Annotated in this window: 217 protein-coding genes, 1 tRNA gene, 1 other RNA gene and 2 pseudogenes (1 of these 221 cut by a window edge); 99 read left to right on the top strand and 122 right to left on the bottom strand. The window is 62.9% G+C overall.

Annotated features, from left to right (window positions below):
• The 5 genes in view from C8K44_RS08400 to mraZ are tightly spaced (at most 52 nt apart) and all read right to left on the bottom strand, a layout consistent with a single transcriptional unit that may run on beyond the window.
• Positions 1-684: the beginning of a UDP-N-acetylmuramoyl-L-alanyl-D-glutamate--2,6-diaminopimelate ligase gene (locus tag C8K44_RS08400; RefSeq protein WP_109575313.1), read on the bottom strand. It extends 771 nt beyond the left edge of the window; the window shows 684 of its 1,455 coding nt (coding positions 1-684); it begins with the start codon at positions 682-684; the stop codon falls past the left edge of the window.
• 52 nt (positions 685-736) lie between these two features.
• The gene (locus C8K44_RS08395; RefSeq protein WP_109575312.1) at positions 737-2,455 is read right to left on the bottom strand and encodes a penicillin-binding protein 2; all 1,719 of its coding nucleotides are present in this window, start codon (positions 2,453-2,455) and stop codon (positions 737-739) included.
• Positions 2,452-2,829: a hypothetical protein gene (locus C8K44_RS08390; RefSeq protein ID WP_109575311.1), complete on the bottom strand. Its 378-nt coding sequence runs from the start codon at positions 2,827-2,829 to the stop codon at positions 2,452-2,454. The genes C8K44_RS08395 and C8K44_RS08390 overlap by 4 nt, the downstream gene beginning before the upstream one ends.
• Positions 2,830-2,832: 3 nt before the next feature.
• Positions 2,833-3,849: a 16S rRNA (cytosine(1402)-N(4))-methyltransferase RsmH gene (rsmH, locus tag C8K44_RS08385; protein ID WP_109575310.1), complete on the bottom strand. Its 1,017-nt coding sequence runs from the start codon at positions 3,847-3,849 to the stop codon at positions 2,833-2,835.
• The gene (gene mraZ / locus C8K44_RS08380) at positions 3,846-4,304 is read right to left on the bottom strand and encodes a division/cell wall cluster transcriptional repressor MraZ (RefSeq protein WP_109575309.1); all 459 of its coding nucleotides are present in this window, start codon (positions 4,302-4,304) and stop codon (positions 3,846-3,848) included. The genes rsmH and mraZ overlap by 4 nt, the downstream gene beginning before the upstream one ends.
• A 401-nt stretch (positions 4,305-4,705) precedes the next feature.
• Here mraZ and C8K44_RS08375 point away from each other — a divergent pair, with 401 nt between their 5' ends.
• Positions 4,706-5,821 carry a cystathionine gamma-lyase gene (locus C8K44_RS08375; RefSeq protein ID WP_109575308.1) on the top strand — a complete coding sequence of 372 codons (1,116 nt, stop codon included), beginning with the start codon at positions 4,706-4,708 and terminating at the stop codon, positions 5,819-5,821.
• A 69-nt stretch (positions 5,822-5,890) separates the two neighbouring features.
• On the opposite strand, the gene rnpB is transcribed toward C8K44_RS08375, so the two are convergent.
• The 4 genes from rnpB to C8K44_RS08355 form a co-directional block, all read right to left on the bottom strand.
• Positions 5,891-6,287, bottom strand: an RNA gene (gene rnpB, locus C8K44_RS08370) — RNase P RNA component class A.
• A gap of 81 nt (positions 6,288-6,368) precedes the next feature.
• A complete protein-coding gene (locus C8K44_RS08365; RefSeq protein ID WP_109575431.1) occupies positions 6,369-7,016 on the bottom strand; it encodes a transglycosylase SLT domain-containing protein in 648 nt (215 codons plus the stop codon).
• Positions 7,017-7,206: 190 nt separating this feature from the next.
• Positions 7,207-7,980 (bottom strand): N-acetylmuramoyl-L-alanine amidase, encoded by a 774-nt coding sequence (locus tag C8K44_RS08360; protein ID WP_109575307.1) that lies wholly within the window; start codon positions 7,978-7,980, stop codon positions 7,207-7,209.
• Positions 7,977-8,696 (bottom strand): DnaJ family molecular chaperone, encoded by a 720-nt coding sequence (locus C8K44_RS08355; RefSeq protein ID WP_109575306.1) that lies wholly within the window; start codon positions 8,694-8,696, stop codon positions 7,977-7,979. The genes C8K44_RS08360 and C8K44_RS08355 overlap by 4 nt, the downstream gene beginning before the upstream one ends.
• Positions 8,697-8,844: 148 nt before the next feature.
• Between C8K44_RS08355 and C8K44_RS08350 the strand changes: the two genes are divergently transcribed.
• Complete coding sequence (locus C8K44_RS08350) at positions 8,845-9,747, top strand: DMT family transporter (protein WP_109575305.1); 903 nt, start codon at positions 8,845-8,847, stop codon at positions 9,745-9,747.
• 52 nt (positions 9,748-9,799) lie between these two features.
• On the opposite strand, the gene C8K44_RS08345 is transcribed toward C8K44_RS08350, so the two are convergent.
• Positions 9,800-10,090, bottom strand: coding sequence for a hypothetical protein (locus C8K44_RS08345; RefSeq protein ID WP_109575304.1), 291 nt, complete (start codon positions 10,088-10,090; stop codon positions 9,800-9,802).
• Positions 10,091-10,295: 205 nt separating this feature from the next.
• On the opposite strand from C8K44_RS08345, the gene C8K44_RS08340 reads away from it, so the two are divergent.
• Positions 10,296-11,543, top strand: a complete 1,248-nt coding sequence (locus C8K44_RS08340; protein WP_109575303.1) for a DUF3419 family protein — start codon at positions 10,296-10,298, stop codon at positions 11,541-11,543.
• Positions 11,540-12,205, top strand: coding sequence for a class I SAM-dependent methyltransferase (locus tag C8K44_RS08335; protein ID WP_109575302.1), 666 nt, complete (start codon positions 11,540-11,542; stop codon positions 12,203-12,205). Before C8K44_RS08340 ends, C8K44_RS08335 begins: the two co-directional genes overlap by 4 nt.
• On the opposite strand, the gene C8K44_RS08330 is transcribed toward C8K44_RS08335, so the two are convergent.
• Positions 12,198-13,583 carry a serine hydrolase gene (locus C8K44_RS08330; RefSeq protein ID WP_109575301.1) on the bottom strand — a complete coding sequence of 462 codons (1,386 nt, stop codon included), beginning with the start codon at positions 13,581-13,583 and terminating at the stop codon, positions 12,198-12,200. The two genes, C8K44_RS08335 and C8K44_RS08330, sit on opposite strands and share 8 nt — an antisense overlap.
• Positions 13,584-13,811: 228 nt before the next feature.
• Between C8K44_RS08330 and C8K44_RS08325 the strand changes: the two genes are divergently transcribed.
• Positions 13,812-14,615 (top strand): GH25 family lysozyme, encoded by an 804-nt coding sequence (locus C8K44_RS08325; protein ID WP_109575300.1) that lies wholly within the window; start codon positions 13,812-13,814, stop codon positions 14,613-14,615.
• 186 nt (positions 14,616-14,801) lie between these two features.
• Positions 14,802-16,037, top strand: coding sequence for a lytic murein transglycosylase (locus tag C8K44_RS08320; RefSeq protein ID WP_109575299.1), 1,236 nt, complete (start codon positions 14,802-14,804; stop codon positions 16,035-16,037).
• Positions 16,038-16,051: 14 nt separating this feature from the next.
• Here C8K44_RS08320 and C8K44_RS08315 read toward each other — a convergent pair whose 3' ends face one another.
• Positions 16,052-16,936 carry an NAD-dependent epimerase/dehydratase family protein gene (locus C8K44_RS08315; RefSeq protein ID WP_245417423.1) on the bottom strand — a complete coding sequence of 295 codons (885 nt, stop codon included), beginning with the start codon at positions 16,934-16,936 and terminating at the stop codon, positions 16,052-16,054.
• 2 nt (positions 16,937-16,938) lie between these two features.
• Positions 16,939-18,159 carry an alanine racemase gene (locus tag C8K44_RS08310; RefSeq protein WP_109575297.1) on the bottom strand — a complete coding sequence of 407 codons (1,221 nt, stop codon included), beginning with the start codon at positions 18,157-18,159 and terminating at the stop codon, positions 16,939-16,941.
• A gap of 157 nt (positions 18,160-18,316) precedes the next feature.
• On the opposite strand from C8K44_RS08310, the gene C8K44_RS08305 reads away from it, so the two are divergent.
• A complete protein-coding gene (locus tag C8K44_RS08305; protein WP_109575296.1) occupies positions 18,317-19,213 on the top strand; it encodes a DMT family transporter in 897 nt (298 codons plus the stop codon).
• Positions 19,214-19,564: 351 nt separating this feature from the next.
• Here the strand turns inward: C8K44_RS08305 and metF are convergent, their stop codons facing one another.
• Together metF and C8K44_RS08295 are read right to left on the bottom strand one after the other, a co-directional pair.
• Complete coding sequence (gene metF / locus C8K44_RS08300) at positions 19,565-20,476, bottom strand: methylenetetrahydrofolate reductase [NAD(P)H] (protein ID WP_109575295.1); 912 nt, start codon at positions 20,474-20,476, stop codon at positions 19,565-19,567.
• Complete coding sequence (locus tag C8K44_RS08295; protein WP_109575294.1) at positions 20,476-21,486, bottom strand: metalloregulator ArsR/SmtB family transcription factor; 1,011 nt, start codon at positions 21,484-21,486, stop codon at positions 20,476-20,478. The genes metF and C8K44_RS08295 overlap by 1 nt, the downstream gene beginning before the upstream one ends.
• A gap of 119 nt (positions 21,487-21,605) precedes the next feature.
• Here C8K44_RS08295 and tsaA point away from each other — a divergent pair, with 119 nt between their 5' ends.
• Positions 21,606-22,115 (top strand): tRNA (N6-threonylcarbamoyladenosine(37)-N6)-methyltransferase TrmO, encoded by a 510-nt coding sequence (tsaA, locus tag C8K44_RS08290; RefSeq protein ID WP_109575430.1) that lies wholly within the window; start codon positions 21,606-21,608, stop codon positions 22,113-22,115.
• On the top strand, positions 22,112-22,426 hold the full coding sequence (locus tag C8K44_RS08285) for a DUF2293 domain-containing protein (protein ID WP_109575293.1): 315 nt from the start codon (positions 22,112-22,114) through the stop codon (positions 22,424-22,426). Before tsaA ends, C8K44_RS08285 begins: the two co-directional genes overlap by 4 nt.
• A 21-nt stretch (positions 22,427-22,447) precedes the next feature.
• Here C8K44_RS08285 and C8K44_RS08280 read toward each other — a convergent pair whose 3' ends face one another.
• The 4 genes from C8K44_RS08280 to ettA form a co-directional block, all read right to left on the bottom strand.
• On the bottom strand, positions 22,448-23,065 hold the full coding sequence (locus tag C8K44_RS08280) for a molybdenum cofactor sulfurase (RefSeq protein WP_109575292.1): 618 nt from the start codon (positions 23,063-23,065) through the stop codon (positions 22,448-22,450).
• A gap of 95 nt (positions 23,066-23,160) precedes the next feature.
• Positions 23,161-24,282 (bottom strand): beta-ketoacyl-ACP synthase III, encoded by a 1,122-nt coding sequence (locus tag C8K44_RS08275; RefSeq protein WP_109575291.1) that lies wholly within the window; start codon positions 24,280-24,282, stop codon positions 23,161-23,163.
• 142 nt (positions 24,283-24,424) lie between these two features.
• Positions 24,425-25,192, bottom strand: coding sequence for a trans-aconitate 2-methyltransferase (tam, locus tag C8K44_RS08270; protein ID WP_109575290.1), 768 nt, complete (start codon positions 25,190-25,192; stop codon positions 24,425-24,427).
• A gap of 74 nt (positions 25,193-25,266) precedes the next feature.
• On the bottom strand, positions 25,267-26,916 hold the full coding sequence (gene ettA / locus C8K44_RS08265; protein ID WP_109575289.1) for an energy-dependent translational throttle protein EttA: 1,650 nt from the start codon (positions 26,914-26,916) through the stop codon (positions 25,267-25,269).
• Positions 26,917-27,262: 346 nt separating this feature from the next.
• On the opposite strand from ettA, the gene C8K44_RS08260 reads away from it, so the two are divergent.
• Positions 27,263-28,507: a tlde1 domain-containing protein gene (locus C8K44_RS08260; protein WP_245417420.1), complete on the top strand. Its 1,245-nt coding sequence runs from the start codon at positions 27,263-27,265 to the stop codon at positions 28,505-28,507.
• 148 nt (positions 28,508-28,655) lie between these two features.
• On the opposite strand, the gene C8K44_RS08255 is transcribed toward C8K44_RS08260, so the two are convergent.
• Positions 28,656-30,092, bottom strand: a complete 1,437-nt coding sequence (locus tag C8K44_RS08255) for a DUF1254 domain-containing protein (RefSeq protein ID WP_109575288.1) — start codon at positions 30,090-30,092, stop codon at positions 28,656-28,658.
• A gap of 288 nt (positions 30,093-30,380) precedes the next feature.
• On the opposite strand from C8K44_RS08255, the gene C8K44_RS08250 reads away from it, so the two are divergent.
• The gene (locus C8K44_RS08250; protein ID WP_109575287.1) at positions 30,381-31,298 is read left to right on the top strand and encodes a cation transporter; all 918 of its coding nucleotides are present in this window, start codon (positions 30,381-30,383) and stop codon (positions 31,296-31,298) included.
• Positions 31,299-31,307: 9 nt separating this feature from the next.
• Here the strand turns inward: C8K44_RS08250 and C8K44_RS08245 are convergent, their stop codons facing one another.
• Positions 31,308-32,069 (bottom strand): ABC transporter permease, encoded by a 762-nt coding sequence (locus C8K44_RS08245; RefSeq protein WP_109575286.1) that lies wholly within the window; start codon positions 32,067-32,069, stop codon positions 31,308-31,310.
• On the bottom strand, positions 32,066-32,992 hold the full coding sequence (locus C8K44_RS08240; protein WP_109575428.1) for an ABC transporter ATP-binding protein: 927 nt from the start codon (positions 32,990-32,992) through the stop codon (positions 32,066-32,068). The genes C8K44_RS08245 and C8K44_RS08240 overlap by 4 nt, the downstream gene beginning before the upstream one ends.
• A gap of 213 nt (positions 32,993-33,205) precedes the next feature.
• Here C8K44_RS08240 and C8K44_RS08235 point away from each other — a divergent pair, with 213 nt between their 5' ends.
• From C8K44_RS08235 to C8K44_RS08210, 6 genes are all read left to right on the top strand, one after another.
• A complete protein-coding gene (locus C8K44_RS08235) occupies positions 33,206-34,138 on the top strand; it encodes an alpha/beta hydrolase (RefSeq protein ID WP_109575285.1) in 933 nt (310 codons plus the stop codon).
• 81 nt (positions 34,139-34,219) lie between these two features.
• Positions 34,220-35,395, top strand: a complete 1,176-nt coding sequence (locus C8K44_RS08230; protein ID WP_109575284.1) for a CaiB/BaiF CoA-transferase family protein — start codon at positions 34,220-34,222, stop codon at positions 35,393-35,395.
• A complete protein-coding gene (locus tag C8K44_RS08225) occupies positions 35,392-37,041 on the top strand; it encodes a thiamine pyrophosphate-binding protein (protein ID WP_109575283.1) in 1,650 nt (549 codons plus the stop codon). Before C8K44_RS08230 ends, C8K44_RS08225 begins: the two co-directional genes overlap by 4 nt.
• Positions 37,042-37,147: 106 nt before the next feature.
• Positions 37,148-37,864 (top strand): glycosyltransferase family 2 protein, encoded by a 717-nt coding sequence (locus C8K44_RS08220; protein WP_109575282.1) that lies wholly within the window; start codon positions 37,148-37,150, stop codon positions 37,862-37,864.
• Positions 37,861-38,190, top strand: coding sequence for a lipid-A-disaccharide synthase N-terminal domain-containing protein (locus tag C8K44_RS08215; protein WP_109575281.1), 330 nt, complete (start codon positions 37,861-37,863; stop codon positions 38,188-38,190). The genes C8K44_RS08220 and C8K44_RS08215 overlap by 4 nt, the downstream gene beginning before the upstream one ends.
• Positions 38,191-38,198: 8 nt before the next feature.
• The gene (locus C8K44_RS08210) at positions 38,199-39,887 is read left to right on the top strand and encodes a glycosyltransferase family 39 protein (RefSeq protein WP_109575280.1); all 1,689 of its coding nucleotides are present in this window, start codon (positions 38,199-38,201) and stop codon (positions 39,885-39,887) included.
• A gap of 59 nt (positions 39,888-39,946) precedes the next feature.
• Here C8K44_RS08210 and C8K44_RS08205 read toward each other — a convergent pair whose 3' ends face one another.
• The 7 genes from C8K44_RS08205 to C8K44_RS08175 all read right to left on the bottom strand — a co-directional run bounded on the left by C8K44_RS08205 (position 39,947) and on the right by C8K44_RS08175 (position 48,377).
• Entirely contained in the window at positions 39,947-40,921 is a 975-nt protein-coding gene (locus C8K44_RS08205; RefSeq protein WP_109575279.1) for an ABC transporter substrate-binding protein, read from the bottom strand.
• A 51-nt stretch (positions 40,922-40,972) separates the two neighbouring features.
• Positions 40,973-42,106 carry an ABC transporter permease gene (locus C8K44_RS08200; protein WP_109575278.1) on the bottom strand — a complete coding sequence of 378 codons (1,134 nt, stop codon included), beginning with the start codon at positions 42,104-42,106 and terminating at the stop codon, positions 40,973-40,975.
• The gene (locus C8K44_RS08195) at positions 42,103-42,981 is read right to left on the bottom strand and encodes an ABC transporter permease (protein ID WP_109575277.1); all 879 of its coding nucleotides are present in this window, start codon (positions 42,979-42,981) and stop codon (positions 42,103-42,105) included. Before C8K44_RS08195 ends, C8K44_RS08200 begins: the two co-directional genes overlap by 4 nt.
• A gap of 6 nt (positions 42,982-42,987) precedes the next feature.
• A complete protein-coding gene (locus tag C8K44_RS08190; RefSeq protein WP_199227049.1) occupies positions 42,988-43,809 on the bottom strand; it encodes an ABC transporter ATP-binding protein in 822 nt (273 codons plus the stop codon).
• 179 nt (positions 43,810-43,988) lie between these two features.
• Entirely contained in the window at positions 43,989-45,440 is a 1,452-nt protein-coding gene (gene hydA / locus C8K44_RS08185) for a dihydropyrimidinase (protein ID WP_109575275.1), read from the bottom strand.
• A gap of 152 nt (positions 45,441-45,592) precedes the next feature.
• Positions 45,593-46,843: a Zn-dependent hydrolase gene (locus tag C8K44_RS08180; protein WP_109575274.1), complete on the bottom strand. Its 1,251-nt coding sequence runs from the start codon at positions 46,841-46,843 to the stop codon at positions 45,593-45,595.
• Between the two features lie 205 nt (positions 46,844-47,048).
• The gene (locus C8K44_RS08175; protein ID WP_109575273.1) at positions 47,049-48,377 is read right to left on the bottom strand and encodes an aspartate aminotransferase family protein; all 1,329 of its coding nucleotides are present in this window, start codon (positions 48,375-48,377) and stop codon (positions 47,049-47,051) included.
• A 239-nt stretch (positions 48,378-48,616) separates the two neighbouring features.
• Between C8K44_RS08175 and C8K44_RS08170 the strand changes: the two genes are divergently transcribed.
• Positions 48,617-49,249 carry a TetR family transcriptional regulator C-terminal domain-containing protein gene (locus C8K44_RS08170; protein WP_109575427.1) on the top strand — a complete coding sequence of 211 codons (633 nt, stop codon included), beginning with the start codon at positions 48,617-48,619 and terminating at the stop codon, positions 49,247-49,249.
• 18 nt (positions 49,250-49,267) lie between these two features.
• On the opposite strand, the gene C8K44_RS08165 is transcribed toward C8K44_RS08170, so the two are convergent.
• From C8K44_RS08165 to C8K44_RS08135, 7 genes and pseudogenes are all read right to left on the bottom strand, one after another.
• The gene (locus tag C8K44_RS08165; protein ID WP_109575272.1) at positions 49,268-49,639 is read right to left on the bottom strand and encodes a DoxX family protein; all 372 of its coding nucleotides are present in this window, start codon (positions 49,637-49,639) and stop codon (positions 49,268-49,270) included.
• Between the two features lie 62 nt (positions 49,640-49,701).
• Positions 49,702-50,160 carry a carboxymuconolactone decarboxylase family protein gene (locus C8K44_RS08160; RefSeq protein ID WP_109575271.1) on the bottom strand — a complete coding sequence of 153 codons (459 nt, stop codon included), beginning with the start codon at positions 50,158-50,160 and terminating at the stop codon, positions 49,702-49,704.
• The gene (locus tag C8K44_RS08155; protein WP_109575426.1) at positions 50,157-50,690 is read right to left on the bottom strand and encodes an Rrf2 family transcriptional regulator; all 534 of its coding nucleotides are present in this window, start codon (positions 50,688-50,690) and stop codon (positions 50,157-50,159) included. The genes C8K44_RS08160 and C8K44_RS08155 overlap by 4 nt, the downstream gene beginning before the upstream one ends.
• A 103-nt stretch (positions 50,691-50,793) precedes the next feature.
• Positions 50,794-51,160: pseudogene (locus C8K44_RS08150) on the bottom strand (VOC family protein).
• A 27-nt stretch (positions 51,161-51,187) separates the two neighbouring features.
• Positions 51,188-51,592 carry a nuclear transport factor 2 family protein gene (locus C8K44_RS08145; protein ID WP_109575270.1) on the bottom strand — a complete coding sequence of 135 codons (405 nt, stop codon included), beginning with the start codon at positions 51,590-51,592 and terminating at the stop codon, positions 51,188-51,190.
• 11 nt (positions 51,593-51,603) lie between these two features.
• The gene (gene preA / locus C8K44_RS08140; protein WP_109575269.1) at positions 51,604-52,917 is read right to left on the bottom strand and encodes an NAD-dependent dihydropyrimidine dehydrogenase subunit PreA; all 1,314 of its coding nucleotides are present in this window, start codon (positions 52,915-52,917) and stop codon (positions 51,604-51,606) included.
• An 11-nt stretch (positions 52,918-52,928) separates the two neighbouring features.
• Complete coding sequence (locus C8K44_RS08135) at positions 52,929-54,281, bottom strand: NAD(P)-dependent oxidoreductase (RefSeq protein WP_109575268.1); 1,353 nt, start codon at positions 54,279-54,281, stop codon at positions 52,929-52,931.
• A 268-nt stretch (positions 54,282-54,549) separates the two neighbouring features.
• Between C8K44_RS08135 and C8K44_RS08130 the strand changes: the two genes are divergently transcribed.
• Positions 54,550-55,326 carry a VOC family protein gene (locus C8K44_RS08130; protein ID WP_109575267.1) on the top strand — a complete coding sequence of 259 codons (777 nt, stop codon included), beginning with the start codon at positions 54,550-54,552 and terminating at the stop codon, positions 55,324-55,326.
• 102 nt (positions 55,327-55,428) lie between these two features.
• Here the strand turns inward: C8K44_RS08130 and C8K44_RS08125 are convergent, their stop codons facing one another.
• The 6 genes from C8K44_RS08125 to C8K44_RS08100 form a co-directional block, all read right to left on the bottom strand.
• Positions 55,429-57,549, bottom strand: a complete 2,121-nt coding sequence (locus C8K44_RS08125; RefSeq protein ID WP_109575266.1) for an ABC transporter ATP-binding protein — start codon at positions 57,547-57,549, stop codon at positions 55,429-55,431.
• Between the two features lie 11 nt (positions 57,550-57,560).
• Complete coding sequence (locus C8K44_RS08120; protein ID WP_109575265.1) at positions 57,561-58,718, bottom strand: ABC transporter permease; 1,158 nt, start codon at positions 58,716-58,718, stop codon at positions 57,561-57,563.
• A gap of 12 nt (positions 58,719-58,730) precedes the next feature.
• A complete protein-coding gene (locus C8K44_RS08115) occupies positions 58,731-59,765 on the bottom strand; it encodes an ABC transporter permease (protein WP_109575264.1) in 1,035 nt (344 codons plus the stop codon).
• A gap of 104 nt (positions 59,766-59,869) precedes the next feature.
• Entirely contained in the window at positions 59,870-61,525 is a 1,656-nt protein-coding gene (locus tag C8K44_RS08110) for an ABC transporter substrate-binding protein (protein ID WP_109575263.1), read from the bottom strand.
• Between the two features lie 267 nt (positions 61,526-61,792).
• Complete coding sequence (locus C8K44_RS08105; protein ID WP_109575425.1) at positions 61,793-65,965, bottom strand: translocation/assembly module TamB domain-containing protein; 4,173 nt, start codon at positions 65,963-65,965, stop codon at positions 61,793-61,795.
• A gap of 4 nt (positions 65,966-65,969) precedes the next feature.
• Positions 65,970-67,889 (bottom strand): autotransporter assembly complex family protein, encoded by a 1,920-nt coding sequence (locus tag C8K44_RS08100; protein ID WP_245417419.1) that lies wholly within the window; start codon positions 67,887-67,889, stop codon positions 65,970-65,972.
• A gap of 295 nt (positions 67,890-68,184) precedes the next feature.
• On the opposite strand from C8K44_RS08100, the gene C8K44_RS08095 reads away from it, so the two are divergent.
• From C8K44_RS08095 to C8K44_RS08070, 6 genes are all read left to right on the top strand, one after another.
• Entirely contained in the window at positions 68,185-73,659 is a 5,475-nt protein-coding gene (locus C8K44_RS08095; protein WP_109575261.1) for an alpha-2-macroglobulin family protein, read from the top strand.
• Positions 73,660-73,834: 175 nt separating this feature from the next.
• Complete coding sequence (pbpC, locus tag C8K44_RS08090; protein ID WP_109575260.1) at positions 73,835-75,934, top strand: penicillin-binding protein 1C; 2,100 nt, start codon at positions 73,835-73,837, stop codon at positions 75,932-75,934.
• Between the two features lie 234 nt (positions 75,935-76,168).
• Entirely contained in the window at positions 76,169-77,197 is a 1,029-nt protein-coding gene (locus C8K44_RS08085) for a sulfate ABC transporter substrate-binding protein (RefSeq protein ID WP_109575259.1), read from the top strand.
• Between the two features lie 18 nt (positions 77,198-77,215).
• On the top strand, positions 77,216-78,067 hold the full coding sequence (gene cysT / locus C8K44_RS08080) for a sulfate ABC transporter permease subunit CysT (protein WP_109575258.1): 852 nt from the start codon (positions 77,216-77,218) through the stop codon (positions 78,065-78,067).
• On the top strand, positions 78,060-78,944 hold the full coding sequence (cysW, locus tag C8K44_RS08075; protein ID WP_109575257.1) for a sulfate ABC transporter permease subunit CysW: 885 nt from the start codon (positions 78,060-78,062) through the stop codon (positions 78,942-78,944). Before cysT ends, cysW begins: the two co-directional genes overlap by 8 nt.
• A gap of 13 nt (positions 78,945-78,957) precedes the next feature.
• Positions 78,958-80,001, top strand: a complete 1,044-nt coding sequence (locus C8K44_RS08070) for a sulfate/molybdate ABC transporter ATP-binding protein (RefSeq protein WP_109575256.1) — start codon at positions 78,958-78,960, stop codon at positions 79,999-80,001.
• An 85-nt stretch (positions 80,002-80,086) separates the two neighbouring features.
• On the opposite strand, the gene C8K44_RS08065 is transcribed toward C8K44_RS08070, so the two are convergent.
• From C8K44_RS08065 to C8K44_RS08040, 7 genes are all read right to left on the bottom strand, one after another.
• A complete protein-coding gene (locus tag C8K44_RS08065) occupies positions 80,087-81,016 on the bottom strand; it encodes a GGDEF domain-containing protein (protein ID WP_245417418.1) in 930 nt (309 codons plus the stop codon).
• The gene (locus tag C8K44_RS27895) at positions 81,000-81,494 is read right to left on the bottom strand and encodes a 7TM diverse intracellular signaling domain-containing protein (protein WP_245417417.1); all 495 of its coding nucleotides are present in this window, start codon (positions 81,492-81,494) and stop codon (positions 81,000-81,002) included. Before C8K44_RS27895 ends, C8K44_RS08065 begins: the two co-directional genes overlap by 17 nt.
• 583 nt (positions 81,495-82,077) lie before the next feature.
• Positions 82,078-82,524 carry a universal stress protein gene (locus C8K44_RS08060; RefSeq protein WP_109575255.1) on the bottom strand — a complete coding sequence of 149 codons (447 nt, stop codon included), beginning with the start codon at positions 82,522-82,524 and terminating at the stop codon, positions 82,078-82,080.
• A gap of 90 nt (positions 82,525-82,614) precedes the next feature.
• On the bottom strand, positions 82,615-83,787 hold the full coding sequence (locus C8K44_RS08055; protein WP_109575254.1) for a Gfo/Idh/MocA family oxidoreductase: 1,173 nt from the start codon (positions 83,785-83,787) through the stop codon (positions 82,615-82,617).
• A gap of 150 nt (positions 83,788-83,937) precedes the next feature.
• Entirely contained in the window at positions 83,938-84,996 is a 1,059-nt protein-coding gene (locus C8K44_RS08050) for a sugar phosphate isomerase/epimerase (RefSeq protein ID WP_109575253.1), read from the bottom strand.
• A gap of 88 nt (positions 84,997-85,084) precedes the next feature.
• Complete coding sequence (locus tag C8K44_RS08045; protein ID WP_109575252.1) at positions 85,085-85,342, bottom strand: DUF2087 domain-containing protein; 258 nt, start codon at positions 85,340-85,342, stop codon at positions 85,085-85,087.
• Positions 85,343-85,345: 3 nt separating this feature from the next.
• Positions 85,346-86,638: an amidase gene (locus C8K44_RS08040; RefSeq protein ID WP_109575251.1), complete on the bottom strand. Its 1,293-nt coding sequence runs from the start codon at positions 86,636-86,638 to the stop codon at positions 85,346-85,348.
• A gap of 126 nt (positions 86,639-86,764) precedes the next feature.
• On the opposite strand from C8K44_RS08040, the gene C8K44_RS08035 reads away from it, so the two are divergent.
• Together C8K44_RS08035 and C8K44_RS08030 are read left to right on the top strand one after the other, a co-directional pair.
• Complete coding sequence (locus C8K44_RS08035) at positions 86,765-87,865, top strand: NADH:flavin oxidoreductase/NADH oxidase (RefSeq protein WP_109575250.1); 1,101 nt, start codon at positions 86,765-86,767, stop codon at positions 87,863-87,865.
• 110 nt (positions 87,866-87,975) lie between these two features.
• Positions 87,976-89,034 (top strand): succinylglutamate desuccinylase/aspartoacylase family protein, encoded by a 1,059-nt coding sequence (locus tag C8K44_RS08030; RefSeq protein ID WP_109575249.1) that lies wholly within the window; start codon positions 87,976-87,978, stop codon positions 89,032-89,034.
• Positions 89,035-89,068: 34 nt separating this feature from the next.
• Here C8K44_RS08030 and C8K44_RS08025 read toward each other — a convergent pair whose 3' ends face one another.
• Positions 89,069-89,938, bottom strand: coding sequence for a LysR substrate-binding domain-containing protein (locus tag C8K44_RS08025; protein WP_109575248.1), 870 nt, complete (start codon positions 89,936-89,938; stop codon positions 89,069-89,071).
• A gap of 148 nt (positions 89,939-90,086) precedes the next feature.
• Between C8K44_RS08025 and C8K44_RS08020 the strand changes: the two genes are divergently transcribed.
• Positions 90,087-90,308, top strand: coding sequence for a hypothetical protein (locus tag C8K44_RS08020; protein ID WP_109575247.1), 222 nt, complete (start codon positions 90,087-90,089; stop codon positions 90,306-90,308).
• A gap of 61 nt (positions 90,309-90,369) precedes the next feature.
• Here the strand turns inward: C8K44_RS08020 and C8K44_RS08015 are convergent, their stop codons facing one another.
• Both C8K44_RS08015 and C8K44_RS08010 read right to left on the bottom strand, forming a co-directional pair.
• A complete protein-coding gene (locus tag C8K44_RS08015) occupies positions 90,370-91,773 on the bottom strand; it encodes an amidohydrolase family protein (RefSeq protein WP_245417416.1) in 1,404 nt (467 codons plus the stop codon).
• Between the two features lie 210 nt (positions 91,774-91,983).
• Positions 91,984-93,300 carry an NAD(P)H-dependent oxidoreductase gene (locus C8K44_RS08010; protein WP_109575246.1) on the bottom strand — a complete coding sequence of 439 codons (1,317 nt, stop codon included), beginning with the start codon at positions 93,298-93,300 and terminating at the stop codon, positions 91,984-91,986.
• 396 nt (positions 93,301-93,696) lie between these two features.
• Here C8K44_RS08010 and C8K44_RS08005 point away from each other — a divergent pair, with 396 nt between their 5' ends.
• Both C8K44_RS08005 and C8K44_RS08000 read left to right on the top strand, forming a co-directional pair.
• A complete protein-coding gene (locus tag C8K44_RS08005; RefSeq protein WP_109575245.1) occupies positions 93,697-94,779 on the top strand; it encodes a glycoside hydrolase in 1,083 nt (360 codons plus the stop codon).
• A gap of 11 nt (positions 94,780-94,790) precedes the next feature.
• The gene (locus tag C8K44_RS08000) at positions 94,791-95,105 is read left to right on the top strand and encodes a MoaD/ThiS family protein (protein ID WP_109575423.1); all 315 of its coding nucleotides are present in this window, start codon (positions 94,791-94,793) and stop codon (positions 95,103-95,105) included.
• A gap of 121 nt (positions 95,106-95,226) precedes the next feature.
• Here the strand turns inward: C8K44_RS08000 and C8K44_RS07995 are convergent, their stop codons facing one another.
• The 4 genes from C8K44_RS07995 to C8K44_RS07980 form a co-directional block, all read right to left on the bottom strand.
• Positions 95,227-95,796 (bottom strand): NADPH-dependent FMN reductase, encoded by a 570-nt coding sequence (locus C8K44_RS07995; protein WP_109575244.1) that lies wholly within the window; start codon positions 95,794-95,796, stop codon positions 95,227-95,229.
• Positions 95,797-95,854: 58 nt separating this feature from the next.
• Positions 95,855-96,808 carry a ring-cleaving dioxygenase gene (locus C8K44_RS07990; RefSeq protein WP_109575422.1) on the bottom strand — a complete coding sequence of 318 codons (954 nt, stop codon included), beginning with the start codon at positions 96,806-96,808 and terminating at the stop codon, positions 95,855-95,857.
• Between the two features lie 139 nt (positions 96,809-96,947).
• The gene (locus C8K44_RS07985) at positions 96,948-97,628 is read right to left on the bottom strand and encodes a hydrolase (protein WP_109575243.1); all 681 of its coding nucleotides are present in this window, start codon (positions 97,626-97,628) and stop codon (positions 96,948-96,950) included.
• Positions 97,629-97,735: 107 nt separating this feature from the next.
• A complete protein-coding gene (locus C8K44_RS07980; protein WP_109575242.1) occupies positions 97,736-98,602 on the bottom strand; it encodes a pirin family protein in 867 nt (288 codons plus the stop codon).
• A 119-nt stretch (positions 98,603-98,721) separates the two neighbouring features.
• Between C8K44_RS07980 and C8K44_RS07975 the strand changes: the two genes are divergently transcribed.
• Positions 98,722-99,642: a LysR family transcriptional regulator gene (locus tag C8K44_RS07975; RefSeq protein ID WP_109575241.1), complete on the top strand. Its 921-nt coding sequence runs from the start codon at positions 98,722-98,724 to the stop codon at positions 99,640-99,642.
• A gap of 175 nt (positions 99,643-99,817) precedes the next feature.
• Positions 99,818-100,009, top strand: coding sequence for a hypothetical protein (locus C8K44_RS07970; protein ID WP_109575240.1), 192 nt, complete (start codon positions 99,818-99,820; stop codon positions 100,007-100,009).
• A 212-nt stretch (positions 100,010-100,221) separates the two neighbouring features.
• Here the strand turns inward: C8K44_RS07970 and C8K44_RS07965 are convergent.
• Positions 100,222-100,297: transfer RNA gene (locus C8K44_RS07965), tRNA-Ile, on the bottom strand.
• Between the two features lie 134 nt (positions 100,298-100,431).
• Between C8K44_RS07965 and C8K44_RS07960 the strand changes: the two genes are divergently transcribed.
• A complete protein-coding gene (locus C8K44_RS07960) occupies positions 100,432-101,145 on the top strand; it encodes an SIMPL domain-containing protein (protein ID WP_109575239.1) in 714 nt (237 codons plus the stop codon).
• Between the two features lie 143 nt (positions 101,146-101,288).
• Here C8K44_RS07960 and C8K44_RS07955 read toward each other — a convergent pair whose 3' ends face one another.
• Together C8K44_RS07955 and C8K44_RS07950 are read right to left on the bottom strand one after the other, a co-directional pair.
• Complete coding sequence (locus tag C8K44_RS07955; protein WP_109575238.1) at positions 101,289-101,693, bottom strand: hypothetical protein; 405 nt, start codon at positions 101,691-101,693, stop codon at positions 101,289-101,291.
• Positions 101,694-101,924: 231 nt separating this feature from the next.
• Positions 101,925-102,371 (bottom strand): YcgN family cysteine cluster protein, encoded by a 447-nt coding sequence (locus C8K44_RS07950; protein WP_109575421.1) that lies wholly within the window; start codon positions 102,369-102,371, stop codon positions 101,925-101,927.
• 205 nt (positions 102,372-102,576) lie between these two features.
• On the opposite strand from C8K44_RS07950, the gene C8K44_RS07945 reads away from it, so the two are divergent.
• The 6 genes from C8K44_RS07945 to C8K44_RS07920 all read left to right on the top strand — a co-directional run bounded on the left by C8K44_RS07945 (position 102,577) and on the right by C8K44_RS07920 (position 107,833).
• Positions 102,577-104,694 carry an OmpA family protein gene (locus C8K44_RS07945; RefSeq protein WP_109575237.1) on the top strand — a complete coding sequence of 706 codons (2,118 nt, stop codon included), beginning with the start codon at positions 102,577-102,579 and terminating at the stop codon, positions 104,692-104,694.
• A gap of 327 nt (positions 104,695-105,021) precedes the next feature.
• Positions 105,022-105,558 carry a TIGR00645 family protein gene (locus C8K44_RS07940; protein WP_109575236.1) on the top strand — a complete coding sequence of 179 codons (537 nt, stop codon included), beginning with the start codon at positions 105,022-105,024 and terminating at the stop codon, positions 105,556-105,558.
• A 152-nt stretch (positions 105,559-105,710) separates the two neighbouring features.
• Positions 105,711-106,322 (top strand): LysE family translocator, encoded by a 612-nt coding sequence (locus C8K44_RS07935; protein ID WP_109575235.1) that lies wholly within the window; start codon positions 105,711-105,713, stop codon positions 106,320-106,322.
• A gap of 183 nt (positions 106,323-106,505) precedes the next feature.
• On the top strand, positions 106,506-106,985 hold the full coding sequence (locus tag C8K44_RS07930; protein ID WP_109575420.1) for a GNAT family N-acetyltransferase: 480 nt from the start codon (positions 106,506-106,508) through the stop codon (positions 106,983-106,985).
• Positions 106,986-107,127: 142 nt separating this feature from the next.
• Positions 107,128-107,421 (top strand): GYD domain-containing protein, encoded by a 294-nt coding sequence (locus tag C8K44_RS07925; RefSeq protein ID WP_109575234.1) that lies wholly within the window; start codon positions 107,128-107,130, stop codon positions 107,419-107,421.
• A 121-nt stretch (positions 107,422-107,542) separates the two neighbouring features.
• Positions 107,543-107,833: an HlyU family transcriptional regulator gene (locus C8K44_RS07920; protein WP_109575233.1), complete on the top strand. Its 291-nt coding sequence runs from the start codon at positions 107,543-107,545 to the stop codon at positions 107,831-107,833.
• A 131-nt stretch (positions 107,834-107,964) separates the two neighbouring features.
• Here C8K44_RS07920 and C8K44_RS07915 read toward each other — a convergent pair whose 3' ends face one another.
• The 3 genes from C8K44_RS07915 to C8K44_RS07900 all read right to left on the bottom strand — a co-directional run bounded on the left by C8K44_RS07915 (position 107,965) and on the right by C8K44_RS07900 (position 113,180).
• The gene (locus tag C8K44_RS07915) at positions 107,965-109,587 is read right to left on the bottom strand and encodes an ABC-F family ATP-binding cassette domain-containing protein (protein ID WP_109575232.1); all 1,623 of its coding nucleotides are present in this window, start codon (positions 109,585-109,587) and stop codon (positions 107,965-107,967) included.
• Positions 109,588-109,759: 172 nt separating this feature from the next.
• Positions 109,760-112,246, bottom strand: a complete 2,487-nt coding sequence (locus C8K44_RS07910; protein ID WP_109575231.1) for a PIG-L family deacetylase — start codon at positions 112,244-112,246, stop codon at positions 109,760-109,762.
• A gap of 325 nt (positions 112,247-112,571) precedes the next feature.
• The gene (locus C8K44_RS07900; protein WP_109575229.1) at positions 112,572-113,180 is read right to left on the bottom strand and encodes a TetR/AcrR family transcriptional regulator; all 609 of its coding nucleotides are present in this window, start codon (positions 113,178-113,180) and stop codon (positions 112,572-112,574) included.
• Positions 113,181-113,249: 69 nt separating this feature from the next.
• Between C8K44_RS07900 and C8K44_RS07895 the strand changes: the two genes are divergently transcribed.
• Positions 113,250-113,675, top strand: coding sequence for a VOC family protein (locus tag C8K44_RS07895; protein ID WP_109575228.1), 426 nt, complete (start codon positions 113,250-113,252; stop codon positions 113,673-113,675).
• 68 nt (positions 113,676-113,743) lie between these two features.
• Here C8K44_RS07895 and C8K44_RS07890 read toward each other — a convergent pair whose 3' ends face one another.
• Positions 113,744-114,076 carry a hypothetical protein gene (locus C8K44_RS07890; protein ID WP_245417415.1) on the bottom strand — a complete coding sequence of 111 codons (333 nt, stop codon included), beginning with the start codon at positions 114,074-114,076 and terminating at the stop codon, positions 113,744-113,746.
• 543 nt (positions 114,077-114,619) lie between these two features.
• Between C8K44_RS07890 and C8K44_RS07885 the strand changes: the two genes are divergently transcribed.
• Together C8K44_RS07885 and C8K44_RS07880 are read left to right on the top strand one after the other, a co-directional pair.
• Positions 114,620-116,782 carry a right-handed parallel beta-helix repeat-containing protein gene (locus C8K44_RS07885; protein WP_109575226.1) on the top strand — a complete coding sequence of 721 codons (2,163 nt, stop codon included), beginning with the start codon at positions 114,620-114,622 and terminating at the stop codon, positions 116,780-116,782.
• Between the two features lie 107 nt (positions 116,783-116,889).
• Positions 116,890-117,549 (top strand): isoprenylcysteine carboxylmethyltransferase family protein, encoded by a 660-nt coding sequence (locus tag C8K44_RS07880; protein WP_109575419.1) that lies wholly within the window; start codon positions 116,890-116,892, stop codon positions 117,547-117,549.
• Positions 117,550-117,555: 6 nt separating this feature from the next.
• Here C8K44_RS07880 and C8K44_RS07875 read toward each other — a convergent pair whose 3' ends face one another.
• Entirely contained in the window at positions 117,556-117,801 is a 246-nt protein-coding gene (locus tag C8K44_RS07875; protein ID WP_245417414.1) for a DUF333 domain-containing protein, read from the bottom strand.
• A gap of 200 nt (positions 117,802-118,001) precedes the next feature.
• On the opposite strand from C8K44_RS07875, the gene C8K44_RS07870 reads away from it, so the two are divergent.
• Both C8K44_RS07870 and C8K44_RS27890 read left to right on the top strand, forming a co-directional pair.
• On the top strand, positions 118,002-118,388 hold the full coding sequence (locus C8K44_RS07870) for a DUF1801 domain-containing protein (RefSeq protein ID WP_109575224.1): 387 nt from the start codon (positions 118,002-118,004) through the stop codon (positions 118,386-118,388).
• Positions 118,389-118,501: 113 nt separating this feature from the next.
• The gene (locus tag C8K44_RS27890) at positions 118,502-119,152 is read left to right on the top strand and encodes a DUF930 domain-containing protein (RefSeq protein ID WP_245417413.1); all 651 of its coding nucleotides are present in this window, start codon (positions 118,502-118,504) and stop codon (positions 119,150-119,152) included.
• Positions 119,153-119,208: 56 nt separating this feature from the next.
• On the opposite strand, the gene rpoD is transcribed toward C8K44_RS27890, so the two are convergent.
• Together rpoD and dnaG are read right to left on the bottom strand one after the other, a co-directional pair.
• Positions 119,209-121,230 (bottom strand): RNA polymerase sigma factor RpoD, encoded by a 2,022-nt coding sequence (rpoD, locus tag C8K44_RS07860; protein ID WP_109575223.1) that lies wholly within the window; start codon positions 121,228-121,230, stop codon positions 119,209-119,211.
• Between the two features lie 324 nt (positions 121,231-121,554).
• Positions 121,555-123,498: a DNA primase gene (gene dnaG / locus C8K44_RS07855; RefSeq protein WP_109575222.1), complete on the bottom strand. Its 1,944-nt coding sequence runs from the start codon at positions 123,496-123,498 to the stop codon at positions 121,555-121,557.
• A 197-nt stretch (positions 123,499-123,695) separates the two neighbouring features.
• Here dnaG and C8K44_RS07850 point away from each other — a divergent pair, with 197 nt between their 5' ends.
• From C8K44_RS07850 to C8K44_RS07830, 5 genes are all read left to right on the top strand, one after another.
• Entirely contained in the window at positions 123,696-123,992 is a 297-nt protein-coding gene (locus C8K44_RS07850; protein WP_109575221.1) for a BrnT family toxin, read from the top strand.
• Positions 123,955-124,290: a BrnA antitoxin family protein gene (locus C8K44_RS07845; RefSeq protein ID WP_109575220.1), complete on the top strand. Its 336-nt coding sequence runs from the start codon at positions 123,955-123,957 to the stop codon at positions 124,288-124,290. The genes C8K44_RS07850 and C8K44_RS07845 overlap by 38 nt, the downstream gene beginning before the upstream one ends.
• A gap of 296 nt (positions 124,291-124,586) precedes the next feature.
• The gene (locus C8K44_RS07840) at positions 124,587-126,251 is read left to right on the top strand and encodes a Na/Pi cotransporter family protein (protein ID WP_109575219.1); all 1,665 of its coding nucleotides are present in this window, start codon (positions 124,587-124,589) and stop codon (positions 126,249-126,251) included.
• Positions 126,252-126,391: 140 nt separating this feature from the next.
• Positions 126,392-127,555: an amidohydrolase gene (locus C8K44_RS07835; protein ID WP_109575218.1), complete on the top strand. Its 1,164-nt coding sequence runs from the start codon at positions 126,392-126,394 to the stop codon at positions 127,553-127,555.
• Positions 127,556-127,728: 173 nt separating this feature from the next.
• On the top strand, positions 127,729-128,313 hold the full coding sequence (locus C8K44_RS07830; RefSeq protein WP_245417412.1) for a glyoxalase superfamily protein: 585 nt from the start codon (positions 127,729-127,731) through the stop codon (positions 128,311-128,313).
• Positions 128,314-128,389: 76 nt separating this feature from the next.
• On the opposite strand, the gene C8K44_RS07825 is transcribed toward C8K44_RS07830, so the two are convergent.
• Positions 128,390-128,839, bottom strand: a complete 450-nt coding sequence (locus C8K44_RS07825) for a GatB/YqeY domain-containing protein (protein ID WP_109575217.1) — start codon at positions 128,837-128,839, stop codon at positions 128,390-128,392.
• A 289-nt stretch (positions 128,840-129,128) separates the two neighbouring features.
• On the opposite strand from C8K44_RS07825, the gene carA reads away from it, so the two are divergent.
• Positions 129,129-130,331 carry a glutamine-hydrolyzing carbamoyl-phosphate synthase small subunit gene (gene carA / locus C8K44_RS07820; protein WP_109575216.1) on the top strand — a complete coding sequence of 401 codons (1,203 nt, stop codon included), beginning with the start codon at positions 129,129-129,131 and terminating at the stop codon, positions 130,329-130,331.
• Positions 130,332-130,441: 110 nt separating this feature from the next.
• Here carA and C8K44_RS07815 read toward each other — a convergent pair whose 3' ends face one another.
• Entirely contained in the window at positions 130,442-131,074 is a 633-nt protein-coding gene (locus C8K44_RS07815) for a YdeI/OmpD-associated family protein (protein WP_109575215.1), read from the bottom strand.
• A gap of 340 nt (positions 131,075-131,414) precedes the next feature.
• Here C8K44_RS07815 and C8K44_RS07810 point away from each other — a divergent pair, with 340 nt between their 5' ends.
• Positions 131,415-131,699 carry a hypothetical protein gene (locus C8K44_RS07810; protein ID WP_109575214.1) on the top strand — a complete coding sequence of 95 codons (285 nt, stop codon included), beginning with the start codon at positions 131,415-131,417 and terminating at the stop codon, positions 131,697-131,699.
• Positions 131,700-131,757: 58 nt separating this feature from the next.
• Here C8K44_RS07810 and C8K44_RS27470 read toward each other — a convergent pair whose 3' ends face one another.
• Both C8K44_RS27470 and C8K44_RS07800 read right to left on the bottom strand, forming a co-directional pair.
• Complete coding sequence (locus C8K44_RS27470; protein WP_109575213.1) at positions 131,758-132,024, bottom strand: hypothetical protein; 267 nt, start codon at positions 132,022-132,024, stop codon at positions 131,758-131,760.
• Positions 132,025-132,080: 56 nt separating this feature from the next.
• Complete coding sequence (locus C8K44_RS07800; protein WP_109575416.1) at positions 132,081-132,773, bottom strand: DUF4336 domain-containing protein; 693 nt, start codon at positions 132,771-132,773, stop codon at positions 132,081-132,083.
• 54 nt (positions 132,774-132,827) lie between these two features.
• Here C8K44_RS07800 and C8K44_RS07795 point away from each other — a divergent pair, with 54 nt between their 5' ends.
• A complete protein-coding gene (locus C8K44_RS07795; RefSeq protein WP_109575212.1) occupies positions 132,828-133,433 on the top strand; it encodes a TetR/AcrR family transcriptional regulator in 606 nt (201 codons plus the stop codon).
• A gap of 160 nt (positions 133,434-133,593) precedes the next feature.
• On the opposite strand, the gene C8K44_RS27465 is transcribed toward C8K44_RS07795, so the two are convergent.
• The 4 genes from C8K44_RS27465 to C8K44_RS07775 all read right to left on the bottom strand — a co-directional run bounded on the left by C8K44_RS27465 (position 133,594) and on the right by C8K44_RS07775 (position 136,092).
• Complete coding sequence (locus C8K44_RS27465) at positions 133,594-133,797, bottom strand: hypothetical protein (protein WP_158282719.1); 204 nt, start codon at positions 133,795-133,797, stop codon at positions 133,594-133,596.
• Between the two features lie 136 nt (positions 133,798-133,933).
• A complete protein-coding gene (locus C8K44_RS07785) occupies positions 133,934-134,851 on the bottom strand; it encodes an aldo/keto reductase (RefSeq protein WP_109575210.1) in 918 nt (305 codons plus the stop codon).
• A gap of 17 nt (positions 134,852-134,868) precedes the next feature.
• Positions 134,869-135,780 carry a neutral zinc metallopeptidase gene (locus C8K44_RS07780; protein WP_109575209.1) on the bottom strand — a complete coding sequence of 304 codons (912 nt, stop codon included), beginning with the start codon at positions 135,778-135,780 and terminating at the stop codon, positions 134,869-134,871.
• Between the two features lie 123 nt (positions 135,781-135,903).
• The gene (locus C8K44_RS07775) at positions 135,904-136,092 is read right to left on the bottom strand and encodes a hypothetical protein (protein ID WP_109575208.1); all 189 of its coding nucleotides are present in this window, start codon (positions 136,090-136,092) and stop codon (positions 135,904-135,906) included.
• A 231-nt stretch (positions 136,093-136,323) separates the two neighbouring features.
• Between C8K44_RS07775 and C8K44_RS07770 the strand changes: the two genes are divergently transcribed.
• Positions 136,324-137,670 (top strand): Nramp family divalent metal transporter, encoded by a 1,347-nt coding sequence (locus C8K44_RS07770; protein WP_109575207.1) that lies wholly within the window; start codon positions 136,324-136,326, stop codon positions 137,668-137,670.
• A gap of 5 nt (positions 137,671-137,675) precedes the next feature.
• On the opposite strand, the gene C8K44_RS07765 is transcribed toward C8K44_RS07770, so the two are convergent.
• Positions 137,676-138,848, bottom strand: a complete 1,173-nt coding sequence (locus C8K44_RS07765) for an MFS transporter (protein WP_109575206.1) — start codon at positions 138,846-138,848, stop codon at positions 137,676-137,678.
• A 145-nt stretch (positions 138,849-138,993) separates the two neighbouring features.
• On the opposite strand from C8K44_RS07765, the gene C8K44_RS07760 reads away from it, so the two are divergent.
• Positions 138,994-139,326 (top strand): helix-turn-helix transcriptional regulator, encoded by a 333-nt coding sequence (locus C8K44_RS07760; RefSeq protein ID WP_109575205.1) that lies wholly within the window; start codon positions 138,994-138,996, stop codon positions 139,324-139,326.
• A 46-nt stretch (positions 139,327-139,372) separates the two neighbouring features.
• Entirely contained in the window at positions 139,373-140,128 is a 756-nt protein-coding gene (locus C8K44_RS07755) for a metallophosphoesterase family protein (RefSeq protein WP_109575204.1), read from the top strand.
• 35 nt (positions 140,129-140,163) lie between these two features.
• On the opposite strand, the gene C8K44_RS07750 is transcribed toward C8K44_RS07755, so the two are convergent.
• A complete protein-coding gene (locus tag C8K44_RS07750) occupies positions 140,164-140,757 on the bottom strand; it encodes a TetR/AcrR family transcriptional regulator (protein WP_109575203.1) in 594 nt (197 codons plus the stop codon).
• A gap of 33 nt (positions 140,758-140,790) precedes the next feature.
• On the opposite strand from C8K44_RS07750, the gene C8K44_RS27460 reads away from it, so the two are divergent.
• From C8K44_RS27460 to C8K44_RS07725, 5 genes are all read left to right on the top strand, one after another.
• Positions 140,791-140,928 (top strand): hypothetical protein, encoded by a 138-nt coding sequence (locus C8K44_RS27460; protein ID WP_158282718.1) that lies wholly within the window; start codon positions 140,791-140,793, stop codon positions 140,926-140,928.
• A 743-nt stretch (positions 140,929-141,671) separates the two neighbouring features.
• The gene (locus tag C8K44_RS07740) at positions 141,672-142,004 is read left to right on the top strand and encodes a hypothetical protein (protein ID WP_109575201.1); all 333 of its coding nucleotides are present in this window, start codon (positions 141,672-141,674) and stop codon (positions 142,002-142,004) included.
• A gap of 246 nt (positions 142,005-142,250) precedes the next feature.
• Positions 142,251-145,745 carry a carbamoyl-phosphate synthase large subunit gene (gene carB / locus C8K44_RS07735; RefSeq protein WP_109575200.1) on the top strand — a complete coding sequence of 1,165 codons (3,495 nt, stop codon included), beginning with the start codon at positions 142,251-142,253 and terminating at the stop codon, positions 145,743-145,745.
• A gap of 194 nt (positions 145,746-145,939) precedes the next feature.
• Complete coding sequence (locus tag C8K44_RS07730) at positions 145,940-146,314, top strand: hypothetical protein (RefSeq protein WP_109575199.1); 375 nt, start codon at positions 145,940-145,942, stop codon at positions 146,312-146,314.
• Between the two features lie 102 nt (positions 146,315-146,416).
• The gene (locus C8K44_RS07725) at positions 146,417-146,770 is read left to right on the top strand and encodes a hypothetical protein (RefSeq protein ID WP_109575198.1); all 354 of its coding nucleotides are present in this window, start codon (positions 146,417-146,419) and stop codon (positions 146,768-146,770) included.
• 33 nt (positions 146,771-146,803) lie between these two features.
• Here the strand turns inward: C8K44_RS07725 and C8K44_RS07720 are convergent, their stop codons facing one another.
• Positions 146,804-147,286 (bottom strand): RidA family protein, encoded by a 483-nt coding sequence (locus C8K44_RS07720; protein ID WP_109575197.1) that lies wholly within the window; start codon positions 147,284-147,286, stop codon positions 146,804-146,806.
• A gap of 189 nt (positions 147,287-147,475) precedes the next feature.
• Between C8K44_RS07720 and C8K44_RS07715 the strand changes: the two genes are divergently transcribed.
• Positions 147,476-148,174, top strand: coding sequence for a TetR/AcrR family transcriptional regulator C-terminal domain-containing protein (locus tag C8K44_RS07715; protein ID WP_109575196.1), 699 nt, complete (start codon positions 147,476-147,478; stop codon positions 148,172-148,174).
• Positions 148,175-148,439: 265 nt separating this feature from the next.
• Here the strand turns inward: C8K44_RS07715 and C8K44_RS07710 are convergent, their stop codons facing one another.
• The 4 genes from C8K44_RS07710 to C8K44_RS27885 form a co-directional block, all read right to left on the bottom strand.
• Complete coding sequence (locus C8K44_RS07710) at positions 148,440-149,363, bottom strand: branched-chain amino acid ABC transporter substrate-binding protein (RefSeq protein ID WP_281062986.1); 924 nt, start codon at positions 149,361-149,363, stop codon at positions 148,440-148,442.
• 147 nt (positions 149,364-149,510) lie between these two features.
• Positions 149,511-150,296, bottom strand: coding sequence for a type I restriction enzyme HsdR N-terminal domain-containing protein (locus tag C8K44_RS07705; RefSeq protein ID WP_146203916.1), 786 nt, complete (start codon positions 150,294-150,296; stop codon positions 149,511-149,513).
• Positions 150,297-150,964: 668 nt separating this feature from the next.
• Positions 150,965-151,357: a GNAT family N-acetyltransferase gene (locus C8K44_RS07700; protein WP_109575415.1), complete on the bottom strand. Its 393-nt coding sequence runs from the start codon at positions 151,355-151,357 to the stop codon at positions 150,965-150,967.
• Between the two features lie 95 nt (positions 151,358-151,452).
• Positions 151,453-152,496 (bottom strand): lytic transglycosylase domain-containing protein, encoded by a 1,044-nt coding sequence (locus C8K44_RS27885; RefSeq protein ID WP_245417410.1) that lies wholly within the window; start codon positions 152,494-152,496, stop codon positions 151,453-151,455.
• Positions 152,497-152,649: 153 nt separating this feature from the next.
• Here C8K44_RS27885 and C8K44_RS07690 point away from each other — a divergent pair, with 153 nt between their 5' ends.
• A complete protein-coding gene (locus C8K44_RS07690) occupies positions 152,650-153,234 on the top strand; it encodes a methylated-DNA--[protein]-cysteine S-methyltransferase (RefSeq protein ID WP_109575193.1) in 585 nt (194 codons plus the stop codon).
• Position 153,235: 1 nt separating this feature from the next.
• Here the strand turns inward: C8K44_RS07690 and C8K44_RS07685 are convergent, their stop codons facing one another.
• Both C8K44_RS07685 and C8K44_RS07680 read right to left on the bottom strand, forming a co-directional pair.
• On the bottom strand, positions 153,236-153,559 hold the full coding sequence (locus C8K44_RS07685; protein ID WP_109575413.1) for a hypothetical protein: 324 nt from the start codon (positions 153,557-153,559) through the stop codon (positions 153,236-153,238).
• A 149-nt stretch (positions 153,560-153,708) separates the two neighbouring features.
• The gene (locus tag C8K44_RS07680) at positions 153,709-154,011 is read right to left on the bottom strand and encodes a hypothetical protein (RefSeq protein ID WP_109575192.1); all 303 of its coding nucleotides are present in this window, start codon (positions 154,009-154,011) and stop codon (positions 153,709-153,711) included.
• 284 nt (positions 154,012-154,295) lie between these two features.
• Between C8K44_RS07680 and C8K44_RS07675 the strand changes: the two genes are divergently transcribed.
• Positions 154,296-154,505 carry a cold-shock protein gene (locus C8K44_RS07675; protein WP_109575191.1) on the top strand — a complete coding sequence of 70 codons (210 nt, stop codon included), beginning with the start codon at positions 154,296-154,298 and terminating at the stop codon, positions 154,503-154,505.
• A 286-nt stretch (positions 154,506-154,791) separates the two neighbouring features.
• On the opposite strand, the gene C8K44_RS07670 is transcribed toward C8K44_RS07675, so the two are convergent.
• From C8K44_RS07670 to C8K44_RS07660, 3 genes are all read right to left on the bottom strand, one after another.
• On the bottom strand, positions 154,792-155,403 hold the full coding sequence (locus C8K44_RS07670) for a glutathione S-transferase family protein (protein ID WP_109575190.1): 612 nt from the start codon (positions 155,401-155,403) through the stop codon (positions 154,792-154,794).
• Positions 155,404-155,506: 103 nt separating this feature from the next.
• A complete protein-coding gene (locus tag C8K44_RS07665; RefSeq protein WP_109575189.1) occupies positions 155,507-156,343 on the bottom strand; it encodes an EAL domain-containing protein in 837 nt (278 codons plus the stop codon).
• Positions 156,336-157,247 carry an EAL domain-containing protein gene (locus tag C8K44_RS07660; protein WP_109575412.1) on the bottom strand — a complete coding sequence of 304 codons (912 nt, stop codon included), beginning with the start codon at positions 157,245-157,247 and terminating at the stop codon, positions 156,336-156,338. The genes C8K44_RS07665 and C8K44_RS07660 overlap by 8 nt, the downstream gene beginning before the upstream one ends.
• 358 nt (positions 157,248-157,605) lie before the next feature.
• Here C8K44_RS07660 and C8K44_RS07655 point away from each other — a divergent pair, with 358 nt between their 5' ends.
• The 5 genes from C8K44_RS07655 (at position 157,606) to C8K44_RS07640 (ending at position 163,863) form a co-directional block, all read left to right on the top strand.
• Positions 157,606-158,808, top strand: coding sequence for a pyridoxal phosphate-dependent aminotransferase (locus C8K44_RS07655; protein ID WP_109575188.1), 1,203 nt, complete (start codon positions 157,606-157,608; stop codon positions 158,806-158,808).
• 282 nt (positions 158,809-159,090) lie between these two features.
• The gene (locus C8K44_RS07650; protein ID WP_109575187.1) at positions 159,091-159,426 is read left to right on the top strand and encodes a hypothetical protein; all 336 of its coding nucleotides are present in this window, start codon (positions 159,091-159,093) and stop codon (positions 159,424-159,426) included.
• Between the two features lie 123 nt (positions 159,427-159,549).
• On the top strand, positions 159,550-159,720 hold the full coding sequence (locus C8K44_RS27675) for a hypothetical protein (RefSeq protein ID WP_018428911.1): 171 nt from the start codon (positions 159,550-159,552) through the stop codon (positions 159,718-159,720).
• A 330-nt stretch (positions 159,721-160,050) separates the two neighbouring features.
• Positions 160,051-161,937 (top strand): MFS transporter, encoded by a 1,887-nt coding sequence (locus C8K44_RS07645; RefSeq protein ID WP_109575186.1) that lies wholly within the window; start codon positions 160,051-160,053, stop codon positions 161,935-161,937.
• A gap of 258 nt (positions 161,938-162,195) precedes the next feature.
• Positions 162,196-163,863, top strand: coding sequence for an arylsulfatase (locus C8K44_RS07640; protein ID WP_109575185.1), 1,668 nt, complete (start codon positions 162,196-162,198; stop codon positions 163,861-163,863).
• Between the two features lie 122 nt (positions 163,864-163,985).
• Here the strand turns inward: C8K44_RS07640 and C8K44_RS07635 are convergent, their stop codons facing one another.
• On the bottom strand, positions 163,986-165,575 hold the full coding sequence (locus tag C8K44_RS07635; RefSeq protein ID WP_109575184.1) for an ABC transporter substrate-binding protein: 1,590 nt from the start codon (positions 165,573-165,575) through the stop codon (positions 163,986-163,988).
• Between the two features lie 297 nt (positions 165,576-165,872).
• On the opposite strand from C8K44_RS07635, the gene C8K44_RS07630 reads away from it, so the two are divergent.
• The 3 genes from C8K44_RS07630 (at position 165,873) to C8K44_RS07620 (ending at position 170,488) form a co-directional block, all read left to right on the top strand.
• The gene (locus C8K44_RS07630) at positions 165,873-167,924 is read left to right on the top strand and encodes an elongation factor G (protein ID WP_109575183.1); all 2,052 of its coding nucleotides are present in this window, start codon (positions 165,873-165,875) and stop codon (positions 167,922-167,924) included.
• Positions 167,925-168,101: 177 nt separating this feature from the next.
• Positions 168,102-169,061, top strand: coding sequence for a protein-methionine-sulfoxide reductase catalytic subunit MsrP (gene msrP / locus C8K44_RS07625; protein ID WP_109575182.1), 960 nt, complete (start codon positions 168,102-168,104; stop codon positions 169,059-169,061).
• Positions 169,062-169,990: 929 nt separating this feature from the next.
• Entirely contained in the window at positions 169,991-170,488 is a 498-nt protein-coding gene (locus tag C8K44_RS07620; RefSeq protein ID WP_109575181.1) for an isoprenylcysteine carboxylmethyltransferase family protein, read from the top strand.
• Here the strand turns inward: C8K44_RS07620 and C8K44_RS07615 are convergent.
• Together C8K44_RS07615 and trxB are read right to left on the bottom strand one after the other, a co-directional pair.
• The gene (locus C8K44_RS07615) at positions 170,485-171,381 is read right to left on the bottom strand and encodes a LysR family transcriptional regulator (protein WP_109575180.1); all 897 of its coding nucleotides are present in this window, start codon (positions 171,379-171,381) and stop codon (positions 170,485-170,487) included. The genes C8K44_RS07620 and C8K44_RS07615 overlap by 4 nt on opposite strands.
• Positions 171,382-171,413: 32 nt before the next feature.
• Positions 171,414-172,388: a thioredoxin-disulfide reductase gene (gene trxB, locus C8K44_RS07610; protein WP_109575179.1), complete on the bottom strand. Its 975-nt coding sequence runs from the start codon at positions 172,386-172,388 to the stop codon at positions 171,414-171,416.
• Between the two features lie 253 nt (positions 172,389-172,641).
• On the opposite strand from trxB, the gene C8K44_RS07605 reads away from it, so the two are divergent.
• Positions 172,642-173,112, top strand: coding sequence for an Lrp/AsnC family transcriptional regulator (locus tag C8K44_RS07605; protein WP_109575178.1), 471 nt, complete (start codon positions 172,642-172,644; stop codon positions 173,110-173,112).
• Positions 173,113-173,134: 22 nt separating this feature from the next.
• Here the strand turns inward: C8K44_RS07605 and C8K44_RS07600 are convergent, their stop codons facing one another.
• Entirely contained in the window at positions 173,135-174,220 is a 1,086-nt protein-coding gene (locus tag C8K44_RS07600) for a glycosyltransferase family 4 protein (RefSeq protein WP_109575177.1), read from the bottom strand.
• Positions 174,221-174,263: 43 nt separating this feature from the next.
• Positions 174,264-174,737: a transcription elongation factor GreA gene (gene greA / locus C8K44_RS07595; RefSeq protein WP_109575411.1), complete on the bottom strand. Its 474-nt coding sequence runs from the start codon at positions 174,735-174,737 to the stop codon at positions 174,264-174,266.
• A 286-nt stretch (positions 174,738-175,023) separates the two neighbouring features.
• On the opposite strand from greA, the gene C8K44_RS07590 reads away from it, so the two are divergent.
• Positions 175,024-176,154: a PQQ-dependent sugar dehydrogenase gene (locus C8K44_RS07590; protein ID WP_109575176.1), complete on the top strand. Its 1,131-nt coding sequence runs from the start codon at positions 175,024-175,026 to the stop codon at positions 176,152-176,154.
• Positions 176,155-176,241: 87 nt separating this feature from the next.
• On the opposite strand, the gene C8K44_RS07585 is transcribed toward C8K44_RS07590, so the two are convergent.
• The 4 genes from C8K44_RS07585 to C8K44_RS07570 form a co-directional block, all read right to left on the bottom strand.
• On the bottom strand, positions 176,242-176,769 hold the full coding sequence (locus C8K44_RS07585) for a tetratricopeptide repeat protein (protein ID WP_109575175.1): 528 nt from the start codon (positions 176,767-176,769) through the stop codon (positions 176,242-176,244).
• 138 nt (positions 176,770-176,907) lie between these two features.
• The gene (locus C8K44_RS07580; protein ID WP_109575174.1) at positions 176,908-177,489 is read right to left on the bottom strand and encodes a tetratricopeptide repeat protein; all 582 of its coding nucleotides are present in this window, start codon (positions 177,487-177,489) and stop codon (positions 176,908-176,910) included.
• 142 nt (positions 177,490-177,631) lie between these two features.
• Positions 177,632-178,201 carry a tetratricopeptide repeat protein gene (locus tag C8K44_RS07575; RefSeq protein ID WP_109575173.1) on the bottom strand — a complete coding sequence of 190 codons (570 nt, stop codon included), beginning with the start codon at positions 178,199-178,201 and terminating at the stop codon, positions 177,632-177,634.
• A 68-nt stretch (positions 178,202-178,269) separates the two neighbouring features.
• Positions 178,270-178,620 carry a DMT family protein gene (locus tag C8K44_RS07570; RefSeq protein WP_109575172.1) on the bottom strand — a complete coding sequence of 117 codons (351 nt, stop codon included), beginning with the start codon at positions 178,618-178,620 and terminating at the stop codon, positions 178,270-178,272.
• A gap of 153 nt (positions 178,621-178,773) precedes the next feature.
• On the opposite strand from C8K44_RS07570, the gene C8K44_RS07565 reads away from it, so the two are divergent.
• The 5 genes from C8K44_RS07565 (at position 178,774) to C8K44_RS07545 (ending at position 183,487) form a co-directional block, all read left to right on the top strand.
• Positions 178,774-179,199, top strand: a complete 426-nt coding sequence (locus tag C8K44_RS07565) for a DUF3775 domain-containing protein (RefSeq protein WP_109575410.1) — start codon at positions 178,774-178,776, stop codon at positions 179,197-179,199.
• A gap of 412 nt (positions 179,200-179,611) precedes the next feature.
• Positions 179,612-180,154 (top strand): extensin family protein, encoded by a 543-nt coding sequence (locus C8K44_RS07560; protein ID WP_348626323.1) that lies wholly within the window; start codon positions 179,612-179,614, stop codon positions 180,152-180,154.
• Positions 180,155-180,249: 95 nt separating this feature from the next.
• Positions 180,250-181,269 carry an extensin family protein gene (locus tag C8K44_RS07555; protein ID WP_245417409.1) on the top strand — a complete coding sequence of 340 codons (1,020 nt, stop codon included), beginning with the start codon at positions 180,250-180,252 and terminating at the stop codon, positions 181,267-181,269.
• Between the two features lie 117 nt (positions 181,270-181,386).
• Positions 181,387-182,091: an LssY C-terminal domain-containing protein gene (locus C8K44_RS07550; protein ID WP_109575170.1), complete on the top strand. Its 705-nt coding sequence runs from the start codon at positions 181,387-181,389 to the stop codon at positions 182,089-182,091.
• Between the two features lie 85 nt (positions 182,092-182,176).
• On the top strand, positions 182,177-183,487 hold the full coding sequence (locus C8K44_RS07545; protein ID WP_109575169.1) for a hemolysin family protein: 1,311 nt from the start codon (positions 182,177-182,179) through the stop codon (positions 183,485-183,487).
• A 57-nt stretch (positions 183,488-183,544) separates the two neighbouring features.
• Here the strand turns inward: C8K44_RS07545 and C8K44_RS07540 are convergent, their stop codons facing one another.
• Positions 183,545-184,150: an NAD(P)H-dependent oxidoreductase gene (locus tag C8K44_RS07540; protein WP_109575168.1), complete on the bottom strand. Its 606-nt coding sequence runs from the start codon at positions 184,148-184,150 to the stop codon at positions 183,545-183,547.
• A 103-nt stretch (positions 184,151-184,253) separates the two neighbouring features.
• Here C8K44_RS07540 and C8K44_RS07535 point away from each other — a divergent pair, with 103 nt between their 5' ends.
• On the top strand, positions 184,254-184,622 hold the full coding sequence (locus C8K44_RS07535; RefSeq protein ID WP_109575167.1) for a helix-turn-helix domain-containing protein: 369 nt from the start codon (positions 184,254-184,256) through the stop codon (positions 184,620-184,622).
• A 95-nt stretch (positions 184,623-184,717) separates the two neighbouring features.
• Here the strand turns inward: C8K44_RS07535 and C8K44_RS07530 are convergent, their stop codons facing one another.
• Positions 184,718-185,110: an acyl-CoA thioesterase gene (locus C8K44_RS07530; protein ID WP_109575408.1), complete on the bottom strand. Its 393-nt coding sequence runs from the start codon at positions 185,108-185,110 to the stop codon at positions 184,718-184,720.
• A 181-nt stretch (positions 185,111-185,291) separates the two neighbouring features.
• Between C8K44_RS07530 and C8K44_RS07525 the strand changes: the two genes are divergently transcribed.
• The 4 genes from C8K44_RS07525 (at position 185,292) to C8K44_RS07510 (ending at position 189,538) form a co-directional block, all read left to right on the top strand.
• Positions 185,292-186,908, top strand: coding sequence for a GMC family oxidoreductase N-terminal domain-containing protein (locus C8K44_RS07525; RefSeq protein WP_109575166.1), 1,617 nt, complete (start codon positions 185,292-185,294; stop codon positions 186,906-186,908).
• 170 nt (positions 186,909-187,078) lie between these two features.
• Positions 187,079-188,290 (top strand): mandelate racemase/muconate lactonizing enzyme family protein, encoded by a 1,212-nt coding sequence (locus tag C8K44_RS07520; RefSeq protein ID WP_109575165.1) that lies wholly within the window; start codon positions 187,079-187,081, stop codon positions 188,288-188,290.
• Positions 188,287-189,204, top strand: a complete 918-nt coding sequence (locus tag C8K44_RS07515; protein WP_109575164.1) for an NAD(P)-dependent oxidoreductase — start codon at positions 188,287-188,289, stop codon at positions 189,202-189,204. The genes C8K44_RS07520 and C8K44_RS07515 overlap by 4 nt, the downstream gene beginning before the upstream one ends.
• A gap of 112 nt (positions 189,205-189,316) precedes the next feature.
• On the top strand, positions 189,317-189,538 hold the full coding sequence (locus tag C8K44_RS07510; protein WP_109575163.1) for a DUF6500 family protein: 222 nt from the start codon (positions 189,317-189,319) through the stop codon (positions 189,536-189,538).
• Positions 189,539-189,733: 195 nt separating this feature from the next.
• Here the strand turns inward: C8K44_RS07510 and C8K44_RS07505 are convergent, their stop codons facing one another.
• Complete coding sequence (locus C8K44_RS07505) at positions 189,734-190,672, bottom strand: diacylglycerol kinase family protein (RefSeq protein WP_109575162.1); 939 nt, start codon at positions 190,670-190,672, stop codon at positions 189,734-189,736.
• A 225-nt stretch (positions 190,673-190,897) separates the two neighbouring features.
• Between C8K44_RS07505 and C8K44_RS07500 the strand changes: the two genes are divergently transcribed.
• Positions 190,898-191,302, top strand: a complete 405-nt coding sequence (locus C8K44_RS07500; protein WP_109575161.1) for a hypothetical protein — start codon at positions 190,898-190,900, stop codon at positions 191,300-191,302.
• Positions 191,303-191,433: 131 nt separating this feature from the next.
• Here C8K44_RS07500 and C8K44_RS07495 read toward each other — a convergent pair whose 3' ends face one another.
• Together C8K44_RS07495 and C8K44_RS27455 are read right to left on the bottom strand one after the other, a co-directional pair.
• Positions 191,434-191,676 carry a DUF1344 domain-containing protein gene (locus C8K44_RS07495; RefSeq protein WP_109575160.1) on the bottom strand — a complete coding sequence of 81 codons (243 nt, stop codon included), beginning with the start codon at positions 191,674-191,676 and terminating at the stop codon, positions 191,434-191,436.
• 234 nt (positions 191,677-191,910) lie between these two features.
• Complete coding sequence (locus tag C8K44_RS27455) at positions 191,911-192,063, bottom strand: hypothetical protein (protein WP_158282717.1); 153 nt, start codon at positions 192,061-192,063, stop codon at positions 191,911-191,913.
• Positions 192,064-192,139: 76 nt separating this feature from the next.
• Between C8K44_RS27455 and C8K44_RS07490 the strand changes: the two genes are divergently transcribed.
• The gene (locus C8K44_RS07490) at positions 192,140-192,397 is read left to right on the top strand and encodes a SemiSWEET transporter (RefSeq protein WP_109575159.1); all 258 of its coding nucleotides are present in this window, start codon (positions 192,140-192,142) and stop codon (positions 192,395-192,397) included.
• A gap of 9 nt (positions 192,398-192,406) precedes the next feature.
• Here the strand turns inward: C8K44_RS07490 and C8K44_RS07485 are convergent, their stop codons facing one another.
• From C8K44_RS07485 to C8K44_RS07475, 3 genes are all read right to left on the bottom strand, one after another.
• Complete coding sequence (locus C8K44_RS07485; protein ID WP_109575158.1) at positions 192,407-193,360, bottom strand: DUF3137 domain-containing protein; 954 nt, start codon at positions 193,358-193,360, stop codon at positions 192,407-192,409.
• 154 nt (positions 193,361-193,514) lie between these two features.
• On the bottom strand, positions 193,515-194,492 hold the full coding sequence (locus C8K44_RS07480) for a CapA family protein (RefSeq protein WP_348626322.1): 978 nt from the start codon (positions 194,490-194,492) through the stop codon (positions 193,515-193,517).
• A 132-nt stretch (positions 194,493-194,624) separates the two neighbouring features.
• Positions 194,625-195,725: a glycosyltransferase family 4 protein gene (locus tag C8K44_RS07475; RefSeq protein WP_109575156.1), complete on the bottom strand. Its 1,101-nt coding sequence runs from the start codon at positions 195,723-195,725 to the stop codon at positions 194,625-194,627.
• Between the two features lie 253 nt (positions 195,726-195,978).
• On the opposite strand from C8K44_RS07475, the gene C8K44_RS07470 reads away from it, so the two are divergent.
• The 3 genes from C8K44_RS07470 (at position 195,979) to C8K44_RS07460 (ending at position 200,106) form a co-directional block, all read left to right on the top strand.
• On the top strand, positions 195,979-196,413 hold the full coding sequence (locus C8K44_RS07470) for an SH3 domain-containing protein (protein ID WP_109575155.1): 435 nt from the start codon (positions 195,979-195,981) through the stop codon (positions 196,411-196,413).
• A gap of 109 nt (positions 196,414-196,522) precedes the next feature.
• The gene (uvrB, locus tag C8K44_RS07465; protein ID WP_109575154.1) at positions 196,523-199,513 is read left to right on the top strand and encodes an excinuclease ABC subunit UvrB; all 2,991 of its coding nucleotides are present in this window, start codon (positions 196,523-196,525) and stop codon (positions 199,511-199,513) included.
• A 164-nt stretch (positions 199,514-199,677) separates the two neighbouring features.
• Entirely contained in the window at positions 199,678-200,106 is a 429-nt protein-coding gene (locus C8K44_RS07460) for a glyoxalase/bleomycin resistance/extradiol dioxygenase family protein (protein WP_109575407.1), read from the top strand.
• A 45-nt stretch (positions 200,107-200,151) separates the two neighbouring features.
• Here C8K44_RS07460 and C8K44_RS07455 read toward each other — a convergent pair whose 3' ends face one another.
• A complete protein-coding gene (locus tag C8K44_RS07455) occupies positions 200,152-200,763 on the bottom strand; it encodes a glutathione S-transferase family protein (protein WP_109575153.1) in 612 nt (203 codons plus the stop codon).
• Between the two features lie 243 nt (positions 200,764-201,006).
• On the opposite strand from C8K44_RS07455, the gene C8K44_RS07450 reads away from it, so the two are divergent.
• From C8K44_RS07450 to C8K44_RS07440, 3 genes are all read left to right on the top strand, one after another.
• Positions 201,007-201,441: a hypothetical protein gene (locus C8K44_RS07450; RefSeq protein ID WP_109575152.1), complete on the top strand. Its 435-nt coding sequence runs from the start codon at positions 201,007-201,009 to the stop codon at positions 201,439-201,441.
• Positions 201,416-202,396 (top strand): 4-hydroxy-tetrahydrodipicolinate synthase, encoded by a 981-nt coding sequence (gene dapA / locus C8K44_RS07445; protein ID WP_109575151.1) that lies wholly within the window; start codon positions 201,416-201,418, stop codon positions 202,394-202,396. Before C8K44_RS07450 ends, dapA begins: the two co-directional genes overlap by 26 nt.
• Before the next feature lie 124 nt (positions 202,397-202,520).
• Positions 202,521-202,790 (top strand): hypothetical protein, encoded by a 270-nt coding sequence (locus C8K44_RS07440; RefSeq protein ID WP_109575150.1) that lies wholly within the window; start codon positions 202,521-202,523, stop codon positions 202,788-202,790.
• Between the two features lie 31 nt (positions 202,791-202,821).
• Here the strand turns inward: C8K44_RS07440 and C8K44_RS07435 are convergent, their stop codons facing one another.
• Positions 202,822-203,265 (bottom strand): hypothetical protein, encoded by a 444-nt coding sequence (locus C8K44_RS07435; protein WP_146203915.1) that lies wholly within the window; start codon positions 203,263-203,265, stop codon positions 202,822-202,824.
• A gap of 17 nt (positions 203,266-203,282) precedes the next feature.
• Entirely contained in the window at positions 203,283-203,768 is a 486-nt protein-coding gene (locus tag C8K44_RS07430) for an Lrp/AsnC family transcriptional regulator (RefSeq protein WP_109575148.1), read from the bottom strand.
• 100 nt (positions 203,769-203,868) lie between these two features.
• Here C8K44_RS07430 and C8K44_RS07425 point away from each other — a divergent pair, with 100 nt between their 5' ends.
• From C8K44_RS07425 to C8K44_RS07415, 3 genes and pseudogenes are all read left to right on the top strand, one after another.
• Positions 203,869-205,080 (top strand): diaminopropionate ammonia-lyase, encoded by a 1,212-nt coding sequence (locus tag C8K44_RS07425; RefSeq protein WP_109575147.1) that lies wholly within the window; start codon positions 203,869-203,871, stop codon positions 205,078-205,080.
• A 130-nt stretch (positions 205,081-205,210) separates the two neighbouring features.
• The gene (locus C8K44_RS07420) at positions 205,211-206,563 is read left to right on the top strand and encodes a serine hydrolase (RefSeq protein ID WP_109575146.1); all 1,353 of its coding nucleotides are present in this window, start codon (positions 205,211-205,213) and stop codon (positions 206,561-206,563) included.
• A 72-nt stretch (positions 206,564-206,635) separates the two neighbouring features.
• Positions 206,636-206,815, top strand: a pseudogene (locus C8K44_RS07415) (peptide ABC transporter substrate-binding protein); the annotation flags it as partial.
• A gap of 100 nt (positions 206,816-206,915) precedes the next feature.
• Here the strand turns inward: C8K44_RS07415 and C8K44_RS07410 are convergent.
• The 10 genes from C8K44_RS07410 to C8K44_RS07365 all read right to left on the bottom strand — a co-directional run bounded on the left by C8K44_RS07410 (position 206,916) and on the right by C8K44_RS07365 (position 217,592).
• On the bottom strand, positions 206,916-210,059 hold the full coding sequence (locus C8K44_RS07410) for an efflux RND transporter permease subunit (protein WP_109575144.1): 3,144 nt from the start codon (positions 210,057-210,059) through the stop codon (positions 206,916-206,918).
• Between the two features lie 121 nt (positions 210,060-210,180).
• A complete protein-coding gene (locus C8K44_RS07405) occupies positions 210,181-211,326 on the bottom strand; it encodes an efflux RND transporter periplasmic adaptor subunit (RefSeq protein ID WP_109575143.1) in 1,146 nt (381 codons plus the stop codon).
• Positions 211,327-211,383: 57 nt separating this feature from the next.
• Positions 211,384-211,989 (bottom strand): TetR family transcriptional regulator, encoded by a 606-nt coding sequence (locus C8K44_RS07400; protein ID WP_109575142.1) that lies wholly within the window; start codon positions 211,987-211,989, stop codon positions 211,384-211,386.
• A 141-nt stretch (positions 211,990-212,130) separates the two neighbouring features.
• Positions 212,131-213,864, bottom strand: a complete 1,734-nt coding sequence (locus C8K44_RS07395; protein ID WP_109575141.1) for a cation:proton antiporter — start codon at positions 213,862-213,864, stop codon at positions 212,131-212,133.
• Between the two features lie 152 nt (positions 213,865-214,016).
• A complete protein-coding gene (locus tag C8K44_RS07390; protein WP_109575140.1) occupies positions 214,017-214,538 on the bottom strand; it encodes a GNAT family N-acetyltransferase in 522 nt (173 codons plus the stop codon).
• Between the two features lie 6 nt (positions 214,539-214,544).
• A complete protein-coding gene (locus C8K44_RS07385) occupies positions 214,545-215,102 on the bottom strand; it encodes an XRE family transcriptional regulator (protein ID WP_245417408.1) in 558 nt (185 codons plus the stop codon).
• Between the two features lie 90 nt (positions 215,103-215,192).
• The gene (locus C8K44_RS07380; protein WP_109575138.1) at positions 215,193-215,864 is read right to left on the bottom strand and encodes a methyltransferase; all 672 of its coding nucleotides are present in this window, start codon (positions 215,862-215,864) and stop codon (positions 215,193-215,195) included.
• Between the two features lie 176 nt (positions 215,865-216,040).
• Positions 216,041-216,334: a GYD domain-containing protein gene (locus C8K44_RS07375; RefSeq protein WP_109575137.1), complete on the bottom strand. Its 294-nt coding sequence runs from the start codon at positions 216,332-216,334 to the stop codon at positions 216,041-216,043.
• A gap of 143 nt (positions 216,335-216,477) precedes the next feature.
• Positions 216,478-217,050 carry an S-(hydroxymethyl)glutathione synthase gene (gene gfa / locus C8K44_RS07370; RefSeq protein WP_109575136.1) on the bottom strand — a complete coding sequence of 191 codons (573 nt, stop codon included), beginning with the start codon at positions 217,048-217,050 and terminating at the stop codon, positions 216,478-216,480.
• Between the two features lie 158 nt (positions 217,051-217,208).
• Positions 217,209-217,592: a GFA family protein gene (locus tag C8K44_RS07365; protein ID WP_109575135.1), complete on the bottom strand. Its 384-nt coding sequence runs from the start codon at positions 217,590-217,592 to the stop codon at positions 217,209-217,211.
• A gap of 155 nt (positions 217,593-217,747) precedes the next feature.
• On the opposite strand from C8K44_RS07365, the gene C8K44_RS07360 reads away from it, so the two are divergent.
• Both C8K44_RS07360 and C8K44_RS07355 read left to right on the top strand, forming a co-directional pair.
• The gene (locus C8K44_RS07360) at positions 217,748-219,379 is read left to right on the top strand and encodes an ABC-F family ATP-binding cassette domain-containing protein (protein ID WP_109575134.1); all 1,632 of its coding nucleotides are present in this window, start codon (positions 217,748-217,750) and stop codon (positions 219,377-219,379) included.
• 41 nt (positions 219,380-219,420) lie between these two features.
• Positions 219,421-220,035, top strand: a complete 615-nt coding sequence (locus C8K44_RS07355) for a hypothetical protein (protein ID WP_109575133.1) — start codon at positions 219,421-219,423, stop codon at positions 220,033-220,035.
• Positions 220,036-220,038: 3 nt separating this feature from the next.
• Here the strand turns inward: C8K44_RS07355 and C8K44_RS07350 are convergent, their stop codons facing one another.
• Both C8K44_RS07350 and C8K44_RS07345 read right to left on the bottom strand, forming a co-directional pair.
• A complete protein-coding gene (locus tag C8K44_RS07350; protein ID WP_109575132.1) occupies positions 220,039-220,737 on the bottom strand; it encodes an aspartate/glutamate racemase family protein in 699 nt (232 codons plus the stop codon).
• A gap of 74 nt (positions 220,738-220,811) precedes the next feature.
• Positions 220,812-221,723 carry a LysR substrate-binding domain-containing protein gene (locus C8K44_RS07345; RefSeq protein WP_109575131.1) on the bottom strand — a complete coding sequence of 304 codons (912 nt, stop codon included), beginning with the start codon at positions 221,721-221,723 and terminating at the stop codon, positions 220,812-220,814.
• 106 nt (positions 221,724-221,829) lie between these two features.
• Between C8K44_RS07345 and C8K44_RS07340 the strand changes: the two genes are divergently transcribed.
• The 3 genes from C8K44_RS07340 to C8K44_RS07330 all read left to right on the top strand — a co-directional run bounded on the left by C8K44_RS07340 (position 221,830) and on the right by C8K44_RS07330 (position 223,401).
• The gene (locus tag C8K44_RS07340) at positions 221,830-222,012 is read left to right on the top strand and encodes a hypothetical protein (protein WP_109575130.1); all 183 of its coding nucleotides are present in this window, start codon (positions 221,830-221,832) and stop codon (positions 222,010-222,012) included.
• A 153-nt stretch (positions 222,013-222,165) separates the two neighbouring features.
• Positions 222,166-222,933, top strand: a complete 768-nt coding sequence (locus C8K44_RS07335) for a transporter (protein ID WP_245417407.1) — start codon at positions 222,166-222,168, stop codon at positions 222,931-222,933.
• A 72-nt stretch (positions 222,934-223,005) separates the two neighbouring features.
• Positions 223,006-223,401, top strand: a complete 396-nt coding sequence (locus C8K44_RS07330; protein WP_109575129.1) for a DUF1801 domain-containing protein — start codon at positions 223,006-223,008, stop codon at positions 223,399-223,401.
• Between the two features lie 20 nt (positions 223,402-223,421).
• Here C8K44_RS07330 and C8K44_RS07325 read toward each other — a convergent pair whose 3' ends face one another.
• From C8K44_RS07325 to C8K44_RS07310, 4 genes are read right to left on the bottom strand one after another with little or no spacing between them, the layout of a single operon-like run.
• Positions 223,422-223,844 (bottom strand): DUF1801 domain-containing protein, encoded by a 423-nt coding sequence (locus C8K44_RS07325; RefSeq protein ID WP_109575128.1) that lies wholly within the window; start codon positions 223,842-223,844, stop codon positions 223,422-223,424.
• The gene (locus C8K44_RS07320) at positions 223,844-224,068 is read right to left on the bottom strand and encodes a hypothetical protein (protein ID WP_109575127.1); all 225 of its coding nucleotides are present in this window, start codon (positions 224,066-224,068) and stop codon (positions 223,844-223,846) included. The genes C8K44_RS07325 and C8K44_RS07320 overlap by 1 nt, the downstream gene beginning before the upstream one ends.
• 46 nt (positions 224,069-224,114) lie before the next feature.
• Positions 224,115-224,525: an SRPBCC domain-containing protein gene (locus C8K44_RS07315; RefSeq protein WP_109575126.1), complete on the bottom strand. Its 411-nt coding sequence runs from the start codon at positions 224,523-224,525 to the stop codon at positions 224,115-224,117.
• The gene (locus C8K44_RS07310; protein WP_109575125.1) at positions 224,522-224,845 is read right to left on the bottom strand and encodes a metalloregulator ArsR/SmtB family transcription factor; all 324 of its coding nucleotides are present in this window, start codon (positions 224,843-224,845) and stop codon (positions 224,522-224,524) included. Before C8K44_RS07310 ends, C8K44_RS07315 begins: the two co-directional genes overlap by 4 nt.
• Positions 224,846-225,013 lie beyond the last annotated feature (168 nt).

Genomic DNA, 225,013 nt, shown 5'->3' with positions numbered 1-225,013 from the left:
GCCCTTGGGCAAAAGTGTGTCGAACAGTCGAAGTTTGGCCCGATGATACTCTTCGACAGTTGGATGGTAGTCCATGTGGTCGCGGCCGAGATTGGTGAAGCCGCCGGCCGCCAGGCGCACGCCATCGAGGCGCCGCTGGTCGAGGCCATGGCTCGACGCCTCCATCGAAGCATGGGTCACGCCGCTGTCGGCGAGCTCGGCGAGAAGCTTGTGCAGCGCCACCGGGTCCGGCGTCGTCAGCTGACCGTATTCATTGCGCCCGGGGGCGACGACGCCCGTCGTGCCGATGCTGGCAGCTGCATAGCCGGCGTGCTTCCAGATCTGGCGCGTGAAGGCTGCGACCGAGGTCTTGCCGCTGGTGCCGGTGACCGCAACCATGGTCTCGGGCTGGCGGCCGTAGAGCTTGGCCGCCGAGAGTGCCAAAGCCTGACGCGGATCGTCAACCGAAATGACAGGCACCCCGATCGAAGAAAGGTCCACCCCCCTGGCCGCGACGACAGCCACGGCACCGCGCTTGGCCGCGTCGCCGACATAAGCCGCGCCATCGGCCTTGCTGCCGGAAACGGCGAAGAACACGGTTCCGGCACTCACCTGCCGCGAATCCGAAGAAACCCCGCTCACCTCGACATCTTTGGGCAGAACCCCATCGACGGGCAGGATACCGGCAAGGTCAAATAGTTTCATCGAGTTCCGTTCGCTACATACAAAGCGGCGCGCCGCTGGCGCGCCCGCAGAATCAGGGATAGGAGGCCAGAGTTGCACTACCTTCTTGGCCGAATTCTGGCTTCACGCCAAGCAGCGGAGCCGAGCGCCGGATAATATTGGCGACTATCGGCGCTGCGGTGAAGCCGGCTGTGGCCGAACGGGTCGATCCCTCCATCTTCGGCTCGTCGATGATGGTCAACACCAGATACTGCGGATCGTCCATCGGGAAGGCGGCGATGAAGGCGTTGAAGTTCTTCTCCTTCGAGTAGCGCCCGTTGACAACTTTTTCAGCCGTACCGGTCTTGCCGCCGACGCGATAGCCGGGAACCGTCGCGCGCTTGCCCGAACCGCCTGGCGCCGTCGCGTTCAGGTTGTACAGATAGCGCATGTCTTCGCTGGTCTTCTCGCTTACCACCTGCCTTGAGACAGCGATTGCCTCCTCCAAGGTTCGCGGCAGGAAGGTCGGCGTCATGTAGCGGCCGCCATTCATCAGCGCGACCGCCCCGGCCGCCGTCTGCAGTGGCGTTGTCGAGAAGCCGTGTCCAAACGCGGCGGTGATCGAATGCACCTTCTTCCAGACCTTCGGTTCGGTTGGACGTGCGGATTCGGGAAGTTCGGTCTGCAAGCGGTCGAGCAGGCCAAGGCGTTTGAGGAATTCGCGGTGTCCCTCAATCCCGACAACGTCGGCCTCTTTGGCCGAACCGATGTTGGACGAATAGATGAACACTTCCGGCACCGTCAGCACTCGACCCTTGCCGTGAAAGTCGCGGATGGTCTGGCGACCGATGGTTAGCGGGCGGCTGGCATCGACGGTACTGTTGAGCGACATCTTGCCCGAATCCAGTGCCATCGCGGTGGTGAAGCTCTTGATGGTCGAGCCCATCTCGAACAGGCCCGCCGACATGCGGTTCATCCGGTCCTTGTCCTGAGCGTTGAACGGATTATTGGGATCGAAATCGGGCACCGAGCCCATGGCCAGGATTTCCCCGGTCTTGACGTTGATCACCACCGCACCGGCCGCCAGCGCGCGATGCTTTTCCATCGCCGACTGGATCTCGTCGCGCACGATGTGCTGGACGCGCAGGTCGATGGAAAGCCTGACCGGCTTGAGGTCCTTGGCAATCGCCAATCCCGAGGCCTGCAGGTCGGCAAGGCCCTGGTCGTCGATGTATTTTTCGAGGCCGGAAATGCCCTTGTTGTCGATGTTGGTCAGGCCGACGATATACGAAGTCGTCTCGCCGCTGGGGTAGAAGCGTCGCTTTTCGGTCCGGAAACCGATGCCGGGAATACCCAGCTGCATGATCTCGGCCTGCTGCTTGGGCGTCAGCTGGCGCTTGAGCCAGACAAAGCCGGTGCCGCTCTTGAGCTTGAGATAGGTCTGCTCGACCTCGATATCGGGCAGCACGGTCGACAGTTTCTCGATCGCCTCGTCGGCATCGACGATGCGGCGCGGCTCGGCGAACAGCGACGCCGTCTTGATGTCGGTCGCAAGAACCTCGCCATTGCGGTCGACGATATCCGGACGCGAGGCGGTGACGCGCGATTCAGGGCCGCCCGACATTTCAGGGTCCAGCATGCCGAGATAGACGAGACGCCCGGCAATCGTCGCATAGATGCCAAAGAACACGGCCATTGTCATGACCACGCGGTTGCGCGTGCGTCCGCCGGTCGCCTTGCGCGCGCTGTCGACAACAATCGAAGCGTCCTTGCCTTCGCCGTTGCGGCGCTTCTTGCCGAGCAAGCCGATCATCGGGCAATCCCTCCGGTCACCGTCGTCCTGTCCGGCGCGGCTTCGGCGATCCCGCCGAAGCGCTCGTTGGTGATGTCTTCGATGGTAAGCGGTCGCACGGGCAGATCACCGAGACCGACGATCTGGCGGGCATCCACCGGCTGAAGCTTGAGTTCGGACTCATAGACCTGCGACAGCTTCTGCAGGCGCGAGGGCTGGGTGAGCAGGCTCCAGTCGGCCTTCAACAGGTCGATCGTGTCTTCCTCGAAGCGGATCTGCGCCTCGATCTTGTTGACGGCCTTGAGCTGGTTTTCGGCCTCGTCCTTGGTCTTGTAGGTGAAGGCCGCGGCGCCGACCATGACGGCGATCAGCACGATGTCACTGGTGCGGAACATGGCTCACCTTTCTCCCGACTGACTGACGTCGGGTAGCTTCGGAAGTCCGAAGATGGAAAAATCTTCGCCGCGCGGCGCAGCGGCCGTGCGGACGGCGGCCCGCAGCTTGGCCGAACGTGAACGCGGATTGATGGCCGTCTCGGCGTCGCTTGGCCCGACTGCACCGCCCGCCTTGTCGAAGGTCGTGGCGATGGTTTCGAGTTCGGGCATGTAGCGCGAGCGCGACGGGCTGGACGAGCGATCGGTGATGAAGCGCTTGACGATGCGATCTTCGAGCGAATGGAAGGTGACGACCACAAGCCGTCCGCCGGGCTTCAGCGCGCGCTCGGCAGCGAAAAGCGCCCGCGCCAATTCGCCAAGCTCGTCATTGACGTAGATGCGCAGCGCCTGGAACACGCGTGTCGCCGGATGGATCTTGTCCTTCGGAGCGCGGCCGATATGCGTCTCGATTGCGTCGGCAAGATCCAAGGTACGTTCAAACGGGCGCCGTTCACGACGGCTTTCGATCATGCGGGCAATGCGCCCGGCATGCCGCTCCTCGCCGAGGAAGCCGAAGATCCGCGCGAGGTCGCCCGCCTTGAAGCGATTGACGACATCGGCGGCACTGGCGCCAGCCTGGGCCATGCGCATGTCGAGCGGGCCGTCGGCACGAAACGAGAAGCCGCGCTGGGCCTGGTCGAGCTGCATGGAGGAAACGCCAATGTCGAGCACCACACCATCAACCAGCTCGACATGCTCGTCGAGGCTGGAGAATGGCGCCTGCACCAGCCGCAGCTTGCCGCCGGACTTGGCTTCGAGATCGCGGCCGGCAGCGATCGCATCGGGGTCACGGTCGATCGCCACCACCGAAGCACCGGTCGCCATGATGGCCTTGGTGTAGCCGCCCGCGCCGAAAGTGCCATCGACAATCACGTCACCCGGCTGCGACTTGAGCGCTGCCAGTACTTCAGCAAGGAGAACCGGAATGTGGCGGGCCGGTCCGCCGACAGCTTGATGGTCATCGCCATGACCCGCCATCATTCCGGTCGCTCCTCTGGCTTCGTCCCCTGCCGAAGCTTCAAGAGCCGCGAGCGAACTTCCGCGCCATGGGCACGCAGCCGCTCGGGCTCCCACATCTGAAAAAACTGTCCACGCCCGACAAAGGCCACGTCCGACGTGATCCCGGTATGCTCGCGAAGGAAATCCGAGACCGAAATGCGCCCGTCCTGGTCGAGCTTCAGGAAGGTGCTGTCGCCATGGATAAAGAAGGACATGTCGTCCGCCGTCTGCAGAAACGGGTCTTCTTGCGCGATGCGCCGTTCGTAGCGGTCGAGCAGGTCCAGGCCGCCGACATCGAGCGCCGGAACATCGAGCGCCCGCAGCGCATAGAGTTCCGTGTAACCGCGCTTCTGCAATACGGCACGGAAATGCGCCGGAACGGAGACCCGTCCCTTCGCATCGATCCTGTTCACCGCATTTGACAGAAACCGATCCATTGCATGATCCGGCCGTTTGTGCGGCCGCGCCCCTCATCGTCATGTCGTCCGCACCCCAGTGGCACGGAACAACCAAAATTCCAGACAACCCCCGCCGACTGACAATGCGTCGCCACCCGCAGCCGCCGCGGCTGCCGGATCGGCCAACGCCTCACCCTCTACTGGAACGAAATCATGGTTACCGATTTGGGATAACATGGGGTGATATGGGCGTCAACGGGAACTGGCTACACTTGGACACCAAGACCAGCCTTTCGGGCCCTTTCACGGCGTCCGCTTTTTTATGATCCATTAAGGCTAACGAAGGGTTATCGACTGGCCCAGCGCAGCCAACGCACTTGCCCGGTTGTGTCAGCCGCCTTAGCGTCGAAACGAAGTCCCCGCTCGGAAAGTCACCAACCATGACGAACGCCTCGAACGCCCGTGCTGCCTCGCTCGCCCACCTGCGCAGCGCCAGACTTTCCGTCGGCGATCCGATCCCGCTACCCTTGACGATGGCGGCGATTTTTCATGCGCCGGGTGATGCCACCGGCTTCAACCAGTATGGGCGCTTCTCCAATCCGAACTGGCAGGCGGTCGAGGAGATGCTCGGGCATCTGGAGGACGCCCCATGCGTGGCATTTCCGTCCGGCATGGGCGCGATCTCGGCAGTATTCTTCGCGCTGCTCAAATCGGGCGACCGCATCCTTCTGCCTTCCGACGGCTACCACACCACAAGGATCCTGGCGGATCGCTTCCTCGGCGCCTTTGGGGTGACCTGCGACGTCAGGCCGACATCGTCATTCCTCGACGGCGGCTTCGACGGCTATCGGCTTGTCTTTGTCGAAAGCCCATCCAATCCGACACTCGACATCTGCGACATCGCCGCTGTGGCCGGGGGCGTTCACAAGTCCGGCGGAATCCTGGTCGTCGACAACACCACCATGACACCCTTCGGCCAGCGCCCCCTCGATCTCGGCGCCGACATCGTTGTTGCCGCCGACACAAAGGCGCCCAACGGTCATTCCGATGTTCTTTTCGGCCACGTCGCCAGCCGCAACGCCGAGGTCATCACCGCGGTCGCCGACTGGCGGCAGACCGCAGGCGGCATACCCGGCCCCTTCGAGGCTTGGCTGGTGCATCGCGGCCTTGAAACGCTCGAACTGCGCTTTGACCGCATGTGCTCTTCGGCCGAGATCATCGCCCCGCGCTTGAAGGCCCACCCCGCGATCCATTCGATCCGCTTCCCGGGCCTCGAAGGCGACCCCTCCCACAATCTGGCGCGCGCCCAGATGGAGCGGTTTGGTTTTCTCATCAGCTTCGTGGTGGCGTCGGAGGACAAGGCGGAAGACTTCATCAACGGCTGCGAACTGATGCATGCCGCTACGTCATTCGGCGGCGTTCACACGGTTGCCGAGCGGCGCACGCGCCGTGGCGATGCCGTTCCGCCGGGGTTTGTCAGGCTTTCGGTCGGCTGCGAACCGGTCGAGGAGCTCTGGCAGTCGATCAAGGCCTCGCTGGACAGGATAATCGCATAAATTGCCCCGCACCTTGAATCAGGACGCGCGGAAATCGCCGCAAGGCACTGAAGGTGCAAGGCAAAAGGCAGCGCCAGCTGGCCTGTAAGCCGGGTTCTGTATGGCCCCCGCGCCTTGCGGCGCGGGAACGTGGCGACCATTCTTCTTGGACGCATGTTGCCATGCGCCTCACGCAACCTACCCGGGCGGTGAGCCGGAAACAGCCCTGAGGGTCGCCCCTCGTACCACCCCTATTCGGTTTTGCTCCCGGTGGGGTTTACCGTGCCGCTCCTGTTGCCAGTCGCGCGGTGGGCTCTTACCCCACCCTTTCACCCTTACCGCGGAAACCGCGGCGGTTTGCTTTCTGTGGCACTTTCCCTGGGGTCGCCCCCGCCGGCCATTAACCGGCACCGTGTATCCATGGAGCCCGGACTTTCCTCACCCGCTGCCTTTCGGCAGTTGCGGGTGCGGCCGCCCGGCCAGCTGGCAAGGCGTATAGAATGGTTCGCTCGCCAAAAGGCAAATGAAAACATTCGCCCTGCCGAGGAACCATCCCATCTATCCGCCGTTAACGACCGATACGGGCCTGCACTTTCTTGCAATAAGCGGCGGAGGTCGGGTTCATGCGCTTTGCGGCGTGGCCGGCATTGTACTTCAAGATAGTTCCGCAAGTCGTGCCGCCGCTAAGCTCATGGGCCTTGGCGAGGTACTTCATGCCGAACTTGATGTTGGTCTCGGGATTGAAGAGACCTTTTGCCGAACCTGAATAACCCATCATGCGTGCCGTCGCCGGCTTGATCTGCATGAGACCGATTTCGCCAGCGCGGCCGGTCGTGTTCGGACGATAGTTGCTTTCGACGCTGATCACAGCATGGGCAAGCGAAACCGGAACGCCATAGGACGAGGCATAGCGCGCGACGATTTCACCGTAAGGCGCGCTCGCCTTGGTGGATTTCGCGGCTTTGTCCGCGTGGTCCTTCATGGTCTTGGCACCCTTGGCGCCGATCGATGCGGTCTTGAAGTCGTCGTCTACGGCAGCCTGCTTCTTGGAACTGCAGAAGAGATAGGGACAATCATCGGCAGCCTTGTTCGTTTTGGCTTTTGTGGTGGCTTCGATGATCGCCTTGGATGCCCTGACAGCACCCTCTTGGGCATGAGCGGCAAAAGAAGTCAGGCCGGCGGCTAATGCCACCGCAACAACGGTCAGATTCTTCATATTATCCTTGTTCTCGAATAGGCCGCGCGAAAACAACGCGCAGCATCCCTTCCTGACGCCGGGGCCCTCTTCGGGGCATTTGGCAGGATTTATCCGGCGCCTTGCACGGAGATGCATTTGCGGGGAGAACTGGCGCGAAAAATGACCAGCCAAGTCACAAAGCGTGACAGGTTGTAATCTTGCGAATCAGCTACCTGTGCTGGTCAAGACTTCCCTGAAGCGATGAAAGCAGCCGGCGCAGGGTCGAAACTGTCGAGGCATCGGCAGCGCCGTTTACGCAACTCGTGCGGAAATGTCGTTGAAAAGCTTGGATAGTTACCGCTGTCTGGGCGTCGAAATGGCCGGTGATCTCGACGCCATAGCCGTAAAGCGCCAGCATCGACTGCAGCTCTTCCACTGCGGAGCCAACGTCGCCCGGTTGCAATATCGTGCGCCCATTACGTGGGGTCGGTGCGACCCAATGACCTACGCCGGCATCGGCCAACATTCGCCAGGAAAACCGCTCGCCCGGGTCGACTTTGCGCCCCAATGCGACATCCGAATGCGCCAGAACACGTTCAGGCGACACATCATGGCGCGCGATGATGCCGCGACAGAGCGCAATCACCGCCTCCATCTGCCGCTTGGGAAATGAACGATAGCCAAGCGCATGGCCGGGATTGACGATCTCGATGCCGACCGAACAGGAGTTGATGTCAGTCTGGCCGCTCCAGGAGCTTTTCCCCGCATGCCAGGCCCGGTCACTTTCGCGCACCATTTGTACGATGCGGCCATCCTCATGCACCAGATAGTGCGACGACACTTCGCTCACCGGATTGCAAAGCCAGGCCTCGGCGCCCTCGCCGGTCGCCATGCCAGTGTAGTGCAGCACGATCATGTCAGGCGTCATCCCGTCTTTCCGCTGCCCGAAATTGGGCGAAAGCCGTACTTCGGCATGCGGGTGGTCGGGCTGAAAACCGCTCATGCGTGCCGCAATCCCCTTTCGATGATTTCGTAGGCCGCGTTGATCGCAGCGATGCGCGTGGTGGCGATCCTGATGAACTCTTCGGGCAGGCCGCGCGCGATCAGCTTATCGGGATGGTTGTTGGCGACAAGCTTGCGATAGTGCTTGCGCACGTCTTCGAATGACCGGCCGCGGTCGATGCCGAGCACCCGATAGGGATCGGCTTCACCGACATCGAGATGCCGAGCCACTATGGTCTGGTAGTGCACTTCCTCGATGCGGAAGATCTCGGAGACCCGATGCAGGAAGCTGCCCTCGCACTGGTGCATCATCCCGTCCGCCTTGGCGATATGGAACAAGCCGTCGAGAATATCTTCGAGCATCCCGCAATTGGCATGACCCGAACCGCACAGCTTTGCCATGCGCTCGGCGTAGTATTCGAAACCGGCAACGTCCTGCTGGGCGATGTCATAGAGCCGCGCCACGTCCCGTGCATGCTCCTGGGGCACCGAGAATATCTCGTAGAAGGCCCTGACCTCGGCCTGTGAAACCACGCCATCGGCCTTGGCCATCTTCGCTGACAACGCGATCATCGCCACCGAGAACGCGACGCGGCGGCGGGTTTCCGCATCTCCGGAAAAGACGGTGCGAACAGCTTCCACGACGTCGGCGACGCTGTTTGCAGCCGACGCCGAGATACGCGCGATGAAGTCGCCGAGACGGTCCCAAATCGACATGGCCGCTTCTTAGGATGAAACATTCGCAAATGCGAGATGCCTTTGCGCATCAGGGTAACTTTGTCGGCATCAAGTGGATCTGGACCAAAAATCTGGACCAACCGAAAGTGCACGACGAAAAAGCCAAGTCCCGCTATCGAATTGCGCCATGGACGCGCGCAACACCACTCAGCAGGAACATACGCTTTCCCGCGAAACCATCGGCCTTGCCCTTGGCACGCTTGGCGTCATCATCTTCGGCGGCACCTTGCCGGCCACACGCGTTGCACTGACGACGTTTTCGCCATGGTTCGTGACCAATGGCCGCGCTGCCGTCGCCTCGCTGGCCGCTGCACTGCTGCTCTTGATCCTGCGCAAGCGCCTTCCGAAAGGCGACGCGCCTGCCCTTTTCCTCGCCGGCCTGCTTCTGGTTTTTGGCTTCCCGATCTTTTCTTCGATTGCCATGCAAACGGTGCCTGCCTCGCATGGCGGCGTCGTGCTCGGTGTACTGCCGCTGGTCACCAGCATCTTTGCTGCCCTCATTGGTGGCGAGCGGCCCTCGGTGTTCTTCTGGGTCTGCGGCATCGCCGGCGCTGTCCTTGTTGTGACCTTCGCCATGCGAGACAATGGAATGAGCCTGTCCACCGGCGACCTTTTCCTGTTTCTCGCCGCGCTGTCCGCAAGCCTGGGCTATGTCGTGTCGGGCAAGCTGTCGCGCCACATGCCTGGGTGGGAGGTCATCTGCTGGTCGCTGATCCTGACCGCGCCCATCTCGATCCCTGGAGCGATCTTGAGCTGGCATCCGGAGTTCGCCAGTGCATCGGGGGCCGCGACATTCTCGTTCCTGTATCTGAGCTTCGGATCGATGTTCCTCGGCTTCTTCGCCTGGAATGTCGGGCTTGGCATGGGCGGTATCGCGCGCGTCAGCCAGGTTCAGTTGCTGCAGTCCTTCGTCACGCTCGCCATCTCGGCCTTCCTGCTGAAGGAACATGTCAGCGGCGAAACCGTGCTTTTCGCGCTTGCCGTCATCGCCATCGTCGCATTGGGCCGGCGCGCCCGCGTCGCGCGCTGAGACTCAAGAAAAGGCCGGAGCCTAAGCTCCGGCCTCTCCTCCTCCCGCTCGCTTATTGCGCTGGCGCTGCCGGCTCTACTGGCTTCGGCTGCATCGTGTCGTGGTTCTGCATGTCGCCGCCCGTGCCTGTTTCAGGCGTCGGCGTGATGCTCTGCGTCGTCGAATTGTCGGTTGCCGGCGGCGTGGCCTGAGGCGTCGCGGGTGCCGGAGTGGCGGGCGCAGGCTGCTCGGTGACAGGCGGCTTCACGCTCTCTGTGGTCGTGCTGTCCGTATTGCTGTCGCTGCAGGCGGCAATGCCAAACAGCGCAATGGCGGAAACTGAGGCGAGAATGAACTTTTTCATAACAACTTCCTTTCCAAAACCACCCGCAAGCGGGCTGTCGGAGAGAAAATGCGCGGGCAGCCTACCGGTTTCATAACGTTCCGAGTCCGGCTGTCACATTGCCGCTTTCACCCCCGTGTCGCGCCGCCGTCATCGCATCGTCACCGCGCTGTCACGCCGGTGCGCTACCCGCTGCGCCAACAACGAAGCGGGGAATCGCATTTCCATGACCGACGTTTCCGGAGAACATGTCTTTCGTCGCGGCAAGCAAGTTGGAAAGGCGGTCTATCAGAACCGCGCCTTATCCAGGGAGGGCTTGTCCGAACGGCTCTTCGCCCTTTTGTTTTCCGGCCTAGTCTACCCCCAGATCTGGGAAGACCCCGATGTCGACATGGAAGCGATGCAGCTCGCCGAGGGCCACAAGGTCGTCACCATAGCTTCAGGCGGCTGCAATATCCTCGCCTATCTCACGCGCTCGCCGGCCCGGGTCGACGCGGTCGACCTGAACGCCGCCCACATCGCGCTCAACAAGATGAAGCTCGTTGCCGTACGCCACCTGCCGTCACAGGCCGATCTGTTCCGCTTCTTCGGCTCTGCCGGCATCGAGCACAACTCGCATGCCTATGACCGCTTCATCGCACCGCATCTTGACCCGTCGAGCCGCCGCTACTGGGAAAGCCGCAATTGGCGCGGCAAGCGCCGCATCGCCACCTTCGACGGCAATTTCTACAAAACCGGGCTGCTCGGCCTGTTCATTGCAGCCGGTCACCGCGTGGCCAAACTCTACGGCGTCGATCCCGCCACCATCATGGCAACCAGAAATCAGGACGAGCAGCGCCGTTTCTTCGACGAGAAGATCGCACCGGTCTTCGAACGACCGATGCTGCGCTTTGTCACCTCGCGTAAATCCTCGCTGTTCGGCCTTGGCATTCCGCCGGCCCAATATGATTCCTTGCTGACCTCGGGCGATGGCTCCATGGCCGGCGTGCTCAAGGCGCGGCTCGAAAAGCTCGCTTGCGATTTCCCGCTCGAAAACAACTATTTCGCCTGGCAGGCTTTTGCCCGGCGTTACCCGGTTCCAGGCGAAGGCGCCCTTCCCGCCTACCTTGAACAGGCCAATTACGCGACGATACGCGGCAATGTCGATCGCGTCGGCATCCACCACGCGAACTTCACCGAGTTCCTCGCCGGCAAGAATGCTGCCTCGACCGACCGCTACGTTCTGCTCGACGCGCAGGACTGGATGAGCGACACCCAGCTCAACGCTCTGTGGGCCGAAATCACCCGGACTGCCGCACCAGGCGCTCGTGTCATCTTCCGCACCGCCGCCGAACCGAGCCTTTTGCCCGGCAGGCTTTCGCCCGCCCTGCTCGATCAATGGACCTACGAAGAAGCGCAGTCGCGCGATTTCACGGCCCGCGACCGTTCCGCGATCTATGGCGGCTTCCACCTCTATGTGAAGAAGCCGCAATGAGCACTCCCGGGCTTTCGGCTGGCCATTCCGGGCTGATGGACCGCGTCTATCGGCATCAGCGCCACATCTACGACCTGACCCGCAAGTATTACCTGCTCGGTCGCGACCGCATGATCTCGGAACTCGATCCTCCCGGCGGTGGCACGGTACTCGAGCTTGGTTGCGGCACCGGCCGCAACCTGATCCTCGCCGCCCGCCGCTTTCCCCAGGCGCACTTCCACGGCATCGATATCTCCGCCGAGATGTTGGCGACCGCCCGTGCGTCGATCGCCAGGGCCGGCCTGTCGCACCGCATCACCGTCGCCCAGGCCGATGCGACCGCATTCGATGCTGAAGCCCTGTTCGGCAGATCAGACTTCGACCGCGTCTTCATCTCCTATGCACTGTCGATGATCCCAGGTTGGGAGCGCTCGGTTTCCGCAGCCCTTGCAGTGACCAACGGCTCCGTGCACATCGTCGATTTCGGCCAGCAGGAAGGTTTGCCCGGCTGGTTCCGCACCTTGCTCCGGGGTTGGCTGGCGCGTTTCCACGTCGCCCCACGCCAGACGCTCGCCAAAGAGATCGCCGGCCAAGCCGACGCGGCCGGGCGAAGCTTTGGCTTCGTATCGCTTTATCGCGGTTACGCCTGGCTTATCGTTGTTGGCAGCCAGAAGTCTATTTGAGGGCCGCAACAAGGGCCGCCAACATGGCCTGCGGCTTGTAGTGCAGTTTCGACGGCGTCAGCCCCAGCCTCACGACCACAAGGTGGGCGGAAGGCACGACCGCCACGCTCTGGCCGTCATGGCCCTGCATCCAGAATGCATCCTCGGGCAAATCGAACCCGGCATCCGGATCTTGACCTGCAGGCGTGCCACCTTCCGGCCCGCGCAGCCAAAGCTGGCCGCGACCATATTCGCCGTTCGACGCGGGTGCCTCTTCGCGCATCCAACCGACATATCCCTCCGGCAGGACGCGTGCGCCATTCCACACCCCATCCTGCAACAGAAACTGGCCGAAGCGCGCCCAATCATGCGCAGTGGCGTAGAGATAGGATGAACCGGCGAAAGTGCCCCGCGCGTCGACCTCCAGCACGGCACTGGTCATGCCGAGCGGGCCAAACAGCCTTTCACCCGGCCAGGCCAGCGCCCTGGCCGGGTCGCCTACCGCATCCTGCCACAAGCGCGACAACAGAAGCGTCGTGCCGCTCGAATAGGAGAACACCTTGCCGACCTCATGCGCCAAAGGCTTCGCCTCGGCGAAACGCGCCATGTCAGGCTCGAGATAGAGCATGCGGGTCACGTCGGTGACATCGCCATAATCCTCGTTGAATTCAAGCCCGCTCGACATCGCCATCAGGTCAGCAAGGCTGATGGCCATGCGCCCGTCCGCCTTCCAGGGTTCGAACAGCCCGGTCCTGTCGGTCGACATCTTGCCCTCGCCGACCAGCGTGCCGATGATCGCAGCCGTCACCGTCTTGGTCATAGACCAGCCGAGCAGCGGAGTTGCGGCGCTGAAACCTTCGCCATAGCGTTCGCCCACGATCCTGCCGTTCTGGACGACGACAATGGCGCGCATGTTTGGCCCGGCCAGTGCTGCATCGTCCAGGATCGCGTTGATCGCAGGCTCTTGCGACGCCTCGACCCGCTCGCCCTCCGGCCACAGAGCATCCCCATTGGCAGCAGGTGCTGGCGGTATGGGCCCTAGCGCTGCCGCTCTCAGGTCGCCATCCGGCACCGTGCTGCAGCCGGCTCCCTCATGAACACCCGCCAGCCCCTTGCCGAACACGCCGAACAGGCCGGCACGCACCGTGCCGGCACTTTCGTCGACATGAACCGACATCAGTCGCAATAGCGGGTGACCGGGCGCCTGGACGTCATCCGCCAGCACCTGCCCGGCGTCACGACCGGCAATGAAGACATTGGAACAGACGATCTTGGCGGCATAGCCGGAGCCGACGCGGATCAATGCTGGCGGCGCGAAATAGAGCCAGGCGGAAAGACCTGCAACCGCAAGGATCACCAGGCCGGTCACCCCTCTCAGGATTTTGCCCGCTACGCGCATCGCTCCCTCGTCCCGGCATCATGCTTCCGCCATGGAATTGCCGTCATTCCTCACGCAAATCTTTTAGGCTGTCGAGCGCGATCAACGGTTTATCAACCGTGATCGGCGATCACAGGAGGGGATATGCGGTGTCCAGGGGAAACCGCTGATCCAGCGAAATAGAATCTGGCCGCAGGGCCACGCCTTAACGACAAGCTCTGACCGGCCGCGCCGGTCCAAGGAGAAGTGATGCGCCGCGTTTCGGCTCTTGTGCTGCTCGCCTTCCTCGGCGCCTGTTCGACCACGGACACCTTGTCCATCGCCCCTGCCGGCAAGTCGACCACCATGGCGAGCGTGTCGGTCAAGAACCCGCGCTTCAGCGACAGCGATCCGCACGAGTGGGAAAGCGGTGCGCCCTGGACGTACCCGATCCACGGCACCGACGTATCGAAGTACCAGACCTCGGTCGACTGGGCCAAGGCCAAGGGCAGCGGCATCTCCTTCGCCTTCATCAAGGCGACCGAGGGCGGCGACCGCGTCGACGACTACTTCGGCGAGCACTGGCGCGAGACCAAGGTCGCCGGCGTGCCCCGCGGCGCCTATCATTTCTACTATTTCTGCCGCCCGGCGGCCGAGCAGGCGCGCTGGTACATCAACAACGTACCGAGGGAAGGCTCTTCGATGCCGCCGATCCTCGACATGGAGTGGAACCCGCAGTCGCCAACCTGCAAGCTGCGTCCGCCCCCCGCCACCGTGCGCAGCGAAATGAAGATTTTCCTCGACATCGTCGAGAAGCACTACGGCAAGAAGCCGATCATCTACACCTCGGTAGACTTCTTCGAGGACAACAACCTGTCGACCTTCCCCGGCTATCACTACTGGCTGCGATCGGTGGCAGGCCACCCGACCAAGAGATATGGCAGCCACCCCTTCACCTTCTGGCAGTACACCGGCACCGGTGTCGTGCCGGGCATCAAGGGCGACGCCGACATCAACGTATTCAACGGCTCCGAGAAACACTGGAAGACATGGCTCGCCGCCAACACCAGATAGCATTTTCCGAGTAACCGGACTGCACCTCCGGGCTGCGCATTTCGCATGGCAGATGCGACAAGAAGAGGGGGTGCGGCCCTCGCCCCGTTTCTGTAGAAGGCGCGGCAAGACATTGAGCTGGCCGTCTGCCTGCTTTTGCCATTGGGTGAAAGCCTCGACGTGACGGACCAAGCAGGAGAATTGCCCATGAAACTGCTGAGCAAGGCGCTGGTCGCCGTCCTTTTCGCCACCGTCGCCTTGCCGGCGATCGCCCAGGACACTGCCTCAGTGACTCAGGGCGCCCCTGCGGTCGCCGCGGAATGCGGCGACGACTTCGCCACCTGGAAGCAAAACCTCGGCAATGAGGCTCGCGCCGCCGGCGTCGGCGAAAAGGGGCTTTCGGCCCTGGCCAACGCGGCCCTCGACCCGAAGGTGCTGGAACGCGACCGCGCTCAAGGCGTCTTTGCCCAGACCTTCACCCAGTTTTCCGAACGCATGATCAGCGACTACCGGCTCAAGCATGGCACCGCAAACCTGCAGAAGTACGGCCAGTACTTCACCATCGCCGAACAGGAGTTCGGCGTGCCGGGTCCCGTCATTGCCGCGTTCTGGGGGTTGGAGACCGACTTTGGCGCGGTGCAGGGCAATTTCAATTCGCTCAACGCGCTGGTGACGCTGGCGCATGACTGCCGCCGGCCCGATCTGTTTCGGCCGCAGATAATCCCGCTGATCACATTGATCGACCGCAACGTCCTGCCCGCCGACGTCAAAGGCGCCTGGGCCGGCGAAATCGGCCAGACCCAGATCCTGCCCACCGACTATCTGGCGCGCGGCGTCGACGGCGACGGCGACGGCATCGTCGACCTGCGCAACAGCCCGGCCGACGTCATCCTGACCACCGGCAAGAAGATCCAGTCACGTGGCTGGAAGCGCGGCGAGCCATGGATCGAGGAAATTCGCGTCCCCGCCGAGATGGCCTGGGAACAGACCGGCCGCACCAACAAGCTGCCATTGACCACATGGGCCGACATGGGCGTCACCATGCGCGACGGCAGCCCGCTCAAGGACAATGGGCTCAAGGCGGCGGTCGTATTGCCAATGGGCCGCAAGGGCCCTGCCTTCCTGACCTATGACAATTACGACGTCTATCTCGAATGGAACCAGTCGGCGACCTACACGCTGACCGCCGCCCACCTTGCCGCCCGTCTCGCCGGCCAGCCGGCCTTCGATCGCGGCAATCCCGACGCCGGCCTGACTGGCGACGCGATGAAGGCCCTGCAGCAGAAACTTCACGACAAGGGCTACGACGTCGGCGGCATCGACGGCATCCTCGGCACCAACACCCGCGAAGCCATCCGCCAGGAACAGATCCGACTCAAGCTGCCTGTCGACGGCTGGCCGACCGACGAGCTTTTGGCTGACCTTCAGGCGAGCAGCGAGTAGAGACTCCTGCTCACTCAAAACAACGACGCCGCACCGTGGTGGACCGGCTTCCAGCCGAGCTCGGTGCGCGCCTTGTCTCCGCTCAGGCGCTGGCTGATCGCATAGCCCCGCGCCCACTCGCCCAGGTTCTCCGCCGCAAGGTCGGCGCTGAAAATGCGTAGCTCGGGGCACTCGGTCCCAAGCAACCGCGAAATCTCAAGGACTATTTCTCCGACGCTCAGGCCGTCGATTGCTGCGCCGTTGTAGACCGCACCAGGCTGCGCCTTTTCCAGAACCCTGACGTAAAGGTCCGCCAGGTCTTCCGCATGGATCAGCGGCCAGACCACCTCTTTGGAGCCGATCACCTCGACCGGCTTGCCCGCGCGCATTGCGTCCATGAAAGACGAAAACACGCCGCCTTCGCCCGAATAGACCATCGCCGGGTGCACGACGAAGCTGTCGACTTCAGGGGCGTCTAGCACCCGACTCATATTGTCGATCGCATCGCTGAATGCCGGAAGCGGATCGAACGCGCTTTCTTCCGTCGCCACCCGCTCGCCTGTCGCCCCGAAAAGCCAGCAACCGCCGGTGTAGATGAACCGCGGCCGTTGCGGCATCGCGCCAAGCACAGGCAAGAGCGCGTCGAGCAGTGCTGCCTCGACCTGCCCCATGTCGTCGCCAAAGTCTGAAGCAGCTTGAATGACCGCGTCCACCGGCGGGATCTTGGCTACCCATTCCAAAGGCTTGCGCAGATCGCCGAGCAGTGCCGTCGCGCCCGCCGCATGCAATCGCGCCGCCGAAGTTTCGGAACGAGCGAGGCCGATGACTTGATGTCCTGCGGCTATCAGGCGTTGGAGGACGTGGCTGCCGATAAAGCCGGTCCCGCCGAGCAGGAAAACACGCATGTTCGAGGAAGGCACGGTCAATCCGCCATGGTCTCCAGGCTGGCCAATCCAACCGGCGCCTCGCCCTCGTCGAATGGCGTCGTCACTTCGACGAAAGTGTCGGGATAAAAGCCGTTGAAACGGGTCCTGAGCGACAGCGAATAGGCGCCAATATGGCCGATCTCGATCCAGTCGCCGGTGTCGACCGTTTCGGGCAACCAGAACGGCCTCGACAGGATGTCGACGGAATCGCAGGTAGCCCCGCACACCTTGAACGGCACGATCTTGCCGACGTCGCCGTTGCGCGTGCGGATTGCCGGATCGGGGATGAAGCGCGCCGGCAGCGTGATCTTGCCTGTCCAGGAATCCGACAGCGACGCCCAGATGCCGTCATTGATGTAGATGCGCCTGCCCTTGCGCAGCAGAACGCGCACGATCAGTGACAGGCAGCGCGCCACGATCACCCGGCCGGGCTCGGCCACCAGCGGCATCTCGTCGAAGTTGTATTCCTTCAGGTCGCCGCGAAAGCGCGACATGATCTGCCCGATCGAGGGCATCGCCGGCTTCTTGCTATTGGGATCATGGCCGTACTCGGCGGGAAACCCGCCGCCGACGTCCAATCCGGCAAGGTCGAAGCTGACGCGGTTGCGCACCCAGTCGACCGAGGCAAGCGCCCGCTCATAGGTATCGGGGTCCTCGATCTGGGAGCCGACATGGAAGCACAGCCCAACCTTGTAGCCATGGCGGTTCAGCCGTTCAGCCAGTTCAACCGCATAAGCAGGCCCCGCGCCGAACTTCTTCGACAGTTCGTAGGCCGCCGAACCCTTGGTCTGCACGCGCACGAACACCGTGATCGCGCCCGGATCGATGTCGAGTGCGCGCACAACGCGGCTGAGCTTGGTGATTTCGTCTTCATGATCGACGGCGATCACCCTGATGCCGTAGGTCTCGAGCGCCAGCCGGATGTCGGACTGCGCCTTGACCGGGTGCATGTAGATCATTTCCGCGTCCGACGAGACCTCCCTCACCGCCGCGAACTCCCCTGGCGACGCCACGTCGAACATCGTCACCCCGGCTTCGACAAGCGCCTTGAGCACGATCGGCTCGCCATTGGTCTTGACCGCATAGGCGGTCTTGCCGGGAAACATATCCATGAAGTTCCTGGCATCGGTTTTCAGCACTTCGGGCCGGAAACAATAGACCGGAGCATCCGGTCGAAGCGCCAGTGCTGCCTCGCGCGCATTCTCGAATCGCTGCATGGAAGCTCCTTGTTGCGGGCCGAAATCTAAAGCAAGCCACCGATGATGCAACCCACGCGCCGTCCAGCAGCCTTGCGTCACGTCATGGGAATCGGGTGGCCCTATCCAGAAAGCGCGACTACCGCTTGAATGTGACGAAGCGACGAAGGGAATCACGATGTCGGCAAGAGACTGGGCCAAGCTTCTGCTGCTCGGCGTCATCTGGGGCGGTTCGTTCTTCTTCGTCCATATCGCGGTCGCCGAAATCGCGCCGCTCAAGCTGGTGCTGTTTCGGGTGATGATCGCCGCCTTGGCGCTGCACATCTATCTCCTTGCACGCGGCCCGTCCTTCCGCCTCGCCTTGCCGCTCGCCCCAACCCTGTTTGGGCTGGCGCTGCTCAACAACGTCATCCCGTTCTCGCTGATCTTCCTCGGCCAGACCGAGATCGGCGCGGGACTTGCGTCGGTGCTGAATGCGACAACGCCATTTTGGACCCTGGTCGTCGCCAACATGATGACCAGCGACGAGAAGCTGAACTGGAACAAGCTCGCCGGCATTGCGCTCGGCATTTGCGGCACTGCCGTCATGATCGGCCCGGGACTGATCGCTGGCCTCGGCGGGCCGGTGTGGGCCAAGCTGGCCCTGATCGGCGCGTCGCTTTCTTATGCGCTGGCGCTGATGGTGGCGCGCAGGCTCAGGGGCGTCCCGCCGGCGATCGTCGCGACCGGGCAGCTCACCGCCTCGACCATGATGATGATACCGATTGTGCTGCTCGTTCACGGCACAGGCGGCCTGTTTGCGGCGAGCGCGGGTTCGTGGGCTGCAGTCGTCGCGCTGGCGCTGATTTCAACCGCATTCGCCTATCTGCTGTATTTCGGCCTGGTTGCTTCGGCAGGTGCCACCAACACCTCGCTGGTCACGCTGATAGTACCCGCCAGCGCCATCCTGCTTGGTGTGACATTCCTAGGCGAGCATCTCGAAACGTTCGAACTTGCCGGCATGGCCCTCATCGCTCTTGGCCTCGTGACCATAGACGGGCGCATTTTCAGGCGCCGCGCGGCTGCCGCCGGCTGAAAGTTTGCCACAATTTCTCCACAACCGTTACGACCGCATTTGGCAAATAATTCCAAAGGCTAAGACGAGAAAATGCGTCGCAATTCTCGCAATCTTGTCGCAATGCAGCACATTTTTTTCTTGTGTGTGGCTGAAATGACCCTAAATTCCGGCCTGTGACTTGCGCAGAGGAGGCTATGCATGGGACTGACTAGGTCTATCAATGCACTCATGATTTGCGCCGCGTTCGCTTTTATCGGCGCGCTCATTGTTGGAGTTCTTCCATAGGCCGCTCAGACGGCGGAAGACGATAGCACCTCTAAGGTGGAAGCTTCGAAAAGGCCGGGATCTAAGTCCCGGCCTTTTTGGTTCTCAAGCCGCTGCCGAGCTTGGAGTAACTGGCGAGCGGATGCCGATCATGTGGCAAACGGCGAACACCAGGTCTGCCCTGTTCATCGTGTAGAAATGGAAGTCGCCGACACCACGCTCGACGAGGTCATGCACCTGCTCGACCGCGACCGCCGAGGCAATCAGCGCGTGCGTCTGCGGATCCTTGTCGAGCCCGTCGAAGCGCTCGGCGAGCCAAGCCGGCACATGCGCGCCGCAGCGGGAAGCGAAATTGGCCACCTGCGTGAAGCTGTGGATGGGCAGGATGCCCGGCACGATCGGGATATAGATACCGGCCTTGCGGGCGCGTTCGACGTAGCGCTCATAGAGATCGTTGTCGAAAAAGAATTGGGTGATCGCACGCGTAGCGCCATTGTCGACCTTGCGCTTGAGCATGTCGAAATCGGTGGCGAAGTCGGGGCTCTCGGGATGCTTTTCCGGGTAGGCCGACACGGAGATGTCGAAATCGCCCTGCCCCTTCAGCGCACCGACCAGTTCGGCACCATTGGCATAGCCGCCAGGATGCGGCTGGTAGGCCGCGCCCACGCCCTCCTTGGGGTCGCCGCGAAGGGCCACGAAGCGCTTGACGCCCATGGCTGCGAATTCGGAAATCACCTGGTCGACCTCGTCGCGGGACGCATCGACACAGGTCATGTGCGCCGCCGGCGTCAGCGTCGACTCCTCGAGGATGCGCCTGACCGTGCGCGCCGTGCGCTCGCGGGTCGTGCCGCCCGCGCCATAGGTCACCGACACGAACTGCGGATTGAGCGGCTCGAGACGCTTGATCGTGTCCCACAGCCGCGCTTCCATGTCGTCGTTCTTCGGCGGGAAGAACTCGAACGACACCTTGACCCGCTCGCCGATGTTGGATCGCCTGGACAGCTGGTATTGGTTCATCAGGCGGTTTCCCTTGCGGCTTGGATTTCTGGATTGGGATCGGCGATCAAAAGGCGGCGGTCGCGTGCCAGCCACAGCTTGACGGTAAGGCTCGCCTTGTTCGACGCGCCGCGCGGTTCGAATTCCTGCGTCTCTTCAAGCTCCAGGCCGGCCTCCGCCAGCCAGTCGGCGATCTGCCTGTCGGAGAAGCCAAGCCGAGCATGCGCATGATCGGAACGCAGGAAATCGAGCCCATGCGGGGCGAAATCGACGATCACCAGACGTCCGGCCGGCCGCAGCAGGCGCGCCGCCTCCTGAATGGCTCGGGCCGGGTCGTCGAGATAGTGCAGCACCTGATGAATGGTGACCAGATCGAACGCATCGCGCTCGACGGGCGGCGAGAAGATGTCGCCCTGGCGCACCTGGGCGTTGGCAACGCCGGCCTTGTCGAGATTGGCGCGGGCAACCGCCAGCATTTCGCGCGACATGTCGATGCCAACGCCACGACGATAGAGCGGCGAAAAGATCTCGAGCAGGCGGCCGGTACCGGTGCCCAGGTCGAGCATCGACTGGAACGGCCGCTTGCCGACCAGCTTGACCAGTGCGGCCTCGACAGCGCGGTCGGCGACATGCAGCGAACGCAACTCGTCCCAGCTCGCCGCATTGGCGCTGAAATAGCGCGCGGCGCGCTCCTGGCGCTTGTGCTTGACGTCTTCGAGGCGCTCGAAATCGCGCGTAACCTGGCTGTCGGCCTTGTCGACACCCGACACCAGCCCCTGCACGAATCCGCGCGCCTGATCGGCGTCGGACAGGCGGAAGAACGCCCAGGAACCTTCCTGGTAACGATCAATGAGGCCAGCTTCGAGCAGCAGCTTGAGATGGCGCGACACGCGTGGCTGGGACTGTCCGAGAATCTCGGTCAGGTCGGAAACGGTCAGGTCGCCGCGCGAAAGCAGCGTCAGGATGCGAAGGCGGCTGGATTCGGCGGCCGCCTTCAAGGTATCTACCATCGTATCGAGTGCGACGTGCATCGGCTTCGTTTCTCGCCAAAAGACATAAACATATCTTTATGTGACGAAACGAATGATTGCAACGCCCAATGTCGCATGCGGGCAAGAAAATGGCGCGACGGCGGGAGGATGCCATGCAGATGTTCGAGCAGCGCGAGGGCGAAGTGGCGCTCAATGACGATCCGGCAGCCAGGTTGGCCGACGCCAAGCTCGTCTTCATCGGCAGCATCGTCTCGCCATGGAAGCTGCGCGAGGATTGCCCCAAGAACATGAATGCGGCGCGGGAAAAGAGCCGGGGCGCAACGCTATTGATCGACGCGCCCTATCGACCGGGACTTGCCGGCCTTGCGGGCTTCAGCCATGTCGTGATCCTCAGCTGGTTCGAACAGGCGCCGCGGAATCTGATTGTCCAGAAACCGCGCCATGCATCTGACGCCAAAGGCGTTTTCGCGCTGCGCTCCCCTGCCCGCCCTAACCCTGTCGGCCTGCACATCGCCGCTATCGTTTCGATCGACATAGAGGCCGGGCGCATCGAACTGGATGCCATGGACGCGCTCGACGGCACGCCGGTCATCGACATCAAACCTTATTTCCCGTCCGTCGATGCGTTCCCTGATGCCACCCGTCCGCACAAGGGCGGCAGCGAGTGAACCCGCCCACCGGGCGGCGGCGCTCAGTCGCCAAGTCGCTGACAGCGTTGCTGCCGCTGGCGCCCTATTCTGATATCGAAGCGATCCGCGCCGATGCGCTCGCCATTCATATGAAGACGCTGCCGCCGTCGATCGCCGTATGGCTTGCGACTGTCGCCCATGTCCGCCACGCCCACACCGACTACGAGAAGCTTCTGTCGGAAGGCTATGACCGCGATTCAGCCCGCTTCTTCGTCATCGGCCAGATCAACGAAACGCTGACGCGCTGGCGCGCCACGCGCCTGCTCGATCCCGACGACGAGGACGTCTAGGCGTGCGGGCTTGCGCGAAGGCTAAGCCCGGTAGATCCACTGCTCGGGCACGCGCACCGAAACCTCCTCGCCTGCCGCAATCACGCCCGGCTTCTCCACCCAGGCGACAAGCCCGCGCAGGCGCCGCGACACCTTCGGAAACAGCAGCGAGCCGGCGTCGTGGTCGGCCATGGCGGCATGTTCGGCAATCGAGCGCCCGGCGATCCGGCACGGGGCGTTCTGCCCGTCGATCTTGATCGTCACGCCGCCCTTGAAAAACAGCATCGTGCCAGCCGGCAGCATCGACAGCATCGGCACGCCTTCGAGCAGGAGATTGGCACCAATCCACTGGGGCCTGATTTCGGCCAGCCCCATGCGCTCTGCGACGATGGCGAGTTCGTCGGGCGCGACAATCGACAATTGCCGCTCGTTGCGCATTTCGGTGCCACGCGGGTACCATGGCTCACGCCCGCCCGATCGCCTGACATGACCGGCATGGAGGTCGCCGACGATGCCCTCGAAGGTCAGCGGCAGCGTCTCCACTGCCTGCGTGACGAAATGGTCGGATGGCGCCGTGTAGACGCCGGCGACGCGCGCGGCGAGCTTGCGGCCCGGCAGGATTTCAGGTTCGCCTTCCCTGTGCATCGTCGGATCGAGCATGTCTGGCCTCTCGGTTTCGGGCCGCAGATGTGGCCCGCATCTGCTGGGAAATCCAGACAAAAAGCCTGATCTTTCCCATCATCGGCGCTGATTGCTCACATCATCCGCACAAGCGCGCCGCCGATCGAATAACCCGCGCCAAAAGCGCAGATCAGCCCGTGGTCGCCCGGTTTCATGTCCTCATGGTTTTCCTTGAGCGCGATGATGGCGCCCGCCGCCGCCGTATTGCCGAGCCGCTCCAGCACCATCGGTGCGGTGTTCTGGTCGGCCTCGTGGCCGAGCGCCAGCTTGAGGATCATCGCGTTCATGCGTGCATTGGCCTGGTGCAGCCAGTAGCGCTTGACGTCGGACGGCGTCATGCCGTGGTCGGCGAGAAAGGCGGTGATGAAGCGGTGCGCCGCATGCGTCACCTCCTTGAACACCTTGTTGCCGACCTGCTTGATCATGTTGCCCTCCATCTCGACGACGGAGGTGTTTTCCTGACCGGTACGCAGCAGGAAGCCGAAATTGGTGCGGATATTGTTGGAAAACTGCGTCCAGTTCCGCGTGTCGATGATCTCGAAGCGCCCAGGCCGCGTCTGTTTCGGTCCCAATGCCTCGACCACCAGCGCCACCGACGCATCGCCGAAGATGAAATGTGTCTGGCGGTCGCGGAAATTGAGATGCCCGGTGATGATCTCAGGGGTGACGATCAGCACGCGCTTCTGCCCGCCCGAGCGCACCAGGTTGAACGCCACATGCAGTGCTGCCGCTGCCGACGAACAGCCAAGGCTCATGTCGAAGGCAGCACCTTCGATGCCGAGCTCCTTCTGGATTTCGATCGCAATCGCCGGATAGGGCCGCTGTTGGTGCGAGGCAGCGCAGATGACCATGTCGATGTCGGCCGCGGTCAAACCGGCATGGTCCAGCGCCTTTCGCGCCGACGCCACGCCGAACTCCGCTTCCACCGACAGATCGTCGTCGGCGCGCGGGGGGATGCGCGGGCTCATCCTTTGGGGATCGAGGATACCGTCGAGCGTGTGGACATGGCGATTTTTGACGCCGGAGGCGTAGACGATGAAATCGCTGTCCGATTTCTTCACCAGTTCGCGGCCCGCCGCTTCACGTTTGGCGTTTTCGATGTCGGCCCAGGCGTTGAAGCTTTCGACCAGTTCATCGTTGCTGATCGACGCTTGCGGAATTTCTACGCCAATACCGCTGATGACGACGCGATGCATGAAACCGTCCGATGCCTGCAATTATGCGAATAATGCGCGAACCCCGCCTGCCCAGAGACGCCCCCAGATTCGCCGTGTGCACTTTACGCCACACTGGCGCGTTCGAATATGGGCCTTCCGGCTGTTTGGCCCGTGCTGGCGCCTATTTTCGCTGCGCCACCATGAACAGCCTGGGAAACCGCAACAGAACCTTGCCGTTCGCCGACGGCGGATAGGCCGAAGCGATGTTTGCGGTATAGGCGGCAATATAGGCCGCCCGTTCGTCCGGATCGAGCGGGTCGATGAACGGCCGAAGCCCCGTCCCTTTCACCCACTCGACGATTGCCGCCGCGTCCGCCATCGGGTGGTTGTAGACCGTGTGCCAGATGTCGACCCGCGCCGACAGCGGCACGAGCAGGTCGTAATACGAAGAAACTGGCGGCAGCGGCGCACGCGCGACGCCTGCGATCTTGGCGCCAAAACTCATGGCGGCAGCGGTTTCGCGCATCAGTACATGGGACGGCTCACCGATATTGTCGGGCATCTGCACTGCCAGGAAGCCGCCGGGCGCGAGCAGGCCCAGCAATCGCTGCAGCACCGCCTGATGGTTGGGCAGCCACTGGAAGACAGCATTGGCAAAGATGACGTCGACTGGGCCATCCGGTGTCCAGCTTTCCGCATCGGCAAGCTGGAAGTCGATCTCGGGCAAGCGTTTGCGCGCATCTTCGATCATGGCTGGAGACGTGTCAAAGCCCGAGACCTTTGCTTCCGGCCAACGTTCGACCAGCAGCTCGGTCGAATTGCCGGGACCGCAGCCGATATCGGCCACATGCGTGGGGTTCTCGATCGGGATCTGTGCCAGCAGGTCCCTCGCCGGACGCGTGCGCTCGTCTTCGAACTTCAGATATTGCGAAGCTGACCAGTCTTTCATTCCGCAAACTCCTGCAGTGCAGATGATACAAAAACGCCCCGCTTTGGGCGGGGCGTCTTATGAATTTCAATCGCTTAGCGCGTCAGGCGCTTGTGGCTCATCCGGTGCGGGTTAGCCGCATCGGCGCCGAGGCGACGGATCTTGTCCTTCTCGTACTCTTCGAAGTTGCCTTCGAACCACTCGACATGCGCGTCGCCCTCATAGGCCAGCATGTGGGTGGCCATGCGATCGAGGAACATACGATCGTGGGAAATGATGACGGCGCAGCCGGCATAGGCTTCGAGTGCGTCTTCGAGCGCGCCCAGCGTTTCGGTATCGAGATCGTTGGTCGGTTCGTCGAGGAGCAGCACGTTGCCGCCGTTCTTCAGCATCTTGGCGAGGTGGACGCGGTTACGCTGACCACCCGACAAATTGCCGACCTTCTGCTGCTGGTCGCCGCCACGGAAATTGAACGACGAGCAATAGGCGCGGCTGTTCACTTCGTGCTTGCCGAGCTTGATGACTTCGGCGCCGCCGGAGATCTCTTCCCACACGGTCTTGGTCGGGTCGAGCGCGTCGCGGCTCTGGTCGACATAACCGAGCTTGACCGTCTCGCCGATACGGATCGTGCCGCTATCGGGCTTTTCCTGGCCGGTGATCATCTTGAACAGCGTGGTCTTGCCGGCGCCGTTGGGGCCGATGACGCCGACGATGCCGCCGGGCGGCAGCTTGAAGGTCAGGTTCTCGATCAGCAGTTCGTCGCCGAAGGCCTTGTTTACGCTATCGACCTCGATCACCACATTGCCAAGGCGTTCGCCGGCCGGGATGACGATCTGGGTGTCGGTCGGCTTGCGGTTCTGCGACTGCTCGACCAATTCCTCATAGGCCTTGATACGGGCCTTCGACTTGGTCTGGCGTGCCTTGGGCGAGGACGCGATCCACTCGCGTTCGCGCCAGATCGCCTTCTGGCGCGAATCGTCTTCGCGGCCTTCCTGGATCAGGCGCTTGGCCTTGGCGTCGAGATACTTGGTGTAGTTGCCCTCGTAAGGGATGCCACGGCCGCGATCGAGTTCGAGGATCCAGCCGGTCACGTTGTCGAGGAAGTAGCGATCGTGGGTGATGATCAGCACCGAGCCCGGATAGTCGCGCAGGTGCTTTTCCAGCCACGCCGTGGTCTCGGCATCGAGATGGTTGGTCGGTTCGTCGAGCAGCAGAAGGTCGGGCTGTTCGAGCAGCAGGCGGCACAGCGCGATACGGCGGCGCTCACCACCCGACAGGTTGGTCACTTCGGCGTCGCCGGGCGGGCACTGCAGCGCGTCCATCGCCATCTCGACCTGCTGTTCCAGGTCCCACAGGTTGAGACGATCCATCTCGTCCTGCAGCTTGGCGCCCTCTTCGGCGGTCTCGTCCGAGTAGTTCATCATCAGCTCGTTGTAGCGCTCGATGATGGCGGTCTTCTTGGAAACGCCGTCCATCACGTTCTCGAACACGGTCTTGTTCGGGTCGAGCTGCGGCTCCTGCGCGAGGTAGCCGACGGTAGCGCCCTCGGCCAGCCAGGCTTCGCCCGACCATTCCTTGTCGAGGCCGGCCATGATCTTGAGCACGGTCGACTTACCGGCGCCGTTCGGGCCCAAGATGCCGATCTTGGCGTCCGGGTAGAATGAAAGGTTGAGGTTATCCAGCACCTTCTTGGTGCCGTAGGACTTGGTCAGTCCCGACATGTGATAGATGAACTGGCGTGCCACGCGCGCGTATCCTGCTTCTCAAGTGATAGGAGTTGGGCGCTATGTAGGCGATCCCGCCCCAAACGGCAAATGCTTTTGGGCATGGGCCGCGGCGCGCCGGCTGATGCAAGATATCGACCGCGGGCGTCATCACGTCTGAAGATTTGCGCGAACCAAGTCGCCGACAAGCAAAATTTAACCATATTTGTCCATCCTTTGTCGGTCATTGATCGAGATGGGGACATTCCGGAAGTCACGCAGTTGCGGTCGCTCGCCGATCTGAGGGCTGTCGCGCGATAACTGGTTTGACGCGTTTGTGAGTAAAATCGTCCGTGCACGGCCGTTGCGCCGTTTGTTGCGCCCACTGTTGATCGCCTCTTTTGGCACCGCCCTTGCCGGCGTGACCATATGGTCGATGGCCGGCATGGCCGCGACAACGAGTTCGCGTGCTCTTGGCCAAACTAGCTTCTTGCCCAGCCCGCAGGTCGCACCCGCCAGCAAGACACAGGCACGGGCACTTGTTGCCTATGTCAGCACCAGCAAGGCACCGAGGCTGATCACGGCCACCGCGCGGCCCGTTGTGACCGCGAGCCTGTTAGCTATGCCGGCGAAATCCGCCCGTCATGTTATCAACGCGAATGCCGCCGCGAGCGGCAATTCGGCGCGCTTCGACGCGGTCGTGAAAAAAGCCAGCCTGACCTCGCAAAAGCTCGCCAGCCTGTTCGATCACCCCGGCTCCGCCAGATCGCAGCTTGCGGCAGTCCCCGCCTCGGAGCGCTTTGCATCGCAGCCCGATGGTTCGGCCGATCCGCATCCGACTGTGCTGGCCTATGCCGATCCCTCGCCGGGCGGAGCAGCCGACAGCGCCTTGTCAGTCTTGCTGGCGACGCCGCCAGAGGAAGACCTCGCCTTGCAGGAGCAGGCTCCCGATACCGATACGGACGCCGCCGCCACGCCGGATTACCAGGACACCCCCTCCGATGGCCCGATGCCGCAGTTGCGTCCGCTTCGCGACCAGGCCCTAGGTCAGGCGCCAGGGCCGGCGGCAGTCGAAGAGCCCAGGAAGGCCTACCAGCGCGAAGAGCCCAAGCAGACACTCGCCTACGCGCGGCCGAACGTCCCGGAACCGAAAGCCAGCGGCAGCCTTGGCCAATCGCTGCGCAACCTGTTCGGCGGTGGATCAAGGGCGGGAGACGGCGTGGCCGTCTACGACATCAGCGCCGCCAAGGTCTACATGCCCGACGGCAGCGTGCTCGAGGCCCATTCGGGCGTTGGCAGCATGGCTGACGATCCGCGCTACGTGAACGTCAAGATGAACGGGCCGACACCGCCGCACACCTATAACCTCAAGATGCGCGAAAGCCGCTTCCACGGCGTCGAGGCGATCCGCATGCTGCCCGTTGACGGCAAGAACAAATATGGCCGCGACGGCTTCCTTACCCACAGCTACCTGCTGCGCGGCAGGCAGGCGGAGTCGCATGGCTGTGTCGCCTTCAAGGACTACCAGCGTTTCCTCACCGCCTTCAAGCAAGGCAAGGTCAGGCAAATCGTCGTTGTGCCGAGCGGCGGTCGCGCAAACACGCGTCTTGCCTCAAACGGCAAGAGCGCCTGACGGGCACGCCCCTCTTCCGGGAGCATGCCTAATCCTGGCTAGACTGTATCAGCAGGATGGACATCCTGCTTTTGCTCCGCGCCATGCCGTGTGAGTGATCGGGAGATGGCGCTTCGCCCCCTCCCGATACTCAAATACGCCGCTTCCCCTAGACCTTCTTCACCGGCGGAATGACCCACGATCCGTCCAGTATCGATGGAGGACTGTCATCCGGCCAGTACAGCCGCATCATCAGGATGAACTTGCCCTCGGGCGCCGGAAGCCAGTTTGATTCCTTGTCGGCGCCAGGCGACTTGTGCTGGATATAGATATCTGTCGAGCCATCCGCGTTAGTCTTGAGATCTTGCCTTGCGCTGATCGAGTATCGATTGATTGGATTGTCAACGAAGAAGTATTTTTCGTTGTACATCGTAATCGACCAGAAGCCGCGGACTGGCGGGATTTGACCTTTGGCGAAGGTCAAGACGTAGTTGTTCGACCCGTCATAGGAGCGCGAGAACAGCCCGTCGCGCGATTTCAACGAAGTCGGATAGATCGCATCTTGAGGGCGATTGGCTCCAAGCCCTATCGCCGTGATGAGCGCACGCTGCACATACTCCGTGCCGTAGATGCCGGTCTTGGTCGTATAACCCCAGCCGTTGATATCCCGAATATCGCCATCGCTGAACTTGAAGTGCAGCATGATGCGTCCGAACCCAATCTCGGGAATCCGCTTGATGAAGTGAGCGTCAAGCCTGCTCTTGTCAAAACCCTTGCCGGGGACAATGCCGATCTGCGCCATCTTCTCGACCATCGCCGCGTCGGCATCCGTTGGCGGATTTGTCTTCAGCAACTCGCTTAGCAGCGTGAAGTACTCGACCGCGTCCATTCGGTTGACCTGATCGCGGACAGCAGTCTTCATGTCTATGCTGGGGTCGACCTTACCGGGCGGCGGCGTCCAATCTTTGCCGTAGCTGCTCAGCGGCACGAGCTTGCATTGATCCTGCAACTCATGAACCGCCTTGTAGTCTTCCGGGGTACCGGTGCAATAGATGCGTCCGAGTATCCATACCATGCTCGTGGGCGACTTGTATTCCTTGACGCCTTCCGGCAGCTTCCCCTCCCAGCCGGGGCCGGTAATGGCATAGGATTGGGCTCCGCCGCCGGTCGTTCGCTTGCCGGGCACCTGGAAGACCGTTGTCCACCCATCGAGCATCGGAAACAGGAAGTAGCGGTCTTTCATGTCGGGGAAAGAAAAGACCCAAGGCTCCTCGCCGACATCGACAAAAGCCGTCGTGTAGAGTGTATCAGCGTTGGGTGCCGTGACGTCGGTGAATGAGGCGTCTGGATATTCGCGCAGCTTGATGATGTGGCCCATCGGGGCCTTGGTGCCCTCCGCCTTGGACACGTTGGTGACCACCCGGCGCGTCATCTCCATGGTCACAAGCGGGTAGCCGTAGATGTAGGCTTCGACCGCGAGCCAGAAGTCGCTCGATCCGTCAAACGGATCGACGATTGGACTGTCAAGAGCGTTGGCAGGCGAAAATGAACTGGTAGCAAGTATACTAAGACCGCCGATTGACACGGCGCGGCGTGTGACGTCCATGTAGCCTCCTGAAGGGACCCTCTCCCCCCGACGTTGGCCGGAGGCCTATCGATTGCATCCCCTGGTTGGTCCGAAAGCAGTAACACACCACGCGCCACCGCACTAGAACGCTCCGACTAGCCAAAAGAGCTACCCCGCAGTTCCCTTTTAGCCGCACGTCAAACGCTGGCCAAGGCAACCGGCAAATGGCCAATTGACGATCCTCATGCCGGCGCCGATGCCATGCATTGCGAGCACCTTTTGCGCCCCGCGGTGGACATCCGCCCGGGGCTATTTCATAGCTTGGGCATGTTCACTGAAACCAGCGTCCTTCGAATCTCTATCGCCGTGACCTTCGTTGTGGCGGTTTTCGGCATTGTCTTCGGCGTACTGAGCGGTTCTTTCTCGATCGCCTTCGACGGGGCGTATTCACTAGCAGATGCGACCATGACGATACTGGCGCTGGTCGTTGCGCGCCTCATCACAAGCAATGCCACCCACAACCGCCGGCTTCACAAGCGCTTTTCCCTCGGCTTCTGGCACCTGGAGCCGATCGTACTGGGCATGAACGGCATCGTCCTGATGAGCGTGTCCATCTACGCCCTGATCAATGCCATCGCCAACCTGCTTGCCGGCGGCCATCAGCTCGAATTCGACTATGCCATCATTTACGCGGCGGTGACGCTCGCTGCCTGCCTGACCATGGCACTCATCGGCAGCCGCGCGAACCGGACGATCCAGTCGGACTTCGTCACGCTCGACGTTACGGCCTGGATGATGTCCGGCGGTATCACCGCGGCACTGCTGGTTGCCTTCGTCGGTGGCAGCCTGCTTGAAGGCACCAAGCTTGCCTGGATCGCGCCCTATGTCGACCCTGCCGTGCTGGCACTGGTGTGCCTGATCATCATCCCCATGCCCGTCGCCACTGTACGCCAGGCGTTTTCGGATATCTTGCTGATCACACCGGAAACGCTGAAGGCGCATGTAGACGAGATCGCGCGGGCAACCGTTGCGAAACATGGCTTTGTTTCTTATCGCGCCTATGTCGCCAAGGTCGGCCGCCTGACGCAGATCGAGCTGTACTTCATCGTACCACCCGGCCTGCCGGCCAAATCCATCGAGGAATGGGACGGCCTGCGCGACGAGATCGGCGACGCCCTCGGCGATGAAGGTCCCGATCGCTGGCTGACGATCGCCTTCACCGCCGACAAGGAATGGGCTGAGTAATACGCGCCTCTACGCCTTGATGCGCCAGCCGGTCCTGAATATCCACCAGACTGCGATCAGGCAGGCTGCAAGGAACACCAGCGTCATTGCAAGGCTGATGCCGACATTGACGTCGGAGATGCCGAAGAAGCTCCAGCGAAAGCCACTGACCAGGTACACCACTGGGTTGAACAGCGACACGGTGCGCCAGAATGGCGGCAGCATGTCGATGGAATAGAAGCTGCCTCCCAGAAACGTCAGCGGGGTTACGATCAGGAGCGGCACCAGCTGCAGCTGCTCGAAGCTGCCGGCCCAGATGCCGATGATGAAGCCAAACAGGCTGAATGTGACAGCCGTCAGCACCAGAAACACCAGCATCCACACCGGGTGCTGTATCTGCAGCGGCACGAACAGCGCGGCGGTGGCCAGGATGATCAGGCCAAGGAGGATCGACTTCGATGCCGCCGCCCCGACATAGGAGATGACGATCTCCAGATAGGATACCGGCGCCGACAGAAGCTCATAGATCGTGCCGACGAATTTCGGGAAATAGATGCCGAAAGACGCATTGGAGATGCTTTGGGTGAGCAGCGACAGCATGATCAACCCTGGCACGATGAACGCGCCATAGCTGATGCCGTTGATTTCGCTGATGCGTGAGCCGATGGCAGCGCCAAAGACGACGAAATAGAGCGAGGTCGAGACGACGGGCGAAACGATGCTTTGCAGCAGCGTACGCCAGGTGCGCGCCATTTCAAAAAGGTAGATTGCGCGGATCGCGTAAAAGTTCATCGCCGTTCACTCACCAGATGGACGAAAATCTCTTCCAGCGAACTCTGCTTGGTCTGCAGGTCCCTGAAACGGATTCCGGCCTTGTTTAGGTCTTTGAGCAGGGTCGTGATTCCAGTGCGCTCGCCTTGAGTGTCGTAGGTATAGACAAGCTCGTGCCCGTCCTCGGACAGGTCCAGCCCATGGACAGCCAGGCCGGGCGGCACGTGTTCCAGCGGGTTTTGCAGCTGTAGCGTCAGCTGCTTGCGGCCAAGCTTGTGCATAAGCTCGGCCTTTTCCTCGACCAGGATGATCTCGCCGTTGCTAATGACGCCGACCCGGTCGGCCATCTGCTCGGCCTCTTCGATGTAGTGCGTCGTCAGGATGATGGTGACGCCAGTCTCGCGCAGCAGGCGCACCACCTCCCACATGTCGCGCCTGAGCTCGACGTCGACGCCCGCCGTCGGCTCGTCAAGGAACAGTATCTGCGGTTCGTGCGACAGCGCCTTGGCAATCATCACGCGGCGCTTCATGCCGCCTGACAAGGTAATGATCTTGCTGTCCTTCTTGTCCCACAGCGACAGGTCCCTGAGGATCTTTTCGATATGGGCCGGATTGGCCGGCTTGCCGAACAGGCCGCGGCTGAAGCTGACTGTCGCCCACACCGTTTCGAAGGCGTCGGTCGTCAGTTCCTGCGGCACCAGGCCGATACGCGTGCGGGCCGCGCGAAAGTCGGTGATGATGTCGTGCCCGTCGGCCAGCACCTTGCCTTCCGACGGGTTGACGATGCCGCAGATGATGCTGATCAGCGTCGTCTTGCCTGCCCCGTTGGGCCCGAGCAGCGCGAATATCTCGCCGCGGCGGATCTCGAGATTGATGTTCTTCAGCGCCGAAAAGCCCGACGCATAGGTCTTGGAAAGATTTGAAACGGAAATAATCGGCTGCATGACGACCACTTGCGGTGCGGGAAAAGGGTAAACTTCGATGAAATCGACGCCGGAACTGAAATTCCGGCTCAGGAGTTAGCGGAATATATGGGCTGCCATTCAACGAACAAGTGCGCCCCTGCCGGCTCCTGACATCTTGCACTTGTCGGCCGTGCTCCGCCACCCTTGACGCGCGTTTGATCCTCACTCAACAGTCGTCGTCGAGGGGGCACTATGCCATTTGATACCATCACAACGCTCGAGTCTCCGACCGGCGCGAAACTCAATCTCTACATCAGACATGCCGAGAACCCTCCCCGTGCCGTGGTGCAGATCAACCACGGCCTCGCCGAGCATGCAGCACGTTACGACCGCTTCGCCGATTTCCTCGCCGCGCTAGGTTATCACGTCTATGCCCAGGACCATCGCGGCCATGGCGCGACATCGGCGCCCGGCGCCCCTATCGGGCGTTTCGCCCATAGCGGCGGCGTCGAGCATGTTCTCGCCGATGTCGGGGCGGTGCACGACCTGATCGCCGAACGGCACCCCGGCCTGCCCGTGGTCATTTTCGGCCATTCGATGGGCGGGCTGATCGCGCTCAACTTCGTATTGCGCCACCCCCGGCGCATTGCCGCCGCAGCCATCTGGAACGCCAATTTCTCGGCCGGCCTGCTCGGCCGCCTCGCCCAGGTGATCCTTGCCTTCGAGCGCTTTCGGCTGGGCTCGGACGTGCCGTCCCGCATGCTGCCGAAACTGACCTTCGGCGACTGGGCCAGGAAGGTTCCCAATCCCCGCACCGAATTCGACTGGCTGTCGCGCGATCCGGCGGAGGTCGACGCCTATGTCGCCGACCCTCGTTGCGGCTGGAACGCATCGGTGTCGATGTGGATCGACATTTTTGACCTCGTCTTTGCGGGTGCGGACGACCGAAATTTTGCTGCCGTGCGCAAGGACATGCCGTTCAATCTGGTGGGCGGCGAGCGCGATCCCGCCACCGATGGCGGCAGGGCCGTCGAAGCGCTTGCTTCACGCATGCGCCGCATGGGTTTTTCAAATCTCGTTTCAAAGGTTTATGCCGAGATTCGCCACGAAAGCCTGAACGAGATCAACCGCGAGCCGATCATGGCCGATTTCGCCGACTGGCTGGACCGCACATTTCCCCGCTGACAGCTGGCCCATCGCAACGTGGTGGCGGGATATCGGGACTCCTGATAGATCGGGCCCACTTGAAATGAATTTTGGTGCCTCATGAGCAATCCGCCCCTTCACGGCGTCCGCGTCATCGAACTCGCCCGCATCCTCGCCGGCCCCTGGGCCGGACAATTGCTGGCCGATCTCGGCGCCGACGTCATCAAGGTGGAGAACCCCGACGGCGGCGACGACACGCGCAAATGGGGCCCTCCCTTCGTCACCGGCCATGACGGCGAAAACCTCTCGGCCGCCTATTACCATTCCTGCAATCGCGGCAAACGCTCCATCGCGCTCGACTTTTCGACGCCTGAAGGTGCCGAGATCGTGCGCAAGCTCGTCGCCGACGCCGACGTGCTGATCGAGAACTTCAAGCTCGGCGGCCTCAAGAAATACGGCCTCGACTATGAGAGCCTGAAGAAGATCAATCCGAAGCTTGTCTATTGCTCGATCACCGGCTTCGGCCAGGGCGGCCCCTATGCCGCCCGCGCCGGCTACGACTTCATTGTCCAGGGCATGTCCGGCCTGATGTCGATCACCGGGCCAGCCGGCGGCGAGCCGCAGAAGGTCGGCGTTGCCGTCACCGACATCTTCACCGGGCTCTATTCCGTCATCGCCATCCAGGCAGCGCTTCGCCACGCCGAAGCCACTGGCCAGGGCCAGCATGTCGACATGGCCTTGTTCGACGCCCAGATGTCGGTGCTCGCCAACCAGAACCTGAATTATCTGGTCTCGGGCAATTCGCCTGTGCAGATGGGCAATGCCCATCCCAACATCTCGCCCTACGAGGTGCTGCCGGTCAGCGACGGGCATTTCATCCTGGCGGTCGGCAATGACGGCCAGTTCCAGAAATTCTGCGCCATCGTCGGCCTCGAAGCCATCGCCACCGACCCGCTCTTCGCCACCAATTCGGCGCGCGTCGCCAACCGTGTTGCGCTGCGCGAAAAGATCGTCGCGGCACTCGCCGCCTTCGACCGCGAAACGCTGCTTGCCAGGCTTGAAGCGGCGGGCGTGCCGGCAAGCCCGATCAACACCATCGGCCAGGCATTCGCCGACCCGCAGGCGATCGCGCGCGGCATGCGCATGGACCTCGACGACGGCCACGGCAACAAGCTGCCTTCGGTGCGCGCGCCGATGGTCATGTCGGAGACCCCGCTCGCCTATGACCGCCCCTCGCCGCGACTTGGCGAACACACCGCAGAAATCCTTGCCGAACTGGAGAAGAATGCGAAATGAAGACCGGCGGAAAACTGATCGTCGATGCGCTTGAGGCCAATGGCGTCGACCGCATGTATTGCGTGCCGGGCGAATCCTATCTCGCGGTGCTCGATGCGCTGCATGATTCAAGGATACGCAGCATCGTCTGCCGCCAGGAAGGCGGTGCCGCGATGATGGCCGATTGCCATGGCCGCCTCACCGGCAGGCCGGGCATCTGCTTCGTCACCCGCGGCCCCGGCGCCACCAACGCCTCCGCCGGCGTGCATATCGCCATGCAGGATTCGATCCCGATGATCCTGTTCATCGGCCAGGTGGCGAGCCACGCCAAGGAGCGCGAGGCCTTCCAGGAAGTCGACTACAGGCGCTTCTTCGGCGACATCGCCAAATGGGTCGTCGAAATCGACGACGCCGCGCGCATTCCCGAGTTGGTCACCCGCGCCTTCGCCGTCGCCATGTCCGGACGTCCCGGCCCGGTGATCGTGTCGCTGCCAGAAGACATGCTGACCAGCGTCGTCGAGGCTCCGGCGGCACTGCCAGCGACCCCGGTCGAAACCCGACCCGGCGAAGAAGAGCTTTCGAAGCTCGAAGCCCTGCTCAACAGTGCGAAGAACCCGTTCGTCATTCTGGGCGGCACGCGCTGGAACGCCGAAGCCGTCGAGCGGATCAAGAAGATCTCGGAAGCCTGGGCGCTTCCTGTCGGCGTCTCGTTCCGCCGCCAGATGCTGTTCGACCACCTGCATGAAAACTATGCCGGCGACATCGGCATTGGTGTCAACCCAAAGCTCGCCAAGGCGGTCAAGGAAGCCGACCTCGTGCTGCTCGTCGGTGGCCGCTTCGGCGAAATGCCCTCGTCCGACTACACGCTGATCAAGAGCCCCTACCCCGACCAGACACTCGTCCACGTCCACGCCGACACCAGCGAACTCGGTCGCGTCTATCGCCCTACATTGGCCATCAACGCCTCGCCGGCCGCTTTCGTCGAGGCATTCGCCAAGCGCAAGCCTGCCGCGAAGCCCGTCTGGGCCGAAGCCACCAAGGCGCTGCACGCCGCCTATCTCGAATGGTCGACACCGCCGCTGACTGGCCCCGGCGCCGTCCAGATGGGCCCGATCATGAACTGGCTGGAAAAGGTCCTGCCCGAGGACGCGATCCTGACCAACGGCGCTGGCAATTACGCCACCTGGGTGCACCGCTTCCACCGCTTCCGCCGCTTCGCCACGCAAGGCGCACCGACCTCCGGCTCGATGGGCTACGGCACGCCGGCCGCTGTCGCAGCCAAGGGCCTGTTCCCCGATCGCGAGGTCATTGCCTTTGCCGGCGACGGCTGCTTCATGATGAACGGCCAGGAGTTCGCCACCGCCGTGCAATACGGCCTGCCGATCATCGTGATCGTCGTCAACAACGGCATCTATGGCACCATCCGCATGCACCAGGAGCGCGAGTATCCCGGTCGCGTCGAGGCAACCGACCTCAAGAACCCGGATTTCGCGGCCCTTGCCCGTGCCTATGGCGGCCATGGCGAGACCGTGCGCGAGACCGACGAGTTCGCACCTGCGTTCGAACGCGCGCGCTCAAGCGGCAAGCCGACGATCATCGAGATCAAGCTCGACCCCGAGGCGATCACGCCGACGCGTACGCTGAGCGACATCAGGGACAAGCGCTGACGCTTGCCCCCAGGGAAAGTGCAACCGTCGTGGCAAATGCGCGTCTTTGATGCTATTGAGGCCGCGCAATCCGCCATCCAGACGTCATATTTTCCCGGGCAAGCTGATGATTTCAATCGTCATTCCGTGCAAGAACGAAGCCGAAAACCTGCCGATCCTGGTCGGCGAGGTTCATGCCGCGATGGCCGGCCGCGACTACGAGGTGATCGTCGTCGACGACGGCTCGACCGACAGCACGCCGCACGTTCTTGCCGAGCTTGCCCGTACGGCAGGGCGCCTCCGCCACATCCGTCACGACCGCTCGGCGGGCCAAAGTGCTGCTGTTCGTTCCGGCGTCATTGCCGCCAGGGGCGAAATCGTTGTGACCATGGACGGCGACGGCCAGAACGATCCGGCCTATCTGCCCAAGCTCGCCGACGCTCTGGTTGCTGCGGGCCCTTCGGTCGGCATCGCCGCCGGCCAGCGCCTCAAGCGCACCGACACCAAGCTCAAGCAATTGTCCTCGCGCTTTGCCAACGGCCTGCGCGAGATGATCCTGCGCGACGGCACCCGCGACTCGGGCTGCGGGCTCAAGGCGCTGCACACTGACCTGTTCCGCCAGCTGCCGTTCTTCGACGGCTGGCATCGCTATCTGCCCGCCCTTTCGCTGCGCGAAGGCCGCGGCGTCGTCCATGTCGATGTCGTCGACCGCTCGCGCCGTCATGGCAAATCCAACTACGGCATCCTCGATCGCGGCATGCGCGGCATCCTCGACCTGTTTGGCGTGTGGTGGTTGCGCCGCCGCCGAAAGGTGGTGCCAACGGTCACGGAGCTCGGCCAATGAACCTCATCGCGGAACTCGGCACCTGGCTGCACGACGTTTTCGTCGCCCAGTTCGACGGATGGATCCTGCTCGGCTTTATCGCGCAAGGCCTTTTCACCATGCGCTTCGTCGTCCAATGGCTCGCTTCCGAACGCGCCAAGCGCTCGGTGGTGCCGATCGCCTTCTGGTTCTTCTCGCTCGGCGGCGGTGCGTTGCTGCTCATCTACGCCATCAAGCGGCAAGACCCGGTCTTCATCGCCGGCCAGGGACTCGGCCTGTTCATCTACATCCGCAATCTCTGGTTGATCGCCAATGAGCGGCGCTTGGCCATGTCCAAGACGGACTGACCACCAGCATGTCGACTTCCGGACTCAAGACCTCCGCAACGTCCCGCAAGGCGTTGACGCCGCTAACCTATCTGCTGCTGGCACTGCTCGCTTTGTTCGCCTTCGCGCCGGGCATCTCCACCCTGCCGCCGACAGACCGGGACGAATCGCGTTTCGTCCAGGCAACCAAGCAGATGGTCGAGAGTGGCGACTATGTCGACATCCGCTTCCAGGACGTGCCGCGCTACAAGAAGCCTGCCGGCATCTACTGGCTGCAGTCCGCCGCCGTTCTTGTCAGCGGCCAGGGCAGCGACGCCCCGATCTGGGTCTACCGCCTGGTCTCTGTCTTCGCGGGCACCTTCTCGGTTCTGGCGCTAGCGTTCATCGGCGACCGCATGTTCGGGCGAACTGCCGGTGTGATTGCAGGCCTCGGCCTGATGGGCATCTTGATGCTGGGCGTCGAGGCGCGCATCGCCAAGACAGACGCCACGCTGCTCGCCACCGCTTTGCTCGCCCAGGGCGCTCTGGCGACAATCTATCTGGGCCACAAGGCAGGCAGGCCACAGGGCAAGGCCCATTGGTGGTTCTGGGCGGCCCAGGGTCTGTCGATCCTGATCAAGGGCCCGGTCATCCCGTTCATGAGCGTGCTGACGATCGCCGCCATTGCCATCTTCGACCGTGACCGCTCCTGGCTGCGCAAGCTGAAGCCTCTCGGCGGCCTCCTTTTGGCGCTGCTGGTTGCCGCGCCTTGGCTGGTACTGATCACGCTCAAGACCGGCAGCGCCTTCTGGCAGGAATCGGTCGGCAACGACCTGTTGAGCAAGGTGGGCTCCGGCCAGGAATCGCATGGCTTCCCGCCCGGCTACTACTTCCTCACCTATACGCTGTTCATGTGGCCATTCGCGCTTGTCGCGCTCGAAGGCGGGCTCAAGGCGCTCAAGCGCTTCCGCCAGGACCCGCGCCTCTTGTTCTGCCTCGCCTGGTACCTGCCCTACTGGGTGGCGATCGAACTGATCCCCACCAAGCTGCCGCACTACGCCCTGCCGTCCTACCCCGCGATGATCCTGCTGATGGCGTGGGTGCTGACCTCAAAGTCTGCCGCCAGCATCGAACTGTCGCGCTGGCAGCTCTGGCTGCGCCGCGCTTGCGCTTTCGGCATGTTCGGCATCAGCATCGGCCTTGCGGCCATCGCGCTTGGCATCACGCCCTACCTGCTGGGTTATTTCTCCTGGTGGGGGCTGCTCGCGGCCGTGCTGGTCCTGATATCAGCCAGATATGGCGTCGGCGCGCCAGACGGAATGGACCCGGTCAAGCGCGTCGCTTTCGCAGCGGCGGCGGCCGCCGCCGTTTTCGGCGTGCTGACGTGGAAGATCCTGCCACCGCTCACGCCCTTGTGGCTCAGCCCCGAGATCGCCGAACGGTTCGAGAAATTGAAGCCGTGCCCGACCTCGCAACTGGTCTCCGCCGGCTATGGCGAGCCGAGCCTGGTCTTCCTCGCCGGCACGCAGACCCAGTTCACCGACGGCAAGGGCGCTGCCGAAGCGCTCGTCGCCGATCCGGCCTGCGGCATCGCCGTCGTTGCCGAAGCCGAGAGCAAGGCCTTCCTCGCCGCCATTCCCGGCGGTGTGGACGCGCTCAGGCAGCGCGGCCTTATCGAGGGCATGAACTACTCCAAGGGCGAGCCACGCACGCTGACCTTCTACACGCTGGTGAAGTAGTCCCGCACAAGCAAAAGGGGCGGTTACCCGCCCCTTTCCAGTTTCCGATCGTCCAGAGCTTACTTGATCGCCTTGTCGGTGATTGCCGACGTCCAGGCGCCGGAAGGCTCCTTGGTGATGATCTTTTGGTCGAGCAACGCCTTGGCGGTCCGCTCGTAAGCGGCGGGGATCAGCTTGCCGTCGGCATTGTCGATCAGCTTGGCCACTTCGCCCATCATGCGCTTCTGGTGGTTTTCGTCCTGGCCGCCGTTGTCGACGACGATGCCGGCTGCCTCATCGGGATTGTCGACGGCATATTTCCAGCCCTTCATCGAGGCGCGCACGAAGCGAACCATCTTGTCTTCGAAAGCCGGGTCCTTGAGCTTGTCTTCAAGCGCGTAGAGACCGTCCTCGAGCAGGTCGTTGCCCATGGCGGTGTAGTTGAACACCGTCAGCTCTTCCGGCTTGAAGCCGGCGTCGATCAGCTGCCAGTACTCATTGTAGGTCATGACGGAGATGCAGTCGGCCTGCTTCTGGATCAGCGGCTGCACGTCGAAGCTCTGCTTCAGCACAGTAACGCCGTCCGCCCCGCCTTCGGTCGACAGGCCGAGCTTGTTCATCCAGGCGAAGAATGGATATTCGTTGCCGAAGAACCAGACGCCCAGCGTCTTGCCCTTGAAGTCGGCTTCGCTCTTTACCGGCCCGTCCTTGGGGCAGACCAGTTCCATGCCGGCCTTCTTGTAGGGCTGTGCGATGTTGACCAGGCCTACGCCTTTTTCGCGGGCCGCAAGCGCTCCGCCCATCCAGTCGACGATCACGTCGGCGCCACCGCCGGCGATCACCTGCTCCGGCGCGATGTCGGGGCCGCCGGCCTTGATGTCGACGTCGAGGCCTTCATCTGTATAGAAGCCCTTTTCCTTGGCCACGTAGTAGCCGGCGAACTGTGACTGCGTCACCCACTTGAGCTGCAGCGTCACCTTGTCGGCGGCGAGCGCTGCCTGTGCTGCGGCCAGCGACATCGCCCCCGCCATCAACGATACCATCAGTCTTTTCATCTTCTTTTTTCCCTCTGAAGTTGGACCGCGGCCCCGCCCAAGGAGCTCAGGTCACGCCCGCCCACCACGGACGGACGGATGCCAGAAAGTGGTGGCCCTCTCGATGAAGGCGACCACGCCATAGAAGACGGAACCGGCCAGAGCCGCAACAGCGATCTCCGCCCAGACCATGTCGACATTCATGCGCCCGATCTCGGTCGAGATGCGGAAGCCCATGCCGACGATCGGCGTGCCGAAGAATTCGGCGACGATGGCACCGATCAGCGCCAGCGTGGAGTTGATCTTCAACGCGTTGAAGATGAAGGGAGCGGCAGCCGGCAGCCTGAGCTTGAACAGCGTCTGCCAGTAGCTGGACGCATAGGTGCGCATCAGGTCGCGCTCCATATGGCCCGAGGCGGCTAGACCGGCCACCGTGTTCACCAGCATCGGGAAGAACGTCATGATGATGACCACGGCGGCCTTGGACTGCCACTCGAAGCCGAACCAGATCACCATGATCGGGGCGACGCCGATGATCGGCAGCGCCGACACCATGTTGCCGATCGGAAGCAGGCCTCGGCGCAGGAACGGCACGCGGTCGGCGAGGATCGCCACGACGAAGCCCGAGGCGCAACCGACGATGTAGCCGAACAGCACGGCCTTGAAGATCGTCTGGCGCACGTCAGCGGCAAGGATAGGCAGCGAATTGCCGATGCGCGCGGCAATGGCACTCGGCGGTGGCAACAGGATGAACGGAACGCCCGCCCCGCGCGTCACCGCTTCCCACAGGATCAGGATCCAGGCGCCGAAGATTGCCGGGATCAAAAGCCTTAGGAAGGTTTTTGCCTGCGGCGACTGCGGTTTGAGCGCCGACAAGATGGCGACGCAACGCCACGCAAGCAGCCACGCGGCGGCCAGCAGCAGGAAGTATGGCATGCGCGCCATGCCTTCATTGCCTGATATGCCCGCAATCAGCAGCCAGGCAGCCCCATGCGCGCCAATGAAAAGCACGGCCGCACTGGCAGCGCCCGAAAACATGGCGAAAGAAGCGACAGCGCTCAGGGCGACGAGCCCGATGACGAGCGTCGACGTGCCGTTCGACATCGGTGCCGCCGCCTCGGCCGCAAGCATCGGCATCGTGGTCATGGCCACGGCGCACAGCACCAGGGCCAGCGCGACCTGCCAGGACAGTCTGGAAAAACTCATGCCGGCCTCCCGCCCATGGAACGTTCGACCAGCCTGCCGACTAGCCCGACAAGCACCACAAGCATCGCCGCCACCACCGAGCCGGCGACGAGTGCCGCCCACATGTCGATGGTCTGGCTGTAGTAGGAGCCGGCGAGCAGCTTGGCGCCGATGCCTGCCACCGCACCCGTCGGCAACTCGCCGACGATCGCACCGACGAGGCTCGCCGCCACCGCCACCTTCATCGATGCAAACAGGAACGGCACCGATGCCGGCACGCGCAGCTTCCAGAAGGTCTGCGACGCACTGGCATTATAGGTGTGCATCAGGTCGAGATGCATGAGATCGGGCGAGCGCAGGCCCTTCACCATGCCGACGGCGACCGGGAAGAACGACAGATAGGTCGAGATCAGCGCCTTGGGGATCAGCCCGGTGATGCCGATGGCCGCCAAAACGACGATGATCATCGGCGCCACCGCAAGGATCGGGATCGTCTGCGAGGCGATGATCCACGGCATCAGCGAGCGGTCGAGCGCGATGACATGGACGATGCCGACGGCGATCAGGATGCCGAGCGCTGTGCCGAAGGTAAAGCCGAGCAGCGTCGACGACAGCGTCACCCACGAATGGTAGACGAGGCTGCGCGCGCTGGTGACCTTCCGGAGAAAAGTGTTTTCGAAGAAGTTCTGCGCCACCTGGTGTGGCGCCGGCATCGTCGGCTTGGGCTGCGACAGCGTCTTGCCGATGAACTCCATCGTCGTCGGCGTCTCGCCCGCCCGCCGGTCGAGATCCCGCTGGAACGGCGCGTTCATGTAGACGGCAAACGCGTACCACGCAGCCACGATGACCGCGAGAATGGTGATGACGGGCACGACCCGGTCTCTGAGGCGATCCATGGCGGCTCAGTCCTCGTAGGAATGGCCGGCACGCAGCCCGTCGCGGACGCGGGCTGCGATCGCCAGGAATTCGGGGCTCTCGCGGATGTCGAGTGGCCTTTCCGCTGGCAGCGTCGACTCGATCACGTCGGTCACCCGCCCCGGGCGCGGCGACATGACGACGATGCGCGTCGACAGATAGACAGCCTCGGGGATCGAGTGGGTGACGAAGCAGATCGTCTTGTTGGTCTGCCGCCACAGCCTCAGCAATTGCTCGTTGAGATGGTCGCGCACGATCTCGTCGAGCGCGCCGAACGGCTCGTCCATCAGCAAAAGGTCGGCATCGAAGGCGAGCGCGCGGGCAATGGATGCCCGCTGCTGCATGCCGCCCGAAAGCTGCCAGGGATATTTCTTCTCGAAGCCGGTGAGATTGACCAGGTCCATCGTGCGCTTGATGCGCTCTTGCTGCTCGGCTTTCGGCAGGCCGATGATCTCGAGCGGCAGCCCGACATTGCTCTCGATGGTGCGCCACGGAAACAGCGCCGCCGCCTGGAAGACATAGCCATAGGCGCGCGCCTGTCGCGCCTGTTCCGGCGTCATGCCGTTGATCGAGATCTTGCCTTCCGTCGGCTGTTCGAGGTCGGCGATCACCCGCAGGAACGTCGTCTTGCCGCAGCCGGAAGGCCCGATGAACGAGACGAATTCGCCCTTGTTGATGGTCAGGTTGACGTCTGAAAGCGCCCTGACCGGGCCGTCATTGGTCTGGAAGGTCAGCCCCAGCTTTCTGGCTTCGACGACGGCGTTCTGATTGACGCTTGTCGCCGTGGCTTGATTGACTGTCATGAGCATTGCCCGACTTTACCCCACATCATGCCATCCTCTCCGAAGATGAGGCAGGCGTCCACTTGATCGGGATGTTTTTGCTGGCCAGCAGAACCGGTTGTCGTCCGGTGCCATCCTTGCGACCGCCAGACGCGGTCGCCATCCCTGCTCGGTACACGGAAATTACCTGCGATTTCAGCAGATAGTTACACCCCGGTCGCCGGGATGCCGGCTCGCTCCACCTTGCGTGGCGCAGTGATCTCCTTCCACTGCGACAGCGCCCGGTTGACCGCGGCGTGTGGCTCGCGAGCGACGAACTCGCCGTGGCCGGGATGCGCCTTGACCTCGGCCTCCTGGATGGCGAGTTCGCCACGCGTGAACACGAAACGCGGCAGTCCGGTTACCTCGATGCCCTCGAAGACGTTGTAGTCGATGATCGACTGCTGGGTCTTCGCCGCGATCGTCTTCTTGCGCTTGGGATCCCAAACCACGATGTCGGCGTCCGCACCCTCAACGATCGCCCCCTTCTTGGGGTACATGTTGAGGATCTTGGCGATGTTGGTTGAAGTCACAGCGACGAACTCGTTCATCGTCAGGCGGCCGGTGTTGACGCCCTTGGTCCACAGCACCGGCATGCGGTCTTCGAGACCGCCGGTGCCGTTGGGGATCTTGGTGAAATTGCCGACGCCGTTGCGCTTCTGCTCGGTGGTGAACGAACAATGGTCGGTCGCCACCACCTGCAGCGAACCTGCCTGCAGGCCCGCCCACAGCGAATCCTGATGCAGCTTGTTGCGGAAGGGCGGGCTCATCACCCGGCGCGCGGCATGGTCCCAGTCCTTGTTGAAATATTCGGTCTCGTCGAGCACCAGGTGCTGGATCAGCGGCTCGCCATAAACGCGCATACCCTTCTGCCTGGCACGGCGGATCGCCTCATGCGCCTGCTCGCAAGAGGTATGCACGACATAAAGCGGGCTGCCGACCATGTCGGCGATCATGATGGCGCGGTTGGTCGCCTCGCCTTCGACTTCCGGCGGGCGCGAATAGGCATGTGCCTCCGGGCCATTGTTGCCGGCGGCCAAAAGCTTAGCCGACAGCTGGGCTACGACGTCGCCGTTTTCGGCGTGCACCAAAGGCAGTGCGCCAAGCTCGGCACAGCGCTGGAACGACGAATACATCTCGTCGTCGTCGACCATCAGCGCGCCCTTATAGGCCATGAAGTGCTTGAACGAGGTGATGCCCTTGTCGACGACCTGGGCCATCTCGTTGAACACCTGCTCGCCCCACCAGGTGATCGCCATGTGGAACGAGTAGTCGGAGCAGGCCTTGGAGGTCTTGTTGTCCCACATCTGCAGCGCTTCGAGCAGCGACTGGCCGGGCGCCGGCAGGCAGAAATCGACGACCATCGTGGTGCCACCCGAAAGGGCCGCGCGCGTGCCGGTCTCGAAGTCGTCGGCTGAGTAGGTGCCCATGAAGGGCATTTCGAGATGGGTGTGCGGATCGATGCCGCCCGGCATGATGTAGCAGCCGGTGGCGTCGAACTCGTGATCGGCATGCAGATTGTCGCCGATGCCGACGATCTTGCCATGCTGGATCAGCACGTCGGCCTTCCACGTCCGGTCGGCCGTGACGATGGTGCCGTTCTTGATGACTTTGCTCATATGCTCAGTTCCCCAATTCTAGCCGCGCTTCTTTTTTGAGCGCTTTGGCCGTGTTTCAGATCATGTAAGGACCGCCCCTAGGTCGAACAGCGCAAAACACCCCTCCCCAAGATGGGGAGAGGCGAGATGCGCAAGGGTATGAACCCAAAAACTCACTCCACGATCCCTGCTGTTTCCAGGACCGCATGGAACAGCACGTCGCAGCCGGCGGCGGCCCATTCGGGATAGATTTCCTCGTCTTCATTGTGGCTGAGCCCGTCGACGCACGGGCAGAAAACCATTGCCGTTGGCGCCACGCGGTTGATCCAGCAGGCGTCGTGGCCGGCACCCGAGACGATGTCGCGATGACTGTAGCCAAGCCGGTCAGCCGCATCACGCACGGCCTTGATGCAATCCTTGTCGAAAGCGACAGGGTCGAAATGGCCGACCTGCTCGATTTCATATGAGATATCCAGCGCCTCGCAGATGGTCGCGACACCCTCGCGGATGCGCCCGTCCATGGCATCGAGCACTTCCTTCTCGGGCGAGCGGATGTCGATGGTGAAGACCGTGCGCCCGGCAATGATGTTGCGTGAGTTCGGATAGACCTCCATGTGCCCGACGGCACCGACCGCGTCGGGCTGGTAGTCCATGGCGATCTCGTGCACCAGCTCGGTCACCCGCGCCATGCCGAGGCCGGCATTGCGGCGCTTGTACATTGGCGTCGAGCCGGTATGCGCTTCCATGCCGGTCAACGTCACCTGCAGCCACTTCAAGCCCTGGCCATGGGTGACGACGCCGATTTCAATCTCTTCGTCTTCGAGGATCGGCCCCTGCTCGATATGCAGCTCGAAGAAGGCCTTCATCTTGCGAGCGCCGACCTTTTCGGTGCCCTTCCAGCCGATGCGCTCCAGCTCGTCGCCGAAGCGCTTGCCGTGCGCGTCCGTGCGGGCATAGGCGAAATCCTGCTCGAGCACGCCGGCGAACACGCCCGATGCCAGCATGGCCGGCGCAAAGCGCGTGCCTTCCTCGTTGGTCCAGTTGGTGACGACGATCGGGTGCCTGGTCTTGATGCCGAGATCATTGAGCGTACGAATGACTTCGAGGCCGCCGAGCACGCCAAGCACGCCGTCGAACTTGCCGCCGGTGGGCTGGGTGTCGAGATGGCTGCCGACATAGACAGGCAGCGCTTCGGGGTCGGTGCCTTCGCGGCGGGCAAACATCGTGCCCATCTCGTCGATGCCCATGACGAGCCCGGCAGCGTCGCACCAGCTCTTGAAGAGCTTGCGGCCCTCGCCGTCTTCATCGGTAAGGGTCTGGCGATTGTTGCCGCCGGCGATGCCGGGGCCAATCTTCGCCATCTCCATCAGCGAATCCCACAAACGCTCTGAATTGATTCGCAGATTCTCGCCTGGGGCGGCCATATCGGTAGTCCTCTCATTCCTTGTTATGCCCGGAAACGCCAGCGGTTCCCGACGCCGCATCTCCTTCGTTTGGCTTTCGCCGAAGGGCCCCGCGCAACATGGTGCGGGACTCCCTGGTTCGTTGGAGCAAATCCCGGAGAGCATGGAACGCTCTCCGGGATCAAGCTCTAGAGTGTCGCGCATCCACTTGAACGCGCGAGCAGTTTCAGTCGATCATCCTCAGCACTTCGCGGACGTGATCAATCAACTCGTTGATCTGGCCCTTGGTGATGATCAGCGGCGGCGACAGCGCGATGATGTCGCCGGTGGTCCGGATCAGCGCGCCGCGCTCGAACGCCTTCACGAAGGCCGAGAAGGCACGCTTGCTCGGGCTGCCGGCAATGGGCTGCAACTCGATCGCGCCGATCAGGCCGATGTTGCGGATGTCGATGACGTGCGGCTCGCCCTTGAGCGAATGCAGCGCATCCTCCCAGTAGGACGCAAGCTCGGCGCCACGGGTCAGCAGGCCCTCTTCCTTGTAGGTGTCGAGGGTTGCGAGTGCCGCCGCCGAGGCGATCGGATTGCCCGAATAGGTGTAGCCGTGGAAGAACTCGATCAGGTGCTCCGGCCCGGTCATGAAGGCGTCGTGGATTTCCTTCTTTACGAACACCGCGCCCATCGGGATGACGCCGTTGGACACACCCTTGGCCGTAGTGATGATGTCGGGAACGACGCCGAAATAGTCAGCGGCGAAGGGCGTGCCGAGACGCCCGAAACCGGTGATCACCTCGTCGAAGATCAACAGGATGCCGTGCTTGGTGCAGATCTCGCGCAGCTTCTGCAGATACCCCTTCGGCGGGATGAGCACGCCGGTGGAACCAGCAACCGGCTCGACGATGACGGCCGCGATGGTCGAGGCGTCATGCAGCGTGACGATGCGTTCCAGCTCGTCCGCCAGCTCGGCACCGTATTCCGGTTCGCCGCGCGTGAACGAGTTCTTGGCCGGAAGATGCGTATGCGGCATGTGGTCGACGCCGCCCAAAAGCGTGCCGAACATCTTGCGGTTGGTGACGATGCCGCCGACCGAGATGCCGCCGAAATTGACGCCGTGATAGCCACGCTCGCGGCCGATCAGGCGGGTACGTGCGCCCTCGCCCTTCACGCGCTGATAGGCGATCGCCATCTTCAGTGCGGTCTCCACCGATTCCGAACCCGAATTGGTGAAGAAGACGTGGTCCATGCCCTCGGGCGCGATGTCGACGAGGCGGTTCGCCAGTTCGAAGACGATCGGGTGGCCCATCTGGAACGCCGGGGCGTAGTCGAGCTCGGCGGCCTGGCGCTGGATCGCCTCGGTGATCTTGGGCCGGCAGTGGCCGGCATTGACGCACCACAGGCCTGCGGTGCCATCCAGAATCTTGCGACCGTCGCTGGACGTGTAGTGCATATCCTTGGCCGCAACCATCATACGCGGCGCCTGCTTGAACTGCCTGTTTGAGGTAAACGGCATCCAGAATGCGCTGAGATCGTTGGGCGTAACTTTGAGCCTGTCCGACATGACCAAGCTTTCCTTTCTTCCCCTGTTTCAGTACGGCCAACGCTTGGTCATCGGTGCGTTTTTGTGTTACGCAATTTTTTGACCGATTGGACAAACGTTAGCACCGCCGCTTCGGCGGTCAAGGGATTACTACCGGAAATGCGGCTTCACAGACGCGCTCCACAGGTCGGCAAGAACTGGTCCAGCGGATTGGTCCAGAGAGTGCTGTCGCCCTCCCTCGAATGCGGGACGTCATGACCATGGAAGGCTCGACACCGCGCACCCGTACGCGCATCCAGCAGGAAAAGCGCGAAGTCATCCTCGAAGCAGCACTTGAAGTGTTTTCGACCAATGGCTTCCGTGGTTCGACCATCGACCAGATCGCCGAAGCGGCGGGCATGTCGAAGCCGAATTTGCTCTATTATTTCCGCCGCAAGGAAGACATCCACGAAACACTGATGCACCGGCTGCTCGACACCTGGCTTGCTCCGCTGAAGGAGCTCGACGACATCGGCGACCCGATGACGGAGCTCAGGAGCTACATCAGGCGCAAGCTTGAGATGGCGCGCGATTTTCCCAGGGAAAGCCGGCTTTTCGCCAACGAGATCCTGCAAGGCGCCCCGCGCATCATGTCGATGCTCGAAGGCGAGTTGAAAACGCTGGTCGACGAAAAGGTCGAGGTCATCAAGGGCTGGATGCGCGCGGGCAAGGTCGCCAAGGCCGACCCCTGGCACCTCATCTTCGCCATCTGGGCAACGACCCAGCACTATGCCGATTTCGACGTCCAGGTCCGCGCCGTGCTCGGCCCCGACCGTGGCGGCGAAGGCCGTTTCGAGGACGCCGCACGCTTCCTCGAACAGCTGTTTGTTGAAGGGCTTAGGCCGAAAACCTGAATCGGTTTCTTTGCCGGCCTACTGCCCCGCTGCGATCACCAGCAAGAAGCTGCCGGCAAGCGCCACATTGCTGACCACGCCGTTGATGCGCGAAGCGCGATCCGGTCCCTGATGATCCCAGAAATTGTTGAACATGACGGTCGCAACCAGCAAGAATGCGATCAGGGCGGCTGCGGCAAATGCCGTCCAGGGACCGACGACCAGCATCACCCCGGCGACGATCTGCAGCACGATCCCGCCCCACCGCACCAGCCTCGCCTGCGGCACGCCGCGCGTGGTCATCATGCCGGCGAGGAACGTCGCGTTGGCGATATTGCGCAGGCCCGCGAAAACAAAGGCGCCGCCAAGAAGCAGGCGGCCTACAAATGCCAGTGTCGAAATGTCGAACATAAAATCCCCCTTGGCGATCGCCTTCTGGCGATCGCTGCAGAATGGCTTTCTCGGTTATTGGATCAGGCGGCCTTGGCTTCAGCGACCGGATGAACGGCGTGGAATGTCACGCAAAGGCGGTTCCAGGTGTTGATCATGCCGAGCGCCATGGTGAGCTTGACCAGTTCTCCCCCGGAGAAGTGCTTTTGCGCTTCGGCATAAAGTTCGGCCGGAACGCCGGCATCGGCAATGTTCGTGACCGCTTCCGTCCAGGCAAAGGCCATTCGCTCGCGCTCGGTGAAAAGCGGCGATTCCTTCCACGCTGCGACGAGCCACAGGCGCTGTTCGGTCTCGCCGTCCTGCTTGGCCTCGCGGCTATGCATGTCTACGCAATAGGAGCAGCCGTTGATCTGCGACGCGCGCAACTTGATCAGGTGCAGCAGGCTGTGCTCAAGCCCGCATTCGTTGATTGCGCTGGTGAGCGAGACCAGATGTTTCGTCAGTTCGGGGGCCGCGGTATAGAAATTCAGCCTGGGTTTCATGGCATCTTCCTTTCGTTGATGGTCTTTGCCTTGGAGTTCTGCGGCCGCTGATTAAGCGCAACGAAAGCGCAGCTGGCGGCGACGATGCGTTGATCGGTATTCTCGGTAAAATCGGTAACGATGTCGGAGAGCCGCGTGCCGGCAAGTGCCGTGCGATAGGCGCGCTCCGCCTTGAGCATGGCAACGTTGATGCCGCAGGGCTTCACATAGGCCGAGGCGTCGAGCGCGTAGCTGCCCTTCTGCCTGATCTCGCCGCAGCGGAACGCCGGCTCCCTGCCCTCGATCGCCACCACGATGTCGAGCAGCGTGATTTGCTCGGGCAGCTTCGCCAGGCGGTAACCGCCATTCGGCCCCGGAACCGATTCCAGCACCCTGGCGGCAGTCAACGCCTTGAGATGCTTGAGCAGATAGCTCGGCGAAAGCCCGAATGCCTCAGCCATCACGGTGCCCGGCATCGTGGCGTCGCCCTCGACGCCGGCCAGCATCGCTGCACAATGGATCGCCGCTTCTACGCCGTCACCAAGCTTCATGGTTGCCACCTCACAATCATGGACTCCGTGTATCATGGATATTCTCTATCCACAATAAGCGTAGCAATAAATTCGCTGGTAGCGATGCCGATCTGTCGAGCGCTCAGCCCGCCGGCTGCCACAGCTCGACGGGGTTGCCTTCGGGATCATGGATCCGGGCGAACGACCGTTGGGATAGGCCTCGGGATCGACCTCACCTCGATGCCGCCGGCGCGAAGCTGCGCCACCAGCGCGTCGAGATCGCCGACGCGGAAATTGATCGTCCATTGCTGCTCGGGCTTGCCGAAATAGTCTGTATCATCGGGAAACGGCGCAAACACAGTCGCCGCGGCCAGCTGTTGCCGAAGACTCTTGTCGTAGCTGTCGGGAACGAGGTCGACGCCGAGATAACAGGCATACCATCGGGCAAGTCCTTGCGGATCGCGGGCGCGAAAGAAAAAACCGCCGATGCCAGTACCTTTTACATCCAGCCATCATCCGCCCGCAACAGGCCGAGATCAAGCCGAGGGGTCACTCGGTTCAGGTGCATCTTGCTTGGTCGCGGGCGTCACATGACTAAGCACGCATTTCCAACCGCTTCCGTGCCGGACAAACACATCACTCGTCCATTCGTCCGCCGAGAACGGCTGGCCGCGAAAATGGCCGCTGTTGACCACGCGCGCTGAGTAGACCGCCGTCGCGCCGTAGAGCTCGACGCGTGGGTCGCCAACGGGATCCATCATGTCGTGGGTCAGATCGCCCGACTGCACCGTGGCGAGAAAATCCGCCTTTCCAGTCGCGCCATCGGGGCCGACGATCACCCAATCATCAGTCATGAAGTCGCCAATAGCGGTGGCGTCGTTGGAAACGATCGCCGCCGCCCAGGCTCGAGCGAGTTCTACAACCTCGCTCTTGTCGTCCATGGCTTGCCGCCCTACTCCGCCGCCACCTTGGCCATCGGGTTGTTGGGATGCGTCGTCCAGTTGGCATAGTTGGGCGAAACCGGCTTGCCGGTGCGCTTGTCCATGGCACCGACAGCCAGCGGCTCCATGGTGATGCAGCCTTCGACCGGGCAGACATTGACACACAGGTTGCACCCGACGCATTCCTCCTCGATCACCTCGAAGTGCCTGACGCCGTCGAGCATGCTGGTGATCGCCTGATGCGAGGTGTCCTCGCAGGCGATGTGGCAGCGGCCGCACTTGATGCAGGCGTCCTGGTCGATATGCGCCTTGGCGACATAGTTGAGGTTGAGATACTGCCAGTCGGTGACGTTGGGCGTGGCGCGCCCGACGATATCGTCGAGCGAGCGATGTCCCTTCTCGTCCATCCAGTTCTCGAGGCCGGCGATCATCTCCTGCACGATCTTGAAGCCGTAGGTCATGGCCGCCGTGCAGACCTGCACGTTGCCGGCGCCGAGCGCCATGAATTCGGCCGCATCGCGCCAGGTGGTGATGCCGCCGATGCCCGAGATCGGCAGGCCCGCCGTCTCCGGATCGCGCGCGATCTCGGCCACCATGTTCATGGCGATCGGCTTCACTGCCGGGCCGCAATAGCCGCCATGCGAACCCTTGCCGTCGATTGTCGGCTGCGGTGCGAAGCTGTCGAGATCGACGCCGGTGATCGAGTTGATGGTGTTGATCAAAGACACCGCGTCGGTGCCGCCGGCGAGTGCGGCGCGCGCCGGCTTGCGCACGTCGGTGATGTTGGGTGTCAGCTTGGTGATGACCGGCATGCGGGTGTTGGCCTTGCACCAGCGCACCACCATCTCGATATACTCCGGCACCTGGCCGACGGCGGCACCCATGCCGCGCTCCGACATGCCGTGGGGGCAGCCGAAATTGAGCTCGATGCCGTCGGCGCCGGTTTCCTCGACCACCGGCAGGATCGCCTTCCAGGCCTCCTCGATGCACGGCACCATCAGCGACACGACGATCGCCCGGTCGGGCCAGTCCATCTTGACCTGCTTGATCTCGCGCAGGTTTGTCTGCAGGTCGCGATCGGTGATCAGCTCGATATTGTTGAGGCCGAGCAGGCGCCGGTCAGCGCCCCAGATCGCGCCGTAGCGCGGGCCGTTGACGTTGACCACGGGCGGCCCCTCCTCGCCGAGTGTCTTCCACACGACGCCGCCCCAGCCGGCCTTGAAGGCACGGATGACGTTGTAGGCCTTGTCGGTGGGCGGCGCCGATGCCAGCCAGAACGGGTTGGGCGACTTGATGCCGACGAAATTGTTTCTGATATCTGCCATCTCAGCCTCCCTTAGCTCATCAAGGCGCGGTTGATGGATTCAGCCGCGTCGCGCCCTTGCGCCACGGCCGAAACGGTCAGGTCGTCGCCACCGGCGATGCAGTCGCCACCGGCCCAGACCTTTTTGAGCGATGTTCGCCCTTCGGCGTCGACCTTGATGCGGCCACCCTCCATGGCAATCGAAGCACCGCTGCCGTTGAGTGCGGAAGGTTCGAAGCTTTGGCCGATCGCCTTGAACACCTGGTCGGCGGCGAGCCGGACGATCTCGCCAGTGCCGGAGAGCTTGTCACCCTTCATGGCGGTGTATTCGAGTTCAATACCAACCACCTTGCCGCCGTCCGATACGACCTGCTTCGGCTGCAGCCAGTGCCGGATGACAACACCGTTGGCGGCCGCGAGATCCTGCTCGAATGCAGAGGCGTTCATGTGCTCCTGGCCACGGCGGTAGCAGATCGTCACTTCCTCGGCACCAAGCAGCTTGGACTGCACGGCAGCATCGACCGCGGTCATGCCGCCGCCGATGACGACGACACGGCGTCCGACTGGCAGGCCGGCGAGATCGCTCGACTGGCGCAGCACGGAGATGAAATCGACAGCGTTGGAAACGCCATTGGCGTCCTCGCCGTCGGCGCGCAATGCGTTGACGCCCGCAAGGCCGAGACCGAGGAACACCGCGTCGTAGCTCGCAGAAAGTTCGGCGAGATGATAGTCGCGGCCGAGCGCCTTGCCGTTTTCGATCGTGATGCCGCCGATCGATGTGACGTAGTCGACTTCGGCCTGGGCGAAGTCGTCGGTGCTCTTGTAGGCGGCGATACCGTATTCGTTGAGGCCGCCGGCCTTTTCCCGCGCCTCCAGAATGGTCACTTCATGGCCGTAGCGGGCGAGCCTGTGGGCAGCCGCAAGGCCAGCCGGTCCAGCGCCGACGACGGCAATCTTCTTGCCGGTCGGAGCTGCGCGGCTATAGAACTGCTTGCCCTGCTCCATCGCCACATCGGTGGCGTAGCGCTGCAGGCGGCCGATCTGCACCGGCTTGCCTTCGGCGACCTCACGGACGCAGACCTCTTCGCACAAGGTCTCGGTCGGGCAGACGCGGGCGCACATGCCGCCGAGGATGTTCTGGTCAAAGATAGTCTTGGCCGAACCGAGCGGATTTCCGGTCGAAATCTGGCGGATGAACATCGGGATGTCGATCGATGTCGGGCACGCCGTCATGCACGGCGCATCGTAGCAAAAGTAGCAACGATCCGACTCGACCAGCGCCTCGTGATTGTCGAGAGGCGGGTGCAGGTCGGAAAAATTTTCGGCATATTGAGCGGACTCAAGGCGGCCGCCGACTATGCCTTCCTTGAAAAGACCTTCTGCCATTCCAGTTCCCCAGTTTTTATTGGTTTTGAGGAAGCGTAGCACTTTCTGTTTTTTTATCAATTGGTCAATTTTCGAGCTAAGTATTTGAAAACTCTCAAAAATAATATGAATTTGATTGTCAGGTTTTTATCTCGAATACTTACGGCCCCTGCGTAAATTTCGGCTTCCTGTCGGAAATCCGCCCGGGTCCACGTCATATGATGGTGCTGCCGCGCCACGGAGATCCGTGCGCCAACGATTGACGGCAGGAAACGCAAGGGAGCCAGACATGCCCCATACCCCGCAATCCTTCTTCTGGTACGAACTGATGACGACCGACCTCGACGCCGCCGAGGCCTTCTACACTGCTGTGGTGGGCTGGCGGGCCGAGCCTTTCGACAAGGCGGCCGACATGCCGCGCTACGTCGTGGTCAACGCCGGCGACCGCGGTGTCGGCGGCCTGATGGACCTGCCCGAAGAGGCCAAGAAGATGGGAATGCCGCCCGCCTGGATCGGCTACATCGACACCAAGGATATCGACGTTTCGGTGGCGTCGCTGACCAAGGCCGGCGGCTCCGTCATCAGGCCAGCTGACGACATCCCGGGCGTCGGGCGGTTCGCCGTCGTCGCCGATCCGCAAGGTGCGGTTTTCATGTTTCTGCAGCCGAATGGCCCGGAGCAGCCGTCAGTGCCACTGGATACGCTGGGGCATGTCGGCTGGCACGAGTTGTATACGACCGACTGGCGCGCGGCCCTCGAGTTCTATTCGAGCCAGTTCGGCTGGGGCAAGGACGACCAGTTCGACATGGGAGCGATGGGCATCTACCAGATGTTCAACGCCGGCAAAGGCATGATCGGCGGCATGATGAACAGGCCCGAGCAAATCCCGATGTCGGTCTGGCAGTTCTACTTCAACGTGGCAGCGATCGACGCTGCTGCCCAGCGCGTGACCGATCGCGGCGGCAAGGTGCTGATGGGGCCGATGGAGGTTCCCGGCGGCCAGTGGATCGTGCAGTGCCAGGACCCACAGGGCGCCCATTTCGCCTTGTTGGCGCCGGTGAGGTAGGCAAAGGTGACGATGCACATTCGCGTATTGGCTTGCTGGTGACGCGATCTCGCCTTCGCTCCTTGTCGGACGCTTTCGCGCCGCCAGCCCGCTACCCGCTGATCACCCTGTCGGCGTCACGTCGTGCGCGCCGCCCTTGCCGACGCTGATGACCGGCTCCATCGCAGCAAAAACGCTGGGCGGCAGGTGGCACTTGATCTGGTGGCCGCCGCCCATGTCGCGCACCGGCGGCACCTGGGTCTCGCACAGATTGCCCGGCACCTGGGACTTGTAGCGGCACCGCGTCTGGAACGGGCAGCCAGACGGCGGGTTCATCGCCGAGGGAATGTCGCCGTCGAGCACGATGTGCTTCTTGACCACCGAGGTGTCGGCGATCGGGATCGCCGACAAAAGTGCTTCGGTATAGGGGTGGTAGGGCGGCGAGAAGATCTGGTCGGTAGTGCCCTGCTCCACGACATGGCCGAGATACATCACCACCACGCGGTCGGCGATGTAGCGCACCACCGACAAGTCGTGGCTGATGAACAGCATCGTCGTCTTTGATTTGCGCTGGATATCCATCAGAAGCTCGGTGACCGCCGCCTGCACCGACACGTCGAGCGCCGACACCGGCTCGTCGGCCACCACCACCCTGGCCTGACCGGCGAAGGCGCGGGCGACGCCGATGCGCTGCTTCTGCCCGCCCGAGAGCTGGCGCGGCATGCGTTCGGCAAAAGCGCGCGGCAGCTTGACCAGGTCAAGCAGTTCCATCATGCGCTGTGTGCGGTCGGCGGCCGTCTTGCCGACATTGAACTTTTCCAGCGTGCGGATGATCTGCGAGCCGACCGAATGGCTCGGGTTGAGCGTGTCGAACGGGTTCTGGAACACCATCTGGATCGCCGACACGGTTGCCACGTCGCGGTCCTCGATGCCGGTCGACTGGATTTCCTTGTTGCCGAGCAGAACCTTGCCCGAGCTTGCCGTTTCGAGCCCGAGCAGCACCTTGGCCAGCGTCGACTTTCCGCAGCCGGATTCGCCGACGATGGCGACGGTCTCGGACTCGCGCGCCACGAAGCTGATCGTCTCGTTGGCCTTGACGACCCTGCCCTCGCTGGAGCCGAAAACCTCGCTGCCGCCGACGCGGTAGTATTTTTTCAAATCGTCGATCTTGAGTACCGGCGCGCCCGGCTCGACCTTCTCGTGCTTTTTGCCCGCACCTGGCGGCATGGCCGCCCAGTCGATCTCGTTGAAGCGCACGCAGCGGCTGAAATGGCCTGCATGGCCGGTGACCGGGATCATCGGGATTTCGTCGGCATTGCACAGGCCTTCGACGAAGTGGTGGCAGCGCGGGCCGAAATTGCAGCCCTTGGGGCGCTGGTGCGGCAGCGGCAGCTGGCCGGGGATGGCGACCAGCGGACGCGAATTCTTGTCCGCTCCGGGCAGCGGGATCGAGCGGAACAGCCCCTGGGTGTAGGGATGGCGCATGCGGTCGAAGACATCCTTGATCGAGCCGGTTTCGACCGCCTCGCCAGAATACATCACCGTGATGCGGTCGCAGGTCTCGAGGATCAGGCCGAGATTGTGCGACACAAAGATCATCGAGGTGCCGAACTGCTTGCCGAGCCCCTTGACCAATTGGACAATGCCGGCCTCGACGGTGACGTCGAGCGCGGTCGTCGGCTCATCGAGCAAAAGCAGCGCCGGATTGGACAGCAGCGCCATGGCAATGACGATGCGCTGCTGCTGGCCGCCGGAGAGCTGGTGCGGGAAGGAGCGCATCATGCGCTCGGGGTCGGGCAGCTTGACGGAGCGGACCATTTCGAGCGCGCGTTTGTAGGCCTCGTCCTTCGACACCTTGTCGTGGATCATGGGCACTTCCATCAGCTGCTGGCCGACCTTCATCGCCGGATTGAGGCTCGCCATCGGCTCCTGGTAGATCATGGCGATCTTGTTGCCGCGGATGGAGCGCAGCTCCTCTTCGGACATGTCGCCCATGTCCTTGCCCTGGAACTTGATGCGGCCGCCGACAATCTTTCCGATGTTGGAGAGGTCGCGCATGATGCCGAGCGACACCGTCGACTTGCCGCAGCCGCTTTCGCCGACGATGCCCATTGCCTCGCCGGGCATCACCGTGCAGGAGAAGTCCATAACGGCCGGGATTTCGCCACGACGGGTGAAGAACGAGATGGAGAGGTTCTCGATCTCGAGGATGGGTTCGGCAGGAGTTCTGACGGCTTCGTTCATGACGATCTCCCTCAGTCCTTCATCGATTGTTCGCGCAGCGCATCGGCAAGAAGGTTGAGGCCGAGCACGAAGGACATCAGCGCGATTGTTGGCGGCAGCGCCGGGTGGATGAAGGAGCGCAGCAGGCGGCTCGCATCCTTGATCGCGGTGCCCCAGTCGGGACTTTCGGGCGCGAGGCCGAGGCCGAAATAGCCGAGCGTGCCGAGCAGGATGGTGGTGTAGCCAATGCGCAGGCAGGCATCGACGATCAGCGGCCCGCGCGCATTGGGCAGGATCTCCCACAGCATGATGTACCAGGGCGTCTCACCGCGTGTCTGGGCGGCGGCGACATAGTCGCGCGTCTTGATGTCCATGGTGAGGCCGCGGACGATGCGGAACACGCCCGGGCTGGAGGCGAAGACGACGGCGACGAAGATGTTGAGCTGGTTGGGGTCGATGTGGATGATGCCGAACGGATCGGCGTTGAAGACCAGCCCGGCATAGACCCAGCCGCCGATCAGAAGCGTCAGGCCAAGCAGCAGATAGATGCGTTCGGGCCGGCCCTTGAAGCGGGTGTAAAACAGCGTCGAAAAGAAGATGATCGGAAACAGAAAGAACACGCCCGCCATGGCGTAGGGGATTGGCGTGTCCATGATGCCGGGCGTGACCAGCAGGTAGAACAGCAGGATCACCGGGAAGGCGAGCACGAGGTTGGCGAGGAACGACAGGAACGAGTCGATACGTCCGCCATAGTAGCCGGCAGGCAGGCCAAGCGTGATGCCGACCATCAACGCGAAAGCCGTAGCGGCGGGCGCGATGATCAGCACGATCTGGCTGCCGTAGACCATGCGCGAGAAGACGTCTCGGGCAAGCTTGTCGCCGCCGAACAGGTAGACCTGCTTCGACGCCGGCTCGATGGCACCTGGCAGCGCGTCCTTCATGATGGGGATCTGGCTGAGCGGATCGAAGGGCGCGACCTTGGCAGCGAAGATCGCCGTGAACAGCCAGAAGAAGCAGATGGATACCCCGGCGATGCCGACGCCTGAATCGAAGAGCTGGCCGTAAAGTCCGAGGTGCTTGCGGAAATTGAAGCTCGCGACCAGCACGATGGCCATGGCCAGCCACACCGGCCAGAAGCGGGCGAGCACGCCAAGGAAGGTCTGGAAGGCGCCGATATATTCGATCTGCATGCGGCCCTCTCCCTACTGAACGCGGATGCGTGGATTGAGGTAGGCGTAGCCGACATCGGAGATCAGCTGGGTGATCAGCACGATGAAGACCGAGACAAGCGAGCAGCCGAGCAGAAGGTCGATGTCGTTGTTGCCGGCGGCCTCGACCAGCGTGTAGCCGAAGCCCTGGTAGCGGAACATCACCTCGACGATGACGACGCCGGTCAAAAGCCACGGGAACTGCAGCATGATGACGGTGAACGGTGCGATCAGCGCATTGCGCAACGCATGCTTGACCACCACGTTGCCGAACGACAGGCCCTTGAGCCTGGCGGTGCGGATATACTGCTGGGTCATCACCTCGACCATCGAGGCGCGGGTCATGCGGGCGATATAGCCGATGCCGTAGATGGCAAGCGTCATCACGGGCAGCGTGAAATTGTAGAAGGTGATGCCCTGGCTGGCTGATGCCGCCGAGCCGTTCAGCCAGCCGAGCCACGAGGCAAAGATGACGGTGAAGATGACACCCGAGACATATTCGGGCGTGGCGGTCGTTGCGATCGAGGCGATGGACAAGGTTCGGTCGGTGCGCGAACCCTCGCGCATGCCGGCAAGAATGCCGATCAGCAACGCTATGGGCACCATCGTGGCCAGCACCCAGAACATCAGGATGCCGGTGGCGCCGAGTGCAGGAAACAGCTTTGTCGCGACGGGCGTCTTGAACTTGGTCGAACAGCCGAAATCACCCTGCAGTATCCCCGAATAGGTCGGCACGGCAGGTTCGTTGCAGAAGCGGAAGCGCGGTACGGCCTGGCCCGTGGCAGGGTCAATGTTCGGCTGCTTTTGGACAACGCCGAGCCACTGGCCATACCGGATGAAGAAATTCTGGCGGTAGCCGTTGCGCTGGAGCCAGCTTTCGAGCTGGTCCGATGTCGTGCGCATCTCGGTCTGGCTGATCGCCAGCTTCCTGAGGTTGGGCTCGAGATTGATGAGGAAGAACACCACAAGCGTCAGGCACAGCATGGTGAGTGCCATGGTGCCGAGGCGGCGCGATATGAAAGATAGCATTGGCGTCCCCTGCCTTTGTGGGTTTGGGGTCCGTGGTGGCGATCAACCCTATTGCGGAAGGCGGAAGGGGCGAACCTCGCCCCTCCCCGTTTGGAGGCTCAGGCTCACGCCTCCTTGAGCCAAACCTTGCCGTAGTCGTGTTCGAAGGTCGGGTGCATGCCGCCGCCTTGCACGGCCTCGACCGAGTGGTTGTAGAGCTTGCGCCAGTAAGGCTGGATGATGATGCCGGAATCCTGCAGGATCTGCTCGATGTCCTTCATCATTTCCTTGCGCTTTTCGACGTCCGCAACCGCAAGCGCCGCGTTGAGCTTCTTGTCCCATTCCGGGTTGGACCAGGCGCTTTCGTTCCATGCCTCGCCGGTACGATAGGCCAGCGCCAGAACCTGCACGCCAAGCGGACGCATGTTCCAGTTGGTCATCGAGAACGGGTACTTGGTCCAGTCGTTCCAGAAGGTCGAGCCCGGCAGCACGGTGCGCTTGACCTTGATGCCGGCCTCGCGCAGCTGGGCCGCGATGGCGTCGCCGGTGTTCTTGTGCCAGTCCTCGTCGACAGTGATCAGCTCATGTTCGAAATCGGCCTGGCCAGCCTCGGCCATCATCGCCTTGGCGGCGGCGATATCGCGAACCTGCTTGGGCAGTTCGAAATATTCCGGATGGATCGGCGCGACGTGGTGGTTTTCGGCCGGCGTGCCGGCATTGCCGTAACCGAGCTGGAGCACGACCGCATTGTCGACGGCCTTGTGCAAGGCCTGACGGACCTTCTGGTCGTCATAAGGCTTGTTGGCGACGTTGGTGCGCGCAACGATGGTCGCGGCGGTGACGACTTCCGACTTCACCAGGCCGAGGCCGTCGAGGATCGAGACGTAGTCGGCGGAGGTCTCGAAATTGGTGTGGACCTCGTTGGCCTCGAAGGCGCTGACCATCGCGGCCGGATCGGTGCCGTAGTCGATGAGTTCGACGCCGTCGAGATAGACCTCGCCGTTCCACCACTTGTTGTCTTCGCGGCGCTTGTAGACCACCTTCTGCCCGACGTCGTAGGAAACGAGTTCGAACGGGCCGGTGCCGATCGGGCAGGCCTTGAAGTCGCCGCCCTTCTCGTCGAAGGACTTGTGCACGATCAGGCCGGGATAGTCGGTCAGGTTCGGGATGATGGCGATATCGGACGATGTCAGCTTGAGCTTGATCGTCATGTCATCGACTTTTTCGACCGAGCCTTCGCGCAGCTTGCCGGTCTTTTCGTCCATCAGCGAGCCAAGGCGGCCAGGCATCGAATTGCCCTCGGCGCTCTTGTCGCCCCAACGGGTGAAGTTGAAGATCACGTCGTCGGCATTGAACGGGTCGCCGTTGCTCCAGGTCACGCCGGGACGGACGTGCAGGACATACTCTGTCGCGTCGTCATTCACTTCCCAGCTGGCAAGCAGATACGGTTCGAAGGTGTATTTGTCGGTGTATTTGACCAGCGGCTCGATGGCCTGGCGCTGTGCATTTGCGATTTCGGACCAGTCCGCCTTGCGCGGATCCTTGGGATCCTTGATCCATTGCGCGACTTTCAGCACGCCGCCCTTGGTAGGCGTTTCCTGCGCCAGTGCCTCGGTCGGCATGGCAAGGCCAATCATGCCGTAGGCCATGGCAGCGGAAGCGCCGAAGGTCGTCGCCATCGCGAGAAATTCGCGACGGTCCATCTTGCCGTCGACGACAGCACTCGCCAGCTCACGGATGTGGCCGGGAACAAGATCTGAGTTGCTCTTGTAGAATGTCATTTCCGTCTCCCATTGAAGTGGCCTGTAACGTTACCATTCCGCATCCATTTCCCGTTGTCAAAACGGTTGGACGTCGTGTTCCCGGAACCAAGTCTGCAATTTTGAGGGGGGAGCAGTTCGCGCGATAGCGACAAAGTTGGCGCAAAAATGGTAATGCGCGCCGGATTCATCGGAATCTTCGTCGTTGCTAATTTACTCTTGTTCCCACAATCGGCGACAGTGCCACGACACTTCGCCGATGATGTCAGGACCGGCCGTCAGCCGGTATCAGTATTCACGCTCGTAGAAGATGCCGCCCTTGGCTTCGCCCGCGTCGGTGGCCTGACCGCGCAGCTTGATGCCGCGTCCGACATTGAGGTCGATCGTAGCCTTGCCCGACCCCGGCTTGTCGCCCGCTTCGAGCGACAAATAGGTGCGGTCGTTCAGATACTTGCCGACAGCAATCGAAGTGTCGCCCTGGTCGTTCGTCCTGATGTCGAGATCATCGACGCCGAGCGTGGAGCGCAGGCTCGACAACAGCGAAGTCGAGCCGCCGATGCCGGCCATCTGGGCAGCCGCTTCGGCCAACTGGGCGATCTGCAAAGGCGATAGGTTCGACATCGAACGGCCAAAGATCAGCCGCGCCAGCACTTCGTCTTCAGGCAGGGCGGGCACCGAAGAGAAGGAAAATTTCGGGTTGTTGGCCTCACCGGTGACGGTGATGGTGACGGTCGCGTCGCCGGCGGTGGTCTCGGCGGCGAAATTGATCGTCGGCACCAGCGAACCGGAGAATCCGACCGAACCCCTGGTGAAGTTAAGCCGCTTGCCCAGGATGGAAAGCCGGCCACGCTTGAGCGTGAACTCGCCAACGGCCTGTGGAGCGGCGGACGAACCTGACAGGCGCAGCGTGCCGCCGAGTTCGGCGTCAAGGCCACGGCCCTGGACGAATATCTGGCTGGGCGCGTTGATCGTGACGTCGAGCGTCAGCGCTCCTGTACCGCCGCTGGCCTGGGTCGGCGGCCGCATCGCCTCTTGCTGCGCCACGACGGCCTTGGGAGCGTTCTTGTGCTTGACGTCGACGGCGGTCAGCGAACCCGGGAATTTTTCGGGAATGCTGATGACCGTACGAGCGAGATTGATGGTGCCTGAAAGCACCGGTGCCTTCGTCAACGGGCCCTTGATGGCGATGTCGCCTCCGAGATTGGCCGTGACAACGCGGCCGTCGGTGTAGCGGCCATCGGTGAGCTTGACGGTGATATCCGCCGGGAAGCCCGTGGCGGCATCGGTGCCGACCGTACCGCTGGCCGTAAGCTGGCCGCCGGTTGACAGCGACCCGGTGAGCCGGTTGATGCGAGCAACGCCTGCGGCGATACCGACGTCGAGATTGATGTCGTTGATGGCAATGCCCGACTGCGCCATCAAAAGCCGCGCGCCGGATGCACGCACGCTGCCGCCGATGACCGGCGACGTGGCGGGGCCTCGCACCTGGACATTGACGTCGGCGGAGCCGGTCAGCGCCATGCCCTGGGCCGCGAGCGTGCGGGTGAGGAAGGAAAACGGCACCGGTCCGGCGAAGTTGAGATCGAGTGTTACAGGTGCATTGGTAACGACAGTGCCACCGCCCCTGAGCGCCAGGCCCGATCCGTCACCGATCGTCGACTGGAAGGTGAGCCTGCCGCCGTCAAAGGTACCGGTGGAACCAATTTTCATGGGGCCGAAACCGGCGCCCGTGGTCTGCGTGGTCGCAGCACCGGAAACATTAAGATCGTAGCCAACAGTCGGGTTCGCAGCAGCACCCGAGACCTTGACCGTGCCGGAGATCGAGCCGGCAGCACCAAGACCGGGCGAGAACGAATTGGCGAGCGATGCCGGAACATTAGCAAGCGTCGCATTGAGGTTGAGGGCCGAACCGGCGGTGCCGGAAATGGTTGCGGTGCCGCCGCCGAGGTTCAGCGCCAGACGGTCAAGCGTCGTTGTGCCGCCAGCGATCGAAACCGTGGTTGGCCGGGCAAGGGCAGCACGAATGCCGCGCATCGTCGCCTCGCCAGAGGCAAGCTCTATGGTCGTCACACCGCCCGCCAGCTTGACGCGGCCGGCAGCCTTCGCCGGAATGTCGGCGACGGTTGCGCCGCCGGAGAAACCGGTCCACTCACCGTCGCGCTTGAGGTCGACAGCGATGCCCGAGATGACAGTCTTGCCCGAGGTCACCGACTTGGCCTTGATCGTGCCCGAAATTGCCGGCGCCTTGAGGTAGTTCAGGATGTCGGCGTTGATCGCAACGTCATTGGCGGCGAGGTCGCCGCGCTTGAGCGACGCCGTATTCGCGTTCACGGTTACCTGAGGGATGTCGCCGCTGCGGGTGAAGTTGATCTTGCCGCGCACATCGCCTTCGGCGGTCTCAAGTGCCAATGCCGCGATGGGGCCGATGTCGGGCATGTCGATGGTGATCGTGCCGAGCGGCACGAAACCCTGGTCGAGGACAAGGTCGCCCGAAAGCTTGTTTTGGCCGAGCGACAGCGACAGACCCTTGATCTCGCGCTTTCCATCTGCGGTGCGCAGCACGGCATTGCCCTGCAGCGGCTGGCCCGCGACGTTGCCGGTGAGCGCGATATTGGCTGCCGGATTGGCCGGATCGACCTTGCCCGTTGCCGTCAAGTTGAGCCCGGTAATCTCGCGCGCAGCCGCTTCGATACGGTCGCTGGTGACTGTAAGCGACACGTCGGGTGCCGTGCGCGCGCCCTTCGCGGTGAGCGCGAAATCGATGGCGCCCTTGGCCTGCTTGGACAGCAGCGAGACGTCGGCGAAGGAGCCCTTGAGATCGGCGTCGATCTCGGTGCCCTTCACACGCGCGGTGCCTTGCGCCTTCAGCGCGCCCGAGGTGAGTTCGATGGCATTGGCGGCGAACGCGCCTTCGGCGTCACGACTTGCGGTCGCCGAAAACTGCGTCCGCTCAGCCAGTGCAATGCGAACCCCAGCCGGCAGCGCGCTGGATACGACGTCAGCCTTGAGCCCGAGTTCCAGCGCAAGATCCGCAAGATTTAGCTTGGCGTTCATCTGGCCGTTGAGGGCATCGCTGCGGATAGTACCTTCGTCGACGACGATTTGGGTCTTGCTGATCGACCCGGCCATGTCGACGGAGACGCGCCCGGCAACCAGCGGTGCCAGAGTGGCGACATCGGTCTTGAGTTCGGCCACCCCCAGCTTGATCGCGACCGGGCCGCTGCGCCCGGCGATGTCGAAGGCATCCGAATGGGCGGATGCCACGATGTCGCGCAGTTCCGAGTTGCCGGCGATGATGGAGACCAGCGATGCGCTGAAATCGATGGCCGGGGCCTTGCCGTCGCCAAGTGCGCGCAGGCTGGCCGCATTGATGGCCACCGTCACCGGCTGGGCGTCGCTGCCGAGGCTGAGCACGATGGGCGCGCCGTTGGCCTTGACCTCGAGCGACAGGTCGGCGGCACCTGCGGGGTCGAGCGAACCGGCTGCGGCCGCAGTCAAGGCGCTGCTTGCAACAGTAGCGCGCTCGATGTCGACCCCACCCGTGGTCGTGCGGGTGCCGGCGATGTCGAAGGTGGTGCTGCCGGCGAGCAGAGGCTTGAGCATCGCTGGAACAAAATCTTCGAACGCGCCGTCGCCCTTGGCGGAAATGACGTTGCCCTGGTCGGTCAACTGGTGCGTGCCGGAGATACGGGTGACGACCTTGCCGTCAACCGCGAAGGTACCCGTGCCGCTCCAGTTGGCGGCGGGCCCTTCGCCCGACACCACCAGTTCGACAGCCGGCTGGTTGGGCAGCTTCAGGATATTGGCGATGATGCCGCCCGCAGGCTCGGCTGCGCGGATGTTGAGCGCGATGCGATTGTCCGCCGGCGCAAAGGCGATGTCGGCGTCGACAACGCCTTCCTTGCCGTCGCTGCGCGAGATGTTGAGCTTGGTTTCGATCCCGAGCGGCAAACGGTCGGCGCGCACCATGCCCTTGGCGGCCAGTTCGGCAATGCCCGTGCCGGCTAGCGCCTCGCCAAGCGCGATTTCAGGCAGGTCTATTTGTTTGATGTCGACCGAGACGGGCAACGACAACCCACCGCTGCTGGCCTGCTTCTTGGTGCCCCCGGCAGGCAGGCGCGCGACCTCGATGCGCTCGACCGCAATCTTGTCGGCTCGGAACGTGCGCGAAAGAAGCGCCAAGGGCGACCAGTCGACCGAAACGCCGCGCAAGGCGAGCCAGGCACCCTGACGGTCTTCGATCACCACATTGTCGAGCCTGAGGTTGCCCGACCAGATGCCGTTCAACCCGCTCAATCTGATCTTCTGGTCGTCGGTCGAGGCAACGCTGGAAATTAGTCCAGCGAGATTTTCACGACCCTTGGCGGTCAGCGTGAAAACCGCCGCGGCACCAACGACAAAGGCCAGCACGACGAGGATCGCGATGCGGAGAATGCGCAGGATTTTCTTCAACATAGCCATCGAGTCAGAACGCCTGGCCGACGCCGGCATAGATGCCGTAGTTGGGGTCGTCGGGCCCGGGATTGAGCGGCACCGCCACATCGACGCGCAACGGGCCGAACGGCGTGAGGTAGCGGACGCCGATGCCGGCACCCACGCGCACGGTGGAGAAATCGGGGAACTGCTTGGCCGAGACGGTACCGGCATCGACGAAGGGCACGATACCGATCTTGTCGTTGAGGGCATAGCGGATCTCGACCGAGGTCTCGGCATAGGACAGACCGCCCGTCGGCTGGCCGTCCAGGTGCGGACCGATGCCCTGATAGGCATAGCCGCGCACCGATCCGCCGCCGCCTGCGTAGAAGCGCCGGTCGGCGGGAACTTCTTCCAGGCTAGCACCGAGGATCGACCCGATCGCCGCGCGGCCCGCGAGTATGAAGCGGTTGTTGGCACCGAGCCCGTAATAGGTCGACCCCTCGCCCCTGAGCTTGACGAAGGCGTTGCTGTTCAGGGCATCGTAGGTCGGCTCGGCATAAGCGAGCGCGCGAAAGCCACGCGTCGGGTTCAGCTTGTCGTCGCGGTTGTCAAAGGCATATTGCAGTGGCGTCGAGACCAGCAGATAGCGCTGGCCGTCGGGATTGAGCGCATCCTCGATGTCGGCATATTCAACCACCAACTCGGCCGACAAGGACTGCTCCTTGGTGAGCTCATAAGAGACACCTGCGTTGCCCTTGACCGAAAAGATGTCATAGGCATCGGGATGTTCGTATGACACCTTGGCGCCGGAGAAGAATTTCGACGCTGGCCCGATGACGCCGGGTTTTTCGAACATGATGCCGGCATTGTAGTTGAGCTTGTCCAGTTGCATCGTGTCGCCGATGCGGCCGATCGATCCGCCTATGCGCAGCTTTTCTGCGCGTCCAAACAGGTTGCGATGGCCCCAATAGCCCTCAACGCCCATGCCTTCGGTGGTTGAATAGCTGGCGCCGGCGCCGAAATAGCGCATCTTGCGCTCGCTGACGCGGACATCGATCGGGATCTCGCCGGATGGGTCGAGCGCAAGGGCCTCGTTGATCGACACCGAGCTGAACACATCGAGGGCCAGCAGACGGCTACGGGCGTCGTCGATCTCCTTGGGCGAATACCGGCGGCCGCGCTCAAGCCCGGTCATGTAGACGGTGAAGTCGCGATCGACGGCCTGGGTGCCCTCGACTGTCGTTGCGCCATATCCGGCAATCGGGCCGGCGGCAACGTCGAGGGTAACGTCGAGCGTGGTGGTGGAGTGGTCGGCGACGATGGTACGGCTCGTCACCTTGGCAAGCGGCCTGCCCTCTTCCTTAAGCGCGCGCACGATCTGGGCTTCCGCCTTCAAGATCGCGTCGGAGCTGGCGTTGCCCCCTGCTATCAGACCGAAATCGGCGCCCCTGATGTCGGCGGCATCGCCCTTGAGCACGACATCGCCAAGGGTGAACATCGAACCGGGCTCGATGGTCACAGTCACAGGAATCGGCTGCGGGCCGTTGAAGACCGCATCGGGTGCGAGGTCGTCGAGCGACTTGCCGGCAATGGCGATCTTGACCACGCCGTCATACCGCGCCTTGGAAAACAGTGCCGCAACCAGTCGCTCGCGGTCATTGCGTGCCTTGGCAAGCAGGCCGAGGGACCCGGAGACCGGACGGTCTTCCTCGCCCTTCAGCAACGAGGCCTTTTCGAGTGCCTCGCGCAAATCGTCGTCGGCGCCGACGACCTCGAAGGTGACGGCATAATCGAGCGGATCGACGATGTCGGCGTCTTCCTCGTCGGCCGAGCCCCAAAGCCTGATTCCGAAGATTTCGAAGGCAGATGCCTTGTGCGTTTCAACGGCCAGGACGGTGGTCGACAACAGCACAGCAAACGCCGCGCGCGAAAGCGCGCGGGCGGTCGTTGATCTGTCGAATCCACGCATACGCCGCACAAACATCAAGCCAAGGTAACTCCCAATCCTAAAATTGGAATGAAGTTTCTGGCTTTTCGTAAAGCAGCCACATTCGATATGTCAGAATTCCTTGGGCGAATGAATGACATCCGTGGCAGGGATTCGGGTGCTTTCATCAGGGCGGTCCGCATGGTTGGGCAATACCATGCACAGCGTCCAAGACAAGTATTAAGGTGCAGGTTTAGCCTGTAAGCTTGCCGTGTTGATTGTGCGGCGGCAATTTTCAAGATGTCGCTTCAAGCGACGACACGGCTGTTGGAGGGACATGAATATGCGTGCGGCTCGGGTTTTTCCGGTATTCGTTCTTCTCTTTTTGGCCTTGGTATCAGGCGCTGCGGCAGTCGAAGCACGCCGCGTGGTGACCGCCGAAAACAGCGATTACTTCGGTTTCGACCTGCGTTCGGAGCAGAATGTGACGCTCGACCAGTGCCAGACATCTTGCCTGGGTGACACGTCCTGCCGCGCCTTCACCTACAACACCAAGGCGAAATGGTGCTTCCTCAAGTCCGATTTCGCCCTCATCAAGCCATTCGCTGGCGCTGTCGGTGGCAAGGTCGTGCCGGTCAATGGCGAGCCCGACATCGGCGCGCCGGCCGAACTGTCGTTCTTCCCAGCCTCGATGGCCGACGAAGCGCGCCAGTACCGCCGGGCGCTGACCAACGGCTCGGTGGTCGTCGGCGGCCAGGGCCTCGCCGCGCTGACCGACGGCGGCGACAATGCGATGCTCCAGGGCGATCCGCGCACTGCGATGCAGAAATTCCGCGCCGCGGTCGCCATCTTGCCCGACGATGCGGCGATCTGGACGCGCCTGGCGCGTGCCACGCTTGGCGTCCAGCCGATCAATGGCGAGGAAACCGCATCCTTGCAGCGCGACGCGACCTCGACCGCCTACAACGCCTACCTTTTGTCGCGCAACGCAAAGAACCGCGCCGAGCTTCTGTCGCTGCTTGCCGCGGGCCTTGACGGCCGCGACATGTTCCGGCCCTCGCTCCAGGCCTATGAGGCGAGCCTCGCGCTCGACAATTCGGCCTCCGTGCGTGCCACATACGAAGACCTGAAGGCCCGGAAAGGCTTCCGCGTCGTCGAGCACACCATCGACGCCGACACCACTTCGCCACGCGTTTGCGCCCAGTTCTCCGAACAGCTGGTCAAATCGGGCGTGGATTATGCGCCTTTCGTCACCATCGACGACGCAGCACCCAAGAGTGTCGAGGCCAAGGACAAGCAGATCTGCGTCGAGGGGCTCGAGCACGGCCAGCATTACCGTGTGAACTTCCGCTCCGGCCTGCCTGCGGCCATTGGCGAGGTGCTGACCGCGCCCGTCGTGCTCAGCGTCTATGTCCAGGATCGTGCGCAATCGGCTCGCTTCACCGGCGACAGCTTCGTTCTGCCTTCCTCCGCCCGCCGCGGCATTCCTGTCGTCACCGTCAACATGGAAGCGGCCGACATGAAGCTCTACCGCGTCGGCGACCGTTCGCTGGCGCAGCTTTTGTCGGGCTACCAGTTCCTGCGCCAGCTCGACGGCTATGACGTCTCCAACATCGCCGACCAGATGGGCGAGCCGGTGTGGACAGGCCAGCTTGCGATCGTAAACGAGCTCAACAAGGAAGTGACGACCTCCTTCCCGGTCGATGAAGCGCTGCCTAACCGCAAGCCCGGCGTCTATGTGCTGACTGCCCAGCCGGTCGATGACAAGAGTGACACCTGGACGACCAAGGCGACACAATGGTTCGTGGTCTCCGACATCGGACTGTCGACCTATACCGGCCAGGACGGGCTTAACGTTTTCGCCCGCTCGCTCGGCTCGGCCAAGCCGATCACTGATGCCGAACTGACGTTGCTTGCCCGCAACAACGAGATCCTGGGCACCGGCAAGACCGACGCCGATGGCCGCGCCACCTTCACTCCAGGCCTGACCCGAGGCGAAGGTGGCCTGGCGCCGGCCGTGCTGATGGCAAAGCAGGGCGACGCCGATTTCGTCTTCCTCGACATGACCCGTGCCGGCTTCGACCTGTCCGACCGCGGCGTCACCGGCCGCGCGGCACCTGGCGCGCTCGACGTCTACGCCTGGACCGAACGCGGCATCTACCGCGTCGGCGAAACGGTGCATGCGGCAGCCCTTGCCCGCGACGACGCCGCCAAGGGCGTCGACAATCTGCCATTGACCTTCATCTTCACCAGGCCCGACGGCGTCGAGGACCGACGCATCGTCAGCCAGGGCGGCAATTCAGGCGGCCACGCCGTCGACCTTGCGCTGTCGACCTCCGCCATGCGCGGCACCTGGACGCTTGCCATCCACACCGACCCCAAGCAGCCGGCCGTCGCCAACCAGATGTTCCTGGTCGAGGATTTTATCCCCGACCGCATCGAGTTCACCCTGACCGCCAACCGCAACGAGATCGCGGCCGGTGAAACCGCCGAGGCCACCGTCGACGGTCGCTTCCTCTATGGTGCGCCCGCTGCCGGCTTGGCGCTCGAAGGCGAAGTGACGCTGTCGACCAAGCGCGAATGGGACGCCTTCAAGGGGTACTATTTCGGCCTCGCCGACGAGCAGGAAGGCGAAGCCACCCGCATTCCGCTGACCGACCTGCCCGTGGTCGGTGATGACGGCAAGGCGACCTTCGCCGTTTCGGTCGACCAATTGCCGTCGACGACCCGCCTGGTCAATGCGGCACTCACCGTACGCATGCGCGAAACCGGCGGACGCGCGGTCGAAGAAAGGGTAGACATCGGCATCCGCCCGCAAGCAACCATGATCGGCATCCGCCCCGACTTCTCGGGCGAGGAAGTGCCACAGGGCGGCACCGCCAAGTTCAGCCTGATCGCAGCCGAGCCCGGCGGCAAGCGTACGGCCCTCGCCGGCGCCCAATGGTCGCTGGTCAAGGTCGAGCGCAACTATCAATGGTACCGCTCGGGCAATAGCTGGAACTACGAGCCGGTGACCTTCACCAAGTCGGTGGCAACGGGTCAGGTCGACCTCACCGCCGAAAGCGAAGCCACCGTTTCGCTGCCCGTCGACTGGGGCCGCTACCGGCTTGAGGTCGAGACAGCCGATCCTGCCGGCCCCGCAACCAGCTACGAGTTCGACGCCGGCTGGTATGTCTCGGCGACTTCGACCGAAACGCCCGATGGGCTGGAAGTCGCGCTCGACAAGGAAAGCTACAAGGCCGGCGAAGTGGCAAAACTCCAGGTTTCGCCACGCTTTGCCGGCGAGCTTCTCGTCACCGTCGGCGCTGAAAAGCTGCTTAAGACCGTTACATCAAGCATTCCCGAGGGCGGTGCCACCGTCGACATCCCCGTCGGCGAGGACTGGGGTGCGGGCGCTTATGTCACCGCCACGCTCTATCGCCCGGGCGAAGCGCAGGAATCGCGCATGCCGGCCCGTGCCATCGGCCTGAAATGGCTGGCCGTTGACCCGGCCGACAAGAAGCTCGATGTCGCTCTGACGCTTCCGGAGAAGACCGAACCGCGCAAGGCACTGTCGATCCCGGTCGCGGTAACGGGCGCCGCGGCAGGCGAAAAGGCCTATGTGACGGTTGCCGCGGTCGATGTCGGCATCCTCAACCTGACCAACTACAAGGCACCGGACCCCGAAGGCTGGTATTTCGGCCAGCGCATGCTCGGGCTCGAACTGCGCGACCTCTACGGCCGCCTGATCGACGGCTCGCTGGGCGCCATGGGCAAGCTGCGCACCGGCGGTGACGGCGCGGCCATGACCTCTCAGGGAAGCCCGCCCAAGGAAAAGCTTGTCGCCTTCTTCTCGGGCATCGTCGAACTCGACGCTGACGGCAAGACGACCGTCGAATTCGACATCCCTCAGTTCAACGGCACCGTCCGCGTGATGAGCGTGGCCTGGACCAAGGCTGCGGTCGGCCATGCCACCGGCGACGTGATCGTGCGCGATCCGATCGTGCTGACGGCTGGCATGCCGCGCTTCATGGCACCGGGTGACTTCGCCGAGATGACGCTCGACATCACCAGTACCGACGCCCCGGCTGGCGACTACACTTTCGTCCTGGAAACGACTGGCGACCTGTCGACGGGCGATGCCCCCCTGCCCGAAAAGGTGACGCTGGAGCCGGGCAAGCGGCAGACGCTTTCGATCCCGCTCATGCCGCTGACGGCCGGAACCGCCGGGCTGACCATACGACTTGCCAACGCCGAAGGGCTTGAAGTCGAGCAGGAACTGTCGCTGCCGGTGCGCCCGGGCCAGTTGCCGGTGACGACCCGCATGGTCGTCGACCTCAAGCCTGCCGCCTCGCTGCGCGTCGACAAGGAGCTGCTGGCCGCAAGCCTGCTCGACGATGCCCATGTCAGTGTCGGCGTGTCGCTGGCCTCCGCCTTCGACGTGCCTTCAATGTTGATGACGCTCTACCGCTACCCCTATGGCTGCGCCGAGCAGACAACCAGCCGGGCGCTGCCGCTGCTTTATGTCAGCGAACTCAGCGCCGAGAACGGCATGGCCGACGATCCCGACTTGCGCGAGCGCATCCAGGGCGCGATCTACCGCGTGCTCAACTACCAGTCGTCTTCGGGCAGCTTCGGGCTATGGTCGCCCGGTTCCGGCGACCTGTGGCTCGACGCCTATGTCACGGACTTCCTGACCAGGGCGCGCGAAAAGAACTTCGACGTGCCGACCCAGGCGATGATGCAGGCTCTCAACAACCTGCAGAACGCGATCGGCTACGATGTCGACGTTGAGGATCGTGGCTCGGAAATCGCATATGCGCTGTACGTGCTGGCGCGCAACAAGAAGGCCTCGGTCGGCGATTTGCGCTACTTCGCCGACACCAAACTCGAAGCGTTCTCCAGCCCCATGGCAGTGGCACAGCTGGGTGCCAGCCTGGCCCTTTACGGCGACGGGCAGCGCTCCGAAAACCTCTTCGGTGCCGCCTTCCAGCTTGCCAAGGCAAATCCCGAGCACAACTGGTACCGTTCGGACTACGGCTCGCGCCTGCGCGATGGAGCCGCCATGTTGGCTTTGGCCGCCGAAAGCAAGCCATTGCCTTCGGTCGTGCCGGCTCTGGTCAAGATGGTGGCGGCCGACCGCGCTTCGGCAAAGTGGATGAGCACCCAGGATGACGCCTGGATGCTGCTTGCCGCACGTGCGCTGAAGGCCGGCAACGAGGCGATTTCGCTTGACGTCAATGGGGCCGCGCACAACGGCGCGTATTCCGAACGCGTCGATGGCGCCGATCTGCTGATCAACCCGATCGTCATCGCCAATAAGGGCAAGGATGCGCTTCAGGCTGTCGTGACGACGGTCGCGGCCCCGGCACAGCCCTTGCCTGCCGGCGGCGATGGCTTCGAAATCAACCGCACCTACTATCATCTCGACGGTAGCGAGGCGAACGTCACGGAGGTGCAGCAGAACGAGCGCTTTGTCGTCGTGCTCAAGATCAACGAGCTCAACGACTGGGCCTCGCGGGTGCTGGTTTCCGACATGCTGCCGGCCGGCTTCGAGATCGACAATCCCGGGCTGGTCAACAGCGCCAACCTGTCGAACTTCTCGTGGCTGGAGCAGACGGAAGCCGCGCATCTCGAATTCCGCAACGACCGCTTCGTCGCCGCCATGGACAGCGGCGAAGGCTCCGACCAGGAGTTCACGCTCGCCTATGTCGTGCGCGCCGTGACGCCGGGTACCTACGCGCACCCGGCAGCCAATGTCGAAGACATGTATCGCCCGCAATACTCGGCGCGGACGGCCACCGGCATGATGGAGGTGAAGGAGGCGCAGTAGCATGTCTGCTTTCTACCCAGCAGCGACTTTCCTGGCAGGCTCGGCGCTGCCCCTCATCCGCCTGCCGGCACCTTCTCCCCGTGAACGGGGAGAAGGAACAAGCGTCGGCGTTGCGGCCAGCCTCCTTCTCCCCGTCCTAACGGGGAGAAGGTCCGGCAGGGGATGAGGGGCAGCGATGCGCCCAACCGGAAAGACACTGCGTAGACTGCTGCTGGCCGGCGCCGTAACGACCGGCCTTGCCGCCCTCGCCTTCGGCGGGCTGTTCGCGCTCGACCGCGCCTACCCACCACCGTTGCCCGAAAAACTCACCGTCTCCGCCGAGGTGCTCGACCGCGACGGTCAGCTGCTGCGTGCCTATGCGGCGCCGTCGGGCCATTGGCGGCTCGGTGTCAGCCTCGACCAGGTCGATCCGCAATTGGTGAAAATGCTGGTTGCCTACGAGGACAAGCGCTTCTGGGAACATGAGGGTGTCGATGTGCTGGCGTTGGGACGCGCGGCCCAGCAATTTGTCGCCAATGGCCGCATCGTCTCGGGCGGCTCGACGCTATCGATGCAGCTGGCGCGGCTGATCGAGCCGCGGAGCGAGCGCAGTCTTGGCTCCAAGCTCAGACAACTCGCCCGCGCGCTTCAGATCGAGCGGCGGCTGACAAAGCGCGAAATCCTCGAGCGTTACCTGACGCTGGCGCCCTATGGCGGCAATCTCGAAGGCGTGCGCGCCGCTTCGCTTGCCTATTTCGGCAAGGAGCCGAAGCGCCTGACCGTGTCGGAGGCAGCCCTTCTGGTCGCGCTGCCGCAATTGCCGGAACGGCGCCGGCCGGATCGCAACTCCGCAAATGCCCGGGCCGCGCGCGACCGTGTGCTCGAGCGCATGGTGACTGCGGGCTTGCTCGGTGAAAACGAGGCCGCGCGCGCCGCACTCGAAGACGTTTCCGCCATGCGCCTGGCGCTGCCGACACTTGCGCCGCATGCCTCGGATGCAGCGCTGCGCAGCCAGCCTGGCGTCGTCAGCCACCAGCTGACCTTGCGCAAGAGCGTGCAGGAAGGGCTGGAAGTGGTGGCGCGCGAGGCGGCCATCCGGCTCGGCCCCAAGATTTCGGTCGCCATGGTTCTGGCCGACGCGATGACCGGCGAAATCTTGGGCGAAGTCGGTTCGGCCAACTTCTTCGACGCCTCGCGTTCGGGCTGGATCGACATGACCAGGACGGTGCGTTCGCCCGGCTCGACGCTGAAACCCTTCATCTATGGGCTCGCTTTCGAGCAGGGCCTGGTGGCGCAGGAAACGCTGATCGAGGACCGACCGGCCGATTTCGCCGGCTATCGGCCCAAGAATTTCGACATGAGCTACCAGGGCGACGTGTCGGTACGCCAGGCACTGCAGCTGTCGCTCAACGTGCCCACGATCCGGCTTCTCGACGCTGTCGGGCCGCAGCGGCTGACCGCGCGCTTTCGCCAGGCCGGCGTGACGCCGCAATTGCCTGCGAACGAAGTGCCGGGACTCGCCATAGGACTGGGTGGCGTCGGCGTCACCCTGCGCGATCTCGTCCAGCTCTACACCGGGCTCGCCAATGGCGGCCGCGCCAAGATTCTCCGCGATGGGACGGAGGCAAGCACGCCTGCCCCGCTCGCCAACGGCATGATCCTCGAGGAACAGGCAGCCTGGCAGATCGGCGACATTCTATCCGGCGTCCGGCCGCCGGAGGGTGCCGCCAAACGCGCCATCGCCTACAAGACGGGCACCTCCTATGGTTACCGCGACGCCTGGTCGATCGGTTACGATGGCCGCTACGTGCTGGGCGTCTGGGCCGGGCGGCCGGATGCCGGTGCCGTGCCTGGCCTGTCGGGCTATGTCTCCGCGGCCCCGATCCTGTTCGAGGCCTTTTCGCGTTCCGGTGTGCCGGCCATCGCCCTGCCGCGCCCGCCTGCCGGAACGCTGCGCACTGCCCGCGCCGACCTGCCCGTGACGCTCGAGCGCTTCTCCACCTCAACCGGGCTGCCCGCGGTCACGGCCGCCGTCACTGAACCCGCGCCGCGGATCGTCTTCCCGCCCGACGGCGCGCGCGTCGAACTGGGCGCCGCGTCCGCTGGCGCCTCGCCGCTGGTGCTCAAGCTGCAGGGCGGTCGCGCGCCGTTCCGCTGGCTTGCCAACGGCAAGCCGCTTACGTCGATCGCCCGCCGTCGCGAAGCGACCTGGCAGCCCGACGGCACCGGCTTCTCGACGCTGACCGTCATCGACGCCGCGGGACGCGCGGCGAGTGTGAAGGTTTTCGTCGAGTAGGCTTCCCATGCCCCCTCTTGCCGCAACCTCCTCGCTCCCCTACTTCTGATTGCCGGTGTCTTCGGTGCGAAACGACGCAGAAGTGACTGCCGGACTTTTTGAGCGAGCAAAAAAATTTCCGGCGCGCGCGCAGCTTGGCCGTATTTTGCCCATGAGCGGCTAAATACGAAACGTTCAGTGCATCTAATTTCTACCAGTTCGATAGAGTAGAACCATATTCGAACGGAGGCGGAAATGACCACTTCACGCAGATCGATACTGTTTTCGGCGCTCCTGGCCGGCGCGGTCCAACTCGGTGGCCTGGGCTTTGCCTTTGCCGATACGACGCTCCTCAACGTGTCCTACGACCCGACCCGCGAACTATACAAGGACTACAACGAAGCCTTCGCCAAGCACTGGAAGGCCGAGAGCGGCGAGACGGTGACGATCCAGCAGTCGCATGGCGGCTCGGGCAAGCAGGCGCGTGCGGTGATCGACGGTCTCGACGCCGACGTCGTCACGCTGGCGCTCGAAAGCGACATCACCGCGATCGTCGAAAAGTCGAAGAAGATCAATCCAGACTGGCGCTCCCGGCTGCCAAACAACGCTTCCCCCTACACTTCGACCATCATCTTCCTGGTGCGCAAGGGCAACCCCAAGGGCATCAACGACTGGGGCGACCTGGTCAAGGACGGCGTCCAGGTGATCACGCCGAACCCGAAGACATCGGGTGGCGCACGCTGGAACTATCTCGCCGCCTGGGCCTGGGCCAACGGCCAGTTTGGCGGCGATGAAACCAAGATCAAGGAATACATCGCCAATCTCTTCACCCATGTGCCGATCCTCGACACCGGCGCACGCGGCTCGACCGTGACCTTCGCCGAACGTGAGCAGGGCGACGTCCTGCTGGCCTGGGAAAACGAGGCCTATCTGGCGCTCGACGAGTTCGGCGCGGAAAAATTCGACATCGTCTTCCCCCCGCAGTCGATCCTGGCCGAACCGCCGGTGGCGGTGGTTGACGCCAATGTCGACGCCAAGGGCAGCCGCAAGGTGGCCGAAGCCTACCTGAACTACCTCTATTCGGCGGAAGGCCAGACCATCGCCGCGAAGCATCACTACCGTCCTTCCAAGCCTGAACTTGTACCGGCCGCTGACCTGCAGCAGCAGCATCAGCTGAAGCTGGTGTCCATCGACGACCCGATTTTCGGCGGCTGGGCAAAGGCGCAGCCCTACCACTTCGGAGATGGTGGTATATTCGACCAGATCTACAAGCCGGCCCAGTAAGGCAAAGACCAGGACGACATGACCACAACACCCGCCTTTGCGGGGTGGCGGTTCAGACAGCCGAGCGTCATTCCGGGTTTCGGATTGACGCTCGGCTTCTCGCTTGCCTACCTCACGCTCATCATCCTGATCCCGCTTTCGGGGCTTGTGTGGCGTTCGGCCTCGCTCGGCTGGACCGATTTCCTGGCCATCGCCACAGACCGCCGCACCTTGAAGGCGCTCGAGATCAGCTTCGGCACCGCCTTCATCGCAGCCGCCATCAACGTCGTGTTCGGCACCGTCGTTGCCTGGGTGCTGGTGCGCTACCGCTTTCCCGGCCGCCGCGTCATCGACGCCATGGTCGACCTGCCCTTCGCCCTGCCGACGGCGGTCGCCGGCATCGCCTTGACCACGCTGTATTCGCCCAAAGGCTGGATGGGCGCGCTTTTGGCCCCGCTCGGCATCAAGGTCGCCTACACGCCCTTGGGCATCGTCATCGCGCTGATCTTCATCGGCCTGCCCTTTGTCGTGCGCACCGTCCAGCCGATCATCGAAGAGATCGACAAGGAGGTCGAGGAAGCCGCCGCAACGCTTGGCGCCAACCGTTTCCAGACCATCACCAAGGTGCTGTTTCCCGGCCTCGCCCCGGCCGTCATCACCGGCTTTGCGCTGGCGTTCGCGCGCGGCGTCGGCGAATACGGCTCGGTCATCTTCATCGCCGGCAACCTGCCCTACGTCTCCGAGATCGCGCCGCTTTTGATCGTCATCAGGCTCGAGGAATACGACTACGCCGCCGCAACCGCGATCGCCACGATCATGCTGGCGCTGTCGTTCCTGATGCTGCTCGTCATCAACCTCATCCAGTCGCGGACCCGCAAACGTTATGGCTGATCCCGAGCTCTACCCCGCCGACGCCTATCACCAACACGCCTCGCTCGCCGTCACCGAGCGGCCTTTGGCGCGCGCAGCACTGATGGCACTCGCCTTCGCCTTCCTCGCCATCTTCTTGCTGCTGCCGCTGGTGGTGGTGTTCGAGCAGGCGTTCTCACGCGGCATCGCCCCCTTCTTGAGCGCCATCAACGACCCCGACACCATCGCCGCGATCAGGCTGACGCTTCTGGTCGCGGTCATCTCGGTGCCGCTCAACCTGGTCTTCGGCGTTGCCGCCGCCTGGGCCATCGCCAAGTTCGAGTTCAAGGGCAAGGCCTTCCTCACCACCTTGATCGACCTGCCGTTTTCGGTGTCGCCGGTGATTTCGGGCCTGGTCTATGTCTTGCTGTTCGGCGCCTCGAGCCTGCTTGGGCCCTGGCTCAAGATGCACGGCATCGTCATTTTGTTTGCCGTGCCCGGCATCGTGCTCGCCACCGTCTTCGTCACCTTCCCCTTCGTTGCGCGCGAGCTGATCCCCTTGATGCAGGAACAAGGCACCGGCGACGAGGAGGCGGCCCTTTCGCTCGGCGCCAATGGCTGGCAGACCTTTTGGCATGTGACCTTGCCCAACATCAAATGGGGCCTGCTCTACGGCGTCTTGCTGTGCAATGCCCGCGCCATGGGCGAGTTCGGCGCTGTCTCGGTGGTGTCGGGCCATATCAGGGGGCTGACCAACACCATGCCGCTGCATGTCGAGATCCTCTACAACGAATACAATGCCGTCGCAGCCTTTGCCGTGGCATCCGTGCTCGCCGGCCTCGCGCTTGTGACGCTTGTGCTCAAAACCCTTCTCGAGCTCCGCTACGGTGCCGAGATCGCCGCCACGCGCGGACACTGACAGAGGTCGACTGATGGAAGTTCGCGTTTCAAATGTGCGCAAGGAATTCGACCGCTTTCCCGCGTTGCGCGATGTCTCGCTCGACATCAGGTCGGGCGAGCTGATTGCGCTGCTCGGGCCCTCGGGCTCGGGCAAGACCACGCTGTTGCGCCTCATCGCAGGCCTCGAAAGGCCAACCCGCGGCACCATCTTCTTCGGCGACGAGGATGCCTCCAACCGCACCATCCAGCAGCGCAATGTCGGCTTCGTGTTCCAGCATTACGCTTTGTTCCGCCACATGACGGTCGCCGACAATATCGGCTTCGGCCTCAAGGTCAGGCCGGCGGCCAAGCGCCCGACCAGGGCCGAGATCCGCGCCCGCGCCTCCGAACTGCTCGACCTTGTCCAGTTGTCGGGGCTGGAAAAGCGCTACCCGGCGCAATTGTCGGGCGGCCAGCGCCAGCGTGTGGCGCTTGCCCGCGCCATGGCGATCGAGCCCAAGGTGCTTCTGCTCGACGAGCCCTTCGGCGCGCTCGACGCCCAGGTCAGGCGCGAGCTGCGCCGCTGGCTGCGCGAGATCCACGACGCCACCGGCCACACCACCATCTTCGTCACCCACGACCAGGAAGAGGCGCTCGAACTCGCCGACCGCGTGGTGGTGATGAGCCAGGGCCGCATCGAGCAGATCGGCACCGCCGACGAGGTCTACGACACGCCCAACTCGCCCTTCGTCTACGGCTTCATCGGCGAATCCAGTTCGCTGCCGGTCAAGGTCGAGGACGGCCAGGTCTGGATATCGGACCGGCCGATCGGGCTTTCAACGCCCGACCTCGGCGATGGCGAAGCCACGCTCTACTTCCGCCCCCACGACATCGAACTCCTCGACGACTGCAATGGCTGCATCGCCGGAACCCTCGCCGCAAGCCGCCGCGTCGCAGGAACCAGACGCGTCGAACTCGAAATCGGCGGCGCAAGGGAACGCGTCGAAATCGAGCTGCCTGTCGGCCACCCCGCCGCCCAGAAAAGCCGGGTGGCGTTCAGGCCGAAGCGTTGGAAGTTGTTTCCGAAGGAAGGGTGATCAGTCGGCCTCATGGCCGACAACGGCACGGGTCGTCTGCAAACTAGGCATCATCGCAGACCAGCTAAACCAGGCTGAAAGCAGATCAAGACAGATGGCGGCCAGGGCCAGATCGGCCCCTCGAACAAAGCGCCAAAGTATCAAAGACCGGATCCGCATCAGGCTTCGATGCTTGCATCAATGCAATCTTGGTTCGATTACGGCCGGCAAGTTCGGCGTTGTAAAGCAGTCTGTCGGCTCGTTCGTACAGCTCTGCGAACCGCGCATCAGCATTTGACGACGCTTCCGTCATGCCCATGCTGGCGGTCACGGGTCGCCCAAGGCCTGGAATGGCATTGGCGACAATGGCGGGGGTCGCCTGCCGCCGACGCTCCGCCTGGGCCTGAGCATTTTCGCCGCGCACAAGCAGCACGAATTCCTCTCCGCCGAGGCGGAAGGCATGAACCTGAGGATCCGCCTGGAGCGCTGCGGCCACGGCTTTCAGCACGGCATCGCCGACCGCGTGGCCGTGAACATCATTGATTGCCTTGAAGTGGTCCAGGTCGAGAACGGCAAGCGTTCGGTAGCCCTCGGCGCGGTACTTCTCGAAGTTCTGCTCGATTGCCCGCCGGTTGAGCAATCCTGTCAGTGCGTCGCGTTCGGACAGGCGCTCAAGCACGTCAGCTTCGAAGCGTGCGCTGTCTCGCTGGCGCTTGATCGTCATGAAGCGGTCCGCCACGCCGAGCGTGGTGAACAAGACTTCGCACACGCAACCCACATAAAACAGCAGCATGGCATCGTGGCTCTCCAACCGGGAACCACACCAGTGACCAGCCGTATCAATCCGGCCAGGATCACAGGCATGTAGCCGACCGCCTGGAACTTGGCGGCCCGGCTTGCACGCCGCAGTGCGTCGACAACCGACAAAATGAAGATGACGACCACCGGGGCAAAGGCAGCGGTGTAAAGCGTCGACTGGACAGAGCGTCCGACGAACGGAAACGCCGCGTGCGACGTGCTCAGAAGCATTGCCCATGCGGCGCACCAGAGCGCGCCCGCCGCAGGAGCGGATGCAAGCGGCCTGGTTTGATGAAGCTGTGAGTAAACATCGCCCCGGAAGCGACCGTAAAGTCGAAAATCACCGTCGTCATCCAGCTCAACGTCATCGCTGGTGGATCGAAGAGAACGACCGCGAGACCCGAAGAGACCAGGATGGTCATCAGCAAGGAGAGGGTGAGGATGGAATGCCAAAGCACGAACGGCTCGCGCAGGATCCGGTAGAAGGCCGCGTTGAAGATGAGCGGCATGGACAGCATTCCGGCAAGGAGGGCCAGAAGAAGCAGCGACCGCAGATCATCTGGGCCCAGAGCGATGTCCGACGGCGCCAGATAGGCCCTTTCCAGCGTCATCTGGTGGCTCGGCAAATCGAGCGCGACGACGACCTGGAGGGTGTCGCGGGTTACCTCAGGCAGAGCGGCCTTGAAATACCCGCCGCGCAGAGCGAAGCTCAGCACCAGCGTCGCAGCGCTTTTGGGAGGTCATTCCAGAACATTGCTCGTCGCTATACGCCAAGCATGGAGATGCGGTTATCGAGCTCCAAGTCGGTGGCGTTCCGCAAAACAGACAACAACGCCCCGTCATGCCTGATTGCGGTACAAGACTTCGTTCAAGCGAGATCTTCTTCGGTGATCTCGCATTGACATTCCGCTGGTCGACAAGTCGCTCGTTCCCAGGCAATTCCACCGGCACAACGTGCCCTACAATGGCGACGAACCTGTCGGGACGATGATCATCAACAAGCGCGAGCGTTTTCTCTACTATGTCGAAACCCCCGGCCGGGCGGACGCTACGGCATCGCCGTCGGGCGCGACGGCGCGCGGTGGACCGGGCGAGGCAATCGTCGGACGCAGGGCCAAGTGGCCGACCTGGACGCCAACCGCCAACATGCGGCGACGCAACCCCAATCTGCCTCAGCATGTGCCGGGCGGGCCGCAGAATCCGCTCGGGGCGCGCGCGCTCTACCTCTGCCGCGATGGCCGCGACACGCTACCGACGCCCTCCCTTCCCTTGGAGGGAGGGCCAAAGATGCCATGCCGATCAGCGGACGACGAGGACGGGCGTTTTGGCGTACTGGACAACTTTGGCGGTCTGGCTACCGAGCAGCAACCGGCCAACCCCACGACGGCCATGAGAGGCCATGACGATCAGGTCGCAGCCAAGCTCCTGACCCTGTTCGACAATGGCATCCGCGGCCGAATCGGCGGTAACCTGAACGAGTTCGGGGGCGATGCCAATCTTGTCGGCGGTTTGCTTGGCTGCCGCCAAAACCGTGTCGGCAAATTCCTTCTGGCTGGCATCGTAGCGGCGGATGTCATTGTCTCCTGCCACCCACCCCGTCACTGTCGTGGCCTGCAACGGGTATGGCTTGGTTACGATGACGACTGTTGCCTTGCTTCCGACGCTCTTGGCAAGCTGGAGGCCATGCTCGACCCCCTTTTGGGCAATGATCGAACCGTCGGTCGCGATAAGAACGTGGCTGTACATCCAATTTCCCTTTCTCTTTACGTCAGGGAAAGTTTAGCACGCAACGATTGCAAGGTTTTGACTTAAGTCAAACAACGACGCGCCTGCCAACTAAAGTTTGGTCCAGGCGGCGTTTTTCTTTGACGAACGCACGCAGGCTTCGACGAATGCTACGCCCTCGACCCCGTCCTGCACCGTGGGATAGATGACGTCCCTGGCAGGCTTTCCGCCTTTCCTGCGCGCCGCACGGATCGCCCGCGCCGCCTCCTGGTAGATGTTGGCGAAACCTTCGAGATAACCTTCGGGGTGACCGGACGGCACGCGTGTCACCCGTGCCGCGGCAGCGCCCGCACCGACGCCACCGCGGGTGATCAGCTGCTTTGGCTGGCCGAAGGGTGTGTACCAGAGATAGTTCGGATCGGCCTGAACCCATTCGATGCCGCCCTTGGATCCATAGACACGCAGCTTGAGCCCGTTCTCATGACCGGGCGCTACCTGGCTTGCCCAGATCATGCCCTTGGCGCCGCCCTTGAAGCGCAGCATGACATTGACATTGTCGTCGAGAAGGCGGCCGGGCACGAATGCATCGAGATCGGCGGAGAGGCTGTCGAGTTCCAGCCCGGTGACGAAGCGGGCGAGATTGTAGGCATGCGTGCCGATGTCGCCGGTCGCACCGCCAACACCCGATTGCTTGGGATCAGCCCGCCATGACGCCTGCTTCTGGCCGGTGGCGGCGAGATCTTCGGTCAGCCAGTCCTGCGGGTATTCAGCCTGCACCACGCGGATATCGCCCAACAGGCCCTTGGAGACCATCTCGCGGGCCTGCCGGATCATCGGATAGCCGGTGTAATTGTGGGTGAGGACGAAGACCTTGCCGGTCTTGTCGACAAGTGCGGCGAGCTTCTTTGCCTCGGCAAGCGTCCCCGTCAGCGGCTTGTCGCAGATGACGTGGATGCCGGCTTCGAGGAATGCCTTCGCAGCAGGGAAATGGACGTTGTTGGGCGTGACGATCGCCACCGCCTCGATGCCGTCAGGGCGTTTTGCCTCGGCCTTGGCCATCTCGGCAAACGAGGTGTAGCTGCGCTCGGGATCGAGGCCGATTTCGGCAGCCGAGGCTCTGGCCCGCTCCGGGTTGGACGACAGCGCACCGGCCACCAGCTGGAAATCCCCGTCCATGCGCGCGGCGATGCGGTGGACGCCGCCAATGAAGGCGCCTTGGCCACCGCCCACCATGCCGTAGCGGATCGGGCCCTTGCCGCTTTCCGATTTCGATGCACCGACCATGCCTCAGTCCTCCCTTGATAAGTTGCCCCCTCACCCGGCCTCCGCTTCGCTCGGCTGGCCTCTCCCCGAGGGGAGAGGAAGTCTGAAGCGGCTCCTCTTCTCCCCAACGGGGAGAAGGTGGCCGCGAAGTGGTCGGATCAGGGGGAGTTCCTACTCGATCCCCATCATCGCCCTGAGCATCGCCCGGTCGCTCGTCCCGCCGGCGAAATCGTCGAACGCCTTGTCGGTCACCCGGATGATGTGGCTTTCGATGAAGGGCGCGCCTTCGGCAGCACCGTCTTCGGGGTGCTTGAGGCAGCATTCCCACTCCAGCACCGCCCAGCTGTCATAGCCATGCTGCGCCAGCCGGGAGAAAATGCCGGAAAAGTCGACCTGGCCGTCGCCGAGCGAGCGGAAGCGGCCGGCACGGCCGAGCCAGCCTTGATAGCCGGAATAGACGCCCTGGCGTCCGCTCGGATTGAACTCGGCATCCTTGACGTGAAATGCCTTGATACGCTCGTGATAGATGTCGATGAAGGCGAGATAGTCGAGCTGCTGCAAAAGGAAATGCGACGGGTCGTAATTGATGTTGCAGCGCTTGTGGCCACCCACAGCATCAAGGAACATCTCGAAGGTGGCGCCGTCGAAGGCGTCCTCGCCCGGATGCAGCTCGAAGCAAAGGTCGACGCCGGCCTCGTCATAGGCGTCGAGGATCGGCATCCAGCGCTTGCCGAGTTCGGCGAATGCCTCCTCGATCAGGCCGGCCGGCCGCTGCGGCCAAGGATAGAGATAGGGAAAGGCCAGAGCGCCGGTGAAGGAAACGCAGGCCTTGAGGCCGAGATTTTGCGACGCCTTGGCAGCCAGCTTCATCTGCTCGACCGCCCATTGCTGGCGCGCCTTGGGATTGCCATGCAGGGCCGCCGGCGCGAAGGCGTCGAACTGCGCGTCATAAGCGGGATGGACGGCGACAAGCTGGCCTTGCAGATGGGTCGACAGTTCGGTGATCTCGACGCCAGAGTCAGTGCAGGTGCCCTTGATCTCGTCGCAATAGGTTTTCGACGTTGCCGCCGTCTCCAGATCGAACAGGCGCCTGTCGGGCGTGGGGATCTGGACGCCCTTGTAGCCGAGACCTGCCGCCCACGATGTAATCGATTTCAGAGAATTGAATGGCGCCGCGTCGCCCGCGAACTGAGCGAGGAAGATCGCGGGCCCCTTCATTGTCGACGGCATCAGATTTTCTCCTCGTACGATTCCGCTCGGCCACGGGCCTTTGTTAAGTGATCACTATTTGAGCCGGCTCTGCAAGTGCCCAGAAAGCCTAAGAAGTCGGCGCGGGCGCCCAATAGCGCCCAACGCGCGCATCGCGCTGCAATCGCCCGCTTTCGACCAGTTCACGCCGCAAAAGCGCCCAGTCGCCGAAACTGTGGTGCCGCTTGAGGATGTCGTTGACCTCCCTTTCGGCGTAGTCACGGCCTGCCTCGAACTTGGTGGCCAGGAAGTCGAGCACAAGCGTCTTGTCAGCGGCCCTGGATGGCCAGCGCGTGACAACGCCATCTTCGCTTATGAGCCCGCTCATGGTTTAACCCCGCAGCATCGCCTCCACCGCAAGCCCTGCAGCGAGCAGGCGGCGGTCGTGGCCGTGACGCGCGACCAGTGAAAGCCCTGCTGGCCGCGCCATGTCGGGCATCGGCAGCGACAAGGCGGTGAGGTCGAACTGGTTGGCAACCTGGGTGTTGCGCAACAACAGGCCTTCTACACGGTCGGCGTGCGCGCCGTCGGCCAGCATCTCGGAAATCGGCTGCGCGGTGATAGGCGTCGTCGGCATGACGATGAAGTCAAAGGCCGAGAGACGCGCATCCATTTCGGCGACAAGCTGCCTGCGCCGGTTCATGGTGTGGATGTAGCTGACGGCGGGGACCTGCATCGCCCGCCCCAGCGCGCCGCTGACATTGGGGTCGATGGGCGTGGAAGCACCGTTGGCGAGCCAGTCGGCATGGATCGCAGCCCCCTCGATCGAGGCGATCGATCCGGAGCGCGTTGCCGCGCGAAACTCGGACAGCAGGTCGTCGACGAAGCATTCGGCAACGGTCGCCCCCGCAGCCGCGAGTTGTCTCAGGGCGCGGTCGAAAGCCGTGGCGACCCCCGCTTCTAACCCGTCGAACAGGCGGCCGCGCGGCACGGCAATGCGCAAGCCTGACAGCGACAGCGGCGATAGCGTGGAAAACTCCTGGCCCGCCATGACCGCATCGGCGGCGATGCACTGCGCGACCGTCTTGGCAAGCGGGCCAATGGAATCGAGCGACGGCGACAGCGGAAATGCGCCGTCGAGCGGGATGCGCCGCGCCGTCGGCTTGAAGCCGACAATGCCGTTGAGCGCGGCGGGCACGCGCACCGACCCGCCGGTATCCGAACCGATCGATGCATCCGAGGTGCCTTCGGCGGCCGAAACACCGGCCCCCGACGACGAGCCGCCGGGGATGAGTGACGCGTCGGCAGCATTGCCTGGCGTTCCGTAATGCGGGTTGAGCCCGAGCGCTGTGAAGGCGAACTCGGTCATGTGGGTCTTGCCGATGATCACAGCCCCTGCCCGGCGCAGGCGACGAACGATGATCGCATCCTGCGCCGCTGGTTCGGCATCGCGCCGCAGCACCGAACCGGCCAAGGTCGGTTCGCCGGCGACGTCGAACAGGTCCTTGATCGAGACGATCATGCCGTCGAGCGGCCCGAGCGACAGCCCTGCCCTCGTCCTGGCATCGGCGGCATCTGCCCCACCCCGCGCGGCATCGACATAGAGTTTGGCAAAGACCCGCTCATCCCCGGCGCGCGCGTCGAGCCGCTCCAGGATCGCTTCGAGCCTGTCTCTGGTCCTCATGCACTCCCCCTCGCCGTAGCGACAACAATCATCGCAGCGACTGTTATCACGGCGTGGCCTCATGCAACACGGTTGCCGACTGCTTCAAACACTTTACATTCGCCATTCCCAGCCCCCGGAGACGCCATGACCGCCCATCTGTTTTCGCCGATCACGCTCGGCAAGCTCGACTTCCCCAACCGCATCGCCGTTGCTCCGATGTGCCAGTATTCCGCCGACGACGGCTCGGCCACCGACTGGCATCTCCAGCACTGGATGAATCTTGCCATGTCGGGCGCCGGCATGGTCACCGTCGAGATGACCGACGTCGAGAGGCGCGGCCGCATCAGCCACGGCTGCATGGGTCTTTATTCCGACGCCAACGAGGCGGCCGCGAAATGGGCGCTCGACGCCGCCAGGCGTGTCGCCACCCCGGGCGCGAAGTTCGGCACCCAGTTGGCGCATGCCGGTCGCAAGGCCTCCAACCCCCGTCCGTGGGATGGCTCCGGCCCGCTTAGCCGGGAAGAAGACGCATGGCCCGTGGTTTCGGCCTCGGCGCTAGCCTATGCCGACGGTTGGCAGGTGCCGCATGCGCTCAGCGAAGACGAGATCGAACGAACCATAGGTCATTTCGCCGACGCGGCGAAACGGGCCAGGCGCGCCGGTTTCGACTTTATCGAACTGCATTCGGCGCATGGTTATCTGCTGCATCAGTTCCTGTCGCCGCTATCCAACCATCGCACCGACAAGTGGGGCGGATCGCTGGAAAATAGAATGCGCTTTGCCATCGAGGTCGCGCGCCGCGTGGTCGCGGCCGTGCCGGACATGATGGTTGGAGCCCGCATGTCGTTGACCGACTGGGTCGATGGCGGCTTCACGCTCGAAGAGGCCATCGAGGTCGCCAAAGCCTATCGCGAGGCAGGTATCGCCTATATCTGCTGCTCGAGCGGCGGCAACTCGCCACATCAGAGTTTGCGGACCGGCCCCGGCTACCAGGTCCATCTCGCCGAAGCGGTGAAACAGGCGACCGGCATTCCGGTGCGCGCGGTCGGCATGATCGACCAGCCAGCGCAGGCGGACGCGATCATCAGGGAAGGCCGCGCCGACATGGTGGCACTGGGACGCGCATTGCTCGCCGATCCACGCTGGCCCTGGCGCGCAGCGGCAAGGCTGGGACACGAATTCCACGCAGCACCCCAGCTTGCCCGCTCGGTGGCACTGATGAAGCAGTGGGGCTCGGCCGCCTGACGGCCTCTGGCGCCGCGGCTTGATCGAGCTGGATCAGGACACCGCGCAGCCGCTCTGGTCTATCGCAAGCCAAGCGGCTAGGCCGCCACAACAGCATCGAGGGACAAAAGATGAAAAAGACCGTTGAGGCGATCCGGGGCGACAGCGAGGGCCTCGCCTACGAGCTCCCGGTCTACCATGTTGCCGGGACGTCGGCCGACGCGCCGTCCGCCTACATCCAGGCAGCACTTCATGGCGACGAGCTGCCCGGCGTTGTCGCCATCGATGCGCTGATGCCGAAGCTGCGCAAGGCGGAAGCCGAGGGCCGTATCCGTGGCAGGGTGACCGTCGTTCCGCGCGCCAATCCGATCGGCGCCAACCAGCTGCTGTTCGGTGCCTCGCAAGGCCGCTTCGATCTCGGCACGCGCATCAATTACAACCGTGACTTTCCCCTGCTCGAACGTCCGGACCCATCGCTTTTGCCCGCAGTCGATGTGCCAATGACCGCCGACAAGCGGCTCAAGGCACATCTGCTCAAGCTGTCGCTGGGCCACGACATCGTGCTCGACCTGCATTGCGACGACGAAGGCGTGGCGTATCTCTACGTGCCCGAGGCGTTGTGGCCGGCAATGGCCGATTGCGCCGCCAACATGGGCGTCGACGCGGTCATCCTGTGGGGCGGCCAGTCGGGCTCATCCTTCGACGAGGCGTCGCTGCATCCATATCTCAAGATGCCACGCAAGGAAGCCAGGCTCGAAAGCCGCGTCGTCACAACAGTCGAGTATCGTGGCGTCTCGGACGTCTATTCAGACATCGCCGAAGCCGACGCCGAAGGGCTCTACCGGCTTCTGGTAGGGCGCGGCGTCATCGCCGACACCTCGATCGAAACCAAAAAGACGTTTGAGGGCGTGGTCGCCCCCATCGACCATATCGAGATGGTGCCAGCACCATGCGCCGGCGCGATCCTCTATCACGTCAAGCCCGGCGACACGGTCAAGGCGGGCGCGCACCTTGCCACGATCATACGCGCCCCCGGCGAAGACGGCGGCAGGGTTGACGTCTTTGCACCGCAAGACGGCTATATCCTGACGCGTCGCACGCACCGCGCAACGCGCGCCGGCGACGATCTGGTCAAGCTCGTCGGGACAGCCGTGAGCGGCGATGCCCGCTCCGGCGCTCTGGAAGCCTAGCCAAACGAACCACGCTCAGCCAGTGCCAGCGCCGCTACCGCACGGTGGCCCGCAACCACTTGCTCAGGCCGGCAAGCGCAGGCTCCTGGTGGCGGCTGAACTTGACGGAAAGAAAGTAGTGTTGGCCCGTCGGCATGGGCTCGCCCGGCAGTCTCGCCAGCTTGCCTTCGGCGACGTCCTGCTCGGCCATGAAATCGGGAATGAGGGCCGCACCGATGCCCGCGCGCGCCATCTCCAGCGCCAAAGCGTAGTGGGTGCACAGCTTCCAGCCCTGTCGCTGCAACCTTGTCAGTTCAAGGCCGCTGCGGCGGCAGAACTCGATCCAGTCCGTACCGTTCGAGGACGGCGAGACTTCGGTGGTGATCAGTGGGCAGGGCCATGAACCGAATTCGGGAGCGCACACCGCGACCAGTTGCTCGCGCATCAGCAGGACGCTGCGGTATCCGCGCTGCGACGGCCTCGAGGTGACGAATGCGTCGGCAATCTTGTCGCTGATCTCGTCTTCCTCGCTCACCATGACAAGTTCCAGGTCGATGTCGGGGTGGCGTGAGAAGAATTGCGGCAGGCGGGGGACGAGCCAGCCGCTGGCGAAGGAGCCGTACACAGCCAACCTTATCGTCCTGTCGGTGGCCCCGACGACCTGGGCGGCGGACCGTTCGATCAGGTCGAATGCGTGGTCGAGTTCGGACGCGAGCCTGCGCCCGGTCGACGTCAGCACGAGCCCCCGTCCCTGCCGTTCCACCAGCCTTTCACCGAGCTCTTCGCTCAACCGCCGGATCTGGTGGCTGATCGCGCTCTGCGTCACGCCCAGTTCCTGCGCAGCATCAGATACCGAAGCATGCCGGGCCACGGCTTCGAAGGACTGGAGAGCCCGCAGCTGCGGCATCAACCGCTTTTTCGTCATGACATATGAATTCCACTCAAGTGAACTGACTGGATTTCATTATGTACATCTGTGTCAATGCTTTAGATCATCATCCCACAGCTGATCCGCCTTCCCCGGTGACCGGCAATCCAAACCGAAATCCATCACTGGACTGGAATTTACTGAATTGTCGGCAAGCAACAAGCAACTGCGCATCAACAGCCCGACCGTCGACCCCGAGGACGGCAACTACATGGCGCAATGCCAGTTTGCCATCGAGCCTTCCCTGATAAAGATGCTGCACATAGCAGAACAGGCCGGCTGGGATCGCAGCCATGTCGTGATGGCGGCCCTTTCGGTCTGCGCCGGATACGCCGAGCTGACGGAAAGCCTACCCGTTCTGCAGTAGGGCATCTGCGCGGACACAACGCCCCAGGCACTGAACCGCACCGTCAGACGCCGATTGGCCGTCAGTTCGGCGCGGTGTCCTTGAAGATGCGGCCATCCTTCATGATAACGACGAAACTCTTGTCGGGGTCGGCGACGAGCTGGATGTCTTCGAGCGGATTTCCGTCGACCAGGAGCAGATCCGCCAGCGCTCCTTCCTCCACCACGCCCAGCTTGCCCGGATAGGGATTGATGAAGTTAGAGAGCTGCAGCAACTCGCCGGTATTGGCGGTAGCCGAAGTCAGTGCCTCGGCCGGCGTCATCCACTTGGCCAGCATGGCGAGATAGTTGCCTTGGCGCTTGGCTGCGGCGGGATCGAAGAGGACGTCGGCGCCGAACACCGTCTTGATGTTGTATTTCTTGGCCAGTCTGTAGGCATTCTCGGTGCCGGCAAACACCTTGAGCGCCTTTTGCTGCGACGTCGGGCTCATCGCCGCGAAAACGGTCTCGTCATAGGTCAGGGGCTGCAGGCTCCACCAGATGCCCTTTTCGGCCATCAGCTCGGCCGTGGCGTCGTCGATGAGTTGGCCGTGGTCGATGCATTTGACACCGGCATCGATCGCCCGGCGGACGGCCTGAGGCGTATAGGCGTGGACGGTGACATACGTCCCCCAATCCGCCGCGGCTTCGACCGCTGCACGCAACTCGGCCTCGGTGAACTGCGAGGATTCGATCGGGTTGTGCGGCGAACTCACACCGCCCCCGGCCATCAGCTTGATCTGGCTCGCGCCGTTGCGCAGCTGCTCGCGGGTACGCAGGCGAACCTCGTCGGGGCTGTCGGCGATTGCGGCAATGCCCTCGCGCTCGCTGTAGCTGAGCGGCCCGCCAGGCTGGCGCGGCAGTTCGAACAGGAAGCGGAAGTCGCCGTGGCCAGACGTCTGCGAAATGAACGCACCGGAGGGATAGATGCGCGGGCCGACCAGAATTCCCTCGTCGATCGCCCGCTTCAGGCCGAATACCGGACCACCGAGGTCGCGGATGGTGGTAAAGCCGCGCATCAGCGTCGCCTCCGCCTCCTGCGCCGCGCGATGGTGGAGATACGAGGGATCGGCGCTCATCAGCATGGGTTGCGGGGTCGCGGCCATGAAGGCGTGCCAATGCGCATCGATGAGGCCCGGCATCAGCACGCGGCCGCTGCCAGCAATGACCCTGGCGCCCGCCGGCTCTATTGCGGCCGTCGAGATGCGCTCGATGACATTGCCCTTCACCAGAACATTCGACGCCGGCGAGAGCTTGCTTGCCCGGCCGTCGAAGATGCGGACATTTTCGAAAAGCACCGCACCGGTCGGTGCGGCTGGCGGCTCCGTCTCCACGCCCGGAACCTCGATGGCGTAGTCGTGAGCGAGGCTGGCACCGCCCATGCCGGCAAGGAGGGTGGGGATAACAAACAGCAAGCTTAGCAGGGTGGTGCGTATGCCCGTCATCATGAATCCTCAACGCGCGCCGTGGATGGAAAACACGCCCCGAAGATTGAACCTGCAACATCGCCCTACGACAATGCACATTTTCTCAGGGCAGCGATCACACCATGAGATTGGCACGGCGGTGGCGAACTATCCACCCGTCCTGGCGACTGCCGGTAATGATGGTTAGCTCAGCCTTGGCTCCCGATCCCGCCGCCAGGCGGAGCCGGGCTATCAGCCGTAGACCAGCCTGTCCTGCCTGGCGCGCAGCTCCGCGATCTTGGAGCCAGGCTCGACCGCAGCGTTCGCATAGGTGATCAGCTCGCCCTTCCTGATCGGCGCCGTCACCGTGCCGCGCTGCAGCAGGCCGCATGGGATCGCCTTTGCCGCACGTGCTTCCGGCGCGGTCATGATCCAGGCGCGGTAGCAATATTCGCCGATGGCATCGAGCTTTTCGCCGGGCAACATGTCCTTCTTGGCGACAGCGCAGACATCGGCCACGGGCTTTGCCAGCGGCACCATGTCGGCCTTGCCGTGCAACACCACGCGCGCGCAGGTCAAGGGCACTTCCAGCGAGGTCAGGTGATAGGGCCTGTGGAAGGTGAAATACGGGCCATGGCCCATCTTCAGGTCTTCCATGCGTTCGGAAATCCTGGGATGCGACATGTCGGCGATGACGAAGACGCCCGGCGCGACCCCCTTGCCGATCGAATAGTCGACGACGCCGACCTTCGACAACACACCGCCGTCCTTTTCCGGCACCAGCACCTTGGACAGTTGGTCGAGCGTGGCCGAGGGGCCATGCATGCCGGCCTTGTCGGGTACGAGGCCGGTGGCGTTGGCGATCGCCGCCATCTCGACCATGGTCTTGGAGCCGTCGACGAACTCGACAAGCATGCGCACGTTCATGTTCCGCCGCGTCGCCTCCTCGACATAGTTGTCGGGGATGGCGTCGATATTGAGCGGGTTGTTCTTGCCCTTGCCGGCGGCAACGACCGTGTGGCCCATCGCCGAGACGAACTCGATCAGCTCCATGCATGACGACGGCTCGTCGCCCGCGCCAAGCGAATAGGTGACGCCCAGCCGGTCCGCCTCGGACTTGAGATAGGCGCCGATGGTCACGTCCGCCTCGACATTCATCATGACGAGATGCTTGCCGTGCTCCATGGCGCGCAGTCCGATCTCGGCACCGACAGCCGGAACGCCTGTCGCGTCGATGACGACGTCGATCAGGGCGCTGTTCAAGATGAGGTCGGCGTCGCTGGTAACGGCGATCTTCCTTGCCTCGATGGCATCGGAGAGTGCTGCCGCGTTCGACACCTCGCGCGAATGCCCCGGCTCCTGATAGGCGATGTTGGCGGCCTTCATCGCCGCTTCGGGGTGGAGCTCGGAAATGGCGCCGATCTCGATGCCGGGCATGTGCGCCACGCGTGTGACGATATCGGTGCCCATCTCGCCGCAACCGATCAGGCCGATGCGGATCGGCTTGCCCGACTTTTCGCGTTCGACGAGATCGCGCGTCAAGCCCACTGGAGCGACGTTGATGGTCATCTGATTGATCTCCCGCGCAAGCGAACCACTTACATCTAGCGCATCGCCCCGAAAATCCGAATGGATTTCGGAAATGACGATGCATCGACTAAAATTGCTGGAGCGTCCTTCGCGCACCCAAAGGACGCGCGGCGCTCCAACGCGACGGGTATTCAATTATGGCGCCCTGTCAACTCGATTGTCGGCTCGAACATGTGGTCGGGCCGTTTGTCAGGAGCTTGGCGATGCCAAGTTGTTCCCGTCGCGGCTTTGGCATTATTGTTGCTGTGCTTTGCCGACAGGTTTTCGGGCTGAGCCGGACATGCAGATCGGCCGAGCCTGGAAAACGCTCATTTGAAATGCGGTAGACGCCGATCCGGATTCAATCTCTGAAGATCGGCGTGGTGGAGGAGACCAATGGCAGAGAAAGTCCTTGTCCTGCTTGGAACCAAGAAAGGCGCCTTCATTGCCGAAAGCGATGCGGAGCGGCGCAGCTGGAAGCTGCGCGGCCCCTTCTGCGAAACATGGCCGATGAACCACGTCGTCGCCGATCAGGCGACCGGCACGATCTATGGCGCGGGCGGCAACGATTGGTTCGGCCCCGCCGTGTGGAAATCGACCGATCTCGGCGAAACCTGGACGCATTCGAGCGAGGGCCTCGCTTATGCCGAAGGCGAAGAGCCGATCAAGGCGGTATGGAGCCTGGCCCAGGCCAATGGCAGCCTTTATGCCGGTGTCCAACCGGCCGGCCTGTTCCGCTCCGACGATGCCGGCCAGTCCTGGAGCCACGTCGAGGCCTTGCAGAAGCACCCTTCGCGACCACACTGGAACCCCGGCGGCGCCGGGCTGATCCTGCACTCGCTGGTGATCGACCCCAACGATCACGACCGTATCTGGATCGGCATTTCGGCGGCCGGGGTGTTCTACACCGGAGACGGCGGCAAGAGCTGGGAGCCGCGCAATCTCGGCACCCGCGCCGACTTCCTGCCCGAGGGCGAGAACTATCCCGAATTCGGCCAGTGCGTGCACAACCTCGTCATGGCGCCTGATATGCCCGACCGGCTCTACCAGCAGAACCATTGCGGCATGTACCGCTCCGACGACGGTGGCAAGCGCTGGGTCAGCATCGAAAAGGGACTGCCATCGACCTTCGGCTTTCCTGCCGCAACCCACCCACGCGATCCTGACACCCTCTATCTCGTGCCGCTCAATGGCGACAGCGCCGGCCGGTATGTGCCTGATGCGAAGGCAGCCGTGTGGCGCACACGCGACGCCGGACGCGAATGGCAGGCGATGCGCACCGGCCTGCCGCAGGAAAACGCCTATATCGGCGTGCTCAGGCAGGCCATGGCAACAGACCGGCTTGAGCCGGCCGGCGTCTATTTCGGCACAAGCTCGGGCGCGCTGTTTGCCAGCGCCGACGAGGGTGAAAGCTGGGCGAGCGTCGCCCAGCACCTGCCGGCGATCCTTTCGGTGGAAACGCTTGTGGTCGATGACTGACGGTGACGAACATGCTCGACGACGCCCCATCGCGGACCAGGATGCCCCGAACCGAAACAGCGGCCGTCGTGGTGCGGCTGCCCGCTGTCTTGGTCGATCTTTTCCCCGGTGCCGTCAGGCGAATTGAAATGTCGGTGTCGACGGTCAGGGAAATGATCGACGAACTTGACAAGAACTGGCCCGGCATGCGCGACCGCATCTGCGATTCCCGCCCCGCCATCCGCAAGCACATGAACGTCTTCGTCGAAGGTGAGCGCGCGACGCTGAAGACGAGGTTGAAGCCGGGCGCCGAGGTCTTCGTGCTCACTGCAATCAGCGGCGGTTGAAATCCACCCTCGATATAGCCGAGCCAGGTCAGCCTCGGTTATGCCGGCTTCGATGTCCTGAACTACGGCCACGCCTTTGGCCTCAAGGTCGGCAAGACCTTCTGACGCAGCCCGCCGGCCGTCAGGCCGGCACGGCCCTCGCCCGCGCCGCGAATCCGGCGAAGCCATGGACGAACTGGTGCAGTTGCTGGCGCACGCCGTCGTCGGTGATCGCACCATTCTGGTCGAAGACGCCGTGCGCTCGCGAGACGAGCATGCGGCCGCCGAACCAGGGGTTGGTTCCCAAGGTGCGCAACACGGGAAGCCATGCATTCTGGCTGAGCACGGTGCCGAAGCCGCCGGCCGATGCGCCGAGCACGGCGACGGGCTTGCCGCCGAACACCCGCTTGATGTCGCTCGCCGGGCGGCTCATCCAGTCGATGGCGTTCTTGAACACGCCGGGGATCGAGTTGTTGTATTCGGGCGTGAACAGGATGAGCCCATCGGCGCCGGCAACCAGGTCCTTGAGCGCGGACACAGCCTCGGGAATGCCGTCCGCCGCCTCGACATCGGCGTCATAGAGAGGAACGCCGCGGATCGTGGCGGCATGCAGCTCGACGCCTTCGGGCGTCATTGTGACCGCCGCGCGCAACAGGGCGGCGTTGTAGGAGCCGCGCCTGAGGCTACCCGATATTCCGACTAGTCTGGTCATGTCCTAACTCCAAGTCCATTGGGCTGCCGGGAGAGGAAACCCTCCCGGCAGAAGCCGATCAAACGAGCGGCTTCAGCCCAGCTTCGATCGAGGCCCGCCTCGGCTCGAGGAAAGGCGGCAGCGCCAACCGCTCGCCGAGCGTTTCCAAGGGCTCGTCGGCGGTGAAGCCGGGACCGTCGGTCGCGATTTCGAACAGGATGCCGTTCGGCTCGCGGAAGTAGAGCGAACGGAAATAGTAGCGCTCGACCTCGCCGCTCGACGGCAGGCGCACGCTTTTCAGCCGCTCGGTCCATTCATGCATGGACTCGATATCCGGCGTGCGGAAGGCGACATGGTGCACGGCACCGGCCCCTTGCTGGGCCGTCGGCAAATTGGGCTGCACGGCAACATGCAGTTCGGCGGCGGGACCGCCCTCGCCCATGGCGAAGACATGGACATGCCCGTTGCCGTCGGCCGACGCATGGTCGCGCACCTGGCGCATGTTCATCACCTTGGTCAGCACCAGTTCGGTCGGCGCAAGATCGGGAACGCTGAGCGTGATCGGCCCAAGCCCCCTGATCTGGTGCTCGACCGGAACCGGGCTCTTGCTCCAGGGGTGCGCCTCGCCCTTGCCGCCATCGTCGATCAGCCGGAACCGCTGGCCCTCTGCGTCTTCGAAGTCGAGCGCGCGATAGCCCGCGATCTCCGCGATCTCGCCGGATGCAACGCCGGACTGGCCAAGATGCTCGCGCCACCATGTCAGGCTCTTTTCGCCCGAAACGCGCAAACCAGTGCGGGCAACGCTATGGGTGCCGCGGCGTTCGCGCCCGACAGGCCAGTCGAAGAAAGTCAGGTCCGTGCCCGGGGTGGCCTCGCCGTCGGCATAAAACAGATGATAGGCGCTGGTATCGTCCTGGTTGACCGTCTTCTTGACCAGTCGCAGGCCGAGCGTGTTGGTGTAAAAACGCAGATTTGCCGGAGCGTCCGCGGTGATCGCGGTGAGATGGTGGATGCCTGTCAGTTGCAGTGTCATTTTCGCCTCCTGCATGTTCATCGTATTTGCAGCGGTCATATCGTGTTGTTGTCGCGCCCTATAAGAGCGCTTTTCGAGACGCTGTGTTCTCGATGTCGAGGATTGGCGGGACTTTCGCCCCGCCGATTCCACTGTTTCTTTATTTCTGCGAGTCGAGCTGCTCGTGATCCTTCTCGACCTGCTGGGCCTTCAGGTAGCTCTCGATCAGCAGTTGGTAGGGAGGGAAGATCTTGGTGTAGACCTCTGCCCACTCCTGGGCGTCCTCACGGTGCCAGGTCTTCTGCAGTTCCGAGGCGACCGCTGCGGTGTCCATCGGCACGACGCCAGCCTGAACGACGCGGGCAAGCGTAATTTCCTGCGCCATCTTCGAATAGGTGCCGGAGGCATCGATGACCGCAAACACCTTGTAGCCATCATATACCGCGCTGATCGACGGGAAGGCCATGCACACGCTTGTGATGGTGCCGGCGATGATCAGCGTTTTGCGCCCGGTTGCCTTTACGGCGGCGACGAAGTTGGGATTGTCCCAGGCGTTGATCTCGCCCTTGCGCGCCACATATTGCGCATGCGGTGCGTTCTGGTGGATTTCCGGGATCAGCGGGCCGTTCGGGCCCTGCGGCACCGAAGCGGTGGTGATGACCGGGATGTTGGACAGCGTCGCCATCCTGGCCAGCGCCGCGGCGTGGTTGCGCAGCGTCGTCATCGGCATGTCGGCGACAGTCTGGAACAGGCCGCTCTGGTGGTCGATCAGCAGCAGCACCGCGTCATTGGGGTCGATGACCGGACGCTTGCCTTCGAAATTGGCAACATTGGTGTTCATTTTAGTCTCCTGTTGGATGGCTGGGAGGTTGCTGGTGAAATCGGCTCGCTGTCCTGCGAACCCTGCTTGCAAGGGTCCGGCCACGCCGGGCCCTTGATTCCGGATGGTCAGTTTTCGATCCGACCGAAACCGCCGCGCCGAAAATCGGCGAAGGCCTGGTTGAGTTCTTCTTCCGTGTTCATGACGAACGGTCCCCGCCAGGCGACGGGTTCGTCGATCGGCTCGCCGCTCAGCAAAAGCACTGACGCGTCGCTGGAGGCGTCGAGCGTGAACGCACCGCCATTGCGCTCGAGCAGCGCGAACTGGGCGTCGCGAACCGGCTCGGTGCCGTTGACGACGATGTTGCCGCGCAACACGACCAGCCCCACGGCATGGCCCTCGGGCAATTCCAGCGACGTCTGGCCACCATTCCTGAGTTGGAGGTCCCACATGTTGATCGGCGTGAACGTCCTGGCCGGCCCATGATTGCCCTGGTAGTCGCCGGCAATGACGCGCAACGTTCCCGCATTTCCAGGAAGCCTCACCGCCGGAATATCGGCGTCGAGCAGCGTCTGGTAGCCGGCCGTGGCATTCTTGTCCTTGGCCGGCAGATTGACCCAGAGTTGGATCAACTCCAGCACGCCACCCTGCTCGGTGAACGCCTTTGAATGAAACTCCTCATGCAGGATGCCGGACGCGGCGGTCATCCATTGCACGTCGCCGGGGCCGACCAGGCCGCCTGCGCCGGTGGAGTCGCGATGCTCGACCTCGCCCTGATAGACGATGGTAACCGTCTCGAAACCGCGATGCGGGCGGACCCCGACGCCACGCGGCGTGTCGGTGGGGGCGAATTTCATTGGCCCGGCATAATCGAGATGCAGGAAAGGGCTGACATGCTGGCCAAGCGTGGTCTGGGAAAAGACCGAGCGGACTGGGAAGCCGTCACCGACCCAATGCGGCGAAGACGCGCTGTAGACCCCGAGTATCCTTCTCATCATGTTTCTCCTTGCGAACCGTGGCCGGTTGTGTTGCCAAGAGAATATGCACAGGACAAACGGCGCAGTAGCCGCTAAGATTCAACCACACTGTCCTACAAACGAGACAATCGAGGACCATGCAGGACCTGAATGACCTCTATTTCTTCGTCCAGGTCGTCGACCAGAACGGCTTTGCCGCAGCCGCGCGCGCGCTCGGCATGCCGCGTTCGCGGCTCAGCCGGCGTATCGGCCTGCTCGAGGAACGCCTGGGCGTTCGCCTGATCCAGCGCTCGACGAGGCGCTTTGCCGTCACGGAGATCGGCACCGAGTATTACCGGCATTGCGTCGCCATGCTGGTCGAGGCCGAAGCGGCGCAAGAGGTCATCGAGCGGACCCGCTCGGAGCCTCAAGGCATCGTGCGGATAGCCTGCCCCTCCTCCATCGTCTATTTCCAGGTCAGCGAGATGATCGCTCGCTTCATGACCGATTGCCCGAAGGTCGAGGTACATCTCGAAAGCACCAACCGGCGCGTCGACGTGATCCGCGAGGGATTCGACCTGGCCATCAGGGTGCGCTTTCCGCCGCTGGAGGAAAGCGACCTCGTCATGAAGGTTCTGGCCAACAGCCCCCAGCGCCTGGTTGCCAGCCCCAAATTGCTGGCAAAGCTTCCCGGTGGCGTGGTGCCGGCCGACCTCGCCACATTGCCGAGCCTTGCCTGGGGCCCCGCCCAGGATGAACACGAATGGCGCCTCGATGGCCCGAACGGGGCGACCGCGCGCATTCCGCACAAGCCGCGCTTCGTCACCGAAGACATGGTGACCTTGCGCCACGCGGCGTTGCGCGGCGTCGGCGTGGTGCGGCTGCCGACGATGGTTATCAGCGCCGACCTGGCCGCAAAAACATTGGTCGACGTCCTGCCGGACTGGGCCCCCAGGACCGGCATCATTCACGCGGTCTTTCCCTCGCGGCGCGGCCTTTTACCTTCGGTGCGTTCCCTGCTCGACCACCTGGCCAAGGAGTATGCAGCGATCAGCCGAAGCGAAAATGAGGCAAGCTAGGGCCGGACACTGCCGCCCTGATCCCGCCTCGGGCTCAGCCGGCTCCCACGACCAACGCCATATGACATTTTGATTTTTCTGCCGTTTCGTTCATCTCGAAACGCTATGCGCCGACACGTACTGGTGTCGCGCAAGCCGGCGCCCAGTTGCCGGTGACATCGGGTGACGGGACGAAATGTGGCTCAGTGCTATCGCGCATGGATTGCAGTGGTACGAACGACTGCAGGCCTTTTCCCAAGGCGACCCGTTCGAGCGCTTTGTTCCGCAGCCGGTAAGAACTCCCCGCTTCGACAACGCCGCGGCCATGCTCATGGTCTTGTCGGTGATCGGCTCCGCTGGCGCAATCCTTGCGAAAATCCTGCTCTGAACCCTTCGGCCGTACCGCCAGCGTGAACAACGGCAGCCTGGCCCGGTATCGCAGCGCTTCGCCCGCGCCCCAGGTGAACGCGAATAAGCGAGGCCCGAGCTTGCCTGTCAGACGATATTCAGAGTCGCCATGGCGCGGAAACAGGGCCTGGCACACCGCCAGCTAGCCTTGCTGGCCAGCCGCCTCATAAACGGTTGATTCTATGAAAGATATGGTGGGCCCGGAGGGACTCGAACCCCCAACCAAGCGGTTATGAGCCGCCGGCTCTAACCATTGAGCTACAGGCCCCACGCGGGCTGGATAGTAAGTTTTCGGGGCCGGCACAAGCCATCTTCGTGCATCTATTGCGCGTTGCCGCAATCCACCCATAATCCACCCCTATTCGACACTCTCGAAGGGCCTCGCTGAATGGAGAATATATTATGAATCGCAAATACATGGCGCTCGCACTTGCAGCGGCACTGGCGCTTCCCGCCGCTGGCGCCCGCGCCGACAACCAGCCGACGCCGCGCATCATCGTAACCGGCGAAGGCGAGGCTTCGGTCGCCCCCGATCTGGCGCTGCTGTCGCTTTCGGTGATGCGCGAGGCCAAGACCGCGCGTGAGGCGCTCGACGCCAATAACGACGCCATGGCCGCCGTGATCGCGGCGATGAAGGCTTCCGGCATTGCCGACCGCGACCTGCAGACCGGCGGAGTCCAGATCCAGCCGCGCTACAACTTCACCAACCGGCCCGACGGATCGCAGGAAGCCGAACTCGTCGCCTACCAGGTCATCAACACGCTTTCGGTGCGCATCCGCGACATCACCAAGACAGGCGAGATTCTCGACAAGGCGGTCTCGCTCGGCGTCAACCAGGGCGGCGGCATCACCTTCGCCAACGAAAAGCCGCAGCCTGTCATCACCGAGGCGCGCAAGCTGGCGGTGGCCGATGCCATCGCCAAGGCCAAGGTGCTGGCCGAGGCGGCGGGCGTCAACCTGGGCAAGGTGCTTGAGATCGCCGACCAGTCCTTCACCTCGCCGCCGATGCCGATGCAGGCCAAGTCGTTCGACCGCGCCGCAGGCTCGGTCCCCGTCGAAGCCGGCGAAAACGCCTACCGCGTCCAGGTCAACGTCACTTTCGAACTGAAGAACTGACGAGCGGACTGGAATTCTGCCGCGCGTTCACGCGCGGCAGCTCTTCATTGCGAACGAACAAAAAAAACCCGGAGGCCTGGCCTCCGGGGTTCTTGTTTGGAAATGCCCATCTTTGAGCGAAGAGGGGCTGATTAGAACAGCCTTTAGTAACGCACCACCGGGCAGTTCGGTGCGCGAGCAAAGCTCACCGCGATACGCTCGCCGTACTTGCGGCCGCTCACCGTGATGGTACGGCGGCTGACGTCGACGATGCGGGCGCGACGCAGCCCCATGCGGTCGGCCTTGTCGAGCGCGCGGTCGGGCGTGCAGTTGCGGTTCCAGCGGCCGTCATCGGGGCGTCCGCCCCAGCGGCCATCGTTGCGGTCATCCCAGCGTCCGTCATGGCGGTTGCCGTCACGGTAGCCGTCCTGGACATAGACGCCGACACGCGGCTGGCCCTGGCCGAGGTTGAGGTAAAGCCCATCTGCCTGCGCCGAAGCGGGAATTGCGGCCAGCGTGCTGAAACCGATGAGGGCCGAAAGGGCGGCAGTCTTGATCTTGTCGAACATGGTCTTCTCCTTGAACTCCGTGGCGTCAAGCCGTCTGTGCCTGAGCGATGACCATAGAGTGCACCACTCAAGCTGAACCGATTTCGAACCCCGCATTCATATTCGGTTCATCTACAAATTGTTGATTCTGCTGGATTTTTTTTACAGCGCGCAACACTGCGTGAGTCGCGCGCAGCGGCGAAATAGGCGACAGAAGGCGCCCGCAATATGGCGATCTGCTGGGAAATGCGCTTAAGGCTCTTCTTCGAGCATATGGTCGAAGTAGTCCTCCGGCTCGGCCAGGTCGTCCTCCGATGCCGTCAGCCGGCCGCGTACCGAGATGCCCGCCTCATGCACGGTCTCCGTGCTGCCGGAAACGAGATGGTGCCACCAATAGAGGTCGCGCCCCTCGCCCACGAGCCTGTAGGCGCAGGTGCTGGGCAGCCACGAGATGGTTGGGACATTCTGCGGCGTCAGCCCAACGCAATCGGGCACGCGCGCGAGGCGATTGGCATAATCGGAGCAGCGGCAGGTCGCGCCGTCGAACAGGCGGCAGCCGACGCTGGTCCAGTAGATTTCGCCGGTGTCTTCGTCCTCGAGCTTGGACAGGCAGCACTTGCCGCAACCGTCGCACAGCGACTCCCACTGCGTCGGGCTCATCGCCTCGAGCGGCGTCGTTTTCCAGAAGGGTTCGTCCATGCTGTGGCATGTGGCGCGCATCGGTGCCCGCGTCAAGCGGATGCAAGGCTTGCATTCATCGCCGGTTCAGTGAAGCCGCGATATCGCCTTGTTGTCGTCGGGCAAATGCCCCGAATCGATGCGACTGCCGGGCCAAGCGGAACCACTCCCGGGTTCCATATGTTTGGGCGGGGACGGGACCATACTTCAAGGAGAATTTCCAACGATGAAACGCCAACCACGGATTCTCGCAGGCACGGCAATCGGCCTGTTCATGGCATCCGCGCCGTTGAGCGCATTGCCGCTGCCGCACGGCGTGGCCAATGATGCAGGGCTTACGCTTCCGCTCGTACGCGTGCAGGCGGAGTGCCAGGAAGGCGAATCGGCGGAAGCCTGCGCCGCGCGTCAGGGTGGGGGCCAGCAGGAGCAGGCGCCCGCGCCCGAAGCCCAGCCCGAGCCGGCACCCCAACCAGAGCCGCAGCCTCAGCCCGAGCCTGCTCCCGTGCCGCAGCCGGAGCCAGCCCCTCAACCCGAACCGCAGCCGCAGGCAGAACCTCAGCCGCAGGCAGAACAACCTGCTCCAGAGCCGCAGGCGGAGCAGCCAGAGCCACGCCGCAAGCAAAAGCGCGAGGCGCCAGCAGAAGAACCAGCACCCCAGCAAGAGGCTGCCCCCCAGTCCGAGCCAGCGCCGCAGCCGCAGGCGGAAGAGCCGGCACCCAAGCGCAAGAAGCGCGAGCCCGTCGCCGAGCAGCCGCAGGAACAGCCTGCCCCTGCCGCGGAGCCGGAGGCGGCGCCGCAACCCGAACAGCAGCCGCAGGCAGAAGAGCCCGCGCCCAAGCGCAAGCACGGGGAAAAAGCCCCGGCCGCCGAGGAAGCCCAGCCCGCGCCGACGCCCGAGGTCGCACCGCAACCGGAAGTCCAGCCCGAGCCAAAGCCGCAGGCCGAGCAACCAACCGAACAGCCGGCGGAAAAGCCGGCCCAGCCAACGCCGGAGCAGGTGCCGACGCCGGCGCCTTCGCCGGACACGACCGCACCATCAGGCGAAACACCTGCCCAGGGCGAACAGCCGGCGGAACAAAAGCCCGCCGAAGAAAACCCAGCGACCGAGCAGCCAGCGACCGGCGAGCAACCGGCGCAGGGTGAAAAACCCGCGCAGCAAGGCGAGGCTCCTGTCAACCCGAACGAGGCGCCGATCCTCGACAGCCAGAAGGAAACCCCTCCCCCTGTGGAATCAGGCAAGCCTGTCGAGCCAGGTCAACCCGCCGAAGCTGGACAGCCGACGCAGACGCCAGCACCCGGCCAGGGTGGTGCGCAGACCGCCCAGCCGCAGCCCGCACCGGTCGATCCAGGCCCCCCGCCGGTCGACGATAAGGCCGCGACAGTGCAGGCCCAGCCCGTCACCATCCAGCCGGTGACCGCCGAACAAGGCACGCGCATCGAGCGCATGCCGGAGGTCGACCTGCGCCGCAGGCCGCGCCCCGAAGGCACCGAAGTGGTGCGCGAGATCGGTGACCGCGTCATCATCCAGGTCAACAACCAGATCATCGTCGAGAGCAACGACCGTCCACGGATGACGCGTGACGCTCAGGAGGTCTACTACGAGGATCTGCCGCGTGGCCGCACCCGCGAGGTGATCGTGCGCGACAATGGCAACCAGATCATCACCATCCGCAACCGCTATGGCGACATCGTCAGGCGTTCGCGCATCACGCCCGACGGGCGCGAATACGTGCTGAGCTATGTCGACGACCAGTATTACGAGCAGATGGACGAGTGGCGCGATCCTGGCCTCGACCTGCCGCCGATGCAGCTGTTCATCCCGCGCAACGAGTACATTCTCGACGCGCAATATGTCGAAGACCCCAACGCCTACTACGACTTCCTGGAGCGTCCGCCGGTGGAGCGCGTCAAGCGCCTCTACTCGATCGACGAGGTCAAGCGTTCGGCCCGCGTGCGTGACATTGCGCGGCGCGTCGATCTCGACACCCTCAATTTCGAGTTCGGTTCGGCCTCGATCAGCGAAGACGAGGTCGCCAAGCTCGAAGGCGTGGCCAACGCCATGGAAAAGCTGCTCCAGAAGAACCCGGCCGAGACCTTCCTCATCGAGGGTCACACCGATGCCGTCGGATCCGACGTCGCCAATCTGGCGCTGTCTGACCGTCGCGCCGAGTCCGTCGCCGATGCCTTGACCAATGTTTTCGGCATTCCGCCGGAAAACCTGTCGACCCAGGGCTATGGCGAGCGCTACCTCAAGGTGAAGACAGACAAGCGCGAACGCGAAAACCGGCGCGTCGCCATCCGTCGCATCACGCCCCTGGTGGCGCCGATCGCCAGCGCCAAATAGCGGCTGCCGGTCACGCAACAGACCCGGCCCGCGCTGTCAGCGGGTCGGGATTTCCATGGTCCAACGGGTCAGATATGCCTCGATGGAAAGCCAAAGGGCGCCGGTAACAATCACGCGATCACCCTGCTTTGGCCATTGAATCGCTGGATTTTGATGCCACTTTGTGGGTGACGTGGTTCCCTGCCCCGTCCATCTCCGGCGTTTCAGGAGATCAGGCCCGGCCGAATCCCCCCTCCAGCGGCCGGGCCTTGTTTTATCCCGCGAGCTGTTGCATTCGTTCGGCTCAATCAATCACAAATTCTCCAATCGCAAAATTTCGGACGTCTCATGAAACGCCTCGAACACGCTGTCGAATCCATCATTCTTGCCTCGCGCTGGCTGCTCGTGGTGTTTTATCTCGGCCTCGCCGTAGCGCTCGGCGTCTACGCCTTGTCATTCGCCAAGAAGCTCTACGAGTTCATTCTCAAGGTGATGGTGCTCGACGACACCGACATCATCCTCAAGGTTCTCGGCCTGATCGATGCCGCCCTTGTTGCTTCGCTGGTGGTGATGGTCATCATCTCCGGCTACGAGAACTTCGTCAGCCGCTTCGACAATCATGATGGCGAGGTCCATTGGCTTGGCACCATCGACATCAGCTCGCTCAAGATCAAGGTCGCCTCGACGATCGTCGCAATCTCGTCGATCCACCTGCTCCAGGTTTTCCTCAACCATCAGCAATACACGTCCCAACAGCTGATGTGGCTGACCATCATCCACCTCACCTTCGTGCTATCGGCACTGCTGCTGGCCTATATCGACCGCCTCACGGGCCTGACGAAGGGTGACAAAAAGGCCGTCGCCCAAGACGGTCCGAACATCTGAGTTCTATCGCAGCTCGAAAAACGGCAAACCGGTTTTCCAGCTGCGTAGTCTCGGACTGTTGAAAGACAATTGCCCCCCGCTGGCGATTTTCGGGTGGCTTCCACCAAGCATCGCCATGCATTATGGTCGCTTCTTCTTGAGGGAGGGCGACCATGTCGATTGAATTCCTGCTGACCACGCTCATCATCGTTGCTTCACCAGGAACCGGCGTCGTCTATACCCTCGCCGCGGGACTTTCGCGCGGCGGACGCGCAAGCGTACTCGCCGCTTTTGCCTGCACGCTCGGCATCGTTCCGCACCTGATCGCAGCACTGACCGGCCTCGCCGCACTGCTGCACACCAGCGCCCTGGCCTTCGAGATCGTCAAATATGCCGGCGTCGCCTATCTGCTCTACATGGCCTGGCAGAGCCTGCGCGAGCATGGCGCCCTCAAGGTCGACGACAAGGCCGATCCGCGCAGCGCGCGCCAGGTACTGGTCGACGGCGTGCTGATCAACGTGCTCAACCCCAAGCTGTCGATCTTCTTCGTTGCCTTCCTGCCGCAGTTCATCGCCCCAAATGAGCCGCATGTGCTCACCCGCATGCTCGAACTCTCCGGCGTGTTCATGCTGGCGACCTTCGTCATCTTCGCCATCTATGGCCTGTGCGCCGCAGCCGTTCGCGACAAGATGACGGGCAGCCCGCGTGTCATGACCTGGATGCGCCGCAGCTTCGCCGCCGCATTCGTCATGCTTGGCGCAAAGCTCGCGCTGACCGAGCGCTAAGGCCGCATCGGGCCGGCCTTGCCCGATTTCCTGGCGTGGGCTTTAGTCGGATTTGCTGACCGGCGCATCGGCCCGAAGATTGGAATCGGTTTTTGGAAAGCGCGATGCGTAGGTTCAAGGACATTGAGCGTCTTTTCGCGTCCATGTGGACGCGTGGCGCTCCAAACGATGCGAGCGCAAGACATGCAGTTTCGAATTGGCCTGGAGGATCCGGCAACCCCGGAGGTGATCGCCCTTCTGGACGAAGGTGATGCCTATGGCGCATCGCTCTATCCGGCCGCAAGCAACCACTTCCTGCCGCTCGAGGCATTGCGCGCACCGAATGTGTGGTTTGTGGTTGCCCGCAACGAGCAAGGCGAGGCGGTAGGCACCGGCGCGCTGGCCCTGACCGAGGGCTGGGCCGAACTGAAGCGCATGTGGGTGGTGCCGGCGGCGCGCGGCAAGGGGCTTTCGAAGGCTATCCTTTCCGATCTCGAAGCCCGGGCACGCGATGCCGGCATTGCGCTGATCAGGCTGGAGACTGGCGTCGACAACCACGAGGCACTGGCGCTCTACGCTCGTACCGGCTTTTCGCGCTGCGGGCCGTTCGGCGACTACTCGGCCGACCCGCTCAGCGTGTTCATGCAGAAAGAACTTGGCACCGGCGGCTCCTCGACTGCCTGATCGCCAGCGACAGCACCGATTTCCTTGCCGGAATGCCGGCAGGAGAGGATACTCCCCTTCCGTGGATGCATTGAGGGCGATGACCCGGATGCCCGCCCCGGCGGCTTGCGCCGTGCTCCGTGGCGCCGGAGGGAGATGTGCCATGACGAGTTACATTGTGCTGATCAACTGGACCGACCAGGGCGTGCGCGACGTACGTTCATCGCCCAAACGGCTCGATGCGGCCAAGAAGCTGCTCGGAGAGATGGGCGGCTCGTTCAAGCAGTTTTACCTGACCATGGGCGAATACGACATGGTGGCGATCGCCGAGGCGCCCGACGACGCGGTGGTGGCACGCTTTGCCCTGATTTTGGGCCAAGGCGGCAATATACGGACGCGCACCCTGAAGGCGTTCCCTGAACTTGCCTATCGCGAAATCATCGCCTCGCTCGGCTAGGACGGCATGTGAAATCCAGGGCGCACGCATCTCACGTGCGCTCTGGTCGCGCTGAACTCGAAACGCCTCGACTGTATCAGCACAAGCGGCTAAGTTTCGGAAAAACAACGGGAAGAACCAGATGTCGTTTCTGAAGAGGCTTTTTGGCGGTGGCGGCGGCGCGGCGGAAACGTCAGCGCCTACGGTTGCCAAGGAGATCGAATACAAGGGCTTTGCCATCAAGGCGATGCCCTACAAGGAAGGCGGCCAGTTCCAGACCTGCGGCGTGGTTTCCAAGGATGTCGGCGGCACGGTCAAGGAACACAAGTTCATCCGCGCCGACCGTTTCGCGGCACTCGACGACGCCGTCGAAGTCTCGCTGACCAAGGGCCGGCAGCTGGTCGACGAACAAGGTGAGCGCATGTTCGGCTGAGGCCGATTGGCAAGCCGCGCGAGGGATCGCGCATGCTCCTGAAAACCGAAATCGATTTCGGGGCCATGCGCCAAAGTCTCAGAGCGTCATTTGCGCCGTCCAACGGGACGCTCAGCGCCTCGCTTCCCGCCTCAGCTCCTGAGGCCCGGTGCTTCCTGGCCGGTGCGCTCGACATATTCCGTATAGCCGCCGCCATAGGTGTGGATGCCGTCGGGCGTCAGTTCCAGCACGCGATTGGAAAGGGCCGCCAGGAAGTGGCGGTCGTGCGAAACGAACAGCATCGTGCCCTCATACTGCGACAGCGCCGTGATGAGCATCTCCTTGGTGGTGATGTCCAAATGGTTGGTCGGCTCGTCGAGCACCAGGAGGTTCGGCGGATCAAACAGCATGATCGCCATCACGAGCCGCGCCTTTTCGCCTCCCGAAAGCACCCGGCATTTCTTTTCGACGTCATCGCCGGAAAAGCCGAAGCAGCCGGCGAGCGCGCGCAGTGGCGCCTGGCCAGCCTGCGGGAAGGTGTCTTCCAACTGCTGGAACACGGTGCGGTCGCCATCGAGCAGGTCCATGGCGTGCTGGGCGAAGTAGCCCATCTTGACGCTGGGTCCCCGCGCGACCGTGCCGTCGTCGGGCTTGGAGGCGCCGGCCACCAGCTTCAGCAGCGTCGACTTGCCCGCGCCGTTGATGCCCATGATGCACCAGCGCTCCTTGCGGCGAACCTGGAAATCAAGGCCTTCATAAATGGTCTTGCTGCCATAGCGCTTGTGCACGTTCTTGAGCGTGACCACGTCCTCGCCCGAACGCGGTGCCGGCTGGAACTCGAATGACACCGTCTGGCGGCGCTTGGGCGGCTCGACCTTGTCGATCTTGTCGAGTTTCTTGACGCGGCTTTGCACCTGGGCGGCGTGCGAGGCGCGCGCCTTGAAGCGCTCGATGAAGGCGATTTCCTTGGACAGCATGGCCTGCTGTCGCTCGAACTGTGCCTGCTGCTGCTTGTCGGCCAGCACGCGCTGCTGCTGGTAGAATTCGTAGTCGCCGGAATAGGCGGTCAGCGAACCGCCGTCGATCTCGACCACCTTGTTGACGATGCGGTTCATGAACTCGCGGTCGTGGGAGGTCATCAAAAGCGCGCCGTCATAGCCCTTGAGGAAGGCTTCGAGCCAGATCAGGCTTTCGAGATCAAGGTGGTTGCTCGGCTCGTCGAGCAGCAGAGCGTCGGGGCGCATGAGCAGGATCTTGGCGAGTGCTACGCGCATCTTCCAGCCGCCGGACAGCGCGCCGACATCGCCGTCCATCATCTCCTGCGAGAAGCCAAGACCATCGAGCACTTCGCGCGCCCGGCCGTCGAGCGAGTAGCCGTCGAGTTCCTCGAAGCGCCCTTGCACCTCGCCATAACGCTCGATGACCTGGTCCATCTCGTCGGCGCGATCGGGGTCGACCATCGCGGCTTCCAATTCGCGCATCTCGGCGATCATCGAACCGATCGGGCCAGCACCGTCCATGACTTCCGCCACAGGGCTGCGGCCAGCCATGTCGCCGACATCCTGGCTGAAATAGCCGATGGTGACGCCGCGATCGACGGAGACCTGGCCCTCGTCGGGCTGCTCCTGACCAGTAATCATGCGGAAGAGCGTTGTCTTGCCGGCACCGTTGGGGCCGACGAGGCCGACCTTCTCGCCCCTTTGGAGCGCTGCGGAGGCCTCGATAAACACGATCTGCTTACCGTTCTGCTTGCCGATATTTTCGAGACGAATCATGTTTTGTAGGACCCAGAGGATTTGTCGGGTCACTACGTCATCGGTTGCGCCCGTAAAAGAGTTCGCTCCTAAAGCATCCGGTGCCTTGGCGCGCAAGGGCTAGCGATGTCACAGGCGCCCAAACTTGGTGGTGGGAAGGCCCCGGCAGAGCGCCGGGGCCCTTGATCATCGTTTATGCCGGCTGCACCAGATTGGCGAGCAGGCGGAAGGCGCCGGGCACCAGCTTGTCGAGCTGATGGTGCAGCACAAGGCTGGTATGGGTGTGGCGGCCCTTGCCGATCTCGGCCGAAAGCAGCGAACCGTTGAGCTTGTCTTCGCCCTTGTCGCTCATTGCCAGAAGCGGCTTGTAGGCCTTGTCCCATTCGGACGCGAAATAGAGCCCGCGTTCCTTGTCCCAATTGGCCCAGTCTTCCGGCCCGATCTTGTTGGGGCGGTTGAGCAGCTTGTGTTCGGGTTCGAGGATATCGACCTCTGCATTGGCGTCGGTGACGCGGTAGCGGATCGAGGGCGAGCCGATCTTGAGGAACAGCGGCGGCACTTTCTCCGCATCCCAGCCATCGCTCGGGCGATGGTAGAGCGTGACCAGATGGCCGCCATCCTTGACCCATTCGTGCAGCTCGGGCACCGCCTTGGCGAGGTCCTCGCGCTTGCCGAAAGCGAAGATGCCGACGACGATGGTCTTGAGATCGCGGTAGGTGCCTTGCTCGACGTCGGCGGGGCTAAGCTCCACGACATCGATGCCGAGCCGCTTCATCCACAGCCCGACCTTATCGTTGCCGCCGCTGATGTAGCCGACCTTCAGCCCGGTAAGCTCCGCGCCCACTGTCTGCACCGGAACCGACACTTTCGTCGGCACGACGGAGCGGCCGATATGCGGATAGGTGAAGGTGTTGATCGCATAGGCGTCACTGCCGAGCAGCTTGGGCTCGATGGCAAAGCGCGTTTCGCCGGGCTTTGCAGGTGGCTGCAGGTCGAAGGTGCCCGAATTGTCCGACGCTTCGCCTGATGGGTTCAGAGCCCAGCCCTCGGGCAAGTCGATCTTGAGGTCGCCGACCTTGGCGTTGGTGACTGTCGCGGTCATGGCGACAGGCGCCAGATCGGCGGCCGTGTTGAACACCACCGCGTCGGGCTTCAGCTCCAGCGAGGCCGAGGGAAGAACCCTCAGTGCATCTTCCAGATCGACATCCAGCACCGCCGACCGGTCACCGATCTTCACGGTCAGCCGCACGAAGGCGTCACCATTGCCGCCGAGCGGGTCGAACTGCTCGGTCAGCGGATTGGTGAGCTCGGCGTCGCTTGCCACCGACAGCTGGTCGTTGCTGGCGCTCAGGCCCTTGCGGGCGATGATCTCGGCCTTCTCCACCACCACGCTTTCAGGGGCTTCGACCAGCGTCTTGATGGTGATGGTGTCGCCCGGCTTGAGGTCCGCACCTTCTGTGAAGGCCCTGATATGCATGCCCGAGGCGGTTGCCAGGACCAGATCGACCTCGCGCGCCTTGCGTTCGAGGCGATGGGCGACGAGCGCGCGGAACTCTTCAGGCAGTTGCTTGCGCGCTTCATCGATGGCCTTGCCGATTTCGACAGCCTTGTTGACCACCACCACCGGGTCGCCATAGTCGGCAATCGCTTCGTCGATCAGGCCTTGTGCGTTGCGCAGCGCATCGGCGAGGGAAGCAGGCATGCCGTCCATGCCGGCAATGTCGCCGACCGTGGCGATCAGGCCATCGCGGATGTCGACCTCGTTCGTCGCCCGCTCGCCTTGGGCGACGCGCGCCAGGTGCAGCTGCCATTCGGTCTTGGGTTCAGCGCGCCATTTGCCCATGCCCTGGGTCAGGTGGCACGACCGCGACCACTCGCCCATCTGTGGGAAGGTGGCGCCCGAGATCTTGTCGCGTTCAGGCGCCTTCACCGTCAGCGTCGTGGGCGGCGGCGGTGTTTCGTCGTCATATACCCCGCCACCACCGCCATAAGCGGGGGAATAGATCTTTGGCACGTCCCATGGGTCGAGGCCGGCGGCGATCTGCTCGGGATACTCCTTTGCATTGCCGGAAATGTCCGCGGTGATGAAGGTCGCAACGACGGCGGCCCGGTGCTGGCCGTGCTGGCCTGGCACGTCGAGGAAGCAATTCATGACGATGTCGGGCTTGTACTGGCGGAACGCCCAGGTCATGCGCTCGACAACGCGGTCACGACCCCAGCGGTCGATCGTGTCGTTCGGGTCCTTCGAGAAGCCGAAATCGTGCACCGAATCGGAATGGCCGCGACCGCCGAAGGCGAGCGAAGCGTCGAGCGACCGCGATGCTTCCTGCATTTCGCGGGTGCGCAACACGCCAAGAACCGACCCACGCTCGGCACCAATGCTGTTCTGGCCGCCCTCGCCGCGGGTGATGCAATAAAGAACCGGCCGGATGCCGTAGACATGGCGCAGTGCCGCAAGCAGGCCGCTCGGCTCGTCGTCAGGATGCGCGCCGGTGGTCATGAAGGTAAGCGTCGAGGTCAGGCGCTCCAGGCGGCGATGAAGGGTCACGATTGCCGGCTCGAGCTTCTGGCGGGCAATGAGCTCGAGGTCGGAAGCGGGCGCGGCGTGCGCTGCGGTGCGCATGGCCAGCAAGGCGGGCGGCAGCGATGCGATAAACAATCGCCGGGTCATCGTCGTCATGAAGATCTCCTCTCGTGATCAGGCGGCGCCTTTAGGTGGCAACTCCCTCCCCTGGGCGCCTCCGCCAGCCTCCAGGGGCCAGCCAAGCAGACTATGGCCACCCAAATAAAATAACTCAAGTAAGTTTATGTATTTGAGCAGATGCTGTTTGAAGAGGAGCGTCGGGTCGAGGAAGACCTCGTTTGCGCACCGATTGCCTTGCTGGACAGCGGCTTCACGCGGCCCGACTTGTCGTGGCGCGCGCAGATACCCGCCAAAGCTCGGCGCGCCCTGGCCTGCCATCGGCGAGGAACTGGATCAAAAGGATCTGGCGAGGCGAAATCGCTTACGCAGGCTGCGGCGACTGCTTCATCAGCCCGTCGATGAGTGCGGCAATCACCGCGAGTTGGTCGTCAAAAGGCGCGCCTGCGTCGACCGCCAGTGCCGCGCGGTCGAAGGTGGCCGCAAGCAGGCCGGTGAGTGCATCAAGCGGCAGCTTGCGCATGGCCCCAGCACGCATTGTCGTCGCAAGGCCCTCGCGCAAAGTGCGGTTACCATGGCGATCGTCGACGGCGTCCATGCCGGTGCGGCCGAGCACCGCCGGGCCGTCGAGCAGCAGCAGACGCGTCCGCCCGGCAACCTGCATCGCCCGGAGATACGCTTCGGTGCCGGCCAGGAGCGCTTCGCGTGCGCCGAGTGCCACTGGCGCGGCGCGTTCGACTTCTTCGGCGACGGCGTTGGCCTCCTGCTCGACCACGGCCTCAAACAGCGCCTGCTTGTCGGCGAAGTGGTGATACAGCGCGCCGCGCGTCACCCCTGCCGCCGCCACGATCTCGGGCGTTCCCGTTTCGGCATAGGATTTTTCGGTGAACAGCTTTCTGGCGGCCGCGATCAGATCGCCACGCGTCGCCTCGGTGCGGTCTCGGTTGGAGCGGCGCAGGTTTCTCTCTTGCATACATGCAGCCTGTATGTTATTTCACATTTGCATGCAGACTGTATGTTAATTGAGGAGCAAAGGAAAGCCATGAAAACGACCAGCTACTATCCCGTTCTGATGACCGGCGACGTTGCCGGTACCGCCGCTTTCTATGTCAAGCACTTCCGCTTCGCGTATGAGTTTGACGCCGGCTGGTATGTCCATCTGCGATCGACGGAAGACAAGCGCGTCGATCTCGCCATCGTCCAGGGCGACCACGAGACCATCCCCGAAGAGGGACGCGGACGGGTTGCCGGCCTGCTGATCAATTTCGAGGTCAAGGATGTCGATACCGTGCATGAGCGGCTTGTCGCGGAGGGCCTGCCAATCCTGCGGTCGCTGCGCGACGAAGACTTCGGCCAACGCCACTTCATCACCAGGGATCCCAACGGTGTGCTGATCGACGTCATCACGCAGATTCCGCCAACCCCCGAGTTCCTGGCGATGTATGTGCCGGATCGGGTTGACGCCTGACGCAAACGAAAACGGAGGCGCCGCGAGGCGCCTCCGTCGAAGTTCCGCCGGGCTTGCGGCCGGCAGGCTCAGTCCTGGACATAGCAACGCTTGCGGGTTCCGGGCACCGGATCTCCGAAAGTATCGTTGTCGCAATCGACGCCATCGCGAAAAACACCTTCCTCATACTGCCCGATCGTCCCATAGCGGACGCGCTTGCGGCCATAGAAGTCGCAGAATTGGTTCTCGTTCGCGCAAACAACCCACCTTTTGCGGCGAGGTTCGCCATATTCGCCGTCGTCGTAGCCACCCCTGCCGCGCTGCACCACGTAGCACTCCTTGCGAAGGCCCGGTGCCGGGTCGCCGAACACGCGGTTTGAGCAGCGGACCGCCGGCCCGTCGATGAAGCGCGAGGTGGTCATGCCCTGCGCGCCGTAGACGACTTCGGCCGGAAAAGGCAGCCGGCATGTTCCGCCTTCCGACGCGCAACGGATCAGCCGCTGCGCCGAGGCCGGGCTGGGCGTGAGCGTGGATACCAGTGCAGCGAGGCTGCCGATGCAAATGGATGCGATGGCCGTCCGCATCGTAAGAGTGTGGGCGATTGGCACTGCATATGTCCTTGGTTCGTTATGCCGGTCGACTTTTAGAAGTCGCGTCTTGAACGCATGATGAACGCGGCTTTTTAGCGATGGTGGCTTTCATGGCGGCCACCTTCGTACGAAAAACATGCAGCACCTCGACTTCCCCATCCGTTTGCCAAATTGCCGCACGGCACCACACAGCCCGGGTCGGCCTCCAATCCCCCTAGACATACCCCAGCGTCCGCAATGGCTTGCGATCCATTAGAGACATCTTATTGAAATATTAAAGAAATTCCGTCCACAGGCCAGGGTCGTCAATAACTGGACTCTTTTAATCATGTATTGTACCCGGACGTCGTTCAAACGGAATCCCAAGTACCAATCATGAAATTCCCAAGCCTGTTCACAGCGGCGCTGGTCTCCAGCACCGCCCTGTCCTCCCATGCGCTCGCGCAAGCGCAACAGCCCATCCTCGAGCTCGACGGCAACCTCGCTTACGGCCAAGGCACCGGTGGTATCGGCATCTTCATGCCCTTCCTGCTCGACAGCGGCGATGGCGTGTTCTTCGATGCCAGCGGCAGTTTCGTGGAAGGCTCGGCGCGGCAGGCCTCGTTCGGCGCCGGCTACCGCCATCGCACCGAAAACGGCTGGCTGCTGGGCGGCTATGGCTATCTCGATGTCTTCAACAGCGAACGCGGCAACACATTCCATCAGCTGTCCTTCGGCGCGGAAGCCATCGGCAACAGCTTCGAGGCGCGCACCAACGTCTATCTGCCGATGACCGACGCCAAGCAGATCGAAAGCCTCAGCCATGCCTTCATCTCAGGCAACGAACTCAAATTCCGCGCCGGACAAGAGCAGGCGCGCGGCGGAGCGGATGTCGAAGCGGGCGTCCGCATTCCTATCTTCCCCGAAGACATGAAAGCCCAGATGAAGGTTTTCGGCGGCAGCTACTGGTATGAAGGCGACGGCATCGACGACACGCTCGGCGTCAAGGCACGTGCTGAACTGACATTTGCCGGATTGCCCGGCGTTTCCGGGTCGACGCTGGCACTCGGCGCCTCGGTTTCATACGACAACGAGGACCGCACCGAGTTCGGCCTCACCGCGCGGCTGCGCGTGCCGCTTGGCGGCAACAGCAATGGCAAGGCGGCGTTCGACCCGATGTACCAGCGCGTCGAGCGCGCCGACTTCGTGCGCACGCATGCCGGCGCGACAGGTGATGTCGAAGCGGCCGAGTTCGTCCAGGGCGGCAAGGGCGTTGGCAAGGTCGTTTCGATTTCGTCGGCGACCGGGGATGCGACGGCCATCAACGCAGCGCTCACCACCGCCGGCACCAATGCGCTTGTACTGGCCAATGGCAGCATCTCGGTCGGCCAGACGCTGCAACTGGGCGCGGGCCAGCGCATGCTCGGTGGCGGCGGTACAATCGCCGTGCGCGGTGCAAACAGCCGATTTACCGCCGCCTTCCGCAACGACGGTCAAGCAGCGACGCTGACCGGCACCAACGCCGCAGCCAACGTCGTCAGCATGGCCTCGGGCAGCGAAGTCGCAAACCTCGCCATTTCAGGCGGGCTTGCCGCCATTGCCAGCAACGGCGCATCGAACCTTTCGATACGAAATGTCGACATCTCCAAGACCGGCGGCGACGGTATCCGCCTCGACAACGTGGCTGGCGCAACAATCGCGGGCGCGTCCATCCGAGACCTCTACATTTGCGACAACAACACCAACTGCGAATTCGCGGTAGGCCGGCCCAACCTTGCGCCGTTTGCGGCAATCAGCACGCTCGGCACCAGCGGACTGGTGGTGCGTGACACGGTGATCGACAGCGTCACCTACGGCATCTTCGCCGGCAGCCGCATCGACGACAGCGGCTGGCCGCCTGTCATCACCAATTCGGCCAACGGCATCGTCATCGACAACGTCACGATCAGCAAATCGCGGCGAGAAGGCATCCTTCTGGTTGCCGCCGACGACGTGAAGATGAACAAGGTCACCATCGACAATTCCGCCCAGGGGCTCGACATGGACCTTGTGGTGCTTCAGGGCACCTCCAATGTCACCATCACGGACATGACCCTCAAGGGCGGCGTCAACGGGCTCATGCTCGTCACCTCCAGCACATTGCCTGAGGAGGCCATCACCACCAATGTGCGTGTCGACGGTCTGAATATCGAAGGCACCCGAAACGCCGGCATCTTCCTCAATCCGGTTTCAGACATAAGCTTCAAGGACGTCACCGTCACCAATGCCGGCACCTATGGTGCATTCATCTATGGCAGCCAGTGGTCCTTCCTGGGCGGCCCGGTAAAGAACATCGACTTCGGCAACATGCGCGTCGAAAACGCATCCAAGGCCGGCCTCTATTTCTCCGGCCCAGCCGAGAACATCCGCGGCGACGTCACCGTCGTTGGCACTCCGCTCGACTGCCTGGCCGACCAGGGCGCATGGTCGGGCACGTCGCTGACGCAGAGCGGCGGCTCAGTTCTGAAACTCAATGGCAACGAGCTCGTTGCCGGCCAGTTGACGACCATCTGCAAGTGAGCACCTGGCCCTCGCGACATCGGTTGCGAGGGCCAATCCTCCCGTGCACGCGCATCGCCGCTGCGTGATCTCTGCTATAGCTGGTGGCTCTGGAAACGGAGGCCGCCATGATCCCTGCCCCGAGAATCGTCCTGATTGCCGTCGCAGGCACGCTGGTCAGCCTGGGCCTCACCATCCTCGGCGCGGGAGGCACTGTTGCCTACTTCTCCAATCCGGCGCGAACCGCAGCCGCTATCCTCACTGTCGTCTTGCTTGTTGTTGCGCTCTTCAGCGGCGCAAACCTCAGTTCCGGCGAGCACGAAGACCGTTCCAATCGCTGGGTGCTCGCAGCCTTCGGGGTGATCGGCCTGCTCAACGCCTTCTTGCCGGCCTATACCGACCGCATCGGCTTTTGGACCATCGGCGGCGACACCGTCCGGTGGATCGGCGTCATCCTGTTTGCTGCCGGCGGTGTGCTCAGGCTTTGGCCGGTTTTTGTGCTCGGCAACCGCTTCAGCGGGTTGGTCGCCATCCAGCCGGGACACAGGCTGGTCACGACGGGCATCTATTCCGTCATCCGCAATCCCAGCTACCTCGGTCTGTTGGTCAATTCGCTGGGCTGGGCGCTCGTCTTCCGCTCCGGTGCGGGCCTTGTCCTGACCGCGCTGACGGTCCTGCCCCTGCTCGCACGCATCGCGTCGGAGGAACGCTTGTTGCGTACCCATTTCGGCGCAGAGTACGACGCCTATGTCAGCCGCAGCTGGCGTCTTGTGCCCGGCCTCTTTTGAGCTTGATCACTCTTTCGGCGCCACGCATTGCTTGTCGCGGAACAGCGCCCATTCCTCGCAGACGCGTCCATCAGGCTGGTGGCAATAGCCCACCGCGTTGCCGGCGCTGTCCTTGGTGATCTCGGAACGGCCGCCGATATTGCCGCAATAAACCGATGCCGGATTGGCCATGCCGATGGGCTTTTGGACTGGAGCTGCGGCGGCACCGATCAGCACGAATGTAAGTGCGCCAAGGCCCATCGCAGTTTTCACAAGCTGTCGTATCACACCCACCTCAACAAACATGCCCGGGTTTGCCCCGGCTTTTTAAACCATCCTCACCTGTCGAGGAAGCTTCTGGGCTCGTGCGAACGGCTCGGTGCTCGGCATGCCTTCCGGAAAGCTGCGCCGTGGCGAGCGTGGCGTGTCGGACAAGAACGGGATACGCTTTCGGCGCAGGGGAAGACAGCAAGATGATGCGCAAGCACGTTCCGGCGGAGAGCCCGCAGGCCTATGTCGACGCTCTTGACGGCTGGCGCCGCGAGATCGTCAAGGCGTTGTATGAAGCAGCTCGCGCCGGAGGCGACCCCGAGGCGCGCATCAAATGGGGCCACATCGTCTGCTTTTCCAACGGCCCGGTCCTGCTCATCCGTGCGGAAGACGCCCGCGTGCTCTTCGGCTTCTGGCGTGGCAGGCGGCTGCGCGGGATCGAGCCGCGGCTGAAAACAGGCGGCAAGTACGAGCTGGCCACAATGACGTTCCATGAGGGAGACACGGTGGACAAGGCACTTGCCGAACGGCTCGTCCGGGAGGCGGTAGGGTTGAACGCCGATGTGGGCGACCCGACCAGGAGCGCCTAGACGGTCTTCCCGGCCACGCCGAGATAGCCCGCTAGCCGACGGGCTGATGCCCGCCGCCGCAATGGCGCCATAGTGACAGGCGAACCAACCGGCTGCATCTGAAAGCCGGTCGCATGACGCCTGCCGTGAAACTGGAGCCCAGCTGGCTCGCCTCCCTGGCCCTGCATGCCCTGCTGCTGGCGGCCATCCTGCTGTTGCCACGGCCGCACACGTTCAAGGTGCCGGCCGAGGCGGCGGTACCGATCGAACTAGTCGAGCCCGCGCCCGAACCGACGAACGTCCAGTCACCATCCCGACCCGTGGCTCCTGTCGCCCCGCCTGCCGACGGTGCCGCAACCACGCCGGGCCCCGCGGCCTCCGCCGTCCAACGCCCGGCAATGGTCAAGGCACGCGGCTTCTACGCGGCAAAGGTGCTCGCCGACCCGCGCAGCCGCAGCGCCAGGCAAGCGCTCGCAACCTTCGCACCCGACGAGCGGGCCATCCAGCTTTGCAATATAGAAGCCATGGAGCAGATCCATCGGTGGAAGGCCGAACTTCGTCCCGATCTGGTGGCCCCCTATGCAACCGCCAACCTGCGGATCGAAGGCGGCTCCATCCATGCGAAGGGCGGCGCGTTCCGGGCCGGGCAGCGCTGGTTCGGCGTGACGTTCAATTGCGACGTTGCCGACGGGGCTGTCGCAGCTTTCGAGTTCAGCGTCGGCGACGAGATCCCCAAGGGCAGATGGGCTGAATACAACCTCGCCGCCGGCGATCCGGCGGACTAGCCCGAACAAAAAAGCCCGGCTGTGGAGCCGGGCTTTTTTGAACGATGCCGAACAGATCAGCTGTCGAGGAACGAGCGCAGCTTGCGCGAGCGGCTCGGGTGCTTGAGCTTGCGCAGCGCCTTGGCCTCGATTTGGCGAATACGTTCGCGGGTGACCGAGAACTGCTGGCCGACCTCTTCGAGCGTGTGGTCGGTGTTCATGCCGATGCCGAAGCGCATGCGCAGCACACGTTCCTCGCGCGGGGTGAGCGAAGCCAGCACGCGCGTGGTCGTCTCGCGCAGGTTGGCCTGGATCGCCGCGTCGATTGGCAGGATCGCCATCTTGTCTTCGATGAAATCCCCGAGGTGCGAATCCTCCTCGTCGCCGACAGGCGTTTCGAGCGAGATTGGCTCCTTGGCGATCTTCAGCACCTTGCGTACTTTTTCGAGCGGCATGGCGAGCTTTTCGGCCAGTTCTTCCGGCGTCGGCTCGCGGCCGATCTCGTGCAGCATCTGGCGCGATGTGCGGACGATCTTGTTGATCGTCTCGATCATGTGCACCGGAATGCGGATGGTACGGGCCTGGTCGGCGATCGAACGCGTGATCGCCTGCCGGATCCACCATGTCGCATAGGTCGAGAACTTGTAGCCGCGACGATACTCGAACTTGTCCACCGCCTTCATCAGGCCGATGTTGCCTTCCTGGATCAGATCGAGGAACTGCAGGCCGCGGTTGGTGTATTTCTTGGCGATCGAGATGACGAGACGGAGGTTGGCTTCCACCATCTCCTTCTTGGCCATCGCTGCTTCGCGCTCGCCCTTCTGCACCTGATTGACGATCTTGCGGAATTCCAGGATCGAGATCGCCGTCTCGGTGGCGAGGTTCTGGATTTCGGCGCGCAGGTCGCGGATGGCGTCCTTCTCGTTCTTGGTGAACTCCTTCCAGCCACGGCTGGACAGGTTGGCGATCGAGCGCGTCCAGTTCGGATCGAGTTCCGAACCCTGGTACTCGCGCAGGAACTCCTCGCGGCGCACGCCGTAGCTTTCGGCGAGACGCAAGAGCTTGCCTTCGTTCTGCACCAGGCGCTTGTTGATGTCGTAGAGCTGCTCGACAAGCGCTTCGATGCGGGCGTTGTTGAGCGACAGCGACTTCACCGCCGTGATGAGCTGGTCCTTCAGCTCCTTGAGGCGACGGTCCTGGCTCGGCGACAGCGTGCCGGCAGCGGCGAGACGGTTCTCGACCTGCTGGTCCTGCAGCTTGCGCAGCTTCTTGTAGGTGTCGGCGATGACGTCGAGGGTTTCCATGACCTGCGGACGCAGTTCCGCTTCCATGGCAGCCAGCGACAGGCTTGCCTCGTCGTCTTCTTCCTCGTCATCCTCGCCGCGGGTGTCGCCACCCACATTGGTGATGTCGTCTTCTTCGTCGCGGCCGCCGCGGCGCGGCTTTTCGTCGGTCTTTGGCTTGGCGCTTTCATCGACACGCTCGACGATCGGCGCCTGCTTGGCCTCGGGGCCGGCATAGGTCGCCTCGAGATCGATGATCTCGCGCAGCAGGATCTTGGCTTCGTTGAGCTCGTCGCGCCAGATGATGATGGCCTGGAAGGTCAGCGGGCTTTCGCACAGACCGGCGATCATGGTCTCGCGGCCGGCCTCGATGCGCTTGGCGATGGCGATTTCGCCCTCACGCGACAGAAGCTCCACCGACCCCATTTCGCGCAGATACATGCGCACGGGATCGTCGGTGCGGTCGGTCGGCTCTTTCTTGGTCGTGGTGGCTGCAACGGCCGTGCCGGTCTGTTCGGCAAGCTCGTTGGCATCTTCCTCGGCGTCGCCTTCGCTGGCTTCCGCCTCTTCGCCCTGCTCGTCGTCCTCGACCACGTTGATGCCCATATCGGAAAGCATCGACATGGTGTCTTCGATCTGTTCGGAGGTCACTTCCTCCGAGGGCAGCACCGAATTCAGCTCGTCCATAGTGACATAGCCGCGCTTCTTCGCGACCTTGATCATCTTCTTGACAGCGTCATCGGAAAGGTCGAGCAAAGGTCCGTCTGGGGCGCCTTCGCGTTCGGTCTCGACCTCTTCCTTTTCTTTTGTCGCCATTCTTCGCTTTCTCCAGGCGGCCCGTCAGCCGCTTAAACTCTTGGACAGTGCAAATCAGATGCGCTCATCGAACCTGCGCCTGAACTGCCAGTAGCTGTACCTGTGTTAAGTCCAGATTAACCGTGATATCTGTGGCGGAATATCTTCCTGTCCAGTGACAAGCGCCCCAATCCGCATTTTCAGGCCATCGACACGACTGGCGGCCCGGCCGCCGATTAACTTCTCGAATCGACCTGATTCCGTCATTCCGCCGGAAGGTCAAGCGCCTCTCGCATGATTCGCACCAAAAAAGCGAATCAAATACGGGATAATCGGCACGCAGCGTCAGTTACGACCGCTTCGACCCGACGACACCCCGAAGCCTTCGATAAGCGCTTCGGTAGCCTGCACATCGTGAAACTGCGCCTGAATTTCCACCAGATGTCGGTAGTTTTCGTCGGTAGTTTCTGAAGCCAGCGCGGCTTCGGCCTGTTTCAGTTCCTTATGTAAGGTGCGGGCGCTGCGGTGCAAGTGCAACGCCTGCGCGAAGGCGTCGCGGGCATCCTCGATCGCCGCGTCTTCTAGAGCCGTCCATTGCCGGGCGCGCCGCGCCACTGCCACGGCCCGCCCCCACATCTCGGCACAGGCGGCACGTTCGATCGCTGCCACCACCGCCTCGCGCGTATTGGCCTGGCCATGCGCCATGGCGTCAATCAGCACCGAATGCAGTTGCTTGAGCTCGTCGTGATTGAGTTCAAGCCGTTCGACATATTCGAAATTCTCGTCGATCAACGAGGGGTGATTGACCAGCGCCACCACGAGGGCAGCCTCGCGCACCAGCATTGTTCCGCCACCGCGCTTTACCATTGCAGATCGTGTAAGGCTGTCAGTGAAAACTAGCCGGCCGGCTTTGGCGCCCGCGCCGCCCTTGTTCCAATGGCCGCGCTCGCCGCCCTTGTTGAACGAGCCCTTGCCACCGCCGCCCTGCCCTTGCTGGCGGCCGCGCTGATTGCCGAAGTAATTCAGCACCCGTTCGCGCATTTCCTGCTGGTAGTGGTAGCGAACACTCTCGTCCTTGATCCTGCCGGTCAGTTCGCGCAGTGTCTTTTCGAGTTCCGCTCGCCGTTCGGGTGTTTCAAAGATGCCGTGCGACGTCTCGCGCATCCAGATCAGGTCGGACAACGGCCGCGCGGCCGAAAGAACCGTACGGAATGCCTCCGGCCCCTCGGCCCTGACCAGGTCGTCGGGATCCTTGCCCTCGGGCAGCAGCGCAAAACGCGCGGTGTGCCCTGGCGCGACCAGCGGCAACACCATGTCCGCAGCCCGGTACGCTGCCTTCAGACCCGCCTTGTCGCCGTCGAAGCACAACACCGGCTCGCCCGACATGCGCCACAACAGTTCGAGCTGGTTTTCGGTCAGCGCGGTGCCGAGCGGCGCCACGACATTGTCGAACCCGGCTTGGGCGAGCGCGATCACGTCCATGTAGCCTTCGACCGCGATCACCGCCCCGCCCTTTTGCAGCGCTTTGCGGGCACGGGCGAAATTGTAAAGCACGTTGCCCTTGTGGAAGAGCTCCGTTTCCGGCGAATTGAGATACTTGGCCGAAACCTCCGCCGACATGGCGCGTCCGCCAAAGGCGATGATGCGGCCGCGCGCGTCGGGAATCGGAAACATGATGCGGTCGCGGAAACGGTCGTAGGAAACCGGCACGTCCTCGAAGACTGTCAGCCCGCAGGCTTCCATCTGTGCTTTCTCGATGCCCTTGGAGGCAAGGAACTCCTTCAGCGCATTGCGGCTGTCAGGGGCAAAGCCTAGCCGGAACTGCTGCTGCGTCGCCGGAGTGAGCCCGCGATCGCGCAGATAGGCACGCGCCCTCGCACCGTCTGAAGTCTGCAGCCGGTCCTCGAAGAACCCGGTCGCCAGTTCCATGACGTCGTGCAGCGAGGCGCGCTCGCGCTCGCGCCGCTCTTCCTGGGCATCGCGCGCCGGCATCGGCACGCCGGCCATCTCGGCGATGCGCTCGACCGCTTCACGAAAGCTCAGGCCATCAAGCTCGGTCAGGAAGCGGAAGTGGTCGCCCGAAACGCCACAGCCGAAACAGTGGTAGCGGCCCTTGCGGTCCTCGCAGTGAAACGACGGCGACTTTTCGCCGTGGAACGGACAGCACGCCCAAAAATCGCCGCGCTGGGTGTTGGATTTCCTGCGGTCCCAGGTCACGCGCAAGCCGACCACAGCCGAAATCGGCACGCGGTCGCGTATCTCGCTCAAAAATCCATCTGAGAAGCGCATCGGGTCCTGCTTGTTTCATCCAGATATAGGCGCTCGTTCCTTTCGACACGACTCCTATTCACCGCCATGCCCACTGTTCACAGCTTGCCGAATCCGGAATACAACTGTATATACAGAATGCAGTTGCGCTCTATTGTGAGCAATTGAAAGGAGTTCCGAATGTCCAATCGCCCGTCCCATCGGTTAGGAACCTCTAAATGCAATTCGTTGAAAGAGTCGAAATCTCCGACTTCGAATGGGACGAGGAAAAACGCCTAAGGACACTCAAGGACAGACACACCGACTTCGTCGACGCGGCAAACGCGCTTCTACTACCGCATTTGGAACAGCCCTCGAACAGGAATGACGAGGTGCGAACACTAGCCATTTGCCATGCATCCAAACGCATTATTGCAGTGGTCTATACGATGCGCGGCAGCGTGTGCCGCATCATTTCGGTAAGGCCGGCACGGAAAAATGAGCAAGCAACATATCGTCAAATATTCGGCGGATGAGATCCGCAAGAAAATAGCATCTGGCGAAGGCCAGAGCGACTGGGCGCGCGTCGATGCCATGACCGACGCCGAGATCGAAGCAGCGATGCGCATCGATCCCGACTGGGCTGACACCATCGACATCGACTGGTCGAATGCGGTCGCGGTCTACCCCCTTCCCAAGCAGGCTATTTCGATCCGCCTCGACCAGGATGTGGTCGACTTCTTCAAAGACACAGGCAAGGGCTATCAGACCCGCATCAATGCCGTGCTGCGCCACTTTATGATCGAAACCAAGAAAAACAAAAAGGCCAGTTGAGGCGTAAGCCTTCGGCAACCATCCCCACTGTTCACAGCCCTTCCCTCGCAAACATTTCGATTGCGCCGCCCAAAAGTCGCAGCGAAGCCAGTGGCTTTGCCAATCCCCTTCCATATGTACCGGCATATATTACCGACCGCGCATCTTGCGGGCAGTGCACACGTGTGCAATATGGACGAAAAATATTATCCGGCTAATCTAATCGGCATGGCCATGACAGTGATTCGCATGCGCGCCCGGACCATCGCGGTCGCCACCTCGAGCATCCTTCGGTGCACCCCCGTTTGGTGCGCACGATGAGCGGTTCTGTCGTCCTCCTCCACCTCGCCGGTGCGGTCGCCCTTTTGCTGTTCGCCACCCGAATGGTGCGCACCGGCGTCGAGCGCGCCTATGGCGACGTCCTGCGCCACAAGCTGCGCAACACCATGCGCAATCCGATCCTGGCCGTGCTTGCGGGCACGGCCCTCGCGATCGCTTTCCAGAGTTCCACCGCCGTCACGCTGCTCGTTGGTTCCTTTGCCGGTGCCGGCATAGTCAGCGGCATTGCCGGCCAGCTCGCCGTGCGCGGCGCCGAAATCGGCTCGGCCCTGGTCATCAAGATCCTGACCTTCGACCTGTCGCTTTTGGTGCCGCTGTGCCTCGTCGCCGGCACGACCATGTTCTTGGCCACCGACCGCCGCAGCTGGCAGCAGACCGGTCGTATCCTGGTCGGCGTCGGTCTCCTCATCCTGTCGCTGGAAATGGTCGGCCAGGCGTCGGAGCCGTTGCGCGAAAGCAAGCTCCTGCCTGTCATCGTCGACTATTTCGCCGGCGATCCCATTACCGCCTACCTGCTCGCAGCCGTCGTCACCTGGCTGTTCCACTCCTCGATCGCAGCCGTGCTTTTGATCGTGGCCCTTGCCGGCCGTGGCTTCGTTCCACCGGAACTCGGCATTGTTCTGGTGCTTGGCGTCAATCTTGGCAGTTCGATCATCGCACCGTTGCTAACCCGCAACGCCGAGCCGGCCGTGCGCGTCGTGCCCATCGGCAACCTCCTGATGCGTGGCGCCGGCTCGCTGGTCATGCTGGTCGCTTTCTTGTGGATCAAGCCGTCGACGGCACTCCTCGGCTCGACGGTTCCCGACCAGATCATCAACGCCCATATCCTGTTCAACTGCCTGATCCTGGTCGCCGGCATCCCGCTGGCAAAACTAGTCTACAGCGCTTCGGAAAAGATCGTCGCCCTTGGCACCAAGGCGGATCCGGCCCAGGACATGGCGGTCGCCGAACTCAGCGCCCTCAACGAAGCCGCCCTCGACACGCCCTCGCAGGCGCTCGCCAACGCAACGCGCGAAACGGTGCGTGTTTGCGAAACGGTCGAGATCATGCTCCAGCGCATCATCGAGCTTTACGAAAAGCCCGACGCCGACAAGATCAAGGCGCTGGCCTTGCTCGACGACCGGGTCGACCGCAAGCACGCCGCGATCAAGCTCTACCTCGCCAAGGCCACAATCAGGCCGATGACCGAGGACGAGGCGCTGCGTTGCCAGGAACTGCTCGGCGCCTGCGTCAAGCTCGAGCAGGTCGGCGACATCATCGTGCGAAACATGCTTGCCCATGTGCAAAAGAAGCTCGACCGCGGCCTGGAATTCACCCCTGAAGGCTGGCGCGAGCTTTCAAGCTTCCACGCCGTCGTCATGGCCAATGCGCGGCTCGCCTTCAACGTGCTCGTATCGCGCGATGCCCAGACGGCCCGGCAACTGGTGTTGGAAAAGGACCGGCTGCGCGACATAGAGAAGGAAACCAGCCAGCGCCATTTCCTTCGCCTGCGCGACGGCACCATCAAGAGCGTCGAGACCTCGTCGATCCATCTCGACACCATCCGCGACCTCAAGCAGATCAACTCTCTGCTCGCTTCGATGGCCTATCCGGTGCTCGAGGAACAGGGCCTGCTCAGAGGCTCGCGTCTCAAGGCGAGCTGATTGCAGCCGCTTGCGCAGATTGTAATCCCGGAAAAGCGCAGCGCAGCTTATCCGGGACCTTGACCGCTGGCCCCAGCGATTGGCCTTGCCTGCCAACAATGATCTGAGTGAGGCTGCCCCTCCAACAAAGGGATCAGCACATGGCCGCGCTCGACCAGGAAGCCCTCATCGCCGAGATGACCGCATGGCGGCGCGACCTGCACGCGCATCCCGAATTCGGCTTCGAGGAAAAACGCACCGCAGCCTTCGTCGCGACCCAGCTCAGGGCGTTCGGCCTCGACGAGGTCGTCGAGGGTGTCGGCGGAACCGGCGTCGTCGCCACGCTTAGGCGCGGTTCGGGAAACCGCGCCATCGCGCTGCGTGCCGACATGGACGCCTTGCGCATCACCGAACAGGCAAGCCACGGCCATGTCTCGCAAAATCCCGGCGTCATGCATGCCTGCGGCCATGACGGCCACACCGCGATGCTTTTGGGCGCCGCCAGGATGCTCGCCAGCGAGGGCGGTTTCGACGGCACCGTGCGCTTCATCTTCCAGCCGGCGGAGGAATGGGGCAAGGGCGCGCTCGCCATGCTCGATGACGGCCTCATGACGCGCTTTCCCTTCGACGAGATTTTTGGCCTGCACAACATGCCCGGGCTGCCGCTCGGTCATTTCGAGACCCGCCCCGGCCCGATCATGTCGGCGGAAGACAATTTCGAGATCGTGCTGCGCGGCGTTGGCGGCCATGCCGCGCGCCCGCATCTTGGCCGCGAGGTGTTGGTCGCCGCCTGTGCCGTCGTGACCAACCTGCAGACCATCGTTTCGCGCCGGTTGAGCCCGGCAGACATATCGGTGGTCTCGGTCACCGAACTCATCACCGACGGCACCCGCAACGCCCTGCCCGGCTTCGCCCGCATCCTGGGCGACGCCAGAAGCTTCAGGCCCGAGGTCAGCGCCGCGATCGAAAAGCAGATGCGCATCATCGCCGAAGGCACGGCGCTGACCTACAACTGCACGGTCGAGGTGACCTACACCAGGGAGTTCGTGCCGCTGGTCAACGATGTCGATGCGACGGCCGCCGCGGTCGATGCCGCCACTTCGGTGTTCGCCCCCGGTGCGGTCAAAGGCAAAGGCGAGATCGTCACCGCCTCCGAGGATTTCGCCCGCTTCCTCGACCATGTTCCGGGCTGCTTTGCCTATATCGGCAATGGCGAAAGCTCCGCACCGCTGCACAATCCGTCATTCGACTTCAACGACGCCGCCCTGATCCACGGCGCACGCTTCCACGCAGCTATCGTGCGCCACCGGCTGCCGGAGGGGTGAGCCCCGACTTGCGCGAATCGGCGATGCTGGCAACACTCCAGCAAGGCCGTGCAGCCTGCCGCTCGCTCCTCTCGGGATTGGTGAATGCACCACAAATTCTGGTTTTCCCTCACGGGTGACCGTCGGCAATGCGAGCACTGACGTTGATGTCACCCGCTTCAAGGGGACCTCCCATGCCATCGCTTGATCGCGTGAAATCCATGGCCAAGGAGCTGCGCGCCAGCTTGGCCGCGCAGGACATCCACCTCGGCCACAGCGCCTGTCTCGAGATCGTCGCCCGTCAGCTCGGCCACGACAGCTGGAACATCCTCAAGGCCAACTCCGACGCCAAGACCGAGCTTGCCATATCGATAGTTGTCGAGCACGGCCGCGAAGAAGAAGCGGCCGCCTTCTACCAGCGCGCCTTTGGCGCCGTTCGCGGCGGCGTCTACCTGTTCGAGGGCGCTCCGATCTCAATCGATCTGCGGATCGGCGATGTCGCCATTCAGGTCGGCGGCGCCAATCCACGCAGGGAAATGGAGCCGCACCGGGGCGGTCCTTTCTTTCCCAAGGCCAATGGCGCGGTCAGCGCGGTCTTCACTCTTGAGGTCGCCAATACCGAATCAGCCGTGAAGCGGGCGATCGATGCTGGCGCCATACCGAGAGGAAAGCTTGAGGTCGCGACCGACGGCCGCCGTGGTGCCACGGTGTTCGATCCGTTCGGTCACATCTGGGGGCTCCGCGACAAGACGCCCGTCAGGCTCCGCCGCGCCGCCTGAGTTGCCAAAACAAACGCCCCGCGCTGCATGGCAGGCGGGGCGTCCTTCTTGTCGATACGGGTCGAGACCGTCGAACCTACTGCAGCAGTTCCTTGACGATGCCGCTTGCCTTGCCGAAATCCATCTGGCCGGGATAACGCTCCTTGAGCGCGTTCATGCAGCGCCCCATGTCGCGCAGCCCATCGGCGCCAACCTCCGTGATCACCTTCTGCGCAGCGTCGCGCACCGCTCCGTCTTCCATCTGCTTGGGCAGGAAGTCGGAGATGATGGCGATTTCGTCGCGCTCCTGGGCCGCCAGTTCGAGCCTTGCACCCTCTTCGAAGGCCTTGGCCGATTCCTGGCGCTGCTTGACCATCTTGGTCAGGATCTGCAGGATTTCCTCATCGGTGACAGGGTCCTTGCCGGCACCGCGATGGGCGATGTCGCGGTCCTGGATCGCGGCCTGGATCAGCCTCAACGTCGAGGTGCGGCGCTTGTCGCCGGTCTTCAATGCAGTCTTCAGTGCCTCGGCGAGTGTCTCGCGCATGGCCGTTACTCCTGAACGTGTCGCAAACAATAGCGCCGACCTGCCACAGTGGCAAACCGAATGACAATGGCCAACTTCCTGTTTTTGCTAGGAAAAATAATTAGCCGCGAATTCCGGCGCGGTCATTGACCACCCGCCGGCCTTCGCTTATTGTCCGCGCCTTGCAAGGACTTGTTTGTTTTGTGCACGGGGCCCGCCTGACGGTGGTCGTCCGTGCTTTTCGCTGCGCGATATGGCCCCTTGCCAGCCATTTTTCAAGTCGCGGCACCCGTTACGCAGGAGCATCGCCATGGCCGCAGAGACCGCCCCCTGGGCAACCGAAGTGCCGACCGCCGTTCTGGTTCTGGCCGACGGCACGGTCATCACAGGCCGAGGCCTCGGCGCCACCGGCGCAGCCGTCGCCGAAGTCTGCTTCAACACGGCACTGACCGGCTACCAGGAGGTCCTGACCGACCCATCCTATGCCAGCCAGATCGTCACCTTCACCTTCCCGCATATCGGCAACATCGGCACCAACGATGAAGACATCGAGGACCTGAACCCGGCGGCCCGCTTCGGCGCGGTCGGTGCGGTGTTCAAGGCCGACGTCACCAACCCGTCGAGCTATCGCGCCGCAGGTCACCTCGACCAGTGGCTCAAGCGCCGCGGCATCGTCGCCATGTCGGGTGTCGACACCCGCGCGCTGACCGCGCTGATCCGCGAAAAAGGCATGCCCAACGCCGTCATCGCGCATGCGCCCGACGGCAAGTTCGACATCGAAAACCTCAAGGCCCAGGCCCGCGCCTGGTCGGGCCTCGTCGGCCTCGACCTCGCCAAGGACGTCACCTCGGGCCAGTCGTCGTCCTGGAGCGAGACGCCCTGGGTGTGGAACGAAGGCTATAGCGAGCGCACTGAAGAAACCATGCACGTCGTGGCCATCGACTACGGCGTCAAGCGCAACATCCTGCGCCTGCTCGCCGGCCTCGGCGCCAAGGTGACGGTCGTTCCGGCCAAGACCTCGGCCGAAGACATCCTGGCGATGAAGCCGGACGGCATCTTCCTGTCCAACGGCCCCGGCGACCCCGCCGCGACCGGCGAGTACTCGGTACCCGTCATCAAGGACCTGCTGAAATCGGAACTGCCGCTCTTCGGCATCTGCCTCGGCCACCAGATGCTGGCGCTGGCACTTGGCGGCAAGACGGCCAAGATGCACCAGGGCCATCACGGCGCCAACCATCCGGTCAAGGACCACACCACCGGCAAGGTCGAGATCGTGTCGATGAACCACGGCTTCGCTGTCGATTCCGACTCGCTGCCCGAAGGCGTCGAAGAAACCCACGTCTCGCTGTTCGACGGTTCCAATTGCGGCATCGCCCTCACCGGCCGCCCGGTGTTTTCGGTCCAGCACCATCCGGAGGCCTCGCCCGGCCCGCAGGACTCGCACTATCTCTTCCGCCGCTTCGCCAACCTCATCCGTGCCCGCCAGGGTGAACCGGCGCTCGCCGAACGCTGAGGCCAAACGGCAGACGGACAATGCAAGGAGGCCCCGCCAACGGGGCCTCCTTTTTATTGGGTGCAAGCCCCGAGGCCGCGGCCACCTTCAATTCAGCTGCACGAACCCGATCAAGCTTTCGTCCGACCGGCCTGACGGTTCGGGCGCGCCGTACCCTGCGGATAGATGGTCTCTCCCCGCTTGAGCATCGCGACGAAGGTTTCGATCTTCTTCTTGCGTCCCGCTTCCGTCTTCATGTTGTGGGTGCGGAAGGCGAGAGCGAAACGGTTCTGCGCGCTGAGTTTGCCAAGCATTTCCCTCGCTTCGGGCTCGGCGTCGATCGCGGCCTGGAGATCTGGCGGGATCTTCATGTCCTTGCCGCTCTTGTAGGCGCGCTCCCAGCGCCCGTCGGCCTTGGCCGCCTCCACATGCGTGAGGCCGTGCTCGGTCATCCGGCCTTCGGTGACAAGCCGCGCCACGTTGTCGACATTGATCTGGCTCCAAGTGCCCTTCTTGCCGCGCGGCGAATAGCGCTGCAAGAAGCTCCTGTCGTCTAGCCCCTTGCGCACCCCGTCGATCCAGCCCCAGCACAGCACGACGTCGATGGCCTCCTTCGGCGTGATCGACTTGAGCCCGGTTCCCACCTTGTGGATCTTGATCCAGACCTCATCTTGGCTGTCATGATGCCGGCCCAGCCAGTCGTAGAACTGCGCGGCATCCTCGAATTCGCGGACCTTGTTGGGATCGACATATACCGGCGCCATCAGATCCCCTGCTCTACATGCTCGACAAATCCGCCAACCAAGATGGCTCTCCTCACCCCTACATTCGCCTCGAATCGATGACCGTGACTGGCACCCGGCGACAACGGTTCAGTCTGCATGCTCGCCGTCCTTTAGGCCAGTCTGTCGAAAGGCCGGATTGGTATGATTGAAGTGACCGCTCATTCAATGGCGACACCAATCGCAAGGGTACCAAGTAGAGACGACGAGCAACACCAACCACTATGCCTGGCCTGCTACACCGGTGTCATGCGCTCGTCTTTGATGGTGGCACATTTCCTGCTTGGTCACCTGGGCAATGTTAGTGAAGCGGGGGTAGTTCATGGCATATGTGATAGATCTCAATACTGGCGAGCCGGTCGAACAGCGCAAGGAAGGCCGTCACCGCACGCTGAAGGGCGCCAAGCTCTCATTTTATGGCGGCTATTGCTCGTTTGAGGGCATCGTCCGCAACCAGTCCCAAAATGGTGCAAGGTTGGATTTTGGCGATACCACGGGTGTGCCACCCGAGTTCAGCCTGGCTATCTCCGGCGAAGCAGCAAAACGCACGGCACGCGTGTGCTGGCATTCGCCGACATCGGTAGGCGTATGCTTTGTGGAAGCGTAGAGCGCCGGCCGAACACCGCTGCTGACGCTTGGTCTGACGATACGACATGCGCCCGCTCCTATGCCGGCGTCGTGGCAGTGTGTTCCTGCATTGTTGAAGGCCTTTCGACCGTCAACACTAGCACCAGCAACGACAGCGCCAGGAACACGCCAATCCACGGCAAGCGTGCACCGGCGAATGTAATCGGCGCGCACGGTCCGGTGAACCAGGCGCGCGGCCCGAACTCGCCCGCGCCAAAGCCGAAATTCTTGGCCCGGTTCTCATCGGTCGACACGTCTGCGATGAAGGCAGAGGCAGTCGAACAGTTCGCGCCGCGGACGCCCAAATGGCCAAATCTGTTGTGAGATTCTGCCTTTTCTCGGCATCTCGTGGAATCCGTCCCTAGTCAGCTAACCAGCGAAACGCCCGACGCAGGAACGCTTGCCCGTCATCTGTGATCGGCGGGCCGTGGGCCATGATCACCTTTTCCGTAGGCCATGCCAGAATACGCCGGAGAGATTCACGCGCGGCGGGTCGGTCTGTGAAGGCAACCCGAAATTTTCGTGGCACCGCAGGTTCGGCGGCCGTCATCAGGTCCAGTCGCGCAACCATTGCCCGCCAGCCCTTGAACCACCCGCGCGGGAATTGCTGAATCAGATCGGTGAAGATCGCGGTCCCGCTCCGGCGGTGAAAGAAAACGACTTCCGTTGTGATCCGGTTGCCCCACATGACCGCATGATCAATCTCCCCTGCCCATGCCGCGATCGGGCTGTCGGTGAAGTCAGCATCGAACCTGATATCAAGGCGCTTCTCCCGCAGCCCGGGCGGCGCATAGGCCGTGGCCCCAGGATACGCCCGCTGCCAGTCGCCAAGGAATGTATGATGGAGGGAATTGGGAGGGAGCAGATGCCGGACCGCCCCTAACGTCTCGACCTCGGCACGAAGATCGTCCGTGAGCGCCGTTGGCGACCAAAGGACCAGTTCGCCATTGACCATTCTCATGACGACCATGCGAGTGGGGTAATGAAAACCGGCCGCTGCCGCGACCGTTGGCCCGTCCGCAATCCAGATATTGGGGCCGAACTCCGTTAGCATTGCCATCGCCTCACAAACGTTTACATGCGTGTAAATTTATACCACTGTATAGAAATGACAACACCGAAGCGAACCGAACGGTCCCGAATTCTCATCCTCGATGCCGCCCACGCGGCGTTTGGGGAGAAGGGATTTGCAGCCACGTCCGTCGAGGAAATCGCGAGGCGGGCGGGTTTGACCCGCAAGACGGTCTACAACCTGTTCGCTTCGAAAGATGACATCGCCTTGCAGCTCATCGCCCGCGTGGAAGCAAATGATGCGCCCTATCGGGATCGCATGGCGGACGGTGAAGACGCCTTGCGCCTGCTCGAAGACGTCTTTCTCGACAGCGCGGCGTGGTGCTTGGCAAATCCCTCGCTTGCGAAGCTGGCCCTTGCACCTGCCGAACGGCCATCATTTGAACCGCCTCCCGGCCGTCCATCATTTCAGCGGCTTGTCGGGGATATTCTCATGCTGGGCCAAAGGCAGGGTGTGATCCGTAAGGACGATGCCCCCAATTTCATGGCGCTCATCCTGCTTGGAATTTATGGGCAGGCGATGCTTTCGGCTCTCGCCGGCGGGCAGCTTAACAAGGACGAAATCAAACACATCATTCGTATCGTGGTTGAAGGCATCGGTGAGCCTTCACTACGGCGAGGCGTCGTGTCGCGTAGTTCTTAAGTTTCGGTACATATGCAAAGGGTCAGATAGAGGCAGCTGATGATCGTAGCGCAGGTTTCCGACATTCACGCTTCGCCGACCAACGACAATATGCTTCGGCTTGCCCGTGCATTGTCATGGTTTGCCGACCTCAAGCCTGACGCGCTCCAGATCCTGCATTTCACGCGTGACGTTTGTCTTGAGCCATCTGCAGGAAGGAAGGCAGCACCGGCATGATGATGCCGAAGCCGATGACGTCGAGCAGCAGCGTCGTGAAGACGAGCGCAAGGCCTCCTTTGGCAATCTTCTCGCCAACCATGTCGAACCCGCCTGGCACAACGTCGCGCATCGGCGATGCCGGCGCGACTTCAAGCTGTCGCAGCATGTTGACCACCGCTGCCGGGACGGCAGCGAGGCATCGAACCGCCGGGGGCAGTGCGGAACGTCGCTTGTATCAGCGGCAAAGATCAGGAACAATTCGTGAACACATCAAATGTCTGATGCGTCACATGGCAGCGCGGTTACGGGACCGCCCTGCCCTCGCTCGCTTCGAGGATCGAGAACCATTGCTGGCGGTCGAGCGTCACGTCGACCGCGCGCACGAGCTGCGCCAACCGCTCCGGCTTCATCGTGCCGAGCACCGGCACAAGCCGCGCCGGATGCCGCAGCAGCCAGGCTATGGCGACCGTTGCGATGTCATGGACACCGGCCTCGGCCGCGACAAGCGTCAGTGCGGCGCGCACCTTGTGCTCGCGCGCGCCGTCGCCGGTGAACAGCGAGCCGCCACCGAGCGGCGACCAGATCATCGGCGCGTAGCGCAGCCTCTGCGCGTGGTCGAAGCGGCCATCGGTCAGTGCCGAGGTTTCCAGAACCGAATGCTCGATCTGGTTGGTGACGAGGTGAAATGGCAGCCGCGACGCCAACAGGTCGAACTGCTGCGGCGTGAAGTTCGACACGCCGACCGCGCGCACCTTGCCATCCGCCACCAGCCGTTCGAACGCGGCCGCCGTTTCGTCGGCATCCATCAGCGGATCAGGCCGGTGGATCAGCAGAAGGTCGAGATAATCCGTGCCCAGGTTCTTGAGCGAACGCTCGACCGACGCAACGATATGGCCGGCACCGGTGTCGTAGTGCTTCAGCCGGTTCTCCGGGCGATTGGCCGACTTCAGCATGATTCCGCATTTGCTGATCAGCTCGATGCTGTCGCGCCTGCCCTTGAAGCGGGCGAGCCCGGCGCCAAAGGCTTCCTCGACCTCGTAGCCTCCATAGATGTCGGCGTGGTCGAAGCTGGTCAGGCCGAGATCGATCGCTGTGTAGATGAGCTTCGCCACGGCGTCAGCGCTTGGCTTTTGGCCGTCCAGCAGGCGCCAGGCGCCAAACACCAGCCGCGAAAGCGACGGGCCACCCGGCACAAGTTCGATGCGTCGCTCGCTGGCCATGCTGACCGTTCTGTGCCTTAGATCGGATTGTTGAACGTGTCGCAGTCGGAGAGCTTGCCGCTCTTGAGGCCGGCGGCGAACCAGCGCTGGCGCTGCGCCGACGTGCCATGGTTGAAGCTTTCCGGCACGACATAGCCCTGCATGCGCTTTTGCAACGTATCGTCGCCGATCTGCTGGGCGGCATTCAGCGCTTCTTCAATGTCGCCCTGTTCGAGCAGCCCCTTCTGGTCGGTGTAGTAGCCCCAGATACCGGCGAAGCAATCGGCCTGCAGCTCGACGCGCACCGACATGGCATTGGCATCCGCCTCGCTCATGCGCTGCCGCATCTGGTTGAACTTGGGCAGGATGCCGGTCAGGTTCTGGACATGGTGGCCGACCTCGTGGGCAATGACATACGCCTCGGCGAAATCGCCTGACGCCCCGAACTGCTTGGACAGCTGGTTGAAGAAGGCCGTATCCAGGTAAACCTTGCGGTCACTGGGGCAATAGAACGGACCTGAGGCCGCCGAGGCGTAGCCGCAAGCCGATTTTACCTGGCCGGAAAACAGCAAAAGCTTGGGTTCTTCGTATTTCAGTCCTTCGGCCTGGAAGATGCCGTTCCAGGTGTCCTCGGTCTCGGCCAGCACCGTCGAGACGAACTGGGTCATCTCGTCATTGGCGGGTGCGCCGCCCTGGGTCACCTGACCGCCGCCGGGCAGCGAACCTTCGTCGCCACCAGACAGGATCTGCATCGGATCGATGCCGCACGCGCGCAGCGCGAAAAACAGCACCACAAGGATGATGATACCAGAAAGCCCGCCACCGCCGGTCGAGATGCGCGGCCCCATCGGCAGGCGTCCGCCACCGCCAAGCCCGCCGCCAAGGCCACCGCCGCCATCGTTGCGAGCATCCTCGACATTGTCACTCTGGCGACGGCCTCTCCAGCGCATATGCGTATCCTTGATGTTCCATGTCGCGGCGGGTCGGCTCCGCTCACTGTGACAATTAGCCCAACGTCAGCAGCAAGTCACAGGGTTTTTGGCAGTGTCATGCTGTCGTGATTGCGCGCCAGCTCAGCTCTTCTGCTTGGCGCCGGCGCTCTTGCCGTCGGAGCTTTTGGAGCGTTCCTCGAAGCGCTTTTCGCCCTTCTTGAAGTCGCGGCCGGTCTTGGCCTCGACCTTGCGCTCTTCCCTGGCCGCCGCCCGCCTGAGGCCTTTGGCGGCTTCTTTTCCCTTTGGAGTCGGAGCTTGTGTGATGGCCATCGTTCATTTCTCCTCGGAGCCGACCATTCGGCGCTCAGGCTAACGCGAGCCGGCAGCACTTGTTCCTTGCAAAGGCGAACGCGGACGCCATCAACGCCACAGCGTGTTTCGGCCGGCTGTTGCCTAAACGTTTCCCGGCGCGCCCTGCGAACCCGCATCCAGGGGGCTTGCCAAATCCGTTGCTTTCGGTATTGTTGCAAATGACTTGCAACTGCGACTGAAGAGGCACCCGTGGACTCCTACACCCGGCCCGCCGACGAAACCGAAGGCTGGCGGACCGCCAGGGGCGAAGGGTCGCTTTCGGAAGTCCATCGATCAATTCCCGTGACTGCCAGCGGGTCGAGCTGGCGCAGGGCCGCCGCCTTCGTCGGCCCCGGCTACCTCGTCGCCGTCGGCTACATGGATCCGGGCAACTGGGCGACCTCCATCGCCGGCGGCTCGAAGTTCGGCTACACCTTGCTCGTCGTCGCACTGGTCTCCAACATCATGGCGATCGTGCTGCAATCGCTCTGCGCCCGGCTTGCCATCGGTTCGGGGCGCGATCTGGCCCAAGCCTGCCGCGACGCCTTTCCCCGCCCGGTTGCCTATGCCTTGTGGTTCCTGGCCGAAATCGCCATCATCGCCACCGACATCGCCGAAGTCATCGGCACGGCGATCGGCCTCAATCTCATCTTCGGCATCCCCCTTGAGATCGGCGTCATCATCACAGCGCTCGACGTCTTCCTGATCCTCTACCTGCAAAAGCTCGGCTTTCGCTGGGTCGAAGCCCTCATCATCACCTTGCTCGGGGTCATCGCCGTCTGCTTCGCCATCCAGGTCGCGCTCGCCGACCCCGATTGGGGCGCCGTCATCACCGGCTTCGCCCCCACCACCGAGATCGTCACCAACCCCGAAATGCTCTATCTCGCGCTTGGCATCCTTGGCGCCACGGTGATGCCGCACAATCTCTATCTGCATTCGGGCATCGTCCAGACGCGGGCCTATGGCGACACCTTGGTGGAAAAACGCCAGGCGCTCAAATTCGCCACCTGGGATTCGACCATCGCGTTGATGTTCGCCCTGATGATCAACGCCTCGATCCTGATCCTCGCCGCGTCCACCTTCTACAGCACCGGCCGCACGGAGGTCGTCGAGATCGGCGAGGCGCATTCGCTCTTGGCGCCGCTTCTCGGCCTTGCCATCGCCCCAACCCTTTTCGGCATCGCGCTGCTTTGCTGCGGCATCAATTCGACAGTCACGGCAACGCTCGCGGGGCAGATCGTGATGGAGGGTTTTCTGCATATCAAGCTGCCGCCGTGGCTGCGCCGCCTCGTCACCCGCGCGATCGCCATCGTGCCGGCTGCCGCCGTCACCATCTGGTACGGCGACAGCGGCACGGCGAAGCTGTTGATCTTGACCCAGGTCGTGCTCAGCCTTCAGCTGTCCTTCGCCGTCTTCCCGCTGGTCATCTTCACCGCGAGCAAGGAAAAGATGGGGCCGCTCGTCGCTCCGCGCTGGCTCATCGCCTTCGCCATGCTGATCGCGGTGGTGATCGCCGCCCTCAACATCAAGCTGCTGGTCGACTTCGTCCTGAACTGAGCGGCTTACCGCGCCACGGCAACCCGCACCGATTTGCTGCTCGCCGCCAGCACGGCAAGTGCCACCAGCGGAAAGGCTGCCGCAACAAGGCCGAGATCGGACGGCCTGGCGAACTCCAGCACCCGGCCGCCGATCACCGTACCGAAGGCAATGCCGAAATAGAGCGCCGAGGCGTTCAACGACAGCGTCAAATGCGCAAGCTCGGGGGCGAAGCCAACGATGCGGCTTGCCTGCGCCGGCGGAAAGGCCCAGCCGATGATGCCCCACGGCACCATCAGGCCGATCAGCACCGGCCCGGCAAGATGGTGCGGCAGTAGCTTCAGCGTCAGTGCAATGGCGATGCAGAAGCCGGACGACATCAACAGCGAGATCACCACCATGCGCGTCGCGCCGATCCGGTCGGCGAGATAGCCGCTCGACAGATTGCCGATGACAGCGCCGACGCCAAAGGCGAGCAGCATGCCCGGCAGCGCAATCGACGGCAGCCCCGCCCCCTCCAGCGCCAGCGGCGCGATGTAGGAAATCACGGTGAAGCCACCGGCAAGATAGAGCAGGGTCACCACCAGTGAGGGCAGGATGCCCGGCCGCGCGATCGCGGTGAAGCGCTCGCCAAGCGTCAGCTTGATGCCGCGCGAACCCCTCGGCAGCCGCACCCACAGGATCGCGGCACACGAGATGCCAAGAAGGGCTATGGCAACGAAGGTGCCGCGCCAGCCCCACATCGTGGCGATCAACGAACCGACCGGCGCGCCAAGCGCTACGGCAAAAGTCGTGCCGCCGACGACAACGGCAATCGCCCTTGCACGGTGCTCGGGTCCAGCGAGCGACACCGCCGTCGCCTGCGCCGTCGCTGCAAAAAGCCCCGCCGACATGCCCATCACGATCTGGGCGGCCAGAAGTGCAGCAAATGAGCCACTTGTCGCGGCAATGATGTTGCCGACGACAAAAACCACCATGGTTGCCGCAAGCACCCGGCGTCGGTCGATTTCGCCGGCCAGCGCGGAAAGAACCGGCGCGCCGATGGCATAGGCGAGCGAAAACGCCATGATGAGATAGCCGGCAAAGGGCACGGAAACATGGGCGTCGCCGGCGATCGCCGGCAAGAGACTGGAGAAAACGAAGCCAACGGTGCTCATGGCGAACGAGCCGACCGCCAGCCAGATAAGGCGCTTGTCCATGACGCTGTCCTTAGTTCAAAATCTGTTGAACTATTGAACTTGACCACGCGTCATGTCAATCTGCCGGGATCACGCTCCTGCCAGCCTCATGTCAGCAGCGCGTCCGAGCCTTGAACCGCACCTGTTCCAACGTTAGCTTCGTCCCATGTCCCTGCCCCATCCAATCGCCGATCAGATCAGCCTGCCCAATGTGCTCGCCGTGCTGGGCGATCAGACGAGGCTCGCCATCGTCGGTTACCTCGCCCGCCACGAAGGCGTGGCGATGAGCTGCAGGCAGTTCCTCGAATTCGGTTCCAAGACCAATCTCAGCTATCATCTCGCCAAGTTGCGCGAGGCCGGCATCACGCGCACCGAGGTATCCGGCACGAGCCGCTTGATTTCGCTGCGCCGCGACGACCTCGACAGGCGCTTTCCTGGCCTGCTCGATTCGATCATCAAGGCCGCACATGATATCCCGCTGCTTGAGCGGTTGAAGTAACGCGGACAGTCGCCTCGAACCGCTGCCATTGAGGGGGAACATGCGGATGCGCATCGCCGTCATCGCCGACATTCACGGCAACATCCTCGCCCTGGAAGCTGTGCTCGCTGACCTTGCCCGGCGCGGCGGCGCCGATCTGGTCGTCAATCTCGGCGATCTCGTCTCTGGCCCGTTATGGCCTGGCGAAACCGCCGAGCGGCTGCAAGCGCTCGATTGGCCGACCGTGCGCGGCAACCACGACCGCCGCGTCGCCACCGATCCCCTCGACGAAATGGGGCCTTCCGACCGCTTCGCCTACGACCGCCTCACGCCCGCTCAGCGCGACTGGTTGGAGGCGCTGCCGCTGACGCTGGAGATCGCACCCACCGTCTTCGCCTTCCATGCCCGGCCCAACCACGACGAGCGCTATCTCTCGGAGGTGATCAGCGAAGACCAGCTCGTCCGCGCGCAGCTGCCTGTCATCGAAAACCGGCTCCGTCAAACGGACGCCAAGTACCGGCTCCTGCTTTCAGGCCACAGCCACCGCCCCGACCTGGTGCGACTTGGCGACGGGCGCATCCTGTTCAATCCGGGCAGCGTAGGCGATCCGGCATATCGAGACGACAACGCTCCCGCTCATGTATCTGAACAGGGATCGCCGATGGCACGCTACGGCATCGTCGAACTCGATGAAGCGGGCGAAGTCCTGCGCGTCGACGCGCTGGCGGTGGTTTACGATCACGAGGCCGCCGCACGCCGGGCCGAGGAAAGCGGTCGGCCGGAATGGGCGCATGCCTTGCGCACCGGCTTCATGCCCGACTGACCTTGGCTAATCGAAACCGGCGCGCGCCTGCCAATTCAGCGGCGAAACTGGCCGAGCGTCGCCGTGAACATCTGCGCAATCGCTGCGACCGCGTCGTCATGCGAAATCCGCCCCGCGGCGGCATCCTGCGACACCGCCTCGGCAGCCCCCAGAAGGCCTGAAAGGATTGCGCCGCCCAGCGGCTCCGGCAACTCGACAAATCGCGAAAACGCATCCCGGTATTCGGCCAGGTAGCCGTCGCGCAGCTTTTGCCTGAAGCCTTCCATTTCTTCAGTGCCCGACAGTGCCGCATAGACCGCCCCCGCCTCCGGGCCGACCGAATCTGCGCAGTTCACATAGGCCTCGCCCAAAATGACCGCGACATCGCCCAGCGTCTTGCCAGCAGTCGCCAACGCCTGCCGCTGCGCATCCAGCTGCAGATCATTGTAAGCACTGTAAAGCGCCTTCAGCAGCCCTGCCCTGGTGCCGAAATGCTCATAGGCGATCGGCTTGCTGACCCCGGCGCGCTCGGCAACCCGTCCAAGCGTCAGCGCGTCGGTGCCTTCTTCGCGCACGATCTTCTGCGCGATTTCCAGCAATTGCGCGCGCCGTTCGGCTTTCGGCAGCTTTTTCGTCGCAGCTGCATTCATCGGGATTCAGGCTCCAGTTTCTTCCGAGCACACTTGAAAGCGGCTCGTGCCAAGGCGCGCTACGTGGCCGTTGCAGCCCGTGAAATCCATCTGAAGAATCTGCCCATCGGCCTGCCTGGCAAGGGCACCTTCCAACCCGTCATGGGCAAGAAAAAGGTCAAGCTCGCCTGATCCCCGGCGGAGCCAACGCGCGCCGCTCCACCCCTTCCAATCAAGACATCATTGCGCCGCCCTCGCGCGGCCACAGAGGAGTTATGCCCAAATGACAACCCACAAGCCCGTTCTCATCGTCGGCGGTTCCGGCTTCGTCGGCACCTATGCAGCCAGAACCCTGCGCAAGCTGCACCCCGCACTGCCCCTCGCCATCGGCGGCCGCAATCTCGACAAGGCCGATACGGTGGCGAGGGAGATCGGCAACGCCGAGGCTTTAACAATTGACCTTTCTCGCGGAGACCTGGGCCTGCCTGTCGGCACATCCTTCAGCGCGGTCGTCATGTTCGTCTACGACGACACGCTCAACGCGCTGCAATACGCGCTCGCCAAAGGTGTGCCCTATCTCAGTTTCTCCTCCAGCATTCACGAGATCGGACCTAAGGTGGCCCACTTCGCCAACCGGCCTTCAGCTCCCGTCCTGATGGGTGCCAGTTGGCTTGCCGGCATCACCAGCATCGTCACCGCCCACTTCGCCAGGCAGTTCCGCAAGGTGGACTCGATCGAAATCTCCTCCATCTTCGACGAGCAGGACGTAGGCGGTCCGGCGGCAGATGCCGATTTTGCCAGGCTGACCGCGTCGCCCAACACCATGCTGCTCGAGGACGGCCGGCGGCGAGCAAGGCAAGACCATCACCAGCGTCGACGGACGAAGGATTCCAGCCCAGACCTTTTCGCCCGGCGACGTCTACAGCCTGTCGGCAGTGACCGGAGCGCGCTCGGTCCGCTTCGACTTTACCTTCGGCGAATCCTCCGGCCGCCATGCTGGCGAGCATTTCTCCGCCGAATTCGCCGTCGACATCGCAGGCGAACGCCCCGACGGAACGGCTGGCCGCGACCGAATCGAGTTCGTCCATCCTCAGGGGCAGGCACCGGTCACGGCCCTTGCGGTATCGCTGGCGGTCGAACGCCTGCTCGGCCTCGACGGCAAGGCAGCACCGGTGCCCGGTCTCCACTTCCCGGAGATGCTGATCGACGCGGACCACGCCTTGCAACACCTCGCGGCGATCGGCGTGCGCATCTCCAGGACGGCGTAGTCCAACCCCTGCGCAGGGACGGTCGCCGGCACCGGCGTCCGTTCTTTGCGCAATGCGTCGCACACTGCACGCAACCGACTGGCATCAAACCCGCATCCTGTCACAGGAAAAGCGTTTTTTGGGGTTCCCCCCTCCCCAACCTTCCCCTATAAGGCCCGCCTAGCCTCTAGTTGACTCTTCTTGCGCACCGGCCGGGATTCTCCCGTCCCGGTTCTTCGCGCAGGCATATTTTACGGACCGTACACAATGGCAAAACGCACCGACATCAAGTCCATCCTGATCATCGGCGCCGGTCCCATTGTCATCGGCCAGGCCTGCGAGTTCGACTACTCCGGCACCCAGGCCTGCAAGGCGCTGAAGGAAGAGGGCTACCGGGTCATCCTGGTCAACTCCAACCCGGCCACCATCATGACCGACCCGGAGCTGGCCGACGCCACCTACATCGAGCCGATTACCCCCGAGGTCGTCGCCAAGATCATCGCCAAGGAGCGCCCCGACGCGCTTTTGCCCACCATGGGCGGCCAGACCGCGCTCAACACTGCGCTTTCGTTGCGCCGCATGGGCGTGCTCGAGCGCTACAATGTCGAGATGATCGGCGCCGACGCGCATGCCATCGACAAGGCCGAGGACCGCTCGCTGTTCCGCGAGGCCATGGCCAAAATCGGCCTCGAAACGCCGCGCTCGATGCTCGCCAACGCCTCCGAGGTCAAGGACGCCGACCGCAAGAAGCACGAGGCCGAGCGCGCCGCGCTGAAGGCCGCGAACCCTGAAAATCTCGACGCCGCGCTCGACGCGCTCGAAACCCAGTGGAACCTCGGCGAAGGCGACCGCAAGCAGCGCTACATCAACCACGGCATGGCCATCGGCGCCCAGGCGCTCGACCATGTCGGCCTGCCCGCCATCATCCGCCCCTCCTTCACCATGGGCGGCACCGGCGGCGGCATCGCCTTCAACCGCCAGGAATTCTTCGACATCGTACAAAGCGGTCTCGACGCCTCCCCCACCACCGAAGTCCTGATCGAGGAATCGGTGCTCGGCTGGAAGGAATACGAGATGGAGGTCGTGCGCGACCGGGCCGACAACTGCATCATCATCTGCTCGATCGAAAACATCGACCCGATGGGCGTGCACACCGGCGACTCGATCACCGTCGCCCCGGCGCTGACCTTGACCGACAAGGAATACCAGATCATGCGCAACGCCTCGATCGCGGTGCTGCGCGAGATCGGCGTTGAAACAGGCGGCTCCAACGTCCAGTTCGCCGTCAACCCGGCCGACGGCCGCTTGGTCGTGATCGAAATGAACCCGCGCGTCTCGCGCTCCTCGGCACTTGCCTCCAAGGCAACCGGCTTCCCGATCGCCAAGATCGCGGCGAAACTCGCCGTCGGCTACACGCTCGACGAGCTGGAAAACGACATCACCGGCGGCGCGACGCCTGCTTCCTTCGAGCCGTCGATCGACTACGTCGTCACCAAGATCCCGCGCTTCGCCTTCGAAAAATTCCCCGGCGCCTCACCCGTTCTCACCACCGCCATGAAGTCTGTCGGCGAGGTCATGGCGATCGGCCGTACCTTCCAGGAATCGCTGCAGAAGGCGCTGCGCGGGCTTGAGACCGGCCTAACCGGCCTCGACGAGATCGAGATCCCCGGCATCGGCGAAAACGGCGACAGCGGCGACGACCGCAACGCCATCCGCGCCGCCCTCGGCACGCCCACGCCCGACCGCCTGCGCATGGTCGCCCAGGCAATCCGCATGGGCACCTCGCTCGAAGACGTGCACGCAATGTGCAAGATCGACCCGTGGTTCCTCGAGCAGATCGCCGGCATCATTTCCATGGAAGCCCGAGTGCGCGAGCACGGCCTGCCGCAGGATGCCGAAAACCTGCGCATGCTGAAGTCGATGGGCTTCTCCGACGCCCGCCTCGCCTCGCTCACGAAGACCGAGGCCGAAGCTGTTCAAAAGCAACGTCAAAAGCTCGGCGTGCACCCGGTCTACAAGCGCATCGACACCTGCGCCGCCGAGTTCGCCTCGCCCACCGCCTACATGTACTCGTCCTACGAGCTGCCCTTCGCCGGGGCGTTGGCAGACGAGGCCCAGGTCTCCGACCGCAAGAAGGTCGTCATCTTGGGCGGTGGCCCCAACCGCATCGGCCAGGGCATCGAGTTCGACTATTGCTGCGTCCACGCCGCCTATGCGCTGCGCGAGGCCGGCTACGAGTCGATCATGGTCAACTGCAACCCCGAGACCGTGTCGACCGACTACGACACCTCCGACCGCCTCTACTTCGAGCCGCTGACGGCCGAGGACGTGCTCGAGATCCTGCGCGCCGAGCAGGCCGCTGGAACGCTGCACGGCGTCATCGTCCAGTTCGGTGGCCAGACCCCGCTCAAGCTTGCGGATGCGCTCGAAAAGGCCGGCATCCCGATCCTCGGCACCTCGCCCGACGCGATCGACCTCGCCGAGGACCGCGACCGCTTCCAGAAGCTGCTGCACAAGCTTGACCTCAAGCAGCCCAAGAACGGTATCGCCTACTCCGTCGAGCAGGCCCGCACCGTCGCCGGCGAGCTTGGCTTCCCGCTGGTCGTGCGCCCGTCCTACGTGCTCGGCGGCCGCGCCATGCAGATCATCCACAACGAGGGCATGCTGCAGTCCTACCTCCTCGACACCGTGCCGGGCCTGGTGCCCGAGGACATCAAGCAGAAGTACCCCAACGACAAGACCGGCCAGATCAACACCCTGCTCGGCAAGAACCCGCTCCTGTTCGACACCTATCTCAGTGGCGCCATCGAGGTCGACGTGGACTGCCTCTGCGACGGCAAGGAGACCTTCGTCTCCGGCATCATGGAGCACATCGAGGAAGCGGGCATCCACTCGGGCGACAGCGCCTGCTCGCTGCCGGTGCATTCGCTGTCCACCGAACTCGTCGACGAGCTCGAGCGCCAGACCTCGGCCATGGCGCGCGCGCTCAATGTCGGCGGCCTGATGAACGTTCAATACGCCATCAAGGATGGCGTAATCTACGTGCTCGAAGTCAACCCGCGGGCGTCGCGCACCGTGCCCTTCGTGGCAAAAACCGTCGGCAAGCCGATCGCCAAGATCGCCGCCCGCATCATGTCCGGCGAGAGCCTCGACAAGGCCTTCGCCCACTATGGCGCCAAGCCCGACGCCCGCAACCCCGGCCACATCGCGGTCAAGGAAGCGGTGTTCCCGTTTGCCCGCTTCCCGGGTGTCGACATCCTGCTTGGACCGGAGATGAAGTCGACCGGCGAGGTCATGGGCCTCGATCGCGACTACGCGCTCGCCTTCGCCAAGGCCCAGCTCGGTGCCGGCGTCGACCTGCCGCGCTCGGGCACGCTGTTCGTCTCGGTCCGCGACGAGGACAAGGCCGGCATCCTGGGCGCCGTCCAGCGCCTGTCGGGCCTCGGCTTCAAGGTGCTGGCGACCTCTGGCACCGCGCGCTTCCTCAATGAAAACGGCGTGCCGGCGGAAAAGATCAACAAGGTGCTCGAGGGCCGTCCGCACATCGAGGACGCCATCCGCAACCGCCAGATCCAGATCGTCTTCAACACCACCGACGGCCAGAAGGCGGTGTCGGACTCGAAGTCGATCCGCCGCGCCACGCTGATGCAGAAGGTGCCCTACTACACCACGCTGTCGGGCGCTGCCGCCGTCGCCGAGGCCATCGCGGCCCTCAAGGCCGGCTCGCTCGAAGTGCGCCCGCTGCAGGATTACTTCAAGTAAGCCGCAAAGTCGGATCTTCCTTCTCCCCAAACGCGGGGAGAAGGAAATCCTTGCCACTGCCTGATTCTACAGAAGCAACATCTAATATAACATGCGGCTTCCTTTTCAGGCTGCGCGTGAATTTCTTCGTCATCACCTTCCCACTCGCATAAATTGCAGGTAACTTTCTCACCTTCGACTGGGGGAGTGAGGGAATGACATTGAAAACTGTTCAACTGGCACTGGGATCGGTGCTGGCAGGGCTTTTGGTTGCGGCAATGCCGGGCGTGGCAATGGCCAAGGACAAGGGATCGCTGGCCGGAAACGAAGGCAAGAAGCGCTATGCCACGCAGTTCGCCTGGACAAAGGGCCCATGCCAGGACGCCTACAAGGGCTATGTCGCGGCTTCCGGCCACTCGGCCTACGCACAAACGCATCTGGGCGGTGTCGAGGCATTCTACTGCGCCGACTCCCTCAACGCACCGTCCCAGGCGGCTGCCGAGAAGCAGGCGCTGGAGCGCTGCAATTCGGTCGGCAAGAAATACAAGATGAAGACAACCGGCAAATGCGCGGTTTATGCCTCAAAGTAGGCACATCCACGGTGCCCCTTCTCCCACATGGGGAGAAGGGATCTGCACCCTCCCCATCCTGACCGCATCCCGCTACCCTGCCCGGCCAGCAGGAATCGCCCGATGCCCATCGCCTACGACCCGTTCGACGAAATCCGACGCGAGGCCGCGGGGCTCAACCTCATCCCGCCTAAGGTAGTGGCCGACAACGCCGCCAGGGGCCTCGCGCTTCGCAAACAATTCGGACGCGGCAGCACCGAGATCGGCCTCAGTCGCGCCGAGGAACTTGTCGCCCGTACCGAGCTTTCGCCCCACACCGTCAAGCGCATGGTCAGCTATTTCGCCCGCCACGAGGTCGACAAGCGCGGCAAGAACTACGGCAACGAGCAAAACCCCTCCGCCGGCTACATCGCCTGGCTGTTGTGGGGTGGCGACGAGGGCCGCGCGTGGGCGCTGGAGATGAAGGCGCGAATGTAGCCGCACCGCGCGCGACCCTCTCCGCGCACCCCGCTACTTCAGCACGACGACCGCCTCGACCTCGAACAGCATGGCGTCGACCGCAAGCTTGGGCACGGGCACCAGCGTCTGGGCCGGCAGTGCCGTGCCGAACATCGCCTTCACGCTCTCGGTCAGCACTCCGAGCTTGGCCATGTCATGGTCGACCACGAAAACCGTGAGCTTGGCGACCTGGTCCGGCGCAGCGCCGATCCCGGCCAGCGCCGCCCCCAGATTGGCATAGGCCTGCTTCACCTGCACCGCGAAGTCCGGCGACAACGCCCCGGTGCCGTCCTGGCCGCCCTGCCCCGAGATATAGGCCACCCGCGCCCCGCCGGGCACAATCACCGCCGTGCTGTAGCCGTTCGGCGACGGGTCATGCAGGTTCTTCGGATTGACGATGGTCAGCTTGAGATCGCTCGCGATAGCCGCGCCGGCAACGCCGATGGTCATGATGGTCAGTCCTCCTGCAAGCAGATGGTTGAACGTGCGTGACATGATTTTTCCCTTTGGCTCCGCGCTCGGCGGCAACCTGCCCGGCAACCGGCATGTTTGACACCGTGCCCGTTCCGCCGTCGAGTCGTACACTGTACTAGTTATCCTCTCGTACGCTATACGAGTCAATCGGCGGGCATCGACATTCTCAGCACCGCCAGCCAAGATCGGCCTACGGAGCAGGAAAGACGAATGGCAGCCAAACGCAGCGACGCCCCGGGCAGGAAGCCCCGACGGGCAGGCGCGAAACTTGAGCCCACCAAGCAGCCGGGCAGTGAACCGCCGCTGTCGCGCGAGCGGATCGTGGCGACAGCGGTGGAACTGCTGGACGCGGAAGGGGTCGGCGGCATGTCGATGCGGCGCCTGGCCGATCGCCTCGGCGCGGGCGCGATGAGCCTTTATTGGCATGTCGACAACAAGGAAAAGGTCTTCGACCTGGCGCTCGACCAGGTGCTGGCCTATCGCGAACCGCCGCAAACGGGCGAACCGCGCAACTGGCGCGACGAAGTCGTCCACATGCTCGAGGACTGGCGCAAAAGCATGCTGCGCCATCCCTGGTCGGCATCGCTTTTGCCGCGCCGCGCGCTCGGCCCGGGCATCCTCGGCCGGCTGGAACTGCTGGGCAGCATCCTGTCGCGCGCCGGCGTCGCCGATGCCGATCTCAACGTCGCGATATGGTCGCTGTGGAACTACGTGATGGGCGCCACGATCACCCGGGCGAGCTTCGAACTCACGGACGACGAAAAGGCCGCGGCACAGCAGCGCCTTTCAACCCTCGGCGAACGCCACCCGACCATCCAGCGCACGCGCCTGCTGCTGGACAATGATTGGGACGGGACGTTCAGGAAAGGCCTGGACGTTTTGCTGGATGGGCTTGCGGGGAGGCAGTGAGCACATTGGGCGCGGCCACCGGAAGGAACCCCTGCCGCTGCAATTACAGCGGCAGCCCGATGCCCTCGCAAGATCAAACCATCAGCCGACTCGCGTTAGCCGCATCACCCTGCACTGACCGGAGGAAGAGTCGTCATTTCTGCATGACGGGAGAATAGCCGCCAGTTCCATTGGGCTTCCACACATACCAGGCAACGTCCGGCTCGCGGCGATCACCATGGACGTCGAAAGTCAGCGTTCCCAGCACCGTTGGAATTGGAGGGCCTTAGCGAATGGCCTTGGCAACGGCCTTCGGCTCACTTTTCCCGGCAACTTCGATGCCCTTTGCGATCACCTGAACGGCGGCATACGCTTTGAGCGTGTACGCTTCCGGCTCGAATCCTTTCGCCCTGAATCGCCCGACGACAGATTGCGCGTCCGGATGGTCTCGATCCTCCAGCGAGAACGCAAACATCGTCCCAGCCACATCGGGACCTGCCGCATGGGGGAAATCGGCTGTGAAGATACCGTCTCCAGCTATGAACTGCGGCTTGAAACCAGCTTCGCCTGATTGGCGCACAAGCGTCGCCATCTCGTCGGCCAAGCCACCGAAAAAGACCACATCAATCTTCTTTGCCTTCATCCGGGCAATCAGCCGCGACATGTCTTTCTCCCCGACCTTGACCTTGGACATCAGCTTCTCCGGCTGCCCGGCGGCCTTCAACGCGGCTTTGGCCTTGGTGGCCAAGCCGTCTCCATAAGGAGTGCCGTCGCTCAGGATCGCGGTACTTTTGCCGGCAAATGCCTGTGCGATGTACTCTCCGGCCAGACGGCCCTGTACGTCGTCCCGCCCAGCTGTCCGGTGCGTGTTCCAGAGGTTCTTTCCCTTACCGCTACGGTCAGTGAAGTACGGATTGGTCGATGCCGGGCTGATCATGAATACGCCCATTCTTGCATACACTTCCGAAGCAGGGATCGACGCTCCGGAATTGAAGTGGCCGACCACGAACCGTACGCCGGACTTGGCAAGGTTCGTAGCCACCGCTACCGCCGTCCGGCCATCCCCCTTGTCGTCGACAACGTCGATTTCGAGCTTTTGGCCGGCTATGCCGCCGCCGGCATTAATATCCGCGATCGCCAGTTCTACTCCTCGATGTATCTGATCGCCCATTGGAGCAAACTCACCGGACATTGGAGCAGCGACGGCGATCCTTAAGGTTGCTTTTTCTTCTGCAGAAGCAGTCGATAGCTCCCAGAAAAAAGGGCCAACATCGCCATAAGCGGCCGCCCGAAGTGACGAGCGTAGTCCATCAGACTTTCCTTCTTCATTGCGTCCCCAATGCCAGCGAAGGTCATTTTATGATGCATCCAGGCTTGCTGCCTTCAACGTCTTGCACTTTACACGCTCCAGCTTTTGGGAAGCCTTCTTGATCCTCGTATTGGCCTCCTTAGCTTTGTCGCCCTCAATCGTGTCTCGCTTGATCACTTCATTTTCGACGAGAAGCGCAAGATTCTCTTGTGCGACCTTAATGTCTGGGAACAGCCGTCTGATCTCCCGCCGAAGCACCGAAATCACGGGTTCGGACCGAAGGAGCGCTGAGACTGTGAACTTGTTGAAAAGCTGGGCCTGCTGGTGGAACGCATCCATGGCGTCGGTGGTCAGACCTTCCTTGGCGAACAAGAACAGCTGCTGCAGATGGTCATCGTTCTTGGCATTCAGGTCTGCGAACGCGATCCGGCAAACCTCCTCATGGCTGATCTGGTTGGCCACGTAAATGCGCACCAGCCGCCACTCGATGGCATTCGTCAGGATGACCCAGTGGATTCCCTGGTGCGCGCCATAGTCGATCACCTGCCGCAGATGATTTTCCGCCAGACTGCTGCCCGCGGACTTGACTTCGATGAGTAAGCGAAGCTGCCCGCCGATCCTGATAGCAAGATCGCAGAATGTCGCTTTGATTTGATGTTCGGCAGTCAGATCGTCATACTTATCGTATCCGAAGACGTCAGCGAGTATGTCCTTCACCAGTGTGACTGTATCAGCCTCTGCCACGTCGGCCTTCTGCTGCATCAATGCAATGCGCTGATACTTTTTCAAGCCCGGCGCAACTCGGTCAACGAATTTCTTAGGTAATTTGTTCAACGCCCCACCCCTCCGTCTCCTAGTAAACATTTGAGATAGAATTTACTTGGAAGACAAGTGCAAATTGCAGAAAAGAAAAGACGTCATCGCAACGGGACACCAATATTACGCCGATCTAATGTATTTCACCTGTCGAGGCCTGGTGTCACCATCTGTCAGCAGACCGCGTGGATAGACCCACCCCGTTTTTCCACGCCCTGAAAACCTCACCTACAATCATCGCCAGTTCCTCCCATGGGAACGCCGGTCGCGACGGTGATCTGTGGGGAGGAACCGGCGCCTCCGATCTTGGGCTAACGTGGCTCACGGTCCGGGGAGGTTCCGTCCAAGGGTTCCCCTCCGGGCACTACGGCCCGGGTGCGCTGGACGATGCGCTAGTGGGGCAAGGGCGAAAATGCCCATGCCTGCGGAAGCGGAACGGGCGGGAACAGAAATCGCCGACGGAGCGCGAGGTTCGCGCCACATACAAGACTATCGGAAGGCTCGGCCTCGCGCTCCGCCTCCCGAATTCCTCATCCTGAGCTTGTCGAAGGATGAGCTTGTCGAATCCTGAGCTTGTCGAAGGATGAGCTTGTCGAAGGATGAGCTTGTCGAAGGATGAGCTTGTCGAAGGATGACAATGGCCAGACCGGAAACGGGGCGTGGCGGTGAAGAACTATGCGCCGCCCTCACCCGGCCCAGTCAACCTCGACCATGCCGAGCCGGCGATAGAGGCGCACGGCTGCGGCATTGCCGACAAGGTTGGTCTTGAGGTCGACATGCGGCGCCCCGCGCGCCGCAAAAGTGGCAAAGACGTGCCACATCAGCGCCTCGGCAATGCCCAGCCCGCGAAAGTCGGCGTGAACGGCAAGGTCCTTCACGAAGCCGCCCGACCAGCACAACGCGGCTCCGGCCAGCCGGCCCCCGCCGTCGAGGACCAGGAAACACAGTGCGGGGTCGAATTCGGCATCGCCCGAAATGCGTGGCCACCACTGCTCGAACGGCCCGTCGGTGCCGTCGTCGAAGACCAGTGCCAACAAAGTGTGCAGCGCCAGCGCATCGGACGTCTCAAACGTCCGCATCGCAAAACCGTGCGGCCACCGCGCCGTTTTCAGTTCGCTCGGCAGCACCTTGCGCAGGCGAATGTCATTTTCTCCGGGTTCGGAGGGCAAATGCGTCAGCCGCGATGGCGCACGCGGTCGCGGCCAAGCCCGGTCTCGTCGAGCAGGCCCTTGCGCTTGGCGTGGTAATAATAGCCGCTCTGATAGAGCTTGTCGGCCTGGTCCTCATTGCCGTCGGCCACCATCCAGGCGCCACGCAGATATTTGACGGCGAATTTGAGGTTGGTCTCGGCGTCGAGCAGGCCGTTGGCCGGGCCGTCATAGCCCATGCCGCGCGCGGTGGCGTGCTTGATCTGCATCAGGCCCCAATGGCCCTTGTTATAGGCCAGCGGATTGAAGGTGCTTTCGCGGTTGACCACGCGCCGCACGAAACTCTCCGGCACCTCGTAAAGGGCGGCATACTTGGCGATCAGCTGGTCGATCTTGCCGCGTGACACAAGAGCCGGGCTGTCGGGCACGGCATAAGACGACGGTGTGAAGCTTTCGGGGGCGACATCGCCGAGCGAGGCGACCTGGAAGCTCGCCGGAACCGGCGCGGTCGCCGGCAGCGCGTAGTCGGCGATAGTCGGCGCCGGCGGAAACTTGCCGAACAGTTTTGGCGCATTGGCGGCGATGATGATCTCGCCGCCGGCCATCGGCGCGTCCAGCGGGTCGAGCGGCGCCTTGGCAGCGGCGGTGGCAACAGCCGGCGCTGCGGTCTCGGGCACAGGTGTAGTGACTGCGACGGCCGGCGCCTTGGCCGCATCTGCCGCGGCAACGGCCGGCGCTTCGGCCTTGGCAGTTGGAACTGCCGGTGCTTCGGCCTTGGCTGCTGCGGCAACGGCCGCTTGAGCAGGCGCTTCGGCGGCCAAGGTTTGGGTTGCTTCTGCCGCGGCGGCCGCAGCCAGTGCGGTACCTGCGAGCGGCGTGTCGGTGCCGGCATAAGACGTCGGCACCACGGCCACCGTATCGGGCAAGGACAGGTCGATTTCGGAAGCCAGGGCCACGTCCGCGCCCGTCGAAAGGTCGGTGCTGAGCGCCGCCGTGTTGGTCTGGCAGCCAGACAGCAGAGCCGTCGCCAGTGCCGCTGAAATCAGCAGGTGGGTCTTTATCGCCGGCAAATGCACACTCTATTAATGATTTCGTCCCGTCCAACTCCTTACAACAACGTATGAGTCCGGGCAATCCACAGGCGGTTGTGGTTTTCGGGTGGCATGCGGTCGCGGATCGTGCGAAAATGTTCCTGATTTGTACTGGAAGCAGATGGGAAAGGAATGGCAGTGGAAACCGCAATTAGCTTCCCCCTCCCCGGACACGCCGTCTTCGAAACCGCTCTCGGCTTCATGGCGCTGGCATGGAGCGACGCTGGGCTGACCCGCGTCTGCCTGCCCGAAAAGACCTATGCCGCGGCCGAACGGCGCCTGCTGCGCCTCGTCGGCGCCACCCGTGCCGGCGACCGCACTCCGCCGCAATGGATCACGGCCCTGATCGCCGACATCAGGCGTTATGCCGAAGGCGTTGAGGTCGATTTTTCCGATGTGCCGGTCGACCTAGCGGGCATCGACGATTTCCGCAGGGACATCTATGCCGCGGCGAGAAACCTCCACCATGGCGAAACCACGACCTATGGCGGACTTGCCGAAAAGGCCGGCCGCAAGGGCCTGTTTCGTGAAACCGGCGCAGCCCTCGGCGCCAACCCGATCCCGCTCGTCATTCCGTGCCACCGCATCCTGGCGGCAGGCGGCAAGATCGGCGGCTTTTCGGCCACCGGCGGCTCGAACATGAAGGAAAAGATGCTGGTGCTCGAAGGCGTACGCGTCGGCCCGCCTCCGGTCGCCCAGGCCTCATTCGGCTTTTAGCTCAGTGTATCCGGCGCCTGAAGAGGAAGAAGTCGTCGTTTTCGATTTGCTTGCACTTGTAGACCGGGCAGGACTTCGTATCGGCGGTAGGCACCCAGGCCCGCTCGGCATACTGGCCGGTCGGGCAAAAGCTGTCGTCCCTGACATAGCGGTCATAACGCTGCACGCCCGACGTCACCGACCGCCACTGCAGGATAGCCGCGCCCCGACTTACCACCGTGTTGCGGGTTTGAGCGCAACTCATGCTCGTCGTGATGTAGCGTGATTGCGCCAGCGCTTCGGCCGCAAGCATCGTCAGGCATACGGCAAGCAGAACGGTTTTCATGATGACCTCCCAAAGCTGTGGCAGCGGAGCCGTCGCTAAACGATGTAACGCTTTTCTCTCGCCAGAGTTGCCCCCGACAATCTCGACTCGTTGCGCATCCTGTTTTGATAAACGGATCGGAAGCACAAAAAAATCCTGGTCGGCCAGCGTCACCTGTCGAAGAAGCGCTGCACTGGCTTGCAGTTGTAAACCCTGCAGGACTTTGTGTCGGCAGCCGGCACGGTGGTGAGCTTGGTTTCAAACGCCACCTGGCAGAACGAGTCATCTCGCACGAAGCGATCGTAGCGCTGGACGCCTGAAGTTGGCGACACCCAGCGCAGGATTGCCGCGCCATCGCTGCGAACAGTCTGCTGCAAGCGGGCGCAGCTCATGCTGGTGGTGTTGTAGCGTGATTCCGCCTGCGCTTCGGCCGCAAGCAGCGTCAGGCACGCGGCAAGCAAGATGGTTCTCATGACAACCTCCCAAAACACCAGGCAGGCACGCCAATGCCATGCGCAATAGTACCCGACACGCGCTAAAATTGCACGCCAACTGCCAAGGTTCGACACACGCAAATTTGTACAGGCTTGCATTCGAAGAGGATTGCCCCTATATCCGCTTCGTTGATATTTCGGCCGACAGATCCGTGCCCCGCGACACTCTCGCGTTTGCAGACGTCTATCTCCAAAATTTCGATACAACAGGTCTGGCATTTTAGCTTGATCAAGACCAACTGCAGACGACAAGGATTATCGCAATGGCAACTGGCACCGTTAAGTGGTTTAACGCAACCAAGGGCTTCGGCTTCATTCAGCCAGACGCAGGTGGTGCGGACGTGTTCGTCCACATCTCCGCTGTCGAGCGTTCGGGCATGGGCTCGCTGGCCGATGGCCAGAAGGTTAGCTTCGAGATCGAGCAGGACCGTCGTACGGGCCGCTCGTCTGCTGGAGCTCTGAAGGCAGTCTGATTTAAGGCGCGCGGGAGCGAAAGCTCCAATTGCGTTGCAAGTCACGGATGTACTGGCGGCCGCGCGACAAGCGTGCCGGATCCACGACCTGAAGGACGATGCGGCAGATTGCCGTGAGCCTCGGATCGAAGGAACCAGGATCAGCTGCTGACAGCGGAAGGCGGGGTTACACCCCGCCTTTTTCTTTTTCCGAACTGAAGTTCACTGTGACCATGGTTCGCCCACAAATGAAAAAGGCCCGAGATCGAAGCGACCGTCGGGCCTTTCTCGTTGTCAGGCACGACTGTCAAGGCAGCCAGGCCATCGGCACATGGCCCTGATCGGCCTCGATGCGAGCCAGCCAGGCCCTCACCGCCGGCAACACACCAAGGTCGTAACCGCCGACACTGGCATCCTGGGTATAGGCGTACAGCGCGATATCGGCGACGCTCATTGCATCGCCGGCCAGAAATGGTGTCTTTCGAAGCTGCGCTTCCATCACCCCGAGCGCCCTGTTGCCGCTCTCCAGAAGCGAGGCCAGCCGCTCAGGCGTGGCCAGTACGGCACGCTCTGGATAGGTCATCAACGAGCGGCGCACGGCGATGTAGGGCTCGTGGCTATACTGCTCGAAGAACAACCACTGATAGACCAGCGCCCGTTCATAGGCGTCGGTCGGCAAAAGCCGCGTGCCCTCTGCAAGATACAACAAGATCGCATTGGATTCAGCGAGAAAGCGGCCATCCTCGAGCTCGAGCAGCGGCACCTTGCCGTTGGCGTTTTTGGCGAGATAGGCTGTTGAACGCGTTGTGCCGTCGCGCGAGCTGGTTTCGACATGCTTGAAGGGCCGGCCAAGCTTGGCCATCAGCAGGCGCGGCTTGTAGCAGTTGCCGCTGTCGGTCATCCCATAGATCGTGATCATCGCACTCGTCCTTTGCCCGAGCGCGATTATCGTTGCGGCGGATTGTCGATCCAGCGAATTATTTTCTAGCGAAACATCAGCTTTGGTGATGCTTCGCTAGAGCTCACCCGAACAGCGGAACGACGACGCACTCACCACGGCGGTATTGCGACGTCTCGCGCGGTCCGTCGGCAAAGACGCTGCCGACGAGCATCGCCGGTTCGAGCAGGTTGCCCTGGAACAGGTCGACGCCCGCGCCGAGCGCGATTTCAAGACGGTCTTCGCTGTCGATACCCTCGACGAGCAGCTCGGCGCCTTGCGCCTTGAGCACGGAAACCACCGGGCGCAGCAGGCGCCCCGTCGACGTGTCCGCACAAAAGCGTTCGAACGAGGCACGATCAAGCCGAACGATCTCGGGCATCACGCGCTTGACCGCATCGCCGTCAGGCTGCCCTGCCCCATGATGACCAAGGGCCACACGCATACCGATCGCGCGCAGCACGCAAGCAAGGTTTTCATCGCCATCGATCTCGCAGATCAGGTGCGATGCCTCGAAACCTTCGTCGGCAAGACGCCGCACCATGAAGCTCAGATCCTCCAGCGATGACGCGCCGCCGTGGGTTTCATGCTTGAACAGCAGGGCAACACCCTCAAGGCCAATGTTGTGGACGTTGGCCAGGGGCAGCACTTCGCAGATGCGCGCAACGATCGCGCGGTCTTCAGCTGCGACCTCAGCCAGGAAGTCCGCCATCGCCACGGGCTGCCCCTTGCGATACGGCACGACCTGCCCGTCGACGGCAACGGGCGTCAGGCGTCCGTCTTCATGCCGGAAGATCGGCTGGATGGCGCAGCGCAGGCGGAAATCGCCATGCACGCCAAATTCCAACCCAATCTCATCGGCAACGATCTTTGCTGCCAAATCCTGGGGCAACGCACCAAACCCGAAAAACTCGTCAGTCATGCAATGTCCTCTTGCCGAAGTTTCGGCTTGATCTCGGCGCCCGAACCGGCGCCGTTTCGGCGTTTCCGGTCACCGCCGGACGCGCCACGTTCTGCCCGGCGGCTTCAGCAGCCACCGGCTCGAAAAGAGAAAAATTGGCCGGCACGATTTCCGGCAACGCCAGGACATAGCCCTGCACCATCGAGGCGCCGGAACGCTCGGCGAGCTGCAACTGCCAGCTCTCCTCCAGCCCCTCGAAGACGGTGCGGATGCCCTTGTCCTCGAACTTGGTCACCATCTCCTTGAGCAGAGCGAAGCCGGCGCCTGATTCCATGAGGCGGCTGATCCAGTGGGCGTCGAATTTGACGATGTCGGGCTTGATGTCGCGGATCCGCTTGATGTCGGATTCGTCGGAGCCGAAATCGTCGACCGCGATGCGAAAACCGTTCGCCTTGAGCACCCCCACGAAATCGAACAGGGCTTCTTCGGAAGCGGGTTTCTTTTCGGTCACCTCGCACACGATGCGTCGCGGATCGATGCCTGTTTCATTGAGCACCTTGCGCATGTCCCGCAACGCGCGCTCCGAGATCGAGCGGTCCAGGAACACCGAAGGATCGAAGTTGATGAAGATCGACGCTTGTTTGGGCAGGAACGTCGCGGCGTTGAGCAGATGCAAGTTCCGCGTCAACGTCTCGACTTTCAACCGTTCGGCCTGGTCCACCGCGCCGAAAAAAATACCTGGCGGCACAGGGTCGGCACCGCGAAACGGCCTGATCAGCCCCTCGAAGGCGCTGACGGTCAACTTGCCGGAATGAAACGCGTAGATCGGCTGAAATGCGCTGCGCAGGGCATGAACGCCCCAAACGCCGGACACAGATCCGTCGTCGTGCCGGATGATATGGGCGAGCCCGATGCTCTTCGACACGGTCCGTCCTATTCCGGAATGCTGGCGAAATTGCTCCGCCAAAATCTCACCGAACATTTGATCGCCGGTTAACGGAATGTCTCAAACTTGATCGAACGGCATGCAGCCGGCTGTTTGTGCACAGCTTCAATCCAGCACTGGCCCACCACATCGGCCGCTACATAAAGCGTAATCCGCTTGCGATTCCCTGCGTCATGCGACATTACAGCGCCGCGCGTTCTATTGGGCGCGCGACGTACGCTCTAACAACTGGATCCGTGCATGATCCTTTCCGAAAATCCTTTCCGATTTCGGGATCATGGACGATAAGCCCGCGGTCGCTTGACCGCGCATTTTTGCGAACCGGAGACCTGAAGTCATGGCCTTTCTTGCCGATGCCCTTTCCCGCGTTAAGCCTTCCGCGACCATCGCGGTCACGCAGAAAGCGCGCGAGCTGAAAAACGCCGGACGCGACATCATCGGCCTTGGCGCCGGCGAACCAGATTTCGACACGCCCGATAATATCAAGAATGCCGCCATCGAGGCAATCCGCCGTGGCGAGACCAAGTATCCGCCGGTTTCCGGCATCGCGCCTCTGCGCGAAGCCATCGCCAGGAAGTTCAAGCGCGAGAACAATCTCGACTACAAGCCCGAGCAGACCATCGTCGGCACCGGCGGCAAGCAGATCCTGTTCAACGCCTTCATGGCTACCCTGAACCCCGGCGACGAGGTCGTCATCCCCCGCCCCTACTGGGTCAGCTACCCCGAAATGGTGGCGATCTGCGGAGGCACCCCGACCTTTGCCGAGACCAGCATCGACAACGGCTTCAAGCTGACGGCGGCAGCTCTCGAAAAGGCGATCACGCCCAAGACGAAGTGGCTGGTGATGAACTCGCCGTCCAACCCTTCGGGCGCGGCCTATACCGAGGCCGAGTTGCGCGCCATCGCCGACGTTCTGCTGCGCCACCCCCATGTCTGGGTGCTGACCGACGACATGTATGAGCACCTCACCTATGGCGAGTTCGTCTTCAAGACCATCGCCGAGGTCGAGCCGAAACTCTACGACCGCACGCTGACCATGAACGGCGTGTCGAAAGCCTATGCCATGACCGGCTGGCGCATCGGTTATGCGGCCGGTCCGTTGCCGCTGATCAAGGCGATGGACATGATCCAGGGCCAGCAGACTTCCGGTGCCTGCACCATCGCCCAGTGGGCATCGGTCGAAGCGCTCAACGGCCCACAGGATTTCATCGCCAAGAACAAGGCGATCTTCCAGAACCGGCGGGACCTCGTCGTTTCGATGCTCAACCAGGCGCGCGGGATTACCTGCCCGTCGCCGGAAGGCGCGTTTTATGTCTATCCGTCCTGTGCGGGCCTGATCGGCAAGAAGACGCAGTCCGGCGTCGTCATCGACAATGACGAGACCTTCTGCAGCGAACTGCTTGAAGCCGAAGGCGTGGCAGTGGTGTTCGGCTCGGCCTTTGGCCTGGGACCGAATTTCCGCATCTCCTACGCCACCTCGGAGGCGCTTTTGGAAGAAGCCTGCACGCGCATCCAGCGCTTTACCGCCTCGCTGATCTGAACGCGGACATTTGAAACGAACCGAAAAACCCGGCGATAGCCGGGTTTTTCTTCGGCAGCGAGGCCCATCCCCCTGGGGACCAGAACGCGCTAACGACAGGAATCTCTGAATCTCATACGGTGTTATACATTTGCATATTGCCGTTTCGGTCCGAACTCTGTTAATCTAACGCAAATATATCCGCCGTTGCCGGCGGAGGTATGCATAGGCATCCAGAGGCAGCAATTGTATCAACCTAGACAGCAGCAGCAGGGGCGAAGGAGCACAAGTTTGCTCTCGCACTTGTTCTTCCTGCTGTTGCCGGTGTTTGCTGTGCTTGCGGGCTCGATCACATCGAGCCAGCCACACCTGCTGGAACGCGACGCTGTCGTACAGGTTTCAGCACCCGCGCCCGCTTATCAAGACAGTGACGGACCTCTGGCGCTATTTGCCTGCGGCGACGTGTGCGTCATGTTGGCGGAAATCAACGGCGACGGCAGCGACGACAGCGCTTTGCCGCACATCGTACGTTCCCTGCCCATTGCCGAAATCGACATTTCGTCGCCCGCAATCGATCCGCTTTTCAGCTTTCTGCGCGACAGAACAAGCGCGCCTCGCGCGCCCCCAGCCCAGGTCTGACGGCGCAAAGCGCCCCACCTGCGCCGCCTGACCGGTCGATTCGCGACCACAGTTGCAAGCTCGTCGCACTCCCCGGTCATCCTCCCACGGGACCAAGCGTCCCGGCACAGTTCAGGAATTACCATGTCTAAAACTCATCCTCTCGGATTCCGCATCGAACGCGACCTCAAGGAAGCGCTCGTCAAGGCGGCCAAGGACGACCACCGTTCGGTGTCATCGATGGTGGAGATCATCATCGCCAGATGGCTGCGCGACCGCGGCTATCTTGTCGAAAAGGAAGAACGGGCTGCTTGAGCCCATCTTGTAGAAATGCCCGGCGGCGCAGAACGTGGCGCCGGGCAGCATCCTCCAGGACTTTCCACAACAGGCGGACATAGTCTGCCAGCTCCGAACCGGGCACGCTTTCCACTTCATCTCCGCATGCTCGTGCATCGTCGTTTGCAGCGCAACATAGAAGGTCCCAAGAACTTCGCGTCTGCTTCTACGACTAAGGTCATAATCCCAAAGCAGCGATGGAAAACGCCCGCCTCCCGGCGCTATCACTTCAACCGTCGTTAGGTTCGGCGGATTCCAGGAGCGCAGTCTCCAGGCCCTTACCGCCGGCACTCTGGGAGGAGACAAGTTATGGCAATCTCGGCAACCGCCGGCGCCCGCGGGCGCGGCATGACGCGAGAAGAGAAGAAAGTCATCTTCGCTTCGTCGCTCGGCACCGTTTTTGAATGGTACGATTTTTACCTCTACGGTTCGCTCGCAGCCTTCATCGGCGCGACCTTCTTTGCCTCTTACCCTGAGGCCACCCGCAACATCTTCGCGCTCCTGGCCTTCGCCGCCGGCTTCCTGGTGCGTCCGTTCGGCGCGCTGGTGTTCGGCCGCATCGGCGATCTCGTCGGCCGCAAATACACCTTCCTCGTCACCATCCTGATCATGGGCCTGTCGACCTTCCTGGTCGGCCTGCTGCCCGGCTCGGCCTCCATCGGCATTGCCGCTCCGATCATCCTGATCGTGCTGCGCATGCTGCAGGGCCTGGCGCTCGGCGGTGAGTATGGCGGTGCAGCGACCTATGTCGCCGAGCACGCCCCCGACGATCGTCGCGGCTACTACACTTCGTGGATCCAGACGACCGCGACGCTCGGCCTGTTCCTGTCGCTGGTGGTCATCCTGCTGGTGCAGAGCTGGCTCGGCAAGGAAGCCTTCGCCGCCTGGGGCTGGCGCGTGCCATTCCTGCTGTCGTTCGTCCTGCTCGGCATTTCGGTGTGGATTCGTCTGTCGCTGTCGGAATCGCCGACCTTCCAGCGCATGAAGGAAGAGGGCAAGGGTTCGAAGGCACCGCTGACGGAAGCCTTTGGCCAGTGGAAGAACGCCAAGATCGCGCTGCTCGCCCTGTTCGGCCTCACCGCCGGCCAGGCCGTGGTCTGGTATTCGGGCCAGTTCTACGCCCTGTTCTTCCTGCAGAACGTGCTCAAGGTCGACGGCCAGGCGGTCAACATCATGATCGCGATCGCCCTGATCCTTGGCACCGGCTTCTTCGTCGTCTTCGGCTGGCTGTCCGACAAGATCGGCCGCAAGCCGATCATCATGGCCGGTCTCGCGCTTGCCATCGTCACCTACTTCCCGCTGTTCAAGGCGCTGACCTGGGCCGCCAACCCGGCACTCGCCACCGCGCAGCAGAACGTTCGCGCCACCGTCACTGCCGCTCCTGGCGACTGCAAGTTCCAGTTCAACCCGGTGGGCACCGCGAAGTTCACCACCTCGTGCGATATCGCTACTTCGTTCCTGACCAAGAACTCGGTTCCGTATGACGTTGTCACCACGGCCGCTCCGGGCACCCCGGCAACGGTCAAGATCGGCAACGAAACGGTCACGTCCTACGATGCGATCGCCGCTGGCGACGCCGCAAAGGCAAACGACGCGGCCTTCGTCAAGTCGGTCAACATCGCGCTTCACGACGCCGGCTACCCGCTGGTCCGTGGCGCGGCGAAGGTTGCCGACCAGAAGCTCGACGCCTTCATCGCTGCAAATCCGGAACTGAAGCTTGACGCTGCTGCTCTGCGCGCCGGCGAAAAGACCACTATTCCGACCGAACAGGCGATCAAGGACAAGCTGGTCACCGCTGAAGAGGCGGCCGGTGCGACGGAAGTCGGCTTCTTCAACATCCCGGGCGGCGGCAGCTTTGCCATGGTCGCCGATCCGGCAGCGGTCAACTGGCCGATGGTCATCGGCATCCTGTTCATCCTCGTCGTCTACGTGACGATGGTGTATGGCCCGATCGCCGCGATCCTGGTCGAGATGTTCCCGACCCGCATCCGCTACACCGGCATGTCGCTGCCCTACCACATCGGCAACGGCTGGTTCGGTGGCCTGCTTCCGGCAACCGCATTCGCCATGAGTGCCGCGGCCGGCGACATCTACTACGGCCTGTGGTACCCGATCGCGATTGCCGCCATGACGCTGATCATCGGCACGCTGTTCGTCAAGGACACGCTCGGCACCGACCTCAACGCCAAGGACTGATCCTGGCCCACTGACGATAAAGCCCGGCAGGTTCGCACCTGCCGGGCTTTTTTTGTTTGCGAATTACGGTTCGGCTCAAACAGGCACTATCGCCAGGACCACGAGGCCCCTTCTCGCGTGGAGGCGGCCCATAGAGTTCCCTGGAACCGGCGGCTGGCGGCGGCTCGGGCCTCTCCGTCGCGCTGGCGCATCCGCACGGACGGGAGTATCATCATACCCCATCCCATTTGGCAGAGTATTCCAGAAAAGGAGCTCGGTATGACCACACATGCGGATGACAACAATCACGTTTCACCGCAAACTGGACCTACGATTGGGCGACGCGAACTGCTGTTGAGTGGTGTTTCGCTGGCGGCAGCCTCAGCCCTGGGATCGGTCGCTCCGATCAAATCCGCTCAAGCCCAGTCAGCGGGCAAGAAGCCCAATATCCTGGTCATCTTCGGCGACGACATCGGCTATTGGAACATCAGCGCCTACAATCGCGGCATGATGGGCTACCGCACGCCCAACATCGACCGCATCGCCAAGGAAGGCGCAATCTTCACAGACCTCTACGCCCAGCAGTCCTGCACCGCCGGACGTGCCGCGTTCATCACCGGACAGAGCTGCTTCCGCACGGGCTTGCTCAAGGTCGGCCTCCCCGGGGCCAAGGAAGGGTTGTCCGAGAAGGACCCGACGCTCGCCGAGTTGCTGAAGCCCCAGGGCTACACCACAGGCCAGTTCGGCAAGAACCACCTCGGCGACCGCAACGAGTTCCTGCCCACCGTCCACGGCTTCGACGAGTTCTTCGGCAATCTCTACCATCTCAATGCCGAGGAAGAACCTGAGAATCCGGACTATCCCAAGGACCCCGCGTTCTTTGAAAAGTTCGGGCCGCGCGGAGTACTCAAGTGCGTTGCGACCGACACCGACGATGCGACCGATGACCCGCGCTGGGGCCGCGTCGGCAAGCAGAAGATCGAGAACACGGGCCCGCTCGACATCAAGCGCATGGAAACGGTGGACGAAGAGTTCATCGGGGCCGCAATGAGCTTCATTGACAAGAACGCCAAAGCCAACAAGCCGTTCTTCTGCTGGTTCAACACGACCCGCATGCACATCTTCACTCGCCTCAAGGCAGCGTCGAAAGGCAAGACCGGCCTGGGGGTGGAGGCTGACGGCATGGTCGAACTCGACGGTTACGTCGGCCAGTTGCTCCAGCAGCTCGACGACCTCGGCATCGCCGACAACACCATCCTGCTGTTCACCACTGACAACGGCGCCGAAGTCTTCGGATGGCCCGATGGCGGCACCACGCCGTTCCGCGGGGAGAAGAACACGAACTGGGAAGGTGGCTACCGCGTCCCCGGCATGATCCGCTGGCCGGGGGTGGTGAAGCCGGGCACCGAGATCAACGACATATTCTCCCACGAGGACTGGGTTCCGACACTGGTGGCAGCCGCCGGCGAGCCAGCCGTCACGGAGAAACTGCTGACTGGCTACGATGCGGCGGGCAAGACCTTCAAGGTCCACCTCGACGGCTACGACCAGCACGATGTGCTGGCCGGCACCGGCCCGACCCTGCGCAAGGAGTACTATTACTGGACTGATGACGGTAATCTCGCCGCGTTGCGCTACGACCGATGGAAGCTCGTGTTTCTGGAACAGCGAGCGTCGGGACTGGACGTCTGGCAGGACCCGTTGGTGCCGCTGCGCCTTCCCAAGCTCTTCGATATTCGCGCCGATCCGTTCGAGATGGCCGACCGTGACTCGGGCGAATACATCAAATGGCGGGCCGAACGCCTGTTCGCGCTCGGTCCCGCGCAGGAGTTCGTCGCCAACCACCTGAAAACCTATGTCGACTTCCCGCCGCGACAGAAGCCGGGCAGCTTCTCGCTGGACCAGGTGCTGCAGAACCTTCAAGAAGGAACTGTCGGAAAAACGTAACGTTATCGCGCGTAGACCGCTGAGCTGCCACGCAAAAGGTCGCAAACACCGCCATAGACTAGGCGAGACGCGCGTCTCGCCTAGAAATGTATGCGAGGGGGCTCGTTAGCCCTTCGACAGGCTCAGGCGTTGGCCCAGCACTTGGTCAGCGCATGGCCGCCCATCAGCTCGCCATTCGGATCGTCGACCCAGCCGCCGACCTTGGTGCCGGTTGCGTCGATGTAGTTGTTGAACATCGGAACGATGACGCCGCCCTCGTCGCGCAGCATCACTGCAGCCTGCCGGTAAAGGTCCTTGCGCTTGGCCTGGTCGAGCTCACCGCGAGCGGCAAAGATCAGCTTGTCGAAATCCTCGCGCTGGAAGCGCGTGTCGTTCCATTCAGCCTTGGAGAGATAGGCGATTGAATAGACCTGATCCTGCGTCGGACGCCCGGTCCAGTAGGACATCGAGAACGGCTGCTTGTTCCACACCTCCGACCAGTAGCCGTCGCCGGGCTCGCGCTTGACCTCAAGCGTGATGCCGGCCTTGGCGGCACTTTGCTGGTAGAGCTGTGCCGCATCGACAGCACCCGGGAAGGCGACATCCGAGGTGCGCAGCAGCACTGGCCCGCTGTGGCCGGATTTCTTGTAGTGGAACGCCGCCTTGTCGGGATCGTACTTGCGCTGTTCGATATCGTCGGGAAACATCGCATAGGCCTTGGTCACAGGCATGTCGTTGCCGATCGAGCCGTAACCGCTCAGGATCTTTTGCACCATCTCCTCGCGGTCGACGGCGTATTTCAGCGCAAGCCTCAGGTCGTTGTTGTCGAAGGGGCTGGTGTTGCAATGGGCGATGAACACATAGTGCCCCTTGCCCGGCACGTTGCGGATTTCGACACCAGGGACGCGCTTGATCAGGTCGACGATCTTGGGCTCGACGCGATTGATCATGTCGACCTGGCCGCCTTGAAGTGCGGCGGTGCGGGCCGTCGCATCGTTGATCACGACGATCTCGATCTGGTCGGCATGGCCGCGCTTGTCCGAACCCCAATAGCCCTTGTTCAGCTCACCGACATGGCGCACGCCAGGCTCGTTGACGGCGACCTTGTAGGGCCCGGTTCCGATGCCGGCAATCGGATCGTCCTTGCCGCCATTGGGCTGGATCATCAGATGGTAGTCGCTGACGACGTAAGGCAGGTCGGCATTGGCCTCCTTGAGCTGGATCACGACATAGTCGCCGTCGACCTTGACGCTTTCGAACTGGCTGACGAATGCAAGCGCCGCCGACTTCGAATTGGCGTCGGCATGCCGCTCCAGCGTCGCCGTCACGTCGGCTGGCGTCAGATCCTTGCCATTGTGGAACGTCACGCCCTTGCGGATCTTGAAATGCCAGGTCTTGGCATCGTCCGACGCTTCGTAGGACTCGGCTAGACGCGGCTCGATCTCGCCGGCTGGCGACACTTCCAGCATCTGCTCGCCCCAGCTGCGGCCCAACGTATAGGGCACCTGGCTCGCCCAGCTTGCCGGGTCAAGGCTGTCGGTGGCGGCGCCGCCGACCATGCCGGCCTTCAATATTCCACCCTTGGCGGGTGCCTGCGCCCTGGCTGCGCTGCCAAGCAACGTGTTGGCCGACAAGGCAGTGACGCCAAGGGCCGCTGCGCGGCCGAGAAAATCGCGGCGCGATAGACGCCCGCTGACAACGAGATGGCTGAGGTGATCGAGTTCATTGGACATTCGACTGCGTTCCTCCTGATGGGCGCGACTTCATGTCGTCATTGTTCCCGCCTCGGATATTGGTTTGCGACGGCATCGGGTCAGTGAGCCGGATACGACATCGGATGCCGTTTTTGGAGTTCCAGACATTTTGGTTGCCGTCAGGTGAAGCCCGACAAGCCTTCCTCTTGCCCTGCCTTCAAAGCCGTGTGACGATGCAGACGAACGGGAGGAACTGCACCAACGTTGTTACCCGCGACGGCCGAACAGGCCGGCCGCCGCATTCAGGGAAAAATGCCTGAGTGGAGGTTAGCGCTCATGGGTAGTCGCGCCGGAGGAAGATGCACGGGACCGAAATGCATCGCCATCGTCGGTCCCTTCGCCAGCGGAAAAACCACTCTCTTTGAAGCCCTTCTCGCCCGCACGGGCGCCATCACCAAGCAGCAGCCGGTATCGTCCGGCAGCACCGTGTCCGACCACTCCGCCGAGGCTCGCGCCCACGCCATGAGCGTCGAGGCGGTCTTCGCCACCACCCAGTTCATGGGCGAGAGCATCACCTTCGTCGATTGCCCCGGCTCGGTCGAGTTCGCCTTCGAGGCCGAACCGGTGCTTGCAGCCTGCGACCTCGCGGTCGTGGTGGCCGAGCCCGACGAAAAGAAGATCCCCGCCCTTCAAGTCATCATGCGCAAGCTCGACGAACTCGGGGTGCCGCGCGTCCTGTTTCTCAACAAGATCGACAAGGCGACGGCCGGCGTGCGCGACACGCTGAAGCTCTTGCAGCCGGTCAGCCGCACTCCGCTACTGCTGCGCCAGATTCCGCTGCGCAAGGACGGCGTCATCGTCGGCTCGATCGACCTGGCGCTCGAGCGCGCCTACATCTACCGCGAATATGCCGAGAGCGAGATCGCCGACATTCCCGGCGACGACAAGGCCCAGGAACTCGAAGCGCGCTTCGCCATGCTCGAAACCCTTGCCGACCACGACGACCAGCTGATGGAGCAATTGCTCGAGGAGATCGAGCCGCCCAAGGACGCGATATTCGACGACCTCGCCGCCGATCTGCGCGAGGGCACCATCACCCCTGTCCTCATCGGTTCGGCCGAAAAGGGCAACGGTACGCTGCGGTTGCTCAAGGCCATTCGCCATGACGCACCCGATGTCGAGGCGACATGCAAGCGGCTCGGGTTGACCAACAGCAACGCTTCGGTCGTGCAGGTGATGAAGACAATCCACACCTCGCATGCCGGAAAACTGTCGGTGTCGCGCATCCTGTCGGGCCAAGTCGCCGACGGTTCGGAGCTTTGGCTCAACGCGACCGACACCGCCAAGGTCTCCGGCATCTACCGCATGCTCGGCAAGGAGCAGACCAAGCAGCCCAGTGCCGCGGCCGGCGAAACGGTGGCGCTCGGCAAGCTCGACAACGTCGCAACCGGCCAGACGCTGACCTCGGCCAAGGGTGGCACCAAGCCTCTGGTCAAGCTCGAGCCGCCGAAGCCGGTCTATGCCTTCGCCCTTCGCCCCAAGGAGCGCAAGGACGAGGTGAAGATGTCGGCGGCGATCCAGCGCCTTGCCGAAGAAGACCCCTCGCTCACCTTGCACCACAACCAGGATTCGGCGGAAACCGTTCTGTCGGGCCATGGCGAAATGCACCTGCGCGTCGTGCGCGAACGGCTTGAAGGCCGCAACCAGATCGCCGTTGAAGGCCATGCGCCGGCGGTTCCGTATCGCGAGACGATCCGCAAGTCCGTCCAGCAGCGTGGCCGTCACAAGAAGCAGTCGGGCGGCCACGGCCAGTTCGGCGACGTCGTCATCGAGATCAAGCCGCTGCCGCGCGGCTCGGGCTTCGAGTTCACCGACACCATCACCGGCGGCGTCGTGCCCAAGCAGTACATCCAGTCGGTCGAGGCCGGCGCACGCGACTTCCTGAAGACCGGCCCACTTGGTTTTCCGGTTGTCGATATCGCGGTCAACCTGTCGGACGGCTCGTTCCATACCGTCGATTCTTCCGACATGGCTTTCCAGATGGCCGCCAAGATCGCGATGAAGGAAGGCATGCCGGCCTGCTCGCCGGTACTGCTCGAACCTGTCATGAAGGTCCAGATCTTCACGCCGTCCGATGCCACCGCGCGTATCATTGCGCTCGTACCGCAGCGCCGTGGCCAGATCCTCGGTTATGACGCGCGCGCGGACTGGGCTGGCTGGGACGTTGTCGAGGCGACGATGCCGCAATCGGAAATCGGCGACCTGATCATCGAGCTACGCTCCGCGACCGCTGGTGCCGCCACTTACCGCGCCGACTTCGACCATATGGCCGAGCTCACCGGCCGCCTCGCCGACGAGGCGATGCAGTCGGGCGGCAGGGCCGCCTGAGACCCATCAGGACCGGGCGCGATCCGTCGTCCGGTCCTTCTCTTCACAGCCTGTTGATGTGCAATCTCGGCCGCGCGCCGCAACAACGGAGCGTTGGCACTCGTATATGAAGTCGTTACCGCTGATTTTGCATCCGGCCCGGCTGATTGTGCCTATGGGCTGAGGGGAGAACCATTGATGGCATTCATACACCGACGCCCGTCCTGGGCAATTTCGGAAACTCTGGCCACGCCCGAAGACATATTCCTCAACCGCCGCACCATCCTCGCCGGCATGGGACTTGGCCTCGCGGCCGCGGCCCTGCCCCGGCGAGCACGCGCCGAAGATGCCGACCCCACAGCCGACCTCTATCCCGCCAAGCCGAACACGGCCTACAAGCTCGATCGTCCGCTGACGCCCGAAGAGATCAACGCCAACTACAACAATTTCTACGAATATGGCACCTACAAGGAGATCGCGGCGGCAGCCCAACAGCTCAAGACTCGGCCTTGGGAAGTCCAGATCGGCGGCCTTGTCGACAAGCAGATGACGCTTGGCATCGACGAGCTGATCCGCAAGTTCCCGCTGGAGACACGTCTCTATCGCCACCGTTGCGTCGAGGCCTGGTCGATGACAATTCCGTGGAGCGGCTTTCCGCTGAAGTCGCTGGTCGCGCTTGCCGGTCCGAAGGCGGACGCCAAATTCATCCGTTTCGAAACCTTCCTCGATCCGGCCATGGCGCCAGGCCAGAACGACTTCGTCTACCCGTGGCCCTATATCGAAGGCGTCACCATCGAGGAAGCCGCGCTCGACCTTCCCTTCCTCGTCACCGGGGCCTACGACAAGCCTCTGGCAAAGCAGTTCGGCGCACCGCTGCGCCTTGCCCTGCCGTGGAAGTATGGCTTCAAGTCGATCAAGTCGATCCGCAAGATCGACTTCGTCGCCGAGCAGCCGGTCGGTCTGTGGGAAGCGATCCAGCCGAGCGAATATGGCTTCTGGGCCAATGTGAACCCTGAGGTTCCGCACCCGCGCTGGAGCCAGGCCAAGGAACGCGTCCTGTCCACCGGCGAGTTGGTACCAACCCAGCTGTTCAACGGCTACGCGGCCGAGGTCGGCCAGCTCTATGCCGGCAAGGACCCTGCCAAGCTCTATATGTGAGCGGCAGATCAACACCTGCCCGACAAATCAAAAGCGGCACCCGAGGAAATCCTCGAGTGCCGCTTTTTGCGGACCGTTCCGGGGAGGCGGGACGGCAGGTCCGCCGCATCGTGGCCAACGTTTTGCTCCGTTGGCAATTTGCTGGACGCGGCGCGTTGCCTGAACCTGGCACGTTCGGGTGATGCCCCCATCTCCCGGCGCGCCATCACCGCGTCCACCTAAAAACTAGGCGTGCCAGCAGGTTGGAGGAACGTTACCGGGGGTTACATGTCACTGTTACGCGGGCAGTTCGGCACCCACGGTGGTAGGCTTGGAGCGACTGTGTCGGGGGCCCCAAGCGCAGTGTGGACTTCATCAGCATCGGGGCGCCCCTAGGCGGTGGGGGGCCTATAGCACGGCGTAGCCGTCGACACGCTCAGCGACGTTTTGGCTCTTGGAAACCGTGTGGTCCCCGGCGCACGGTTCGCGACTTTCGAAGGTCATGCGCCGGCCTGAGTTCAGGCAACAAAAAAGCCGGATCCAAGAAGATCCGGCTGAGTTTGTTTGGAAGTGCCGATTAAGGCTAACCTCCAGAGGGGAACACTCTGGGGCGCTAATGGGAGGAGGAACGCGCCCCGGAGATGATCAATATATGTGCTCTCGCAGCCCAACAAACAAGCACCTATTTTGCATCGCACGCATGCAAAAAGAGGCAGGCTGTGGTCCAACAATGTTAGAAGCCGAGTAGGACCAGATTTAGCAGTGAAAATTGCCGTTTCCGGATGCTGCGTTGCACCTTCGCCGACCAGTTTCCAATCAAATCCTGCGAAAATTTATGCTGCAGCGCAATGATGACAAAACAGGCAAGACAAGGGCAGCATCATAGCGAAAGCCAAAGCGACAGGCAGCATGCCCGGATTTCGATCCGACCGATCAAGAGGAGAGCACGCTTGCGCAAACCGTCCGCCATCCTCGGAAGCGCCGTCTTCTTCATTGCCGCACCGGGTGTGGTTGCCGGCCTAGTGCCCTGGCTGCTGACAGCCCGCTATGCCCCGCCCCTGGCGCCCTGGCCGCACATTGTTGCGGGTTCATTCCTCATCGCGACAGGCCTCGGCGTGCTGCTGCACGCTTTCGCTCGTTTCGCGCTCGAAGGCATGGGCACCCCTGCCCCGGTTGCACCGACTGACAGGCTGGTGATCGGTGGCGTCTACCGTCACGTGCGCAACCCGATGTATGTCGCGGTGGTGTCGATCATCCTCGGCCAGGCGCAGATCTTCGCCCACTGGCCGCTCGCCGCCTATGGCGCGATCATCGCTGCTGTCATGGCGACCTTCGTGCGCATCTACGAAGAGCCGGTTCTCACCCAGCGCTACGGCACGCAATACGAAACCTACCGCGCCAACGTTCCCGGCTGGGTGCCCCGCATCACGCCATGGCGTGGTGACTAGTAAGCCCAGCTACGCGACTTGGAGATCACGAAGTCGCGGAACACATGCAGCTTGGCCTGTTCCTTCATCGTGTCGGGATAGGCGAAATAGGTGTCGAAGGACGGCACCTCGGTCTCGGGCAGAAGCTGCACCAGCCCGGCATCCTTGCCCACGACGTAGTCGGGCAGCATGGCGATGCCGGCACCAGTCTGCACTGCGGTCTTGATCGACAAGATATCGTTGATCTGCAGTGTCGGCACGCGCTGGCCACCTTCGAAATCGCCCACCGTCTCCAGCCAGTTGAGCTCGCTCAAATGGGTCGGAACCGGCACGCCGAAGGTGACGATGCGATGGTTCTTGAGATCGGCGATGGATTCGGGCTTGCCGTATTTGTTGACGTAGGCCGGCGAGGCATAGAGGTGGAAATGCACGGTGAACAGCCGGCGCTGGATCAGGTCCGGCTGCTGCGGCTGGCGCAGGCGGATGGCGCAGTCCGCCTGGCGCATGGTCAGGTCCAGCTCCTCGTTGGCGAGGATCAGCTGAATGTGGATGTCGGGATAGAGTTCGAGGAACTCCTGGATGCGCTGCGTCAGCCAGCCCGCGCCGAGGCCGACGGTCGTCGTAACCTTGAGCACGCCGGACGGCCGATCCTTGGTCTCGGTCAGTCGGGTCTTGATCGTCTCGAGCTTCATCAAGACGTCGTGCGCCGTGCGAAACAGCATCTCGCCTTGCTCGGTCAGCACGAGCCCGCGCGCGTGCCGGTGAAACAGAGGCACGCCGATGTCGTGTTCGAGCGCGCTCACCTGCCGCGAGATCGCCGACTGCGACAGCCTCAGCGTCTCCGCCGCATGCGTGAACGAGCCAGCCTCCGCCGCTGCGTGGAACACGCGCAACTTATCCCAATCCAACGCCATTTTTCCCCTCTTATGTCAGGCGTTTGGTCGGCCTATTCGGCCGCTTCGCGATGCACTTCAATTCCGGCCAGGTATTTTTCTGCTTCAAGCGCCGCCATGCAGCCCAGGCCTGCCGCAGTCACTGCCTGACGGTAGATGTCGTCGGTCACATCGCCGGCCGCGAACACGCCCGGCACATTGGTCCGCGTCGAGTTCGGCTCCGTCCACAGATAGCCGTTCGGCTTCTGCTTGAGCTTGCCGACGAACAGCTCGACCGCCGGTGCGTGGCCGATCGCCACGAACACGCCGTCCGTCGCCATCTCGGTGATGGCACCCGTATGCACGTTCTTGAGCCTGACGGCGTTGACGGACGGCGGCAGCGGCTTCTGTGCCGGAGCCCCGACGATCTCTTCGACGGCGTGATCCCAGATCACCTTGATATTGTCCTTGGCAAACAGCCGCTCCTGCAGGATGCGTTCGGCGCGGAAATGGTCGCGCCGGTGCACAACGGTCACCGTCCTGGCGAGATTGGCGAGGTAAAGCGATTCCTCGACCGCCGAATTACCGCCTCCGACGACCACCACGTCCTTGCCGCGATAGAAGAAGCCGTCGCAGGTCGCGCATGCCGAAACGCCAAAGCCCTGGAAGACCTGCTCGCTCGGCAGCCCGAGCCACTTGGCCTGAGCACCGGTGGCGATGATCAGCGCATCGGCGGTGTACACGGTACCGGAATCGCCCTTGGCGCGGAAAGGCCGCACGTCAAGGTCGACCTCGGTGATGATGTCGTTGATCATCTCGGTGCCGACATGCTCGGCCTGCGCCCGCATCTGCTCCATCAGCCAGGGGCCCTGGATCGGCTCGGCGAAGCCGGGATAGTTTTCGACGTCGGTGGTGATCATCAGCTGGCCACCCTGCTGCATGCCTGCAACGAGCATCGGCTTGAGCATGGCGCGCGCCGCGTAGATCGCCGCCGTATATCCGGCGGGACCCGAACCGATGATGAGAACTGGCGCATGTTTGGCGGTCATCGAAGGGCCTTCATGGTCATTGGAAAAAGCAGCACCCGTCAAAACGGGCTGCGGATCATCCCTAATCTAGGTGTTCACCCATACTCCGCGCAAGGCGGCAAGATGTTACTCCCCCGAAAGCTTGACTGCCTTTTATCCGACACCCTGTTGAAAACAGAGTGATTTGCATTTTCTCCGCCTCGGGTTTCCCAACCGATACGAGTAGTTTAATTACGTCATTGCGCAAGATTGTTGCGCGAGTCGCGGAGCGCACATGCCCATCAAGGCCGATCTCGACGCCATCGACTGGAAGATCCTGCGCGAGCTTCAAGACGACGGACGGATGACCAACGTCGAATTGTCGCGCCGCGTCGGTATCTCGGCACCGCCTTGCCTGCGCCGCGTCAAGCGCCTGGAAGACGAAGGCATCATCCAGCGCTATCGGGCCCTGCTCAATGCGCCGGCCCTTGGCATGGACGTCGTCGCCTTTTGTCTCGTGGGCCTCAACCGTCAGTCTGAGGTCGACCTGAAATCCTTTGCCGACCGCACGCGCGGCTGGCCGATCGTGCGTAGCGCGTGGATGGTCTCGGGCGAATCCGACTTCATGCTGCATTGCCTGGCGCCAGACCTCGGCACGTTCCAGACTTTCGTCATCGAGGAACTGACGTCGTCGCCGAACGTCGACACCGTGCGCACGGCCCTGACCATCCGCCAGGTCAAGGATGACGGGCTGGTCGCGATCTAGCCGCAGCTGCACGGCAGCGGACTTAGCCTTTGGCCCAAACCTGCTCGTAGACCTCGCGCAGTCCGGCCGCCTCATTTTCCAGACGAAACCGCCTGGACACGTCTTCAAGCCCCGCAACACCATGCGCTTCGGCAATTGCCGGATCGGCCAGATACGGCCTGATCGCCTCGCGCAAGGCAACGCCGTCGCCAGCGGCAACGAAAGTGCCGGTCACGCCGGGCGTGACAATCTCGGAATAAGAGCCGGCATCGGTCGCAACGACAGCGGTGCGCGAGGCCATCGCCTCCAGCGGCGTCAGGCCAAAACCTTCATTGCGCGATGGCGCGACGTAGAGCGTCACCCTGCGATACCACACGGCAACGTCTGCTACCTCGCCGAGCAGCAAGATTCGCTCCGAAAGCCCGGCCGCGGCGATGCGTTGCCTGAGCTCATCGGCAAACCCCCTGTGCTCCGCCGTCACGCGGCCGGTGATGACGGCCGTCCACTCGGGATGTTGAGGCAGCAAGGCGATCATCGCGTCGACGAACAGGTCCGTGCCCTTCGAGTGCCGGAGGCGCCCGAAGCAGCCGATCGCATATTTGCCGGGCAAACCAGCCGCCGCGAATTGATCGTCAGCGCTGCGCGGGGGGTGGAATTTTTCGAGATCGACCCCGTGCATCACCACCTTGTGCGGCACTTCGAGGAACCGCCCCGAAAGCCGGCTCGTCGCGATCACTCCGTCCATGCGGCGGATCAGCCATTTGGTGAAAGGCCTGTGGTCGCGCTGTGCGGCGGAAGTGAACACCAGTCTGATCCGTGCCCGGAAGATGTGGCGCAGCACAAGTCCGGCCACCATCTCGGTGTTGCGCCGTGCATGCCAGATGCGCTGCCGCCCGGAAGCCGGTCGCCTGAGCAGCGACGGCAGCTGCCACCAGCGCATCTTGGGCAATGTGTCCGGCAGGCCAGGTCCGCAAACGGCAATACCGAGGTCGCGTGCCTGCACCGGCACCAGCTGCACGATGGTGCTGGTGACGCCTGACAGCCGTTTCTTGAGGTTGGGCGCGACAACGTCGATGCGCGCCATGTCGACCGCGCCGGATTGTTCGGCGCGGTTTTGTGCTTTTGTCATGGGTGCCTGTTGCGGCATGCGACGGCCAATGCCGTCCCGCGCCTTAGATGAATTGCACCTGGACGATTTCGTAGCCGCGCGCGCCGCCGGGCGCGTTGACCTCGATGGCGTCGCCCACTTCCTTGCCGATCAGCGCGCGTGCGATCGGCGAGGAGATCGAAATACGGCCCGACTTCACGTCGGCTTCCTGGTCGCCGACGATCTGATAGGTCTTTTCTTCTTCCGTGTCTTCGTCAAGCAGAACGACGGTAGCGCCGAACTTGACCTTGTCGCCATTGAGCTTGGTGACGTCGATGACCTCGGCGCGTGCGATCAGGTCCTCGAGTTCGTGGATCCTGCCCTCATTGAGGCTCTGTGATTCCTTGGCCGCATGATACTCGGCGTTCTCCGACAGGTCGCCATGCGAGCGAGCCTCGGCAATGGCCTCGATGATGCGCGGACGCTCTTCCTGCTGGCGCCAGCGCAGCTCTTCCTTCAGCGCGACGAATCCACCCGCCGTCATCGGAACCTTGTTCATAGTCGACCTCTCCTGGCCTTTGCCGCGCAGCTTGTCTGTTGTTGCCGCGAGGCACAAAAAAAGAAAACGGTCCGGCAGCCTCGGCCAACGGAACCGTCTCACCTCTATCTCCGCCGAATATAGCAATCCTGTCGCAGAATTCACGTCAAAAAATGCGTTAACCACCATAGACCTTTTGGCGCAGAGAACCTGCTCCCATTCGTACTCACCCGCTTGTGATTGAAACCGCGCCGCTTTGATGCTCTGTCATGGTTGCCGTACCTGCCTTTGCAACTATGTCGGACCAATGACGATCAAGCCCCACCTCTTCGCCCTCGCCTTCTTGCTTGTGGTTTCGCCAGCCCTTGCCCAGGGCCGCGATTTCGAAAGCCAAAAGGTCAAGCTGCGCTCCGTCGTCGTGACCAAGGATCTCGAACGTCCCTGGGGGCTCGCCTTACTCCCCGACGGGGGCGCTGTCGTCACCGAGCGGCCCGGCCGAATTCGCATCCTCTCCAAAGCTGGCCTGTCAAAACCGGTGGCCGGTGTGCCCAAAATCGCGGTCGGCGGCGAAGGCGGGTTGCTCGACATTGCCATTGCCCGCGATTTCGAAACATCCGGAACGATCTTCTTCAGTTACGTTGAGCCCGGCAAGGGCGGCGTAAGCACCGCCGTCGCCCGCGCCAGGCTGGTAACTGGAGCCGCACCTCGCCTCGAAGACGTCAAGGTGATCTTCGCCGTCGCGCCGAAATCGAAAGCCAGCGTACATTTCGGCTCGCGGATCGTCGTCAATGACGACGGCACGCTGTTCATCACGACAGGCGACCTTGGCCAGCGCGACCGCGCCCAGGACATGCACGATGCCGCAGGCGCGGTTGTCCGCATCAACGCCGACGGCTCAATTCCCGCCGACAACCCTTCGCCCGATGGCCAGAAAATGGCACCCGAGATCTGGTCGAAAGGCCATCGCAACATTCAAGGGGCGGCCATCGATCCGGTGATGGGCGGGCTGATCACCGTCGAACATGGCGCGCAGGGCGGTGACGAGGTCAACCATACCGAGGCCGGAAAGAACTACGGCTGGCCGATCATCAGCTACGGTGTCGAATATTCCGGCAAGAAGATCGGTACCGGCACTGCGGCACCAGGCTACGAACAGCCATTGTTTTATTGGGATCCCTCCATCGCCCCGTCAGGTCTTGTGAGCTACCAGGGCAAGATGTTCCCCGAATGGAACGGGGACCTTCTGGTCGGCGCGCTCAAGTTCGAACTTGTCAGCCGGCTGCATCGCGACGCCACGGGCAAGATCCTGAGTGAAGAGCGCATGTTCGAAGGCGCCTTCGGGCGCATCCGCGATGTCGTGGTTGCTCCCGACGGCGCAGTCTGGCTTTTGACCGACGAGGACAACGGCGCGATCATCCGCCTGTCGAGGGGTGACTGATTAGGGCAGTAAGGGAATAAGGCAGTAGGGCAGGAGAGGTACAAGGAAAGCTTGTTTTACTGCCCTACTGCCCTACTGCCCTGCTTACTAACCTCTCAGATACGCCTCGATGTTTTCTTCCAGCATCCCGTATTCTCGGCAGCCCTTGCCACAGCGCTTTTCGATTTCCGACAGCTGCACGCGCGCGGCGGCAACGTCGCCGAGCATCAGATGGGCCTCGCCCATATATTCACGCACCAGCGCGTAATCGGGATTGTTGCGCAGCGCTTCCTGGTAATAGCCGAGACCGACCAGCACGCGGCCTGCCTTGCGGTGCGAGTAGCCGAGATAGTTCAGGATGCGCGGGTCGGTCTTGTCGGCGGCAAGGGTCAGCACCTTGATCGCCTCGTCATACTTGCCGTTCATGGCCAGCGCGCGCCCGGTTTCATAGATGCTGTCGTCATCGATCATGCCTGCTTTGGCAGGTTCGCATTTCTGCGTCTTCTTGTTGTAGACCATGCCTGCCTTGCAGGTCGGCGGGGTCGAGCCGCCACTGTCGGCCGCAAGCGCCGGAGCCGCAAACAACGGCAAGGCCACGACGGCGCCTGCCACAAGCATCAGATATCGGGACTGCATTGCCACCTCCTGAGATTGCCCATACGTAAGCTAACGCATTTCGGCCGACGTTTCATCCGGCCTGAGCGCCGCAAGACGATGAACATCAGTGGCTTTTCGCTTGGGCGGCGAAAAGCCACCAGTATCAGGGTCGGGAGCCTAGCTCCTGACGTAGCTGTGGATCTGCTCCGACAGCAGGCCGTATTCGCGGCAAGTCGTGCCGCAGCGATTGGCGATCTCGGTCAGCTGCAGCCGCGCGCCGGCGACATCGCCAAGCGAGAGATGAGCCTCGCCCATGTACTCGCGTACAGGCATGTAGTCGGGATCGTTGAGGATCGCCTCCTGGTAATAGCCGAGGCCGACGACAATCCTGCCTGCCTTGCGATGCGAATAACCGAGATAGTTAAGAATGCGTGCATCGGTCTTGTCGGCTGCTAGCGCCAAAACCTTGATTGCGTCGTCATACTTGCCGTCCATGGCGAGCGCACGACCTGCCAGATAAAGGCTGTCGTCGTCGATCATGCCGGCCTTTGGCCGCTCGCACTTTTTGGTTCTTGCGTTGTAGACGAGCCCCGTGCGGCATTTGACCTGACTGCTGCCATTGTCACCTCCGCCTCCGCCTCCACCTCCGCCTCCGCCACCGCCACCACCACCACCACCGTCAGCCGAAAGGACAGGAATTGCGAACAACGGCAGGGACACGAGTGCGCTTGCCAGGAGCTTCAGAAATCGGACTTGCATGGTCAACCTCCGCCAGTGCGTCCCCTCGCGAAGTCAACGCACTGGCGGCGGCATTTCGTCCGGCCTGAGCACTGGAAACGCCAAACGCCCGTAGTTTTCGAATTTGAGAGCGAAGAGCCGCGGGCGCGCCTGGACAGGTTTCCTAACTCCTGACGTAAGCGTGGATCTGCTCCGACAGCAGCCCATATTCGCGGCAAGTCGTGCCGCAGCGATTGGCGATCTCGGTGAGTTGCGCCCGAGCACCCGCTATATCGCCGAAAGTCAGATGCGCTTCGCCGAGATATTCCCGGACAGGCATGTAGTTGGGGTCGTTGAGGATCGCTTCATTGTAGTAGCCCAGACCGACCAGCGTTCTCCCGGCCTTGCGGTGCGAATAACCGAGATAGTTGAGGATGCGCGCATCGGTCTTGTCGGCGGCGAGCGTCAAAACCTTGATCGCATCGTCATATTTGCCGTCCATGGCAAGCGAGCGGCCAGCCAGGAACAGGCTTTCGTCGTCGATCATGCCCGCTCTGGGATGTTCGCATTTTTTGCTTCTCATGTTGTAGATCAGACCGGTACGGCATTTGACCTGGGCGCTGCTGCTGCCACCGCCCCCACCGCTGGACATACCGCCGCCACCGCCACCACCTCCGCCGCCGGACGAAAGCACGGGAGCCGCGAACAACGGCAATGAAACGAGCACGCTTGCCAGGAGTTTGAGGGTTTGCATGGTTTAACCTCCACCATTGCGTCCCCTCCGGCGAGATCAACGCATCGGCGGCGGCATTTCGTCCGACGTCAGCCGCGGAAAATCAGTGCCGCGCCGCCTGCGATCAGGGCAAAGCCCATGGCGTGGTTCCAGGTGATGCCTTCCTTGAGATAGAACACCGAGAAGATGACGAAGACCGAAAGCGTGATCACTTCCTGCATCGTCTTCAGCTCTGCCGCCGTATAGACCTCGTGGCCGATGCGATTGGCCGGCACGGCGAGCCAGTATTCGAAAAAGGCGATCAGCCAGCTGAAGATCACCGCCGCGTAGAGCGGAGCCGCCTTGAACTTGAGATGGCCGTACCAGGCGAAGGTCATGAACACGTTGGATGCGATCAGCATCAGCACCGGAAATATCTTCGGCGAAAGCAAGAATGCCATTGGGGGGATACCGCATGAGGGAGGAAGCACAGCCATTTCCGCCACCCGATGCATTCTGTCAACCATGACAACCGCACCGCGAATATCGGGGCAGTGACGTTGCCGCCAAATGCGCTATCATCGGTGCGGGGGAAGGCAACCAGGAGCACGCTCGTGCAGCAGCGGCGCGAAAAGGAATGGGACCTGTCCATCGGACCGGACACCGTCCGTCTGTTCATCCTCAAGGCCAAGGCCATCAGTGCTGGCGTCAACGAGGACTATGAGGACGGCGCCGAGCACGAGATCGAATATGACGGCGGCACCCATGACAACCACCGCCACGACGGGCTGGCCGAGGAAGAGGAAGAAAATCTCACCGAAAAGGAGCTGCGCCAGCTGATCAGCGACCTCAATGTCGATGAGGCGGCCGAACTCGTGGCGCTCGCATGGGTCGGCCGTGGCGACTACGACGCGTCGGAATGGCAGGACGCCGTCACCGAAGCCCGCCAGCGCGGCAATCGCCGGACGGCCAAATACCTGCTCGGCATGCCGATGCTGGGCGACTGGCTCGAAGAAGGGCTCGACGTCCTGGGCGCCTGATCTGTCTTGCCGGTGGGATGATGACAATGCCGTCACCGAATGTGATGCCGTGCGTCCAGTTCCGAAGGCAACCCATCAGGGGTTCTTGCCGTTGACGGCGATGCATTTCCGCAGACTTCACCGCCCATCGCTGCTTTTGATCCTGGCACTGGCAAGCTTGCCGCAATTTGCCGACGCTCGCCCAAAAACGATCGAACTGCCCGACCGGGTGCCAGTTCCGCAATTCGCGCCGGCCCCTGGTGTGCCGTTGCCTGCTGCCAAACCGACACAAAGGCAGGCCTCGATCCCCGTTCCGCAGGCGCGTCCCGATTTGCCAAAGTCTTCGACCACGCCATCGGACAAGGGATTTATCGGTCCTCCTGCACCAAGGATGCTGCCCGACCCACGTTCGAATGTTCCGCGACCGGCGTCGATGCCAGCCGAGGAATCTGCCTGCCGCGCGCGCCTCAAGGTGCTTGGCGCCGAATTCGAGGAAGTCGCGCCCCAGCGCGATGCCGAAGGCTGCGCCCTGCCCTTTCCGCTCAAGCTCAAGCGGCTGACCCGGTCGATCGACATAGAGCCGGATGCGGTCATCAACTGCGCCGCCGCCGAAGCCTCGGCGCGTTTCGCGGCCGACGTCATCTCATCGACCGCAAAAGCCATGTTCGATGAGGATCTGGCGGCCATAAGTCAGGCCTCGGCCTATGTCTGCCGACCGCGCAACGGGACCAGGAAACTGTCCGAACACGCGTTCGGCAATGCGCTCGACATTGCCCGCTTTACGCTAGCCAAGGGCACAACCATCGACGTCGAGCCGGCGCCGCCCGAAAAGAACGAAAAATTCCTTTCTTCGATCCGCAAGGCCGCCTGCGGACCGTTCAAGACGGTGCTCGGCCCCGGCAGCGACGCCGACCATGCGCTGCATTTCCATCTGGACCTCGCCCCCCGGCGCAACGGCGGAACGTTTTGCCAGTAGCGCCCCATTTCCGCCTCAGCCGTAAATCCGGCCGCTGATCTTTCCTTTACCCTTGGCAGCTAGGCTCGTCTCTCCAAGGGTACAGGAGCCTTCGCATGGCCGCAGATTCGCGCGCCGCCATCGCAACCCCCACATCGCCGCGCCGCAACTCGCGCCAGCGCGCGCTGCTGCTTGCCACGACGCTGCTGGTCGCAGGGCTTGGCGCCAGTTCCTGCACCACCGGCGACGTCTTCGCGCTCCAGCCCGCGGTCGATGTCGGCTCGCAGACGGCTTCCTTGCCGATCGTCGAGGTTGCGCCCCAATCCGCACCCGTCCCGATCGCCGCGGCACCTCTGCCCGACACCACGATGATGGCGACCGCACCCCAGGCCATCGAGCCGACGCTCGACGCCCAGGCACAATCGATGCCCGAGATCACCGCTGCCGCGCCGCCACCCGTCCAGACCGCGGCCCTTGTTCCGGCGCGCGGGCTGCAGACATTGGTGCCGTCCAACCCCTACATGGTCGCCTATCCCAAGCTCGACGATCCCTCCGAGAGGCCGCAGACAGCACCAATGAGGCCCGCCGTCATGCCGGCTGACGAGGTCGATTGCCGCGCCGACCTCAAGAAGCTCGACGTGCAGTACCGCGACCTGCCGCCAATCCGCGACGGTGCCGCCTGCGGCATCGACTACCCGGTCAAGGTCTCGGCCATCGGATCGGTGCAGATGAAGCCCGCCGCGACCGTCACCTGCCAGATGGCCGCCAGTTTCGCCGCGTGGACCAAGCGCGATCTGGTTCCAGCAGCGCGCCTGCGCTACTTCTCCGGCGTCAAGACCATCCACCAGGGTTCGAGCTATTCGTGCCGCAAGATCGCCGGCTCGCGCACCTTGTCGGAACACGGCAAGGGCAACGCGCTTGACATCATGCGCATCGAGCTCAACAGCGGCCGCGACATCGACGTCAAGAAACCCGGCCTGTTTGCCTTCCGCACACGTGGGTTCCTCAACACCATCCGCGCCGACGGCTGCAGCTATTTCAATACTGTGCTCGGCCCCGGCTACAATTACGACCACCGCAACCACTTCCATTTCGACATCAAGCAGCGCCGGAACGGCTATCGCGCCTGCCGCTGAGGTATCTGCCAAGGCAGCAGCGCAGCGGCCCAAAGCGCAAAGGGAGCACCAGTTTGCCCCGCCTTCTATTTCGCGATAGATAGGATCAGTTCAATCCACCTGCGACGGCTGCATCCGATGGCGGGGAAACTGCGTAGACAGGCGACCCTGTGGTTTGCGGTTATTTGCGCAGGCTATCTCGGCCTTGCGTATTTCGCTGCACCCGAATTCTGGTCGTTCCGAATCCTGCGCGAGGGCCTGAAGCCCGAGGCCATGCTGACGACCACCCCGGACGGCATCCCCGGCGATCCGATCAACATCAGCCTGGTCGGTACCGAAGAAGACGTCATCGGCGCCTTCGACGCTGCCCATTGGGACCGGGCAGCCGGCCTGTCGGTGAAATCCGACATCATGATAGGCGAAAGCGTGCTGCTTGACCGCCCCGATGTCGACGCCCCTGTGTCTACGCTGCTGTTCGATGGCCGCCGAGAGGACATCGCTTTCGAAAAGCCGGTCGGCCACAGCGCCGATCAGCGCCACCACGTCCGCCTGTGGCTGACTTTTAACCCGGGTGCCGATGGCCGTCCGACCTGGTACGGCTCGGCGAGCTTCGACCGTGGCGTCGGCCTAAGCCACGACACCGGCGAAATCACCCACCACATTGCGCCCGACATCGACGCAGAACGCGATTCGCTCATTCGCGACCTGACTGCTGCCGGGCGAACCGAGTCGGTCAAGACGATTCCCGGAATCGGCTTCACCAGCGCTGGCCGCAACGGCGGTGGAGATCCCTACTTCACCGACGGCAAGGTGCTGATGGCGGTTCTTGTGCCGCACAAGTAGCTCTGCAACCGTCATATCGCCGCCAAACAGTATTTTCGATGCCGTCTTTTCGAAAGGGCTGAAGGAATGCTATGCAGCGACCATTATGCTATATGCTGAAATCGGTATCGTGGTCGTCCTCATCTGCGTGAACGGCCTCTTGGCAATGTCCGAGCTTGCCATCGTTTCTTCCCGCCCGGCGCGCCTCAAGGCGATGATCGACCGAGACGTCAAGGGAGCCGGCCGCGCACTCGATCTTGGCGCCAACCCGGGCAAATTCCTGTCGTCGGTGCAGATCGGCATCACGCTGGTCGGCGTGCTGTCGGGCGCCTTTTCGGGTGCAACCCTCGGCCAGCGGCTGAGCGGCATGCTCGCCGAATATGGTATGCGCCCCGGTGTTGCCGATGCGCTTGGCGTCGGTATCGTCGTCGCCATCATCACCTACGCATCGCTGATCATCGGCGAACTCGTGCCCAAGCAGATCGCCCTGCGCGATCCCGAGGGGGTCGCCGTTCGCGTCGCCCCTGCAATGTCGCTGCTCGCCAAGGTCGCGCTGCCACTTGTGTGGCTGCTGGACATTTCCGGACGCGCCGTGTTGTGGCTGCTCGGGCAGCGCGGCGAGAGCGAGGAAAAGGTCACAGACGAAGAAATCAAGATGCTGGTCGCCGAAGCAGAACATCACGGCACCATCGAATCGGACGAGCGCCGCATGATCGCTGGCGTCATGCGTCTGGGTGACCGCGCCGTGCGCGCCGTCATGACCCCACGCACCGAGGTAGACTGGATCAATCTGCAAGCCGACGAAGCCGTCACCCGCAAGCTTTTGATGGAAACCCAGCACTCGCGCCTGCCCGCTGGCGAAGGCTCGGTCGACGCCATGGTCGGCGTGATCCAGAGCCGCGAGCTACTCGCCTCGCTGCTGGCCGGTCGCGCCTTCGATCCGCGCAAGCATGTCCGCACCGCTCCCATCGTCCACGATCAGGCCGATGCGCTCGACGTGCTCGCCACGCTCAAGCAGTCCGATGTGCCGATGGCGCTGGTCCATGACGAATACGGCCACTTCGAAGGCGTCGTTTCGCCAGCCGACATTCTCGAGGCCATCACCGGCGTGTTCCGCTCCGATCTTGACGAGGACGAGGAAGAGACGGCCGTCCAGCGCGACGACGGCTCATGGCTGCTTGCAGGTTACATGCAGGCGGACGAAATGGCCGACCATCTCGGCATCGACCTGCCCGAAAATCGTGACTATGAGACGGTCGCCGGTTATGTGCTGTCGCACATGCACCATCTGCCCGCGACCGGCGAATGTGTCGACGCGCAAGGCTGGCGCTTCGAGGTCGTCGACCTCGACGGCCGCCGCATCGACAAGGTGTTGGCTTCCCGCCTGCCCGGCAGCCAGCGCGAGCAGGTGCGCTAATCCAAACGAAAAGGGCGGCTCGCGGCCGCCCTTCATTGCCTGAGAAAACCTCGCTGCTCAGGCAGCCTTGGCTTCTTCGGAAAGCACATCCGCTTCGCGCGCGATCTTCAGTGCCTTGGCCCACCAGGTGATCTCTTCGATCAGCCCGTTGGCTGCCTGGTTGAGATGCTCGATGTCCGAGAGCTTCTTTTCGCCCTGACGAACGGCCAGGAAATCGCCCCACACGATGTGCACGGCCGACTTGGTCGGCGCCATCTGCAACTCCACCGCGTGCATGCGCAACTGCTCGACGGCACGCGCGCCACCGACGCCGCCGTAGCCGACGAAACCAGCGGGCTTCTTGTTCCATTCCTTGGCGGCGTAATCGAGTGCATTCTTCAGCACGGCGGTCGGACCGTGGTTGTATTCGGCTGCGGTGAAGATGTAACCGTCGAACTCCGCGACTTTCTTCTGCCAGCGCTGGGCGACCTCGTTCTGCGAAGGTACCCAGGCGGACGAGGCGACCTCATCGAAAAACGGCAGCGGGAAATCTCTGAGGTCGACGACCTCGACCTCGATATCCGCATGGGATTTGGCGATCTTGGCGATCCATTCCACCGGCGTGTCGGCGAAGCGGGCGGCGCGTGTCGAGCCGACGACGATGGCGATCTTGGGTTTGGACATGGCAGGAACCTCTCAGGCACGATGGTGTGGGCGAAAACTGGTATCCATTGGATACTCGCGCTATATAGGTGACTGGTTTTCGAGCGCACAAGGAGGCACCTTTTTGATACCGAGGCACCCGCACCGCACCGAGGATTGCCGCGCCGTCAGCGATATCCTGCAGCGTGTCGGCGACAAATGGACCGTGCTCGTCGTCGGCAAGCTCGGCGATGGGTCCATGCGTTTCAACGAGTTGCGCCATGCAATTGGCGGCATCTCGCAAAAGATGCTGACCACCACGGTGCGCGGGCTCGAGCGCGACGGCTTCGTCACGCGCACGGTCTTCCCGACCATCCCGCCGCGTGTCGAATACGAACTGACCGATCTTGGCCGAGAGTTGCTCGTTCCCGTCTATGCGCTCGGCGAATGGGCGCGGCTCAACCAGCGCCGCGTCGCCGAGGCCAGGATGAAGTTTGATGCGGCGGTGGAGTAGCTTTGTGGCCCTACGGCCTTGAAGGCTGGTTTCCGGTTACCGAGAACTCAACCCGTCGGCTATTTGGGGACCTTTGCCTGTAGCCGCCGCCCGGCCTACTCCGCCGGCACCGGCTTCGGCTTGCCCTGCCCGTCCAGGGCCACCATGACGAAATCGGCGTCGGTCACCTTTTCCATCATGTCGGAGAGATAGCGCTGTGCCCAGGCTTCTACCTTGAGCGTCATCGAGGTGCGGCCAACACGATCGACATGAGTGTAGATGCACAGCGTGTCGCCGATCTTCATTGGCTTGGCGAAGGCCATTTCCTTGACCGCCGCAGTCACCACGCGGCCGCGTGCGCGCTCGGCGGCGCGGATGCCGCAGGCAAGGTCCATCTGCGCCATCACCCAGCCGCCGAAAATGTCGCCGGCGGCGTTCGCGTCGGCCGGCATGGCAAGCGTCCTCAGCGTGAGTTCGCCGCGCGGCTGGCCATCGGCATACTGAACCATCGTCATTCCTCTGCGAATTTCCTCGCCCCACCCGTATCTTTGCAGCGGCTGCCGCGTCAACGCCGCATCTCTTGCATCGGCCGGTCGTATTTTTCACAGGCCATGCCGTAACCGACGCCGAAGCCTCCAGCCGAGGCGATAGTCTGGCCGGACCGAGGAAGTTCGACAGGCCGCCGCCCACATGCAGACGTTCGATTTCATTGTTGTCGGTTCGGGTTCCGCCGGTTCGGTGGTGGCCGAGCGGCTGTCGGCGAGCGGGCGCTTTTCGGTGCTGGTGCTGGAGGCCGGCGGCACCGACCGCCGTTTTTTCGTCCAGATGCCGCTCGGCTACGGCAAGACCTTCTTCGACCCTGCGGTGAACTGGAACTATGCCGCCGAGGCCGATCCGGGTCTTGCCGGCAACAAGGACCACTGGCCGCGCGGCAAGATCTTGGGCGGGTCGAGCTCGATCAACGCCATGGTCTGGATCAGGGGTGCTGCCGAAGATTTCGACGCCTGGCGCGATGCCGGCAATCCCGGCTGGGGGTTTGACGACCTGCTGCCGGCCTTCAAGGCGATCGAAGACAACGAGGCCGGCGGCAATGCGCTGCGCGGCACCGGCGGCCCTATCCATGTCACCGACAACCGCAAGAAGGTTCATCCGCTGACGCAGCGCTTTCTCGCGGCGGGGCAAAAGGCCGGCCTTGCCCTGAATCAAGACTTCAACGGTTCCTCGCAAGAGGGTGTCGGCGTTTATCAAATCACGACCAGGGACGGTCGCCGCATGTCTGCCGCCCGCGCCTTCCTGCGCCCGGCGATGAAGCGCGCCAATGTGTGCGTCGAAACCGGCGCGCTGGTCACGAAAATCCTGTTCGAGGGCAAACGGGCCGTCGGCATCGAGTATCTGCAACATGGCACGAAGCTGAGCGTCCGTGCCCGCCGCGAGGTGATCCTGTCAGGCGGATCGGTCAACTCGCCACAGTTGCTGCAGCTCTCCGGTGTCGGCCCTGCAGCTTTGCTCGGCGAACTCGGCATACCGGTGGTTCATGCGGCCGAACAGGTCGGCCGCAACCTGCAGGACCATCAGGGCATCAACTACACCTGGAAGGCCAAGGTACCGACGCTCAACCAGACCCTGCGTCCCTGGTGGGGCAAGCTTCTGGTCGGCATGCAGTATCTCGCGTTGCGCACCGGGCCGCTGTCGATGAGCATGAACCAGGGCGGCGGCTTCTTCCGGTCCGATCCGGCCCGCGCGCGGCCCAACATGCAGCTCTATTTCCAGGTCTTTTCCACCGTCCTGCCCAGGGCCGGCGAGCGTCCGATCCTGACACCCGACCCCTTCCCCGGCTTCTCCATCGGGCTTTCCAATTGCCGCCCGTCGAGCCGAGGCGAGATCATGATCCGCTCCGCTGACCCGACCGTCCACCCGCGTATCACTGTGAACGCCTATTCGACCGAGACAGACGTCGCCGAGATGCTGGACGCGGTAAAATTCCTGCGCAAGCTGGCCTCCCAGTCGCCCATGTCAGACATCATCGCGGAAGAGGTTTTGCCTGGGCCGTCAATCACTTCCGACCCCGACCTGATTCAGGATTTTCGCAAGCGCTCGGGCACAGTCTACCACCCGGTTTCCACCTGCCGCATGGGCCCCGACCCCACGACTTCGGTCGTCGACCCGCGCCTGCGCGTACATGGCCTAAGCCGCCTGCGCGTCATCGACGCCTCGATTTTCCCCGACAACATCACCGGCAACACCAACGCTGCGTCGATCATGACTGGATGGAAGGGTGCGGAGATGGTGCTGGAGGATGCGTGGTGAGCAATTTCGACCGTCGGCGCCGCCCCTCACCCTTACCCTCTCCCCGTGGAGGACGGGGAGAGGGGCCGCCAACGTTGCGGCCAGCCTCCTTCTCCCCGTCCTTACGGGGAGAAGGTCCGGCAGGGGATGAGGGGCGGCGCGACGTCAACTAGGTTACGGGAGGAACCCGCATGAAGATCACTGACGTCAAGACCTTCGTGGTCAACAACCCGCCGCCCGGCATCGGCGGCAAGTATTTCATCTTCGTTAAGCTCACCACCGATGGCGGCGTGGTGGGTTACGGCGAAGCCTACAACGCGACCTTTTCCGCCCATGTCACGGCGAAGATGATCGAGGACATGGCCGAGCGCTATCTCGTCGGCCAGGACCCGCACGACGTCGAAAACCTGTTCCGCCGCTGCTATTCCTCCGGCTTCACCCAGCGCCCCGACGTTTCGGCCATGGGCTGTTTCTCGGCCCTGGAAATGGCCTGCTGGGACATCATCGGCAAAGAGGCCGGCCAGCCCGTCTACAAGTTGCTTGGCGGCCAGGTGCACGAGACGCTGCGCTCCTACACCTATCTTTACCCGCACACGGGCAGCGTCCACACCGAGGACGCAGCACCCAAGAACGTCTACAACGACCCCGACATGGCCGCCGAATGCGCCGCCCTCTATGTCAGCCAGGGCTTCAACGCCGTGAAGCTCGACCCGGCCGGCCCGTGGACCGCCTATGACGGCCACCAGCCCCGCCTCATCGACATCGATTTGTCCACGCGGATGATGAAGGCCATACGCGAGGCGGTCGGCACCCGCGCCGACATATTGTTCGGCACCCATGGCCAGTTCACCGCCTCTGGCGCGCTGCGCATGGCGCGAGCCATCGAACCCTACGATCCCCTGTGGTTCGAGGAGCCGGTGCCGCCAGATATGCCCGAGGTGATGGCGCAAGTGGCACGCGGCACATCGATCCCGATCGCTACGGGCGAGCGGCTGACGACAAAATTCGAGTTCGCCCGCGTCATCGAAAACCGCGCCGCCACCATCCTGCAGCCCGACCTCGGCCGTTCGGGCGGCATCCTCGAGACCAAGAAGATCGCCGCCATGGCCGAGGCCTATCACATCCAGGTGGCACCGCATTGCTATTGCGGACCGATCGTCGGCGCCGCCAACATCCAGCTCGCCGTCACCCTGCCCAACTTCCTGATCCTGGAATCGCTCAAGCAGTGGGATGGATTTCACGCCAAGCTGCTGAAAAAGAAGATCGAATGGCAGGACGGCAACGTCATTCCCTCGAAGGAACCGGGTCTCGGCGTCGAACTCGACGAGGGGGTCTGCGAGGCCAACCCGTATGATGGTCCCCATCTGCACCTTCAGATGGTGCAAGAACCGCTGATGCCATGACACAGACCCTTGCCTACGCCTTCATCGGCCTCGGCCATCTCGGCGCCAATCTTGCGGCGTGTCTGGTGCGGGGCGGCTTCGAAGTGATCGTCTATGACCGCGACCCGGCAGCCATCGCGCGACTTGTTGCATTGGGCGCAAGCGCCGCGACGAGCCCGGCTGCGGCAGCCGCCCGTGCTGGCAACGCCATCACCTGCCTGCCCTCGCCCAGGATCAGCGAAGCAGTGCTGGCAGGCGCCGACGGACTGCTTGCCGGCTTGCCCAAGGGCGGCACGTGGATCGAGATGTCGACCAACGGTCGCGACAAGATCTTGCGACTTGCCGATATTGCTGCCGAAGCCGGCGTCTATGCGCTGGAATGCCCCGTCACCGGCGGCGTGCATCTCGCCGCGGAGGGCAAGATGACAGCACTTGTCGGCGGCGATCCCGCCCTTTTCGAGCGTCATCGCCCGGCGCTCGAAGCCATGTGCGCCCGCGCCTTTCTCATGGGGCCGATCGGCTCGGCCGCGGTGATCAAGGTCATCACCAACATGCTGGCCTTCATCCATCTGGTCGCTGCCGGCGAGGCGCTGATGCTGGCTAAAAAGGGCGGGCTCGACCTCGCCCAGGCCTACCACGCCATCGTTGCCTCCTCCGGCAACAGCTTCGTGCACGAGACCGAAAGCCAGCTCATCCTCAACGGCTCCTACGACATCGGCTTCACGATGGATCTGGCCCTGAAGGACCTCGGCTTCGCGCTTGACATGGCGCGTGAGGGCGGCGTGCCGCTGGACCTCGCCGAGCGCGTCAACGCCATCTTCGAGCAGGGCAAGGCCGCCTATGGCGGCGACGCCTGGTCGACGATGATCGTCAAATTGTTGGAAGACGCCACCCGAACCGATCTGCGCGCACCGGGCTTTCCGGCGAAGCTGTAGCAGGCGCCATCGCTACCCTCCCCTTGTGAGGAGGTAACCGGCTCCGCCCCGGCCCTTTGACACCGACCTCCGCTCGACTTAGCTCTCGCGACCATACGAGAAGGATTCTCCAATGCGGCCGAGCCTGCGTGCCAAAATACTTGACGTCTGCGCGCGCAAGATCGCCGCCAAGGTTCCAGATGTCGGCCTGTCCTTCTACGCCTTCTTCGCCAACAGGAACGACGATCCGGAGCTTCTGATGGAAGCCGCAGAATGGTGGATCCGCACCCACAGGCTCGACCATTTCGAGAAGGCAACGAAGATCGAAGCGATGGTCAGGGCAATGGACGGCTAGCAATCTGCGTCGAGCTGCCCCTCACCCTTACCCTCTCCCCGTAAAGAACGGGGAGAGGGAGGGCGTCGGCGTTGCGGCTGCGTGCCTTCTCCCCGTCCCTTACGGGGAGAAGGTGCCGGCAGGCGGATGAGGGGCAGCGCTGCGAAATCAGGCACATAGCCCAAGTTCCCGACTCTCCCTCTCAGCCCCGTTGAATCAGCACCTCACCTTCAGCGCCTTTGGCACCATCTCATAAGTCGCCGGGATATGCCCGGGCGATTCCCCGTCAATGTCGACGAGCGCTGCATTGGCGAGCGGATCGCCCAGCGGCTCGACCGTCACCTTGCGGCCGCGCAGGATGGTAATCGCGGGATGATTGCGATGGCGGCCGCCGTAAAGCAGCCGGATGTCGAAGATCAGCCTGAGCTTGCTTGCGGCGCGCAGGATTACGATGTCGAACAGCCCGTCATCGGGTTCGGCATCAGGGGCGATCATCATGCCGCCACCGAAGAACCGTTCATTGGCCACCGCCACCAGTGCCACCCTGGTCTCGACCGGGGCGCCATCGTCGACAACGATGCGCACGTCCTGGAAACGGTAGCGCAGGAACTCGGTGACCGTGCGCCAGAAAAACAGCGCCTTGGCCGAAACGCGGCCCTTGCGCCGGTCGGCGTTCACTGCCCGCACAGTCGCGCCCGACATGCCCAAGCTTGCGATGTTGACGAAATGGCGGCTCGCCAACCGCCCATGCTCGTCGATGAAGGAGATGCGGCCGGCGTCGATGAGACGATCCTTGCCTTCGGCGATGCGTGCGATCGCAGCCTTGACTTCCGCCGGAATGCCCATGCCGCGGGCGAAGTCGGAACCGGTACCGCATGGCAACACGCCGAGGATTGTATCTACCCCGGTCTCGGCCTGCATCTGCAAGATCCCGTCGGCCACTTCGCTGATCGTGCCGTCGCCTCCGGCAGCGACCACGATCTGGCAGCCCAGCGCCACGAGATCGCGCGCGATCACCGCACCATCCCCGGGCTCTTCCGTCTCGCGCATCTCGACATCGCCGAAGCGTTCGGAAAGTGCCGTTGCAACTTCCGTCCAATGCGTTTCCAGCCTACCGCCGCCGGCCACCGGATTCCTGACGACGCCGATCTTCACGAAACCATACCCTCCCCCGCGGCATAAGCGCCGCAGCCACCGGCGCCATTGTTAGCCGCTGCCACGATTGCGCAAGGGAAAGGTTGCGAAGTTCACATCTACGGGGATTTCCGGACACAACCTGAAGCCGAATGATGGACGCCACCGTCATGCCATGATTGCGGCCAACTGGCGCCGCGATCGCAGTTGAGAAATCCTTCGTGACCAACCCGAAGGATTCGGACCGTGATCAAGTCAGCCCTTGTCGCCATGACCATCGTCGGCTGTGACTGCGATGCCAAGCTTTGCGAATACATCGGCGAGACGCCAGCGCAGTGGACCACCGTCGCAGACTGCGAGGCGTCGATGAGGAGCCGCATCCTGCGCGAAGGCAATCATGACTATCCGCTGGTCACCGGCATCTGCCGCACTACGACCTTCGCCGATCCGCAGCTTGCATCAGCCACCGCCACCCAGCCCGAAGTCCAACCGGCCGCCTATGCCGGCATGCCGCAGGACAACGGCTCGGTGCTCTACCGCACGGCCCACGGCTATGCGCTCGTGCGTTCCGGGCTCGATCGTTTTGCCGATGGCACCTTGGCCGCGGCAAAGCGCTCGTCCAACTGGCTCGCCGAAAACATCGGTTTCTAAAGCCTCTATCGCGCTTCAAAAAACGGCCGACCCCAAGGGGCCGGCCGAAAGGTACTTGGAAGGTGTCGAGAATATCGCTCGCCCGGCCGGGGCGCATGGCAGCACCGCCGAGGCGAGTTCGCAAAGGAGGTTTAGGAGGCCTTCTCGATCGCGGTCACGGCACCTGTGGTGTCGTCAACGGTCACCTTCACCTTGGCGCCGGCGGCAAGGCCATCGACCTTGATGCTTTCCGGCACGACATAGATCTTGCCGTCGTCAAGCGTGATCGACCGTGTCGCCGGATCGACCGACTGGACCGTGCCTTCGATATCCGCGGCGTAAGCGGCACCGATGAAGGCAAGCGAAGCGACGGTAGTTGCAAGGAACTTGTTCATGTCAGGTACTCCCGTTCTATCTCGTCCTCGCGGGCTTCGCTTTCGCAGCAAGACCCGCCGAACGACCTGGAGACTGACCGCCGAGCCGGCAAAGGGCAAATCACGTTGCGTGAAATTATCCAACAGAATCATAAGCTTATTTCTGCCACATTCCGACGTAACCACCCTCCTTCGCGCTGATTTGCAATGATTGCGAAACCACCGTCTCCCTTGCCAGCCATGGCCTGGGCCCTGTCACATCACCGTCATCGCCTCGCCACCCCATGGCCGGATTTCCAGATCAGCGATCACAAAACGACATTCCGACACACGCGAAGGCAAATTTCCGAGGCGATCTCGGCACGATGCCGCGACGTTTTGCGCCGGCTTTTCGTTGATCCAGCCCATTGCATCCGCTTCACAGCCCAGAGCCAATCTGGCATAGGTCGCGCCGCACGATTTGTGCCTTAGGGAAGCTCCCGCCTTGAACCCCCTCTTCGAAATCGTCGGCGCCGTCGCCGCCATCCTGACCACGCTTGCCTGGCTGCCGCAGATCATGAAGATCCTGCGCGAGCGCAAGACCAGCGACATCTCGCTTGGCACCAACGCGGCGCTCGCCACCGGCATCTCGCTATGGATCGTCTATGGCGTCGCCATCGGCTCGCTGCCGGTAATCCTGTCGAACTCGATCACGCTGGTCTTCATCCTCGCCATCGTCGGCCTGAAGCTGCGCTTCGGCTAACTCCACGCCTCAGGTGCCTATCTTGCGCACCAGTGCCGTGATGGCCAGCAACGTCGCCATGTCGGCGATCATCGGTTCGATATGTGCCTTGTAGTCCAGCGGCACGTTCGAGGCTGGCAGCTCGAAGAAATTCCTCTTGTCCGGCAACAGCAGAAAACCGTCCTTGCCCTTGAGGGCGATACGCGCCGGCTCGCCGGGCCACGCCTCCTTGAGCCAGGTCAGCGCCTGCGCCATCTGGCCTGACACCAGCGGCTGCGCTGCTTCGACATTTCCGGTCCGGAAGTCGTAGGCCATGTCCAGTTCCTGCACGCCAGACCTGACCTCCTTCAGACCGGTGCCGAAGATTTCGCTGAAGAAGCTCATGACCGCATGCGTGCGGACCGTCGCGATCAGGGTGCCGTCGAACGGCTTGACCATGTCGAAAGCGACGATGACCCCATCGAACAGCTCGACATCCGCCTTGCCGGAGCGCCGCCACAGCGCCGCCTCGTAGAGCTCGAATGAGAACCCGTCGTAGCTGCCGGAGATGACGTCGTCGAAGAGGCTGGCGTCATAGTTTCCAACGGTCGCGCGCGGCAGCCGCGCGAAGCTTTCCGGCGTCACGGCCTTCTGGAGCCTAAGGTCCTGGACGAAGCCGAACACGATAGGCAGCAACTTGTCGCGCAGTGATGCCTGCAGGTTACCGCCGGCGCTCGAAGCCAGCACATAGACGGCGAAGGAGAGCAGGAAGCCTGCCAAATAGAGGTAGATGTGCAGCGTCGAGAACCACTGCTCGTAGGGATCGGCGCCAAGATTGAGAACCATGGCCAGGCCGAGGACGACCAGAACGAGCAGGCCAAGATAGAGCGGCACGCGCCATCGCACCGATCGAGCGGCTGCCTTGCGCTGCGCCTCGTAGGCCTCGATGTCTCGCCTGATGCCCGCGACAACCGCCTCGTCAGGCATGAAACCTGCTGCACTCATTCACCACTCCCCAATACCGGCATCGCTGGCTGGCCCCGTCGAATGATAGCGGCTTCCGCGCGAAAGTCGCGGTGTCTTTCGCCGGCACGCACAGGCGCAAACCCTGTGAAACCAAAGACATGGCGCAGCATGCGGAATCAAACTGCCAACGCCGCTAGCCTGGCGCGAACACGACATTCCACCGCGCCCGTACCTTACCCCCCAGTCGCCCCTCGACTTTTTCCAGAGGCAGCATCTTCTCGCGGTCGCCGTCGCGCAGGCGCACGAACGGCACCACGCGATAGCTGGCGATCTGCCCGCGCGTTGCCGAATCCGCACTGACTTCGACAACCAAGATAGCCCCGATTCGCCCCGGCCAGGTTTGGCGTGACAGGGCCGTGCCAAGGAAGTCGCCGAGACCATAGGCCACCAGCGTTTCGCCGATGCGGGCAATGGGCTGCACGACATGGGCGTGATGCCCGGCTATCAGCCCGACACCCAGTTCCGCCAGTCGTTGCGCCCAAGCGCGGGTCCGAGGTTGCGGAAAATGCCGGAACTCCCAATCCCAGTGCGGCACCGCGCAAACCAGGTCCGTCCCGTCAGAAAGCCCTTTGTCGGCGGCGGCAAAGAAATCGTCAGCCATTGCCACCCGCCCGGTAAACTGCCCGGCAGGCGCATTGCGCCATTGCGTGAACGCAACAAGCCCGAGCGTCAGCGGCCCAACGGCAACTTTGGTGAGCGTAGGCGCCGTCCCGATCGTCGCAATGCCAAGTGTATCGAGTGCCGTCCGCGTCGCCTCGAACCCTGAAATGCCTTGGTCGAGCACATGGTTATTGGCAAGCGACAGCACCAAACGACCCGGTGCGACGCCCACCGCCTCCAGCGCACCGGCCAAAAACCCGCGCGTCATGGCGTGGTGCGTGCCGACCAGGGTGCCTAACCTCGCGCTCGGCATGTCCACGATGGGGCTTTCGCAATTGCCGACAACCAGATCTGCCGATCCCAGAAGCGCCGACAGTTCAGTGTAGCACACCGGCGGTCGCCGATTGGCCACAGCGGAGATATCGCCGACAAAGGCCAGCCGCACGCTTATGCCGGGCTTCGGCAGGAACGCGCCGTACGCCGGCAGAAAGCCCGACGCGTCGCCGTGCAACGACGGCTTGAGAAAGCGGCCAGGCCAGGAAACCTTGTAGGAGAAAGGATAGTTGGACACGCTGCGCCCGTATTTGACCGGCTCGACCCTACCAGCAGTTCATTGCGCGCGGCTGGCGCTTTCAGCCAACCGCTACTTTTGCCGGCGTCCATTGCCGGATCGTCCGACAGCGACGCGGTAGACCGCGTCGATCTCTGGCACGATCGACTGGGGGGCAAGACGTTCAGCTACAGTCTTCCTGGCCGCCCGGCCGATCGTTTCACGCAATGGAGCATCAGTGGCTAGTCTCGTCGCCGTCTCGACCATGCGCCCGACATCGCCATGCTCGAAAATCCAACCGTTGATGCCGTTGCGCAGCAACGCCGACGAATAGCCGACATCAACCGAAAGCACCGGTAAGCCGGTGGCCATTGCCTCGAGAGTGGCAATGGGCCCCTCCTCCGACTTCGAGGTGCAAAGGTATACATCCATGGCATGAAGAAGCGCCGTTGCGTCCTGTCGTTCGCCCGTCAGATGCAAGCGGCCGGCGATTGCCGGATCAGAAATGGCGGCGTTCCAAGGATCGCGGCGGGTAAAGTCGGACAGTCCCCCCACCAGCAGCAACTCAGCATCGACGCCCGCGGCCACCAGGCCCTGCAATATACGTACGGCATCGATCTGGTTCTTGCGCTCGGTGATCTCGCCGACCGAACCGACGACGAAAGCGGACGCGCTGATACCCAAATCGGCACGTGCTGCGCCACGACTCTGCGGTGTCACCGTCGCGACGCTGTCAACGTCGAACATGTGTCGGACAAGGTGCATGTTCCGCCGCCGCACCAGCCAATGCGACAGATAATAGTCTGCCGTCTGCTGGCTCGGTGCGATGACCGCGTGGGCAAACAGCCACGGCAGCTGGAACTGCCTCGTATGTGCCGTCATGACGATCGGCGCGCCGGACGCGCAGCGAAACACCAGTCCGAACTTGTTGGCTCGGCTCCCGTGCGTATGTACCACGTCCGATCCCCAGTCTCGGATGGCATAGCCAACGCGCCTGATCTCGTCCGGTTTGGTGGCAAAGCCTGATGCCATCTTGGTGAGGGGACCGGAAAATTGCTGACGATCAATCCATGAATTGGGCGTGTGTACGAGCATGACCTCGTGCCCTGCATCGAGCTGCGCCTGGATCAGCGTCATCGAGCTGGTCGACACTCCATTTAGCCCGCCATGGCTCATCATGTGCGCGATCTTCATTGCGCTGGCATCTGCAACAAACGGTTGGTCGGGAAGGTCATCTGGCGTCCGGATCGGGAACTGAATGGACGCTCTCTAACATCCCCCGACGATCAGGCATACACGGCTTGTGCCGAAACATCGCCGCGCACCCATGGCGTTTGCCGTTTGGTTACGCAGGCATAAAGGATAATGGCACCAGCACACTGGCGCGCCCCGGAATAGACAGTAATCTGCAGCCGGCCGGAACTAGATCCGGTCTGGAGCACTGCGCATGATTTTTCGAAGACTTGTCTCTGCCGCGACCATACTCGCAGGCTTGGTAATTTTACCGGCCGCCGCCTCGGCAGCCAATGGCTTTACAACCGGCAACGTCAACGTGCGCGCCGGTCCAGGAACACGCTACGCCGCTGTCGGAATGCTTCTGGCCGGCACGCCGGTGGACATACGCAGCTGCCAGGCAAATTGGTGCAACGTCCGCGGCGATCGCCTTCGCGGTTGGGTCTCCGCCAACTTCCTGACGCGCGCGAACTATCGGCCTCCGGTGGTCGTGGTCCCGCCGCCGATCTTCGTCCGTCCCCCGGCTTACCGCCCACCCTACTGGAACCGTCCTCCCAGCTGGAATCGCCCGCCGAGCCCACGCCCTCCCAGGCCAGGCCCACCCGGTGCCAATTGCAGGATCGCTCCGGGCTTCCCTTGCCCACGGTGACCACCTCCTGACAGCCTGATGTCAGGAGCGCCTGCATGCGTCGCGCGGGTGCCGGCTTTCCGGCTCCGGCGCTCTTTTCATTTCAGCCGATACCGCCCATATTTCGCCCATGGCCAAATCTCCTGACAAGAAATCGACCGCTTCGGCGGCTGACAACCGTGCCGCGCAGCGCAAGCGCGGTGGCAATGGCGTAACCGACTTCCTCGACGCTTCCGAGCCATTGAACCGCCCCGGCTTCGGTGAGGCACCGCAGGCCGCATTGTCAGGCGCGCCGCTGTCAGGTTCGATCGCCGACTGGGCCGACGAGATCGCCAGGGAGGCCGAAAAACCTCAGCCCAAGCCCAAGAAGATCCCCGAGAAAAGCTCCGCGCCGACGCGCTCGTCACGCGGCACCTCGATGGGCGGTGCTGCCTCAGCCAAGGATCGCGCCGCTGCCGGCCTCAACCCGGTCGCCGGCCTCGACATTTCGCTTGAAGACGCGGCCTCGCTTTCCAATTCCGGCGTCACCGCAACCGTGGCTGCGCTGTCGGCGCTGATCGAAAGCGGCAACCCGCTGCACAAGGACGGCGAAATCTGGGTGCCGCACCGCCCTGCCCGCCCGGAAAAATCCGAAGGCGGCATCCAGATCGTCATGCAGTCGGAATTCGAGCCGGCCGGCGACCAGCCCACCGCCATCAAGGATCTCGTCGAGGGCGTGAGCTCGGCCGAGCGCACCCAGGTGCTGCTCGGCGTCACCGGCTCCGGCAAGACCTTCACCATGGCCAAGGTGATCGAGCAGACACAGCGTCCGGCGCTGATCCTGGCGCCCAACAAGACGTTGGCCGCCCAGCTCTATTCCGAGTTCAAGAAGTTCTTCCCCGACAACGCGGTCGAGTATTTCGTCTCGTATTACGACTATTTCCAGCCCGAAGCCTACGTTCCGCGCACCGACACCTATATCGAGAAGGAATCGACGATCAACGAGCAGATCGACCGCATGCGCCACTCGGCGACGCGCTCGCTGCTTGAGCGTGACGACGTCATCATCGTAGCCTCGGTCTCCTGCATCTACGGTATCGGCTCGGTCGAGACGTATACGGCGATGACCTTCCAGATGTCGGTCGGCGACCGGCTCGACCAGCGCCAGTTGCTGGCCGACCTCGTTGCCCAGCAATACAAGCGCCAGGACATCAATTTCGTCCGCGGCTCGTTCCGGGTGCGCGGCGACACGATCGAAATCTTCCCGGCCCACCTTGAGGATTCGGCCTGGCGCATCTCGCTGTTCGGCGACGAGATCGACTCCATCACCGAGTTCGACCCGCTCACCGGCCAGAAGACCGGCGACCTCAAGTCGGTCAAGATTTACGCCAACTCGCACTATGTGACGCCGCGCCCGACCTTGAATCAAGCCATCAAGTCGATCAAGGAAGAGCTGCAGCACCGCCTGCAAGAGCTTGAAAAGGCTGGCCGCCTGCTCGAGGCGCAGCGCCTGGAACAGCGCACCCGCTTCGACCTGGAGATGCTGGAAGCCACCGGTTCCTGCGCCGGCATCGAGAACTATTCGCGCTATCTCACCGGCCGCCGCCCCGGCGATCCGCCGCCAACGCTGTTCGAGTACATCCCCGACAACGCGCTCGTCTTCATCGACGAAAGCCACGTCACCGTTCCGCAAATCGGCGGCATGTATCGCGGCGACTTCCGCCGCAAGGCGACGCTGGCCGAATACGGCTTCCGCCTGCCCTCCTGCATGGACAACCGGCCGCTGCGCTTCGAGGAATGGGACGCCATGCGCCCGCTTTCGGTCGCGGTGTCTGCGACGCCCGGCGCCTGGGAAATGGAAGAGGCCGGCGGTGTCTTCGCCGAGCAGGTCATCCGCCCAACCGGCCTGATCGACCCGCCGGTCGAGGTGCGCCCGGCAAAAACCCAGGTAGACGATGTCGTCGGCGAGATCCGCGCCACCACGCAGGCCGGCTATCGCACGCTGGTCACGGTGCTGACCAAGCGCATGGCCGAGGACCTGACGGAGTACCTGCATGAGAACGGCGTGCGCGTCCGCTACATGCACTCCGACATCGACACGCTCGAGCGCATCGAGATTCTCCGCGACCTGCGCCTTGGCGCGTTCGATGTGCTCGTCGGCATCAACCTGCTGCGCGAGGGCCTCGACATTCCCGAATGCGGCTTCGTCGCCATTCTCGACGCTGACAAGGAAGGTTTTCTGCGTTCCGAAACGTCGCTGATCCAGACTATCGGCCGCGCGGCAAGAAACGTCGACGGCAAGGTCATCCTCTACGCCGACCAGATCACCGGCTCGATGGAACGCGCCATGGCCGAAACGACGCGCCGCCGCGAAAAGCAGATGGCGTGGAACCAGGCCAACGGCATCACACCGGAAAGCGTCAAGTCGCGCATCTCCGACATCCTCGACTCGGTCTACGAGAAGGACCACGTCCGCGCCGACATCTCGCAGTTCACCGACGAAGCCGGTGCGATGATCGGCAACAACCTCAAGGCCCATCTCGAAGCGCTCGACAAGCAGATGCGCAACGCCGCCACCGATCTCGACTTCGAAAAGGCGGCCCGCATCCGCGACGAGATCAAGCGCCTGCGCGAGATGGAACTGGCGATCTCGGACGATCCGCTGGCGCGCGAAGTCGAGTCGCAGAGTCCCTCGTCGGGCCGCGAAAAAGGCAAACACAACAAGGGCGTGGCCAAGCACCGCACGGCCGAGGAGCAGGAGCGTTTTCGCAAGCTCGACGAAGCGCGCGCCGCCGAGGAAGCGGCCAAGGCGGCACGGCCCAACCTGTTCCGCAAGCCGCATATCGACGACATGGGCCCGGGCACCGACATGACCACGCCCGCAGGTGCCGTCTCGCGCTCGCTGTTCAAGAAGCAGTCGGCGGCCGAGGCCCATGGCTCGGATTATGGCGTCCCCGACGATGGCAAATCCCTGTTCAGGAAGAATGACCTGGACGAAATGACGGTGCGGCGCACCGAAAAACCCGTCGAGGGCGTCAAGCCGATCAAGCGTGCCAAGATCGGCGCAGGTTCCTACGAGGATCCGGCGGAAGCCGCCCGCGAGAAGAGGCGGCCAGGCAAGTCAGGTCGGCCCGGGCAATGACCCGGCTTTGCCCCAAGCCTGACTGAAAAAAGTTCGGCGGGCCATGTCGGTTTCCGCCCGCTTCGCTCGTCCTTGAGGCGAGGCATCGGCCGATGGCGGTTCACGATGCCCGGAACAGACGCCGCCAAGGCGGCGATTGGCTCAAGCGAGGAACGGAGAAAAAGATGTCGGAAGCACAGAAAGTCGAATATCCCGCCGCGAAGGTCCTTGGCGGCCTGATCGCCTACCTGCAGGTCGACGGCGCCTTCAAGGCAGCCGAGTTCTACAAGCGCGCCTTCGGCGCCGAACAGGTATTCGCCTACCCGCCGGACGAGCAGGGCCGCACGATGCACGTGCACCTGTACATCAATGGCTCGTCCCTGATGCTGAGCGACGCCTATCCCGATCACGGCCATCCCCACGAAAAGGCGCAAGGCTACACCATGCAGCTCATTCTCGGCGACGACATCGACGCGTGGTGGAAGCGCGCGGTGGACGCAGGCTGCGAGGTCGTCGCGCCGCTCGACGTCATGTTCTGGGGCGACCGCTGGGGCCAACTCCGCGATCCCTTCGGCATAAGCTGGGCGATGAATTCTCCGGTCAAGCCGGCCTGACGCCGTTGAAACTTGCTGCACGCCGCAAGGGCGCGCAGCAATCCCTCAGTCGTGCGTTTCGCCCGACAAAGGCGTCGCCAGCATTGAGGGGCGCTTTTCGAATGCATCGAACCAGCGCGTCAGCCGCGTCCGGCCGCGAAACGACGGCAAGTCGCGAAACGCCATCCACGACAACGCAGTCGCCAGCGCCACATGGCCGATATTGAGAGCGTCGTCATCGAGCGACGCTTCGAGCCAGTCATAGGTCGCCTCGATCTTTTCCCTGAAGCCGTCTGCAAGCGGCTCATAACGCAGGAGTTCCGGTCGCCTCTCGGTTTCCCAGCGCAAGCCAATGCCTGTCTGCGCCAGCCCTTGCGCCACGGCCTGCAGCCGCAGTGCCTGCCAGCGCGCCTCGCCGCGCTCGGGGATCAGCTTCGGACCGTCATGCAGCGTGTCGAGAAAGTCGCAGATGACATCGGAATCGAAGATCGGCTCGCCGTCCGGGCGCAGTAGCACCGGCACCTTGCCGAGCGGATTTTCGGCGTAGACGCTGGCGTTGCGCAAGGTCGGGCTGGTTTCGTGATGGATCACCTTGAGCCGATCGGCGATACCGACCTCATGGGCGAAGACGAGCGCCTTGCGGGCAAAGGGTGAATGGGTCTGGTAATAGAGGATCATCGTTTTTCCGTGCGGATCGGCAGTCGCTAGTCCGTGCCTTTCTAGCCCTTGGGCGGAGAGTATTGCGCTCTCATTGCGCTCGGGGGACGCAAGTTCATTGCGCATCAGCCCACCCGCCCGATGCCTTTCCGCTTCAGCGCCGCGGTCCAGTTCGGCAGCCGCAATCCCTATGCAATTCCTATAAAGCTGGTCGTTACCCTCTCTCGAATTCACACGCGATGACGGACTATCTGTTCCCTCATCATGAAGCCGGAAAACATCCCCGCGCTGGCCGAACGTGTCGCAGACATCAGGATCCTCCGCGAGCACCACGTCTGGGCCGCCGCCGACATTCTTGGCTTGGACGAACTCGACGACAGATCTCGCCGAAAATTCCGGACGCTCATGGAGGCCGACGCATTGGTCGACGCGGTGCTGTTGCTCGCCGCCAATGCCGAGCCGCCGAGATCGATCGAAACCATCAGGAACCATGCCGGGCGCTGGGTCTGCTCCACGCGCCATGCCTTTCCAGGCGGCAGCCGGTCCAGCACGGCCGAACATGCCGACCTCGCGGCGGCGGTGCTCGCTGCGCTGCTGGTGAGCTTTCAGCAGCCGTCCGCGCATCGTCGCCGGCGAACCACTTCTTTCCTCCAGCTTGATCGGGCCGACAGCCATGACCACCCCAGCCGCGACCATTGAACAGCTTCGCCAGCGCCTGTCGGGCGCGCTGTCCGCCCTCGTCACACCCTTCAGGAACGGCGAGGTCGACCTGAAAAGCCTTGGCACGCTTGTCGAATGGCAGATCGCTGAAGGCATCAACGGCCTTGTTCCCTGCGGGACCACAGGCGAGGCTCCGACCTTGTCCTGGCACGAGCGCATGGCCATCATCCGCCGTTGCGTGGGCGTCGCTGCCGGGCGCGTGCCGGTCATTGCAGGCACCGGAACCAACAGTACGGATGCGACGGTCGCCTACACCGCCGCCGCTCGCGATTTCCGCGCCGACGCCGCCCTTATCGTCACGCCCTACTACAACAGGCCAACCCAGGCCGGAATCGTCAGGCATTTCGAGACAATCGCCGCCAAGGTCGACATTCCGATCATTGTCTACAACGTTCCTGCGCGTACCGGCATCGACCTGACAACCGCCACCATCGAGCGGCTGGCCGACATCCCCAACATCGTCGGTTTCAAGGACGCGACCGGAGACCTGTCGCGACCGATGACGCTGGTGCAAAAATACGGCGACCGCTTCGTCTGGCTGTCCGGCCACGACGCCACCGCCTTCGGCTTCAACACCATGGGCGGCAGCGGCACCATCTCGGTGGTTGCCAATCTGGCGCCACGCCTTTGCGCCGCCCTGCACGGCGCCTGCCGGCGTGGCGATCCGCACACGGCACGGGAAATCCAGAACCGCCTGCGCCCGCTCATTGCGGCGCTCGAACTCGAAACCAACCCGGTGCCGGTCAAGCACGCGCTTCACCTGATGGGAAAGATGTCACCAGATGTCCGGTTGCCGCTGATCGAGGTCGAGCCGAATACGGCCCTGGCTATCCGCGACGCATTGTCGGTGCTGGACAACGGGGTACGTCCCACGCGCTCGCAGCGCCCCGCACGCGTTGCCTCCGGCTCTGCTTCGATCGGCCGGCATTTATGAAATCCAGATTTCTTGGCGTCATGCCGCCCATCGAATTCATATGGCGGGCGCATCACATCACCAATGCAATGCTTGCATCAAACGCACGGCAATTCGCCGTGAAGATCGAGAAAGGCAAACCACAATGGGCACGCTGGCTCGCGACATCCATCCCGCTTCGACGCTCCACCGCTTCATGGTTGGCCGCGACCCCCAGGGGCGCTGGGTTGTCAGTGACGAACTGGGCATGGTTGGCGGCATCTTCGCCGACAAGGAATCGGCCGTCAGGTTTGCCCTGACCGAGAGCGATCATATGCCCGGCGCCGTATTCTGTGCGCCCTGCGAGGTCACGCTCAGCCTCGACCCGCTTTCAGATTTGGGCACCGCTGCTGTAGCCGTTCCCGGCCGCCACTAGGGGCAATTTAATCTAGCTCCAATGTGGCAATTCACGGCTCCATCGGGCTGTGGTCCAATGCCCGATTGGCTGCCACTTCCAGGCAGTTGGTGGGAAAGGAGCACATGGCCATGGCAAGTCTCGGCACTGTCGCCTTAGCAGCCGGCATTCTGGGCACGGCAATGACATTTTCGGACGCCGGTGCCGCACCGGTGGCATCCGCGCCATTCGATCTGACCTTCCTGTCCAGTTCGGGCGGCGCGGACCTCATCCTGATCGGCAAGAGGTCGAGCGGTGTGTCGAAATCGACGAGCACGTCGAGTGCGAGTTCGACAAGTTGCTCGAACGGCACCTGCTCCTCCGACAGCGATTCAAAGAGCGATTCCGGCACGAACTCGTCGACCAGCACCAGCACGTCGACAAGCAGCAGCTCATCCAAGAACAACAACCGGTCGACAAACTCGAACTGATCTCGGCACAGCCGGGCAGTCCGCATGCTTCGGCGGGCCTTCTTTAACCTAGCGGTACCGTCAGGCCCGCCTTCACCCTGTCCATCGCCACCAGCGTGCGAAACCGCCTGATGTTGGGATTGGCGAAAAACAGCCGCCGTGTCAGCGCCTCATATTCTCCCATGCTGGCGACCGTGACGACGAGCACGAAATCCGCCTCGCCGGTGACGTAGTAACATTGCTGCACTTCGGGAGCACCGGCAAAGCTCGCCTTGGTCGCGTCGAGCAGGTCGATCCGCTCGCTCTCCACCTCGACCTCGACGATGACCGTGATCGACTGCCCGACCTTGTCGGGGTCGACCACGGCGACATTGGCGGCAATAACGCCGCTCTCCTCCATGCGCTTGATACGCCTTTGCACCGCCGGCGCCGAGAGGTTGACGGCCTCACCGATCTCGCGCTGCGGCGTAGAATTGTCGCGTTGCAGGATGTCGAGGATCTTCAGGTCGAAGGCGTCCAGATCGTTTCCCTGCCCGGCATGTTTCAACATCAGCGTCCTCGCGAAACAAACTTGCATCACGCGTCGCCAATTAGAGCGCCTTTCTCTGTCGTCACGCAATATCAATGCATGGAAACAGGAGCCCCTCGTCATGCTTATCCGCAACCAACACCCCGACTATCGCAAGCCGCTTGAAGCAGTCGATGCCGAAACGCTCGGCATCGCAGCAGCCGAAGCGGTCGAGCGCTTCCTGTCGCACCGGCCCAACCATCGGCCCACGCCACTCCGTTCCTTGCCCGCGCTCGCCCACGGGCTTGGCCTTGGCACCATCCACCTCAAGGACGAAGGCTATCGTCTCGGCCTCGGCAGCTTCAAGGCGCTCGGCGGCGCCTATGCGGTCATCCGCCTTGTGCTTGAAGCTGCGGAAAAGGAGCTCAAACGTCCGGTCGAAATCGCCGAACTGTACAGCCCGGAAGTGACGAGAATTTCCGCCGCCATGACCTTCGGCTGCGCCACGGACGGCAACCATGGCCGCTCGGTGGCGCAAGGAGCGCAACTTGTCGGCGCGAAGTCGGTCATCTTTGTCCATGGCGGCGTCAGTGACGCGCGCATCGCAGCCATTGCCCGCTATGGCGCCGAGATAACGCGCGTTGCCGGCACCTATGACGATTCCGTCGCCGAAGCCGCCCGCGTCTGCGACCAGAACGGCTGGACCGTGGTCTCCGACACGTCCTGGCCGGGATACGAGCGCATCCCCGGGCTGGTCATGCAGGGTTATACCGCAATCATGCGCGAAGCCCTCGAAAAGCTGCCGCTGCCGCCGACCCATGTCTTCGTCCAATCAGGTGTTGGCGGCATCGCCGCCGCGGCTGCCGCCTATCTGGCCAGCCGCTTCGGCGCGGCACGCCCGACATTCGTCGTCGTCGACCCAGCACGTGCCGCCTGCATCTTCGAGACCGCGCGTACCGGCAGGCCGGTGAAGCTGCATCACGGCGAACCAACAGTCATGGCGATGCTGGAGTGCTACGAGCCTTCATTGCTTGCCTGGCGCATCCTGTCGCGTGTCGCCGATGCCTTCATGACCGTCGAGGACGAGACCGCGGTCGAAGTGATGAACCGCCTCGCCCGCCCGCTCGGACATGACCCGGTTGTTGTATCGGGCGAAAGCGGCGGTGCCGGCCTCGCCGGGCTGCTGACAGCCGCCCGCGATCCAGGCATGCGCGCAGCGATCGGCCTCGACGACAAATCGCGCGTGCTGCTTGTCGTCACCGAAGGCGCCACCGACCCCGACCGGTATCGCGAACTTGTCGGCCTCACCCCTGCCGATCTCATGAGCAACGCAGCGTCGATTGAGGTCAAGTGACCAGCAGGGCCTCGCCTTGTCCCGCGCCGGAACAAGGCGAGCCGCCCTCTCCCGCAGTTTCGACATGCTGCTGCAATGTCCGCTCGATATCAGCCGCCATCCGGTCTGAGATGAGAGGGCATTTCGCGCGATGACGGTTTCTGTTCCTGTTCAAACAGCCTCGCACTTTCCTTCCGATGCCGAGATCAGACGCATCCTCGCCGAACGCATCGACGAGCAGCGCCAGAGCCTTGGCATCGTCGTCGGCACCTTTGGTCCGGACGGCCGCCACATCGTCTCGCACGGCAATTTCGGTGCCTACTACGCCCGACCGGTCGATGCCGATACCGGCTTCGAAATCGGCTCTATCACCAAGGTCTTCACAGCCCTTGCACTCGCCGAGATGGCCGGGCGCGGCGAGGTTGGGCTCGATGATCCGGTCGCCATGTACCTGCCGGCCACCGTCCATATGCCCCGGCGCAATGGCCGCGAGATCACCCTGATCGACCTCGCCACCCACACCTCTGCTTTGCCGCGCCTCCCTGGAAACCTCGCGCCTGACGACGTCGACAATCCCTATGCTGACTACAGCGTCGATCAGATGTACGCGTTCCTGTCCGCCTATGAGCTGCCCCGCGACATCGGCAGCCAGTACGAGTACTCCAATCTAGGCATGGGCCTGCTTGGCCATGCGCTGTCCCGCCGTGCCGGCCTTAGCTATGGCGCGCTGGTGCGCGAGCGTATCCTTTCGCCGCTCAACATGCGTTCCACCGCCGACACTTCGGCCGTCTACATGAAGTCGCGCCTCGCCAACGGCCACGACGCCAAGCTGATGCCGGTGCTGAACTGGGATCTGCCAACGCTTGCCGGCGCGGGCGCGCTCTTGTCCACCCCCGACGACATGGTGAATTTCATCGAGATGCTGGTCGGCGCCAGGTCCTCACCGCTTGAGGCCGCACTCGCGACCACGCTTTCGATTCGGCGCCCGATCGGTGCCGAAGGCGACGAGACCGGGCTTGGATGGGTCATCTCAGGCAGCGGCGACGGCCAGATCGTCTGGCACAATGGCGGCACCGGCGGCTATCGCGCCTTTCTCGGCTTCATGCCGGCAAAGGGCGTCGGCGTTGTCGCTTTGTCCAACACCGCGACCGAAATCGGTGTCGACGACATCGGCAGGCACCTGCTCGACGGCAGGAACCCGCTGGCCGAACCGCCAAGAGAACGCGTCGCGGTCACGCTCGATCCGGCAACCTACGACCGCTATGTCGGCGACTACCCGCTCAGCCCCGACTTTGTGCTCAGCATCACCCGCCACGGCAACGGCCTTGCTGTCCAGGCCACCGGGCAGTCACGGGTGGAAATCCTGCCGGAGAGCGAAACATCGTTCTTCTGCACTGCAGTCAATGCCCAGATCACCTTCGATGTCGATTCCCGCGGGCAGGCAAAAGGCCTGACGCTTCATCAAAACGGCGTCGACCAGCCAGCAATGCGGGTAGATGAATAGCCCACTCCCCAGAAGTCCTGCGCAAGTGTACATTAGCCCCCCTGATATTTATCAGGCATGTGTGGGGGCGATATGCTGAGACTGGCAGCAGCACTCATTGTTGCCCTGATTTCGTCGAGCGGCACCTACGCCGAAACGGTCTATCATCGCGGCAATACCCACGAACCGGGTTCGCTCGATCCGCACAAGGCTTCGACGGTCAACGAAGCCCACATCTTGGTCGACCTGTTCGAAAGTCTGGTAGCGTACGACGCCCGCGTAGACATCAACACGATGAACATTCACCCCTCACGCTTCATCGCCAATACGCAATAGAATAGGCGCGCGATTTTCTCGCGCACCTATTAATTGCCTACTCAGCAGCCAAGGCCGGACGGGGCGCGATCTCGGTGACGTTGCCGTGGTCCGCGCTTTCTGGTTCGGCCACCCTCTTCTTCGGCTCCTTGCCGAAGAAGAGCGCGTAGCCAGCCGGCAGCACAAGGATCGTCAGCACGGTCGCCACCAGGATGCCGCCCATCATGGCATAGGCGAGCGGGCCCCAGAACACGCCGCGCGAGATCGGGATCAGCGCCAGTACCGCCGTCATCGCCGTCAACACGATCGGCCGGAAGCGGCGCACCGCAGCCCCCACGATCGCTTCGTATCGCTCCATGCCCGCCGCGATGTCCTGGTCGATCTGGTCGACCAGGATGATCGAGTTGCGGATGATGATGCCGAGCAGCGCGATGACGCCGAGGATCGCGACGAAACCGAAGGGCGCGCCCGATATCAGCAAGGCTGCCGCCGCCCCGATGATGCCGAGCGGTCCGGTCGCCAGCACCAGCATCGACTTGCCGAAGTGCTGGAGCTGAACCATCAGCAGGAGAACGATGACCAGCAGCATGATCGGCGCCTTGGCGGCGATCGAAGCCTGGCTTTCGGCCGCATCCTCCGCACCGCCCTGAATCTCGACCTTGTAGCCCGGAGCAAGGCCGTCGCGCAGCGGCTTGAGGTCGGCATACAGCTTCATCGCCACGTCGTTCGGCTGGATGCCGTCAGGCAGCGTCGCCCTGACCGTGATCGTGGGCAGGCGATCACGGCGCCATTCGATGCCCTGCTCCATCACAGGCACTACCTTGGCCACCTGCGACAGCGGCACGAAGCCACCGAAGTCGGTCGGAATGTAGACAGAGTTGACCGCCGACAGCAGGTGCCTGTTGGCCTCCGGCTCGCGAGCAACGATCGACACCGTTTCCTCGCCGTCGCGGAAATCGTCCAGCGGCGCACCCGACATGGTCGCCTGCAGCATCTGGCGGATGCGCTGCGAGGAAACGCCCAGCGCCCGCGCCCTGTCCTGATCGACGACCAGCTTCATCCCTGGCACCGGCTCGAGCCAGTCGTCGTGAATGGCGCCGAGTTCGGGGGTCGCGGCGAACTTCGCCTTCACCTCGTCGGCGATGCGCCTGACCTCGGCGCGGTCCGGACCCATCACGCGCAGCTGCACCGGCCAGCCGGTGGGCGGCCCGAGGAACAGGCGGTCGACCTTGCCGCGGATCGAAGGGAAATCCTCGGCCAGGATGGTGCGCAGCTTGACGATCAGCCTTTCGCGGGCCGGCTCGTCATTGGCCATGATCAGAAGCTGGGCGTAGTTGGGGTTGCGCAGCTGCTGGTCGAGCGGCAGGAAAAAGCGCGGCGCGCCCTCGCCGATATAGGTGGCGATGAACTTCTTGTCGGGATCGTCCATCATCTTTGCTTCCAGCGCCTCGGCCTGCTTTTCGACCTCCTTGATGCTGGTGCCTTCGGGCAGCCAAAGATCGACAAGGATTTCGGGCCGCGACGACTGCGGGAAGAAGTTCTGCGGGATGAACTGGAAGGCAAACAGGCTGCCGAAGAAAGTCACCAGCGTCATCACCAGCACGATGATGCGGTGGCGCACCGCCCAGCTCACCGTCGCGCGCAGGCGGCGGTAGAAATTGGTATCGAAGGCATCGTGGTGGCTGCCGGCATGCTTGCGCTGCTTGAGGATCACGTTGCCAAGCCAGGGCGTGAAATAGACCGCCACGAACCACGAGATCACCAGCGCGATGCCAACGACGTAGAACAGCGATCGTACGTACTCGCCCGCCGTCGAGGCCGCAAAGCCGACGGGGATGAAGCCTGCCGTGGTGATCAACGTACCGGTCAGCATCGGAAACGCCGTCGACGAATAGGCAAAGGATGCCGCGTCGACCTTGACGAGCCCTTCCTCGAGCTTCCGCTCCATCATCTCGACGACGATCATGGCGTCGTCCACCAGCAGCCCGAGCGCGATGATCAGCGCGCCAAGCGAGATGCGCTGCAGGTCGATGCCAAGCTGGTACATGACGGCGAAGGTCGCGGCCAGCACCAGCGGAATGGTGATCGCGATGACCATGCCCGAGCGCCAGCCGATCGACAGGAACGACACCACAAGCACGATCAGCAACGCCTCGACCAGCGCCTTCATGAACTCGCCGATGGCCTCCGTCACCACCTCGGGCTGGTTGGAAATCTGGTCGACCGACACGCCATAAGGCAGCGATTCCTCGAAACGCTTGTAGGTCTCCTCGACGGCATTGCCGACATCGGTGACCTTGAAGCCCTTGGCCATCACCACGCCGACCTGGACGCTGTCCTGGCCGTTGTAGCGGAACTTGCGCTGGTAAGGGTCTTCGAGGCCGGTCGTCACCGTGGCGATGTCGCCAAGCCGCGTGACCTGGGTGCCGGCGCGCAGGCGCAGCTCGCGAATGTCGGAGGCCTTGGAAAGGTCGCCCTCGACCGAGATGCGTACCGAATGCGTGCTGGTGTCGACAGCGCCAGCCGGGTCGATGTTGTTTTGCCCGGCGATGGTGGCGCGCACGTCGTTCAGCGTCAGCCCACGTTCGGCCAGCGCCTTGGAGGAGACGTCGATATAGATACGTTGCGGCTGGTCGCCGAGGATTACGGCCTTCTCGACGCCGGGCGTCGTCAGCAGCATGTCGCGCGCCTTGATGGCGATCTTCTTGAGTTCGGGATAGCTGTAGCCTTCGCCCGATATCGAATGCAGCGTGATGAACGTGTCGCCGAATTCGTCGTTGAAGAACGGGCCGATCAGGCCTTGCGGCAGCTCGCTCGATATATCGCCGACCTTCTTGCGCACCTGGTAGAAGGCGTCCTTCACCTGGGCGGTATCCGTATTGCCCTTGACCTGCACGGTGATGATGGCGCTGCCGGCGCGCGTGTAGGACTTCACCCAGTCGAGATGCGGCGTTTCCTGCAGCTTGCGCTCGATCTTGTTGACGACCTGGTCCTGCATCTCCTCGATCGAGGCGCCAGGCCAGACCGCCTGCACCACCATGACGCTGAAGGTGAAGTCCGGGTCCTCGCTCTGGCCCATGCGCATCAGGCCGAGCGCGCCGGTAATGATGATCAGCCCGAACAGGAAACGCGCGATGCTCGGATGCCCGATTGCCCAGCGCGACAGGTTGAAGGGCTGCTTGCTCTGGCTGGAATTATCCATGGCCGTGGTTCCACGCTGGCGCAAGGGTGCCGTCAGCGGCACCGAGACATGCGCAGGTTCAGGTTTTTCTACGGCGTCGCCAGCCCTATCGGCCGCCCGGCGCCTAGCGGGATTGTTGTCCTTAGCGGACCGCTGCTGTGGCCTCGTTCGCGGCCGAGCGCTGTTCAGCCGTCGGCAGCTTGACCTTCAGGTTCTCAGTCATGAACTGGGTGCCGGCGGCCACCACGATATCGCCGGGCTTCAGGCCGTCGGCGACCTCGACGCCGTCATCGGCGAAGCTTGCTACCTTGATGTCGCGCGCATGCACCGTTTGCCGGTCGTTGTCGACTACCCACACGATCTGCTTGCCGTCTTGCTTGGCGAGAGAGCTGAGAGGGATCGAAACGAATGCCTTGCCGTTGTTGACCGACGCCTCGATGGTCGCGGTCATGCCAAGCAGCACGCGTGAGTCATCAGGCAGGCTGACGCGCACGGAAAAGGTCCGCGACAGCTGGTCGGCGCTGCCGGCGACCTCGCGCACCTTGCCGTCCAGCACGAGCTTGTCGTCCGACCAGAAGCTGACCTTGACCGCCTTGCCGGGCGTGAACTGGGCGATTTCCAGCTCGGGCACCGCAATCTGCACTTCCTTTTCGCCGTCGACGGCAACGCTGACCACCGGGGTGCCAGAGCCGACGACCTGGCCGGTGTCGGCGTTGACGGCGGTCACGATGCCATTCTGGTCGGCGCGCAGTTCGGCATAGCCGACCTGGTTCTTCGCCTGCTTGAGCGACGAAGCCGCCGCGTCGCGCAATGAAACGGCCTGCTTGTAGCTCAGTGCCGCCTGCTCGCGCTGGGCTTCGGAGGCGAATTTCCGGTCAAACAGCTGTTGGGCACGCTGATCGACGAGATGGGCCGTCTCGACCTGCTTGTCCGCCGCTTCGAGATTGGCCGCGGCACTGCTCACCGCAAGCTGGTAGTCGGTCGGGTCGATGCGGGCCAGAAGATCGCCAGCCTTCACCTTGTCGCCGATGTTGACAACCCGTTCGGTCATCTTGCCGGCAACGCGGAAACCGAGGTTCATCTCGGTACGGGCCTTTACCCCTCCCGAATAGTTAAGCTCGCGGGTCGTGCCGGCGTTGGCGATCTCCACCACCTTGACCGGCCGCACCAAGGCGGCAGTTTCCGTCTTGGCTTCAGAGCAGGCGGAAACGCCAATGCCGATCAACGACACCAGTGCCAGGCTGGCGAGAGGGCGCAGTTTCGGATTGAAGGTCTTGAACGAATTCATCGTTCGCACTCCTGATTGTCTAGCGGGATGTGGGATGACGGCCCGGAAGCCGCCCTGCTATTTCAGCGCCCTGAGGGCGTATTCCGTAAGTTCTTCGAACGTCGCGCGGTTAGGCTTGTTGACGCACTGCGACACCATCTGCGGGTGGCACAGCGTTGCAGTCGCCGCGCCAAAGCATCGCGCGGCGATCTGCGGATCCTGCTTGGAAAATTCGCCCGACTCGATGCCCTCGCGGATGACTTCCGCCATCAGGTCGTGCAGCCGGTCGATATGCTTTTCGATGACATGCCAGTCACGCTCCAGCGCGACGATGACCATCTCGTGTACCTTTTCCTGGTCGAGCATCGTCTCGACGGTCAGGCGGTGCTGGGCGTGAATGAAGCGGCGCAGGCGCTCGGTGGCGCTGCCCTCGGACCGCAATATCTCGCAGGCCATCTGGTAGACGAAGCCTAGCATGCGGCCGCAGATCGCCTGGTGGATTTCGACCTTGGAGGCGAAGAAGCGGTAGATGTTGGCCGGCGACATGCCGAGATCGCGGGCGATGTCGGCCACGTTGGTCTTGGCATAGCCGTAGTGACGGAAAAGCCGGTCGGCTGAATCGAGAATGCGCCCGACAGTCTCCTGTCGCGCCAGATCAACGGGGTTTTCGGCTACATCGTTCATTTCGGGTCGCTCGATTTACGACTGACGATTTTTAAATTTCGTCATTCGTAAAACGTAAATCGCCCGTCGTCAATCCACCGCGCTGCAAAAACTGACATATGCTGCCACCGGCTGCTACCACCGGCCAGGCGTGCCGCCAGCCTAGTTCGTGCCGGCACGCTGGTATTCGACGCTGCGCTCGCTTGCGATGCGATCCTCCAGAACCTCGCTGGAATAGCCGAACTCGGACAGCGCCCTGCCAGCCAGCTGCAGCCCGGCCTCGATTGCATCCGGGATCACGAATTCGGCGCCGGCGGCGTACAGTTCGCGGGCATGTTCGGCATCGCGCGCCCGTGCCAGCACCGGAATGTCGCCCCGCAACTGGCGCGCTGCCTTTACCATGGCCGCGGCGTCCTTGGGATCATCGACGGTGACAATGAGCATGCTCGCGCCGGCAAGACCCGCGTGGGTGAGGATCTCCGGGCGCGAGCCGTCGCCGAGGTAGATCTTGCGCCCCGCCTTGCGCTCGCGCGCAACGACCTCGGCATTGCGCTCCAGCGCCACGATGTCGGCTTCCTCGGCATCGAGAATTCGCGCAATCGTACGCCCGACCCGGCCGAAGCCGGCGATCACGACATGGCCGCCAAGGTCGGGATAGGATTCCGCCACGGCGTCGTTGGACGTCTTTTCTTCAAAACGGGCCGCCAGCGCTCGCCCGATCCGCGCCATCAGGGGCGTCGTCAGCATCGACAGCCCGGCAATGCCGGCGATCAGTGTCGGGGTGGCGGAATCGAACAACGCGACGGCCGTCGCAGTGGTCACCACCACGAAGGCGAATTCGCTCGCCGGTGCGAGCAGAAACGCGGTTTCGATTGCCAGTGCGGGTTTCAGGCCGAACGCGCGCAATGCAAAGGCCGCAATCGCCGCCTTGGCAGCCAGGAGCAGGACCAGACCGCCCAACACGATCGGCCAGGAACCCCAGATCGTGGTCAGGTCGAGGTTGAGACCGACCGTCATGAAGAACAGGCCGAGCAGCAAGCCCTTGAACGGCTCCAGGTCGACTTCGGCTTGATGCTTGAACTCTGTCTCGCCGAGCAGCAGGCCGGCCAGGAACGCGCCGAGCGCCATGGACAGCCCTGCCGAAGCGGTCAGAACCGCGCCGCCGATGATCACCAGTAGCGTCAGCCCCATCAAAAAGTCGCGGCCACCGGCGCGCGCAGCCAGGCGGAAGGCGTCCTTCAGCACGAAACGCCCAAACAGCAGGAGGAACGCGACAGCGATACCGCCCTGGATCAGCGCCTCCAGCAGCGCCGGAAAGAGATTCGCTTCCGGCCCCTGCGCCAGAAAGCCGATCAGGATGAGGATCGGCGCCACCAGCATGTCCTGAAACAGCAGCACCGCCAGCGCTGCGCGCCCCACTGGGCCAGTCGCCCGCCTTTCCTCGACCAGGGTCTGCATGACGACTGCCGTTGACGACAGCGCCAAAGCCAATCCGATCGCCAGCGCTACATGATGCTCCACGCCCATCAGCATGACGGCCAAGGTGATGGCCAATACGCTCACAAGCGCCTGCAGCCCGCCGGCCCCGAACACCAGTCCGCACAACGACTTCAGCTTTTCAAAGGACAACTCTGTGCCGAGCAGGAACAGCAAGAACAGCACGCCGAACTCGGCAAACGGCTCCGCCACCTTCGGGTCGGAAAAGGTCAGGTGCCCCAATAACGGCCAGTGTTCGGCCAGAGCTCCTATGCCGAAGGGGCCCAGCACCACCCCTGCGAGCAGGAAAGCCAGAACGCTTGGAACCCGCAACAACCTGAGCACGGGGGCCAGAACGCCGGCGGCAAATAGGAACACAAGGGCGTCATTGAGCCAGGTACCGTGTAATGCTCCGCCCATGAAGGCTCCTTGGCAAGCGGCGCCTTGCGCTCGCATGTCGGGGCCGGCTACCCGCCAGCGTTGATGGCACCGGCGTGATATAGACCGTCAGCGGCGGAAACGAAGAAAAATCTGGAGACCCGACGGAAATCGGCTTCAGGCTTTCGCCTGTCTTAAAGCGTCTTGTACATGATCGTCGTTGCATCGAGCCGGTCGCCGCCCATCGGATCGCGTGCGAAGCCAGGGATGACGCCGACAGTCTGGTAGCCCAGGGCGGCATAGAGCGGCTCGGCCTTGTCGCCGGTGCGCGTGTCCAGCGTGATCAGGCTGCGGCCTATCTCGCGCGCCAACCTCTCGAGTTCCGCCATCAGTTGCAGCCCGATGCCTTGGCGGCGGAAATCGGGATGGACAAGAAGCTTGTTGACCTCGGCGCGGTGCGGCTGGTTGGGCGGGGTATCGCGGTTCAGCTGCACCGAGCCGGCGATCCTGCCCTCGACCATGGCCACCAACACCAGCCGCGTCCCCTCTTCCACGCCTGGCAAAACCTTGGTGCTCCAGAACGCCTCGCTGTCGGCCTGCGAGTAGGGCAGCACGAAACTGATGCTCGCACCGTCATGGACACAAGCGTGCAGCAATCGGCCCAACTCTCCGAGATGGCTTGCGATGTCAGCGGCGGAGAAGATCGAAATGCTCATGATGCCTCACACAACAAAAAGAATGTATTTGGCGCCCGCCCGGGCGGACGTCTCAAAGGCGCTGGGACCAAACAACTGGTAGCGCAGGCAGTCACCGGGATTGAGGTCATGGGACTTGCCGTCGACGGTCACTGAAAGCGCGCCATCGAGCAAAATCAGATGATGTTCGAGGCCCGGCCGCGGCGGCGCGTCATAGGAAATGCGCGTGTCGGCATGGAGCTCGCATTCGAGTGCCTCGCCCGCCAGTGTCTGGGCCGGCGGCGAGATCGAACGCCTGCGAAAGCCGATTTCCGGGTCCGACCAGACCTCTTGGGCCCGTCGCCGCACCACAGGAGCGAACTCCCCTTCGACCATGTGCATCAGCCGCGACATTGTCAGCCCGTAGGCGGCACAAAGCTTTCCGAGCACGCTTGCGGTCGGGCTGACCTCTGCGTTCTCAAGCCGCGACAGCGTCGCCCGGCTCACCGCGCTGCGCCTGGCCAGTTCGTCCAGCGGCCAGCCGCGCTCCGCCCTGAGTGCCCTTAGCCGCTGGGCGATACGATTGTCGATTGTGTCGTTATGCAAATCCGCCATATCCATAATAGAGAAATATTCTCACATATGGGAATAAGTCAAGATCGCAACATTCACCTCTTCGGGATGGGCAAGCGTCGCTTATACGAACGAATACACAGCGCTCGGTTTTGTCGTGGCGGTACTGGCGGTGCCGACATCCGCCACAGCATGTTCGGCGACCAGCCGAAGCCGTACATGCGGCAGGTATGCCCGGCCGGGATCTCCAACCAGCACTTCGATGCCGGCCGACACACAGCGATCAAGGAAAGCGGTCACGCGGCTTGCCAGATCGGGCGCGTAAAACAGGTCGCCGACCAAGACCAGGTCGACTTCTGGCGGCGGACCGTTGGTCAGGTCGTCGCAAGCCGCCGTCAGGGCCACGTCATTCAGTGCCGCATTGAGCCCGATCGCGGCGATGCCGTTGCTGTCGATCTCCGCAGCCAGCACCGAGCGCGCGCCCGCCTTGGCCGCGGCGATGCCGACGAGCCCTGAACCCGCCCCAAGATCGAGCACGCGCCGCCCCCTCACCGTCTCCGGCCGGTCGAGTATGTGGCGGGCAAGCACGAGCCCGCCGGCCCATTGATAGGCCCAGTAGGGCGGCGGCGCGTCGTCGTTGGTGTCGTTTCCGGCAAGCTGTGCCAACCCGCTCGCGGGATGGGCGGTATAGAGCCGGACATCCGGCAGCGAGGGCACCGGTGTTATCAATAGATTGGCCGCGATGAACGCCGCCGGATCGGGGCGCGCGCTGCGCCTTGAAAGTTGGAAATTCAATGTCGGATCCTATGCAGCGTGCCGTCGCCGCACAATGGCTGACTTCGCGCGGCGCGCAAGCCCGCGCCGGCGGTGACATCAGACATCAGGGGCAAGGGAAGATCGGTCGTGAACGGGGTAGAAGCAGGAGACTGGTAATTCGAGCAAGCGGCTTCCACCCCGCATTGAGAAAGAGCTCAGCTCATCTTGCCCAGTATCTGGCGCATGTCGGCTGCGTCAAAGGCCTTGAGTGTCTGGTTCTTGACATTGCCGAGCGCTGAAATGGAAAGGCTGAGTGCAGTCGCCGTCAAGTCGTCGGGCGCTTCGACAATGCTGACCACATCATGCTTGCCAAGCGTCCACAACAAGGTGTGCACCTTGGCCCCGCCCTTCTCGGCCATGGCCCTGAATGCATCGGCTCGCTTGGTCGTGTCCCGTACGGACTTGACGCCTTGATCGGTGAAGTTCGTCAGGAAAACATAATATGCCATGCTGACCTCCCTCGATTGAGGAGGCGTGCGGGCGCATCAGCGTTGCCGCCGTTTCTCCCGCCGGCACCCTAGCACGGATCACCGTGCTTTGATGCAGGCGGGGCATAGGTCTTAGGAGCTAGAAATCGCTCGAACTCCTGGCGTCAGGACTTCAGCACGCCCGACTTCTTCGCTACCCAGGTGGCGATGTAATCCATTAAGCCAGGCGACAGGCAGTCGTAAGGTTCAAGGCCAAGTTCCCGCAGTCGGGCGCGCACGCCGTCCATCTCGGAGGGATCGATACCCGCTTCGATGATCGACGACACGAAAGCGGCAAAGCCGGGTTCCGCCCAGCCCGCTTCCTGGAAGCGCTCGGGATGAATGAAGTCGAGTCCCTTGAAAGCATGGTCGCGCTCGACCGGGCCATACATGTGCACGCCGCACCCCTTGCAGGCATGGCGCAGAATGAGAGCCGAAGGATCGACCACGGCAAGCTTGTCGCCGTTTTCCAGCACCGTGACGTTTTCATGCGCTGTGACGGCCACGACCGAAAACTTGGCACCCGCTGGCTTCCAGCACTTGGTGCAGCCGCAGGCATGGTTGTGCGCGACCTGCCCCTTGATTGCCACTTTCACCGGCCTGTCCGTGCAGGCGCAGACCAGAGTGCCGCCGCTGAAACTGGCGCTGCCGGGTTTGACCCCGCCATCGAGTGCCGGATGTATCGAAACTGAAGCCATGTCCTGTTCCTCCCTGATTTCGCGCCCGCCGGGCGCCTCTAATGGTATGCAACAAAGAACTCTGTGCGGCTGGTCCCATACGATACACCCAAGGTGCTGCGCGTCCACTTGGTCGAAATGAGGACCGCCGGCCAACGCCCTGCCACGCTCCCCCGCGCTTACCTGACGTCGATCCTCCACCAGTTCGGGCAGCCATCTTCGAATGAATGCGACAGCGGGCGCAGCTCCGCGTCCTCACCGGCATCGAAACTGCCGGTCACCAGGGCGACGGTGGGGTCATCGTCGATCGCCCCCAGCGTGCTGCCGCAGCGCGGGCAAAACGAGCGGCTCGAATAATCCGACGAGCGGTAGAGCGCTGGCGCTCCGCCTTCGCCAACCCATTCGACGGCGTCCCTTGGAAACTCGACCCAGCACAAGGTCGGTGCTCCGGAATGCCGCTGGCAAAATCTGCATGAGCAGCTGTGCGGATTGGCCGGCACGCCCGTCGCCCTGAACCTGATATTGCCGCACAGGCAACCGCCGAGATATTGCTTGGTTTCCATGCCATCCCCCTACTTCGAAATCACGGCAAACAATTGCCTTGAACAAGGCTCTCATAGAGCTTATTTGAAACCTGTTATCAATTCCGACAGGATATGTGCAGCAATGGATTTCAACTCGACAGCAACGCCAAGCCGTTTTGCCATCGAGGATATTCATGCCTGCTTCCGTTTCACTGTCCAATCTCACCTGGTCCACGCCTGACGGCCGGACGCTTTTTTCCGATCTCGACATCAGTTTCGACACCGGCCGCACCGGGCTTGTCGGGCGCAACGGCGTTGGCAAGTCGACGCTGCTGAAGCTGATTTCGGGCAGTCTGCCGGCGCAAGCCGGCACTGTATCGGTGAGCGGCAGCCTGGGCCTTCTGCGCCAGTCGGTCCGCCCTGCCGCCAATGAAACCATTGCCGACCTGTTTGGCGCCAGCGAAGGCCTTGAGCTGCTGCGCCGCGCCGAAGCTGGCCAGGCGGATGTCGCTGAGCTCGCCGACGCCGACTGGTCTCTGGAGACACGCGTCGCGTCCGCCCTCGCCCGGCTCGGCCTCGACATGCCTGCCGAAACGCCCCTGGCAATGCTTTCAGGCGGCCAGTGCACCCGCGCCGGCCTTGCCGCGCTGATCTTCAGTGAACCAGATTTCATCTTGCTCGACGAACCAACGAACAATCTCGACCGCGAAGGCAAAGCGGCTGTCCTGGCGCTTATGGCGAGCTGGCGAGCGGGTGCGATCGTTGTCAGCCATGACCGCGAACTGCTCGACACCATGGACACCATCGTCGAGCTGACCGCCCTGGGTGCCACGCGCCATGGCGGCAACTGGAGCCACTACCACGAGCGCAAGATGGCGGCGCTCGCAGCAGCCCGACTGGACTTGGCCGAAGCCGAGCGCCGCGCCGCGGACGTGGCGCGCAGTAGCCAGAAAGTTGCCGAACGCAAGGCACGCAAGGACAGCGCCGGCCACAAGAAGCGCGCCAAGGGCGACGCGCCGCGCATCCTGCTCGACCGACAGAAGAACCGCAGCGAAAATACTGCTGGCGACAACGCACGCCTGGCTGAACGCCGTCTCGCACAGGCCGCCGACGCCGCCGCTGCCGCCCGCGCGCAATTGGAGATCATCGAGCCGTTCACGGTCGTCCTGCCAACGACTGGCCTGCCGGCCAGCAAGCTCGTATTGCGCATTGAAGAAGCCAAAGCCGGCTATCACCAAGACCGGCCGATCATCGAGGACCTGTCGTTCGCCATAACGGGGCCGGAGCGTGTCGCCATCACCGGTGCCAACGGCTCGGGCAAGACCACCCTGCTCGCCCTAGTCTCGGGACAATTGCAGCCATGGTCAGGCAGCGTGCGGGTCATGGCAGATTTCGCCATGCTCGACCAGCAGGTCAGCCTCCTCGATCCTTCCGCCTCGATCCGCGACAATTTCCGTCGCATCAACCCCGACGCCGGTGAAAATGCCTGCCGCTCGGCCCTTGCGCGCTTCATGTTTCGCGCCGATGCCGCCCTGCAGATCGTTTCGAGCCTCAGCGGCGGCCAGTTGCTGCGCGCCGGCCTTGCCTGCGTTCTGGGCGGTACGAAGCCACCGCCGCTGCTCATCCTCGACGAGCCGACCAACCACCTCGACATCGATTCCATCGAGACGGTCGAGGCGGGATTGCGCGCCTATGACGGAGCGCTTCTTGTGGTCAGCCACGACGAAGCGTTCCTGAGGGGCATCGGCATTACCCATAGGCTTGAACTGTCGCCGCGGCAGTCATCTGCGGCGTATCAAAGCGAAAAGCCTTTCGCCATCAGCTGAATCCATGTCTACCTTTCGGGATCGGATATCGGAGACGGTACATGGCGAATTTCCTGAAAACGACGGTTGTCGGCGGCATCATATTCCTTTTGCCCGTCGTGCTGCTGTCGCTCCTTCTGAGCCACGCCTTGAAACTGGCGCATCAGTTCGTCGCGCCTCTCTCTCATAGCCTGCAGCTCGACCAGATGGGCGCCGTGGCTGGCTTCAGCGTCGTCACGACCGTGGCGGTAGCGGCATTGATTGTCGTTTCCTTCGCCGCGGGCATGATCGCGCGGACGGCCACGGGCACCCGGCTCTCGGTGTGGGTCGAGCAATCCCTGATCGGCGGCCTCCCCCCTTACCGGATGATAAGGACCATGGCCGAAGGGCTGATGCAGCTTGAGAATTCCGGAAGCCTGAAGCCGGCCCTGATCAACATCGAAGACGGCTGGCAGTTGGGCCATCTGGTCGAGGAAGTCGCCGAAGGCTGGGTCACCGTATTCCTGCCGCAGGCGCCGACGCCGCTGTCCGGCAACGTGATGTATCTGCCCGCCGACCGCGTTCGCCCGCTTGATATCACCATGGTTCAGGCAACGGCGATCGTGAAACGCATCGGCGCCGGTTCGGGCGACGCCCTGCGGCACGCGGACCTGACACTGCCCGCAAGCACGGCGTGAGGCTCAAGAAAGCGCCAACGCAACGGCCGCTTCGGCATGGATGGCGGTCGTATCGAATAGCGGCACGGCACTGTCTTCGGCACCGACCAGCAGCATGATCTCGGTGCAGCCCAGGATAATCGCCTCCGCTCCGCGCCTGACCAGCCGCGCGATCACTTCGCGATAGGCGTCGCGCGACGAAGCGTCGATGCGGCCCTGCACCAGTTCCTCGTAGATGATGCGATGCACCACCTGCCGGTCCTCGGCCTCGGGCACCAGCACCTCCAGTCCGTGACGCTCGATCAGCCGGCCCTTGTAGAAATCCTGTTCCATGGTGAAGGCAGTGCCGAGCAGCCCGATTCGCCGCAGGCCCGCCTCGCGTATCCGCTCGGCGGTCGGGTCGGCGATATGCAGCAACGGAATGTCGATTGCAGCATGCACCTCATCGGCCATGCGGTGCATGGTGTTGCTGCAGATGACGGCAAAGTCGGCCCCACCGCGCTCAAGCCGCCGCGCGGCGTCGATCATCTCGACGGTCGCCTCTTGCCAGCGATCGGCGCTTTGCAGCGCCTCGATCTCGGCGAAGTCGAACGACCACATGAGGCACCGTGCCGAATGCAAACCGCCGAGACGTTCGCGCACGAGCTCGTTGATGATCCTGTAGTATTCGGCCGAGCTTTCCCAGCTCAGGCCACCCAACAGGCCGATCACCTTCTGCGCCATGTGAGACCTCCTCCGACGGTTCGATTGCGATCACCGCTCTATCGCGCTCGACACTGAGGCCGCAAGGGTCCGGACTACCCAACCGTTCCGAGCGTTCGCTTGACCTCGGCCAGGATCCATTCGCGAAACACCCTGATCTTGGGAACGTTGCGCCGCTCCTCGGGATAGACCAGCCAGAAGCCGGAGCCGTCGGAGCCGACATGGTCAAATGGCTGGATCAGGGTGCCGTTTTCAAGTTCTTGCTTGTAGAAAATGGGGGTCAGCATCGCCACGCCGCGCCCGGCAATCGCTGCGATCGCCTCATAGGCCTGCGAACCCATGTTAGGCGCCTGGTGCGTTGGCAGTGCCTCGGTCGGCCATCCCGCACCTTCGAACCAGGCTCGCCACCAGCTGTCGCCAGGGTCAACCTGGGGCAGTTTCAGCAGGTCCGCCGGCTCCCTGACCCCGCCGATCGTCGCCGCAAGCTTCGGGCTCAGCATCGGAGCGAAGTCACTGGGCACCAGCAGATTGCCCACGAGCCCCTTCGGAAAGCGCCCGTAGTCCCTGCGGATGACGACGTCGACCTCCTCCGATTTGAAGTCGGTCTGCCGCGTCGTCGTCTCAAGCCGGACCGCCAGGTCAGGCTGCACCATCTGGAACGCGCCGAGATGGTGCGCGAGCCAGCTCGCGGCAAAGGTTGGCAGCGTGCTGACCACCAGCACCCCGCGCGCACCGCCGCGAGTCTCGCCCCACGCCTCGCCCAGCATCTCGAATGCCGCACTCACCTTGGGTGCAAGCGCCCTGCCCGCGTCGGTCAGCTCGGTCTGCTTGGGCCGCCTCAGAAACAGCGGCGTGCCGGCGCGCTCCTCCAACAGCTTGATCTGATAGCTGACCGCCGCCTGAGTCGTTCCGAGCTCCTCAGCGGCCTTGGTGAAGCTGCCGAGCCGCGCGGAGGCCTCGAACGCCCGGATCGCCGTGAGCGGCGGCAACTGATTGATCCTGTACATAAGATTTCCTTATGCCCACCTTTCGAGATTGAGTTGGATTCATAGCAAAAACAATACGTATATCGCGACACCACCTCAACAGAATTTGACCATCGGAATTTGGCAGATGAACGACACGAGCCGCCTTGCCGCCGTATTTGGCCCGCTCCAGACATGGTTTGCCCTGTTGGCGGCGAGCAATGGTCGCAGCCGCCGCCGCGCAATGTTCGACCCGCGCGACGTTTCCGACCACCTCAATCGCGACCTGGGCTATCTCGACGGCAGGGAGCCGCATGGCTCGGTCAGGTAGACGCCTGCTGGCCACAACGTCGCCAAAAATCTCCGCCCTTCCTTGACGGCTTTCGCCCCACGGGTGATGCTTGACAAAGGCGTGGCTCGGAGAGGTGATTGCATGTCGATCGTGGTGTCGAAATCGGCTGCGACTGGGGTCGCGGCTATAGTCTTGCCTGCACTCTTTCTGACAAGCACTGCCTTGGCTCAGGATGCGACGGATCTGGCCAAGAAACTGTCCAATCCCATCGCCTCGATGATCAGCGTGCCTTTCCAGTTCAACTATGACAGCGGCTATGGTCCGAATGACGGCGACAAGGCCTATGTCAACATCCAGCCCGTCATCCCGTTCTCGCTGAACGACAATTGGAACATCATCTCGCGCACGATCCTGCCGGTCGCCTGGCAGAACGACATTGCCGGGGATTCGGGCAGCCAGTTCGGCCTGGGCGATATCACACAGAGCCTGTTCTTCTCGCCAAAGGCTCCCGGCCCCAGCGGCATCATCTGGGGTGCCGGCCCGGTCTTTTTGATACCTACGGCAACCGACGATCTGCTGGGGGGTGAAAAATGGGGCGCGGGCCCAACCGGTGTGCTGCTGAAACAGTCCGGCCCCTGGACCGTAGGCGTATTGGCGAACCACATCTGGTCCTTCGCTGGTGACGGCGACCGTAGCAGCATCAATTCGACCTTCCTGCAGCCCTTCGTCTCGTACACCACCAAGGACGCATGGACGTTCGCGCTCAACACCGAGAGCACCTACAACTGGGAGGCCTCGCAGTGGTCGGTTCCGATCAATTTCACCGTCTCAAAGCTCATCGTCCTCGACAAGCAGCCGATCAGCCTGATGGCTGGCGTACGCTACTGGGCCGAGTCTCCTGACAGCGGCCCAGACGGCTTTGGCTTCCGCACCGCCGTGACATTCCTGTTTCCGAAGTGATTTGCGAAGCGGCCCTCACCTGAGGTGCAGCTTCGCCATCGGCCGCGCGGAGCCGAAGGAGTTGCAATCGTCATGAACAAGAGCGCAACGACCGAGGCCGCTGACCCATCCTTGCTGATCGACGCGAGGATCAAGGATTTGGACGACTGGAGAGGCAAGACGCTCGCCCGTGTCCGCGCGCTCATCAGGCAGGCCGTTCCTGAAGTCGTCGAGGAATGGAAGTGGCGAGGTGTTCCGGTATGGTCTGACCACGGAATCATCTGCACCGGCGAAACATACAAAAGCGTTGTGAAGCTGACTTTCGCCAAGGGCGCTTCGCTGGAGGACCCTTCAGGCCTGTTCAACTCCAGCCTAGAAGGCAACACACGACGCGCCATCGACCTCCATGAGAGCGACGAAGTGGATGAGCATGCCTTCAAGGCGCTTATAAAGTCAGCTGCGGCCCTGAACAGATCCAAGGCACGATGATCGAAGGCGCCGCGAGCGCCTCACATCTTTTCGCCAGGCAAGGTGCTTGCCTGCTTCACCCAGTCGGAGAACTGCCGCTCGTCGAATGGGCGGTCTTCGTAGATGTCGAGATAGCGGACATCCGCCTGCTTCGAGGTGCCGGGCGGGAGCGGCGAAAGGGACGCGCCCTTGAAGAACGCGACCTTGACGTATTTGGTGAGACAGTGGAACCCGAGGAACCAGAATCCCTGCTCTACCCCGTAAAATGGCGAATTCCACTTCACGGCCTTGGCGACACCTGGAACCGCTTCGGAGATTAGGGCGTCCAGGCGGCGTCCGACGCCAGATTTCCAGCCGGGCATGGCGTCGATGTAAGCCTGTACGACAGGGTCTCCATAACCCTTTGATATCTGTGGGTTACCACCAGCCAGGAGGATCGGCTTGGCAGAATCTTTTTCCGCCATCACGTGCGGCCCTCGTGAGCTGGCGTTCCGTCGCGTTGCCCGCTGAAGTAAGGCAGAACGAACATGTAGATCCCGGTCGGCAAAAGCACGGCGAGCGGAGGCAGCGGCAAATAGTAAAACCACTCCGGCAGTTCCATGAAGGTCATGCCGGCAAATATGGCCGATACGACCAAGGTGAAAACCAGGGACGCCCAGCGATGGACTTTCCGGATAACGAACGTCATTCCGACAACTCCCGAATTCGATTGATGGCCGCCTGGCGACACGCGCTCAGTCCAGCCCTGCTGCAACCTCGCCCAACCGGGTGATGAAGCGCGGCCATCCAACTGACGCGCCTTGGAAATACGACTTCTGCTGCGCCGTGAATCCATGCTGCTCCATCCGCAGGCTGGTTCCTGTATCGGTGGGGTCGAGCGTCCAGGTTACGACGCTGCGCAAATCCTTGGTGTCCCAACGGTAGGAGAGCGATCGGTTCGGCTCGACCGTCTCGACCTCGCAGTCGACCTGGCCCCAGTCGGCGGTAAGGGTGAAGCGGCGGCCCGCCTCGAGGCCGAAATCGTTGCTCATCAGCCATTCGGCGATCAAATGAGGTTGCGTGAGCGCGCGCCAGAGCTTTTCCGGTGGGTAGGGAAATTCGCGCTCGACGACAACAGAGCGCGTCGATTCCATAGCATCGGTCATTGGTCCATCCTCTTGAGCAGATTGTCGAGATCGTCGAAGCGGTCCTGCCAGAACCCGGTCATCTGGTCTGTCCAGTCGATCAGTGTCGTGAGGGCTTCGCGTCGCGCGCTGTAGTAGGTGTAGCGGCCCTCGTGCCGATCGCGCACGAGCCCCGCGGCTTTCAGTATCTTGAGATGCTTGGATACGACGGGCTGCGAGACGCCGGCATCGGCCAACAGCCCCGCGACGGTCGTATCCCCCTGGCGGCACAGTCGCTCGAAAAGCCCGCGTCGTGTGGGATCGGCAAGCGCCCGGAACACCGCGTCGTGAAGCTGGGACATAACTCATACCCGATTGACTATGTGTAGACGTATAGCCAATCGGGTATGAGTTCGTCAATGCGCAGTGACGAGACTAGGGCCAATCGACATTCAGGATTCCCGGCGGGATGGAAGCGTGATTCATAGGTTTCCGTGATTTGGCGGAGACCTGATGATGTCAGTGAAACG

Origin of the sequence: Aminobacter sp. AP02 (assembly GCF_003148805.1) — a bacterium.
Classification (GTDB): Bacteria; Pseudomonadota; Alphaproteobacteria; order Rhizobiales; family Rhizobiaceae; genus Aminobacter.
This window is presented reverse-complemented; position numbering and strand designations above follow the sequence as displayed.

Bases quoted from the DNA above. Each gene is read 5' to 3' on its own strand.
- C8K44_RS08395 (WP_109575312.1), bottom strand. From the start codon at position 2,455: ATGATCGGCTTGCTCGGCAAGAAGCGCCGCAACGGCGAAGGCAAGGAC.
- C8K44_RS08390 (WP_109575311.1), bottom strand. From the start codon at position 2,829: ATGTTCCGCACCAGTGACATCGTGCTGATCGCCGTCATGGTCGGCGCC.
- rsmH (WP_109575310.1), bottom strand. From the start codon at position 3,849: ATGATGGCGGGTCATGGCGATGACCATCAAGCTGTCGGCGGACCGGCC.
- mraZ (WP_109575309.1), bottom strand. From the start codon at position 4,304: ATGGATCGGTTTCTGTCAAATGCGGTGAACAGGATCGATGCGAAGGGA.
- C8K44_RS08375 (WP_109575308.1), top strand. From the start codon at position 4,706: ATGACGAACGCCTCGAACGCCCGTGCTGCCTCGCTCGCCCACCTGCGC.
- C8K44_RS08365 (WP_109575431.1), bottom strand. From the start codon at position 7,016: ATGAAGAATCTGACCGTTGTTGCGGTGGCATTAGCCGCCGGCCTGACT.
- C8K44_RS08360 (WP_109575307.1), bottom strand. From the start codon at position 7,980: ATGAGCGGTTTTCAGCCCGACCACCCGCATGCCGAAGTACGGCTTTCG.
- C8K44_RS08355 (WP_109575306.1), bottom strand. From the start codon at position 8,696: ATGTCGATTTGGGACCGTCTCGGCGACTTCATCGCGCGTATCTCGGCG.
- C8K44_RS08350 (WP_109575305.1), top strand. From the start codon at position 8,845: ATGGACGCGCGCAACACCACTCAGCAGGAACATACGCTTTCCCGCGAA.
- C8K44_RS08345 (WP_109575304.1), bottom strand. From the start codon at position 10,090: ATGAAAAAGTTCATTCTCGCCTCAGTTTCCGCCATTGCGCTGTTTGGC.
- C8K44_RS08340 (WP_109575303.1), top strand. From the start codon at position 10,296: ATGACCGACGTTTCCGGAGAACATGTCTTTCGTCGCGGCAAGCAAGTT.
- C8K44_RS08335 (WP_109575302.1), top strand. From the start codon at position 11,540: ATGAGCACTCCCGGGCTTTCGGCTGGCCATTCCGGGCTGATGGACCGC.
- C8K44_RS08330 (WP_109575301.1), bottom strand. From the start codon at position 13,583: ATGCGCGTAGCGGGCAAAATCCTGAGAGGGGTGACCGGCCTGGTGATC.
- C8K44_RS08325 (WP_109575300.1), top strand. From the start codon at position 13,812: ATGCGCCGCGTTTCGGCTCTTGTGCTGCTCGCCTTCCTCGGCGCCTGT.
- C8K44_RS08320 (WP_109575299.1), top strand. From the start codon at position 14,802: ATGAAACTGCTGAGCAAGGCGCTGGTCGCCGTCCTTTTCGCCACCGTC.
- C8K44_RS08310 (WP_109575297.1), bottom strand. From the start codon at position 18,159: ATGCAGCGATTCGAGAATGCGCGCGAGGCAGCACTGGCGCTTCGACCG.
- C8K44_RS08305 (WP_109575296.1), top strand. From the start codon at position 18,317: ATGTCGGCAAGAGACTGGGCCAAGCTTCTGCTGCTCGGCGTCATCTGG.
- metF (WP_109575295.1), bottom strand. From the start codon at position 20,476: ATGAACCAATACCAGCTGTCCAGGCGATCCAACATCGGCGAGCGGGTC.
- C8K44_RS08295 (WP_109575294.1), bottom strand. From the start codon at position 21,486: ATGCACGTCGCACTCGATACGATGGTAGATACCTTGAAGGCGGCCGCC.
- tsaA (WP_109575430.1), top strand. From the start codon at position 21,606: ATGTTCGAGCAGCGCGAGGGCGAAGTGGCGCTCAATGACGATCCGGCA.
- C8K44_RS08280 (WP_109575292.1), bottom strand. From the start codon at position 23,065: ATGCTCGATCCGACGATGCACAGGGAAGGCGAACCTGAAATCCTGCCG.
- C8K44_RS08275 (WP_109575291.1), bottom strand. From the start codon at position 24,282: ATGCATCGCGTCGTCATCAGCGGTATTGGCGTAGAAATTCCGCAAGCG.
- tam (WP_109575290.1), bottom strand. From the start codon at position 25,192: ATGAAAGACTGGTCAGCTTCGCAATATCTGAAGTTCGAAGACGAGCGC.
- C8K44_RS08255 (WP_109575288.1), bottom strand. From the start codon at position 30,092: ATGGACGTCACACGCCGCGCCGTGTCAATCGGCGGTCTTAGTATACTT.
- C8K44_RS08250 (WP_109575287.1), top strand. From the start codon at position 30,381: ATGTTCACTGAAACCAGCGTCCTTCGAATCTCTATCGCCGTGACCTTC.
- C8K44_RS08245 (WP_109575286.1), bottom strand. From the start codon at position 32,069: ATGAACTTTTACGCGATCCGCGCAATCTACCTTTTTGAAATGGCGCGC.
- C8K44_RS08240 (WP_109575428.1), bottom strand. From the start codon at position 32,992: ATGCAGCCGATTATTTCCGTTTCAAATCTTTCCAAGACCTATGCGTCG.
- C8K44_RS08235 (WP_109575285.1), top strand. From the start codon at position 33,206: ATGCCATTTGATACCATCACAACGCTCGAGTCTCCGACCGGCGCGAAA.
- C8K44_RS08230 (WP_109575284.1), top strand. From the start codon at position 34,220: ATGAGCAATCCGCCCCTTCACGGCGTCCGCGTCATCGAACTCGCCCGC.
- C8K44_RS08225 (WP_109575283.1), top strand. From the start codon at position 35,392: ATGAAGACCGGCGGAAAACTGATCGTCGATGCGCTTGAGGCCAATGGC.
- C8K44_RS08220 (WP_109575282.1), top strand. From the start codon at position 37,148: ATGATTTCAATCGTCATTCCGTGCAAGAACGAAGCCGAAAACCTGCCG.
- C8K44_RS08215 (WP_109575281.1), top strand. From the start codon at position 37,861: ATGAACCTCATCGCGGAACTCGGCACCTGGCTGCACGACGTTTTCGTC.
- C8K44_RS08210 (WP_109575280.1), top strand. From the start codon at position 38,199: ATGTCGACTTCCGGACTCAAGACCTCCGCAACGTCCCGCAAGGCGTTG.
- C8K44_RS08205 (WP_109575279.1), bottom strand. From the start codon at position 40,921: ATGAAAAGACTGATGGTATCGTTGATGGCGGGGGCGATGTCGCTGGCC.
- C8K44_RS08200 (WP_109575278.1), bottom strand. From the start codon at position 42,106: ATGAGTTTTTCCAGACTGTCCTGGCAGGTCGCGCTGGCCCTGGTGCTG.
- C8K44_RS08195 (WP_109575277.1), bottom strand. From the start codon at position 42,981: ATGGATCGCCTCAGAGACCGGGTCGTGCCCGTCATCACCATTCTCGCG.
- C8K44_RS08190 (WP_199227049.1), bottom strand. From the start codon at position 43,809: ATGCTCATGACAGTCAATCAAGCCACGGCGACAAGCGTCAATCAGAAC.
- hydA (WP_109575275.1), bottom strand. From the start codon at position 45,440: ATGAGCAAAGTCATCAAGAACGGCACCATCGTCACGGCCGACCGGACG.
- C8K44_RS08180 (WP_109575274.1), bottom strand. From the start codon at position 46,843: ATGGCCGCCCCAGGCGAGAATCTGCGAATCAATTCAGAGCGTTTGTGG.
- C8K44_RS08175 (WP_109575273.1), bottom strand. From the start codon at position 48,377: ATGTCGGACAGGCTCAAAGTTACGCCCAACGATCTCAGCGCATTCTGG.
- C8K44_RS08170 (WP_109575427.1), top strand. From the start codon at position 48,617: ATGGAAGGCTCGACACCGCGCACCCGTACGCGCATCCAGCAGGAAAAG.
- C8K44_RS08165 (WP_109575272.1), bottom strand. From the start codon at position 49,639: ATGTTCGACATTTCGACACTGGCATTTGTAGGCCGCCTGCTTCTTGGC.
- C8K44_RS08160 (WP_109575271.1), bottom strand. From the start codon at position 50,160: ATGAAACCCAGGCTGAATTTCTATACCGCGGCCCCCGAACTGACGAAA.
- C8K44_RS08155 (WP_109575426.1), bottom strand. From the start codon at position 50,690: ATGAAGCTTGGTGACGGCGTAGAAGCGGCGATCCATTGTGCAGCGATG.
- C8K44_RS08145 (WP_109575270.1), bottom strand. From the start codon at position 51,592: ATGGACGACAAGAGCGAGGTTGTAGAACTCGCTCGAGCCTGGGCGGCG.
- preA (WP_109575269.1), bottom strand. From the start codon at position 52,917: ATGGCAGATATCAGAAACAATTTCGTCGGCATCAAGTCGCCCAACCCG.
- C8K44_RS08135 (WP_109575268.1), bottom strand. From the start codon at position 54,281: ATGGCAGAAGGTCTTTTCAAGGAAGGCATAGTCGGCGGCCGCCTTGAG.
- C8K44_RS08130 (WP_109575267.1), top strand. From the start codon at position 54,550: ATGCCCCATACCCCGCAATCCTTCTTCTGGTACGAACTGATGACGACC.
- C8K44_RS08125 (WP_109575266.1), bottom strand. From the start codon at position 57,549: ATGAACGAAGCCGTCAGAACTCCTGCCGAACCCATCCTCGAGATCGAG.
- C8K44_RS08120 (WP_109575265.1), bottom strand. From the start codon at position 58,718: ATGCAGATCGAATATATCGGCGCCTTCCAGACCTTCCTTGGCGTGCTC.
- C8K44_RS08115 (WP_109575264.1), bottom strand. From the start codon at position 59,765: ATGCTATCTTTCATATCGCGCCGCCTCGGCACCATGGCACTCACCATG.
- C8K44_RS08110 (WP_109575263.1), bottom strand. From the start codon at position 61,525: ATGACATTCTACAAGAGCAACTCAGATCTTGTTCCCGGCCACATCCGT.
- C8K44_RS08105 (WP_109575425.1), bottom strand. From the start codon at position 65,965: ATGGCTATGTTGAAGAAAATCCTGCGCATTCTCCGCATCGCGATCCTC.
- C8K44_RS08100 (WP_245417419.1), bottom strand. From the start codon at position 67,889: ATGCGTGGATTCGACAGATCAACGACCGCCCGCGCGCTTTCGCGCGCG.
- C8K44_RS08095 (WP_109575261.1), top strand. From the start codon at position 68,185: ATGAATATGCGTGCGGCTCGGGTTTTTCCGGTATTCGTTCTTCTCTTT.
- pbpC (WP_109575260.1), top strand. From the start codon at position 73,835: ATGCGCCCAACCGGAAAGACACTGCGTAGACTGCTGCTGGCCGGCGCC.
- C8K44_RS08085 (WP_109575259.1), top strand. From the start codon at position 76,169: ATGACCACTTCACGCAGATCGATACTGTTTTCGGCGCTCCTGGCCGGC.
- cysT (WP_109575258.1), top strand. From the start codon at position 77,216: ATGACCACAACACCCGCCTTTGCGGGGTGGCGGTTCAGACAGCCGAGC.
- cysW (WP_109575257.1), top strand. From the start codon at position 78,060: ATGGCTGATCCCGAGCTCTACCCCGCCGACGCCTATCACCAACACGCC.
- C8K44_RS08070 (WP_109575256.1), top strand. From the start codon at position 78,958: ATGGAAGTTCGCGTTTCAAATGTGCGCAAGGAATTCGACCGCTTTCCC.
- C8K44_RS08065 (WP_245417418.1), bottom strand. From the start codon at position 81,016: ATGGGCAATGCTTCTGAGCACGTCGCACGCGGCGTTTCCGTTCGTCGG.
- C8K44_RS08060 (WP_109575255.1), bottom strand. From the start codon at position 82,524: ATGTACAGCCACGTTCTTATCGCGACCGACGGTTCGATCATTGCCCAA.
- C8K44_RS08055 (WP_109575254.1), bottom strand. From the start codon at position 83,787: ATGGTCGGTGCATCGAAATCGGAAAGCGGCAAGGGCCCGATCCGCTAC.
- C8K44_RS08050 (WP_109575253.1), bottom strand. From the start codon at position 84,996: ATGCCGTCGACAATGAAGGGGCCCGCGATCTTCCTCGCTCAGTTCGCG.
- C8K44_RS08045 (WP_109575252.1), bottom strand. From the start codon at position 85,342: ATGAGCGGGCTCATAAGCGAAGATGGCGTTGTCACGCGCTGGCCATCC.
- C8K44_RS08040 (WP_109575251.1), bottom strand. From the start codon at position 86,638: ATGAGGACCAGAGACAGGCTCGAAGCGATCCTGGAGCGGCTCGACGCG.
- C8K44_RS08035 (WP_109575250.1), top strand. From the start codon at position 86,765: ATGACCGCCCATCTGTTTTCGCCGATCACGCTCGGCAAGCTCGACTTC.
- C8K44_RS08030 (WP_109575249.1), top strand. From the start codon at position 87,976: ATGAAAAAGACCGTTGAGGCGATCCGGGGCGACAGCGAGGGCCTCGCC.
- C8K44_RS08025 (WP_109575248.1), bottom strand. From the start codon at position 89,938: ATGACGAAAAAGCGGTTGATGCCGCAGCTGCGGGCTCTCCAGTCCTTC.
- C8K44_RS08015 (WP_245417416.1), bottom strand. From the start codon at position 91,773: ATGATGACGGGCATACGCACCACCCTGCTAAGCTTGCTGTTTGTTATC.
- C8K44_RS08010 (WP_109575246.1), bottom strand. From the start codon at position 93,300: ATGACCATCAACGTCGCTCCAGTGGGCTTGACGCGCGATCTCGTCGAA.
- C8K44_RS08005 (WP_109575245.1), top strand. From the start codon at position 93,697: ATGGCAGAGAAAGTCCTTGTCCTGCTTGGAACCAAGAAAGGCGCCTTC.
- C8K44_RS08000 (WP_109575423.1), top strand. From the start codon at position 94,791: ATGCTCGACGACGCCCCATCGCGGACCAGGATGCCCCGAACCGAAACA.
- C8K44_RS07995 (WP_109575244.1), bottom strand. From the start codon at position 95,796: ATGACCAGACTAGTCGGAATATCGGGTAGCCTCAGGCGCGGCTCCTAC.
- C8K44_RS07990 (WP_109575422.1), bottom strand. From the start codon at position 96,808: ATGACACTGCAACTGACAGGCATCCACCATCTCACCGCGATCACCGCG.
- C8K44_RS07985 (WP_109575243.1), bottom strand. From the start codon at position 97,628: ATGAACACCAATGTTGCCAATTTCGAAGGCAAGCGTCCGGTCATCGAC.
- C8K44_RS07980 (WP_109575242.1), bottom strand. From the start codon at position 98,602: ATGAGAAGGATACTCGGGGTCTACAGCGCGTCTTCGCCGCATTGGGTC.
- C8K44_RS07975 (WP_109575241.1), top strand. From the start codon at position 98,722: ATGCAGGACCTGAATGACCTCTATTTCTTCGTCCAGGTCGTCGACCAG.
- C8K44_RS07970 (WP_109575240.1), top strand. From the start codon at position 99,818: ATGTGGCTCAGTGCTATCGCGCATGGATTGCAGTGGTACGAACGACTG.
- C8K44_RS07960 (WP_109575239.1), top strand. From the start codon at position 100,432: ATGAATCGCAAATACATGGCGCTCGCACTTGCAGCGGCACTGGCGCTT.
- C8K44_RS07955 (WP_109575238.1), bottom strand. From the start codon at position 101,693: ATGTTCGACAAGATCAAGACTGCCGCCCTTTCGGCCCTCATCGGTTTC.
- C8K44_RS07950 (WP_109575421.1), bottom strand. From the start codon at position 102,371: ATGGACGAACCCTTCTGGAAAACGACGCCGCTCGAGGCGATGAGCCCG.
- C8K44_RS07945 (WP_109575237.1), top strand. From the start codon at position 102,577: ATGAAACGCCAACCACGGATTCTCGCAGGCACGGCAATCGGCCTGTTC.
- C8K44_RS07940 (WP_109575236.1), top strand. From the start codon at position 105,022: ATGAAACGCCTCGAACACGCTGTCGAATCCATCATTCTTGCCTCGCGC.
- C8K44_RS07935 (WP_109575235.1), top strand. From the start codon at position 105,711: ATGTCGATTGAATTCCTGCTGACCACGCTCATCATCGTTGCTTCACCA.
- C8K44_RS07930 (WP_109575420.1), top strand. From the start codon at position 106,506: ATGCAGTTTCGAATTGGCCTGGAGGATCCGGCAACCCCGGAGGTGATC.
- C8K44_RS07925 (WP_109575234.1), top strand. From the start codon at position 107,128: ATGACGAGTTACATTGTGCTGATCAACTGGACCGACCAGGGCGTGCGC.
- C8K44_RS07920 (WP_109575233.1), top strand. From the start codon at position 107,543: ATGTCGTTTCTGAAGAGGCTTTTTGGCGGTGGCGGCGGCGCGGCGGAA.
- C8K44_RS07915 (WP_109575232.1), bottom strand. From the start codon at position 109,587: ATGATTCGTCTCGAAAATATCGGCAAGCAGAACGGTAAGCAGATCGTG.
- C8K44_RS07910 (WP_109575231.1), bottom strand. From the start codon at position 112,246: ATGACGACGATGACCCGGCGATTGTTTATCGCATCGCTGCCGCCCGCC.
- C8K44_RS07900 (WP_109575229.1), bottom strand. From the start codon at position 113,180: ATGCAAGAGAGAAACCTGCGCCGCTCCAACCGAGACCGCACCGAGGCG.
- C8K44_RS07895 (WP_109575228.1), top strand. From the start codon at position 113,250: ATGAAAACGACCAGCTACTATCCCGTTCTGATGACCGGCGACGTTGCC.
- C8K44_RS07890 (WP_245417415.1), bottom strand. From the start codon at position 114,076: ATGACCACCTCGCGCTTCATCGACGGGCCGGCGGTCCGCTGCTCAAAC.
- C8K44_RS07885 (WP_109575226.1), top strand. From the start codon at position 114,620: ATGAAATTCCCAAGCCTGTTCACAGCGGCGCTGGTCTCCAGCACCGCC.
- C8K44_RS07880 (WP_109575419.1), top strand. From the start codon at position 116,890: ATGATCCCTGCCCCGAGAATCGTCCTGATTGCCGTCGCAGGCACGCTG.
- C8K44_RS07870 (WP_109575224.1), top strand. From the start codon at position 118,002: ATGATGCGCAAGCACGTTCCGGCGGAGAGCCCGCAGGCCTATGTCGAC.
- C8K44_RS27890 (WP_245417413.1), top strand. From the start codon at position 118,502: ATGACGCCTGCCGTGAAACTGGAGCCCAGCTGGCTCGCCTCCCTGGCC.
- rpoD (WP_109575223.1), bottom strand. From the start codon at position 121,230: ATGGCGACAAAAGAAAAGGAAGAGGTCGAGACCGAACGCGAAGGCGCC.
- dnaG (WP_109575222.1), bottom strand. From the start codon at position 123,498: ATGCGCTTCTCAGATGGATTTTTGAGCGAGATACGCGACCGCGTGCCG.
- C8K44_RS07850 (WP_109575221.1), top strand. From the start codon at position 123,696: ATGCAATTCGTTGAAAGAGTCGAAATCTCCGACTTCGAATGGGACGAG.
- C8K44_RS07845 (WP_109575220.1), top strand. From the start codon at position 123,955: ATGAGCAAGCAACATATCGTCAAATATTCGGCGGATGAGATCCGCAAG.
- C8K44_RS07840 (WP_109575219.1), top strand. From the start codon at position 124,587: ATGAGCGGTTCTGTCGTCCTCCTCCACCTCGCCGGTGCGGTCGCCCTT.
- C8K44_RS07835 (WP_109575218.1), top strand. From the start codon at position 126,392: ATGGCCGCGCTCGACCAGGAAGCCCTCATCGCCGAGATGACCGCATGG.
- C8K44_RS07830 (WP_245417412.1), top strand. From the start codon at position 127,729: ATGCCATCGCTTGATCGCGTGAAATCCATGGCCAAGGAGCTGCGCGCC.
- C8K44_RS07825 (WP_109575217.1), bottom strand. From the start codon at position 128,839: ATGCGCGAGACACTCGCCGAGGCACTGAAGACTGCATTGAAGACCGGC.
- carA (WP_109575216.1), top strand. From the start codon at position 129,129: ATGGCCGCAGAGACCGCCCCCTGGGCAACCGAAGTGCCGACCGCCGTT.
- C8K44_RS07815 (WP_109575215.1), bottom strand. From the start codon at position 131,074: ATGGCGCCGGTATATGTCGATCCCAACAAGGTCCGCGAATTCGAGGAT.
- C8K44_RS07810 (WP_109575214.1), top strand. From the start codon at position 131,415: ATGGCATATGTGATAGATCTCAATACTGGCGAGCCGGTCGAACAGCGC.
- C8K44_RS07800 (WP_109575416.1), bottom strand. From the start codon at position 132,773: ATGCTAACGGAGTTCGGCCCCAATATCTGGATTGCGGACGGGCCAACG.
- C8K44_RS07795 (WP_109575212.1), top strand. From the start codon at position 132,828: ATGACAACACCGAAGCGAACCGAACGGTCCCGAATTCTCATCCTCGAT.
- C8K44_RS27465 (WP_158282719.1), bottom strand. From the start codon at position 133,797: ATGCTGCGACAGCTTGAAGTCGCGCCGGCATCGCCGATGCGCGACGTT.
- C8K44_RS07785 (WP_109575210.1), bottom strand. From the start codon at position 134,851: ATGGCCAGCGAGCGACGCATCGAACTTGTGCCGGGTGGCCCGTCGCTT.
- C8K44_RS07780 (WP_109575209.1), bottom strand. From the start codon at position 135,780: ATGCGCTGGAGAGGCCGTCGCCAGAGTGACAATGTCGAGGATGCTCGC.
- C8K44_RS07775 (WP_109575208.1), bottom strand. From the start codon at position 136,092: ATGGCCATCACACAAGCTCCGACTCCAAAGGGAAAAGAAGCCGCCAAA.
- C8K44_RS07765 (WP_109575206.1), bottom strand. From the start codon at position 138,848: ATGGACAAGCGCCTTATCTGGCTGGCGGTCGGCTCGTTCGCCATGAGC.
- C8K44_RS07760 (WP_109575205.1), top strand. From the start codon at position 138,994: ATGTCCCTGCCCCATCCAATCGCCGATCAGATCAGCCTGCCCAATGTG.
- C8K44_RS07755 (WP_109575204.1), top strand. From the start codon at position 139,373: ATGCGCATCGCCGTCATCGCCGACATTCACGGCAACATCCTCGCCCTG.
- C8K44_RS07750 (WP_109575203.1), bottom strand. From the start codon at position 140,757: ATGAATGCAGCTGCGACGAAAAAGCTGCCGAAAGCCGAACGGCGCGCG.
- carB (WP_109575200.1), top strand. From the start codon at position 142,251: ATGGCAAAACGCACCGACATCAAGTCCATCCTGATCATCGGCGCCGGT.
- C8K44_RS07730 (WP_109575199.1), top strand. From the start codon at position 145,940: ATGACATTGAAAACTGTTCAACTGGCACTGGGATCGGTGCTGGCAGGG.
- C8K44_RS07725 (WP_109575198.1), top strand. From the start codon at position 146,417: ATGCCCATCGCCTACGACCCGTTCGACGAAATCCGACGCGAGGCCGCG.
- C8K44_RS07720 (WP_109575197.1), bottom strand. From the start codon at position 147,286: ATGTCACGCACGTTCAACCATCTGCTTGCAGGAGGACTGACCATCATG.
- C8K44_RS07715 (WP_109575196.1), top strand. From the start codon at position 147,476: ATGGCAGCCAAACGCAGCGACGCCCCGGGCAGGAAGCCCCGACGGGCA.
- C8K44_RS07700 (WP_109575415.1), bottom strand. From the start codon at position 151,357: ATGCGGACGTTTGAGACGTCCGATGCGCTGGCGCTGCACACTTTGTTG.
- C8K44_RS07690 (WP_109575193.1), top strand. From the start codon at position 152,650: ATGGCAGTGGAAACCGCAATTAGCTTCCCCCTCCCCGGACACGCCGTC.
- C8K44_RS07685 (WP_109575413.1), bottom strand. From the start codon at position 153,559: ATGAAAACCGTTCTGCTTGCCGTATGCCTGACGATGCTTGCGGCCGAA.
- C8K44_RS07680 (WP_109575192.1), bottom strand. From the start codon at position 154,011: ATGAGAACCATCTTGCTTGCCGCGTGCCTGACGCTGCTTGCGGCCGAA.
- C8K44_RS07675 (WP_109575191.1), top strand. From the start codon at position 154,296: ATGGCAACTGGCACCGTTAAGTGGTTTAACGCAACCAAGGGCTTCGGC.
- C8K44_RS07670 (WP_109575190.1), bottom strand. From the start codon at position 155,403: ATGATCACGATCTATGGGATGACCGACAGCGGCAACTGCTACAAGCCG.
- C8K44_RS07665 (WP_109575189.1), bottom strand. From the start codon at position 156,343: ATGACTGACGAGTTTTTCGGGTTTGGTGCGTTGCCCCAGGATTTGGCA.
- C8K44_RS07655 (WP_109575188.1), top strand. From the start codon at position 157,606: ATGGCCTTTCTTGCCGATGCCCTTTCCCGCGTTAAGCCTTCCGCGACC.
- C8K44_RS27675 (WP_018428911.1), top strand. From the start codon at position 159,550: ATGTCTAAAACTCATCCTCTCGGATTCCGCATCGAACGCGACCTCAAG.
- C8K44_RS07645 (WP_109575186.1), top strand. From the start codon at position 160,051: ATGGCAATCTCGGCAACCGCCGGCGCCCGCGGGCGCGGCATGACGCGA.
- C8K44_RS07640 (WP_109575185.1), top strand. From the start codon at position 162,196: ATGACCACACATGCGGATGACAACAATCACGTTTCACCGCAAACTGGA.
- C8K44_RS07635 (WP_109575184.1), bottom strand. From the start codon at position 165,575: ATGTCCAATGAACTCGATCACCTCAGCCATCTCGTTGTCAGCGGGCGT.
- C8K44_RS07630 (WP_109575183.1), top strand. From the start codon at position 165,873: ATGGGTAGTCGCGCCGGAGGAAGATGCACGGGACCGAAATGCATCGCC.
- msrP (WP_109575182.1), top strand. From the start codon at position 168,102: ATGGCATTCATACACCGACGCCCGTCCTGGGCAATTTCGGAAACTCTG.
- C8K44_RS07615 (WP_109575180.1), bottom strand. From the start codon at position 171,381: ATGGCGTTGGATTGGGATAAGTTGCGCGTGTTCCACGCAGCGGCGGAG.
- trxB (WP_109575179.1), bottom strand. From the start codon at position 172,388: ATGACCGCCAAACATGCGCCAGTTCTCATCATCGGTTCGGGTCCCGCC.
- C8K44_RS07605 (WP_109575178.1), top strand. From the start codon at position 172,642: ATGCCCATCAAGGCCGATCTCGACGCCATCGACTGGAAGATCCTGCGC.
- C8K44_RS07600 (WP_109575177.1), bottom strand. From the start codon at position 174,220: ATGACAAAAGCACAAAACCGCGCCGAACAATCCGGCGCGGTCGACATG.
- greA (WP_109575411.1), bottom strand. From the start codon at position 174,737: ATGAACAAGGTTCCGATGACGGCGGGTGGATTCGTCGCGCTGAAGGAA.
- C8K44_RS07590 (WP_109575176.1), top strand. From the start codon at position 175,024: ATGACGATCAAGCCCCACCTCTTCGCCCTCGCCTTCTTGCTTGTGGTT.
- C8K44_RS07585 (WP_109575175.1), bottom strand. From the start codon at position 176,769: ATGCAGTCCCGATATCTGATGCTTGTGGCAGGCGCCGTCGTGGCCTTG.
- C8K44_RS07580 (WP_109575174.1), bottom strand. From the start codon at position 177,489: ATGCAAGTCCGATTTCTGAAGCTCCTGGCAAGCGCACTCGTGTCCCTG.
- C8K44_RS07575 (WP_109575173.1), bottom strand. From the start codon at position 178,201: ATGCAAACCCTCAAACTCCTGGCAAGCGTGCTCGTTTCATTGCCGTTG.
- C8K44_RS07570 (WP_109575172.1), bottom strand. From the start codon at position 178,620: ATGGCATTCTTGCTTTCGCCGAAGATATTTCCGGTGCTGATGCTGATC.
- C8K44_RS07560 (WP_348626323.1), top strand. From the start codon at position 179,612: ATGCCAGCCGAGGAATCTGCCTGCCGCGCGCGCCTCAAGGTGCTTGGC.
- C8K44_RS07555 (WP_245417409.1), top strand. From the start codon at position 180,250: ATGGCCGCAGATTCGCGCGCCGCCATCGCAACCCCCACATCGCCGCGC.
- C8K44_RS07550 (WP_109575170.1), top strand. From the start codon at position 181,387: ATGGCGGGGAAACTGCGTAGACAGGCGACCCTGTGGTTTGCGGTTATT.
- C8K44_RS07545 (WP_109575169.1), top strand. From the start codon at position 182,177: ATGCTATATGCTGAAATCGGTATCGTGGTCGTCCTCATCTGCGTGAAC.
- C8K44_RS07540 (WP_109575168.1), bottom strand. From the start codon at position 184,150: ATGTCCAAACCCAAGATCGCCATCGTCGTCGGCTCGACACGCGCCGCC.
- C8K44_RS07530 (WP_109575408.1), bottom strand. From the start codon at position 185,110: ATGGTTCAGTATGCCGATGGCCAGCCGCGCGGCGAACTCACGCTGAGG.
- C8K44_RS07525 (WP_109575166.1), top strand. From the start codon at position 185,292: ATGCAGACGTTCGATTTCATTGTTGTCGGTTCGGGTTCCGCCGGTTCG.
- C8K44_RS07520 (WP_109575165.1), top strand. From the start codon at position 187,079: ATGAAGATCACTGACGTCAAGACCTTCGTGGTCAACAACCCGCCGCCC.
- C8K44_RS07515 (WP_109575164.1), top strand. From the start codon at position 188,287: ATGACACAGACCCTTGCCTACGCCTTCATCGGCCTCGGCCATCTCGGC.
- C8K44_RS07510 (WP_109575163.1), top strand. From the start codon at position 189,317: ATGCGGCCGAGCCTGCGTGCCAAAATACTTGACGTCTGCGCGCGCAAG.
- C8K44_RS07495 (WP_109575160.1), bottom strand. From the start codon at position 191,676: ATGAACAAGTTCCTTGCAACTACCGTCGCTTCGCTTGCCTTCATCGGT.
- C8K44_RS27455 (WP_158282717.1), bottom strand. From the start codon at position 192,063: ATGGGCTGGATCAACGAAAAGCCGGCGCAAAACGTCGCGGCATCGTGC.
- C8K44_RS07485 (WP_109575158.1), bottom strand. From the start codon at position 193,360: ATGAGTGCAGCAGGTTTCATGCCTGACGAGGCGGTTGTCGCGGGCATC.
- C8K44_RS07475 (WP_109575156.1), bottom strand. From the start codon at position 195,725: ATGAAGATCGCGCACATGATGAGCCATGGCGGGCTAAATGGAGTGTCG.
- C8K44_RS07470 (WP_109575155.1), top strand. From the start codon at position 195,979: ATGATTTTTCGAAGACTTGTCTCTGCCGCGACCATACTCGCAGGCTTG.
- uvrB (WP_109575154.1), top strand. From the start codon at position 196,523: ATGGCCAAATCTCCTGACAAGAAATCGACCGCTTCGGCGGCTGACAAC.
- C8K44_RS07460 (WP_109575407.1), top strand. From the start codon at position 199,678: ATGTCGGAAGCACAGAAAGTCGAATATCCCGCCGCGAAGGTCCTTGGC.
- C8K44_RS07455 (WP_109575153.1), bottom strand. From the start codon at position 200,763: ATGATCCTCTATTACCAGACCCATTCACCCTTTGCCCGCAAGGCGCTC.
- C8K44_RS07450 (WP_109575152.1), top strand. From the start codon at position 201,007: ATGAAGCCGGAAAACATCCCCGCGCTGGCCGAACGTGTCGCAGACATC.
- dapA (WP_109575151.1), top strand. From the start codon at position 201,416: ATGACCACCCCAGCCGCGACCATTGAACAGCTTCGCCAGCGCCTGTCG.
- C8K44_RS07440 (WP_109575150.1), top strand. From the start codon at position 202,521: ATGGGCACGCTGGCTCGCGACATCCATCCCGCTTCGACGCTCCACCGC.
- C8K44_RS07435 (WP_146203915.1), bottom strand. From the start codon at position 203,265: ATGCGGACTGCCCGGCTGTGCCGAGATCAGTTCGAGTTTGTCGACCGG.
- C8K44_RS07430 (WP_109575148.1), bottom strand. From the start codon at position 203,768: ATGTTGAAACATGCCGGGCAGGGAAACGATCTGGACGCCTTCGACCTG.
- C8K44_RS07425 (WP_109575147.1), top strand. From the start codon at position 203,869: ATGCTTATCCGCAACCAACACCCCGACTATCGCAAGCCGCTTGAAGCA.
- C8K44_RS07420 (WP_109575146.1), top strand. From the start codon at position 205,211: ATGACGGTTTCTGTTCCTGTTCAAACAGCCTCGCACTTTCCTTCCGAT.
- C8K44_RS07410 (WP_109575144.1), bottom strand. From the start codon at position 210,059: ATGGATAATTCCAGCCAGAGCAAGCAGCCCTTCAACCTGTCGCGCTGG.
- C8K44_RS07405 (WP_109575143.1), bottom strand. From the start codon at position 211,326: ATGAATTCGTTCAAGACCTTCAATCCGAAACTGCGCCCTCTCGCCAGC.
- C8K44_RS07400 (WP_109575142.1), bottom strand. From the start codon at position 211,989: ATGAACGATGTAGCCGAAAACCCCGTTGATCTGGCGCGACAGGAGACT.
- C8K44_RS07395 (WP_109575141.1), bottom strand. From the start codon at position 213,864: ATGGGCGGAGCATTACACGGTACCTGGCTCAATGACGCCCTTGTGTTC.
- C8K44_RS07390 (WP_109575140.1), bottom strand. From the start codon at position 214,538: ATGAGCATTTCGATCTTCTCCGCCGCTGACATCGCAAGCCATCTCGGA.
- C8K44_RS07375 (WP_109575137.1), bottom strand. From the start codon at position 216,334: ATGGCATATTATGTTTTCCTGACGAACTTCACCGATCAAGGCGTCAAG.
- gfa (WP_109575136.1), bottom strand. From the start codon at position 217,050: ATGGCTTCAGTTTCGATACATCCGGCACTCGATGGCGGGGTCAAACCC.
- C8K44_RS07365 (WP_109575135.1), bottom strand. From the start codon at position 217,592: ATGGAAACCAAGCAATATCTCGGCGGTTGCCTGTGCGGCAATATCAGG.
- C8K44_RS07360 (WP_109575134.1), top strand. From the start codon at position 217,748: ATGCCTGCTTCCGTTTCACTGTCCAATCTCACCTGGTCCACGCCTGAC.
- C8K44_RS07355 (WP_109575133.1), top strand. From the start codon at position 219,421: ATGGCGAATTTCCTGAAAACGACGGTTGTCGGCGGCATCATATTCCTT.
- C8K44_RS07350 (WP_109575132.1), bottom strand. From the start codon at position 220,737: ATGGCGCAGAAGGTGATCGGCCTGTTGGGTGGCCTGAGCTGGGAAAGC.
- C8K44_RS07345 (WP_109575131.1), bottom strand. From the start codon at position 221,723: ATGTACAGGATCAATCAGTTGCCGCCGCTCACGGCGATCCGGGCGTTC.
- C8K44_RS07340 (WP_109575130.1), top strand. From the start codon at position 221,830: ATGAACGACACGAGCCGCCTTGCCGCCGTATTTGGCCCGCTCCAGACA.
- C8K44_RS07330 (WP_109575129.1), top strand. From the start codon at position 223,006: ATGAACAAGAGCGCAACGACCGAGGCCGCTGACCCATCCTTGCTGATC.
- C8K44_RS07325 (WP_109575128.1), bottom strand. From the start codon at position 223,844: ATGGCGGAAAAAGATTCTGCCAAGCCGATCCTCCTGGCTGGTGGTAAC.
- C8K44_RS07320 (WP_109575127.1), bottom strand. From the start codon at position 224,068: ATGACGTTCGTTATCCGGAAAGTCCATCGCTGGGCGTCCCTGGTTTTC.
- C8K44_RS07315 (WP_109575126.1), bottom strand. From the start codon at position 224,525: ATGACCGATGCTATGGAATCGACGCGCTCTGTTGTCGTCGAGCGCGAA.
- C8K44_RS07310 (WP_109575125.1), bottom strand. From the start codon at position 224,845: ATGTCCCAGCTTCACGACGCGGTGTTCCGGGCGCTTGCCGATCCCACA.